This window comes from uncultured Acetobacteroides sp. (genome assembly GCF_963667355.2).
Lineage (GTDB): Bacteria > Bacteroidota > Bacteroidia > Bacteroidales > ZOR0009 > Acetobacteroides.
Genome location: NZ_OY763328.2, coordinates 3,712,501 through 3,943,186, shown reverse-complemented (window position 1 = coordinate 3,943,186; position 230,686 = coordinate 3,712,501). Strand labels below are relative to the sequence as shown.

Annotated in this window: 196 protein-coding genes and 3 tRNA genes (2 of these 199 running past the window's edge); 68 read left to right on the top strand and 131 right to left on the bottom strand. The window is 47.2% G+C overall.

Annotated elements, in window-relative coordinates; translation table 11 throughout:
- Positions 1-3,548: the 5' portion of a tetratricopeptide repeat protein gene (locus tag ACHZA1_RS16325; protein ID WP_320052927.1), read on the bottom strand. 214 nt of this gene lie to the left of the window's left edge; only the first 3,548 of its 3,762 coding nucleotides appear in the window; the start codon lies at positions 3,546-3,548; its stop codon lies off the left edge, out of view.
- 318 nt (positions 3,549-3,866) lie between these two features.
- Here ACHZA1_RS16325 and ACHZA1_RS16320 point away from each other — a divergent pair, with 318 nt between their 5' ends.
- Both ACHZA1_RS16320 and ACHZA1_RS16315 read left to right on the top strand, forming a co-directional pair.
- Positions 3,867-4,235 (top strand): hypothetical protein, encoded by a 369-nt coding sequence (locus ACHZA1_RS16320; protein ID WP_320052926.1) that lies wholly within the window; start codon positions 3,867-3,869, stop codon positions 4,233-4,235.
- A 411-nt stretch (positions 4,236-4,646) separates the two neighbouring features.
- Positions 4,647-5,162, top strand: coding sequence for a DUF3124 domain-containing protein (locus ACHZA1_RS16315; RefSeq protein ID WP_320052925.1), 516 nt, complete (start codon positions 4,647-4,649; stop codon positions 5,160-5,162).
- Between the two features lie 4 nt (positions 5,163-5,166).
- On the opposite strand, the gene ACHZA1_RS16310 is transcribed toward ACHZA1_RS16315, so the two are convergent.
- The 6 genes from ACHZA1_RS16310 to ACHZA1_RS16285 form a co-directional block, all read right to left on the bottom strand.
- Entirely contained in the window at positions 5,167-5,889 is a 723-nt protein-coding gene (locus ACHZA1_RS16310; protein ID WP_320052924.1) for a LytTR family DNA-binding domain-containing protein, read from the bottom strand.
- Positions 5,879-6,955, bottom strand: coding sequence for a sensor histidine kinase (locus ACHZA1_RS16305; protein WP_320052923.1), 1,077 nt, complete (start codon positions 6,953-6,955; stop codon positions 5,879-5,881). Before ACHZA1_RS16305 ends, ACHZA1_RS16310 begins: the two co-directional genes overlap by 11 nt.
- A 161-nt stretch (positions 6,956-7,116) precedes the next feature.
- The gene (locus tag ACHZA1_RS16300; protein WP_320052922.1) at positions 7,117-8,337 is read right to left on the bottom strand and encodes an ABC transporter permease; all 1,221 of its coding nucleotides are present in this window, start codon (positions 8,335-8,337) and stop codon (positions 7,117-7,119) included.
- Complete coding sequence (locus tag ACHZA1_RS16295; RefSeq protein ID WP_320052921.1) at positions 8,334-9,080, bottom strand: ABC transporter ATP-binding protein; 747 nt, start codon at positions 9,078-9,080, stop codon at positions 8,334-8,336. Before ACHZA1_RS16295 ends, ACHZA1_RS16300 begins: the two co-directional genes overlap by 4 nt.
- Positions 9,081-9,085: 5 nt before the next feature.
- Positions 9,086-10,246 (bottom strand): efflux RND transporter periplasmic adaptor subunit, encoded by a 1,161-nt coding sequence (locus ACHZA1_RS16290; protein ID WP_320052920.1) that lies wholly within the window; start codon positions 10,244-10,246, stop codon positions 9,086-9,088.
- 10 nt (positions 10,247-10,256) lie between these two features.
- Positions 10,257-11,585, bottom strand: a complete 1,329-nt coding sequence (locus ACHZA1_RS16285; protein ID WP_320052919.1) for a TolC family protein — start codon at positions 11,583-11,585, stop codon at positions 10,257-10,259.
- 422 nt (positions 11,586-12,007) lie between these two features.
- On the opposite strand from ACHZA1_RS16285, the gene ACHZA1_RS16280 reads away from it, so the two are divergent.
- From ACHZA1_RS16280 to ACHZA1_RS16265, 4 genes are all read left to right on the top strand, one after another.
- A complete protein-coding gene (locus ACHZA1_RS16280; RefSeq protein ID WP_320052918.1) occupies positions 12,008-13,309 on the top strand; it encodes a hemolysin family protein in 1,302 nt (433 codons plus the stop codon).
- 99 nt (positions 13,310-13,408) lie between these two features.
- Positions 13,409-13,840 (top strand): FMN-binding protein, encoded by a 432-nt coding sequence (locus tag ACHZA1_RS16275; protein ID WP_320052917.1) that lies wholly within the window; start codon positions 13,409-13,411, stop codon positions 13,838-13,840.
- 272 nt (positions 13,841-14,112) lie between these two features.
- Positions 14,113-15,207 carry a hypothetical protein gene (locus ACHZA1_RS16270; protein WP_320052916.1) on the top strand — a complete coding sequence of 365 codons (1,095 nt, stop codon included), beginning with the start codon at positions 14,113-14,115 and terminating at the stop codon, positions 15,205-15,207.
- A 227-nt stretch (positions 15,208-15,434) separates the two neighbouring features.
- Positions 15,435-17,327: a glycoside hydrolase family 13 protein gene (locus ACHZA1_RS16265; RefSeq protein WP_320052915.1), complete on the top strand. Its 1,893-nt coding sequence runs from the start codon at positions 15,435-15,437 to the stop codon at positions 17,325-17,327.
- Positions 17,328-17,430: 103 nt separating this feature from the next.
- On the opposite strand, the gene ACHZA1_RS16260 is transcribed toward ACHZA1_RS16265, so the two are convergent.
- Positions 17,431-18,117 carry a response regulator transcription factor gene (locus ACHZA1_RS16260; RefSeq protein ID WP_320052914.1) on the bottom strand — a complete coding sequence of 229 codons (687 nt, stop codon included), beginning with the start codon at positions 18,115-18,117 and terminating at the stop codon, positions 17,431-17,433.
- Positions 18,118-18,478: 361 nt separating this feature from the next.
- Between ACHZA1_RS16260 and rocD the strand changes: the two genes are divergently transcribed.
- From rocD to ACHZA1_RS16240, 4 genes are all read left to right on the top strand, one after another.
- Positions 18,479-19,723 (top strand): ornithine--oxo-acid transaminase, encoded by a 1,245-nt coding sequence (gene rocD, locus ACHZA1_RS16255; protein ID WP_320052913.1) that lies wholly within the window; start codon positions 18,479-18,481, stop codon positions 19,721-19,723.
- Between the two features lie 209 nt (positions 19,724-19,932).
- On the top strand, positions 19,933-21,975 hold the full coding sequence (locus tag ACHZA1_RS16250) for a M13 family metallopeptidase (protein WP_320052912.1): 2,043 nt from the start codon (positions 19,933-19,935) through the stop codon (positions 21,973-21,975).
- Between the two features lie 650 nt (positions 21,976-22,625).
- Positions 22,626-23,402, top strand: coding sequence for a polysaccharide biosynthesis/export family protein (locus ACHZA1_RS16245; RefSeq protein ID WP_320052911.1), 777 nt, complete (start codon positions 22,626-22,628; stop codon positions 23,400-23,402).
- A gap of 8 nt (positions 23,403-23,410) precedes the next feature.
- Positions 23,411-25,759, top strand: coding sequence for a polysaccharide biosynthesis tyrosine autokinase (locus ACHZA1_RS16240; RefSeq protein ID WP_320052910.1), 2,349 nt, complete (start codon positions 23,411-23,413; stop codon positions 25,757-25,759).
- A 381-nt stretch (positions 25,760-26,140) separates the two neighbouring features.
- Here the strand turns inward: ACHZA1_RS16240 and ACHZA1_RS16235 are convergent, their stop codons facing one another.
- The 25 genes from ACHZA1_RS16235 to ACHZA1_RS16115 all read right to left on the bottom strand — a co-directional run bounded on the left by ACHZA1_RS16235 (position 26,141) and on the right by ACHZA1_RS16115 (position 54,057).
- Positions 26,141-28,084 carry a nucleoside-diphosphate sugar epimerase/dehydratase gene (locus ACHZA1_RS16235; protein ID WP_320052909.1) on the bottom strand — a complete coding sequence of 648 codons (1,944 nt, stop codon included), beginning with the start codon at positions 28,082-28,084 and terminating at the stop codon, positions 26,141-26,143.
- 277 nt (positions 28,085-28,361) lie between these two features.
- Entirely contained in the window at positions 28,362-29,513 is a 1,152-nt protein-coding gene (locus ACHZA1_RS16230; protein ID WP_320052908.1) for a DegT/DnrJ/EryC1/StrS family aminotransferase, read from the bottom strand.
- A complete protein-coding gene (locus ACHZA1_RS16225) occupies positions 29,513-30,526 on the bottom strand; it encodes an ATP-grasp domain-containing protein (protein ID WP_320052907.1) in 1,014 nt (337 codons plus the stop codon). The genes ACHZA1_RS16230 and ACHZA1_RS16225 overlap by 1 nt, the downstream gene beginning before the upstream one ends.
- Before the next feature lie 5 nt (positions 30,527-30,531).
- Positions 30,532-31,431: a pyridoxal-phosphate dependent enzyme gene (locus ACHZA1_RS16220; RefSeq protein WP_320052906.1), complete on the bottom strand. Its 900-nt coding sequence runs from the start codon at positions 31,429-31,431 to the stop codon at positions 30,532-30,534.
- Positions 31,428-31,922 carry a GNAT family protein gene (locus ACHZA1_RS16215; protein WP_320052905.1) on the bottom strand — a complete coding sequence of 165 codons (495 nt, stop codon included), beginning with the start codon at positions 31,920-31,922 and terminating at the stop codon, positions 31,428-31,430. Before ACHZA1_RS16215 ends, ACHZA1_RS16220 begins: the two co-directional genes overlap by 4 nt.
- On the bottom strand, positions 31,919-32,533 hold the full coding sequence (locus tag ACHZA1_RS16210) for a sugar transferase (protein WP_320052904.1): 615 nt from the start codon (positions 32,531-32,533) through the stop codon (positions 31,919-31,921). Before ACHZA1_RS16210 ends, ACHZA1_RS16215 begins: the two co-directional genes overlap by 4 nt.
- On the bottom strand, positions 32,517-33,713 hold the full coding sequence (locus ACHZA1_RS16205; RefSeq protein WP_320054927.1) for a glycosyltransferase family 4 protein: 1,197 nt from the start codon (positions 33,711-33,713) through the stop codon (positions 32,517-32,519). Before ACHZA1_RS16205 ends, ACHZA1_RS16210 begins: the two co-directional genes overlap by 17 nt.
- A 1-nt stretch (position 33,714) precedes the next feature.
- Positions 33,715-34,845: a non-hydrolyzing UDP-N-acetylglucosamine 2-epimerase gene (wecB, locus tag ACHZA1_RS16200; protein ID WP_320052903.1), complete on the bottom strand. Its 1,131-nt coding sequence runs from the start codon at positions 34,843-34,845 to the stop codon at positions 33,715-33,717.
- Between the two features lie 286 nt (positions 34,846-35,131).
- Positions 35,132-35,503 (bottom strand): GxxExxY protein, encoded by a 372-nt coding sequence (locus ACHZA1_RS16195; RefSeq protein WP_320052902.1) that lies wholly within the window; start codon positions 35,501-35,503, stop codon positions 35,132-35,134.
- A 224-nt stretch (positions 35,504-35,727) separates the two neighbouring features.
- Positions 35,728-36,855 (bottom strand): NAD-dependent epimerase/dehydratase family protein, encoded by a 1,128-nt coding sequence (locus ACHZA1_RS16190; RefSeq protein ID WP_320052901.1) that lies wholly within the window; start codon positions 36,853-36,855, stop codon positions 35,728-35,730.
- Between the two features lie 2 nt (positions 36,856-36,857).
- Positions 36,858-37,295 (bottom strand): WxcM-like domain-containing protein, encoded by a 438-nt coding sequence (locus tag ACHZA1_RS16185; protein WP_320052900.1) that lies wholly within the window; start codon positions 37,293-37,295, stop codon positions 36,858-36,860.
- 124 nt (positions 37,296-37,419) lie between these two features.
- On the bottom strand, positions 37,420-38,469 hold the full coding sequence (locus ACHZA1_RS16180; protein WP_320054926.1) for a polysaccharide biosynthesis protein: 1,050 nt from the start codon (positions 38,467-38,469) through the stop codon (positions 37,420-37,422).
- A 57-nt stretch (positions 38,470-38,526) separates the two neighbouring features.
- The gene (locus ACHZA1_RS16175) at positions 38,527-39,753 is read right to left on the bottom strand and encodes a glycosyltransferase (RefSeq protein ID WP_320052899.1); all 1,227 of its coding nucleotides are present in this window, start codon (positions 39,751-39,753) and stop codon (positions 38,527-38,529) included.
- Positions 39,754-39,755: 2 nt separating this feature from the next.
- On the bottom strand, positions 39,756-40,763 hold the full coding sequence (locus ACHZA1_RS16170) for a glycosyltransferase family 2 protein (protein WP_320052898.1): 1,008 nt from the start codon (positions 40,761-40,763) through the stop codon (positions 39,756-39,758).
- 146 nt (positions 40,764-40,909) lie between these two features.
- Positions 40,910-41,797: an O-antigen polymerase gene (locus ACHZA1_RS16165; RefSeq protein WP_320052897.1), complete on the bottom strand. Its 888-nt coding sequence runs from the start codon at positions 41,795-41,797 to the stop codon at positions 40,910-40,912.
- A gap of 752 nt (positions 41,798-42,549) precedes the next feature.
- Positions 42,550-42,636 carry a hypothetical protein gene (locus tag ACHZA1_RS16160; protein WP_394701082.1) on the bottom strand — a complete coding sequence of 29 codons (87 nt, stop codon included), beginning with the start codon at positions 42,634-42,636 and terminating at the stop codon, positions 42,550-42,552.
- A gap of 244 nt (positions 42,637-42,880) precedes the next feature.
- Entirely contained in the window at positions 42,881-43,753 is an 873-nt protein-coding gene (locus ACHZA1_RS16155) for a glycosyltransferase (RefSeq protein WP_320052896.1), read from the bottom strand.
- 26 nt (positions 43,754-43,779) lie between these two features.
- Positions 43,780-44,316 carry an acyltransferase gene (locus ACHZA1_RS16150; RefSeq protein ID WP_320052895.1) on the bottom strand — a complete coding sequence of 179 codons (537 nt, stop codon included), beginning with the start codon at positions 44,314-44,316 and terminating at the stop codon, positions 43,780-43,782.
- Complete coding sequence (locus ACHZA1_RS16145; protein ID WP_320052894.1) at positions 44,316-45,452, bottom strand: DegT/DnrJ/EryC1/StrS family aminotransferase; 1,137 nt, start codon at positions 45,450-45,452, stop codon at positions 44,316-44,318. Before ACHZA1_RS16145 ends, ACHZA1_RS16150 begins: the two co-directional genes overlap by 1 nt.
- A gap of 17 nt (positions 45,453-45,469) precedes the next feature.
- A complete protein-coding gene (locus ACHZA1_RS16140; protein WP_320052893.1) occupies positions 45,470-46,897 on the bottom strand; it encodes a lipopolysaccharide biosynthesis protein in 1,428 nt (475 codons plus the stop codon).
- Positions 46,898-47,624: 727 nt separating this feature from the next.
- Positions 47,625-47,777, bottom strand: coding sequence for a hypothetical protein (locus tag ACHZA1_RS16135; RefSeq protein WP_320052892.1), 153 nt, complete (start codon positions 47,775-47,777; stop codon positions 47,625-47,627).
- Between the two features lie 45 nt (positions 47,778-47,822).
- Positions 47,823-47,996, bottom strand: coding sequence for a hypothetical protein (locus ACHZA1_RS16130; RefSeq protein ID WP_320052891.1), 174 nt, complete (start codon positions 47,994-47,996; stop codon positions 47,823-47,825).
- A gap of 346 nt (positions 47,997-48,342) precedes the next feature.
- Entirely contained in the window at positions 48,343-49,491 is a 1,149-nt protein-coding gene (locus ACHZA1_RS16125; RefSeq protein WP_320052890.1) for a transglutaminase domain-containing protein, read from the bottom strand.
- 108 nt (positions 49,492-49,599) lie between these two features.
- Positions 49,600-51,114, bottom strand: coding sequence for a hypothetical protein (locus tag ACHZA1_RS16120; protein WP_320052889.1), 1,515 nt, complete (start codon positions 51,112-51,114; stop codon positions 49,600-49,602).
- A gap of 111 nt (positions 51,115-51,225) precedes the next feature.
- Positions 51,226-54,057 (bottom strand): carboxypeptidase-like regulatory domain-containing protein, encoded by a 2,832-nt coding sequence (locus ACHZA1_RS16115; protein ID WP_320052888.1) that lies wholly within the window; start codon positions 54,055-54,057, stop codon positions 51,226-51,228.
- Positions 54,058-54,735: 678 nt separating this feature from the next.
- On the opposite strand from ACHZA1_RS16115, the gene ACHZA1_RS16110 reads away from it, so the two are divergent.
- On the top strand, positions 54,736-55,311 hold the full coding sequence (locus ACHZA1_RS16110; RefSeq protein WP_320052887.1) for a hypothetical protein: 576 nt from the start codon (positions 54,736-54,738) through the stop codon (positions 55,309-55,311).
- Here the strand turns inward: ACHZA1_RS16110 and ACHZA1_RS16105 are convergent.
- The 6 genes from ACHZA1_RS16105 to sucD form a co-directional block, all read right to left on the bottom strand.
- Entirely contained in the window at positions 55,207-56,097 is an 891-nt protein-coding gene (locus ACHZA1_RS16105; RefSeq protein WP_320052886.1) for a DUF4249 family protein, read from the bottom strand. The genes ACHZA1_RS16110 and ACHZA1_RS16105 overlap by 105 nt on opposite strands.
- A 21-nt stretch (positions 56,098-56,118) precedes the next feature.
- Complete coding sequence (locus tag ACHZA1_RS16100) at positions 56,119-58,746, bottom strand: TonB-dependent receptor domain-containing protein (RefSeq protein WP_320052885.1); 2,628 nt, start codon at positions 58,744-58,746, stop codon at positions 56,119-56,121.
- 87 nt (positions 58,747-58,833) lie between these two features.
- The gene (locus tag ACHZA1_RS16095) at positions 58,834-59,799 is read right to left on the bottom strand and encodes a FecR domain-containing protein (protein WP_320052884.1); all 966 of its coding nucleotides are present in this window, start codon (positions 59,797-59,799) and stop codon (positions 58,834-58,836) included.
- A 60-nt stretch (positions 59,800-59,859) separates the two neighbouring features.
- Positions 59,860-60,423 (bottom strand): RNA polymerase sigma-70 factor, encoded by a 564-nt coding sequence (locus tag ACHZA1_RS16090; RefSeq protein WP_320052883.1) that lies wholly within the window; start codon positions 60,421-60,423, stop codon positions 59,860-59,862.
- 111 nt (positions 60,424-60,534) lie between these two features.
- The gene (locus ACHZA1_RS16085) at positions 60,535-62,247 is read right to left on the bottom strand and encodes a 3'-5' exonuclease (protein ID WP_320054925.1); all 1,713 of its coding nucleotides are present in this window, start codon (positions 62,245-62,247) and stop codon (positions 60,535-60,537) included.
- 419 nt (positions 62,248-62,666) lie between these two features.
- Positions 62,667-63,536: a succinate--CoA ligase subunit alpha gene (gene sucD / locus ACHZA1_RS16080; protein WP_320052882.1), complete on the bottom strand. Its 870-nt coding sequence runs from the start codon at positions 63,534-63,536 to the stop codon at positions 62,667-62,669.
- A gap of 384 nt (positions 63,537-63,920) precedes the next feature.
- Here sucD and mnmE point away from each other — a divergent pair, with 384 nt between their 5' ends.
- Complete coding sequence (mnmE, locus tag ACHZA1_RS16075) at positions 63,921-65,321, top strand: tRNA uridine-5-carboxymethylaminomethyl(34) synthesis GTPase MnmE (RefSeq protein ID WP_320054924.1); 1,401 nt, start codon at positions 63,921-63,923, stop codon at positions 65,319-65,321.
- Positions 65,322-65,757: 436 nt separating this feature from the next.
- Here the strand turns inward: mnmE and ACHZA1_RS16070 are convergent, their stop codons facing one another.
- The 5 genes from ACHZA1_RS16070 to ACHZA1_RS16050 all read right to left on the bottom strand — a co-directional run bounded on the left by ACHZA1_RS16070 (position 65,758) and on the right by ACHZA1_RS16050 (position 69,589).
- Complete coding sequence (locus ACHZA1_RS16070; RefSeq protein WP_320052881.1) at positions 65,758-66,516, bottom strand: metallophosphoesterase; 759 nt, start codon at positions 66,514-66,516, stop codon at positions 65,758-65,760.
- 12 nt (positions 66,517-66,528) lie between these two features.
- The gene (locus ACHZA1_RS16065) at positions 66,529-67,680 is read right to left on the bottom strand and encodes a hypothetical protein (protein WP_320052880.1); all 1,152 of its coding nucleotides are present in this window, start codon (positions 67,678-67,680) and stop codon (positions 66,529-66,531) included.
- 444 nt (positions 67,681-68,124) lie between these two features.
- The gene (locus ACHZA1_RS16060) at positions 68,125-68,529 is read right to left on the bottom strand and encodes a hypothetical protein (protein ID WP_320052879.1); all 405 of its coding nucleotides are present in this window, start codon (positions 68,527-68,529) and stop codon (positions 68,125-68,127) included.
- A gap of 90 nt (positions 68,530-68,619) precedes the next feature.
- Complete coding sequence (locus tag ACHZA1_RS16055) at positions 68,620-69,165, bottom strand: DUF4738 domain-containing protein (protein ID WP_320052878.1); 546 nt, start codon at positions 69,163-69,165, stop codon at positions 68,620-68,622.
- A 49-nt stretch (positions 69,166-69,214) separates the two neighbouring features.
- The gene (locus tag ACHZA1_RS16050; protein ID WP_320052877.1) at positions 69,215-69,589 is read right to left on the bottom strand and encodes a hypothetical protein; all 375 of its coding nucleotides are present in this window, start codon (positions 69,587-69,589) and stop codon (positions 69,215-69,217) included.
- Positions 69,590-69,715: 126 nt separating this feature from the next.
- Between ACHZA1_RS16050 and ACHZA1_RS16045 the strand changes: the two genes are divergently transcribed.
- From ACHZA1_RS16045 to ACHZA1_RS16030, 4 genes are all read left to right on the top strand, one after another.
- Complete coding sequence (locus tag ACHZA1_RS16045; RefSeq protein WP_320052876.1) at positions 69,716-70,030, top strand: hypothetical protein; 315 nt, start codon at positions 69,716-69,718, stop codon at positions 70,028-70,030.
- Between the two features lie 126 nt (positions 70,031-70,156).
- Complete coding sequence (locus ACHZA1_RS16040) at positions 70,157-70,528, top strand: hypothetical protein (protein WP_320052875.1); 372 nt, start codon at positions 70,157-70,159, stop codon at positions 70,526-70,528.
- A 108-nt stretch (positions 70,529-70,636) separates the two neighbouring features.
- The gene (locus ACHZA1_RS16035) at positions 70,637-71,365 is read left to right on the top strand and encodes a hypothetical protein (RefSeq protein ID WP_320052874.1); all 729 of its coding nucleotides are present in this window, start codon (positions 70,637-70,639) and stop codon (positions 71,363-71,365) included.
- A gap of 45 nt (positions 71,366-71,410) precedes the next feature.
- On the top strand, positions 71,411-71,668 hold the full coding sequence (locus tag ACHZA1_RS16030) for a SemiSWEET transporter (RefSeq protein ID WP_320052873.1): 258 nt from the start codon (positions 71,411-71,413) through the stop codon (positions 71,666-71,668).
- A gap of 186 nt (positions 71,669-71,854) precedes the next feature.
- Here the strand turns inward: ACHZA1_RS16030 and ACHZA1_RS16025 are convergent, their stop codons facing one another.
- Together ACHZA1_RS16025 and ACHZA1_RS16020 are read right to left on the bottom strand one after the other, a co-directional pair.
- A complete protein-coding gene (locus ACHZA1_RS16025; RefSeq protein WP_320052872.1) occupies positions 71,855-72,928 on the bottom strand; it encodes a hypothetical protein in 1,074 nt (357 codons plus the stop codon).
- A gap of 213 nt (positions 72,929-73,141) precedes the next feature.
- Positions 73,142-74,131 carry a hypothetical protein gene (locus tag ACHZA1_RS16020; protein ID WP_320052871.1) on the bottom strand — a complete coding sequence of 330 codons (990 nt, stop codon included), beginning with the start codon at positions 74,129-74,131 and terminating at the stop codon, positions 73,142-73,144.
- Positions 74,132-74,407: 276 nt separating this feature from the next.
- Between ACHZA1_RS16020 and ACHZA1_RS16015 the strand changes: the two genes are divergently transcribed.
- Positions 74,408-75,397: an aldo/keto reductase gene (locus ACHZA1_RS16015; protein ID WP_320052870.1), complete on the top strand. Its 990-nt coding sequence runs from the start codon at positions 74,408-74,410 to the stop codon at positions 75,395-75,397.
- 90 nt (positions 75,398-75,487) lie between these two features.
- Here the strand turns inward: ACHZA1_RS16015 and ACHZA1_RS16010 are convergent, their stop codons facing one another.
- The 5 genes from ACHZA1_RS16010 to ACHZA1_RS15990 form a co-directional block, all read right to left on the bottom strand.
- Positions 75,488-77,620: a glycoside hydrolase family 3 C-terminal domain-containing protein gene (locus tag ACHZA1_RS16010; protein ID WP_320052869.1), complete on the bottom strand. Its 2,133-nt coding sequence runs from the start codon at positions 77,618-77,620 to the stop codon at positions 75,488-75,490.
- 392 nt (positions 77,621-78,012) lie between these two features.
- Positions 78,013-79,557, bottom strand: a complete 1,545-nt coding sequence (locus ACHZA1_RS16005) for a sulfatase-like hydrolase/transferase (protein WP_320052868.1) — start codon at positions 79,555-79,557, stop codon at positions 78,013-78,015.
- A gap of 116 nt (positions 79,558-79,673) precedes the next feature.
- Positions 79,674-80,210 (bottom strand): hypothetical protein, encoded by a 537-nt coding sequence (locus tag ACHZA1_RS16000; protein ID WP_320052867.1) that lies wholly within the window; start codon positions 80,208-80,210, stop codon positions 79,674-79,676.
- A 135-nt stretch (positions 80,211-80,345) separates the two neighbouring features.
- Positions 80,346-80,939: a porin family protein gene (locus ACHZA1_RS15995; RefSeq protein ID WP_320052866.1), complete on the bottom strand. Its 594-nt coding sequence runs from the start codon at positions 80,937-80,939 to the stop codon at positions 80,346-80,348.
- 172 nt (positions 80,940-81,111) lie between these two features.
- Complete coding sequence (locus ACHZA1_RS15990; RefSeq protein WP_320052865.1) at positions 81,112-81,615, bottom strand: outer membrane beta-barrel protein; 504 nt, start codon at positions 81,613-81,615, stop codon at positions 81,112-81,114.
- A gap of 230 nt (positions 81,616-81,845) precedes the next feature.
- Here ACHZA1_RS15990 and ACHZA1_RS15985 point away from each other — a divergent pair, with 230 nt between their 5' ends.
- From ACHZA1_RS15985 to ACHZA1_RS15975, 3 genes are all read left to right on the top strand, one after another.
- Positions 81,846-86,378 carry a hypothetical protein gene (locus tag ACHZA1_RS15985; protein WP_320052864.1) on the top strand — a complete coding sequence of 1,511 codons (4,533 nt, stop codon included), beginning with the start codon at positions 81,846-81,848 and terminating at the stop codon, positions 86,376-86,378.
- 1,382 nt (positions 86,379-87,760) lie between these two features.
- On the top strand, positions 87,761-89,086 hold the full coding sequence (locus ACHZA1_RS15980; RefSeq protein ID WP_320052863.1) for a DEAD/DEAH box helicase: 1,326 nt from the start codon (positions 87,761-87,763) through the stop codon (positions 89,084-89,086).
- 153 nt (positions 89,087-89,239) lie between these two features.
- The gene (locus tag ACHZA1_RS15975) at positions 89,240-90,121 is read left to right on the top strand and encodes a YitT family protein (protein ID WP_320052862.1); all 882 of its coding nucleotides are present in this window, start codon (positions 89,240-89,242) and stop codon (positions 90,119-90,121) included.
- 78 nt (positions 90,122-90,199) lie between these two features.
- Here the strand turns inward: ACHZA1_RS15975 and ACHZA1_RS15970 are convergent, their stop codons facing one another.
- The 3 genes from ACHZA1_RS15970 to ACHZA1_RS15960 form a co-directional block, all read right to left on the bottom strand.
- Positions 90,200-91,192 (bottom strand): glycosyltransferase family 4 protein, encoded by a 993-nt coding sequence (locus ACHZA1_RS15970; protein ID WP_320052861.1) that lies wholly within the window; start codon positions 91,190-91,192, stop codon positions 90,200-90,202.
- Positions 91,193-91,334: 142 nt separating this feature from the next.
- Positions 91,335-91,889: an HDIG domain-containing metalloprotein gene (locus tag ACHZA1_RS15965; protein WP_320052860.1), complete on the bottom strand. Its 555-nt coding sequence runs from the start codon at positions 91,887-91,889 to the stop codon at positions 91,335-91,337.
- A 64-nt stretch (positions 91,890-91,953) separates the two neighbouring features.
- The gene (locus ACHZA1_RS15960) at positions 91,954-92,964 is read right to left on the bottom strand and encodes an FAD:protein FMN transferase (RefSeq protein WP_320052859.1); all 1,011 of its coding nucleotides are present in this window, start codon (positions 92,962-92,964) and stop codon (positions 91,954-91,956) included.
- A gap of 135 nt (positions 92,965-93,099) precedes the next feature.
- Here ACHZA1_RS15960 and ACHZA1_RS15955 point away from each other — a divergent pair, with 135 nt between their 5' ends.
- The 3 genes from ACHZA1_RS15955 (at position 93,100) to ACHZA1_RS15945 (ending at position 95,693) form a co-directional block, all read left to right on the top strand.
- The gene (locus ACHZA1_RS15955; protein WP_320052858.1) at positions 93,100-94,374 is read left to right on the top strand and encodes a type IX secretion system plug protein domain-containing protein; all 1,275 of its coding nucleotides are present in this window, start codon (positions 93,100-93,102) and stop codon (positions 94,372-94,374) included.
- Between the two features lie 116 nt (positions 94,375-94,490).
- Complete coding sequence (locus ACHZA1_RS15950) at positions 94,491-94,988, top strand: DUF4251 domain-containing protein (RefSeq protein WP_320052857.1); 498 nt, start codon at positions 94,491-94,493, stop codon at positions 94,986-94,988.
- An 81-nt stretch (positions 94,989-95,069) separates the two neighbouring features.
- Positions 95,070-95,693, top strand: a complete 624-nt coding sequence (locus ACHZA1_RS15945) for a hypothetical protein (protein WP_320052856.1) — start codon at positions 95,070-95,072, stop codon at positions 95,691-95,693.
- A gap of 22 nt (positions 95,694-95,715) precedes the next feature.
- Here ACHZA1_RS15945 and ACHZA1_RS15940 read toward each other — a convergent pair whose 3' ends face one another.
- A complete protein-coding gene (locus tag ACHZA1_RS15940) occupies positions 95,716-96,198 on the bottom strand; it encodes a GAF domain-containing protein (RefSeq protein WP_320052855.1) in 483 nt (160 codons plus the stop codon).
- 164 nt (positions 96,199-96,362) lie between these two features.
- Here ACHZA1_RS15940 and ACHZA1_RS15935 point away from each other — a divergent pair, with 164 nt between their 5' ends.
- A complete protein-coding gene (locus tag ACHZA1_RS15935) occupies positions 96,363-96,938 on the top strand; it encodes a C40 family peptidase (RefSeq protein WP_320052854.1) in 576 nt (191 codons plus the stop codon).
- 77 nt (positions 96,939-97,015) lie between these two features.
- Here the strand turns inward: ACHZA1_RS15935 and ACHZA1_RS15930 are convergent, their stop codons facing one another.
- The 4 genes from ACHZA1_RS15930 to rpsF form a co-directional block, all read right to left on the bottom strand.
- On the bottom strand, positions 97,016-99,535 hold the full coding sequence (locus tag ACHZA1_RS15930; RefSeq protein WP_320052853.1) for a helix-turn-helix domain-containing protein: 2,520 nt from the start codon (positions 99,533-99,535) through the stop codon (positions 97,016-97,018).
- A 125-nt stretch (positions 99,536-99,660) separates the two neighbouring features.
- Positions 99,661-100,101 (bottom strand): 50S ribosomal protein L9, encoded by a 441-nt coding sequence (gene rplI, locus ACHZA1_RS15925; RefSeq protein WP_320052852.1) that lies wholly within the window; start codon positions 100,099-100,101, stop codon positions 99,661-99,663.
- A gap of 21 nt (positions 100,102-100,122) precedes the next feature.
- Positions 100,123-100,392: a 30S ribosomal protein S18 gene (gene rpsR, locus ACHZA1_RS15920; RefSeq protein WP_320052851.1), complete on the bottom strand. Its 270-nt coding sequence runs from the start codon at positions 100,390-100,392 to the stop codon at positions 100,123-100,125.
- 3 nt (positions 100,393-100,395) lie between these two features.
- Positions 100,396-100,749, bottom strand: a complete 354-nt coding sequence (gene rpsF / locus ACHZA1_RS15915; protein ID WP_320052850.1) for a 30S ribosomal protein S6 — start codon at positions 100,747-100,749, stop codon at positions 100,396-100,398.
- 94 nt (positions 100,750-100,843) lie between these two features.
- Between rpsF and ACHZA1_RS15910 the strand changes: the two genes are divergently transcribed.
- On the top strand, positions 100,844-101,050 hold the full coding sequence (locus ACHZA1_RS15910; protein ID WP_320052849.1) for a (2Fe-2S)-binding protein: 207 nt from the start codon (positions 100,844-100,846) through the stop codon (positions 101,048-101,050).
- On the opposite strand, the gene ACHZA1_RS15905 is transcribed toward ACHZA1_RS15910, so the two are convergent.
- From ACHZA1_RS15905 to ACHZA1_RS15895, 3 genes are all read right to left on the bottom strand, one after another.
- Complete coding sequence (locus tag ACHZA1_RS15905) at positions 101,047-101,934, bottom strand: transglutaminase-like domain-containing protein (RefSeq protein ID WP_320052848.1); 888 nt, start codon at positions 101,932-101,934, stop codon at positions 101,047-101,049. The genes ACHZA1_RS15910 and ACHZA1_RS15905 overlap by 4 nt on opposite strands.
- Entirely contained in the window at positions 101,919-102,791 is an 873-nt protein-coding gene (locus ACHZA1_RS15900) for a nucleoside phosphorylase (protein WP_320052847.1), read from the bottom strand. The genes ACHZA1_RS15905 and ACHZA1_RS15900 overlap by 16 nt, the downstream gene beginning before the upstream one ends.
- Positions 102,792-102,886: 95 nt before the next feature.
- Positions 102,887-102,958 (bottom strand) — tRNA-Glu (locus ACHZA1_RS15895).
- Between the two features lie 985 nt (positions 102,959-103,943).
- Between ACHZA1_RS15895 and ACHZA1_RS15890 the strand changes: the two genes are divergently transcribed.
- From ACHZA1_RS15890 to ACHZA1_RS15870, 5 genes are all read left to right on the top strand, one after another.
- On the top strand, positions 103,944-104,696 hold the full coding sequence (locus ACHZA1_RS15890; RefSeq protein ID WP_320052846.1) for a DUF6261 family protein: 753 nt from the start codon (positions 103,944-103,946) through the stop codon (positions 104,694-104,696).
- Between the two features lie 186 nt (positions 104,697-104,882).
- Positions 104,883-105,059, top strand: coding sequence for a MarR family transcriptional regulator (locus ACHZA1_RS15885; protein WP_320052845.1), 177 nt, complete (start codon positions 104,883-104,885; stop codon positions 105,057-105,059).
- Positions 105,060-105,107: 48 nt separating this feature from the next.
- Entirely contained in the window at positions 105,108-105,491 is a 384-nt protein-coding gene (locus tag ACHZA1_RS15880; protein WP_320052844.1) for a co-chaperone GroES family protein, read from the top strand.
- Between the two features lie 2 nt (positions 105,492-105,493).
- Positions 105,494-106,132: a TatD family hydrolase gene (locus tag ACHZA1_RS15875; protein WP_320052843.1), complete on the top strand. Its 639-nt coding sequence runs from the start codon at positions 105,494-105,496 to the stop codon at positions 106,130-106,132.
- Complete coding sequence (locus ACHZA1_RS15870; protein WP_320052842.1) at positions 106,129-106,869, top strand: tRNA threonylcarbamoyladenosine dehydratase; 741 nt, start codon at positions 106,129-106,131, stop codon at positions 106,867-106,869. Before ACHZA1_RS15875 ends, ACHZA1_RS15870 begins: the two co-directional genes overlap by 4 nt.
- 14 nt (positions 106,870-106,883) lie before the next feature.
- On the opposite strand, the gene fmt is transcribed toward ACHZA1_RS15870, so the two are convergent.
- The 3 genes from fmt to ACHZA1_RS15855 form a co-directional block, all read right to left on the bottom strand.
- On the bottom strand, positions 106,884-107,846 hold the full coding sequence (gene fmt / locus ACHZA1_RS15865) for a methionyl-tRNA formyltransferase (protein WP_320052841.1): 963 nt from the start codon (positions 107,844-107,846) through the stop codon (positions 106,884-106,886).
- A gap of 5 nt (positions 107,847-107,851) precedes the next feature.
- Positions 107,852-109,111, bottom strand: coding sequence for a bifunctional 3,4-dihydroxy-2-butanone-4-phosphate synthase/GTP cyclohydrolase II (locus ACHZA1_RS15860; protein WP_320052840.1), 1,260 nt, complete (start codon positions 109,109-109,111; stop codon positions 107,852-107,854).
- Between the two features lie 130 nt (positions 109,112-109,241).
- Positions 109,242-110,687 (bottom strand): LptF/LptG family permease, encoded by a 1,446-nt coding sequence (locus ACHZA1_RS15855; protein ID WP_320052839.1) that lies wholly within the window; start codon positions 110,685-110,687, stop codon positions 109,242-109,244.
- Between the two features lie 338 nt (positions 110,688-111,025).
- Between ACHZA1_RS15855 and ACHZA1_RS15850 the strand changes: the two genes are divergently transcribed.
- Positions 111,026-111,099, top strand: a tRNA-Met gene (locus tag ACHZA1_RS15850).
- 722 nt (positions 111,100-111,821) lie between these two features.
- Entirely contained in the window at positions 111,822-113,123 is a 1,302-nt protein-coding gene (locus ACHZA1_RS15845; protein ID WP_320052838.1) for a nucleoside permease, read from the top strand.
- 1,001 nt (positions 113,124-114,124) lie between these two features.
- Here ACHZA1_RS15845 and ACHZA1_RS15840 read toward each other — a convergent pair.
- From ACHZA1_RS15840 to ACHZA1_RS15830, 3 genes are all read right to left on the bottom strand, one after another.
- Positions 114,125-115,858, bottom strand: a complete 1,734-nt coding sequence (locus ACHZA1_RS15840) for a VTT domain-containing protein (protein WP_320052837.1) — start codon at positions 115,856-115,858, stop codon at positions 114,125-114,127.
- 137 nt (positions 115,859-115,995) lie between these two features.
- Positions 115,996-116,211 carry an RNA-binding S4 domain-containing protein gene (locus ACHZA1_RS15835; RefSeq protein ID WP_320052836.1) on the bottom strand — a complete coding sequence of 72 codons (216 nt, stop codon included), beginning with the start codon at positions 116,209-116,211 and terminating at the stop codon, positions 115,996-115,998.
- 69 nt (positions 116,212-116,280) lie between these two features.
- Complete coding sequence (locus ACHZA1_RS15830; RefSeq protein ID WP_320052835.1) at positions 116,281-117,855, bottom strand: peptide MFS transporter; 1,575 nt, start codon at positions 117,853-117,855, stop codon at positions 116,281-116,283.
- A 343-nt stretch (positions 117,856-118,198) separates the two neighbouring features.
- Between ACHZA1_RS15830 and ACHZA1_RS15825 the strand changes: the two genes are divergently transcribed.
- Together ACHZA1_RS15825 and ACHZA1_RS15820 are read left to right on the top strand one after the other, a co-directional pair.
- Positions 118,199-119,728, top strand: a complete 1,530-nt coding sequence (locus ACHZA1_RS15825) for an NAD(P)H-hydrate dehydratase (protein WP_320052834.1) — start codon at positions 118,199-118,201, stop codon at positions 119,726-119,728.
- Positions 119,729-119,801: 73 nt separating this feature from the next.
- Positions 119,802-120,893, top strand: coding sequence for a DUF4831 family protein (locus ACHZA1_RS15820; protein WP_320052833.1), 1,092 nt, complete (start codon positions 119,802-119,804; stop codon positions 120,891-120,893).
- Between the two features lie 69 nt (positions 120,894-120,962).
- Here ACHZA1_RS15820 and ACHZA1_RS15815 read toward each other — a convergent pair whose 3' ends face one another.
- Entirely contained in the window at positions 120,963-121,277 is a 315-nt protein-coding gene (locus ACHZA1_RS15815) for a DUF202 domain-containing protein (RefSeq protein ID WP_320052832.1), read from the bottom strand.
- 134 nt (positions 121,278-121,411) lie between these two features.
- Complete coding sequence (locus ACHZA1_RS15810; protein WP_320052831.1) at positions 121,412-122,344, bottom strand: glucosaminidase domain-containing protein; 933 nt, start codon at positions 122,342-122,344, stop codon at positions 121,412-121,414.
- A 167-nt stretch (positions 122,345-122,511) separates the two neighbouring features.
- On the opposite strand from ACHZA1_RS15810, the gene cdd reads away from it, so the two are divergent.
- On the top strand, positions 122,512-122,985 hold the full coding sequence (gene cdd, locus ACHZA1_RS15805; protein WP_320052830.1) for a cytidine deaminase: 474 nt from the start codon (positions 122,512-122,514) through the stop codon (positions 122,983-122,985).
- 47 nt (positions 122,986-123,032) lie between these two features.
- Here cdd and ACHZA1_RS15800 read toward each other — a convergent pair whose 3' ends face one another.
- The 4 genes from ACHZA1_RS15800 to ACHZA1_RS15785 all read right to left on the bottom strand — a co-directional run bounded on the left by ACHZA1_RS15800 (position 123,033) and on the right by ACHZA1_RS15785 (position 126,411).
- Positions 123,033-123,374 carry a CCC motif membrane protein gene (locus tag ACHZA1_RS15800; protein ID WP_320052829.1) on the bottom strand — a complete coding sequence of 114 codons (342 nt, stop codon included), beginning with the start codon at positions 123,372-123,374 and terminating at the stop codon, positions 123,033-123,035.
- 15 nt (positions 123,375-123,389) lie between these two features.
- Positions 123,390-123,680 (bottom strand): DUF2752 domain-containing protein, encoded by a 291-nt coding sequence (locus ACHZA1_RS15795; RefSeq protein WP_320052828.1) that lies wholly within the window; start codon positions 123,678-123,680, stop codon positions 123,390-123,392.
- Positions 123,681-123,704: 24 nt separating this feature from the next.
- A complete protein-coding gene (locus ACHZA1_RS15790; protein ID WP_320052827.1) occupies positions 123,705-124,469 on the bottom strand; it encodes a DUF6261 family protein in 765 nt (254 codons plus the stop codon).
- Positions 124,470-124,941: 472 nt separating this feature from the next.
- Positions 124,942-126,411 carry a sodium:solute symporter gene (locus ACHZA1_RS15785; protein WP_320052826.1) on the bottom strand — a complete coding sequence of 490 codons (1,470 nt, stop codon included), beginning with the start codon at positions 126,409-126,411 and terminating at the stop codon, positions 124,942-124,944.
- A gap of 353 nt (positions 126,412-126,764) precedes the next feature.
- On the opposite strand from ACHZA1_RS15785, the gene ACHZA1_RS15780 reads away from it, so the two are divergent.
- From ACHZA1_RS15780 to ACHZA1_RS15760, 5 genes are all read left to right on the top strand, one after another.
- Positions 126,765-127,835 (top strand): SEL1-like repeat protein, encoded by a 1,071-nt coding sequence (locus ACHZA1_RS15780; RefSeq protein WP_320052825.1) that lies wholly within the window; start codon positions 126,765-126,767, stop codon positions 127,833-127,835.
- Between the two features lie 87 nt (positions 127,836-127,922).
- Positions 127,923-128,555, top strand: coding sequence for a recombination mediator RecR (gene recR / locus ACHZA1_RS15775; protein WP_320052824.1), 633 nt, complete (start codon positions 127,923-127,925; stop codon positions 128,553-128,555).
- Positions 128,556-128,757: 202 nt separating this feature from the next.
- Positions 128,758-129,486 carry a tetratricopeptide repeat protein gene (locus ACHZA1_RS15770; protein WP_320052823.1) on the top strand — a complete coding sequence of 243 codons (729 nt, stop codon included), beginning with the start codon at positions 128,758-128,760 and terminating at the stop codon, positions 129,484-129,486.
- Positions 129,487-129,787: 301 nt separating this feature from the next.
- Positions 129,788-131,020 carry a PLP-dependent aminotransferase family protein gene (locus ACHZA1_RS15765; RefSeq protein ID WP_320052822.1) on the top strand — a complete coding sequence of 411 codons (1,233 nt, stop codon included), beginning with the start codon at positions 129,788-129,790 and terminating at the stop codon, positions 131,018-131,020.
- A gap of 210 nt (positions 131,021-131,230) precedes the next feature.
- Entirely contained in the window at positions 131,231-131,791 is a 561-nt protein-coding gene (locus ACHZA1_RS15760; protein ID WP_320052821.1) for a GNAT family N-acetyltransferase, read from the top strand.
- On the opposite strand, the gene ACHZA1_RS15755 is transcribed toward ACHZA1_RS15760, so the two are convergent.
- Entirely contained in the window at positions 131,788-132,237 is a 450-nt protein-coding gene (locus ACHZA1_RS15755; RefSeq protein ID WP_320052820.1) for a type I restriction enzyme HsdR N-terminal domain-containing protein, read from the bottom strand. The two genes, ACHZA1_RS15760 and ACHZA1_RS15755, sit on opposite strands and share 4 nt — an antisense overlap.
- A gap of 173 nt (positions 132,238-132,410) precedes the next feature.
- Between ACHZA1_RS15755 and ACHZA1_RS15750 the strand changes: the two genes are divergently transcribed.
- The 4 genes from ACHZA1_RS15750 to ACHZA1_RS15735 are packed head-to-tail and all read left to right on the top strand — an operon-like array spanning position 132,411 to position 135,747.
- On the top strand, positions 132,411-133,181 hold the full coding sequence (locus ACHZA1_RS15750) for an AMP nucleosidase (protein WP_320052819.1): 771 nt from the start codon (positions 132,411-132,413) through the stop codon (positions 133,179-133,181).
- Position 133,182: 1 nt separating this feature from the next.
- Positions 133,183-134,247 carry a DNA polymerase III subunit delta gene (holA, locus tag ACHZA1_RS15745; protein ID WP_320052818.1) on the top strand — a complete coding sequence of 355 codons (1,065 nt, stop codon included), beginning with the start codon at positions 133,183-133,185 and terminating at the stop codon, positions 134,245-134,247.
- A gap of 12 nt (positions 134,248-134,259) precedes the next feature.
- Positions 134,260-134,886: a rhomboid family intramembrane serine protease gene (locus tag ACHZA1_RS15740; RefSeq protein WP_320052817.1), complete on the top strand. Its 627-nt coding sequence runs from the start codon at positions 134,260-134,262 to the stop codon at positions 134,884-134,886.
- Between the two features lie 15 nt (positions 134,887-134,901).
- Complete coding sequence (locus ACHZA1_RS15735) at positions 134,902-135,747, top strand: aminotransferase class IV (protein WP_320052816.1); 846 nt, start codon at positions 134,902-134,904, stop codon at positions 135,745-135,747.
- Between the two features lie 53 nt (positions 135,748-135,800).
- Here ACHZA1_RS15735 and ACHZA1_RS15730 read toward each other — a convergent pair whose 3' ends face one another.
- From ACHZA1_RS15730 to folP, 5 genes are all read right to left on the bottom strand, one after another.
- A complete protein-coding gene (locus ACHZA1_RS15730; protein WP_320052815.1) occupies positions 135,801-136,412 on the bottom strand; it encodes a YqgE/AlgH family protein in 612 nt (203 codons plus the stop codon).
- 1,031 nt (positions 136,413-137,443) lie between these two features.
- Positions 137,444-138,169, bottom strand: a complete 726-nt coding sequence (locus tag ACHZA1_RS15725; RefSeq protein ID WP_320052814.1) for a pirin family protein — start codon at positions 138,167-138,169, stop codon at positions 137,444-137,446.
- A gap of 60 nt (positions 138,170-138,229) precedes the next feature.
- Complete coding sequence (locus ACHZA1_RS15720) at positions 138,230-138,673, bottom strand: hypothetical protein (protein WP_320052813.1); 444 nt, start codon at positions 138,671-138,673, stop codon at positions 138,230-138,232.
- Between the two features lie 132 nt (positions 138,674-138,805).
- The gene (cdaA, locus tag ACHZA1_RS15715; RefSeq protein ID WP_320052812.1) at positions 138,806-139,585 is read right to left on the bottom strand and encodes a diadenylate cyclase CdaA; all 780 of its coding nucleotides are present in this window, start codon (positions 139,583-139,585) and stop codon (positions 138,806-138,808) included.
- A gap of 6 nt (positions 139,586-139,591) precedes the next feature.
- A complete protein-coding gene (gene folP / locus ACHZA1_RS15710) occupies positions 139,592-140,464 on the bottom strand; it encodes a dihydropteroate synthase (protein WP_320052811.1) in 873 nt (290 codons plus the stop codon).
- A gap of 95 nt (positions 140,465-140,559) precedes the next feature.
- Here folP and tmk point away from each other — a divergent pair, with 95 nt between their 5' ends.
- Positions 140,560-141,240, top strand: a complete 681-nt coding sequence (gene tmk, locus ACHZA1_RS15705) for a dTMP kinase (RefSeq protein WP_320052810.1) — start codon at positions 140,560-140,562, stop codon at positions 141,238-141,240.
- A 3-nt stretch (positions 141,241-141,243) separates the two neighbouring features.
- Positions 141,244-142,467: a BT_3928 family protein gene (locus tag ACHZA1_RS15700; RefSeq protein WP_320052809.1), complete on the top strand. Its 1,224-nt coding sequence runs from the start codon at positions 141,244-141,246 to the stop codon at positions 142,465-142,467.
- 67 nt (positions 142,468-142,534) lie between these two features.
- Here the strand turns inward: ACHZA1_RS15700 and trxB are convergent, their stop codons facing one another.
- Positions 142,535-143,482: a thioredoxin-disulfide reductase gene (trxB, locus tag ACHZA1_RS15695; protein WP_320052808.1), complete on the bottom strand. Its 948-nt coding sequence runs from the start codon at positions 143,480-143,482 to the stop codon at positions 142,535-142,537.
- Between the two features lie 175 nt (positions 143,483-143,657).
- On the opposite strand from trxB, the gene ACHZA1_RS15690 reads away from it, so the two are divergent.
- A tRNA-Pro gene (locus tag ACHZA1_RS15690) sits at positions 143,658-143,731 on the top strand.
- 141 nt (positions 143,732-143,872) lie between these two features.
- Here ACHZA1_RS15690 and ACHZA1_RS15685 read toward each other — a convergent pair.
- Positions 143,873-144,214, bottom strand: a complete 342-nt coding sequence (locus ACHZA1_RS15685; RefSeq protein WP_320052807.1) for a hypothetical protein — start codon at positions 144,212-144,214, stop codon at positions 143,873-143,875.
- 139 nt (positions 144,215-144,353) lie between these two features.
- On the opposite strand from ACHZA1_RS15685, the gene ACHZA1_RS15680 reads away from it, so the two are divergent.
- Genes ACHZA1_RS15680 through ACHZA1_RS15670 form a run of 3 tightly spaced genes read left to right on the top strand, consistent with a single transcriptional unit; the run spans position 144,354 to position 145,314 of the window.
- Positions 144,354-144,551 (top strand): hypothetical protein, encoded by a 198-nt coding sequence (locus tag ACHZA1_RS15680; protein WP_320052806.1) that lies wholly within the window; start codon positions 144,354-144,356, stop codon positions 144,549-144,551.
- Positions 144,552-144,569: 18 nt separating this feature from the next.
- Entirely contained in the window at positions 144,570-144,992 is a 423-nt protein-coding gene (locus ACHZA1_RS15675; RefSeq protein ID WP_320052805.1) for a hypothetical protein, read from the top strand.
- On the top strand, positions 144,985-145,314 hold the full coding sequence (locus tag ACHZA1_RS15670) for a hypothetical protein (RefSeq protein ID WP_320052804.1): 330 nt from the start codon (positions 144,985-144,987) through the stop codon (positions 145,312-145,314). Before ACHZA1_RS15675 ends, ACHZA1_RS15670 begins: the two co-directional genes overlap by 8 nt.
- Positions 145,315-145,408: 94 nt before the next feature.
- On the opposite strand, the gene ACHZA1_RS15665 is transcribed toward ACHZA1_RS15670, so the two are convergent.
- The 12 genes from ACHZA1_RS15665 to ACHZA1_RS15610 form a co-directional block, all read right to left on the bottom strand.
- The gene (locus ACHZA1_RS15665) at positions 145,409-145,966 is read right to left on the bottom strand and encodes a hypothetical protein (protein WP_320052803.1); all 558 of its coding nucleotides are present in this window, start codon (positions 145,964-145,966) and stop codon (positions 145,409-145,411) included.
- Between the two features lie 48 nt (positions 145,967-146,014).
- Positions 146,015-146,485 (bottom strand): hypothetical protein, encoded by a 471-nt coding sequence (locus ACHZA1_RS15660; RefSeq protein WP_320052802.1) that lies wholly within the window; start codon positions 146,483-146,485, stop codon positions 146,015-146,017.
- Positions 146,486-146,535: 50 nt separating this feature from the next.
- Entirely contained in the window at positions 146,536-151,206 is a 4,671-nt protein-coding gene (locus ACHZA1_RS15655) for a tape measure protein (protein ID WP_320052801.1), read from the bottom strand.
- Positions 151,207-151,408: 202 nt separating this feature from the next.
- Positions 151,409-151,813, bottom strand: a complete 405-nt coding sequence (locus tag ACHZA1_RS15650) for a hypothetical protein (protein WP_320052800.1) — start codon at positions 151,811-151,813, stop codon at positions 151,409-151,411.
- A 113-nt stretch (positions 151,814-151,926) separates the two neighbouring features.
- Complete coding sequence (locus ACHZA1_RS15645; protein WP_320052799.1) at positions 151,927-152,103, bottom strand: hypothetical protein; 177 nt, start codon at positions 152,101-152,103, stop codon at positions 151,927-151,929.
- A gap of 28 nt (positions 152,104-152,131) precedes the next feature.
- Positions 152,132-152,806 (bottom strand): DNA-binding protein, encoded by a 675-nt coding sequence (locus tag ACHZA1_RS15640; protein ID WP_320052798.1) that lies wholly within the window; start codon positions 152,804-152,806, stop codon positions 152,132-152,134.
- Between the two features lie 19 nt (positions 152,807-152,825).
- A complete protein-coding gene (locus ACHZA1_RS15635) occupies positions 152,826-153,344 on the bottom strand; it encodes a terminase small subunit (RefSeq protein WP_320052797.1) in 519 nt (172 codons plus the stop codon).
- Between the two features lie 28 nt (positions 153,345-153,372).
- Complete coding sequence (locus tag ACHZA1_RS15630) at positions 153,373-154,299, bottom strand: hypothetical protein (protein ID WP_320052796.1); 927 nt, start codon at positions 154,297-154,299, stop codon at positions 153,373-153,375.
- A gap of 18 nt (positions 154,300-154,317) precedes the next feature.
- The gene (locus ACHZA1_RS15625; protein WP_320052795.1) at positions 154,318-154,533 is read right to left on the bottom strand and encodes a helix-turn-helix domain-containing protein; all 216 of its coding nucleotides are present in this window, start codon (positions 154,531-154,533) and stop codon (positions 154,318-154,320) included.
- A gap of 291 nt (positions 154,534-154,824) precedes the next feature.
- On the bottom strand, positions 154,825-155,136 hold the full coding sequence (locus ACHZA1_RS15620) for a helix-turn-helix domain-containing protein (RefSeq protein WP_320052794.1): 312 nt from the start codon (positions 155,134-155,136) through the stop codon (positions 154,825-154,827).
- Positions 155,123-155,488 carry a helix-turn-helix domain-containing protein gene (locus tag ACHZA1_RS15615; protein WP_320052793.1) on the bottom strand — a complete coding sequence of 122 codons (366 nt, stop codon included), beginning with the start codon at positions 155,486-155,488 and terminating at the stop codon, positions 155,123-155,125. Before ACHZA1_RS15615 ends, ACHZA1_RS15620 begins: the two co-directional genes overlap by 14 nt.
- Before the next feature lie 203 nt (positions 155,489-155,691).
- Complete coding sequence (locus ACHZA1_RS15610) at positions 155,692-156,945, bottom strand: site-specific integrase (RefSeq protein ID WP_320052792.1); 1,254 nt, start codon at positions 156,943-156,945, stop codon at positions 155,692-155,694.
- A 634-nt stretch (positions 156,946-157,579) separates the two neighbouring features.
- Between ACHZA1_RS15610 and ACHZA1_RS15605 the strand changes: the two genes are divergently transcribed.
- The 5 genes from ACHZA1_RS15605 to phoU all read left to right on the top strand — a co-directional run bounded on the left by ACHZA1_RS15605 (position 157,580) and on the right by phoU (position 162,190).
- Complete coding sequence (locus ACHZA1_RS15605; protein ID WP_320052791.1) at positions 157,580-158,398, top strand: PstS family phosphate ABC transporter substrate-binding protein; 819 nt, start codon at positions 157,580-157,582, stop codon at positions 158,396-158,398.
- Between the two features lie 46 nt (positions 158,399-158,444).
- Positions 158,445-159,653 (top strand): phosphate ABC transporter permease subunit PstC, encoded by a 1,209-nt coding sequence (gene pstC / locus ACHZA1_RS15600; RefSeq protein ID WP_320052790.1) that lies wholly within the window; start codon positions 158,445-158,447, stop codon positions 159,651-159,653.
- Positions 159,654-159,659: 6 nt separating this feature from the next.
- Positions 159,660-160,538 carry a phosphate ABC transporter permease PstA gene (gene pstA, locus ACHZA1_RS15595; protein WP_320052789.1) on the top strand — a complete coding sequence of 293 codons (879 nt, stop codon included), beginning with the start codon at positions 159,660-159,662 and terminating at the stop codon, positions 160,536-160,538.
- 4 nt (positions 160,539-160,542) lie between these two features.
- A complete protein-coding gene (pstB, locus tag ACHZA1_RS15590; protein ID WP_320052788.1) occupies positions 160,543-161,295 on the top strand; it encodes a phosphate ABC transporter ATP-binding protein PstB in 753 nt (250 codons plus the stop codon).
- Positions 161,296-161,527: 232 nt separating this feature from the next.
- A complete protein-coding gene (gene phoU, locus ACHZA1_RS15585) occupies positions 161,528-162,190 on the top strand; it encodes a phosphate signaling complex protein PhoU (protein ID WP_320052787.1) in 663 nt (220 codons plus the stop codon).
- Positions 162,191-162,609: 419 nt separating this feature from the next.
- Here phoU and ACHZA1_RS15580 read toward each other — a convergent pair whose 3' ends face one another.
- The 7 genes from ACHZA1_RS15580 to ACHZA1_RS15550 form a co-directional block, all read right to left on the bottom strand.
- Positions 162,610-168,453 carry a hypothetical protein gene (locus ACHZA1_RS15580; protein ID WP_320052786.1) on the bottom strand — a complete coding sequence of 1,948 codons (5,844 nt, stop codon included), beginning with the start codon at positions 168,451-168,453 and terminating at the stop codon, positions 162,610-162,612.
- Between the two features lie 59 nt (positions 168,454-168,512).
- On the bottom strand, positions 168,513-171,659 hold the full coding sequence (locus ACHZA1_RS15575; RefSeq protein ID WP_320052785.1) for an SPOR domain-containing protein: 3,147 nt from the start codon (positions 171,657-171,659) through the stop codon (positions 168,513-168,515).
- Positions 171,660-171,662: 3 nt separating this feature from the next.
- Complete coding sequence (locus ACHZA1_RS15570) at positions 171,663-172,178, bottom strand: DUF4402 domain-containing protein (protein WP_320052784.1); 516 nt, start codon at positions 172,176-172,178, stop codon at positions 171,663-171,665.
- 359 nt (positions 172,179-172,537) lie between these two features.
- Complete coding sequence (locus tag ACHZA1_RS15565) at positions 172,538-173,362, bottom strand: hypothetical protein (protein WP_320052783.1); 825 nt, start codon at positions 173,360-173,362, stop codon at positions 172,538-172,540.
- A 98-nt stretch (positions 173,363-173,460) separates the two neighbouring features.
- Positions 173,461-174,060: a DUF4402 domain-containing protein gene (locus ACHZA1_RS15560; protein WP_320052782.1), complete on the bottom strand. Its 600-nt coding sequence runs from the start codon at positions 174,058-174,060 to the stop codon at positions 173,461-173,463.
- A 314-nt stretch (positions 174,061-174,374) separates the two neighbouring features.
- Entirely contained in the window at positions 174,375-175,121 is a 747-nt protein-coding gene (locus ACHZA1_RS15555; protein ID WP_320052781.1) for a DUF6261 family protein, read from the bottom strand.
- Between the two features lie 434 nt (positions 175,122-175,555).
- A complete protein-coding gene (locus ACHZA1_RS15550; protein WP_320052780.1) occupies positions 175,556-176,941 on the bottom strand; it encodes an aldehyde dehydrogenase in 1,386 nt (461 codons plus the stop codon).
- A gap of 165 nt (positions 176,942-177,106) precedes the next feature.
- Between ACHZA1_RS15550 and ACHZA1_RS15545 the strand changes: the two genes are divergently transcribed.
- Positions 177,107-178,435 carry a YiiX/YebB-like N1pC/P60 family cysteine hydrolase gene (locus ACHZA1_RS15545; protein ID WP_320052779.1) on the top strand — a complete coding sequence of 443 codons (1,329 nt, stop codon included), beginning with the start codon at positions 177,107-177,109 and terminating at the stop codon, positions 178,433-178,435.
- A 4-nt stretch (positions 178,436-178,439) separates the two neighbouring features.
- Here the strand turns inward: ACHZA1_RS15545 and ACHZA1_RS15540 are convergent, their stop codons facing one another.
- Entirely contained in the window at positions 178,440-179,141 is a 702-nt protein-coding gene (locus tag ACHZA1_RS15540; RefSeq protein ID WP_320052778.1) for a 16S rRNA (uracil(1498)-N(3))-methyltransferase, read from the bottom strand.
- A 114-nt stretch (positions 179,142-179,255) separates the two neighbouring features.
- On the opposite strand from ACHZA1_RS15540, the gene ACHZA1_RS15535 reads away from it, so the two are divergent.
- Positions 179,256-179,867, top strand: a complete 612-nt coding sequence (locus ACHZA1_RS15535) for an L-threonylcarbamoyladenylate synthase (RefSeq protein WP_320052777.1) — start codon at positions 179,256-179,258, stop codon at positions 179,865-179,867.
- A gap of 71 nt (positions 179,868-179,938) precedes the next feature.
- Here the strand turns inward: ACHZA1_RS15535 and ACHZA1_RS15530 are convergent, their stop codons facing one another.
- Together ACHZA1_RS15530 and ACHZA1_RS15525 are read right to left on the bottom strand one after the other, a co-directional pair.
- The gene (locus tag ACHZA1_RS15530; protein WP_320052776.1) at positions 179,939-180,253 is read right to left on the bottom strand and encodes an RNA-binding protein; all 315 of its coding nucleotides are present in this window, start codon (positions 180,251-180,253) and stop codon (positions 179,939-179,941) included.
- Between the two features lie 355 nt (positions 180,254-180,608).
- Complete coding sequence (locus tag ACHZA1_RS15525) at positions 180,609-182,771, bottom strand: radical SAM protein (RefSeq protein WP_320052775.1); 2,163 nt, start codon at positions 182,769-182,771, stop codon at positions 180,609-180,611.
- A gap of 144 nt (positions 182,772-182,915) precedes the next feature.
- On the opposite strand from ACHZA1_RS15525, the gene ACHZA1_RS15520 reads away from it, so the two are divergent.
- Positions 182,916-183,494 (top strand): YceI family protein, encoded by a 579-nt coding sequence (locus ACHZA1_RS15520; RefSeq protein ID WP_320052774.1) that lies wholly within the window; start codon positions 182,916-182,918, stop codon positions 183,492-183,494.
- 367 nt (positions 183,495-183,861) lie between these two features.
- On the opposite strand, the gene ACHZA1_RS15515 is transcribed toward ACHZA1_RS15520, so the two are convergent.
- The 7 genes from ACHZA1_RS15515 to ACHZA1_RS15485 form a co-directional block, all read right to left on the bottom strand.
- Complete coding sequence (locus tag ACHZA1_RS15515) at positions 183,862-184,335, bottom strand: META domain-containing protein (protein ID WP_320052773.1); 474 nt, start codon at positions 184,333-184,335, stop codon at positions 183,862-183,864.
- Positions 184,336-184,463: 128 nt separating this feature from the next.
- Positions 184,464-185,276 (bottom strand): HAD family hydrolase, encoded by an 813-nt coding sequence (locus ACHZA1_RS15510; RefSeq protein ID WP_320052772.1) that lies wholly within the window; start codon positions 185,274-185,276, stop codon positions 184,464-184,466.
- A gap of 213 nt (positions 185,277-185,489) precedes the next feature.
- The gene (dnaN, locus tag ACHZA1_RS15505; protein WP_320052771.1) at positions 185,490-186,620 is read right to left on the bottom strand and encodes a DNA polymerase III subunit beta; all 1,131 of its coding nucleotides are present in this window, start codon (positions 186,618-186,620) and stop codon (positions 185,490-185,492) included.
- A 92-nt stretch (positions 186,621-186,712) separates the two neighbouring features.
- The gene (locus ACHZA1_RS15500) at positions 186,713-187,702 is read right to left on the bottom strand and encodes a hypothetical protein (RefSeq protein ID WP_320052770.1); all 990 of its coding nucleotides are present in this window, start codon (positions 187,700-187,702) and stop codon (positions 186,713-186,715) included.
- Positions 187,703-187,738: 36 nt separating this feature from the next.
- Entirely contained in the window at positions 187,739-189,460 is a 1,722-nt protein-coding gene (gene gldG, locus ACHZA1_RS15495; protein ID WP_320052769.1) for a gliding motility-associated ABC transporter substrate-binding protein GldG, read from the bottom strand.
- A gap of 10 nt (positions 189,461-189,470) precedes the next feature.
- Positions 189,471-190,205: a gliding motility-associated ABC transporter permease subunit GldF gene (gene gldF, locus ACHZA1_RS15490; protein ID WP_320052768.1), complete on the bottom strand. Its 735-nt coding sequence runs from the start codon at positions 190,203-190,205 to the stop codon at positions 189,471-189,473.
- Between the two features lie 124 nt (positions 190,206-190,329).
- Entirely contained in the window at positions 190,330-191,397 is a 1,068-nt protein-coding gene (locus ACHZA1_RS15485; RefSeq protein WP_320052767.1) for a polysaccharide deacetylase family protein, read from the bottom strand.
- A gap of 142 nt (positions 191,398-191,539) precedes the next feature.
- On the opposite strand from ACHZA1_RS15485, the gene ACHZA1_RS15480 reads away from it, so the two are divergent.
- On the top strand, positions 191,540-191,662 hold the full coding sequence (locus ACHZA1_RS15480) for a hypothetical protein (protein WP_320052766.1): 123 nt from the start codon (positions 191,540-191,542) through the stop codon (positions 191,660-191,662).
- Between the two features lie 502 nt (positions 191,663-192,164).
- On the opposite strand, the gene ACHZA1_RS15475 is transcribed toward ACHZA1_RS15480, so the two are convergent.
- From ACHZA1_RS15475 to ACHZA1_RS15455, 5 genes are all read right to left on the bottom strand, one after another.
- A complete protein-coding gene (locus tag ACHZA1_RS15475) occupies positions 192,165-192,518 on the bottom strand; it encodes a helix-turn-helix transcriptional regulator (RefSeq protein WP_320052765.1) in 354 nt (117 codons plus the stop codon).
- Positions 192,519-193,255: 737 nt separating this feature from the next.
- A complete protein-coding gene (locus ACHZA1_RS15470; RefSeq protein ID WP_320052764.1) occupies positions 193,256-194,026 on the bottom strand; it encodes a hypothetical protein in 771 nt (256 codons plus the stop codon).
- Between the two features lie 37 nt (positions 194,027-194,063).
- A complete protein-coding gene (locus tag ACHZA1_RS15465; protein ID WP_320052763.1) occupies positions 194,064-194,639 on the bottom strand; it encodes a YdeI/OmpD-associated family protein in 576 nt (191 codons plus the stop codon).
- 77 nt (positions 194,640-194,716) lie between these two features.
- Positions 194,717-197,128, bottom strand: coding sequence for a sugar-binding domain-containing protein (locus tag ACHZA1_RS15460; RefSeq protein ID WP_320052762.1), 2,412 nt, complete (start codon positions 197,126-197,128; stop codon positions 194,717-194,719).
- A gap of 202 nt (positions 197,129-197,330) precedes the next feature.
- Positions 197,331-198,134: an alpha/beta hydrolase-fold protein gene (locus ACHZA1_RS15455; protein WP_320052761.1), complete on the bottom strand. Its 804-nt coding sequence runs from the start codon at positions 198,132-198,134 to the stop codon at positions 197,331-197,333.
- Positions 198,135-198,639: 505 nt separating this feature from the next.
- Between ACHZA1_RS15455 and ACHZA1_RS15450 the strand changes: the two genes are divergently transcribed.
- The 4 genes from ACHZA1_RS15450 to ACHZA1_RS15435 all read left to right on the top strand — a co-directional run bounded on the left by ACHZA1_RS15450 (position 198,640) and on the right by ACHZA1_RS15435 (position 203,502).
- Positions 198,640-199,830, top strand: coding sequence for an NADH:flavin oxidoreductase (locus ACHZA1_RS15450; RefSeq protein ID WP_320052759.1), 1,191 nt, complete (start codon positions 198,640-198,642; stop codon positions 199,828-199,830).
- A gap of 45 nt (positions 199,831-199,875) precedes the next feature.
- Positions 199,876-200,652, top strand: a complete 777-nt coding sequence (locus ACHZA1_RS15445; protein WP_320052758.1) for an SDR family NAD(P)-dependent oxidoreductase — start codon at positions 199,876-199,878, stop codon at positions 200,650-200,652.
- 1,300 nt (positions 200,653-201,952) lie between these two features.
- On the top strand, positions 201,953-202,663 hold the full coding sequence (locus ACHZA1_RS15440; RefSeq protein ID WP_320052757.1) for a hypothetical protein: 711 nt from the start codon (positions 201,953-201,955) through the stop codon (positions 202,661-202,663).
- A 128-nt stretch (positions 202,664-202,791) separates the two neighbouring features.
- Positions 202,792-203,502: a hypothetical protein gene (locus tag ACHZA1_RS15435; protein ID WP_320052756.1), complete on the top strand. Its 711-nt coding sequence runs from the start codon at positions 202,792-202,794 to the stop codon at positions 203,500-203,502.
- A 383-nt stretch (positions 203,503-203,885) separates the two neighbouring features.
- On the opposite strand, the gene ilvA is transcribed toward ACHZA1_RS15435, so the two are convergent.
- The 4 genes from ilvA to ilvB form a co-directional block, all read right to left on the bottom strand.
- A complete protein-coding gene (ilvA, locus tag ACHZA1_RS15430; protein WP_320052755.1) occupies positions 203,886-205,154 on the bottom strand; it encodes a threonine ammonia-lyase IlvA in 1,269 nt (422 codons plus the stop codon).
- Positions 205,155-205,335: 181 nt separating this feature from the next.
- Complete coding sequence (gene ilvC, locus ACHZA1_RS15425; protein WP_320052754.1) at positions 205,336-206,382, bottom strand: ketol-acid reductoisomerase; 1,047 nt, start codon at positions 206,380-206,382, stop codon at positions 205,336-205,338.
- A gap of 37 nt (positions 206,383-206,419) precedes the next feature.
- The gene (locus ACHZA1_RS15420) at positions 206,420-206,719 is read right to left on the bottom strand and encodes a hypothetical protein (RefSeq protein WP_320052753.1); all 300 of its coding nucleotides are present in this window, start codon (positions 206,717-206,719) and stop codon (positions 206,420-206,422) included.
- 27 nt (positions 206,720-206,746) lie between these two features.
- Entirely contained in the window at positions 206,747-208,468 is a 1,722-nt protein-coding gene (gene ilvB, locus ACHZA1_RS15415; protein ID WP_320052752.1) for a biosynthetic-type acetolactate synthase large subunit, read from the bottom strand.
- A 934-nt stretch (positions 208,469-209,402) separates the two neighbouring features.
- Here ilvB and ACHZA1_RS15410 point away from each other — a divergent pair.
- Positions 209,403-210,581 carry an MFS transporter gene (locus ACHZA1_RS15410; RefSeq protein WP_320052751.1) on the top strand — a complete coding sequence of 393 codons (1,179 nt, stop codon included), beginning with the start codon at positions 209,403-209,405 and terminating at the stop codon, positions 210,579-210,581.
- A gap of 235 nt (positions 210,582-210,816) precedes the next feature.
- On the opposite strand, the gene htpG is transcribed toward ACHZA1_RS15410, so the two are convergent.
- From htpG to hisS, 4 genes are all read right to left on the bottom strand, one after another.
- Positions 210,817-212,883 (bottom strand): molecular chaperone HtpG, encoded by a 2,067-nt coding sequence (htpG, locus tag ACHZA1_RS15405; RefSeq protein WP_320052750.1) that lies wholly within the window; start codon positions 212,881-212,883, stop codon positions 210,817-210,819.
- 704 nt (positions 212,884-213,587) lie between these two features.
- A complete protein-coding gene (locus ACHZA1_RS15400; protein WP_320052749.1) occupies positions 213,588-214,496 on the bottom strand; it encodes a DUF6263 family protein in 909 nt (302 codons plus the stop codon).
- 168 nt (positions 214,497-214,664) lie between these two features.
- On the bottom strand, positions 214,665-216,164 hold the full coding sequence (gene hutH, locus ACHZA1_RS15395; RefSeq protein WP_320052748.1) for a histidine ammonia-lyase: 1,500 nt from the start codon (positions 216,162-216,164) through the stop codon (positions 214,665-214,667).
- A gap of 30 nt (positions 216,165-216,194) precedes the next feature.
- The gene (gene hisS / locus ACHZA1_RS15390) at positions 216,195-217,559 is read right to left on the bottom strand and encodes a histidine--tRNA ligase (protein ID WP_320052747.1); all 1,365 of its coding nucleotides are present in this window, start codon (positions 217,557-217,559) and stop codon (positions 216,195-216,197) included.
- A gap of 322 nt (positions 217,560-217,881) precedes the next feature.
- Between hisS and ACHZA1_RS15385 the strand changes: the two genes are divergently transcribed.
- Positions 217,882-218,328, top strand: a complete 447-nt coding sequence (locus ACHZA1_RS15385) for a copper resistance protein NlpE (RefSeq protein WP_320052746.1) — start codon at positions 217,882-217,884, stop codon at positions 218,326-218,328.
- 18 nt (positions 218,329-218,346) lie between these two features.
- On the opposite strand, the gene ACHZA1_RS15380 is transcribed toward ACHZA1_RS15385, so the two are convergent.
- Positions 218,347-218,820: a DUF1847 domain-containing protein gene (locus ACHZA1_RS15380; RefSeq protein ID WP_320052745.1), complete on the bottom strand. Its 474-nt coding sequence runs from the start codon at positions 218,818-218,820 to the stop codon at positions 218,347-218,349.
- Between the two features lie 162 nt (positions 218,821-218,982).
- Here ACHZA1_RS15380 and ACHZA1_RS15375 point away from each other — a divergent pair, with 162 nt between their 5' ends.
- Together ACHZA1_RS15375 and ACHZA1_RS15370 are read left to right on the top strand one after the other, a co-directional pair.
- On the top strand, positions 218,983-219,684 hold the full coding sequence (locus tag ACHZA1_RS15375) for an SIMPL domain-containing protein (RefSeq protein ID WP_320052744.1): 702 nt from the start codon (positions 218,983-218,985) through the stop codon (positions 219,682-219,684).
- A gap of 328 nt (positions 219,685-220,012) precedes the next feature.
- Positions 220,013-220,231 carry a hypothetical protein gene (locus tag ACHZA1_RS15370; protein WP_320052743.1) on the top strand — a complete coding sequence of 73 codons (219 nt, stop codon included), beginning with the start codon at positions 220,013-220,015 and terminating at the stop codon, positions 220,229-220,231.
- A gap of 73 nt (positions 220,232-220,304) precedes the next feature.
- Here ACHZA1_RS15370 and ACHZA1_RS15365 read toward each other — a convergent pair whose 3' ends face one another.
- From ACHZA1_RS15365 to ACHZA1_RS15345, 5 genes are all read right to left on the bottom strand, one after another.
- A complete protein-coding gene (locus ACHZA1_RS15365; RefSeq protein ID WP_320052742.1) occupies positions 220,305-223,676 on the bottom strand; it encodes a glycosyltransferase in 3,372 nt (1,123 codons plus the stop codon).
- Positions 223,677-223,691: 15 nt separating this feature from the next.
- Positions 223,692-224,984: a glycosyl hydrolase family 8 gene (locus tag ACHZA1_RS15360; protein ID WP_320052741.1), complete on the bottom strand. Its 1,293-nt coding sequence runs from the start codon at positions 224,982-224,984 to the stop codon at positions 223,692-223,694.
- Between the two features lie 605 nt (positions 224,985-225,589).
- Positions 225,590-225,949, bottom strand: a complete 360-nt coding sequence (locus ACHZA1_RS15355; protein WP_320052740.1) for a desulfoferrodoxin family protein — start codon at positions 225,947-225,949, stop codon at positions 225,590-225,592.
- 43 nt (positions 225,950-225,992) lie between these two features.
- A complete protein-coding gene (locus ACHZA1_RS15350; protein ID WP_320052739.1) occupies positions 225,993-226,691 on the bottom strand; it encodes a response regulator transcription factor in 699 nt (232 codons plus the stop codon).
- 2 nt (positions 226,692-226,693) lie between these two features.
- Positions 226,694-228,442, bottom strand: a complete 1,749-nt coding sequence (locus tag ACHZA1_RS15345) for a HAMP domain-containing sensor histidine kinase (RefSeq protein ID WP_320052738.1) — start codon at positions 228,440-228,442, stop codon at positions 226,694-226,696.
- A gap of 244 nt (positions 228,443-228,686) precedes the next feature.
- Here ACHZA1_RS15345 and ACHZA1_RS15340 point away from each other — a divergent pair, with 244 nt between their 5' ends.
- Positions 228,687-229,655, top strand: coding sequence for a hypothetical protein (locus ACHZA1_RS15340; protein ID WP_320052737.1), 969 nt, complete (start codon positions 228,687-228,689; stop codon positions 229,653-229,655).
- A 108-nt stretch (positions 229,656-229,763) separates the two neighbouring features.
- On the opposite strand, the gene rlmD is transcribed toward ACHZA1_RS15340, so the two are convergent.
- A protein-coding gene (gene rlmD / locus ACHZA1_RS15335) for a 23S rRNA (uracil(1939)-C(5))-methyltransferase RlmD (RefSeq protein WP_320052736.1) crosses the window boundary here: on the bottom strand, positions 229,764-230,686 show its 3' portion. The gene runs 481 nt beyond the window's last position; the window shows 923 of its 1,404 coding nt (coding positions 482-1,404); its start codon lies off the right edge, out of view; the stop codon is at positions 229,764-229,766.

Below are 230,686 nucleotides of genomic sequence, written 5' to 3'. Positions count from 1 at the left end.
CTGTCCGCAGGCAGCGTCAGGGTGATGGTTTCCGTATTGGTATCGCTGTAAAAGGTCGATGCGTTATCAATAGCGTGAGTTCTGTTCTCGGTAAAGACGTAATCCTGCGCCTTTGCCTTGTACGACCAGGGTAGCGCAAAGATCTTCATCCCGGCAACCTCGCTCACCACATCCGATAGCACATATTCCGTCTTGCCAACCACGGTATCGACGCCAATCTCTAGCCCCTTAAAGTTAACCGACTTCACCAGCACGTTCGGATAGTCCTGGCTGATGAGCTCCGTCACCATTTTCTGCTGCTCCGACGCGCTCTTCTCAAAGTAGGCTGATTTAATCACCGCCGCCATGCTTCCGGTAAACTGCGTGCTCTCCTTCACGGTAAACGTGCCATCGTTGGCAACAATGCTGGTGTTACCCACCACCATCGAGGGCACAAGGTTATCGCCCTTAAGGTATGATATGGTCGAAACCGTGCTGTTATCGGTGATGTCAAGGCATTGCGAGTTTAGTTGGTTTGGATAATTCGCATCGAAGGGCATAAAGTTGGAGGTTAGCTCCAGGTAGTGGTCCTTTCCGTTGATATTCGCCTTGGCGATACAGTGGTTAAAGTCGATCGAAGGCAGCATCATGTCGTGCATACCATTATCGCGCGAGTTAACCAGCACCAAGTTGGCTTTCACCCCCGCCTCCTTGCATAGCGCCACGAATAGCGTCGACACGTCCTTGCAGTCACCAATGCGCGTATTGATTACCACCGATGGTCGCTGCGGAATAATGCCGCTCTGACGGAATGCCACCGAACTGTAGGTGATATTTTTGAGGATGTAGCGGTATATCGCCTTAACCTTATCCAGCTCCGAGAGGTTCTTCCTATCCTTAAACAGATCAGCCACCACCCGTTTCACATCATAGTCAGCTTTAGCCTTGTACGAGGCAATATCGTTGTACCATTTCGACACAAAATCCCAGTTTGGCATCGACGATATAAAGAGCGTTGGCGCCATGTCCGAAAGCGTAGGCATCTTATCCTCATTCTTAATGGCTGGCGTATTGGTAGCCTCCCACTCGTATAGCGTAAACTCATCCATCTTGGTTTGCTTGGGCTCGTCAGCGCCGTTGCTCACCGTATGCTGAAACTTGATGCCATCGGCAACCAGCAACGAGTACTTCAGGCACTTCGCAGGCAGATAGCTTTGCAGGTAAAACTTATCCCAGAACTGGTTAATCAGTTTACCGCTGTTGTGGTTCTCTATCTTATATATTAGGTTGATGGCATCACCCACCTCAAGGTTGGTAAACACAATCTCAGTGCCATTTTGTTCCGCCTGAACCTTTGTACCGTTAGCCTTCACCACCTCTGCCTTCTCTATGGTGGTAGCCTGTTCATCGTACCCCCCAACGTTAATGGTCTTCCAGTATTCAATTCCCTCCTTGGTGAGCACCTTAGCCACCAGATACTTTTTCTCTTCGGTAACGCCGCTTGGATATACCACCTTGCGCTCCTCCGAACTAAGAATCACGCTTCCATCATCAGGGTAGTCCGATGCCGATGGCGCACTCTTCAGCAGCTCGTAGGCATCAGGTCCAGCAAAGTAGCTAAACACCTCCTTCTTGTTCTCCACCTTGCGCAAATCGCGAATGGCATCGAAGTTAGCCGGATTGTACTCTATTGATTTTCTGAAAGCCTCAACCGCCTTATCGTTCTGCCCCAGCTGACGGTAAGTTGTACCCAAATCGTACCAGGTGTTGCTCGATTGCGGCGCTATCGAAAGCACCTTCAGGTACTGCTCCTTCGCCTTATCGTAGTTCTGCATCTTAAAGTAGATCTTAGCCTGCTTCTCGTACAGATCTACCCCTACAGGATCAAGCTTTGCATCCTCCTCGTACAGCTTAAGCGCGCTTGCAGCATCGCTCTTATCCAGGTAGTATGCGGCAAGCTTCTGAAGAATGGAGTAGCTATCGTTTTCCTTCAGGTAGTTGAGGTAAACATTCACAGCTCCCTTCTCGTTATTTCGAACGTTCTTCTCAATAAGCGACTGCAGCTCCACAAAATCGGCATCGTTAGGGTATAGCTTGTAAGCCTTATCAGCAATAGCTATCATCTGGTTGAAATCCTTATTCTTGTTGGCAAGATTTACCCTTCGCCTAAGCACCTCCTTATCGTCAGGACCAAATATTTTCTCCAGCTTATCAACATAATCAGCAGCCTCCTTGTAATCCTCCCGCTGAAAAGCCTCGCCATACTTCATTTGTAGCGATAGCGGATGAGCGGGATCGATATCCTTCAGCTTCTCCATTTCGGTGGTATACAGCGTGCGGTTGTCGTTCCTCTGGTAAAGCTCCATAAAAAGGTTGGTCACGTAGCTGCTGTTCGGCGCCAGCTTTCGCGCCTCGCCCAGCGTCTTCTGCGACTCAAAATCGTAATCGCCATTCAAGTATAGATGCGATAGAAAGACGTAGTTAAGGATATTCGAGGGCTCATCCGCCAGCTTACCCGTAAAGTACCTCTCGGCAAACGGCGTGATGCGCTTTGCCTGGTAGGCTACCTCCTTCGTATAGGGCATCACCTCCTTGCTAACGGTTAGGTTAGGGATTGGTGTGCCGTTGCTATCGGTCAACCGAAGCATAAAGTTGATGTTATTGCAGTAGCTCTCGCCCAGCTGCACCAGAATGCGGTTGGCACCCTTGTTCAGTTTCACCTGCGCAATGTACGAGTCCGTTCCGTTGTTGCGCTCCTCCGACTCCGAGATCACCTCCTTGTCGTTCACCCAAACCTTAACCGATCCCGAAACGCCAATGCGTAGCTGCACCTCCTGCTCCTTATCGCTCACCACAAAGTTCTGCGCATACGCCACGCTATTATGGGTTGCTGCGTAGTAGTAGTTAAAGTCCACCCAGCGGTCGTTCCTTACAGCAGGAATGTTCACCCAGCGCACCGCAGCCCCGTACTTGTTGGTAAACGGCTTGTCGTTCCCGGTTTGGGTAATGGGTGGATACGCCTTGTCGAAACCGCTGGTCGAGATGTTCTCGAACTCGCCCACCAGCTGCCAATCGGTTATCGAGGCAGCCTTATCGGCATACTCTGCATACCCCTTTTGTTTTTTCTGAAGAAGATACTTCGATAGTGCCAGATTCGCGTTGGCAACTAGCGCACCATCGATGTTGGTCGACTGCGCAATCTTTTTTAGGAAGGCAACCTCCTCCGCGCTCTTTGGCTCGCGCTGTCCGTTAACAAACAGCGGACCCCACAAAGCCGCGAGGTAGGGCGTTGGATTGTCGCTCTTCTCGTAAAACTTAATGAAGTTCTTCACCGCCTCATCCCTCGTCTTATCGATGCTCGCAAGCAACGATAATCCCAAGTACGCATCCGATTTCGACGGATTCTGGCTTGCCGCCTGCGTAAAGAGCGTGTAGGCATTAGCCCTATCATTCTCAAAAAACTTCTTCCATGCCTCAGCAGTTCCCTGCGCGTTAGATGTAAGCCCTATGCAGCCCACAAGCGCACCAGCCAGCACGTTACGAAGAATTCTGCACCAAGAGTGAATCATATAAGTACGTGTAAAATTTATATATCAAATGAAAAGGGAAGATAGCAAAAAATACTATTGGCAAAGCAATCGTTAACTATCCTAAGGAAGAAGAAGCCCCGCAGATGTGTACTACAATATCTAATGTTTTACATACAATATTTAAATACCAAGAATACCGCGAAGTGATTAACGGCCTTGAAGCAACCAGCCTCCATCTCATCCATTCTTGTTCATAGGAGATTTTGCTTCCTGAAGAAGCATTTTTGGATAGTCCCTTAAAGCGAAATCACCAACCTCCCTCCTTTCAACTTCTCCCTAAAAAGCTACCTTTGCCCCATGCGGAAGATGCTTTTACATACCCTTTCCCTTATTGCTATTGTGCTGCTATCCCTAGCCACAAGCAGCAGCGGCTATGGGCTGCAGCACAGCAACGCATCATCGCAGGGCAAAAGCACCGGCTACACCTTCTCATCCGATCAGCACAACCACTACAGCACACCTCGCCAAAACGAGGTTATCACCATTGTGGGGAGTTGCGCCACATCCGAAGGAGCCAACAGCTCATCGTCGCTCCTATGGGGATACGTTCCGGCATTCGAGCATAAGCTTCAGCATGCCACCACCCAGTACATGCTCAGGTCGGTATGGCAGTACCGCAGCTTAACCATTTCCGACATCATATACCCATTCGACTACTTCTGGTAAGCTCATCTTCATCTTTCATTTTTCGATTAGCCAGCTGCTAATCGAAAGCATCACCTCTAGCGACAGGAAGCTATGCTGCTCCTGTGGCCGGATATTCTTATTACCATTAAAACAACAACAAGATGAACTCATCACTTACCATAATCGGACTTATCATTGTGGCAATTCTCGTGCTGCCAATCGTGCTTCTTCAGCGATCAAGCAAAAAGAACGCCGGAGACCAGGATAACTCAGCCGAATAACACCCGATAGCTCAGCAGGCAAGGCAGCACCACCAGCAGCAGCCTTGCCATACCCACTATAAGAGCCATCCCCTATTGGACACACCAAAGGGGGATGGCTTCAAAACATAAGCTCTATTATTACCAATAAATATCCTAGCTTTACCCAACAGCATAAAACCGCAATGCCATGAAAAAGATATGGATTCTACTTATTCCCCTTCTAGCGCTAAGCCTAGCCTGTAGCAGGCAAAAGGAGAATTCCCAGAAGGTTAACTTTCCAAGCAGCAAGTACACCGAATCGAGCATCAGTTTCAGCTCGCTGCCCATAAAAAAGCGAGCATACGTCCCCATATACTCGCACATATACCACATTAGCGGAGCAAAAAAACTGCTGCTAACCGCTACGCTAAGCATCCGCAACACCAGCAGCACCGACAGCATCTATATCCAGAACGTAAGCTACTTCGATTCCGAAGGGGCTCCCCTAAAAACCTACATCGCTAAGACAATCGCCATAAAACCTATGAGCGCCATCGAGCTAGTTGTAGAGGATAAGGAGGATAAAGGTGGAGCCGGAGCAAGCTTTACGGTCAGCTACGGCTACAACAACCCCAAGACAAAGCCCCTAATTCAAGCCGTAATGATTGGTACTGCCGGACAGCAGGGCATCTCGTTTGTCACCCAAAGCGTAGAGGTAGAGTAACGCCCTACTGCAGCGTTCTCTGGTCGAAGATACGGTTAAACTGCTCCCTGTAGGTTTCCGAAATAGGGATATACACGTTGCCAAACACTACCCTATTCCGCTCAATCGTTTTTATCTTGTTGATATTAACAATAAACGAACGGTGAACACGAATAAACGTATCGGAAGGAAGATGCTTCTCGATGGTAGCCATGCTCATAAGCGTAAGCACCTCGCCCTCCTCGGCATCGGTGCATATCTTTAGGTAGTCCTTAACGCTTTCGATGTACTTTATCTGGCTCACCTGAATCTGTATTAGCTTGTAGTTACTCTTAACAAAAAAGCTTTCAGCCACAGGCTTCGAATCAACAAAAGAACCGTCCAGAAACCAGCGATATGCCTTGTTGGCAGCCCTTAAAAACTCGGAGTAACTAATCGGCTTCACCAGATAATCGAGCGCATCCACCTTATAACCGTCCAACGCGTAGTTCTCGTAGGCTGTAGTAAAAATCACCTTCGTCTTCTGCCCCATTATCACCTTCGAAAGTTCAATTCCGGTAAGATCGGGCATTTGAATATCCAAAAAAACCACATCAACCTTCTGGCTAACGATATTCGAAAGCGCATCGATCCCCGAGTTATACTGCCCTACAAGATTAAGGAAGGGAGTACGCTTAACGTAGCCAACAATTAGTTCGAGCGCCAACGGCTCATCGTCAACCACAATGCAAGAAAACTTAGCATTCATCAGAATTCAGTTTAATGGTTAGTTGCGACATAAATGTTTGTCCCAAATTCTCTAGCGTTAGCGTATATCTCCCTGGGTATATCAGATCCAACCGCTTTCGCATATTATCTATTCCTATCCCACTTACGCTACCATCGGATGCCACCGCATAGTTGCTGTTTATTACGGTAAAGGTTAGCACTCTTCCCTTATCTATACTCAAATCGACATTAATAAAGCAGCTTTGGGTATTACTCACCCCATGCTTAAAGGCATTTTCAATAAGCGTAATAAGAAGCATTGGGGCAATCATCACGTTTCCCTCTTCGGGCAGGTTTACCTTCGAATGAAAGTTCGACGAAATACGCATCGACATCAACTCTATATAGCTTCTGATGAATTTCACCTCCTTATCGAGCGGAACCAGAGTTTGGTTATTCTCGTAAAGCACGTAGCGAAGCAGATGGCTTAGCCCATGCACCGCATCCTGTGCTCTTGTTGCATCTATTGCAATAAGCGAGTAGATGTTGTTGAGCGTATTAAAGAGGAAGTGAGGGTTAAGCTGACTCTTAAGGTTGTCCAGCTCTGCTTCCGACTTTGCCTTTTCCAGCTCCTTGCGCTCGTACTCGGTGGAGTACCAGTTGCCCGTCATCTTAACGGCAACTGCTAGCCCTGCCGTTAGCGACATTACCATAGCATCGCGAAAGATAAACATAGTTTTACCCGGAAGATCCTTCATCGGCTTTGGAACATGCCCAACTTCTCCCACGTACATGCTAAAGAAGAATTCGTGAAGCAGGTGCAAACCGTAAACCACCACCGCTATTATTATAGCATTTACAACAATAAGCCTTAGCAGACGCTTGCTGTAAAGATATCTATCAATAAAGTAGTAGTAGTTTAGGTAGAACACAACCATAAAGCTGATTGGAACGAATACATATTCTATGTAATGCACAAGCGAAATTCGCCTATCGCCTTCCGGCGAGAAGAAGAGGGGTATCACAAACATAATCCCCCATCCTATGATTTGAATAGCGACCTGAAGCCTCTTTTGACTGCTCGACATTTCTATTTTTGGTTGCATAACCATGCTAAATTAGAATATATTTTATGACCAGAAGAATAGTCTTCCCTCAAAATTATTGTTTAATAGATTGCGCCATCCTCCACATAAGAGGAAGACGACGCAATCATCCATATAAATCAGGGCAGGAGTCTATTCTCTATCTTCAAATTCATCCACTGCTACTCGTACCTTATTGCATCTATCGGATCGAGCTGGGCTGCCTTCTTTGCCGGATACCATCCAAAGAATACTCCGGTGATGGTACAAACCGCAAACGAAAGGAAAACAGAGTAAGGCTGAATGTATATGGGCCAACCCGCAATTAACTTCACCAGCAACGAGGTTCCTACACCAAGTAGCATACCTATTACACCTCCTGTGATGCTAATGATTACCGCCTCTATCAGAAACTGAAGCAGAATATGCTTACCCTTCGCACCAATCGACATACGCAAGCCAATCTCACGGGTTCGCTCGGTTACCGATACGTACATAATGTTCATGATGCCAATACCGCCAACCAAGAGCGATATCCCAGCAATGCAAGCCAAAAGCACGGTCATCATATCGGTGGTGGAGCTTAGCATGTTGCTTAACTCCTGCTGCGAACGAATATCAAAGTCAGCCTCATCGGTATCCGAGAGCTTATGGTTGTGCCTCAGGATATCGGTAACCTCAGCAACAGCCTTCTCCGTTGCCTCCTCCGATACCGCCGACATTACAATCTCCTGAATGTAGGTAATAGCCAGTATTCGCTTCTGTACGGTTGTGTAGGGAGCTAATATCAGGTCGTCTTGGTCCATTCCCATAGAGTTATACCCTTTTGACGTCAACACCCCAATAATCTTAAAAGGTATCTTATTGAAACGGACAGTTTTGCCAACAGGATCTTCTCCTCCAGAGAAAAGATTATCGACCACCGTTTTCCCAACCACACACACCTTAGCGGCTGTTTTAACCTCGTACTCGTTAAACATCTCTCCGCTACTTACCGAATACTTTCGGATGTCAAGGTAATCGGGGTTACAGCCATTCAAAGACGTAGGAGCATTGTTGGCACCATAGATTGCCTGCCCGCTACTGCTTACCATTGGCGTTGACTTGGAGATGTACGATGACTGATTGGCGATCGAATTGTAATCAGCCATCTTCAGCGTTTGCATGCTGCCGGCATCCTGCCTAACACCACCAAACTGTCCATTGCCAGGGTGAACCATAATCATATTCGACCCCATCTCCTGAATCTGCGAACGGATGCTGCGCTTAGACCCTTGCCCTATGGCAAGCATGGTAATTACCGATGCAACACCAATAATAATCCCGAGCATGGTAAGAATGCCCCTAAACTTATTATTGTTTAGCGCGCGCAGGGCTATTTTTATCAAGTTTTTATAGTTCATTCTGATACCTGCAATTTTAGCGTCTTTAAGTAGTCGGCAGCCTGCGCCATGTGCAGGTTATGCTCATCTTTGGTGATATACCCATCGCGCAGCACGATATTACGGCTGCTGAACTGGGCTATTTCGGGGTTATGCGTTACAAAGATGATGGTACGCCCCTCCCGATGCAGCCGCTGGAATAGTGTTAGCACCTCGTACGAGGTTCGGGTATCGAGATTACCCGTTGCCTCGTCGGCCAAGATGATAACAGGATCGTTTACCAGCGCACGGGCAATGGCAACGCGCTGCTGCTGCCCTCCCGACATCTGGTTCGAGGAGTGGTTTACCCTATTGCTTAGCCCTACATCGTTTAGCGCAGCACGTGCTTTTGCCTCTCTTTCCTTTTGAGATATTGCGGGGTTATAGAGCAGCGGTAGCTCCACATTCTCTAGCGCTGTAGTTTTGGGCAGCAGGTTGTACGATTGAAAAATGAAGCCAATCTTCAGATTCCTCAAGGTAGCACGCTCATCCTTATTCATCTTCTTCACCGAAGTTCCATCAAGAAAATAGTCACCAGACGAAGCCGTATCCAGGCAACCCAGAATGTTTAACAGCGTGGATTTCCCCGATCCGCTTGTTCCCATAATGGTGACAAACTCGCCCTGGTTAATGGTAAAGCTGATACCTCGCAGGGCATGTACGGTTTCTTCGCCCACAACAAAGTCTCGCCTTACGTTATCTATGCGTATAATTTCCTTGCTCATGGCGTCTACTTTTGTCCTGGTCGTTTGGGCATAAAGGGGCTCGACTCCTTCTGCTCGCCGCCCGTTACGCTTTTTTCGTTACCCGATAGAACCGATACGGCAACAGCATCACCTTCGCGTAGTCCGCTAACAATTTCGGTGCTTACACCATCGGTTATCCCCACCTTCACCTTCTGGGGGCTTATGCCTTTGGCGGTCTTCACCCAAATATTTTTGACATCGGCGGCTGGGTTTGTCTTCCCCGGTGCCCCCTCGTTCGGGTTAAACCTAAACGCCTTCGAAGGAACCACCAGGATGTTGTTCTTTTCGCTGGTGATAATGGTGATGTTGGCGGTTAGTCCTGGCTTAAGCTTAAGCTCGGGGTTGGGGGCGTTAACCACCACCTTGTAGGTTACCACGTTCGAAACGGTGGTGGACTCGAGCCTTACCTGCGTAACCTCGCCGTTAAATACATCGTCGGGGAAGGCATCTACGGTAAAGGTTACCCGTTGCCCAGCCTTTACCTCTCCGATATCGGCCTCGTCAACATTGGCTATTACGCGCATCTTCTCTAGGTCGTTGGCAATGGTAAAGAGCGTTGGCGTGTTGAAGCTGGCAGCAACGGTTTGCCCCTCATCAACGGCGCGCGAGAGCACCACCCCATCTATTGGCGAGCAGATGGAGGCGTAGCTGAGGTTGGTTTTTGCCTTCAGCATATCCGAGCGCGACTTGTCGTAGGCTGCCTTGGCCTTCGAGCACTCATACTCGGCGGTCTCGTACTCCTTCTGGCTTATCAGATTCTTACGGTACAGCCCCGCAACGCGGTCGAAGTTCTTCTTCTGGTAGTCGTACTCCGCCTTGTTCGAGCGTAGATCGGCGCGTCGGGAGATGAGCTCCGACTCAAGAACAGTCCTATCAATTTCGGCAAGCAGCTGGCCACGCTTTACGTGCGAGTTGTAATCAACAAAGATCTTCGAGATCACCCCCGATACCTGCGTGCCCACCTCTACCTGAAGAATGGGCTCTATGGTTCCGGTGGCCGTTACCGTTTTCTCGATGCTTGCCTTCTTCACCTTCTCGAATTGGTAGCTTGTGGGCTGCTTATCCGTGGAAAACAGCTTAGGGACTTGCAGTATCAGTACGACGAATATTGCGGCTGCAGCAACTAGTATTGCTTTTCGTTTCATGCGATTTCTTTTAAAGGGTTATGGGTTGGTTTTGATAGAAGTTTAGCAGCTTTAGCGAGAGCACCGACTGGTACTTGGCCTGGATGAGGCCATCCTCGGCCGAGCGGTAGCTGTTCTTTTCGGTGAGCAGCTCGACGGTGTTCTTCATGCCGGCGTTAAACTGCTCCTGCACCAGCTCGTAGCTGAGCTTGGCCGACTTCAGCTTATCGGTGGCGGCAAGGTACTTGCTTTGCCCCGACACCGCGTTTTGGTAGAGCGTCTCCACCGTTTTCTGCAGCTCCTTGGACGTGCTGGTGTAGCTAAGCTCGGCTTGCTTGGCCTGCAGGTTCGAGCGCTCGATGTTCGACCGTACCGAGCGGTTCTTAAAGATGGGGATGCCCACGGTTACCCCAACCGACTGGTTGAAGCCGTTGTTGAGCTGGTTGTAGAGCGTGTAGCCCGAGTTGGAGTAGCTGCCAGTGCCTGCCGAAGCGTTAAGCGATACGGTGGGCAGCCTGTCGGCGTAAGCCTTTTGGGCATCCAACTTTGCCATATCTATGGAGTACTTGCTGCTAAGCATCTCGGGCATCGTTTCCACGGCACGTGCGTACACCTGCGCAATGGAGGGGATGACCACCATCACATCGCGGTCGCTGATTTCGGGGAAGTCGAGCTCGAGAGCCTCGCCTACGCCCAGCTCCAGCAGCTGCTTGAGCTCGAGCTTGGCCTGCGCCAGCTCATTTTCACCCAGCGTTACCTGGTACTTGTCGCTGCTATACTGCGACTGCAGCTGCGCGTAGTCGGAGCTGGAGATGGAGCCCGCCTTGAGCAGCTCGGCGGCGCGCTTAAGGGTTGCCTCGGAGCTTTCGAGCGTTTTGAGGCCCGTCTTTAGCGACTCGTTGGCATAGAGCACCTGCAGGTAGCTCTGCGTAACGGCAAGCTCGATGGAGTTTTGAGCAGCCAGCACATCGCTCTCGGTCTTCTTGGCGTTTACCTCCTGCTGCTGAATGCTGGTGCGAAGCTTCCCCCCGTTGTAGAGCACCATGCTGCTGCTTAACGAGTAGCTGCCCGTATACTTCGCCTTGCTGGCGTAGTCGCCCGCCGAGTTGGGCTCCTTCTGGTTAACCAGGCTTTGCGAGGATGCAAGCTGCAGCGAGGGAAGCCGCTGGGCGCGCGCCTCCTTGAGGTCGATGCCCACGCTCTCGCTGCTCAGCGATGCCGCCTTTACCTTGATATTGTTTGCTCGCGCATACGCGATGCAGCGGTTTAGAGTCCACCTTTCGCCCTGCGAGTAGCCCGCAACGCTAGAGGCGAGCAGAAGGCCTAGCAGCACGCACTTCAATCGAGTTGTTATCTTCATGCCCATATCTTTCTGTTGATTATGGGGCAAACATACGCTACCGATAAAGGCAAACCCAGCAAAATAGATGCAACCACCCGATGCATCGACGGATTCCTCCATTCAATCGACGAAAGGGCGGTCCATAATACCTTGCATTAGGTTAGTACAAACCTCTACCCGAAAGCACAAACACGGACGCGTGTTAGTACAAACCACCGCCCAAAAGCACAAACACGGCTGCGTGTTAGTACAAACCTCTACCCAAAAGCATAAACACGGCCACGTGTTAGTACAAACCTCTACCTAAAAGCACAAACACGGACGCGTGTTAGTACAAACCTAAAATCAGGCTAATCCCATAATCGACGAAAAGCAAGCTGACGCTAGTTTTTTCTCCAAATCGAAGCTATTTTAGCGGAGTAAGCATCAGCAAAATAAAAATGGTAGAAGAGATTGCTATTATCGCCCTCCTGATTATCCTAAACGGGCTATTTGCCATGGCCGAGATATCCATTGTCTCGTCGCGAAAATCGCGGCTGGAGGAGCTGCTCCGCAAGGGCAACCACACCGCCAAGAAGGTGCTCAGCCTCAGCGAGCATCCCAACAAGTTCCTATCCACCGTCCAAATCGGCATCACCTCCATTGGCATCCTTACCGGAATCTTTGGGGGCGCAACCCTTTCGCAAGCCATAAAAAGCACGCTCATCAACCTCGGCGTAAACGGCGCCTATGCCGACGATATGGCCATTGCCATCGTGGTGGTGATCATTACCTTCTTCTCCATCGTAATTGGCGAGCTGCTGCCCAAGCGCATCGGCATGGCCAACCCCGAGGCTATTGCACTCCTTGCCGCCAAGCCCATGATCGTGCTATCGCGCCTCACGGCCCCCTTTGTGTGGCTGCTCAGCTCCACCACCAACATCTTCATCAAGCTCTTTGGGGTGAAAAAGACCGAGGCCTCGCAGGTTACCGAGGAGGAGATTAAGGCGCTGGTCGAGGAGGGCACCACCTACGGCACCATCCAGGAGATCGAGCAGGATATCGTGGAGAACGTCTTCTTCATTGGCGACCTCCGCATCGAAAAGCTGATGACCATCCGCAGCGAGGTGGTTTGGCTGGACATCGACGACCCGCTCGAGGAGAACATCCAGAAGATGGTGGATCACGAGCACTCCATCTACCCCATCTGCGAGGGGGACATCGACAACGCGCTGGGGGTAATCTACACCAAGGACCTCTTTCGGCAGCTGGCAGGCAAGCAGGCCGTCGACCTTAAGAGCTGCATCCGCGAGGCCATATTCCTGCCCAACAACCAGAAGGCCTACAAGGCGCTGGAGCGCTTCCGCGAAACCCACAATAACTTCGGCTTCGTGCTCAACGAGTACGGCGAGGTGGAGGGCATCGTAACCATTAACGATATCCTGGAGGAGCTCGTGGGCGACTTCACCGACAGCGAAGAGCCAACCATCGTTACCCGCGACGACGGCTCGCTGCTCGTCGACGGCAAAATGCTCTTCTACGACATGATCGAGGCCCTCGAAATAGACGACTACGAGCCTATACAGCAGGAGTACAACACCGTTGCCGGCTTCATGCTGCACCACTTCAAAGAAATCCCCAAAGCCTCCGACAAGTTCAGCTGGCGGAGCTTCACCTTCGAGGTGATGGACATGGACGGCAACCGCATCGACAAAATTCTCATCTCCCGAAACAAAAAATCAAAAACCAGAACAAACCCGTAGGGGAACCCGCTTTTCATACGTCACATACTCGAAAAAACTCCGTCAAATAAGCCGAAACTTACATTCAAGCAAGCTTCGGACAACCTAAATTTTTTTCGAATGAAAAAGTTACTGATTCTTTGCTCATTTCTCGCTATAACAGCAACCCTATTTGCTTTTATAGGAAAACCCCAGAAGTACAACGATGGCGTATACTCTGGCGAATCGCGATCCATCTACATTCAGGAGCCCTACTACGGACAAACCACCGTTACCATTAAGAACGGCGAAATCGTAGACGTCTGCTTTAAGATCGTGGATAAAGAAAAAAACGAGCCCTTCGACGAGAAGTACGAGAAGCACTATACAGGAAACGACGAGTACGTACAGCAGTGCCGGAAGGATTGGGAGGGGGTGCAAACCTACCCCAAGAAGCTCCTAAAGAAGAAAAGCATCGAAAAGGTAGATGCCGTTTCGGGGGCAACCTGGTCGTACAACCTCCTAAAAGCATCGCTTCAGGAAGCCCTCAAAAAGGCTGAGATAAAGAAGTAGAAGCGCCCACACACGAAGGTAATCGTGCAAACCCAAAGCGTAAAACGTACAGAGCCTAATGCCGGACATGTTCCGGCATTTTTTGTAAGTAAGTGTACAATGAGCAGCTTACGCCAGCGGCATTATTCCTTATTAAAAACTTTTTATCTTTTTTCGTAAAGTTTCTACGAATGGCACAATAGTTGAGTCAGCAAAATTAAAAATAAAGCTACTTTGGCGCCTTCAATGAAGTTTTATCACTCAAGATTACTAACAACTTTAGAACAACGATCATGAAAAGAGCATTATCAATAAATACCATCGTCCTTTCGGCTCTAATGGTCATACCTTTTGCATCAGGAGCCCAAAACGAAAGGAGCAGCCGCAGCTCGCGCACAAGCTCCAGTACAAGCACAAGCAGCGATGCAAGGCGCGATTCACCATCTCCAGCCCGTTCCGAGAGATCTTACGAAAGATCGAGCAGTACCGTACGTACCGAGCAGAACACTAGATCGCAATCTACACCAGAAAGGTCGCAGCCATCACGCCGCGAATCGTCTACTGCAACGAGCACCCCAAGCGGCTACCAGCGTTCGGGCTACGATGCACAACCTGCCGCACAAGCGCCACAGGCACGCACACAAAACCAACGCGAGAGCAGATCCGAAACCACCCGCACAACGTCAACACCAGACAACCGCTACAGCAATAGCAGCAGCGACAATAGTAGCCGAAACCAAAGCGCCACAACAAACGAAAGACGCTCCGAGTATAGCAGACCCGACCGTACGGTTACCTCAACTACACGAACTGTAGAAACCCGCAACTACGACAGAGGCAGCACATACAATCGTAGCGACAATAGGAATAGCGGATACGAGCGCAGATACGACAACAACAGAAACGAACACAGAAGCGGTTACCGCTACGAAGGTCGCTATGAGGGCAGATGGGACAACCGTAACGTAACCCGATGGAAAGCCTTCGGATACGGCACTCCCCGCTACGTTGTTTACCACCAAACCCAAATCTATCGTGCGCCCTACTTTTCCGGCATTATTCGAGTTCGTCCACCCCATTACCACAATATGCCAGCTGTCTATGTAGAAAGTCGAATCGGGCAACCTTTCAGGCACTACCGTCCTTACTGGGCTGATGATTACGATTTCGTCCGCAGATGGGTCTTCTTCCCTAGGCTAAACATCTACTGGGACAACTACAGCAACGTTTTTGTTTACATGCACCACAACCGTTGGAGGATATCTACAAGGCTACCGGGGCTCTACTTCAACATAGATTTGCTAAATGAGCCTCTATTCGAAGTTGAAGAAAACTACGACAGCGAAGATGGCTACTACGATGATGGTTACTACTACTACGAAGATTAAACCAATTCAGCATAAGCAAAAAGCCCAGCCCATTAGGCTGGGCTTTTTGCTTAACCATGCGTAACCAATAATCACTGACGCTGCAAAATCGTCATGTGAATTCAGAAAACCGTGATACGAATAAGGTTATTGCCAATGTAAACCAAATGGCTTTTATTTGGAATAATAACTATATTGGAGCTAAAATTGGCTCCGACCATTTAAAACATACAAAGCAACACCTAAAAATGAAGAAGCAGCTAGCAACCCTTCTAGGGTTATTCCTTGCAGGATCAGGATTTGCTCAAACCACCGAACCCGCTAACCTTTCCAACGATCGGCTTACACATGTTCCCACTTGGGCTCAAAATGCTGTTTGGTACCAGATCTTTGTGGAACGATTCCGCAACGGCGATCCTAAAAACGATCCGACAGCCGACAACATAAAGGATTACATCAACCGCGAGGTACCACCAGGATGGAAGGTTACCCCATGGACGCAGGACTGGTACAAGCAGGATGCGTGGATGGCAAACTTCAGCGACCCCAAAACAGGCTTTACCTCTAAGGTTCAGTTCCGCCGCTACGGAGGCGACCTGCAGGGTGTTCTCGACAAGCTCGACTACCTAAAAGATCTTGGCATTAATGCCATCTTCTTTAACCCGCTTAACGATGCGCCATCGCTTCACAAGTACGATGCTGCCTACTGGCATCATATCGATCGCAACTTTGGGCCAACACCCCAAAAGGATGGAGAGATGATGAACTTCGAGAACTACGATAATCCAAAGGAATGGGTATGGACCAATGCTGATAAGATGTTTCTTAAAGTGATTGAGGAAGCGCACAAGCGCGGCATACGCGTTATCATGGACTATTCGTGGAACCACACCGGCACCAACTTTTGGGCATTCCAAGACTTATTGAGAAAGGGAAAGAACTCCCGGTACAAAGATTGGTATATCGTAAATCGTTTCGACAATCCGTCAACCCCCGAAAACGAATTCGCATATCAAGGATGGTTTGATTCCAAATCACTTCCCGAAATACGGGAAACCGTGCACCAAAGCAACGCCGCACTAAAGGCATACGAAGGAAATATATATAGCGACGAGGTAAAGCAGCACATCTTTGCTATCGTAAAGCGCTGGGGCGATCCAAATAATGACGGCAACCCAGGAGATGGTGTAGATGGATTTCGCTTGGATGTTGCAGCCGAACTCCCCCTTGGCTTTTGGAGGGAATTTAGAAACGTAGCCCGCAACGTTAACCCCGAAATGTACCTTGTTGGAGAGGTATGGTGGGAAGCATGGCCCGACAAGCTACTCGATCCTCGCCCATTCCTTAAGGGCGATGTATTCGATGCCAACATGAATTACCGTTGGTTCCGCACCGCACGCCACCTATTTGACGATGCCCCAAACAAAATGCCAATTAAGGAGTTTGTTTCCCAAATGGACAGCATATTCAAGACTGTACGTCCAGAGGTAGCACAAGGATACATGAATATGGCGAGCAGCCATGACTCACCACGCCTATCAACAGCTTTATACAACAAAGGCTTGTACAAATTCAACGCAAAACCATTTGACGACTCAGCCTACAAGGTAAATAAGCCTGATGCCGCAACAGACAAGGTAATGAAGCAGCTGCTTGTTCACCAGTATACTTTCCTAGGGGCTCCTCAAATATGGAACGGCGATGAAATGGGAATGTGGGGAAGCGATGACCCAGACACCCGCAAACCTCTTATCTGGCCCGACTACAAATTCGATGACGAGGTTGTTCATCCATTAGGCCTTTCGAGACCTGTCGATAAGGTTACCTTCGACTCAACGCTATTCAACTTTTACAAGCAGCTTATCTATATGCGTAAGAGCAACGAGGTGCTGGTTAAGGGGACTCTCAAGTATCTTATAACAGATGAGACCAACCGCATCCTAGCATACAGCCGCAACCTCGATAAGAGTGAGGCAATCGTAGCCTTTAACTTATCAAATAAGCCTAAGACGGTGTCCATACCTACCCGATTTACTAGCTATGCCAATGCACTAAATAAGGGTAAGCTATTTAAGCCTATAAAAGGCAAGCTGGTTGTGACCATAAATTCAAAGGAATCGGTAGTGCTTATATCTAAATAGAAGTACATTAACCATAAGAAAGCCCATTCGGCAATGCTGAATGGGCTTTACTTTTATATTATAAATGCTAAGTTCGAGAGAACCAAAATTAGATGCAGGATATCTAATCAACAAATTTGTACCCTACCCCCTTAATCGTTCTAATGTACTCGTCTCCTATTTTTTCGCGAAGCTTTCGGATATGAACATCAATGGTGCGATCACCAACAATTACATTATCGCCCCAAATAGTGTTGAAAATTTCTTCGCGGGTGAAAACCTTTTGAGGTTTGGAGTACAAAAGAGCAAGTAGTTCAAACTCTTTCTTTGGCAGTTCCATCTCTACACCATCCTTAATAACAACGTAGCGCGACTTATCGATAATAATCGAAGCACCGCTTCTATCAATAACATCGCTAGATCCGACATGCTCAACACGCCTCAAAAGCGCCTTAACACGACTTACTAGAACTTTTGGTTTTGTAGGTTTGGTAATATAGTCGTCAGCTCCAGCCTCAAATCCGGCAATTTGCGAGTAATCTTCTCCCCTTGCTGTTAAAAATGCAATAACGGCACTAGATAACTCGGGTATTTTGCGCATCTCCTCACAGGTTTCAATGCCATCCATTTCGGGCATCATCACATCGAGAATTATCAGCTGAGGTCGAACATCCAACGCAATACGAATAGCCTCCCTGCCATTTGTTGCGGTATAAACGTCAAAGCCTTCCTTTTTAAGATTATACCCTACAAATTCGAGGATATCACTTTCATCATCAACAAGAAGGATTTTTTGTTGCGCTTCTCCCATATCCTGATATTAAGTAATTGTTTTTCCCGGTACAATTCTACCAAACGAATATTATGCGAAAGTTAACGATTAGCTAACATTATTCTAACTTTCCATCCAAGTTTAGTCCACCAAAAACATATGCAAAGATGAAAAACAAACTGCAAAAATGTAGTAAAGCAAAAACTTACTGATATTTTTAAAGAAGAACAGAAAACCACAACACAATATAATTAACTACAAAATAGAACGATTCAACAATAAATTGGTTTCAATTCGCAATAACTTGTAAAATATTTTGTAACAATCTTTACTTTATTACACTAATAGAAACTAATTTTTTATAGATTGCGTGAAATTAAACTAAATCGCTATGGACACTATGACTAAACCAACCAGTAAAGACTTTATTGAGAAAGAAGGGAAGTATGGAGCTCATAACTACCATCCACTTCCAGTAGTACTCGAAAAAGGAAAAGGTATTTTTATGTGGGATGTTGAAGGCAGAAGATACTTCGATTTTCTATCTGCATATTCTGCGGTTAACCAAGGACACTGCCATCCAAAGATTGTAGCAGCCATGGTTGAGCAAGCGCAGAAGCTAACACTAACCTCCCGCGCATTCTACAATAATGTACTAGGTGAATTCGAGCAATACGTAACCAGCTACTTTGGCTACGACAAGGTTTTACCAATGAATACGGGTGCCGAAGCCGACGAAACAGCGCTGAAACTATGCCGAAAATGGGCGTATGTAAAAAAAGGAATTGCCGAGAATCAAGCAAAGATCATTGTATGCGACGGGAACTTCCACGGGAGAACCATTACCATCGTATCCATGTCCAACGATCCTGAATCGTATGGAGGATTTGGACCGTTTACACCTGGTTTTATCAAGATTCCATACAACAACATCGCAGAACTTGAGAAGGCGTTGAAAGATCCCAATGTTGCAGGTTTTCTTTTAGAGCCAATACAGGGCGAAGCAGGCGTATTTGTTCCAGACGAAGGCTACCTTGCAAAAGCATACGATCTTTGTAAGAAGAAAAACGTGCTCTTCATGGCAGATGAGGTTCAAACCGGAATTGCCCGTACAGGTAAGCTTCTAGCTTGCGATCACGAAAACGTCCGTCCTGATATTCTTATACTAGGGAAAGCCATTTCAGGTGGTGTTATGCCCGTTTCTTGTGTTCTGGCCGATGATGACATCATGCTATGTATTAAACCAGGAGAGCACGGGTCAACCTTTGGTGGTAACCTTATAGCAAGCAAAGTTGCCATTGCTGCTCTTGAGGTTGTAAAAGATGAAAAGCTTGCAGAAAATGCAGCTCGCCTTGGTGAAATATTCCGCACCGAAATGCGCAACTTCGACTCGCCAATGATTGAGTTAGTTCGAGGAAAGGGACTGCTAAACGCCATCGTGATTAAGAACATGAATGGCAGGACAGCTTGGGATGTATGCCTAGCAATGCGCGATAGAGGCGTTCTTGCAAAGCCAACCCACGGTAATATTATTCGTTTTGCACCTCCATTGGTAATCACCGAGGAAGAGCTTAGAGAGGCAATCTCACTTATTCAGCTAGCATTTAAAGATATCGAGAACGGCAAACAGCCTGTCGAAATATAGAACGCACAAACTACAAACTGCTACACAACTATTAGTCATGGAAGCTATCCTCGCGTTGCGGGATGGCTTCTTTTCATTTACAAACCGGGGAACAAACATCTCGAAGTGCATTTTAACATGTTTCTAATGTAACGTTCCCCGGGTTGAAGCGTCTTTATTGCTAGTTTCGCGGGTTATTGACCCTCATTAACTCCTTAAAAAATTAACGGATGAAAAACAAGTATTTACTAATGTTACTGGCCATAGCACCATCGACAGTAGCGTTTGGCGGCACCAAGCCCGAAGCCAAGAGCAAAGCGCTAGACCCTGTTGATATGAATAAAAACGTACGTCCTGGCGTAAACTTCGTGGAATATGCCGGCGGAGAATGGCTCAAAAAGCTGAACATTCCCGATGACAAAACCTCTTTTGGCGCCTTTGACATCCTTCGCGAGAATAGCATCAAGGATGTACAGAACATTCTTCTGGAAGCTGCTACAACCACCAATTCACCTAAAGGAAGCGCGGCTCAAAAAATTGGAGACTTTTACTCTTCTGGAATGGACAGCACCAAAATAAACAAACTGGGCGCTGAACCAATCAAAAAGTACATCAACCAAATCGACCAAATCCAAAACAGCAACGATTTGGTATTTGCCCTAACCCAGATGCACCTGAACGGGTTTAGCCCGCTATTTAGCTCGGGGATTGAGCAAGACTTTAAGAACAGCCGAATATACAAGATGTATCTTGGGGAAGGCGGTCTTGGCATGCCCGATAGGGATTACTACGTGAAGGACACCCCCCATAACAAGGAGCTGCAGACTGCCTACAAGGCGTTTATTAAAAAGGTTTTCACCCTACTTGGCTACAGCGAAGTTCAAGCAACAGATGCTGCCAACAACATCTACAGCTTAGAGTACAAGCTAGCAGTTGCCTCCAACACTCGCTTGGAGAACAGGAATACGGTAGCGCTCTACAATCCTGTACCTACTGCAGAGCTTGCCAATAAGTACGGTGCATTCCCATGGAACCAGTACTTCACCACACTAGGGCTAAACCTATCAAACGACGAGGTTGTTGTAATGCAGCCTAAGTTCTTTTCAACGGTTGACAGCCTCCTAAAAGTTACCCCTATCCAAACTTGGAAGGAGTACCTAACCTGGAACACCGCCCGCAGCATGTCTTCGGCACTTAGCAGCGACTTCGTAAATGCCAGCTTCGAGTTCTACGGAAAGATGCTATCGGGACAAAAGACGCTATCGCCACGCTGGAAGCGCATCTCCAACGAGGTGGATGGAGATTTAGGCGAAGCCATAGGTCAGCTTTACGTGCAAAAGCACTTCCCTCCTGAAGCTAAACAGCGCATGATTGACCTGGTGAACAACTTGAAGCTAGCGTATAAGGTACGTATCCAAAATGTAGAGTGGATGAGCGCCGAAACTAAGGCAAAAGCCATCGAAAAGCTGTCCAAGGTAATGGTTAAGGTTGGCTATCCCGACAAATGGAAGGATTACTCCTCGATGGAGATCGGCCGCGACTCCTACTTCGAAAATGTGCTGGCCGCAAACCGCTTCCAGATTCGCGATAACCTCAACAAGTACGGCAAGCCTGTAGACATCACCGAATGGGGCATGTACCCTCAAACCGTAAACGCCTACTACAATCCGCTTAACAACGAGATCGTATTCCCTGCAGCCATCCTTCAACCCCCATTCTTCAATGCAACCGCCGACGATGCTGTAAACTACGGTGCCATCGGTATGGTTATCGGCCACGAGATGACTCACGGGTTCGATGACCAGGGAAAAGAATTTGATGCTGACGGCAACATGATTAACTGGTGGAAGGACGAGGATGCCAAAAAGTTTACCGATCGTTCGAAAGTTCTTGTTAACCAGTACAACAACTTTAAGGTGCTCGATAGCCTACATGTTGATGGCGAGCTAACCATTGGCGAAAACATTGCCGACAACGGCGGTATGAACATTGCCTGGGATGCCTACCAGCTATCGCTAAAAGGCAAGAAAGCACCCGCTGCCATCGATGGATTTACCCCAGAGCAGCGCTTCTTCCTAGGATACGCTAAGGTTTGGCGCCAAAAGATGCGCGACAAGGAGCTTATGCGCCGCCTAAAGGAGGATGTTCACTCTCCTGCCATTGCCCGCGTAAACCGCGCCGTATTCAACATCGACGCTTTCTATAAGGCATTCGACATTAAGCCTACCGATCCGCTCTACATAGCACCAGCTGATAGAGCAAGGGTTTGGTAGCCTATTAAACAGCTGCTATACAAACGGGGGCATCCAGCAATGGGTGCCCTTTTCGCATTTCTACACCCCACGGCTACCTCCAGCCTCTAATTCAGGCAAGCAATCGAAATTTTCACTTTCTAAGCGCCGGACCCTCAATGACTCCCACTTATCCTTTCCATGGATAACTGTTCCGGTCGCGTGGATAACTCTTATCCTTCCGTGGATAACTGTTTCCGACGCGTGGATAACTCTTCCCCACGCATAGATAACTCTTTCCCACGTGTGGATAACTCTTTCCCACGCATGGATAACTCTTTCCCACGCATGGATAACTCTTTCCCACGCATAGATAACTCTTTCCCACGCGTGGATAACTCTTTCCCACGCATGGATAACTCTTCCCCACGCGTGGATAACTCTTCCCCACGCATAAATAACTCTTCCCCATGCGAGGATAACTCTTTCCCACGCGAGGATAACTCTTATCCTCCCACAATACGCCCGATTTGAGCATCTCCATCCAACAAAACCATAGGCTAAGCCTCTACGATAGTGAAACAAGCAGCCCTCTACTGAAGATTAAGCATCAAACAATGATTTATATAAAATTTTTAAACAATTCAAAAAGAATGCTGTTTGAATTGTAGGTATTTCTAACTATTCTAACCATGAACAAAGTAGCAAGCATTACATTCCTTTTACTTATTGCGGTTGGCATCAGCTCGTGCAACAAGCACAGCCAGCTTCTTTACATGCAAGGTGGATCAGCAAAAGCGTCCTTAAAGTCGCCACCACTCAACTACCACATCAGCCCTAACGACGAACTTTACATCCAGGTAACCAGCATGCTAAACAAGGACATCAACAGCCTATTTAGCAATAGCAACAGCCCAACCACCGCCCAAGGATATGCATTTAACAGCGAAGTTGGCGTGTACATAAACACCTACTCGGTTAATGATTCGGGATATGTAGAGGTTCCCCTTATCGGAAAAATTCACGTAGCCGGAAAAACACTCCCTCAGCTGACGGAAGAGGTTAAAAGGAAAGCGTCAGAATACGTAAACGATGCCATCGTCATCGTTAAACTGATGAGCTTTAGGGTAACGGTAATCGGCGAGGTTAAGCGGCCTGCGGTTATCACCAACTACCACGACAAGCTTACCATACTGGAGGCCATTGCCCAGGCTGGCGACATGACCGACTTCGCCAATCGAAAAATGGTAACACTTGTTCGCAATATAGATGGCGAAAACACCACCATGCCTGTCGATTTATCCTCAAACAGCATTCTCTCCAACCCGGGCTACTACCTACAGCCTGGCGATGTGGTTGTAGTAGATCCCCGTAAGGGCAAAACAACGCAGATGAACATCCCCACCTACGCCATATTCTTAAGCACCATTTCCACCTTAGTACTAATGCTTAACTACATCGTAAAATAAGTAATACAATGAACCCAAGAGAAGTTGAACAATACCCTACCGAGCAGAGCCTCGACGTAAAGAAATATGTAAACATGGTTATTCGGAACTGGTACTGGTTTGCCACCTCATTGGCAATCTGCCTAGCCGTAGCTTACGCCATAACCTTTACAACCAAGCCTGTTTACCAGGTAAACTCCACCATCCTTATCCGCGACGATAAGAATAGGACAACAACCGGCGCCGAAGCGCTGCTTACCGAGCTTAGCTTGGTAAACAACACCAAAAGCATTCAAAACGAAATTGGCATCCTTAAATCGTACTCTTTAGCCAGCAGCACCATCAACGAGCTGAGCGATTTCCACACCTCCATAGCGCTTCAAGGCCGGGGAGGCGTTCGCTCCCATATCCTTTATAAGGATGCGCCATTCCTCATCCAGTTTACCAAACGCAAGCGCAACCCAATAGAGCGCCCTCTTGAAATCGAATTTGTGAGCAACGACAAATATACGGTCAGTGATAACGGTAGTGAAGCTACCCCTCCCAAAAAGTTCTTCGAGGAGGTTAGCGTTGGCAGCTTTTCGTTCAGGCTCATTCCTACAAGCACCTCCCCCACTAGCTTCATCGGGAGAACAATAACCGTTACCCGAAACGACCTAAACAAGCTGGCCAACTTCTACCGAAATAATATAAAAGTTGATCTAGTCGATAAGAATGCTTCGCTTATAGCTCTCTCGTCCACGGGCAACTCCGCCGAGCAGGAGGCCGACTACCTCAATAAAATGGTGGAAGTGTACATCCGTCAACAGCTCAACGAGAAGAACCAAATCGCCAAGAATACAATCGACTTCATCGACGGCCAACTTTTTGGCATGAAAGACTCCTTGAATAAAGCGGAATCCAATCTAAAAAGCTTTAGAACGACGAATAAGATTCTTGACATCAGCAAGGAATCCGACATCCTGCTAGACATGCTTAAGGAGCAGCAAAGCACCAAGGCCGAAATCGACATCAACCAAAGGTACTACGCCTACCTCAAGAACTACCTTACCAAAAGAGAGAACTTCTCCGACATTGTTGCACCCTACACCCTTGGCATAAACGACCTACAGCTCAACACCATTCTTAACGAGCTCTCCGCCATTTCTGCCGAACGCGACAACCTGAAGCTAAGCGTTAAGGAGAACAACCCGGCAATGCTTCAGGTAAACCGGAAGCTCAACAGGGCTAAGGAATCATTAATGGAAAAGGTCAACAGCCTTATCGTCACCAATAAAATGACAAAGGAGGATATTGACAAGCAAATGAACCAGCTAGAATCGAGAATTTCAACACTGCCAAGCAGCGAACAGCTGCTTATAAACAAAACAAAGCTGTACGATTTGCTTAGCAAGACCTACACCTATCTGCTCGAAAAGAAGTCGGAAGCATCCATTGCAAAAGCATCCAACATATCCGACTGTAAGGTTGTCGATCCTGCAATGCCGATTAATTCGGTGCTAAAGCAGCCCAAACCGCTCATGAACTATACGCTCGGGTTCATTCTGGGGCTACTTATACCCTTTATAGTTATAATACTTCGCGATTACTTCGACGATAAGATTCGCACCATTAAGGAGGTTACCGATAGCCTATCTGACATTTCGATGCTCGCCACCCTCAACCATTCGGCAGTAACCACCGAACTACCGGTAGTTGAACGGCCAAAGTCCCATATTTCCGAATCGTTTAGGGAGCTTCGAACAAACCTTAACTATGTAATAGCAGAAGGAAAGAGCAAAATCATCATGGTAACTTCGCTGATAAGCGGAGAAGGAAAAACATTCTGCGCCTGCAACCTATCGGCAATATATGCGGCATCAGGAAAAAGAACGCTCCTAGTTGGGCTAGACATCCGCAAGCCTAAAGTTCAAGCGATCTTTGAAATTACAAGCCATAAAGGAATGAGCACCTACCTGAGCAACCATGCCTATTTTGAGGAAACCATAAGCCCAACAACAATCCCGAATCTTTGGATTGCCGTATCGGGACCAATCCCCCCAAATCCATCCGAGCTTATTGGATCTCCAAGAATGAAAGAATTCCTAGAAGAAGCCCAAAAGCATTACGATTGCATAATTATAGATACCCCTCCAATTGGTATTGTATCCGATGCTCGTATTATTTTCAATTTGGTTGATCTTGTACTGTTTGTTACTCGAATGGGGGTATCACCTAAAGATGTTGTTGAGTACTGCAAAGATCTCCACCTATCACTTAAGAATAAGCTCGCTATGACCATCAACGACTTTGACTCAAAGTTAGGTTATGGTTACTATTCAAAGTATCGCAACTACTACAGGAAAGAGTACAATAAGCACGACTACTACGAAAACTAAACCTTAATTACGCTATAAAGAAAGCCCAGCAAATCGGTTGTTTGCTGGGCTTTTCTTTCTCTTATGTTTTATGATGAAGGTGAATCATCAGCACTACTCAACCATGCAGCATATTCCTATTCCACGTCCTTTCGCAACATTACATGTAAGCCAATCGTGCAGATCCCTTATGAATTTTGGAAACACAAAAGAAGCAACCCTACGCTAATGGCTGATATGCAACTGATAATAGCTGCTGGGTAGTAATCTCTCAAAGATTGAATTAGCTCCATTTGCAATACGGGGTATTGTCCATAATAGAACAGCAACTGAAAAGTAGTATCTTATTCAGCCCCTAATCACACACAATAAGATGGAATAGTAAGGAAAGACTCCATTCAACTACTCGGTACTTCTGCCGTTTAGAACACCTTCAACTTTGCTGTCTAAACATTCGTAGCATGAGTTATTGCTAATGAATTCGGGCACAATCTCCTTCATTATTCTCACAACATCCATCTTATTGCCACTAATGGCTTCTTGTATAAGATTGTTTATCATTGGCTCCAGCTTATCAAATGGCATAACGCTAACCTTAGCCATCATTATCTTATTATTAATGGTAGGATGGTTATTTTCATCGGCCGTAAGCAATTCCTCGTAGAGTTTTTCGCCTGGTCGCAAACCCGTCTCAACAATTTTAATGTCCTCATGAGGTATTAATCCCGCCAGCCTTATCATCTTCTCCGCTAGATCATAAATCTTAACAGGCTTGCCCATATCGAAGATGAATATCTCCCCTCCCATGCTCATTGCACCTGCTTCGAGAACCAGCTGGCAAGCCTCTGGAATTGTCATAAAGAACCTAATAATCTCTTTATGCGTAAGCGTAATCGGACCTCCTTTAGCAATTTGCTTTTTAAACAAAGGAACAACCGAACCATTAGACCCCAGCACATTACCAAATCGGGTTGTTACCATTTGCGTAAGCCCCCCTTCACGCCTATGCTTAAGGAATAGTGCGTTTATGTACTGCTCCGCAATCCGCTTAGATGCCCCCATAACATTTGTAGGATTCACCGCCTTATCTGTAGAAACCATAACCATCTTCTTTACATTGAAGGCTAGGCATAGATTTGCAACATTTTTCGACCCAAAAACATTAGCAAGAATAGCCTCCTCTGGAAAATCTTCCATGAGAGGTACATGCTTATAGGCAGCGGCATGAAACACAACATCTGGCCGATATTGCTCTAAGACACGCTTGAGCTTTGAGTAGTTTCGAACATCCCCTACTACAAAATCAATTTTCCTATGTGGAAATGCCTCCTTAATTTCAAGAGAAAAATCGTGTAAGCAACTTTCCGCAACATCGAGCACAACAATACGACAATTAATGCGGCATAGCTGCCGAACAATTTCACTTCCAATAGACCCGACCCCTCCTGTAACAAGAATGGTTCGATTACTCAGGAATGCATCAACTAAGACATTCTCATGCTTTATTACAGCTCGGTTCAACAGCTCGTCTATTTGAATATTATGCACATTACTCGAAAGATCAATCTTACCATTGTAAGAGTTCACCTCCGAAACCACCATTTTGATGTGATTTGCCAAACAATCGTCGCATAGCCCACCTAGCCGTTTTATATCATTACGCAAGATCAACAGCGTATTCGCTTTAAACCTCCTAGCAATCTCTCCAATATTATGGTTATAGCCAATAATTGGAATATTTGCGATTCGCTTCCCCGATAATTTACCCGAAAGATCAAGTAACCCAACAGGAAGATAATAGCTAGTATCTACAGGAAGTAACTTGGCAAGATCAAGATTATCATCCTGACCAATCAGCATGATTGTGCGTATTTGGCAACACCGAGACGAATGGGTACGAACATATACAACTCGCACGATTGTTCTAAATGCAAATAACGTTAGGAAAGTAGAAGCAGACCAGAATTCAACAATCCCAGTAGAGACGCGAAAGTTGCTATCTAAAACCCTGGTATTAAATGCAACCAAATTTACAATTACACTCGAAGCAACAACCATAACAATCAACCGGGTAAAATCCTTCGATCCTGAATACCGAATGATGCCAGTAAAGGTCCTAAACGCTAGAATGCAAAATGCAAAAGATACAATATAAAGCGCCGCTAACCACTTAAAGCTGGAATTAAGCGAAAAATCGTTGAAGACAATTTGCCAAACAAGCGTTGAAATAAAAAAGGATATTGAAACTAATGCGATATCAATAGCAAACACCCCCCATTTGGGCATGTAACTTTTCTCTAGTAATCGATTAATCCATTCTGAGAACTTGGCATCTTGCATATACATAGCAAAGTCAATTAATCAAAGATTGTAGAATTTACTTATTGGTAGTTGAACCGTAGAACTGCCTACAGATAAAGACTGTTCTAGTCTTACATATAAAGTATAAACAAGAACAAAGAGGGGAAAGGCGATTATACACTGTTCTTTATTTGATTTTAAATCTTTTTTAACACCCCATACTATTGGGTATGTATACATAAAGACAACTCCTTAGCAAATAAAAAGGAGTCGAACGAATAACCGTTCGACCCCTCCTATTCAAAATGCCTTAATAAATGGATTATAGTCCTAAGACAACCCCAATCTTTTCTATAACATACTGTAATTGCTCATCGCTCATATTACTACCTGAAGGTAAACAAAGACCATTTTTAAATAATCTCTCGGATGTTCCATTCCCATAGAATGGACAATCAGCAAAAACAGGTTGCATGTGCATTGGCTTCCAAAGCGGACGGCTTTCGATATTCTCCTCCTGTAGAGCCTGCCTTATATCCTCACGCGTAACCCCGCACTTTTCAGGATCAATTTGTACAACTGTAAGCCAGTGATTCGAAAAGTATTTCTCATTTGGTTCGCTAAGGAATTCAACTCCAGTACCATTAATAGCTTTTCTATAGATAGAATTAATCTCCCTACGACGGGCAACACGATCGTTAAGTACGAGCATCTGACCTCTTCCTATCCCAGCAACGATATTGCTCATACGGTAGTTGTAACCAATTTGGGAATGCTCGTAGTGAGGAGCATTATCGCGAGCTTGAGTAGAAAGAAATCGAGCCTGCTTAATAAACTCTTCAGATTTAGATACTAGAGCACCACCACCCGATGTGGTAATTATCTTATTCCCATTAAACGATAGGACCCCCATTACTCCAAAGGTTCCACAAGTCTCTCCATTATACCTCGATCCTAACGCTTCGGCAGCATCCTCAATAACAGGAATATCATATTTATTTGCAATGACCATTACCTCGTCTACCTTATAGGGCATACCGTAGAGGTGTACTGCAATTATTGCCTTAGGCTTTTTGCCAGTAACGCGAATCCTGTCCTTAATCGCTCGTTCCAACTCTAAGGGGCAAATGTTCCATGTCTCCGATTCGCTATCAACAAAAACGGGGTTTGCTCCTAAATAGGAAATTGGATTAGCTGAAGCCGAAAAAGTCATGCTTTGGCAAATAACCTCATCACCAGCATCTACTTTCAACATAATCATAGCAAGATGCAGAGCAGCAGTGCCGGCACTCAACGCCGCAACAGAAATCTTATTATGGCTGTTGGCTAAGTATTTTGTCAGATCGTGCTCAAACCCATCAACGTTAGCACCCAATGGTGCAACCCAGTTGGTTTCAAATGCTTCGTGAATGTACGGTAACTCTTTCCCGCTCATGTGAGGGGATGAAAGCCAGATTTTGGTTTTTTTTTTCATTATGCTTTTGTATTGATTTCAACCATAAAATCACATTTTGAAAAAGCAGCCCCTTCTACATAGTTGAAATTACAAGCATCAGTCTCATTCCCATGCAACCAATCAACTATTGCCTTGGGTAAATTCACACCTGCCTCATGTGAAAATGGATATCCACCACCAAACCTAGGATTTAACTCTAAAACATAATAGCAACCATCTTGCTCAATGATATCACAATCAATATTTGCAATATGTTTTGTAGAATTTGCAATACGCTGACCAACTTTAAATATATGCTGATCTTTTACTGTAACAGCCTTATCTGTCTCACCAGATCTCATTGCTATTTTCTTCTTAATCACTACAGATTGGAAATTACCGTTAAAATCATTAATAATATCTAACCCATATTCTTTACCATTAATTTTTTGCTGAATAATGATATTATCATCACAGTTTGAAACCTTTGACAACATTGTTCTTTGTATTTTACTTTTTAGAAGCGCATAAGAAAGACAAAGTTCCTCTTCGTTATAAACAAATTCAACACCAATAGATCCGGATCCCCATCTAGGTTTCACAACAAGAGGATACTTTATATCACCATTATTTACAGCGACTAATACCTGATCTATGGTAAGATATGTTTTAGGGTATAATAAACCTATAGATTCAATATATTGTGAGGTCTTATATTTATCAAAGCATATATCTATTATATCATAATCAGAGACAATTACACTAACCCCTATATCAGTAAATTCACTTTTTCTTTTAGATAAAATTGGAAGTTCTAAATCATTAAGAGAAATGACAGCATCAACCTGATGTTTTATACAAACATCAAGTAACTTATCCACATAATCATCACTGAATACAGATGGCATTATCTCTACAACATCAGCAACATTTAATGATGGAGCAGTCATATCCATATCAGTAGCAATTATTTTATCATTTTCATCAAGAACTTCTCTAAAATATAAGAGTAAGTATCTGCGCCTACCAGCACAAGAAAAAAGCACATTCATTAGGATTACTTTAAAAAATTAAACAAACCACCAGTATGCCAAAAAATAACATTACCTGAGATTTTTTTTTTCCCTATTTCTAAAATCATACCATAAAAAGCTTTACCTGAATATGTCGAATCAAAGATTATACCTGTTCGTCTAATTATTTCTTGTATCGAATCATCTAATTGTATTGAAGAAAATTCATAACCTCCACATAAATAATCATCTAAAACATGAATTTCAGACTGATTATTAGTATCGAGATGTTTTCTCAGATTTTGGCAAAAAGAAGATACAATTTTAATGGCCATAGATGATTTTCTAGCCACAGAGATACCAACAGTTGTTACCTTTAAATTATTTTTTTCTAATCCGACTATTATACCCGCTTGGGTAGATCCTGTACCACTTGCTAAAAATATATAATCGGCAGTCAAATCTGTGCTACTCATATATTCTTTCAAATCGGAAACTGCATCAACATAAGCAAGACCACCAGGCAAATCATGCCCACCACCTGTTATATAGAGTGGATTCATACCCAACTCTCGATATTTACTTATCGCCGCATCCATTGCATCAGCAATTTCATGGACATCAACAAATTGACATGACGCTCCTGCAAGTTGTGTTATTCTGTTATTCCCATTTTCGTTAACAAAGCGTTCTTTTGAGCCATGAAAAACTATATGGCATTTCCATCCTTCTTCAGCACACATCAAAGCCATTGCCCTACAATGATTAGATTGTATCCCTCCTGTAGTAACTATGCTATCATACCCATTCTCTAACATGTAAGACTTATAATAAGTAGCTTTTCTAGCTTTATTACCTCCATATAAATATGGATATAAATCATCTCTTACTATCGTAACTATAGCATCATTAATAAGAATTTTTTTATCGTGTATTACAATCATAACAACTCAAATGAAAGCATTCCATAATAATTCCTATCTATATATTTCCCATCTCTGCAAACCTCCTGCCTCATCACCCCTTCCAAAACAAATCCAATACTTAGATATAAATTATTTGCTAATACATTATTAGAATCAGTAAAAAGATAGACCTTATTCAATGACAGTTGATAAAATGCATATTTGCATAATAATTTTACAGCCTTTTTTCCATACCCAAGACTCTGCATATCTGGATTTACAAATACATATAACTCGGCCTTAGAAACGTTTTTATTTATATTAGTTAAACCACCCATTACCACATTTTTTTCATTATGAAAAAAAGTGAAATCACATCTATTATTGTCATTTTTTATTAGATTAAACCAGTTGATTGTAGCATCCATTTTAACAGGAACATCATAATGCATATAATTATATATAGATGGATTATTCATCCAAGATACTCTGTCGTGTAAATGTGAAGTTTCTAGTCGAATCATTTTCATTTTCTTTCAATATTTAATGGTTTATATTTATGACTTGGTACAACAACTACATCTTTTCTTTTTATAACATTTACGATCGTTTTAAATAAAATATACAAATCTAGTTTTAGATTGCAATTTTCTACGTAATAAACATCCAATGCCAGTCTATCATTCCAACATAAATTATTCCTTCCACTAATTTGAGATAAACCTGTTATTCCTGGTCTAATTTCATGACGTTTCTTTTCCTCTATAGTGTAAAAAGAAAGATATTCCACTAGCAGCGGCCTTGGACCTATGAGGCTCATATCGCCTTTTAACACATTTATCAATTGAGGAAGTTCATCAATTGACAACTTTCGGACTATTTTACCTATGGTTGTTAATCGCAATTCATCGGGCAATAAGTTTCCCCACCTATCCTTTTTATCATTCATAGTTTTAAATTTTATAATTTTAAATAATTTTTCGTATTTACCTGGACGCATCTGAAAAAAGAAGGAAGTGCCATTATTTGCAATTAGTAAGCACAATGTAACTGGTATAGTTACAACTAATGAAAGTAAAAGTACCAATACTGATACTACAATATCGAGTAATCGCTTTATAAAACTACGATATAGCTTCATCTAATTTTGAAATAATGGTTTGATATGCAGTGCTAGTTCTAAGATAATTTTGATAATAAATTTTACCAGCATTGCCCATTTCATTAAGCATTTTAACGTTATTTTTTATTTTTGTAATATTTTCTACAAATCCATCAATATCCCCCATAAGAGAACAAAGTCCACAATTTGCATTGCCAATTATTTGATTATAATCTGTAGCCTTATCTATTGCAGCCAATATTGGTTTCCCCATAGCCATATACGTAACCGTTTTTGAAGGAATATTGGGTATGGTAAACTTATCATGAAGTGTAATTAGTCCGACATTGGATATAGCTAGTAGTTTATTATATTCCTCTTTAGGTAAAAAGTCGAATAATTTAACATTGCTCAATTTTAAATCATTAATCATTTTAAACAATCGATTTTTCTCTGATCCATAACCAACAATTAAGAAAACAATATCATTATTATTTCTAAGTTTATTAGCCACTTCTATAACAAATTCAAGTTTTTGAGGAAGTCCAATATTGCCTCCAAAAATTGCTACAAACTTTCCATTAAAACCATATTTTTCTTTATTCATATCGTCAACTTTAATTGACTCTTCATTATATGTCATCCAATTGGGTAGTAGATGTAATTTTTTTACATTTATTTCTGGATTATGAGTTTTTACATAGTCAATATTCCCTTGCGACATGCATCCTATTTGATCGGAAATTGAGTATATATATTTCTCTTTTTTGCGGAAGTAGGAGATTAGCAGAGAATTCCTTAACAATCCTAAATCAACCGCATTTTGAGGAAATATATCGCGAAGAATTAGGTACGTTTTAGCCTTCCACTCTTTTTTAAGCGTATTTGCAAGTGTACAGAATGTTATAGGAGGCGTTGGCATTATAATCAAATCGAAAGATTGTTTGATATATTTCTTGATAATCCTTTTAAAAATATATGGTAATGAAATGTTAGCTATACCTTTAAGAATTGAATTAACGCCAAACAGTGGCATTGTTTTAATACGAAGTACGTTTACCCCACCTTCGCAGTATAGCCCTGTTTTTCTACCATCACGCGTTGGTGCTGCTACAACAACATCATGTCCATTTACAACAAACTCTTTGACAATATCTGTGTAAAGATTCGTAGTATTCTTTACGTCAGAATACGAGAGCATTAAAAAGAACACTTTCATTCTATTCACTCCAAACTACTCGTTTAATATAATCGGTATACGATATAATTATCCTAAGCACCTTATCCGACACGTTTGGCATTGAGTAATCTGCTACTGTCCGGAAGTTACGCTCTTCTATATTTTGATGCTGCAATTGAACCAATCCCTGAAGTACTCTTTCGGGATTTAGTCCTACCATTATTACAGATGCCTCTTCCATTGCTTCAGGACGCTCGTGAGCCTCTCTAATATTCAAGGCTCTAAAGTTGAGTATAGAAGATTCCTCTGAAATCGTTCCACTATCAGAAAGAACTGCTGCTGCATTCATTTGTAGCGAAATATAATCGCTTAGCGCCATAGGCTTCATGAGCTTCACGTTTTTATGAAACTGCACCCCATGTTTCTCAATCATCTTGCGAGTACGAGGATGGGTAGAAACAATAATAGGAAAGCCATATTTTTCTGCTACCGTATTGAGCACCTCTACGAAATTAAAGAAGTTCTTTTCTGATGCAATATTTTCTTCTCTATGCGCTGAAACTACAAAGTATTCGCCTTTTGTTAGGCTTAAGGCCGAAAGAATGGTAGACTTTTCGATCTTAGGCATGTAGTTCATAAGCACCTCATACATTGGACTGCCAGTCTTGACTATTCTATCAGGCCTTAATCCTTCTGCTAAAAGATATTCTCTAGCAATATCGCTGTAGGTAAGATTAATGTCCGAAATGTGGTCTACAATCTTTCTATTGGTTTCCTCAGGCACCCGCTGGTCGAAGCAACGATTTCCTGCTTCCATGTGGAAGATGGGAATATGGCGTTTTTTTGCAGCAATAGCGCATAGGCAAGAGTTGGTATCACCTAATACCAGAAATGCATCAGGTTTCTCTTTTTCGAGTATTGGGTCAATATTAATCAGGATTTGACCTGCCGTTTCTGTAGCATTTCTACCTGCAGCGTTTAAGAAATAATCGGGTTTCCTTAGTTCCAAATCTTCAAAAAATACCTCGTTCAACTCATAATCGTAGTTTTGTCCGGTATGAACAAGTACATGCTCAATTGCCTCCGATTGATCGAGTTTTTGTAATACGCACGAGAGGCGAATTATCTCGGGGCGTGTGCCAACTACGGTTAGTACTTTTAATTTCTTCATGGTATTGTTTCACGGAGTTACACAGTGGCAAACACAGGATAGCACAATGATTTTATAAGATAAATCGTTTATTCCACTGTGTCACTCTGTGTAAAATACGGTGTAACACTGTGAAATATTTTTTTAGGCTTTTAGCCTAAAGATTATGAGTAACCCTTACTTGCATTTTGATATCTTCATATAGATAAAAATCTGCGGTTTGCACACCTCTATTGATTAACTTACGCCTTTCGGGGTATTGTTTCACGGAGTCACACAGTGGCAAGCACAGGGTAGCGCAATGTTCTTATAAGACAAATCGTTTAATTCCGTTCTTGAGGCTTTTGACGTTGAAGTTTATCAGCAATCCATGCCTGATTCTTGACAACTTCATATAGGTGAGAATCTGTGCTTGATGTACATCCGTAAACTGATCTACAGTTTTCAATTCTACTATTACTCTATTTTCAACAAGCAAATCAATTCTATAACCACAATCTAACTTTACCTCCTCATAGACTAATGGCTGTGGCTTTTCTGACTCAACGTTGAAACCCTTTTTCTTTAACTCATAGCACAAACATACCTGGTAGGCTGATTCTAAAAGACCAGGACCTAAAGCTGTTTGAACCTTAAATGCAGAGTCGAGAATCTCGTGAGTTAAATCATTTATTTCCATATGATGATAGTTTCACAGAGTACCATAGTGTAAATCACAAAGTATCTCAGAGTATATTTTTAAAGTCAAAAAAATGCACCTAACTCTATGAAAACCTAAGTAATACTTTCACATAGCACCAAACACATAACACCTGAGTGTACAATCACATAGTCTTACAAAACTTCGAAAAACTCAGTGAAACACAGTGTCAAACTCCGAGTTACTCTGTGAAACCATGCAACTTATACCACTTCAAAAAAAGTATCTCCATCCTCCGCATTATACCACTCATTAATCCAAAACTGCGTATAGAGTTCATCGTCCCCGATATTGGTAATGTTATGCGTATACCAAATAGGCATATCTACATATGAGGGGTCCCTGCCATCTAAATAGAAATCCAGAACTTCGTTGGTTCCAATCTTCCGCAACTGAATACATGCTTTACCCTTGATTACTGTAAACCTTTCGATTTTGCGGGTATGGTAGTGATTTCCTCTTGTAATACAAGGTACGGTAGTAGAGAATGAAACCTGCCCACCTACTCCAACCTTAACCGTTTCTACAAATACTCCGCGTACATCTGTATGCTGTTCCAACTTTACCGGAAAGTGATTTGCATTGTCTATGTAGCTGCGAAACGTGTTGAATAGGTTTACATCATTTCGATCATCAAGAACAGGGATGATCCCCTTTTCAAAATACTGCTCCCTATAAACATTGAGTTTACCCAATATCTCGCTAACCTTACACTCAAAATCATGCGAAACCAAACTCCGTGTAACCCTGTGCCCAAATCCGTGCAACTCTATGATATTTGCTATTATATTCTCACAAAGCGTTCCAACATAAATCAACTTCACACTCCCATCAACATCAATTCTAGGTTGTTCACCATGCGTTAGCTGGTGGCAAAATGTTGCTATAAAAGAGTTGTAGTATGGTCTACCAAAAGGACCAAATACGTTTGGTATAACCAATCCTGTAAAGCAAGCATTGTTGCATGTTGCCCATTGTTCAAGCAATTCACGTCCTTCTCGTTTTGACTTTCCATAAAGGTTATCTCTCTCTTCCTGTGTAGAAGATGAAAAAAGGACATGTGGAGTAACTTTTTCTGCCTCCATTGCGCTAATTAGCAACTTTACAAGGTTAATGTTGGTGTCGTATATAACTTGTGGATCTTCATGCCGATTCATAGCAGCTAGATGCACAATTACATCGCAGCTGCTAACAAATTGTCTTAGCAACTCCTCATTGTCAAAGAAGCAATCCTCGAAAGAAATACGTTCTATATCATCATGCAAGCCTAAGTGGTTAAATAGATGCGTACCTACAAAACCTGTTTGTCCTGTTATTCCAACCTTAATCATTTCTATTCATATTTCGACCAGTCAATCCACAAATCTTTGTCGTATCGCCAACTATCACCAGTTGCATCCGAGAGTGTTTTGTTGGAGAAAACTATAAGAATACTGTCGGGCTCGTTGGCCTTTATTCCAGAGGCAAATCCTTCTGGTAGGCAGATTACCTCGCTTTTTGCATCGGAAAGCATAAAGATAGAGGGCTGCAAGAACTCCGAAGGATTCTCCCAGTTATCAATCTTAACAAACGCCATGATAAACGAACCTTTAACTGCAAAAAAGTACTTCTTCTCAAATTGGTGGCCATGCCATGCTCTAATTACGGAGGTATCGTTTTGATATATGACATAGAAACGCTTAATATCGTTCATATCAAAACCATTTGCATGACTTATTGAACCACGCTCATCTACCGAAATACCACCTTCTATTATTTTTATTTCATCCATTTCATTTCACAGTGTTCCATGGTGTTTAATTTCACGGAGTATGACAGTGGTAAATTATAAAATGCACTTAACATTATACTCAGAGAAACAATGTGCTAACCCTGCGTAACTCTGTGTAACAAAATTATCCAACGTAACTCTGTGAAGCAATTATTGGCTGAGGTAGACCTAGGTCGTGACGTATAAAATCCAACTTAAGCAGCATCTCCTTAGTTCCCTCCACATCTAGGCGATGAGTATTATGCGAATGGTAATCCTCAATTGCAGCAACATCCTCTACCCCCTCACTAAAATATCGCTCATAGTTTAGATCTCGATTATCAGCAGGGATTCTGTAATACCCCCCCATATCGATAGCCTTAATCATCTCTTCTCGGTTAACCAGCGTTTCGTACAGTTTCTCTCCATGCCGGGTACCAATTACCCTTGCCCCAACCTTAGAACCATAAAGGTCAAGTAACGCCTTTGCCAAATCGCCTATAGTTGAAGCAGGAGCCTTTTGTACGAAAAGATCGCCACTAACCCCATGGGTAAAGGCATATATAACTAAATCGACAGCATCATCGAGCGACATCAGGAATCTTGTCATGTTAGGATCGGTAATAGTTAACTCCTTACCGGCTTTCATCTGCTCAATAAAAAGAGGGATAACCGAACCACGCGAACCCATAACGTTACCATAGCGAGTTCTACAAATAACTGTTCCTGGGTTATCTCCTAAGTTTCGAGCTTTTGCAACGGCAATTTTTTCCATCATTGCCTTGGAGATTCCCATTGCATTTATTGGGTAGCAAGCTTTATCGGTACTAAGCACAACAACACGCTTAACACCATGCTCAATGGCAGAGGTAAGCACATTTTCTGTTCCAAGCACGTTGGTTTGTACAGCCTGCTCCGGAAAAAACTCACACGAAGGCACCTGCTTAAGGGCGGCAGCATGAAATATGAAATCGACTCCATCCATTACTCCATCTACGCTGCGCTTATCGCGCACATCGCCAATGTAGAATTTCACCTTAGGATTGTTTAGCCGATGGCGCATATCATCCTGCTTCTTCTCATCGCGCGAAAAGATACATATCTCCTTTATATCGGTATCAAGGAACCGATTCAAAACTGCATTACCGAAGGATCCTGTACCTCCAGTAATCATTAAAGTTTTATTTTTAAACATCATTCAAATCATGTAAAAACCAAATTTCACGTATAATCTAATTTAAAATATCATTGCTCATACAACATTATTTTCTTTTAATAAATCTACTATTTTTTTACATTGAATTATCGGATTTTTATTATTTTCAATAAATTCTCGTGCCAAATTGCATATATTTAGCCTATCATTATAATCCATTTCGCACACTTTTAACAACGTATTTTTTAGTTCTAATGATGTATTATCTAATGGTGTAAATATAAATTGATAATATTCGTCAGGTATTCCATCTAATTTATATGCTACAACAGGACAATTTGAAGATAAATATTCCATAATTTTTGATGGAAATGAATATTTTGTATACTCTCCAATATTTTGTCTTGGATTAATTAAAACTGCAGCTTCAGATTGTAATTGACAAACTCTATCTTTTCCTAAATACCCCCAATAACGAATTCTTGAATTATTATCACATTCTTTCACAATTTGTTGAACATAATCACCCGACCCGCAAAACCAAAGTTCATATCTATTATCGCATATTAAATTAAATGCTTCTATCAGAATGTCTATTCCGTATACTTTAAATAAAGCGCCACAATATAAAATTACTTTTTTACCACTATTTAAACGATTCACGCAACTTACACTTTTTCTACTATGAGTAGAAAACCCCTCAATTATTACACTTCTATTTTTATCTATATTTAAAACATCCCGCATTTGTTCAGTCAATAATGCAAAATAATTAATACTATGCAAATATTCCAATTTCTTTTTACCTTGTCTATATTTTAAATATGCTTTTATTCTCGTTTCAGTATAATTATACCCATATTGATTTGGCAAATCTGCAATAATAGTACAAGTGGTTGTATCTGGATATTTTCCTTTTATATTATGCAAAGCATATAAATAAGGATAAAGCAAATCATACATTACAATAAGTTTATTTTCATCTCGATTTTTTTTTATCCATTTTTTAATCTCTTGCTTAGCTTTGTGTTTTAATATATATTGTTTTATAATAGGTATATTAACAAACCCCAATTCTTTAATTTCAGAATTATTATAACTATATTTTTTATTTTTTATAAAAACATCTTTATAATAAAAAGGATAGCATCCTATAGGTAATAAATTGATATAATCAGCCTTCTCTTTAATATTTTCATTTAAACCAAGAAAAAAATTTCGTTGAAAGTTAATTATTGAATATTGTATACCATACTTACTTTTACTAAGCAATATGCTTTCAAAAGACTCAGTACAAAACGATCCTAAATATAAAACCTTCATAATTAAACATATTGTTTGATTTTCATAAAAACTCTCTTGGGAACAAACATTATTATGTTAGATACTTTTGAACCAAAAAGTAAGAGTATAAGAACATACACATAAACAACTAGCGTTAATTCCAAATCTAAACCAACAAGTTTCCCCCAATATGTTTTAAATATTTTGAATCCAAAAGATTTAGCATAACTTAAGTCTGTGTATGTTTTATAAGAATACATCTTACTAAAGGCATGTTTTAAATTTGTACCATTTTCATTATCAAACATAACAATAGTTTTAATTAATCCTTTATGAAATTCTAATTTAGAATAGAGTGATTTTCTATCTGCAAGGTGTTCATTTTTCTCACTAGATTCAGAAAGCCCAAAACCATTTACACCATCACCAATACAGTTAATTAATGGCACATCAATATATCCTGCACCATGCTTGTAAATTACATTTAAGAAAAGATATACCTGAAAATAATTAACATTAAAAAACTTCAAAGAGTCATACTGAACTATATAATTCCTTTCAAATATTAGACCGGAAAATAGAATAGAACAATATAAATATCGTTTTGCGTTTACTTCTGTTGCTTTAATTATTTCTACATTTTTATAAACCCTCCTGTATTCAGAAATAGAATTCAAATAGAATGGTGAAAATGCTAAACTATAATTATTTTTCATCACAGTTTCTATCGTCTTATCTAATGAATTTTCAATAAAGCAATCGTCATCACTTATAAATAATATATATTTTGCATTAGACAAACTAATAAGTTTTCCCAAATTCATATCATATCCCAAATTTGAAATATTCGAATTAAATATTAGATCACACTTATATTTCTGTTTATAATCTAAAACAATTTTTTCAATTTGATCCCTATGGGGAGATCTATCCTCACTTACTATTATTTCTATATCATCTACATATTTAACACAATCAATACTTTCAAGACAACGTTTTAATTCATTAGGCCGATTATACGACGTAATACATATTGACATCTGCTTCATATACCATTTATATTATAAAATAAATACTATACATTGTTCAAAACTATATAAGATCACATTACAATTTGTACATTTATTATTCACACAACAAGTAGATTAATATATATTATACCATACTACACAACAACAAAACATTACAAAATGTATCATTCATTTACATAGTCATTACTTTTAGAAACTCTATACAATATAACTTTTTTATTTTGTGATATAACACAATCTAAAAACCAAAATATAAAAAACAAAAATAAACTAATAATAATAAAATAATTTCCAGACCTAGTATATTGAACAAAATAAAAAACGCCTTGTGAATACACTTGCATGTACAAAAAATATAAAATAATTTTGTAAAACTCAATTACTTTCTTCACCATACCAAAATAAAAATAAAATATCAATCCAAGAAAAATTAATATAATAAAAGTATTTGTAAGATTAAAATTATAAATAAAACTCTTAAATAATGAACCAAAAACCCATGAACTTGTATCACCAATCACCCAACTATCCGATATAGAAACATCTTTCCCCAAAACAGATAATACAACTGGGAATGAACTACCATAATCAACTGGATAATTATGAATATTCATATACAAACAAAAGTTCGGGAGTGATTGACCTACATACGAAATGATTGAATAGTAAAAATCATAATTAAACCTACTTATTGAAATTAAAATAAACGGCATAGTTAAAACAATCACCAATATATAGAATATTCTTAAAATACTTTTTTTTCTACAAGGCTGCATAAATCCTTTGAAAAATAAGAAGCATAAACAAAATGATATAATCCAAAAAACTATTCCATCACGTCCAACATAAGATAGAACAAACAACACATTTGAGAATGACGAAACGAACAATAAAAAAGTTAATATTTTATACTTGTTAATTATATAAAAAACAAAAAAAAGTATAATTGCATAAATATATAGAGAAGCAGAAACAGCAGCCATAGAACTATAAACACTTTGTTTAACATATGTTTCAGATGCCAAATTGATTCTAGCATCACCTAAGTCCATTTCAAATATTTTTAGAACTATGGGTAGATGATATACAAGTGCATAAATAGAAATAAAAACAACAAATATCGACAATAACAATAAACACATCATATTGGGAAGAATCAATCTTTGCATTTTTGATTCGTCAAATAAATATATAGGAAATAACAAAATAAACAATAACAATACAAAGATCAAAATACCATACCAATATTCAACATTAAACATTTTAGATTGATCACTTATATATATATATATAAGTGAAAATAAAGCACTAATAAAATACAACAATATTAAAAATGACGATGATGTGTTTTGCCTATTTTTATTCACGAATGTTTTCACAAAAAAAATAAAGAGCAAAACAACCACTAGTAAATATTTAAACATTTTTTATTAGATAACAATTAAAAAAACATCAGAACAGCAATTTCACCAAAGTACTATAACATTTATACTAGAATAAATTAACGTTGTATACATACAAAACAATATATTAAAACACATCTAAAGTAAAATATAAATAATTTAAAAATGGCATCAAACTCCACACGCTCTAAAAGAGAAGTAAAAAAACAACTTTTAGCGCCTTCATTTTCCTCATAATCTTGATATTTGACAGACTGTATAATCATATCAACATCTAGTCCAATCGTAATGCCAAAGTAACTCTGACTCTAAAAATGATTTCCTTAATAGTTATTCTTTTCGATTCAAAAACAGTTTGAATATCTAAACGGTTCACTTATCTTTATCGTTCCCATGATCTATTAGATAGATAACTTCGGGGGAATTGAGCAAACCATGTGAATGTGAGATGGTTGAATATCAATCTCCTCGATTTCGACATTCTTCAACAGGCTTATTGCCCGTATAACATTTATACAAACACCCTTATAGTTCCTATCAGAACTCGAGACCCAAACATAGATGTAAAGACCACATGATAACTACACCTGTAGAACAAATGTGTCAACTTACTAAACTTGCATATGATTGTTTGTTTTCACAGAATACAAGTTAATGATTAATATATTTTTTTGGTATCACAATCGTCAAATACGTTGTTTTAGACAAAAAAAATACTATTATCTCTGAATTTCAATTCAACGAATTCGAACAATAAGTGTTGATTTTGTAATACATTCTCATAAAAACATATTTTGTCATAAAAAAAACAGACACCAATAATTTTCTTCTATTTCTCAATAGCATTAATCTCATTCCGTTTTTGATATTATTATGCTTAATAGCAATCAATTTAGAATATTTATAATTAGTTTCAATATTAAACATAGACAGCATATAATATATTTGACGATTAACAAACACAATTTTGTTTTTCATTTTAGAACTCATACTACCAGTATTTATAAAAAATCTATAGACTGCCATATTTCTATTGATAAAAAAAACATCTCCCATATTCATAGCCATTAATATCAACAATTGATCAGAACTATAAATCTGTTTAGACCAACTAGGAAAATTCAACCAATTACCATTTCTAATTACTATACTACAAGTTGGGATTATCCAATTATTTATTAATTCTTTTTCAGTAAGTATTCTTGACTTTTTAATTCTTGAAAAAATCTTTTTTCTATTATCGTCTAATAAAACTTCAGAATTATGACAGCATAAAAAACATGTACTATTCTCTTCTAAATATGATATTTGAATCTGCAATTTCATTGAATCTATCCAATAATCATCTCCTTCACAAAGTGCAATATATTTACCTTTTGCAGAATGTAAAACAGCCTCAAAATTTTGTTTCATACCTCTATTCTTATCGGGCAATTGAGCAACAATAATATTGGGATACTTCTCTGCATACTCTTTTACTATAACTCTAGTATTATCAGTACTACAATCTTCTCCAATAATAATTTCTATGGGAAAGTCTGTTTTTTGCATCAATACACCTTCAATTGCTTGTGCAATGTATGGTTCATGATTGTATGTAATCATACATACTGATACTAATGGAGAGGTGTTCATACAAATTTTAGTAAATCTTTACTGCGATTCTTAATTGCTCTAGTTGGAATTCCAACATTAATAGTCCATTCATTTATATCTTTACTTACTAATGAATGTGCACCTATAACGGCTCCTTCCTCAATTATTAGATTAGGAAATACAATAGTACCTGCACCTATTTTCACAAATCGTTTTATTACAACAAGACCTCCATTGACATTTGTCTTATAATTTGGATGTATAGGGCCTATTAAATAGTTTCCTGAAAAATCATCCATCGCACTAAAAATTGTACAACGAGGTGAAAGGCCTGTATAATCTTCCATAATAACACCCATTGCGCCATAAATTGCAGAATGTGCTGAAATATGAATATGAGATCCTAAAGTTATATTACCACTCAAAATACAAAAATCATCAATTCGTACATTATCTCCAATCCTAATCATATTGGGTGAATAAAGACTACATTTTTTACTTATTAATACATCCATTCCAACTCTTTTCAAATTCAATTGCAAGAGTTCTGATTCAGAATAGAATGAATTCATCACTTTATTATTGAGATTATTTTATGTAAATCTTCTTTTGATAGTGAAGCATGCATTGGCAAGCAAATAACTTTATCAGCTGCACTATTAGCAACAGACAGATTTTCTTTGCTTGCAGATGATAATCCTTTATATGGTAAAAAGTTGCTGATAAGTGGATAAAAATATCTCCGACTCAGTACCCCGCTTTCTTTCAATTTAAAATAGAGTTCATCACGTGTCAAGCCATAAACTTCGGCATCAACAAAAATTGGAAAGTAAGCATAGTTGTGGATAACATTTGTTATATTATCGATATAGGTAATTCCTTCAACATCTCTCAATATCTTTTTATACTCTTCTGCAACCCATTTACGATGTTCTATTGCATTATCTATTTTAGTTAAAGATAGTAGTCCAAATGCTGATTGGACTTCATTCAATTTTGCATTTATACCCGTTGCTACAACTGTTGCTTCATCACGAAATCCAAAGTTTTTTAAATCATCAATATGTCTTTTCATCTTTTCATCATGACAAATTATAGCACCACCTTCAATTGTAGAAAATATTTTTGTAGCATGAAAACTTAGAATTGACAAATCCCCAAAATTCAGTATAGAATTTCCATTTAATTTTACACCAAAAGCATGCGCAGCATCATAAATAACTTTCAAATTATAAGCATCGGCAATTTCTTGTATTTGCTCTACTTTGCATGGTGTACCATAAACATGAACAGGCATAATAGCCGTAGTTTGAGGAGTAATTGCCGCTACAATTCTTTTCGGATCCATGTTAAGAGATTGAGGCTCCACGTCTACAAATACTGGCTTAATTCTATTCCAGCATAACGAATGTGTTGTTGCAACAAAACTGTATGGTGTAGTTATGACCTCTCCTGTAACACGAAGAGCTTGTAGGGCTGTTATTAAAGCCAAAGTACCATTAGCAAATAACGAAATGTATTTCACCCCTAAGTATTCGCAAAGTGCTTTTTCTAATTGCTGATGATAATATCCGTTGTTAGTTAGCCAATTTCGTTTCCAAATATCTTCCAAATATGGAATAAACTCTTCCAATGGTGGTAGCAATGGAGAAGTAACAGTAATAGGTTTTGCAATAAAGGCATCTGTAAAATTTTCAATTGATTTCATAGTCAACAATTTCACTTTTATTGTAACATACTAAAAACATGAGATAATTCTTTCGATTTAAACAACAATGAAATAGTTATATAACAAGATATTCCAATAACGACACCTACTGATAATTTAATTATATTGCTCGAAAATAATTGAGTTGATAAAAACATTACTCCCCCAATTATAATAGATATTAATAACAATGGCATCAAATCTCTCATCTGAATAAAGAATCCCAACTTAATTACTTTACCAGTATAATAGGTATTTACAACTAATGCCAATACAGATGAAACAACAATTCCCCAACACATAGCAATAACGCCAATTGGAATTGTAACGATTAATATCAAAACAGCAATAATTTTTTTTATTATCTCTAATCTTAAAAAAAGGTCAGAACGTCCCTTAACTTGAAGTAAATTTAAATTAATTGAGTGTACTGGATACCACATCATTGAAAAACAAAGTATTTGCAATAATGGTATAACTGATTCCCATTCTGAGTTTAATAAAAGAAGAATGAGAGGACGTGCTACTGCGGCTAACCCTATCATTAAAGGGAATACAACGAATGCGGATAACTTTAAATACTTCCTATAAACGATTCGCAAACGTTCATCATCATGCTGAATACCACTCAAAATTGGGAATGTCACTCTACCTACGATTCCGGATATATTAGAAGAAGGAAATTGAGCAAACTGATCTGCTCGTGTATAAAAACCAAGTTCTTGGGCTGCAAATCGTTTCCCGATAACAATCGTGTACACATTACGATAGATAGTATCTAATAGGCCGGATACCAAAAGTCGTGATCCGTAACTAAATAACTCTACAAAAGATTTAGTTGAAAATACTAGAGAAGGCCTCCATTTTGTAAAAAACCACAATAACAAACTGTTTATAAACACATTTAAAACATACTGTAGAACAAGCGACCATACCCCATAACTATTATAAGCCATCCACACCCCAACACTACCTGAAATAATAACCGCAATAACTGATGCTTTAGCTTGTGTCTTAAAATCAACGAAGGCAGACAAATGTGCTCGTTGGACAACCGTAAGAGAGTTAAGTAATAATGTAATCGCTATAAATCGAGTAATAGGAATTAAAATCGGAGTATTGTAAAACAAGGCAATAAGCGGTGCGGTAAAAAATAAAATACTATAAAACACCAATCCTACTATTATATTGAAATAAAACACAGTTGAATAGTCTGTTTGTGTCCGATCTATCTTACGAATCAAAGCATTTGAAAATCCGCTATCAATAAATGATTGAGATATTGCCAAAAAAATTGACAACATGCCAATAATTCCAAAATCAGACGGAGTAAGCAGTCGAGCCAAAATAATACCAATTACAAATTGAATTCCTTGGATTGAGAAACGTTCCAAACTGCTCCAGAATAATCCATTTATGGTTTTTTCTTTTAGTGAATCTGCCATGGGGTACCTAGTCTACGACTTTGAATTATTATTTACCTATCTAATAAGATGCAATTAACTTTCACTTCTGATTTTTTAATCATAGAATTCTTCTGCAGCCCAAAACCTCCCGCCTTAGCACAGCAAAGCCCCGTCACTCCCATGACATTTTGTAGTAATTATCTAAAAAACTGCAACTTGTTTTTGGTAAACTAGGCGTTGCTGCTGGCCTGTTAGCCTCTGCTATTCGGATAGGAAACTCGGCATTGTTAGGAAAAACGGATGCCTTTTCGTTGCGTCGAGTAGCCAATCCAAAAAGTCTAACAGCATTAAAAACAGGAGGTGTTTGTTAATTGTTCATTTGATCAGCTAATATTTTCACATCGATATTTTATTTCTTATTTGGATACAAAGAGGAGCGGCTCAGCACAGAGGCTCAGAGATACCGAGGCGCACCGAGATGAACGAAAAAACGCGCCAACTTCCACGCAATAAAGGGATCTGGGTAAAACGCAACCAACAGAGTACCCTCCGTGCCCTCCAACCAAATCGGCAATTCGTCACCTCGTAAAGCGCCAAGCACGCAAGTGCATCACTGTGCCTCCGTATCTATGTGTTAATACTTTAATGTATACAAGCATAACATGGCCGAATGTCTATGGGTAGGAATGAACGAAAAAGGGGCCACCTCGCATTGAGGTGACCCCTTCGTATGATTCAAAATAATGGTGTTCGGGTAAGGAACTGACTACTTCTTATCGTCGGAGTCGTCCTTCTTCTTTTTTCGGGGAGCACGCTTGATGTCGCTGGTGCGCTTGCCACCAACCTTTTCGTACTCGATGCTGTCTCTACCGTACCTTACGCTAGTAGAAGAAAGTAGCTTAGTACAAAATGACTCCATCTCCTTTTCGATCTTCTCGAAAGCGTCCTGCTTCTCATCGGCAATCTATAGAGTGGTGTTGTAATCCTTAAGGCTACTATCGCCGGTGGTTACCAGCTTTTCCGCATTCTCAACGGTAATTCCGTTTCCAAGATCGAGCTTAGGGTCGATAGTAACCATCCCCGAAAGCTTCTGTTTTAGTTCGTCTAAAACATCTGATGTCCTTTTAACACGTGCCATAAGCACCTCCTTTAAAAATTATTATGTAACATAGTTTACTTGGTAATGCATCAAACGAATGGAAGGAAATCATACATACATTGACTACAGAATTGATTACCTAACAGATTTCGATTGAATAATTACCGCCTTAAAATTAGTATTTGTGCTCAACTGCACAAATAGGTGTGCAATTTTTTTCACATGCATAGATAACTCTTCCCCACGCGTGGATAACTCTTCCCCACGCATGGATAACTCTTTCCCACGCGTGGATAACTCTTTCCCATGCATAGGGAACTCTTATCCTCGCATAGAAAAGGCGATACGAGAAGTGTTGTAAAGATGGGATTGAAGGATTCCTTTCTTATCGGGAATTTCTGGTTTTGGCATTAGCAGAGGAACCGCTCCCAATAAGCTTGTGCTGCCTTTCGACAAGTTCCTGCATGCTTTCTACTTTTTGGCATAGGGCATCCCACAGCAGCAGGTCGGCCTGCTCGGAGGGCTTAAGCCTTTTCAAAGCCTCAACGCACTTTTTGCTGTGCTCCAACAGGACATCCGATTGGTATTGCAGCTGCGTAAAGGAGACTCCCCTCGAGCTGTAATCGGTTTTGAGCTGCTGCAGCTGCTCGTACATCTCTACGCTTGTCTGATAGTCCTTTTCCTGATCGCAAAAGGCATAGAGCCATATTTCGTGAAGGGTTCTCCTCTCGTTTTCGAGCGCAAAGGCGTACTCCTTCTCTAGGAATTGGTAGTAGCGAGCGGACGACTCGTTGCGAATGCCGCCCCACCTCATTCGGCGCATTGCATTGGCATACATCCTTGGCTCGGGTAGAATCTGGTAGTCACTAATGGTATCGCTGTAGTTAAATAGGTAGTCGGCATCCTTAACGACCTTCTGACCGTAGAACTCTGCCGCCATTACGGGCTGGTACAGCAGCTGCCACATGGGGTCGAAGGGCATGTGGGTTTTGATGAAATCGGCAGGCTCGCGCATGAAGTACTCGTACGAGAGGCGCTTAACCAGCTCGCCCCCCTGCCAGGTGCTTGCCCCCCAGGTGGGATCGAAGAGCTTCCACTGCCCGTTGCTTAGGCGAACGGCAACCCATGCGTGGCTCTGATCGACAATGCCCCCATCCTGCTTGGTATATCCCGACACGTAGTACGCCTTGATGTCGAGCTGCCTACAGATGCCAATAAACAGATCGGCATAACCCGAGCAGATTGCCTTCCGCTTTGCGAGCGTAACCCTAACGGCAGAATCGCCACGGTAGCTAATGGGATTTGCCATGCGCTCCACATCGTACTCGATATTGCTGCAGATCCATCCGTAGGCAGCCCGCAGCCGATCGGATTCGCGGCTAAATGAACCGGCAATTTGCGCCGACAACGAGTCTACATTACCCGTATTAGCCGCTAATGCGGAGTGCACAAAGCGATCAACCTTTCGGTAGCTTTGCGCAAAACCCGAAAGGCTTACAAGAACAATCGCTAATATGGCAGCAGTAAAACGCATTGCTCAAATATAGTATACCCCGCATCTAAAAACCGCAAAAGCGGGAAGAATACCTTCTTCCCGCCATCTTTTTATGCGTAAACCGCAGCATTGCTGCTATCGGATATGCTAGTAAACCGTATTCTGAGGATCGAAGTTGGTCCAACCCTTCATCCAGTTGTCGGCATCGGAATCGCTCTTGAATGCTCCGATAAAGTCAACCTTATCGAACCAAGCATCCTGAAGAAGAGCGTTGGTAAACAGGTTGCTCTTACCTACTAGCGGACTTCCTGCTGATGGACCATAGTTAGGACTAGCAACGGTGCTGTTTGGCTGCTTCAGCTTAAGGTCGGCAATTGCTGCAAGGTTGGTATTGTTACCGCCTGTACGCGAGAAGTAGCCGTTAGAGAACGATGGCTTTGTTGCATCTAGGTTAGTTCCATCAGTTGAAAGTTGATCCAACCACGTTTTATTCTTATCGCTTCCTAGAGCTGTCATGCCAGCAAAGAATACGTTTTGAACGGTAAGCTTTCCGGCGGTGGCAGCGGCCTGAGTTGCGCTACCCTTATCGTTTTCGATCATAATACCTACAGGATATCCTGTTGCAACTGTATTGAAAACATTCAGATGAGAGTTCCTACGGATTTGGAACGCGGCTTGGAACTGTCCGAGGCGAGAACCATTATTAGGATTTAGGTTTGCACCATTGATGTAGGTGGTGTTATTGGCAAACTGCGCATCCTGCCCGATTGGGCCAATAAACGTTACGTTGCTAAATACGGCAGAGGTAAATGGCTCGGCAGTGCTTCCGCTAGCGTTGTTGTCCGATTCGAATCCATTAGAAACCGATTGGTCGGCAATCTTAGGGTTACGAACGCCAAGAAGGTACTGCATCTTTCCAGAGAAGCCGTTATCGGTATCGAAGTCATCATCCCAACCATGGTAGGCAACAAGATTCTTGCAGTTTACAGCTCCACCAAACCACTCGAAAGAGTCGTCGTTGCTGTACGACACCTGAACGTGGTCGATGGTAGTACCTCTACCAACCGAACCCATTGTAAGGCCGTTGATCTCCTGGTCGGTTGCAAATGGATAACCGCCAAACTCGATGCGTACGTAACGAATTTTCCCCGAGTTATCGTTATCATCGGTACCGCCATGCTGAGTGCGCAAACCACCTTCGATGGTCATCTGCCCAAGGTTGTTCTTTGCCTTACCGCAGATTACCAATCCGCCCCAGTCGCCAGGCTTACGGCTACCCGGTGCCTGAGCCGAGGTAAATACGATTGGCTGAGCTTGTGTGCCTTCGGCAAAGATCTTTGCGCCTGGCTCCACAATTAGGGTTGCCTTGGTTGCCTTGTCGCCCTTTACTACGGTACCAGGTTCGATATAGAGCTCAGAGCCGCTGGTTACGTAAACCCATCCCTTTAGCGAGTAAACACCCTTCTTGATTACATACTTTCCCTTTACCTCGAAGGCATCGGAACCATCGCCAATGGTAGTACCACTCCAGGCAACAGCGTCGCCGGGTACCGAAGGGTTGGCGGGTGTCGAATCGTCGTCCTTGCTACAGCTGGTTCCAACTGCAAGCATCGCCATCATTGTTGCAACCACTAGGTTAATCCTTGTAAGCATTCTTTTCATTGCTTTCGGTTTTAAATTTGGTATTGTTGTTTTTTACTAGATACTAGATTATAGACTTTAGATGTTAGACATCTATTCACTACTCACTACTCACTACTCACTATTCCCTCCCTACAGTTTAATGCCTAACGAGAGCGAGTAGCTACGTCCGGGGTTATAGCGCTGCTTGGTTTGGTTTCGGGTTTGCGATGCACCGCTGGCATCGGTAAACTTGGCCTGCTGCTCCAGCACCACATCCTCGTTTAGCAGGTTCTTAGCGGCACCGCTAAGGGTGATGTACTTGCTGAGCGCTACGTTGAAGGTGAGGTCAACTAGGTTACGGGGACGCTCGTAGATGTCTGGAACCGAGATGTTCGGATTGCCGGCTACACGACGCCCAACCCCCACAATACGCTCGCCAATGACGTTGTACAGCAATCCGCAGGTAAGCTTGTAGCGGTCGTTTTGGTAGAATAGCCCCGTGTTGATGAGGTATGGCGACTGCCCCTGCATTGGGCGGCTATGCTCTAGCGTGTTGCCCGCATCGAACTTTACGCGGCTGTGGATGTAGGCAGCGTTTACCGATAGCGAGAAGCTCTTGAGCCCAACAAAGCCTAAATCCTTCTTCATGTCAACCTCGGCGCCAATGTTGGTAGCCGATTTGGCGTTGGTGTACGAGTAGGTGTAGCCCCCCGCATTCTCGAAGTAGGTTGACTCGATGGGGTCCGTAAAGTTCTTGTAGAATAGCGCCACGGTCATCATCTCGCCCTGCGAGGGGTAGAGCTCGTAGCGGAGGTCGATATTTTGGATGTACGATGTCTTAAGATCCTCGTTCCCCTTCACGAAGCTGAACAACTCGAAATCGTAGTAGGTGGAGGGCGACAGCTCGCGGAACTCGGGGCGGTTTACCGTTGCCCCGTAGGCCAGCCTCACCAGCTGCTTGCTGCTGATGCTGTAGGTGGTGTTCAACGATGGAAAGAGGTCCGACTGCGTGTAACTGGTCTTCTTGGTGCTAAAGTCGGTGGGATCCATGGATACGTACTTGGTGAGGCTCATCTTATTGTTCTCGAAGCGAACGCCCCCGTAGATGTTTAGCTTGCTAATCGGGATGCTGATGCCGAGGTAACCAGCGCCAAGGGTGTTATCGGCCTTATAGCTGTCGGTATTACGGGTATCCTCGTAGGCGTAGAGGCCGTTGGTGCCAAGATTGCTGGCGCTAAACACCTCCTCGTTGGACTGGTACTTGAGAGCAGAGTTAGCCGGCGTCTCATTAAGGATGTAGTAAAACGATCGGGTATCGTAGTCGCGGTTCTTGTACTCGCCGTACAGCCCAACCTTAAGCGTCGGAAGAATGCTGCCGAAGCGCGTAATCCGGTACTGGTAGTTGGCTGCCCCCGAGTAAACGTTCTCGTTAAGGTCGACAAATAGCCGCTTGGTATCGTTGAAGTCGATCTCTAGGGGATCGTTGGGGTTGTTGATATTACGGTCGCGCGAGATGGTTCTTCTATCGGGCTGATTCTTGTTGGAGAGCGAGTAGCCTAGGCTCCAATCGAGTTTCCCCTTCTCATCCAGGTTATGGTTGCCCGAAAGCTGTCCCGAGTAGGTAAGGCGGCTGGAGTAGAGGAACTCCTGCTTCTCCTGGTAGTACCCGCTGTTTAGCTGGTCGCCTACGCGCTCGGTAAGGCGGTTGCGCCCCTGCTGGTTTACCACGTTGCGCAGCTGCAGCGACGACTTGCTGCTAAGCGCGTAGCTGAGGTTGAGCATGGCCCCCACCTTGCTCTCGGCGTTGTACTGGTTATCGGTGTACCTGAAGAAGTAGTTGGGGCGGTCGTTAACGATATCGTACGAGCCAATAAGGGCATTCTCCATGTTGTGCAGCGCCTTGTAGGTGTTGCTGTAGTTAGCCGCAAGCGAGAGGTTGATGCTTCGGTCTTCGCCCACGTTAATCTTGCGGTTGAGCATCAGCGAGAGGCGCTGCTCGGGGCGCGAGAACGACTTGTGGCTGCTGATGCCCCAGTCGTTGTTAAAGCCGGTACGGGTAACGTCGTTTATCTGCGCGCTGTTGCTGGCGAGGTCGTTGTTTAGGCGGAAGGGCACACGGCTGCCGAGGGCACGGGTGCCACCATCGAAGCCCAGCAGATCGAACTTGCCGGTGGGTGCCATCCTAAAGCCCTTGAATTGCGTTTGGTCGTTGATGCCGGCGCCGAAGCTCAGCTCGGCCGAGTTGCTCTCGGTGGCATCCTTGGTGCTGATCTGCACAAACCCGCCCGAGAAGTCGGCGGGGAGCTCGGGTGCAGGCGACTTCACCACGGTGATATTGTCGAGCTGCGAGCTGGGGATCATATCGAACGAGAAGGCGCGAGAGTCCGCCTCGGAGCTGGGCACCGCGGCGCCGTTCATCCACACGTTGTTGTAGCGCTGCGCTAGGCCGCGGATGACAATGAACTTGCCATCGACCACCGATATCCCCGGAATGCGGCGAACCACCTCCGAGGCATCCCTATCCTGGGTCTTGGCAATCTGCTGGCTCGATACGCCGCTTACCACCAGCGCCGAACTCTTCAGGCTGGTAATCATCGCCAGCTCGGTGTTGGCCTTACGCTTGCTGCGCACCACCACGTCGGCCAGCTTCTTGGCCTCGGGCTCCAGCGCCAGAGTTAGCGCCACGCTCTTGCCCGCCTCTACGGTAATCTTTTCGGTTTCGGTCCTATTGTAGGAGATGTAGCTTACCACCAAAACGTATGTTCCGGGCGCTACCGTAATTTCGAATTCGCCGTTGGCGTTGGTCGATGCCCCCTTGGGCAGCCCCTTAACGGCCACGTTGGCGCCGATCAGCGGCTCGGAGGTGGTCCTATCGCGTACCACGCCCCTCATCGTTCCCCGGCCACCCTGCTGCGAGTAGCCATTCGTCGAGATAAGAGCAATCAGAAATAATAGAGTAATTCGCAGATCCAAACTTTTCATGTAAAAGCCTCTTTAGTGATGTTTGTTTACACCACAAAAAAACGGCTCTACCGCAAGCTGAAGCTTAAGCCCCATTTATCGAATAGCTAATTATGGCAGGCTCCAGCTATCGTTTAGGTAACCTTGCCCCGCCCCCATTTGCCCAGCAGCGCCCCATCCATCGCCCACCAACGCCCATCAGGGCACCCAGAGGGGCGACCGCCGCAGCACCACGCGGCTCCAAGGTTTAGCGGCAGCTAAGCGATCCCCCATCGGCTTAACGTAGCCGTAACAGGCCGGTAACGCAGCCGAAATTAGAACCAGCGCCGCCCCAAAAAAGGGCGACCAACCGGCCTCCAGAACGAATATAATGCAGAATTAACCCTGCTAACATATTTAGCTAACACACGGCGGGTACCTTTGACCCATCGACTGAATAATTGAATCGGTTTACTTCGCTAAGCTCGAAATGATTATTTGATCAGAGATAATATGAGTTATTTTTCCTAGGCCTCAGCTGCGACAGCTCGGGCCTATCTTTTTGCCCCCCTGCGGGCGCTGCTTCCCCCAGCCAGCACTTCCACCACCCGAAATCCTGATGCGTACAACAACATATCGTGCGTTGGGAACACTGTTTCTAACGTTAAACTCATCGAGTTTGACGTTGAACTCGATAAGTTTGATGCTAAACTCTCCGAGTTGGACGTTGGACTCACCAAGTTTGATGCTAAACTCACCGAGCTGGACGTTGGACTCGACGAACTTGACGTTAAACTTGACGAGTTTGACGTTGGACTCGATGAGTTTGATGCTAAACCCACCGAGCTGGACGTTGGACTCGATGAGTTTGATGCTAAACCCACCGAACTTGACGTTAAACTCACCGAATTGAACGTTGGACTCGACGAGTTTCACGCCCAAAACCCCGTCAAGCGAAGATTTTTACTCAAGCCTAAATGCATAATCAGGGAGATTATTCACGGAGCTATGCCTACCCTATTTTCTCGGAAGCAGGAATTACGCCTGCCTTTTAGGTTAGGGCAGGCGGTAGCTATCGTGCTACAAATTTTCGGCTATGCTGCTCCGTCAGCCATGCTTGGGGCACTAGCCGCCTGGCACGCTATAAACGGAGAGCCTCACCCTTTGGACATCACCAAGGCTCACGAGACGTTACTGGTACACCCTGCTAATCCTCGATATGGAGTAGACAAGGAAGTAGCCGCCAGCCTTATTCGCCGGTTCGATGTTGGTGGGCAGCCGGCTTGGTATCACTAGCTGGTCGTACATGTTGTCCAGAAAAGGATCGCCATCCGTGTTATTATCAAAGGCGGTTAGAAACTTGTACTGATCCTCGGTAAAGTTAAAGGTTATAAAGGTTAGCCTATCGCCCTTAGCCACTGGCTCGCTATCAAGCGAAAAGTAGAGGTTATACGTTTCGCCTTCTTTATAATGCTTTGTAGGGGTCATGTGGCCACTTATTTCCCCAGACCCCAGCCTCTTGGAAAGCGGATAAAGCACCTTGTCGTTTACCATCATGTAACTAAATGTATAGTCGGGGCCATTAGCGGTACGTTGGTAGAATGGCCTATTGATTAAGGCATACCGATTATCTCCATTATACCCGTACTTTGATGACAGCGAGTCGAACTTAATGGCAACGGGTACTTTGCTTACAGAGGAAAAGGAGTCCATCTTTCCATCCTCGTCGACATCAACGCCGTTTATTGATAGGTAGTAGGTTTGGCCGCCTACCGCGTAGCATTTGGTGGGCGTTTGGTAAAGCCCGGGCGTATCCTTGCTTTCCACAAAGTATATGGTATCTACCTTGTTGGTAACGTACACCTTTGCCCCCGTAATAAAGGCTTGTTTTCTTCCAGAAACAATGCTGCCCGAGCGGGAGAGATAAAGCGAGTGAACAGTGGTGTCACTGGTAAACTCGCCCGATACTATTAGGCGCTTATCCGCTGAATTTAGCGTAACGGTCATGTCGTTTTCGCACGCTCCCATTGCCAGCGCAGCAAGCAAAATGGTGAGGCGGAGTGCTATCTTCTTACTAAACATACAATCGGTTTTCATTGGTAACTAAAAGATGATGCGGTAGGATACGGATGGCAGCAGGCCAAGCATATTTATCCCCTTTGCGGTGATGATGCTGGGATCGTCCTTCGACTGAACAAACTTAATGTACTGGATATTGCTGTGGTTGGTAAGGTTGATGATGGAAAAGTTCCACTCGCTGCGGTAGCGCCTCCCGGGCTTCTCCTTGTTCTTTAGGGTCATCGAAAGATCTATCCGCGAGTAGTAGGGTAGGCGATACTCGTTACGGTTGGAGTACTCCATAAACACCTTGTCGAACATCGTACCCATGTAGATGGGCACCGTTGTTACCTGGCCGCTTTGGTACCTGTAGTTTGCCGATATGGAGAGGCGCTTGGTAATGGGGATGTCAACAAAAAGGTTAACCGTATGCGGCTTATCGAACGGCGAGAGGTAGGTGCTGCCGCCGTTAATGTCGTCGATCTTGCGCTTGCTGCGCGCGTAGGCGTAGCTTACAAAGCCGTTAATCCGCTGGCCGCTCCACTTCAGCTCCGTTTCTACGCCGTACGAGTACCCCTTACCAACCCGCAGCTGCTCCTCGAAGTTGTACGAGGTTTTATCGGCACCCAGAATGGTACCCTTCGAGAGAACGGAGGCTCCATCCTTATAGTCGATAATGTTGTGCATATCCTTGTAGTACCCTTCTACGCAAGCCTCCAGCTTTCTATCGAACAGGTAGTGTACGTATCCACAGCTAAACTGCGAAGCGGTTTGCGGCTTGATGTTGTTATTGGAAGGAAACCAGATATCAAGTGGCCCGCCGCCGTTCGAGCGTACCAGCAGCTGCGATTGCTGCGTGGTATAGGAGTAGCTTGCCTTTATTGCCGAGTTGTTGGTTAGCCTGTAGTTGAGGCCAACCCGAGGCTCCACCGCAAAGCGGTTGGCATAGGTATGGTTCTTTGCCACGTAGAACGAATCTTTTAGCTGGTAGTTATCCAAGTTGTACACCCAGTGCCCGCCCAACACCTGGTACAGGCTGGCCCGTATGCCGTAGCGTACGGATAGCTTATCGGTAAGTTTTTGCTGATTCGAGATGTATACCGCATGATCGAGCACCCTCTTTTCGCTAACAATACGATTGCTAAACGACGATCGGCTGCTAATAGCATCTGTAGCATCCTTGGAGCCCTCCAATCTTCCCGGATAAAAGCAGTCGAAAGTTGATGACACCCCAAAGTCGATGGTGTTGCTATTATTTAGGAAGTAGTTGTACTCCGCCTTTAGCGTTGTTGCCCCAATTCCCGACTTCCATAGGTAGTCGGTGTCATCATCGCTGCCGGGGGTAGAAGTAAGCTTAAAATTGCTGTATATCAACGATACGTTGCTAAAGAGCTTTGGGTTGTAGATGTGATTCCACCTTAACGAGAGCGTGGTGTTTTGGTAGTTCATGCCCCCAAACTTGTCGCCACCAATGTACGACGAAATGTATAGGCGATCTTTGTTGCTCAGTATAGCGTTTACCTTACCGTTTAAATCGTAAAACGCCAAGTTCATATTGCGGTTAATCAGGTGGTATATAAAGCCCATATACGAGGCCTTGCCTGAGGCTATAAACGAAACCCGATCTTTTACAATAGGACCTTCGATGCTTAGGTCGGATGCTACAAATCCTACACCTGCCGATCCCGAGTAACCCTGCATATTCCCATCCCTAAGCCTAACATCTACCACCGACGATAGGCGCCCGCCATAGTTTGCTGGGATATCGCCTTTGTACACCTTGATATCCTTAACAGCATCGTTGTTAAACACCGAGTAAAAACCCATAAGGTGCGATATTTGGAAGATTGGGGCATCGTCGAGCAGGAATAGGTTTTGATCAATACTTCCTCCCCTAACGCTAATGCCGGTGCTCCGCTCGTTGGCCGCCTGTATGCCAGGCATTACCTGTATGGCGCGCATTACGTCGGCCTCGCCCAGTAAAACGGGTACCTTTTTAATGTCGCTGCTGCTGATCGACATTAGCCCCATCTGCGCCTTCGACAGATTTAGCTCCGACTTCGAGTTGGTAATGGTAACATCGCCTAGCTGAAAAGACATCTCCTGAAGGTTCATGGCAACCGTAGTATCTTTTTGTAGATCCACTTTAAGGCAGGTTCTGGCACTTCCAAGATGTTGAAACGAAATGTCATGAACCCCTTTGCTCAGCGATATGCTGAAATATCCAAAGGCATTAGTTACCGCCCCTGCCTTGGATGTGTTGTCGTAAACAACACATCCAATAAGCCTCTCGCTGTTTTTTGCATTGGAGACATACCCGCTAAGGTTGTACTTGGGGGCTGGACTCTTCTTCGCATAAAAAACAACTTGATTGCCCACCACCCTATACATCGTATTGTTGCCGTAAAGGAACTGGTCTATGACTACCTTCAACGGTTTATCTACAACGTTTATGGTTACTCGTTGAGGTAGCGAAACCAATTCGTCGCTGTACGAAAAACCAATACCCGTTTCGGTTGATATTTTGCGTAGCGCTTCTTTTAGCGGAACGTTGTGCACATTAATGGTAATGCGCTTATCAAGAATGCTGTTTGTATGCTGTGCGGGTAGCTTACTGGCAAATACCGTTAGCAGACATGTCAAAACAACATATCGAAAGAATCGTATCTTCATTTTAAGGAAATTAGAGTTGAAAAGGAGATCTCGAAATACCCGACAGCTACCGGTACGCAGGCAGGTATTAAGATTCCTTGTGCCTTTTTATTTAATGTAGTATGTTCCGTTTTGCAGCGAAACCTGAACATTGGCCGAAAGCGATATGGTTTGCATAATCTCGGCTAATGGACGTTTATCGAAATTCGCAGTTAGTATTCGTTGCTTAATATTAGGCGATTCGAGCTTATAGCTGAAATGGTATGCTTCGGCAAGCGTATTAAGAACCCTCGAAAGTGGTTGCCTGTCGAAGTAGAACTCAAGGGTCTTCCATGCTATGAAGTTGGAGTTGTCGTTCTTCATTTTGACAACACTCCCGGTTTGCCTATCGAATGTTCCCTTTTGGTTTGGCGTTAGCAGAACCTGCCTGTTGGCTGTCGAGCCAAAGCCTACCTTACCCTCCGTGACGGTAACAACGACAAGTTTCTCGGAAGAGTACGAGCGAACGTTAAACTTGGTACCCAACACTCGGGTTCTTGTTTTTGCTGTGTGAACCACAAATGGGTGGCTGGAGTCGTGAGCAACCTCAAAGTACCCCTCGCCATCGAGGTATATGTTACGTGTACTGGTAAACTTCTTTGGATACTTGATGGACGAATGAGCGTTTAGCCAGATATGGCTACCATCCGATAGAACAACATTTATGGCTGACATGTCTGCTCTTAGCTCTGCCATAGCAGCGGGGGCTTGCTTTCTATGCAGGTCATTCATAAGCCACCAGCTTGTAAGGCCCACAAGTAAAACAGCCGCAACCTTCCACCATACGCTTGGTAGTAGGCGTGCTTTGGGTTTAATCGCAGCCTTTTCGGTAACCTTCTTTAGGGCTGCTTTGGTATCGGGAACAAACTCGATGGGTAGCGAGCCGTAAGCTTGGTAGTAGCGTTGCAGCTGTTCGAGTATCATCCCGTTCTCCTCTGCGCTAGCAAGCCATTCGTTTACCTTTTGGGTTTCGATGGCATCCGCTTGGTTGGTAAATTGTTTTTCGAGTAGCGTCCAAGGTATATCGTGTTCCATAGTAAATGTCGATTTTCTATGGGTATGACACATCTCGAAAGCAATACCCTCAAATGCCTGCTAAAAAAATGCAATAATACTCGAAAGGTATGGCGACAACTTTGCTCGGAGCTTCTTTAGCGCTATGCCCATTTGGTTTTCGACGGTTTTGGGAGAGATATTGAGCTGTTGGGCTATCTCGTTGTAGGTAAGGTTTTGGTTTCGGCTAAGATCAAAGATTGTTCGGCACTGCTCGGGTAGCTCGGCAACGGCCGTATCTATAAGATGGCTTAACTCCTCTCGCTCGCAGAAATTAATGATATGCCCAACCTTTGATGCCTGTTCTTGGGCAAACTCATCCTCGTGATGTAAGCGAGTTTTTGAGTTGCGGATATGGTTTAGTGCCCTGTTTTTTACCGAAGTGTAGAGGAAAGAGCGAATAGAGGTGTTAATGGTTAACCTATCTCGTTGCTCCCACAGGTTGATAAATACCTCCTGAACGATTTCCTCCGAGGTATCATTATCTTTTAGGTAGGTATATGCAAAACGACAAAGGTTCACGTAGTAATCAGCAAAAAGCTGATTGAATAGCCGCTGGTTGCCATGTTGAAGTTCCCTGCAAAAATGATTAAGCGTATCGTTCATTATAATTGTTACCGTTAAATTTTATAGGATTCTTTGCATAAACGCCAGTGAACGGCATTTTAGTATGCGAAGCAATTATCCACTCTTCCCATCAAAAGCACTACCATTGGTTTAAAAGATATCCAGCTTCTGCAGCCGCATCTTAATGGCGCCCTTGCTACGGTCGAAAAAGTCGGAGATTTCGGTAATGCTCCACCCCCTATCGTAGAGTTCCACCAGCTTGCGATCGTCATCGGGCTTCCAGCCCTTATGCGATGCGGCGGGTTTGGGAATAGCCACAGGTTCAATAGCCTTCTCCATCTTGGCGCGCGAGGCCACCGCCCGCACGCTGCCCGTTTGCGAGATGGCGTAGTCCACCAGCCGTAGCTCTACCGGAAGGTTCAGCCTTTTGCGGGCACGGGTTGCCGCCACGTAGAGCAGGTTTACCTCCTCGTTGAGTTCATCGGCCCGTGCCGGGTTGATGGCAAACTCGCGGCGCAGCTTCTCCTCGGTAAAGAAGTCGTTGGCCAGCGTCACCTCGTCGTACTCCATGCCCTTACATCGATGAACTGTTGAGAAGACGATATCTGCCTTTGCCTTATCCTTATCCTCGGTGTGGCTCTGCTTTATCTTGTTGATGAGCGACGGCAGCTCGGGTCCGTACTTCTTCACCATCTCCAGCATCGACTTCAGCTGCACGTCGTCGGTTTCCTCCACATACTCCTCAAACTCGTAGATGTCGCCAAACGATCCGATGAGCCCATCACGCACCTTATCCTTTGCGCCACGCTGCAGGTAGATGATGTCGAGCAGCGACGTTCCCTCGTCGCCGTAAGTGTACGAGCTGATGTTACCCTCGAAGTAGATGCTGCCCACCTTTTTCTTGTCTATGAGCAGTTCGATGGCCTTATCGAGCAGGCTGATGTTGGTACGTGCCACAAACGCCCTCGAATGGATAGTCCCCGAGGCATCGCCCATCCCGCTAATGTACGGAGGCACAAACGAAGAATTGAGATTCCCCTTCAGCTGCAGGATGTTCTGCGCCAGCGCGGCCACATCGCCATTAAAGCGAAAACTGGTAGAAAGGTTCTGCGACTTAAAGCCAACTGACTCCAACGAGTTAATGGCGTAACGCCAGCCGTAAATCTGCTGGTGCGTATCTCCTACTATGAGCTTTGTGCCTCTTTGCTTCAGAAAGACATCGAGCATGGCCGCCGAGGCATCCTGACCCTCATCGAAGAGCAGATGGCTGTATGGAAGTGTTGGATTGGATAGCTGAAACTTTTTTAGGTAAAAGTCGTGCGTGATCTCCAGTTCGCCGCTGTCCATCTTAGCCAAGAAAACGCGGGTAAGGTACTCGATGGTGTCGTAGTTGGCCTGTACGAACTGGCGTGCCCCATCATCCTTTACAGCATCGAGGTAGTTTAGCTCCTGCACCTTTCGGCTTGGACTATTGCAGAAGTAAGCGGCAAAGCGGTTAACGTGGTTAGCCATGGTAAGGGCATGCACCAAATCCATGTTCCTACCTAGGCTAAGAATGCGCACCAGTTCGTGCGTTTGGTAGCCAAATCGAACACGGTAGCCCGAACCCATCACCACATGCTTAAAGGCCAGCGAGTGCGCCGTCTCTACCCTCACATTCGATAGTCCGGCACGAGCAAACTTCTGCTCGGCCTCCAGCTTCACCGACTTGTTAAAGGCAATGTAGAGTAGTCCTCGGGCATCTTGCCGCTGACGGGCATACTCGATAATGGTGGTAGTTTTCCCCGAACCGGCAACAGCATTAACCTTCACATCGGCACTCTCGTGCACAATGGTAGCCTGCTCGTTGGTGAGCTTCATCATCACTCGCTAATGGATTTGGTTGGCGGCAAAGATAGAAAAATAGGGAGTAGGGAGTGGTAAGGAGGGATCAGAAAGGCGTTATAAACTATTCCTTATTTCTTCAGACTTAAAGAATCATTCCCTCCTCCTTAATCTAAGCAAGACTAGCGACCAGCGTTGTGCATGTTCTTCAACTCCCTCTTCTTCCGATTAATTCCCGCTTAACTTCTATCAGCAGTATTAACTTCATCTAAAACCCACCCCTGCCCCTCCCAAGAGGGGATAAACAGCCTTGATTATACTGAGTCATTTATTCTAATATCATGTATCCTCCCATTTAACTTCTGTATAACTTCCGCTTATTCCCTTTAACTTCTCTCATAAAAAAAGAGGCACACCATTACGGCTAGCCCCTTTGCATTAACAAACATGTCTATTCATTATGATAATACTCGTTTTACAGTAACTCCAATATCGGCGGGCGACTCTACCACATGAACGCCGCACTCGCGAAGCACCTGCATCTTGGCTGCAGCAGTATCCTCTTCGCCACCAATAATTGCGCCTGCATGCCCCATCCGTCGTCCCTTGGGGGCGGTTTGCCCTGCTATGAATCCTACCACAGGCTTTGTGCCATGATCCTTTATCCAGCGGGCGGCATCGGGCTCCATGGTTCCACCTATCTCGCCAATCATAACGATAGCATCGGTTTCGGGATCGTCCATAAGCATCTTCACAGCATCAAGCGTAGAGGTTCCTATGATGGGATCGCCTCCAATACCAATGCAGGTGGATTGCCCCAAGCCAACCTCCGTCAGCTGGTAAACGGCCTCGTAGGTAAGCGTGCCGGATTTGGAGATGATGCCGACCCTACCCTTTTGGTGGATAAACCCTGGCATAATCCCCACCTTGCACTCACCCGGGGTGATAACGCCCGGACAGTTTGGTCCAACCAGCCGAGTATCCTTATCCTTAAGGATAGCCTTTACCTTAACCATGTCCTGTATAGGAATGCCTTCGGTAATGCAAACCACCAGCCTAACGCCTGCATCGGCAGCCTCCATTATTGCATCGGCAGCAAAGGGTGCTCGTACAAATATCACCGACACATCGGCGCCCGTTGCCTTAACGGCATCCTCAACGGTATTAAACACCGGACGATCCAAGCACGTAGTGCCACCCTTGCCGGGAGTAACACCTGCAACCACGTTGGTTCCGTACTCAACCATCTGCGCCGTATGAAAGGTGCCCTCGCTACCGGTAATTCCTTGCACAACAATCCTCGAATGCCTATCTACTAGTACGCTCATGTGATTTTCGTTTCCTTAATAACCTAACAAGAGCTAAAAGGTTGAATCTTGGAGAGGAGTTTTTTTCAAGAAGAAGTTAGACGACAGTGGCTTCTTATCTTTTGCCTTGGTTATATAGAAAGTACTCCCCTCCTTTTCAAGGAGGGGTCGGCGCAGCCGGGGGTGGTTGTAAGCGAATAATGCATTACTTCTGAACCAAAACCACCCCACCCCCCGCTTCTCGGGATTTCCGCTTCGCTACACCCTTCGGGCACCCCTCCTTAAAAGGAGGGGAATCGCTCGATGGATAGATGGTGCAAATTATGTAAGAACGGTCATAGTGGTCCACCCTACACCCCTACTCCCTATTTTCACTATCTTTGCGCTACAATTCTTTAGAAGATGATAGATAGCTCCACCATAGTAGCCGTTGCCACTCCTGCCGGGCAGGGGGCCATAGCGGTAATCCGTCTTAGCGGTCCCGATGCCGTTACCATTGCCGATAAGCTGTTCCATTCGCCATCGGGCAAGAAGCTGGCCGATCAGAAGGCCAACACCATCCACTTCGGAAAGTTGGAGAACGAGGAAGGAGTTATCGACGAGGTGCTGGTATCCATCTTTAAGGCGCCACACTCGTTTACGGGCGAGGATTCCGTGGAGATCTCGTGCCACGGCTCGGTGTACATCCAGCAGCGCGTGGTTGAGGCTACGCTCAAAGCTGGCGCCACGCTTGCCCAACCGGGAGAATTCACCCAGCGCGCCTTCCTCAACGGCAAGTTCGACCTGTCGCAGGCCGAGGCGGTGGCCGACCTGATTGCATCTACCAACAAGGCAAGCCACCGGCTGGCGATGAACCAGATGCGCGGCGGTTTCTCGAAGGAGATCGAACATCTACGCGAGCAGCTGCTCACCTTCACCAGCCTAATTGAGCTGGAACTCGACTTCAGCGAGGAGGATGTGGAATTTGCCGACCGCTCGAACCTGCGCACCCTCATCACCAACATCATTAGCCATACCGACAAGCTGGCAAAGACCTTCAGCCTTGGGAATGCGGTGAAGAACGGCATCCCCGTTGCCATCGTCGGAAACCCCAACGTGGGCAAATCGACCCTGCTGAACGCCATGCTCAACGAGGATAAGGCCATCGTTTCGGAGATTGCCGGCACCACCCGCGACGTGATTGAGGACACCTTCACCATTAAGGGCATCTCGTTCCGGTTTATCGATACTGCCGGGATACGCCATACCAACGATACCATCGAGAGCCTGGGCATCGAGCGTACCTACAAGAAGATTACGCAGGCATCCATCGTGCTGCTGCTTATCGACCCAACGGAGTCGGAAGAGAGCGCCGACCACTCGGTGGCCAACGTGTTTAAGCGCATCAGCGACGACCAGCACCTTGTTGTGGTATTCAACAAGATTGATGGCGCTACGCCTGCCCTTATCGATCCGCTTAGGGCACGGCTCAGGGCGAAGTACGACGGGAAGATCGATATCGTTGCCATATCGGCCAAGCAGCGCACCAACCTCGACGAGGTTAACCGCCTGCTGGTGGAAAAGGCCGGGATGGAGCAGATGTCGGAGTCGAGCGTTATTGTTACCAACATGCGCCACTACGAGGCGCTGGTAAACACCCAGGAGGCGCTGGAGCGCGCCCTCGAAGGGCTGGACTCTGGCATCTCGGGCGACTTCCTCTCGCAGGACATCCGCGAGGCCATCTTCTACCTGGGGCAGATCACCGGAACCATCTCCACCGACGATATCCTTGGAACCATCTTCAGCAAGTTCTGCATCGGAAAGTAGACGTTCCTTCAACATCATAGGATAAACGCCCGGAGATTGCTCTGGGCGTTTTTGTTTTGTTCCCTTGCTGGCGAAGGTAACTGCCCATAATCGTCAGTTATGGATTTTTCTCAAAACTCAAATGCATATTCATGGCTCATTATCCCCTCCTTAGGAGGGGATAAGCAGTTTCAATCATGTGCTGGCACTTAATATCTATCTTTTTCTTTCAAAAAATATAACTCTATGCATCCGCTTAGCTTGACGGCTATAGAGCCTGCCTTCTCCAACTCTACACTTTACACTACCGGCTGATAATCCTCAAAAAAATCGTCTGAGACTTACGCCCCAGACGATGACTACCACATTCGTTACACCCTCCATTTATGGTGGACCTACAACGGTAGGTATAGTACTAACACATCCTAATAATGAATATCGCCTTAACGTATATATTTTATGCTCTCTGCATTTTTAGCTTCTCCTTACGCCTATCCAGCACTTGGCGGCACTCCAGCTTGGAGTACTTGATGGTTTCGCACCGAAGGGTTTCGGTATCCAACACCACGCCCTGAAAGCGGCCAAGGGTGCAGCTGCCGGTATTGCAGTACTGCTTCTTGCTGTTCAGGTAGTAGGTGTTGTGGCTCTCCACCTTGTGGGTGTGCCCCAGCACCACCACGTCGTAGCTGCGGAGGAGCTTTAGCGCGTGCTTGAGGTACTTGTAGGTGTTATACTTCCGGGGGATGCGGTTGATATCCTCCAGCCCTTCGATGGTGCTGAAGTAGACATCCTCCACCCACCGAATGCCGATAAGCCGCTTGAGCAGCAGGTGGAGCCCGAAGCCGATTGCTCGGCCAATCCGTGTACCATTAAGGAAATCGGCATCGTGCCCATGCTCGAAGTAGATCTTCTTGCCCTGAGCGTTTACAATGGTGTGATGGAAAACGCCGATGGGGCTAATGAAGTCGTGGTTGCCCTTTATGACGATGGGCTTAATCGACTTGAAGTACCGCATCAGCTCCTTATTCTTGAGGTAGGCATCGCGGAAGCGGTACTTGTACAACTCTAAGATGTCGCCGTTGAGCACCACCTGGTCGATCCTATAGCTTTCGACGACCTGCTTCAGCATGGCGATGAAGTCGGCGTTCGACCACTCGAACGTGCCGAAGCGGTCGCCATTACCCAGGTGCAGGTCCGATATTACCAGAACATTCATCTTCCTATCTTTTTATGCGTAGATGTACTCCGACACCATCGAGGTGCCGTTGGCGATGCCCAGCTGGCCGACGCGCTCCTTGTAGCGGTTCATCACCCCGTCGTTGCTGATAAAGCGGAGCGCGGCGCGGCTAATCCGGCTGGGCGACTTCTCGTACACCCCCACGCCGTTGTGGAGCACGTAGTCCAGGTTGCCCTTCTCCTGCTCCCAGATGTAGGAGTTCACGATGGGTATCTTGCCGCACATCAGGATCTCCATGATGGTGTTGGGGCCGCACTTGGTGACCACCACATCGGCGATGCTGATGAGCTCGTACACGAATCCAACAAAGCCCAGGATGGTGAGCGATGCGAAGCGCCCCTCGAGGCCAGCGCCGAGGAGCGCCTTTCGCTGTACCTCGTCGCGCCCGCACACCACCACCACGTTGGCATCCAAGCCAAGATTAACCATACTCTTGAGGATGTCCATAGCTCCCGGCATTCCGTCGCCGCCACCCAGCAGTAGTATGGTCTTCTTAGCTTGATCTATCTTTAGGGTTTTCATAACCTCCACCTTTTCGGTCTCGCCCAGGGGCTGCTCGAAGCGCGAGTTCACCATAAACGGGAATACCGACACCTTATCCTCGGCCACCCACCGCTCCTTGAGCACCTTGGCCCTGAGCCTATCGCTGAAGAGCACGTAGCAGGGCCCCTTGCGCAGGAACCAGAACGGGTGTGCCGTAAACGGGTCGGTAACGATAACCTCCACCTTGACGTTCAGCCCCAGCTCCTCCACCAGGTCCATCACCGGCTTGATGATGAAGAAGTGGAACACCACAATCTTTTCGGGGTTGGTGGGGAGCACCACGTCGCGCACGTACTCCTTGATGGGCCTGCCCACCAGCGCAGCCGTGGAGTGCAGGACGGGCTTCAGCTTATTCACCTCGTACAGCACCGAGTACACCCACTTGGCCTTGCGCTGCGCCAGCCGGTAGCCATCCTCCACCACGCCGTTTACGTAGCGGGGGCCATCCTCTAGGCAGTTAAACAGCATGGGCGTGCAGCTGTTGGGGTACTTGTGGTTGAGGTACGATGCGATTGATCGGGCGGGAGCCTCGTGCCCGCCACCTGTTTTCAGGTAGAGAAGCGCGATGGGCTTGTGGGCTTTGGGGGTTGATGCGTTCATTTGCAGGTTGTTTTTCTACACCTCAAACCTACCACCGGTAAGCTAAGTTAAGGTAGGGGGAATATTATCTTTTGCTGAACGATGGAGGGATGCCCGTTTACCTTGGGGTAATGTAGGCTTAACGGAGAGGGCTACAACGCCAATACTGCAGATGCCAACGTGAAGGATGACGATCCCCGGTTGGCCAAGGCAGGAACCAAAGTCGTAAAACTAAGCATCCTATTTCGTGCGACCCCAAAGGGGTCGAAACGCCTGCACTACGATGCATACTATAAACCTTTCATTCCTCTGGAATGACCAACCTCAGAGGCGGATGCCAAAGGCATCACAGGTTACTAGAAGAATGCTGAAGTAGAAACTCGACCCTAAAAGGGTCGAACATCGGACTACCCCCTCTTAGCTTGACGGCTATGGGCAGGAACCTCAAACGAACAGAGGGATAAATCATGGATATTTTACAATCCAGTTTATTTCATCTAATTCGTCTTCTGTGAATTCATATCGCTTATACAACTTCCTATTTATTATTTCATCCCATATGTAATTTGACAAATCCTCCTTTTTTAGAATAAATAAGTTAAGCTTCTTATTCTTACTTTTTTCAATAATAATACCCCACCAGTCATTTACACCTCGAATGGACTTGTTCCTTTCTTCAAAAGGAGGTATTGTATCCTCTAAAATTGCATTTATCTCCCTATCTGTTCTTTCATGTAAAACGGTATCTAATGCATAATCAAATACAACTGTATCTTGACTATTATTCTTTATAACCAATCGACTATCACTATAATCGCATGATACAGCGGTAAACAGAAATAGAACTATTATAACATAATAACGTTTCATTCCTTAGCATTTTATATTAACTCTTTCAAACCAGACATGAGTATGATTTGCGACAACTTTCGCCTATCAGGAAAATACTTTTATAAAATCCTACTCATTATCCTCATCATTCACCTCCAATTCTTTTGAATGCATAACTCCATCATTGGATATCAGCAGCTCGATTGGATAGCAGATATCAGTATCGGGCTTGCAAATTAATAAGCTAAACAAGTAACCAGTACCCTCAATACGTTCAAAAGAAAAACTTGAAATCAAATAGTTTGGCAACTCTTTTAATGGCACGATCGACTTAAAATCAATTTTGCCAATTTCCTTTTCAAAAATAGGCTTACCATCCTTTTCTATTTTGAGAGATATAGACCGATCTGAATAGACATCTACTGATGATCTTCCTTTATCATCGTAAGTTTTACAAGCTATGCTATCATCCAAATCATGGCTACTATACAAAATATGGGTGTTGGATATTAGCGTGTCAAAAGAAATTTTATCCAGATGAATACGACTAGAATAACTAGAGGGACTCTTCCCTACTTTTTCAGAATCTCGAGAACTAGTCTGATTAGCCTTGTTTTCCTTGACTGCATTACACGAGATAAGCAATGCTGCAAATAGCAAAAGTTTTATTCTCATTATTATTAAGTATTCTTCTGATAGCATTCAACAAAGTAGGAATCAATCCCTACTTTGCAACAAAACCAATAGTGAATTCTTCTTTCTTTACCTCATTGTTCACCTTATATCTGGCAAATCCATTGATGGTAAATAGCCCAGGATGTTTAGGAATTGTTGCAAATGTCGCCAACCTCCTTTTCCCATCATACATTACTAATGAAGAATCCCCATCTTTACTAACAATATAATAATCGCAGCTCCCAATTCTTTTATCTCTCATACCAATAACGGCAACAAAAATTGAATCCACCTCAACGGTGTCACTCGAATTGTAGATTACTACATTCCCAATTTCTGCTGATTTACTTGATTTCTGTTGATGATTACAGCTAGATAAATAAATAAGCCCAACAGCGAATACCAGAATGCCAATATATTTCATGCGTTATTCAGTCTTTTTAATGTAACGATCCCCCCGCAAGGTAGCAATTAACAATATTAGTCCAACCACACCCCTTTTACCCTAGGGTAATGCTGGCGCTACAACGCCAATACTGCAGATGCCAACGTGAAGTTTGACAATCTTCACCTGAAGTTTACCATTCTTCACTTAAAGTTTAGCGCTCTTCATCTGAAGTTTACCATTCTTCACTTGATGTTTAGCGATCCTCACTTGAAGTTTGCTATTTTTCACTTCAAGTTTATCGATCTTCACTTGAAGTTTGTCGTTCTTCACTTAAAGGTTCGCGATCTTCATCTGAAGTTTGACATTCTTCATCTGAAATTTACCGATCTTCACGTCAGGATTCGCGTTCTTCAGCTAAAGAAGTCCCCTCTTGAAGGTAAATTTCGCCACCGCCACTTAGGGGATTTCGAACTTTAGAGCAAAAAGTCTTAGCTTTTCAGGTAAAAAAGCAGCTCGTCCTTCATCATCAATAACTACAAACAGCTATATTCGAAGTCGGTAACTAGCGAAACAAAATACATCAAACCTAAAAGATTAACCTAAATGCGAGCTCTTGTTCCTGAAAACCCCGACAAAAAGGGAAAGCTAGGCGATGCCATCCTAACCAAGCATGCGGCAGACGGCCCAGAGTCCATCATCGTACACCTGGTGAAGGATGACATTAAGGAGTCGATAGACAACCTCAACGCGCTCTCGCGCCGGGCCGACGAGCTCCGCCGCGAGGCCGAAGCAACCTACGCGCTGCGCAACCTCGAGTCCAAGAAGGTCGACAAGTTCATCCGCTCGGTTCGCGATGTGGTAAACGCCACCTTCCGCGACCAGCCCAAGAAGCTCACCGAGTACGGATTCGAGGTAAACGAGGCGAAGCCGAAGGCCAAGGCCGAGAAGAAGGCGAAACCCGATAAGGACGAATAGCCCATCGGGAAACGAACAAAAGGCGAGGCTGCTGCTTCGCCTTTTTTATGCCCTACTTTCCAAAATTCTCCTACATTTGCTCGCGTTTAAACCAATGGGGAATGCTCGATGAATATGCTTAGAATGAGAATGGGATTGGTAGTGCTTGCCATGGCAGCATCGCTGCATGCAGCACACGGGCAGGAGGGCACAAAGGCTCCTGCAGCAGGGGAGAAACAGCGCACCGGCGCATCCGAGGTGCCCATCCAGCAAACCATCGACCTGAGCAACGGCCTTAAGCTAGAGCTGGGCCACGAGGCGGACTACACCACCTTTAAGCTCTACCGCTTTGCGCGCCTGCTGCACAACGGCCAGCAGGTGTACGCCGACAGCAGCTACGAGTACGAGCCCCAGAGCAGCCTCTACCCGCTGGTGATCCCGACCGGCGACGGCGGCGCCGAGGTGCTGGTAGAGGTCAACGATCGCCCCAACAAGAACTACCTCCTGCAGCTCGTGGTGAGCAACGGTAAGCTGGCCAAAACCGACAAGTTGCCCACCTTTGTTGCGCCCGCGGCCGACCTAAACGCCGATGGCGCGCTGGAGTACGCCGGCTTCTGGGCCTTCAACGAAACCTGGGGCGAGGAGAAGGAGTACACCGACTACAACCCCATCATCTACTACACCGTCACCCCCAAGGGGCTAAAGGTGAACAGCGACTACACCCGCAAGCAGAACGATGCGATATTCGGCTTCTTCCACGGATTTGAGTACAGCCAGCAGATTGACATTCCGGCAAGCGCCCTCAAGAAGCAGGCCGAGGAGATTCAGCGCATCGAAAAGGCTGCGGGCAAACGCTAGCCTGTGATTTTATTGCTAGATTTGCGCTCTTAAAAAACAGCACTCATGGAATACATCGGATACCTAGCGGCATTTTGCACCACACTCGCGTTCTTCCCCCAGGCCATAATGGCCATTCGAACCAAGGATGTTAGGAGCATCTCGCTTACCATGTACTCCATCCTCTGCTTTGGGGTGGCCATGTGGTTTGTTTACGGACTCATCAAGGTCGACTGGCCGATCATACTCGCCAACCTCATAACCCTCATCCCGTCGCTCACCATTCTCTTCATCAAGGTGAAGTCGGTTGTTCGGAAGAAGTAGCAAGCCGCAGCGCCTATAGGATAGCCGAAGGCCGTTGGCGCTTCAGATGGGTTTCCCGCACTGTCTAAAGATGTGATTCACTTACCACCATATGCAAATCACGACAAGCGACCACCCTGCAGTAGGCAGTGGAAGCATGTCGTGATTCTTTATTCTTGATACTTGTATCTTGAGTCTTGATACCTTTTATTCGATCCTATTCCTCACCGGACCAACACCCAGCCCATCGAAGATGATCTTGCCCCCCTGGCAGAACTGGCGCAGCTCCTCGATAAACGGCATCACCTTTTCCTTATCCCTATCGAAGTAGAGGAGGTGAACGTTAGGGCCCGTATCGATGGTGTACCCCACAGGAAGAGCCGTACGCTCCTTAAACTCCTTAATACGATTAATGATCTCGATGGTATTGGGCTCGAAGAGCAGATGCGGCGGATTGGCAACCATCATCATGGCATGCACCTCTAGGGCCTCCTGCTCCACAATCGCAAAGAAGCGCAACAGGTCGCCCTTCTTCATTGCATCAATAATCTTCAGGACGTTCTTCTGGGCGTTTAGGTAGCGGGTGTCGGCATACGGATTAACGTTCATGACGCTATGGCCAACCGTGCTGCTAATGCGCTTCTCGCGATCCGACACAATGAGGATGGCGTCGCTGAGCTCGGCAAATAAGGGGTCGTAGTCCTTAAACTCCATGGCATACTCATCGTTCGACGACAGGATGCTGGTATGCCCCCAAATGCTGTACCGCCCATAAACCGACCGCGAGGCGCTTCCCGAACCCAGGCGGGCAAAGTACGATGCCAAGCGGTAGAAGCCATCGTCCATCTCCTTCTCCGTAGCATGGTAGATTAGGCTAGACACGCACAGCGCAATTGAGGCCAGCGACGAGGCCGAAGAGGCAACGCCAGCCGAATGGGGGAACGTATTGGTACTCTCGATATCGATTTCCATGTGCCTAAAGAAGTGGGTAACCTCTCCAAGTCCGGCAAAGAAGCGCTCCAACCGCTCGCGGAACTTCTCGTTCTCCTGCCCCTGAAAGTTCAGGGCCACCTTCAGCGATTTATTGGGCGAGAATGATATTCGGGTGGTGGTGGTAGACTCCCTCAGGCTGAAGCTAAGGGATGGGTTGCAGGGCAGCTGCTTGCCATGCTTACCCCAGTACTTTACCAAGGCGATATTCGATGGAGCAGTCCAGTTCACCGTAAATGGTTCTTCAAGCGATATTGGCAGCTCGCCAAGCGTATTTAGGTAGAAATTCATGGTAGTGTGGTCTTATGTGGCAATTGGTCGATGTATGATTTGTTTTTTGTGTTCTATTTCACTCGTCGCTAGCATATCTTTGGCTTCCTCCTATGCGGAAATTACGAGCCTTAAGGTAGCAATTCTTTACCAATGTTGTTCACTTACGTTCGTCATCTCCTCCAGTTCAGGCCCCAAACGGTCTTTGAGCGAAGCTTAAAAGGAAACTTTGATCTACTCCTTAACCCTTAAGTACGCCTGCGCCATTCGGAAGCCCCGAACCTGAGCAATAACAAAGCGCTTTAGCATATCGTAGTCCTGCGCGTACCGTAGCAATGCCGATGCCATTCCCACCACCGCCGGCAACGACGATTTCGACAGCAGGTAGTAGGCATCAAGGAAGTTCTCTATTCCGCCCGAGATGATAAGCTGGTTGCAGGTTACATCGCCGTTCAGGACGATATCGTTCACCATCTCCACCATTTCGGATGCCGAATGGCCAACAGCGGCAAACCCGGCAAAGGCATCCCCCTCGGGAGAGTTAGCCCGCAGCATCTCCATCTTCGAAAAGTTGGTTCCACCAAATGCGGCAAGCTCAACAGCGGCAAGCGGCAGCTTCAGCAAGGCGTTAAGGCTCTGGTAGCCCATTCCCTGCCCTACCTCCTTTACGATAACGGGGTAGTCTACCAAACCAAGCAGCTCGGCAATGGTCTCAATGGGGGGGCGCTTAATTCTGTCGCCCTCTGCCTGAAACCATTCCTGAAGCGGGTTTACATGAACGATTAGGCCATCCGTACGAAGCCGCCTAACAATCTCCGTAAGCCTGTCGAACTCGTTGTTCTCGACGAGTTCCTCCAGCTGGCATATCCCTATGTTGGCGTAGAACGGAAGATGGCTACCAAGGATATCGCGTACATCAAAATCGGCATAGTGCTGAGGGTTATCCAGCAAGATACGGCAGGAGCCCAACCCCATTCCCATACCAAACTCGCTGCAGGCACGGGCTAGGTTTTGGTTGATGGTTTTAGCAACGGCAGTTCCGCCTGTCATGCTCGACACCCAAAACGGAACGGCAAGCTCCTTTCCTAGGAGTTGAATAGGGCTACACATCCCCACGGGATGCGCGGCAAGCATTGGCTCGTAGCAGAACCTCGAATCGTTATGTGAGATGGGCAGCTTAGCTTGCGATGCTAGCGAGATATGATCGCTCTTACGTTCTTCCATTGTTTAGCCAATTTGCAATCGAAGATAACGCTTTTTCGACGGAAACAACAAAAGCACCAGGCTGCAACGTACCCTCAACTCCGCCTAGGCACCAGTAAGGCGTTTGAACGGAACAGAAGGTGAAGTTGCTATAAATACTTTATCCATATACTTAAGGTTGCTACCAAAAAATTCCTCAGCGTAATTTTGCCGTAATTGCCTAAGTAATGATTCTAATTTTCGATATTTACCACCTCCAACAAATGGATATATTGAGACTAACTTTACAACCATCACATGAGCTACAACCCCACCCCTGAGCGCTACAGCAATATGCGCTACCGCCGTGCAGGCAACAGCGGGCTGCTCCTTCCCGAGCTCTCGTTTGGATTCTGGCACAACTTCGGCGAAACCGACAGCTTCGCCGTTGCCCGCGATATGGTACGATTTGCATTCGATTCGGGAATCACCCACTTCGACCTGGCCAACAACTACGGGCCACCTCCCGGTGCTGCCGAGGAAACCTTTGGCCGTATCCTAAAAAAGGATTTCGAGGGGCTACGCCACGAGATGGTTATCACCTCCAAGGCAGGCCATCTGATGTGGCCCGGGCCCTACGGCGATGGAGGTTCGCGCAAGTACGTCATTGAAAGCTGCAACGAAAGCCTTAAGCGCATGGGGCTGGAGTACGTTGACATCTTCTACTCCCACCGCTACGATCCGAATACCCCTCTCGAAGAAACCGCATCGGCACTCGAAACCATCTACAAGCAGGGAAAGGCGCTGTACATCGGCATCTCCAAGTACCCCGCTGCGGCTGCCGAAGTCGTGCTCAGCTACCTGAAGGAGGCTAGAGTTCCCGTAATCATCCATCAGCTGAAGTACTCGATGCTGGTTCGCGAACCCGAAAAGGAGATCTTGGGCTACAACAAGGAGCATGGACTGGGAACCATCTCCTTCTCGCCGCTGGCGCAGGGCCTACTAACCGACAAGTACATCGACGGAATTCCTGAGGATTCCAGAGCCGCCAAGGCCGAGGGATTTCTGAAGGTTGAAGAGGTTGCCCCTAAGATGAACGAGGTGAAAGCGCTCCGCGAGATTGCCATCAAGCGTGGACAAACCATTGCCCAAATGGCCATCAGCTGGCAGCTGCACAACGACAGGATCACCTCGGTACTTATTGGTGCCAGCCGCGTTCAGCAAATTGCCGAAAACCTAAAGGCGCTGGAGAATATCAGTTTCAGCCCTGAGGAGATTGAGGCCATTGATAGGATTACACTCGGCTAGCCGGATGCACCTCTAGGATATACGATAAAGGCCATCTCCCAATAGAGATGGCCTTTGATTTTTCAATCACCAAATATCAGCCACGAGTGGCTACTTAATGCTAACCACTTTTTCAATCTTAGCATCAGCCGAAGAGGCAGCAACCTGAAGGGTGTACTTTCCCTTCTCGACGGTATACGCATGCTTGGCAGCGTTCCAGTGGGCTAAATCCTTAACGGGAACAGTGAATGCCACCTGCTTCGATTCGCCCTTCTTCAGAAAGATCTTCTGGATGCCCTTAAGCGATTTAATCGGGCCATCAACCTTCGAATCCTTTACGTACAGCTGAGCCACCTCGTACCCATCACGGCTGCCCGAGTTGGTTACCGTGCAGCTTAACTGAATGGTTTCATCTACCTTATACTGGGGTTTGCTGGTGTTGATGTCGGCATACGCAAAGGTGGTGTAGCTTAATCCGTAGCCAAAAGGATAGAGAGGCTTGCCCGTAAAATAGCGGTAGGTGCGCCCCTTCATGCTGTAATCTTCGAATGCGGGAAGATCGTTTACCGAACTGTAGAAGGTGATGGGCAGTCTTCCCGATGGATTAACATCGCCAAAGAGGATATCGGCTAGCGCATTTCCGCCCTGCTCGCCGGGATACCAGGCAAATACAACCGCATCGGCCAACGAATCTACTTCGGGCATGGCAATAGCGCTACCGCCGGTTACCACCACAACAAGCGGTTTTCCTTCCGACTTCTTACGCAGATCTCTTAGGAACTTCAGTTGGCCTTCGGGCAGACCAATATTCCTGCGGTCGCCGTTGTTATCGGAAAGGTAGGCATCGCCCTCCTCGCCCTCCATTTGAGGGGTAATCCCCACACAGGCAATAGTAACATCGGCCTCCGAAGCCATTCCTGGGCAGTGGCCGTTATAAGCTTGCAGTTCGCTCCCCTTCTGGTATTCGATTGTGGTTCCGGGATTAATCTTCTTTAGAATGCCATCGAGAAAGGTTACAGGCTCACTAGAGATGCCATTGTAGTTGCCGTACAGCAGGTCGACGTTGGCGGCTGTTGGACCTGTAACGAGCACCTTTTTGTAACTATTCGTCAACGGAAGAACGTTATTCTTGTTTTTCAATAGCACCATACCCTCAGCAGCCGCTTGTCGTGCGATTGCTTTATGGCGATCGCAGCCAACAACCTCGGCAGGAATATCGGAGAATGGGCACTTCTCGTCTGGATTAAGCAACCCCAGCTTCAATCGAAGGAGAAGCGTAGGGCGAAGCGCCGAGTCGATATCAGCCTCGGTAAGCAGCTTGCTGGCCACGGCATCGTTCAGCTTGTAAAAGCTAGAGCCGCACTCCATGTTAATGCCTGCCTTAATGGCGATGGCCGAAGCCTCGGTATCGTTCTTGGTAACCTTATGGCCGCCGGAAAAGTCGGAGATTGCCCAACAGTCGGTTACAATCTGGCCCTTAAATCCGAACTCCTTGCGCAGGATGGTTTGCAGCAATGTTTTGTTTCCGCACGAAGGCTCATCGTAAACGCGATTATATGCTCCCATTACAGACTGCACGCCATTTTCGACCAACACCTTGAAGGCAGGCAGATAGGTTTCCCTGAAATCAATTTCGCTTGGTTTGGCGTTAAACGAGTGGCGCACCGACTCTGGTCCGCTGTGAACCGCGTAGTGCTTGGCACAAGCGCCCGTCTTTAGGTAGCTGGGATCGGTTCCCTGCAACCCTTTTACAAAGGCCACTCCCATTAGCGAAGTTAGGTAAGGATCTTCACCGTAGGTCTCCTGACCACGGCCCCACCGTGGATCGCGGAAAATGTTGATGTTTGGCGTCCAAAACGACAGTCCGCTGTATTGTGCACGGCTTCCCAACTTAACGGCAGCATTGTGCTTTGCTCTTGCCTCATCCGAAATGGCATTGGCAACGTTCTGGATCAAGGCAGGGTTAAAGGTAGCCGCCATGCCAATGGCCTGAGGGAAAACGGTAGCCTTTCCGCTACGTGCCACTCCATGCAGAGCCTCGTTCCACCAGTTGTACTCCGGAATCTGAAGTCGGTGAATCGCCGGGCTGTTGTAGAGCAGCAGCGATGTTTTTTCCGTTAGCGTTAATCGCGATAGTAAATCGTTAGCCCTATCGCTAAAGCTTAAAGCAGGATTCTGGAAGGGCAGCTGCGCCAAGCCATTCATGCTTATAGCCAAAAATGCTATGACTAGTTTTGATTTCATGTTAATTCATTTGTTAGCATCTTCTGAAATAAAGGAGATTGGTAAATATTAGGTTTATTCGAGAACGTAAAAATCAAAAAAAAAGGTCACATCGTAAAAAGATGTATTTTTTTACCCTTACTACCTATCGCTTAACGCTGATTTCTATTACTGTATCAGTATCGGCACGGGATGCATTTGAGAGATTTATAGCACAACTATCATTCACCTTGGAGTATGCCACCTTGGCACCGTTTGCTCCACGGAAAATACTACAACATCGCACTTAAAGGAAGGAATGAATGATGCCAATTCCCCCCATAGCATGGTGTGCTAGATATATTATGAAAGCAAAAAGCTGAAAAATCGACTCCTCTCCAAAATTTCAGCTTATACGTTAAGGTAAGCAAGCATTAATCCTCAAGGTACTTTATCCTAAAGCATGGGATGCTGGGTGATGTTCGTACCTTCAGGAGCATATCGACAAGCCTACAAACCACCTCTGGGTTCTGTTCAGACACATCGGTGCTCTCGGTTGGATCTGCCGAAAGATCGTAGAGCTCAAAGTAGGGTTCATCGTAGCTCATGTTGCGCCCTAAAAGTTTCCACTTCCCTTCACGAATAGCAACATGCATAAGGTTATCGGTATTCTCCCAGTAGAGAAACTCGTGCTGCTCCTGCTGCTGAGTTCCTCTAAGCGTGGGAAGCAGGCTAATCCCATCAGCAGAATCCTGTTTCTGAATGCCTGCTATTTGAGCAATGGTAGGTGCAATATCATATCCTACTGCCATCTGATCGGTTGTTTTGGGAGCGATTGTCGCTGGCCAAACCACAAAGAATGGCACCTTAATCCCCGATTCGAAAAGAGAACCATTGCCCCTACCCTTTCCTAAGGGATACTGTCCGGCGCTTTCGAAAAAATCCCCATCAACACCCGATGTTGTTGTAGCACCATTCGCCGAAGTAAAAATGATGATGGTATTATCGTATACGCCATCGTTCTTTAACTTCTCGACCAGTTTACCCACCTGCTCGTCGAGATACGACACCATAGCAGCGTAAGTAGCACGAGGCGTTCTATTGGGGTAGCCCCCCTTCAACCCAAGATATGGTTCCTCCTCGCCAAACTTTAGGCGATACCGCCTCACTAGTTCCGGTGGAACCTGTAGCGGACTTTGAGGTAGTTGTGCAGAATAGAAGAGGAAAAAAGGCTTCGACTTGTTGGCATCAACAAACTTTAGCGCCTCGCTTAAAAGCGTATCTGGAGCATAATGCTCGAGCGTATAGGTCGAATAGGTTTCCTCCTTGTAAGGATCAGCATCCGAAGGAAGCTTCAGGTTCGGGAAGACTAGCGCATTGTCCATCGACACCTTTCGGCGATCCTTCCAGAGATATTTGGGGTAGTAGGTTTGCGCCTGACGCAGGCATGAATAGCCATAAAACGTATCGAAGCCATGATTTAACGGCGAACCTTCCGAGATGGCAGAGCCCAATCCCCACAGGCCAACAGCCCCTGTCGCATACCCCTCATTCTTTAGTGCGTTGGCAATGGTCTCCTCGCCCTTAGGCATCGGACGCTGACCTTCGAGAGTCGAGTCCATCAGCACCTTAACGTAGTTCATAACGCCACCCCGCTCGGCCCACTCGTCGGTACCACGAATTGCAGCCTTCCCGGCATGCTTCCCGGTTAGCAAAACGCATTGAGAAGGGGCAAACGAAGACGACCCGCTGTAGAAGTTGGTAAAACGAATACCTTGCGCTGCAAGCCGGTCAAGATTTGGAGTCTCAATCTTGGTCTGGCCATAAATGCCCAAATCTCCATAGCCAAGATCGCTGGCAAGAACAACAACAATATTTGGTTTAGCTACGCCTTCGCCATCGGTAGGCGTAACCGCAAAAAGCACCTGAGGAAAAATGATGATTGCAAATAGAAAGAACTCCCTTAGCTTATAATGCATGGCTGATTTATTCTGGGAAGCGAACTCCGTTTCTCTAATTTGCCTGCAAAGCTAAGAAAACTTGATTAAATACCATGCTCACCATGCCCCAACAACAATAACATACCGCTGCCCACCTAAAGTACAAACGTGTAGCCAAGGCTAACGAGCACATACTTGAAGTCCACGGCAACAACATTGTACGCCACCCCAACGCTTAAGCACCCCCGGCGTACGCCAGCCTCAACGCCATATCCATAGTTATTATTGATTATGCAGGTGGAGGTCTCCTCACCGCCGTTCACCCGAAGACTCTTGCACACCCTCGTGCTGTAGAACCCCAGAAATAATGCCACATACGGGCGCAAGCGCTGCTCGGTAAAGGTAAAGTCCCCTTTTAGTAGAAGTGCCCGTATGCTGGTGTTGTCCAAATCTAGCGTGCCCCAAGTTTTGGCCCGTAGCGATGCATAGCCAAACTCTACGCCACCCCTAAACTTCTTCGAGAAACAAAACATTCCGGTTAAGCAGGCTCCAACCCCCATCTTGGTATAGTCGGCAGCATCGCCCACTGGAAAGGCAGCGCCACCACCAATTCCAATATTCCAATATTTTTCCTGTGCACTACCCGTAATTGCAATTGCCAGTAACGCTACGATTACAAAAATATTTTTCATGGCTAGCTTTGTTTATCAACCTAGAATCTAGCGTAGGGAATTTACGGCAGGTAGACCCAAATATCAAGAAGACATCCACAAAAAAAGAGCCCCTATGTGGGACTCTTCTCTGTATTTAAACACGCAACTTTTATACTAGAACAGGTAAGCAGCCGTTAAGCTTAGCACGCCGTTCTTTGTAGTAAAATCGGAATCAGCATTCACATTTAGAAGTCCGAATCCATACTGAAGCGATATCTGAAAATTGTTATACTCAACTCCACCACCAAGGTTAAGCCCCATATCAAATGGCCTAAAATCGTCCTCATCCTTGTCTGTTCCCCACTTTATATCCCTGTCTTTGGTTGCAAGAATAAAGTCATTGGTTACTTTACCTCCAACACCATAGGCAAGATAAGGACCTGCCAAAAGGTTAAGGTTAGCGCCACCCAAATTTATTCTGTAACCAAAGTTTACAGGAACATCGATGTAGTTTGCTACTACTTTAGTGTCGGTGTTATCATACTTCGACCCCTTAGACGAAAAAAGGATGCTTGGTTGAATGAATACATTTGGAGCAATGTCTCCCTGAAAAACCATACCAACTTGGTATCCGGTACGCATTTTTGCGTCAACCCCATCCATCGACATGGTCGAAAAGTTAAGTCCCACCTTAGGCCCAAACTTAACCTGTGCATTGCCAGCCACAGCAGCAAGAATAGCCACTGCCACAAAAAAAACTTTCTTCATAGTTACCTTTTAATTTGAATGATTAAAAAACGCCCAAAGATAGCCGTTCTTCCCAACATTCCCCAAGGTAACGCTATCCTCAATTCATAGCTCGTAGAAGAAGCAGCAAAGCACAGAAAATAAAAAAGCCTCCTAAAAGAAGGAGGCTATACTCGTACAGCGCTAGGCGCCATTAGAAGCTAAAGGTATAGGTGAAGTTTAGCTGGATATACGAGAAGGTAAAATCATTTTCTTCGCCTGCCATGTGGTAGGCAGCCCCTAGCCCAAACTGGTTATACTTAACACCTGCTTCAGCAGCAAGACCTGCTTTTGTGTCGCCACCTTTATGGGAGTAAAGACCAACTGCACCGCTAACATAAGGACGGAAGCCCTCTTCGGTAAAGGTATAGATACCTTTTGCAAGAAACGCGGTAACTTCGGCATCGTCCAAGTCGAAACCGCCAATGCTTTTACCTGGCAGGTTGGTATAGTTAAGCTCTACGCCAGCCGAGAACTTAGGAGTAAAGCTGTAGGTGCCAAGCACGAAACCGTTAACCCCAGTCTTAACCCAATCCGATGCATCGCCAGTGGGTATTGCCAAACCGCCACCTACGCCAATGTTCCACTTCTTGTCTTGTGCATTACCTGCAACAGCAGCAACTAATACTACTGCTACGACCAATAAAAACTTTTTCATGGTTCGAAATTGTTTGTTTAAAAAACTAGTTACTCTGTCCTTAACATGATTTTAAAAATATTTGTTCAATTACAGCGCAACCTTCTTTCCCAAATCATTACCCAATAATGGATTCAAATGATCCATTTAACTCTACAGCGCTACTTATTCGGATGTAGAAAGTGTTCTATCTTGCAAAAAAATGCTTCTTTTGGGGAAATTTTGCGAAGCTACCTTTATCGTTTTTAATCTTGAGTACCATCAGCAAGCATATCACCCCCATTGCCATTACAGGGATACTACTGCTCCTTGTATGTTTGTCGTACCCCAACCAGAAAGACAAGGCTGTACTCTCGGAGGAGTTTAAGGCATACCCGCTAGATGTCGCTAACAAGCTGGCAAATTATAAAAGCGAGGCAAACACCAAGTTCCTTGCCGACTTTGCCACGTTTTGGCAATCGACAGCCCTAAACGACGATCAGCGAAAAGCGATCATGGCCACTACCGCCCAGTTCGAAGGGCGCAACCTTACCGCCGACCCGTTTCTGACCTGCTACCTTAGGAGCATGATGGTTTTCTTCGACTCGACCACGGCGGTGGTAAAGGGGTTCGAGGCCTGGAACAAGGGGGTAAACGCGCTGCTCGAACGCAAGAAGTTCCCCAAGGACATCGTCCTGTCCGTCTTTGAGAGCCCACTAAGCATCAGCAAGGAGAAGGCCTTCTTCACCTCGAACTACATCAAGTGGGGGCTTTCGGACAAGGAGATTACATTTAAATTCGATACGACGCTCTACGTTGGCGTGTCCAACTCGCGCCTATGGTACATTGCCGAGCACGATACGGTAAGCATCTTTGGCACATCGGGCGTTGTGCTCCCGTTTACCAACCAGTACGTGGGCAAGGGGGGCAAGGTGTTCTGGAAGAAGGCGGGCTACGATACCACCAAGGTGTTTGCCGACCTTAAGAGCTACCGCCTAAGCTTCACTAGGTCGATCCAAAATTTCGACTCGGTGAACTTCTACTTTACCGACGTATTCAAGACTCCGCTGCTGGGCAACCTGAAACTCTCGCCCAACAGCGTTAGCACCAAGGAGCTGGTTTACTACCCGCACTTCTTCAGCTACAACAGGAACATCAGCCTTACCAACCTCTTCGACTCCATCAACTACAAGGGCGGGATTGCCATTAAGGGGCACACGCTGCTGGGGTACGGGTCGAAGCAGGAGCCGGCAAAGGTTACCTTTATCCGGGGTAAAAAGCCCTTTATCACCGCGCAGAGCCCCTCGTTTATCATCAGAAGCGACGGTTTTTCCTCCAACGGCGCATCGGTGGTTATCCGGCTGCTTGCCGACTCCATCGTCCATAACAGTAAGCTGCTCGACTTCGACAGCCAGGGGCGCGAGCTTCGCCTGACCTCCGAGAACCAGAACATGCTTACCAGGGCCCCCTACCTCGACTCGTACCACAAGATTGGGATCTACTCCGAGCAGCTGTACTGGAACATGAAGAAGGACATCATCAACTTTAACGCGCCGTTCGGGAGCTCGGAGAGCGAGGCGATCTTCGAATCGATCAACTTCTTTAACCAGGATATGTTCGACGGATTGATGCGCCGCGACGACAAGCACCCCATCTCGCTCATCCGCCAGTACGAGAAGGAGCAGCAGAAGAAGAAGGCCTTCCCGCTAACCTGCGATGGCCTCAGCCGATTCGCCAAGCGGAGCAACGCCGACTGCGACATCCTGCTTAAGGAGATGGGCTTCCTAGGCTACGTAATATACGACTCGGAGAGCCGGGTATTCACCACCACGCCCAAGCTGCGCGAAGCCTTACGGGCGCGCAACGGGGCGCAGGACTACGACGCCATCCTCTTCAACTCCGAGAACAAGAAGAACCAGAACAACGCCATCCTCGACCTGAGCAACTTCAACCTTACCATCTACGGGATTCCGCAGATTAACCTCTCCGACACCCAGAACGTGAAGGTTTACCCCAAGAACAACTCCATCATCCTTAAGAAGAATCGGGATATGGAGTTTGACGGCGAGATACGGGCCGGCTTGGTTACGTTTAAGGGCGACGGCTTTAAGTTCGACTACGACAACTTCAACATCAACATGGACAAGGTGGTGTCCATGAACTTCGACTACCGCACCCAGAAGTACGACAACACCGGCAAGCGCACCCTGAACAGCATCACCTCCACGATGGAGGACATCACCGGCGTGCTGAAGATCGACGAGCCTAACAACAAGTCGGGCCTGAAGCGCCGCCCCAACTACCCCAAGTTTGCCAGCAAGAAGGACTCCTACATCTACTACGACGACCCCTCGATCTTCGGCGGCATCTACAAGCGCGACAAGTTCTACTTTAAGGTTTTCCCCTACGAGATTGACAGCCTGAACACCTTCGAGAAGGAGAACTTGGGCTTTAGGGGCGAGTTCAACTCGGCGGATATCTTCATCCCCTTCCAGGAGACGCTGGTGGTGCAGCCCGACCAGTCGCTGGGCTTTAGCCGCAAGGTGGACACCACGGGCGCGACGCTGTACAAGAGCAAGGGCAAGTTCTACAACACCATCAAGCTGAGCAACGAGGGGCTCATCGGCAAGGGCTCGATAAGATACCTGAGCTCGTTGTCGAACTCCAACGCCTTCCTCTTCTTCCCCGATAGCTGCGTTTCGATCCTGAAGTCGATGACCATCGAGCGCACGCTGCTGGGCATCGAGTACCCCAACGGAAACGCCAAGCAGCACCTGATGAAGTGGCGCCCCTACCAGAATACCATGAAGTTCTTTAAGGACGATACCCCCTTTAACCTCTACGACAACCAGGTTACCTTTAACGGCGACTTGGTGATTGAGCCGCTCGGGCTCAGGGGTAACGGCGTGCTCGACGTCAGCACGGCCACCATATCGTCGAGGAACTTCGACATGGCCGCCTACACCTTTAAGGGCGACACCTCCAACGTGGCCATCTACGACGATAAGCGGGAGAGCAAGCTCTTTGCCGCCGACCAGATCACCTCGCACATCGACCTAAAAAACTACCAGGGCAAGTTCGAGAAGAAGAACGACATCTTTAGGGCGAGCTACCCCGACCTGGCCTACCTCGCCTACGCCAAGCGCATCGGGTGGGACATGAACAACCAGCGCATGACCATCGGCACCGGCGACAGCCTACGGCTGCCGGCCAGCCTTACCGACCGCTACGCGCTGGCCTACGAGGGCAAAACGCCACCGGGAAGCGCGTTTGTCTCCACCGTAAAGGAGCAGGACTCGCTCTGCTTCGCCTCGCCGCTGGCCACCTACGACATGCGGAGCCGAACCCTTTCGGCCAACAAGGTGAAGCACCTGCTGGTTGCCGATGCCGCCCTGATCCTGAACCCCAAGCGCGACACGGTTACCGTACGCTCCAAGGGCGTGATGGATCGGCTCTACCAGGCCGACCTGTACGCCAACCGCCAGACCAAGAGCCACCACTTCTACGACGTGGGCATCAGCGTGGGGGGCCGCAACGGGTTTAACGGACAGGGGCTATACAGCTACATCGACAAGTACGGCAAGGTGGACACCATCAGCTTTAACACCATCACCGTGGATAGGGAGTACAAAACCACCGCCTTTGCCACCATCATGGACGAGGACCGCTTCTTCCTGAGCCCCTACTTCCGGTTTAAGGGCAAGGTGACGGCCTTCTCGGAGAAGCGGCACCTGACCTTCGACGGCGGCGCGCGCCTAACCCACAAGTACGAGACGCTGCCCAAGAACTGGATGCGGTTTACCGCCGAGATTGCCCCCGACTCGGTGATGATTCCCCTGGCGCCACCCTACCAGACGGTGGACAAGATCCGGGTATTCGCCGGAACCTACATCCGCAGGGACTCGCTGAGCCTGTACCCCACCTTCTTCACCGGGCGCAAGTACACCGAGGACTCGGCCTTTGTGCAGCCCCAGGGGTACCTCTTCTACAACGATAACGGCGGCTTCTACCAGCTGAGCTCCATCGATAAGATCCGCAAGCCCAACACCGCCGGCGACATGGTGAGCCTCTACTCCGAGTTCGACCTGCTGGTGAACGAGGGCAAGCTGAAGCTGGGCGCCGACCTGGGCGAGGTGAAGGTGACCACCGCCGGAAAGGCCATCCAGAGCATCGGCACCAAGGAGGTGAGCTTTACGGGCGCCGCCACGCTCGACTTCCTGTTTAACACCGAGGCGCTTGGCGTGCTAACCGCCGACGTTACCACCGGCGCCAAAACCACCCTAGACTACAGCCACCCCAACGTGAAGCTGGGGCTGCGCGAGCTCCTGGGCGATAAGCTGGCCGAAACCGTGACATCCAGCTACGCCAAGACGCCCACCCCCGAGAAGCTGCCCGAGGAGTTCCTCCACACGCTCACCCTGGCCGATGTGCTGCTGAAGTGGAACAAGAAGACGCGCTCGTACATCTCCAAGGGCGATATCGGCATCGCCAACATCGGCGGCAAGCAGGTGAACAAGCGGGTGAAGGGTTTCCTGGAGCTGATGCCCTACCAGGACCACCGCATGTACCTGCTCCTGGAGGCGGGCAACGGCCAAACCTACATCTTCGTGTACACCTCGGCGGGCAACATGTTTGCCTCCTCCACCAACGAGGCCTTTAACACCCCCATCGCCAAAACCAAGGCCAAGAAGCGCAGCATCAAGCAGAACATGTGGCTCACCCTGTACAGCTACACCAACGCCGACGACCGCATGGTGGACATCGTAAACGCCCGCTACAAGCAGGTGAAGGCAATGGCGGAGTAGCGCACAGGCTTTGACAACTTACCATAGCAGCATACGGCCGCCTCGAAACCGAGGCGGCCGCTTTTTTTCTGGCCCTCCCCCTAAAAGCCGACGAACATCAAGGATGAAATTGGACTTGCACCCGACGCAATCGCATCTCGGCACCTCGCAATCGAGCTTACGCATGACGCAATGACATCTCGTGGCTTCGCAATTGGGTTTACCCCTGACGCAATGACATGTGGCGCACTCGCAATCGGGTTTGACCATGACGCAATGGCATCTCGGTGCTCCGCAATTGAGTTTGGCCATGACGCAATGGCATTTCGGGCATCCGCAATCGGGTTTAGCCATGACGCAATGACATCTCAGTGCTCCGCAATCGGGTTTGCCCCTAACGCAACGGCATGTGGCGCACTCGCAATTGAGCTTAACCGTGACGCAATGGCATCTCGGTGCTCCGCAATTGGGTTTACCCCTATCGCAACCGCATGTGGCGCACTCGCAATTGAGCTTGGCGGCTCCGTAACTGGCTTTGCCTGCTTCGCAACCGGGTTTGGCGCTGACGCAATGGCATGTGGCGGCCTCGCAACCGCATCTGACGCGAACGCAATTGGCCTTGACCGTAACGCAATCACATCTCGGTGCTTCGCAATTGGGTTTGCCCCTATCGCAACCGCATCTGACGCAAGCGCAATCGACCTTGACCATAACGCAACCGCATGTATCACCTCCGAGACCAGCACTGGCGATAAGGGAATTGGCCCCATCGCAGAAAAAAATGAGTGGTGGCGCTCCCTGATATTTCGCCTTTAATATTTACACGACTCTATTTCGAAGGATATCCCCCGCCGGCGGGGGTTAGGGAGTGGATTTTTTAGGAGTGTATAGCAATCATTGGCATCAAGTTTTTACCTCTAACGTCTATTTTCCTCCCCCTTCCCCCTCCAGAGGCAATGTCGCTAACTTAAGGGCCAAACTGCTATACAATTGCATATTGTATATCTCCTACGGAGAAAAAAGGAGTGGCGTAGGAATGATGCTACAAGTCTCTAACCGCTATGCGGTATTCTGGCCGTTATAAATTTGTCCGTAGGACATTACGATTTGTAGAAACCATCCATCTCCTGCCTATTTACCTCGTAGAGGTTAAACTGGTAGTGACTATGGTTGTTTTCTTTATGGTATAGGACCTTCCGCTCTAGGTGGAGGTTTATGCCTCCATGGCATCAACTTAATAATCAACTTTTCTTAACTTAACGACATTGCCCTCCAGAGGGGGATACGCTTTGTGCTACGGCTTGCTGATTCCTCTACATCTACCTCCATTATGATCGATGTTTTTTTAAAAGCGATATCCCTACTCACCACTCCCTACTCCCTATTTTTCTATCTTTGCCGCCATGGAAAACCGTGAGCAAATTGTACGAGATGGGCTGGCCAACATGGGCATCGCCCGCCTGACGCCCATGCAGGAGGAGGTTATCGAGGCCGTAGAGGAGCATCCCGAAGTGGTGGTGCTATCGCCCACTGGCTCGGGCAAGACGCTGGCCTTCCTGATCCCCATCGTGCACCACCTGCGCCCCAACGCGGGGTTCGTGCAGGCGCTGGTGCTCACGCCCACGCGCGAGCTGGCGCTGCAGATCGAGCAGGTTTTCCGCCACCTGAAGACGCCCTTTAAGGTGGTGTGCTGCTACGGCGGCCACCCCTTTTGGATGGAGGCCAACAGCCTGAAGGAGGCGCCAGCGCTGCTCATCGGCACGCCCGGGCGCATCGCCGACCACCTCCGCCGCGGCACGGTAAGCCCGGATCTCATCGACTTTCTGGTGCTCGACGAGTTCGACAAAAGCCTGGAGCTGGGCTTCGACGAGGAGATGGTGCAGATCAGGGACAGCCTCGGCCGCCTCAGCAAAACCGTGCTCACCTCGGCCACCGACGCGCTCGAAATCCCCGCCTTCGTTGGCCTGAGCGCCCCGCTCAAGCTCTCGTACCTCGACCAGGCGGGCACCGCCGAGCGGCTGGAGGTTAAGCTCGTGCGCTCGGAGCACCACGACAAGTTTGGGGCGCTGGTAAACCTCATCTGCCAGCTGGGCGAGAGTACCATGCTCGTCTTCGTCAACCACCGCGACGCCGCCGACCGCCTCAGCAGCATGCTCCTGGAGGAGGGCATCATCTCCGACGTCTTCCACGGCGGGCTGGAGCAGCCCGAGCGCGAGCGCTCGCTCATCAAGTTCCGGAATGGAAGCATAAAGATACTGGTGGCTACCGACCTCGCCTCGCGCGGGCTCGACATCCCCGAGATCGGGCACGTGGTGCACTACCAGCTCCCCGAAACCGAGGAGGCATTCATCCACCGCAACGGCCGCACCGCCCGCATGAAGGCTAACGGATGCGCGGTGCTCGTGCTGGCCGAAGCCGAGGAGCTCCCCTACTACGCCAGCGCCGACATCGAGCCCCTACCGCTCGACAGGGAGTCCGAGCTGCCCAGCGCCCCCGAGTGGACCACCGTTTATATCGGCGCCGGCAAGAAGGACAAGCTCAGCAAGGTGGATGTGGTCGGCTTCCTGATCCAGAAGGGAGGGATTGAAAAGGCAGACATTGGCAGAATAGACATCCTCGACAAGATGGCCTTCGTGGCCGTAAAGCGCCACCTAGCCCACGAGCTGGTACGCGCCGTGCGCAACCAGCCCGTAAAGAAGCTGAAGCCCACCATCGGGGTATCGTGGTAGCGCACCGGCCTTGCCGAAACCAAATCTCCAAATGCAGCTGTAATCTTTTTTGATGTCATTAAACATATTCAGTAGCCACATCGGCCCATTGGCGAACAATTTTCCTCGATTACCTTTGCGCTAGATTACAAACCGTAACTTAAATCTCTCAATATGGCACATATTCAACAGGAAAAGCTGTTTTCGGGCGAATGGTGGAAGTCCGTTGGCTACATTATGCTGGGCAGCTTCATCTTTACGATGGCTATCGTCATGCTCGTATCCCCATTCAAGATAGCCCCTGGAGGCACCTACGGCATCGGAATCGTACTTCACCACCTCTTCGGATGGAACATCAGCACGGCGGTATCCTGCCTCGACATCCCGCTCCTAATCATCGGAACGCTCATCCTAGGCCCCATCTTTGGCTTTAAAACCGCCCTTGCCACCATAGCCGGGCTCGGCTTCACCTGGCTCTTCGAAACCCAGCTGTGGACTAGCGGACAACCGCTCATCGACGACCCGCTCCTAGCCTCCATCTTCGCCGGCGTGCTCTACGGCATTGCCATGGGCATCATCTTTAAGTCGAAGGCCACCTCGGGCGGCAGCGACATCATCTCGATGATCCTGCACAAGTACACCCACATCTCGCTGGGCAAGCTGGTGCTCATCGTCGACTCGCTCATCACCCTCATTACCATCCCCGCCTTTGGCGACTGGAAGCTGCCCTGCTACGCCTGGATCCTTATCTACATCCAGAGCAAGATCATCGACATGATCGTAACCCAGGAGGGCTTCAACAAAACGGTGATGATTATTTCTGATGAGTACGAAAAGATCCGCCAGGTGATCCTCAAGGACCTCGACCGCGGGGGTACGCTCATCAACGTAAAGGGACTCTACCAGGAGCAGGATCGCAAGATGATCTACGTGGTGCTCAACCGCCGCGAGGTGGAAATCCTAAAGCAGGAAATCCGCAAGATCGACCCTAAGGCATTCGTAAACGTAACAGGAGCCGGAGAAATTCTCGGAAACGGATTTAAGCCGCACGCGTAAAAACAGATATAACGGCCAAGAAAAAGGAGATACAGGGTAACCTGCATCTCCTTTTTCTTATTTCGCCAATCAAATTTGCTACGAATAGGCGGCAATAACCCCTTTTCGAATCCGATTCTGAAGAAATCTAACAATAAAGTTTGGAAGTAGCCCTCTTTCCTGCATAGCAATCTTGTGCATAAGATTGATCGATCGAAGAGATTTAGCGTATTCCAAATAGGCGTCAACGGCTCTTTCGACATTAAAACTCTGCTCAGCATAGCGTCGAGCGATGTTGCCATCTTCGGGTCTATAACGTCCAATCTCGTGGGCCAAATCTTCAATGCTGAAATCTCGATGCAAAGCCCGCCCCGAACAGTTATTTTTCAGGCTCATTGGCATTACATCAAGAAAATAGCCATCGCCCATACTCGAGGCATAGGGGCGCTTGTCGTAGATAACCACAGGGCGCCCACAAGCTAGCGCTTCGTAGGCCGATCTGCCCAATCCTACAACCAAGTCGTACTCGTTAATGGCACTCGAAACATCCCAGATGTTATCTATCTTTTTGTCGAGTTTCCCGAACTCTGCGCCAACCAGCTTACATGCATCAAGCACCTGTTGGTGCCCCTCTTCCGATTGGCATAACGACAGGACCCTAATATTGCTATTCCGTAATGGCTTCATCGGACGGAAACGCTCACAGTCAATCCCATTATGTATAATCGGAGAAAGGATGCCACTCTTTAGCAAAAGTTCCTGCACCTCCTGCGAAATTGAAATGTAGCCATCGGCATGCAACGAAGGACGTTCGGAATGAGGAAAAATGCCGTGGCATGTTTGAATTACGGGACCAAAACGATACAAGAATTCTACCGTTTTTAAATGATTTGCAAAAATCAGATCGTACTTTGGTTTCGACATAAAGCCAACGCCAAAATCTTCCTCAATTTTACTAGCTACTAATCCCCTTTTAAAGCAAAAATACTCGACGCTATGACCACGCTTAACCAACTCCCCAATTAGCGTATAGGTAAAAGTTTCACTTCCCCCGGTCTTCCCTAAATTACGATTCGAAACTAAAATGTTCATTGTAAAAGCAGCTAAGCCTTGGAATAAGAAATAACCAAACACACTACTAATACAACTAAGAATCCAAACACCCTACCTCCCGAATAATAGTTTGTACCATAGAGATACCTCTATTGGTTAACCGATAAAGGAATGGCATAATCTATAACCCTACCTGGTCGGCAACACCGCACATTGCCTCAATAGCCATCTCGGCAAACACGGCAATCGAAATACCAATCATCTCACACTCCATGATATTCTCGCGCTTAACCGATGCGGCAAAATTCTTCTCCTTCATTCGCTTCACCACCGACGATGGCTTAACGGATGCCACCTTCCTATCGGGATAGACCATTGCCGTTGCGGTAATAAGCCCCGTGATTGTTTCTCCAGCCGCAAGCGCATGATCGAACAAGGTAGTCCTAGGCTCAAGCGTAGCCCTTTCGTTGTGCCTACGAATGGCATCAACAGCTACCTGCGGAAAACCATTCTCGGCAAGAAGATCGGCAGCTACGTTGCCATGCTGCTCGTGGTTTCCCTCAGTCTCCTCCACGTCTAAATCGTGCAGCAATCCGGCAAGCCCCCATAGCTCCACATCCTCGTTAAAATGCGCCGCCAGCCTTCGCATCACAGCCTCCGAAGAAAGACAGTGAGCAATCATCCTCGGATTCTTTATTCGGCTATTCAGCAATTCCAATGCTTGATTACGATCCATAGCATTTATCTTTTGAAGTAGGTTCAACTCTTGTTTTTGATTTCTACAACGACCGATGCTCTGGCTACTCCTTTATCAACATCTTTTCGAAGCCTGGAGTTGCATAGGTTTCATAGGCGCCATTCTTCCCCGAGTAGATAAGGTAGGCATCCATTTCGGGATGCTTCTTCAGAAACGCCTTTGTTTTATCGAGCCCCCACACCATAAAAGCGGTATCGTAGCCATCGGCGTAGGTGCAATTTTTTGCCACCACCGAAACGCTCAGCAGCGTATTCCTTGCAGGGTAACCAGTTTTAGGGTCTATTATATGCGAGTACTTAACCCCATTTTCGACGTAGAACTTGCGGTAGTTTCCAGCGGTTGTCAATGCCTTCCCGTTAGGCAACCTAACCTCTGCCTGCAAATCTGCGCCGGGAGCATCGTTACCATCCGAGGGCCTATCAATACCAATAGTCCAAGATTTGCCGTGGGCGTTTAGGCCTTTGCCGTAGGTCTCGCCCCCAATCTCAACAAGGTATTCGCTGATGCCCATACGCTCTAGGTAGCGCGCCACCACATCAACCGAGTAGCCCTGCGCAATGGCGTTAGCATCGATAAACACCCAAGGGTCCTTCTTCCTCAGCTTGCCGTTTACCAGAGCAACCTTGTCCATCCCCACCAAGCGCAGAAGGCTATCCACATGCTCCTTGGTCATTTTGTCCTTATTCTTTAGGCCAAACCCCCAAGCACGCACAAGCGGCCCAACGGTAATATCGAAAGCCCCGTCGGTAGCGTTGCACACCTCTGCTGAATACCTGTAGCACTCGGTAAAGTAGCCATCAGCGGTAGCCGAAGTATCGTTGCTGTTCATCTTCGATATAATGCTCTTCTCATTATAGATGGATAGCGAGTTGTCAAAATCGCGGAGGATCGAATCTACCTGTGGTTTCAGGTTCCGGAGTTCCGCATCGCGGTACGAAATGCTGTAGGTTGTACCCTGCGCAAATCCGCCGAACTTCACGTACTCCTTTTCGCGGCTGCTGCACGAGGTTATCATGACTATGGCAGCAATTGCAAGAATCGTATTTTGCTTCATGCCAAAATTTCTTAAGTAAGTATGATGATTTTATGAATCTCTATTCCGAGGTCCTAAATATAGGTAAGATGCTTTGCTTTTAGGCAGATTGTCGCTATAATTGTTTCGTTCGAATTACAATACACCCAAAGCCTGATGATCTATCGTACCTTTATACTCAGCATCCTGTTCGTTGCGCTGTCAATGGGCACCGCTCACGCACAACATCGTGTGGATATCATCGATCCCGATATAAAAAGCGTACAGGCTTTTGCAAACCAAGATGTGACCTCGTTCCCTAGCATATATCTCAACAATGGCGAATACGTTACCATCAAGTTCGACGATCTTAATGCAAAGGCGCCACGCAATCTAACGTACAAAATTGTCCACTGCGACGAGAATTGGAAGGATGAGGAGCTATTCCAATCGGCATACCTTGATGGCTTTCAGGAGCAGCCCCTAAACAGCTACAGCTATTCCAACAATACGACAACCAAGTATGTCCACTACGACATTACGTTTCCAAACAACGATGTAAAGCCAAAAATATCCGGCAACTACATGATGGTTATTCTTGATGCTGACACCCAACAGCCGCTGCTTAAGGTCGGGTTCCTTGTTGCCGAAAAGTTTGCAACCCACATTGCATCAATAGCAATTCCGACAAGCAGTGACAGCTACCAAACATCGCATCAGCTAAACCTAACCGTTCAATACCAGCTGCCGAACGTCACCAATCCTTCCCGCGAGATAAAAACCAAAGTTTTTCAAAACTACGTTCTCCTTCCCGATTCGCTTCAACCACAACCGGTAAACCTTGGCGTGAATTCGATTGTATACAGCCGCCCCGATAAAAACATATACCCCGCAGGCAACGAATTCAGGACTTTGGACATTCGCGATGCGCACTATATCTCCACCAATGCAAGCTCTATAAAGCAGGTGCAAGGCCAGTACTACATACTTCTGCAGCCCGACAAATCGCGCAGCAACATCCCCTACTCTCAGAACTACGATTACGATGGGAAACTGATCGTTGCTGGTCTAAACCTTAACAATCCCGACACCGACTGCGACTACTACAGCGTGATGTTCTCGCTAAACTCCCCCTATTTAGGCGATAAATACGATGTTTACCTCGAAGGTGAACTTACGGGCTGGGGACCATCGAACTACTCAAAAATGATCTATAACAACACAACTAGCTGCTACGAAGTTCCGCTTCTTCTAAAACAGGGATTTTACAGCTACCAGTATGTTGTAAGAAATCAAAAAGGCAATGCAGCTATGCATCTCTCGCCCGAAGGGAACTTCAGCCAAACGGAGAACTCATATCAAATCTGCACCTACTACAAAGGCATTCGCGACACCTACACCCGCCTCGTTGCATCTACATGCATCGAACGAAGTAAAAAAATCACAAAATAAGCCCCATCCCCTTAGCCACATGAAGCAAAATTTGGTTATTACTTATACGTAGATTGCCTAATCAATAGGTTCTAAATACAAATCGTAACGTAAAGTCGTAAACAAAAAATAGCGGTATGAAAAGTATCTTGATCATTTCTGGGTTGATGCTAACTTCTGCACTCTTGCTTACAGCAAACATCAACAAGGAGGTTTTTCTAGGTTCTAGCAAACAAGAAAAAGAGGTCGCCCTTAAAACTGCAATCGAAGCCCCAAACTATACCTTTGTAGCTAACATCGCTATCCCCATGAGGGGAAGCGCACGAAACCTCACCTCCACGTACGACCTCAGAGTAACCAATGATACCATAGTTGCATATCTTCCATTCTTCGGAAGAGCCTACACAGCACCAATTTCTCCCGAAGAAGCAGGAATCATGTTTACAAGCACCAAGTTTACCTATACAAAAAAGATAACCAAACACGAAGGATGGGAAATAACAATTAAGACCAAAGACACTAAGGTTAAATACGAGTTATTCCTCTCTATTAGCAAGAATGGCTACGGAACGCTTACGGTGCAATCCGTCAACCGTGAAAGCATATCCTTCTCAGGCACTATAAGACAACCTTAAAAAATGTAATGATTTCTAGAAGTAAGTGAACTTATTATACTTCAGGTTTTCTATATTTGCACCCCTAAAATTTTTTAAAACATGCAAAACATAGAATTACTAACCTGGATCGGATACCTAGCATCTGTGGTAACCGCCATTTCATTACTAATGAGCGCCCCCTTAAAGCTAAGGTGGTTCAATCTAGTAGGTTCTGCAATCTTTGCCACATACGGATTCTTAATCGGAGCCTATCCAGTTGGCATATTCAATAGCCTAATAATAGCAATTGATGCTTACTACCTCGTACAGATCTACAAATCAACAAGTGCATTTCATGTCCTTCTTGTAAATTCTAACGAACGTATTCTTAAGCTTTTCCTTTCAAAGTATTCTGAGGACATTTCGGCGACTTTCCCTAAATACCTAGAGACCATAAACAACTGCAATATCGTAGCTCTACAAACTCGAGACATGGAGGTAATTGGAATCGTTGCCGGCAACAGAAAAGACACTAATGAACTTGAGATTGAGATTGATTATACGTCCCCACATAATCGAGACTACAAACCCGGTAAATACCTATTTACCAAATCTAGCATTCTCAAGGATTTGGGCATAAGCAAGGCATGGACCAGAGCATTTACTCCAGCCCATGAAAAGTATCTTTTAAAGATGGGATTCGCCCCAAATGGTTCATCTTCTTATAGCATCAATGTACAATAGTATTACTGGCACCAACCATCCGCTAAAGTTTCTTCTGAACCATTAGTGCCAGCTCATTGAGGTATCTCTCATCGATTTCATCAAACGATGAGAGATGCTCACTATCAACATCGAGCACCAGAAGCACTTCGTCATCCTTCATTATTGGAATAACGATTTCTGACTTAGAAAGCGAACTGCAAGCAATATGTCCAGGGTATTTATCGACGTCATCTACAATTACAGTCCTCTTCTGCGTATACGAAGCACCACATACTCCTTTATTTGAAGCTATTCTTGTACAAGCAACAGGTCCCTGAAAAGGTCCCAAAATCAGCCCTCCATCCTTCACTCTGTAAAACCCCACCCAAAAAAAGTTGAGCCCATATTTAAGAGCGGCAGCTATGTTCGCAAGATTTGCAGTAAGGTCATCTTCATAATCAATAAGAGCAGCAATTTGTGGTAGTAGTTCTTTGTAACACTCCTCTTTTGTTACATTATCCGAGATCAAAATATCCTCTGCCATAAATATTTAACATTTCATTAACATCACATCTAAACTTCTAAACTTCAACGTTCAGTCTTCAAAAGTAGCAATCATATTCAAAACGAGATTATCATTAATATCCCAAATAATTAGATTATCTAAAATAAACTTCTATTTTTGCAGAAAACGAGAGTAATAGGTCTATGTTAAAATCAACTATAATCACGCTGGCTGTAACTTTTTTGTTGTTGTTATCTTTTGATTCAACGGCGAAACGTCCACATAGGCGTCATGTAGTGCACAAAGCCGATTCAACTTCAATTCAAAAAGAAAGGTTCATCCTCGAAAAAGCGATAACCAATGTTGCTGATACTGTTGTTGAGAACATCATATCCTTCTCAAAGCAATACTTAGGGACACCTTATCGCTATAGCGGGACAACCTCTTCAGGTTTTGACTGTTCCGGTTTTGTTGGTCACCTCTTCAAATCAAAAGGTGTCGAACTTCCCCGAAATAGTTCGGCGATGGCAAAAGTTGGAGAAGCAGTTGACAAGAGTAGTCTACAACCAGGGGATCTTGTATTCTTTAAGGGCAGAGGAAGAAGAAGTGGCGTAGGGCATGTTGGCATGGTTGTTCAAGCTAACGATAGTAGCGTACTGATGGTGCACTCCTCAACCTCTAGAGGTGTCGTTGTTGAAGATATTACCAAATCGGCTTACTTTAAGAGACGGTTTATTAAGGCAAAACGAATAATGCCAAATCCAAATTCAAAGAACTAGATTAACAACCAATAATAAACAAGAAAGGCGCTTTAAAGCGCCTTTCTTGTTTTATTTCCGCAATAGCAAAGAGAAGACTACATGTCGCTTTCTCTTTCTCTTTCTCTTAGGTAAGCCTTAACCATTCTTATTTCACTATAAGAGCAATCGGCTCCTATCATATTCTTAGCATCGGACAAACCTTGTTCTGTATGGTTTTCAAAGTAGTTTAAAATCTTACCTACTTTATCAGAACTTATAATCTGGTAAATATCCAATTCCCCGGAAGCAACAAAATGAGAAAGATGCCCTTCTACTGTCGATACAACAATTCCCCGTTTACTTGCAATCTGCTCTACACTCAATCCCTCCTTAAAAAGTTCGAGGGAAACTCTTTTTGTATCAACCTTTTCAGCATTCTTCTGTTTTTTATCATTTGTTACAGAATATTCAATCTCGTACAATTTTTCATACGCCATTCCATTATCCTCACAATAGTCGGCAATAATATCGATTACCTCAGCACCAAATTGCTTAAGTTTCTTATCTCCAAAACCTCTTACTCCCTTTAAGTCAGCCATTTTTGTCGGCAACTTAAGAAGCAAGTCGTAAAGAGCCTTTTGAGAAAATATCATATAAATAGGTACATCAAGTTCTTCAGCCTTGCTCTCTCGCCACGACTTAAGTGCAAGATAAAGCATGGGATTAACAATGTTGGCAGGAGTCTTCGATTCAAAAGATTTTCTTTCAGTCCTGCTTGTCCCCTTATCAATTGAAGCCTTTGCACGAGCCTCCAAATAATTCTTAACCACAAACCCCGATTCTGAAACATTCAAGCATTGCAATTTAATTCGTGTTTCATCCTCCACCCGACGTATTGAATCCGTGAATGACTTTCTCACTACCTTATTATCTATATCAATTGATAAATCTCCAACCCCCTTTTGAACAATTCCCTTTACTTTCTCAGCAAAGTAGGCACACCCCTTCTTTACTCTTTCTTGTAGAACTTTATTATTCTCTATATCAACAGGCTGTTCAGCCAATAAAATCAACTGATTTTTAAACTTATCTGATATATCTACCACATCTCCCCTAAAACTATTGATAATACTAGAGAGAGAAGATCTCACCATCTCATGAATAGAATCGGAATGCTCCATTGATAGTTTTTTGCAGTAGTTCAATGGACGAGAAATAGAGTCAAACTCAAAAAGTTCTAGCAGCAACTGCTTCTGGTATTCACGTTTACCCGACTCAAGCTGTTGAAGCGTTGGCGCATTTTCCTCCACCTCTTGAGTAAAAGACTTAACAGTAAGGTCAGTCTTGATATTACTTGATGAAATTGGAGAACTAAGAACCAAACCTTCCAACGTCTTACAACGACTAAGTGCTACATACACTTGCCCACTAGCAAATGCAGCCTTTGCATCAACAACAGCCTTTTCAAAAGTCAATCCTTGACTTTTATGTATGGTAATTGCCCAGGCTAATTTCAAGGGATACTGTTCGAAACTACCTACAACCTCTTCTACAATAGCATCATTTTTAGGATCGATGCTATACTTTGTATTATCCCAACGGGCAAGTGTTACATTTATTGGATTTTCATCATCAGCACATTGAACCCAAACACCATCATCATCAATATCAACCACAACACCTATCTTACCATTGTAGAATAGTTTTTCGGGTGATGAGTCGTTCTTTACAAACATCACCTGAGCGCCTACCTTTAGTTCCAACTCCAACTCCGTTGGATAAGAATACTCAGGGAAATTACCCGTTACTGTAGCCTGGTGTTTGAAACTCTCCTTGTCAATCTTTGCTAGTTGCTCATTATTTATCGCCTGAGCTTGACTATTATGAGTTGTAAGTGTTATGTAACCATCGCCATCACTTCTTTTGAAGTTAGGAATATGCCGCTTATTCAGTTCTGCAAGAGTTGCCTCATCAATACGATTTTCTCGAACCCTATTCAGAATATCAATAAAAGCAGTATCACTTTGCCTGTAGATGTGCTTTAGCTCTATAGAAACTAATTCGGTTTGCTTAAGTGCACGGCTACTAAAGAAAAATACCGTCTCGTAATACTTGCTAAGCAACGACCATTCATCTTCCTTTACAACAGGAGTAAGCTGCTGTAGATCGCCAATCATCAGGAGTTGCACACCTCCAAACGGTTTATAGCGGTTACGGTAGCGACGCAATACCTCATCAATGCCATCTAGCAAATCGGCACGCACCATACTTATCTCATCAATAACCAGCAGGTCAAGGCTACGGATGATATTAATCTTATCCCGACTGAACTTTTGATATGAGGGTTGATTATCTGTTTGGGCAGGACTCCCGATTCCGTTATCAACCTCGTTTTTTTTTGGTATTTGAGGACCAAAAGGCAACTGAAAGAAGGAGTGAATGGTAACCCCTCCTGCATTTATTGCGGCAACTCCTGTAGGAGCAACCACAATCATACGCTTAGCAGAAGTCTTCGTCAAGTTGTGAAGGAAAGTAGTTTTACCTGTTCCTGCTTTACCCGTTAAGAAAACGTTCTTATTAGTAAAATTAACGTACTCGAATGCTAGATTCAGCGGTTGATTTTCTTCTACTTTCATATTATTCAACAATAAAACTCACACCAAAGAGCATAAATTTATCAATTAAATATCAATCACACCTATAAAGCAATAAAAAAGGCCACCGCAATTGCGGTGACCTTTTCGTATTTTCAATGTTCTGCTTACTCAGCAACAACAGTAAAGTTTACTTTAACTTTCACCTCGCGGTGTAACTTAACGTCTGCGGTATAGTTTCCAACTTCTTTAACATCGCTAACAACAATCATCTTACGGTCGATGCTGAAACCTTGTGCTTCAAGAGCCTCTGCAATCTGAATATTGTTAACAGATCCAAAGATCTTACCTGTGTTAGAAACCTTAGCCCCAATAGTAAGGGTTATCGCCTCGATTTTCTTACCTAACTCAACCGCATCGTTCTTGATCTTAGCCTCTTTGTGAGCACGTTGTCTAAGATTTTCAGCGTGCATCTTCTTTGCAGAAGGAGTGGCAACGATAGCTTGACCTGTAGGAATTAGGAAGTTATTTGCATAACCATCACGAACCACTACTATCTCATCCTTGTGACCAAGGTTCTCTACATCTTGCTTTAGTATGATTTCCATTTCTTCTAATCCTCCTGGTTATTACTTCAACATGTCGGTTACAAATGGAAGCAGCGCAAGATGACGTGCTCTTTTAACTGCTTGAGAAACCCTACGTTGGAACTTTAGAGAAGTTCCAGTGATACGACGAGGAAGAATTCTACCTTGCTCGTTCAAGAACTTCTTAAGGAATTCTGGATCCTTATAGTCTACATACTTAATGCCATTCTTTTTGAAACGACAGTACTTCTTCTTCTTAACGTCTACTGTAGGTGGGTTAAGATATCTGATTTCGCTTTGTCCTTGAGCCATGGCTTATTCCTCCACTTTTTTTTCTACAGATTTATTACTTCTTCTCTTAATTGCGTATTCAGCAGCAAACTTATCAAGTTTGAAAGTCAAGAAGCGAATTACGCGCTCGTCACGACGATACTGAGTTTCTAGTTTGTCAATGGTTTCACCATTAGCCTTAAACTCAATAAGGTAATAAAAACCTGTAGTTTTCTTGTTGATAGGGTAAGCTAATTTCTTAAGACCCCAATCTTCTTCGTAAACGATTTCGCCACCATTTTCGGCGATCACGTTTTTAAATTTGGTTACCGCTTCCTTTACCTGTGTATCAGATAAAACGGGAGTAAGGATGAAAACGGTTTCGTACTGATTTAACATACGACGTTGTTTTATTGTTTTGTTAAAATAGGTCGCAAAGTTACGCGTTTTTGCTTAATTCGCAAATTATTTCACCTTCAGTTAACCTTTTTCTATGATTATTTGCAACTGTAAAGGCGTCACCAAAAGGGAGATTCTTACTGCGATAAAAAATGGTACTCAAACAATCACAGATATTCAAATTATCACCAAGGCATCTACTGGCTGTGGTAGGTGTAAGGCTACCATTAGTAGCATCCTTGATAAGGAGCGGGTTAAAGCGCTCAAGAAAGGGACTCAGCTACGAATAAACTTCGACTAAGCGAGCCTATTGATGATTAAATCGATTCGATGTACCTGTACTTCGTTCTTGGCTTGCTCGTAAACCAGCTTAAGATTCTCCAGCACCTTCACGATTGATGTTCTATTGTCGCAAGGCAAGTAGTACGATTCTTGTGGTGCTTCCTTAATCTGGTTAAGGTAGTAGTCTATCTCCTTTTTGCTAAGAACGCTTCCCCGATTAAAGGGATTGATGTAAAAGAGCACTCGCTGCGATACAGGAAGACCCTCATCATCTCCATGATAAGGGTCTTTGTATGCCAAAATAAAGTTACGAGGCAAGCTTATCCCATAAATAGGCATTCCGAGCTGCTGCCCAATCGCCATGTATAGCAGCGAAAGGCTTAACGGATTCCCTTTTTGGGTAAGAATCACATGGTTTAGGGCAAAGTAGTGAGGCGCAAAAAGATTTAACGGATCGGGTGAGAAATGGTACTTCTCGTACAAAACACGATTGATAATCTTCACCTTTTCGAAAGCGGTAAGGTTGCTGCTAATCTCAAGCCAAACCTCCTTTGCTATCTTTTCAACCTGCTCTTTTAGATCGTCCAATTGCAGCTCAGGAAAAAGCAGCTGAGCCACCAAATGGGCACCTTCTATGACGCTTGAGCATCCGTTATCGATCCATCGCTGTACCTCATCGCCCATCAGGTTGTCGTTGATGCGCTGAAGTACGCTTTCGATAAGCTTTTGCTGCTGCTCGGTGGCCGAATGCGCCCAGAACTCCTCGAGGCTAGGAATGGCATCGCGCCCAAGCTCGTACAAGCGTTGGGATACCGCCTCGAAAACATCCGGAGAGGGATCATCTATAAGAGCAATTAACGCCTTTACTTCCTCGTTTACCATAGATCTTACGGCAGTAAGCATTTTAGGGTCTTTTCAATCATTTCGTTTACTGCTTGCGAGTAATCGGAAAGAGCCGTTTTATTTACCCTGTTGGCAATGATGGTGCAAATTGTGGTAGCATCGTGGCCTAGGAGCTTGGCTAATCCGGCAAGCGCAGAGCTTTCCATTTCGAAGTTGGTTATTTTTACGCCATTATGCTCGAAGGCTTCGATCTTGTCGTTGATGCTAGGATCGGCTAATGGTAGGCGCAACACCCTACCCTGAGGGCCATAAAATCCGGGGGCCGAAATGGTTGCTCCGGTTATGGTAAAACCAGCAAAGAGGTCTAAAAGTTCTTTTGATGACGAAACAAAATAGGGGCTGGTTAACTTAGCGCCCCATCCTACCTGCGATTTGAATGCCGCTTCGAGCGCTAGGTCGCAGACAGAGTCGCGGTTGCCATAGAAGTTTAGCAGGCCATCGAAACCGACGGAGATGGCAGACAGCAGATGGGATCCTAACGGGATGTTACCCTGAATGGCGCCAGAGGTGCCTAGGCGTACCAGGGTTAACTTCTTGCGCTCGGGCTTAACGGTGCGTGTGGCAAAGTCGATATTTACTAGAGCATCGAGCTCGTTAACGACGATGTCGATGTTATCGGTGCCAATGCCGGTTGATACTACAGATACGCGCTTGTGGTTGTAGGTTCCGGTGATGGTGCAGAATTCGCGGTTGGAAACCTTGCATTCGATTTCGCTAAAGTACGAGGCCACCGTCTCCACCCTTCCAGGGTCGCCAACAAGGATTACTACATCGGCTAGCTGCTCGGGACGAAGATGCAGGTGGTAAATACTTCCATCCTCTCTAATTAATAGTTCTGAGGGTTCAATTACTCGCATAATATGTCTATTTTGATTAGGAATTAAAGGTAATAAACTTCGAACCGTTGCCAAATAGTTCGAAAACAAAAAGGCCACCTTGCGGTAGCCTTTTGTAGTCCATAGGGGAATCGAACCCCTGTTACAAGAATGAAAATCTTGCGTCCTAACCCCTAGACGAATGGACCATCTTTTGGTACAATCCTTATTTCCGATTGCGAGTGCAAATATAGGTCAATTTTCCGAACCTACAAGGCTTGCAATATTTTTTGGGGCACGAGAGGACGCCTTTAAGTACCTATCGGATAACTCATCACCCCAACAAAACCTGAGGATGAACCCTTTGCGCAAGCAAATACCTATAGGTTAAAAAAGTCAAACCAGCACGGTTTGGCACGGGAAAATGGCGTAACCGAGCGGCTCTTCAACCAACAGGCGACGCCTCCTCGGGGCTTTTCCGCACCTCTTTCCCTCTTTTAGCCGACCAGCACCATCCCCAAATGCCATTTGGCTGAGATGTTGATACTTTTTGGCAGATATTTTTTGGTGACTTCAACTACTTTGTTAATTTTATGGCCGATTCGATGTGCTACCAACCTGCACTCTAGCGCTCTTTGGATGTTTGGTGTATTAAATGCGGCAACAGCAGCAGCCCCTCTACTAGGCAATAGCCGTTGTTGTCGCTCAATAGTAGATCCTCTAAGGAAAATCTACCATTGTTGCCGCTCAATAGTAGATCCTCTAAGGGAAATCTACCATTGTTGTCGCTCAATAGGAGATTCTCTAAAGGAAATCTACCATTGTTGTTGCTCAATAGGAGATCCTCTAAGGTAAATCTACCATTGTTGTCGCTCAATAGGAGATCCTCTAAGGTAAATCTACCGTTGTTGCCGCTCAATAGTAGATCCTCTAAGGGAAATCTACCATTGTTGTCGCACAGTAGTAGATTCTCTAAAGAAAATCTATCGTTGTTGTCGCTCAATAGTAGATCCTCTAAGGGAAATCTACCATTGTTGTCGCTCAATAGCAGATTCTCCAAGGTAAATCTACCGTTGTTGTTGCAACATGGGGCCGAGAGGCTACTGTAGGCACTGCAAACACTCCAACCTCGCACTAGGGCATCGGCGGTGGCATCATCATCATAACTTATATCTAACTTAAATTTTTACAGCCATGAATGAACTAAGTCTGTACCGTTTTTCGGTAGCTTCAACCAGCAACGTATGCCTAATGATTCTCGAAGAGGCCGGCAAGTGCACCATCGCCGAGGCCACCACCCACCCCACCTACATCGCCCTAAAGAGCTGCTACAGGGCGTACCAGGATAGCATCGACCGCACGAAGAAGAGCGAGAGCAGCCCTCCGCTGCTGGCCGCCGAGCGGCGCCGGGATGACGCCCTGACGGGGGGCCGATCGATTACTAGCGGCCTGATGTGCTCGCCCGATGCCGGGGTTCGGGCCAAGGCGCAGCGGGTATTCGTCCAGTTCGACAAGTTTGGGGCGGGCGTGGAGAAGCTCAAGAACGAGGAGGAGACCACCAAGCTGCTGAGCATCCTCGATGGGCTCGACCAGCCCGAGATCAAGACACTGGTGGTAGAACTGGCCATCGGCCCCTACGTGGAGGAGCTGCGCGCGGCCAACGCGGAGTACCTGCGCCTATGGGATTCCCGCGAGGACGACGTGGAGGCATTCCGCAACAGCACCTCGGCCTCCAACCTTACGCGCAGCGTACAGGAGGCGATAAACGGCTACTACGACTACGTGGTGGCGATGTCGAAGTACAGCGAGAAGAAGGCGGAGTGGGCCCTGCTGGCCAGCGCCATCCACAGCCGCTACCTCACCCTGAAGCAGAAGCAGCAGCAGGAGAAAAAGGACAAGAAGGACGACAAGCCTACCCCCAACACGCCCCCTACCGATAAGAAGTAGCATCGGCCACACCCCATAGCGGCCCGCACCACCCGGCGCGGGCCTTTTTTGTAGCCCCCCAGCAGGCCAAATCGCCCCAGCGCCCCCGCCCCACAGCGCATCGGCCACCTACAGCTTATTTTACCACTAAATATTTGATTACAGCGCCAAAACTCGCAAATTTGCAGGCACCAAAATCAACGTACCATGGAAAATAAAGAGAAGATGGTTCAGGCCTTTACCCAAGCCGGGAAGGCGCTAAAGGCCGGAGAGGCTGCCGAGTTGGCCAGCATCGACAAGAAGGAGGCCGACAAGCTCATCAAGGAGCTGGTTAAGGAGGGCACCCTGGTATCGCCCAAGCGCTGCTACTACGAGCTGAAGTAGCCGCCAGCAGCGGATTCACCTTATACTATACGTAACGATTACAGACTGATGCCCCTTTCGATCGACAACATCAACCTCGCCAGCGTAACCCTAGTTGGCGACCGCGTGCTCGTGAAGCCCAAAAGCGAGCAGGACCGCACCAAAACCGGCCTCTTCCTGCCTCCTGGAGTGCAGGAGAAGGAGTACGCCCAAGCCGGCTACGTGGTAAAGGTCGGCCCCGGCTACCCCATACCCGCCATCACCGACCCCGACGAGCCCTGGAAGGACAACAAGGAGCAGGTGAAGTACGTGCCCCTGCAACCCCAGGAGGGCGATATGGTGGTATACCTGCAAAACAGCGCCTGGGAGGTTGAGCTCAACGGCGAAAAGTTCTTCATTGTGCCCCACAACGCCATCCTGCTAATCGTGGGCAACCAAGACCTCTTCCGCTAGCGATGAAGGCCCCATTCGTCGACATCCACACGCACAACCCAAGCCGGAGCAGCCACATCAGCGTTGTTTCGGCCTTTTTAGGTGATGATGTTGCAGATGCAGAAGGCCCCTTCAGCGTTGGGGTGCATCCGTGGCATTCCGACACCCCGATAGCCGAACTGGAGCGCCGATTTGCCCCGTACCTCGACAGAGCCGTAGCCATCGGCGAAGTTGGGCTCGATAGGGCCATCAGCATTCCCATAGAGCAGCAGGCAGCGCTCCTGGCCGCGCAGCTCGACATCGCCCAGAAGCACCAGCTGCCCGTGGTGGTCCACTGCGTAAGGGCCTACTCCGACCTGCTGCCCATCATCAAACGATACAAAGAGGTAGCGTACATCCTCCACGGCTTCTACGCCAACCCCAAGCAGCTGGCCGACCTGCTGCCGTACCGCACCTACTTTTCGATGGGGATACGCGAGCTGCAACGCCCCAACGGCACCGCCATCGTGAGGAGCATTCCAGCCCACCGGCTGTTTTTGGAGACCGACGATGGCCCCGCCAGCATTGCAGAGGTGTACGATGCCGCCGCTAAGGCCATCGGAACTGATATTACAAAACTTCGAGAGCTGCTCTACCGCAGCTACACAAACCTATTTAAATGAGCAACTGGAACGAACGCACCCTTCTCCTAGTTGGCGAAGAACGCTACAAGAAGCTGGAGCAAGCCCACGTACTGGTGGTAGGCCTTGGCGGCGTTGGCGCCTATGCCGCCGAAATGATTTGCCGCGCAGGCGTTGGCACGATGACCATTGTTGATGCCGATACGGTGTCGCCATCCAACCGCAACCGCCAGCTGCCCGCACTGGAGTCCACCCACGGGCGGCTAAAGTCGGAGGTGATGCGCGATCGCCTGCAGGACATCAACCCCAAGGTTAAGCTAAACGTCATCTCCAAGTACATCAAGGGCGACGAAACCGACCTCCTACTCGACACCGCAACGTTCGACTTTGTGGTCGACTGCATCGACACGCTTGCCCCCAAGGTTAACCTCATTCAGAAAACTCTAGAGCGCAAGATACCGCTCGTAAGCAGCATGGGCGCCGGCGCAAAAACCGACCCTACGAAGATTGAGATAAATGATATTTCGAAATCGCACCACTGCCCACTTGCCCATATGCTCCGCAAGCGGTTAGGCAAGCTGGGGATAAAGAAGGGGTTTCAGGTGGTATTCTCCTCGGAATTGACGCGTCCGGAAGCCGTTGTTCTGGTGGAAAACGAGCAGAATAAGAAATCGACAGTAGGCACCATCTCGTACATGCCGCCGCTATTCGGGTGCCACTGCGCCTCGGTAGCCATACGAGGCCTGCTTGGCGAACTAGAAATAAAAAAGGAGGACTAACGTCCTCCTTTTTCTTACCGTGCAGCGTAGCTGCTAATATCTTTAAAGCCTAATAGGAAATCCTTTACCGCCATTCGCTTTTTGCCTGCCAGCTGCAGTTCCAGAATGGAAATATAGCCATTGGCGCAGGCAACCTTCACGAAGGTTTTACCATCGGACACCATCGTTCCTACAGGATCAGCGTGCGATGCCTCCTCCTTCTGCGATCGGTACACCTTCATACTCACCGCCTGTCCATCCTTTACCATCTCGAACCAAGCGGCAGGGTATGGCGATAATCCCCGAATGTGGTTGTGAATGGCATCAATGCCCTTCGACCAATCAATGCAGCAATCATCCTTAAATATCTTTGGGGCATGAATGGGTTCGTATCCGCGCTGGATGAGCTCATCCTGGCTCATAAACGTTACGTTGCCATCTGCAATGGTATTGGCCGTTTTTACCACAAGGCGAGCGCCCACCTCCATCAGGTTATCGTGAAGGATACCCGCGTTATCGTCGGGTGCAATCACAACCTCTTCCTGAAAGATGATGTTACCGGTATCGATCTCGTGCTTTAAAAAGAATGTAGTAACGCCCGATTTACTATCGCCGTTAATGATTGCCCAGTTTATGGGAGCAGCACCACGGTAGCGTGGCAGCAAAGAGCCATGCAGGTTAAACGTCCCCATTGAAGGCATCTGCCAAACCACCTCGGGAAGCATTCGGAAGGCAACCACCACGAATAAATCGGCAGCATACCCCTCTAGTTCCTTCAAAAAGTCTTCGTTGCGCAGTTTCTCGGGTTGAAGTACAGGAAGCCCCTTGCCCACCGCAAACTGCTTTACCGCCGACTGCTGTAGCTTTTGCCCACGACCCGCAGGCTTATCGGGAACGGTAACAACGGCAACCACCTCGTGTTCGCTATGGAGCAGCGCATCAAGCGATGCCACAGCAAACTCGGGAGTCCCCATAAATATAATGCGTAGCCTCTTCATCAGCTCTACTTATTATGCTCTGTCTTTGTTTTAAAAAGCCCCAACCAGTGTCCCATCTTTTCCTCCTTAGTTTTAAGGTAGAATTCGTTATGCTCGTTAGGCTCAATAACTATAGGTACATTCTCAATAATTTCCAATCCGTATCCCTCTAGGCCAATCCTCTTTGTAGGGTTGTTGGTCATAAGGCGCATCTTTTTAATGCCTAACTCGCGAAGAATTGCAGCACCTACCCCGTAGTCGCGCTCGTCGGAAGCAAAGCCTAGCATAAGGTTTGCCTCTACGGTATCGTACCCCTCTTCTTGAAGTTTATAGGCATGTATCTTATTGAAAAGACCGATTCCGCGTCCCTCTTGGTTCATGTAAACAACGGCACCTTTGCCCTCCTTGTCAACCATGCGAAGCGCCTCGTGTAGCTGAGGTCCACAATCGCAACGGTACGAGCCAAAGATATCGCCCGTTACGCACGACGAGTGAACGCGCACCAGCACATCCTCATCCTCGGTCCACTCGCCTTTGATAAGGGCTACGTGTTCGAGTCCGTTACTTTTTTGGCGGAATGGGATAAGCGAAAAGGTACCAAACTCGGTTGGCATCATCACCTTTTCACCCTTTTCGATGAGGCTCTCCTGCTCAAGGCGAAGCTTTATAAGGTCGGCAATGGAAACAATTTTAAGGTCGAACTTCTTGGCTATTTCAACCAGCTGAGGTAGACGAGCCATTGTTCCATCCTCGTTCATGATCTCGACAAGTGCACCTCCGGGGCATAATCCTGCCATTCGGGTGAGATCGACAACCGCCTCGGTATGCCCCGGACGACGAAGAACGCCCTTCTCCTTTGCCTTTAGAGGGAAGATATGCCCTGGTCGACCTAAATCTTCGGGCTTTGTATTCTGATCAACTAATGCCTTAATGGTCTTAGCCCTATCACTTGCAGATATACCAGTTGTACAACCGTCGCCAAGTAGATCGACAGAAACGGTAAATGCAGTTTCGTGGAGTGACGAGTTGCGCCCAACCATCATTTCGAGATCGAGCTCATCGCAACGCTGCTCGGTAAGCGCCACGCAGATTAGACCACGACCGTGAGTTGCCATAAAATTAACCAACTCAGGAGTGATCGTTTCGGCGGCTACCACAAAATCGCCTTCATTCTCTCGATCCTCGTTATCGACCACAATAATTGGTCGTCCACCTCTTAACTCTACCAAAGCCTCAGCAATGGTGTTCAATTTAAAACGATTGGGGTTATCTTGAATTTCAGACATTCTCTCCGACTTTTACTTGCTGATTAAATGATTTCCAAGGCAAAAGTAGCTCTTTTTCTTGCATCTAATAAAGCCGTAGAACCATTAAAAAAACTTCAAAAGCTGCCTTTTCAGACAGCTTTTGCTTTTATTATCCTCGTTTAAACTTAGTGATGCGCTTAAAGAACTGAACGTACGCATCGAGGCTCAACATCTGCGATTCGTTCATCGACTTATATGATAGGAATATCCCAATAACTAACAAGATAATAGAAGAGAACCAAGTCCCTGCAAATATCGACCACACCCCTTCTCGAGCAAACTTTTCTCCTGTTATTGAGAGAATATAGTAGGCAATAAAGAACAGCACCGAAACTACAATTGGCATTCCGAAGCCTCCCTTACGAATGATCGCGCCAAGTGGTGCACCAATAAAGAAGAATAGAAGCGCAGCAAGCGAAAGAGTGAACTTCTTGTTCATTTCTACTCCCATTCGGTTTATCTGCTCGGTGTTTGTCTGCAAGTCCCAACTATTGGCTGTAATGTACTGCTGTGCCGATTGGGCACTCGAAAGCGCATTATCGATAGTTTGCATTTTCTTTTGATTATCGAATGCATGGTATATCGAGTCAGACTCAAACACAGCCAACTTCTCCAACTTCTTTGTTGTAAAGGTGGTGTCAATCTCGTTTGCCTTTCTAAAGTACCCGGTATGAAGGAATCCACTTAGGTACATATTCACCTTATACTGGCGCTGCTTGTCGAGCGAATCGCGACTTTTAACAAGCTGATTAATGTTTTGCATCCTCTCGCTATCCTTAAACAAGCTCTCGTTGGTTCTATCGAACTTGTAGTTGTTTATTTCAACAACAATTTGATTCTTAGCAAAATAAGTATGTCTAAATGGTTTTAGTTCATAAGCCTGAGGATTACTGGAGCCCTTATCATCCTGGTAGGTATTCCCATTATAAAGGGTTACTACAAGGTAGCGCTGGTCATCGGTAATCTTCATGTAGCCAGAGTCTGCATAGGTTACATCAGTGTTTCCACTTGCCTGCTTATGGTTATATATAAGAATTCGCTTTAGCAGATTAGTTTTCTCGTCCTTAGAGCCAATTTTAAGGCTGATATTGGGGATGCCATTATAGAAGACTCCCTCGCGGATTTGCAGTTCAGGGCGCTTCTGCTGCACGTCGTAGAGCAGCGAGTATGCCTTTAGATTTACATAGGGAACTACATTATTGGAAAGGAAGAATGCCCCAACGGTAAGGAGAACCACCGCAAAGAAGAGCGGAGTCATAATACGAACCAGCGAAACACCGGCAGCCTTAAGGGCGAGCGTTTCGTTATTTTCGCCCATGTTACCCATTGCCATAAGGGTGGAAAGTAACATTGCTAGCGGTAGCGCAAGCGGCATTAGGCTAATACCAATATAGGTCATCAGCTCCGCAATAACGGTCCAGTCCAGACCCTTACCTACCAGAACATCTACCCACTTCCACAAGAACTGCATCAGCAATACAAACATCACCAGCACGAAGCTAAGCGTAAATGGACCCAAAAAGTGTTTTAGGACGAACCTATCTAATGCCTTCATCGACGAATAGTATGTTATGTCGTAATTTTTACCAAAAATGGATTGATGCGCAAAGTTAAACGATTTTTCAAAGCGCTGCTGCCTTTAATTCTATTTAATGATTACGGGAAGACCTGTGGGATATCCCCAACCATACAATGAGGATGGCCGATAATTCAGTTTCATTTTTCGATATTTTTTCACCCCAACTAAACTCCTCAAAACCTTTAAAATGCACCGCCAAACCTAGCCTATTGAAGTTTTCTTTACCAACTTTTTTTCGCAGCACCTCTTGCAGGAATAGAAAATATGCCTACATTTGCATCCGCAATCGAGAGGGTAACACCTCAACAAAAGATGGCGAGGTAGCTCAGCTGGTTAGAGCGCATGATTCATAATCATGAGGTCGCCGGATCATCCCCGGCTCTCGCTACGACTCCTGTCACGGCAGGGTTTCTTTTAGTTATTAGTTAATAGTTAGTTTTGGGGAAAAAGGTACTTCTTTACGAAGTGCCTTTTTTTATTGTTCCTACTTGTAAGATCGATGTGCAAACAATTTGCAAACAAGTTCGGGATAATCCTTCTTAGTGGCAGTTTTATCTGCTATAGATTACAATCACCTTGCTTAAATCAACCTCACCTAGTCACATTCAAACACCTAGCAAAAGTTAAGTTCTTTACAAATCAATACTTGATTCGACTAATTAATACTTAATCTTAAGAACTGTACAATAAAGGGTACTTCTTTATGAAGTGCTTTTTTATTCCCTCTATTTTAGATCTTCTGCAAAAAGATTCCAATTCCAGACTAACAGCATTTTGCACTTCTCAGCCCTGCAATTCTATAATTAAGCCCACGAAAGCAGAAAAAAGTTGGAGAACCTTACACACTACAGGCAACCTCCTCAATCTTTACGCTTATTAGCTCCATCCCTTGGAAAATTGGAGCTGATCAGCAACATATCATTCCTATAAGTCAAAAAAATTCCTTTTCTCTTCCAAAGAACTAACTCTGTAAATATCAAAGAACAACTACGCATTTAGCGTAATATCAACAAAAATATGAGGAAAATGCTTTGCGTATCTTTTTTTCTTGCTAAATTCAGCGCCATTTTTACCTCAATTACAAATCAAATGTTAACGAACAATACGAATATGGGAATAAAAAGTCGTCTTACGTTAATGAGCTTCCTCCAATTCTTCGTTTGGGGTGCGTGGCTTATAACCATCGGCACGTACTGCTTTGCCACAAAGCACTGGAGCGGAGCCGAATTTGGTGCGATATTTTCCACTATGGGAATCGCCTCTCTATTCATGCCTGCTCTGATAGGAATTATTGCCGACCGCTGGGTAAATGCAGAGAAACTATACGGCATCATCCACCTGCTAAGTGGTGCATTTATCTTTAGCCTCTCGCTTGTTGGCAACCCCAATGACTTGTTTTGGGTAATGCTTGGCGCCATGCTCTTCTACATGCCCACCATTGCCCTATCCAACTCCATTGCCTACAACGCGCTCAAGAGCAACGGCTACGATGTTGTTAAGGACTTTCCGCCCATCCGCGTTTGGGGAACTGTGGGCTTTATTGTGGCCATGTGGGTAACCAACCTTACCGGCAACAAGGCCACAGAATTCCAGTTCTACATCTCGTCGACCGCGTCACTTGTCCTCTTCCTTTACTCATTCACATTGCCCAAGTGCCCTCCACAAAAGGATGCATCAGCAAGCAAGACGTGGGTAGAGACCTTTGGGCTCAACGCCTTTAAGCTATTTGCCAACTACAAGATGGCGCTGTTCTTTATTTTTTCGATGTTTCTGGGAGCCGCCTTGCAGCTGACCAACGCCTACGGAGACACCTTCCTCAACGACTTTAAGGAGATTCCGGCATACGCGAACTCGTTCGTAGTGAAGTACTCCACCATCATCATGTCCATCTCGCAGATGTCGGAAACGCTGTTTATCCTAGCCATTCCATTCTTCCTAAAGCGATTTGGGATTAAAAACGTAATGCTCATCAGCATGCTGGCATGGGTGCTCCGCTTCGGGCTATTCGCCTTTGGCGACCCACAAGGCGGCCTTTGGATGATCATCCTCTCGTGCATCGTTTACGGAATGGCGTTCGACTTCTTTAATATTTCGGGTTCTCTTTTTGTTGAAACCACCACCGACTCTAAGATTCGCTCCAGCGCACAAGGCCTGTTTATGATGATGACCAACGGCTTTGGTGCTGTAATGGGCAGCTTGTCGAGTGGATTTATCATCGACAGGTTCTTTACCAGCAATGGGCATAAGGATTGGCACGGGATCTGGCTTACATTTGCCATCTATGCGCTTGTGGTAGCCATTTTATTCTCCATCTTCTTTAAGCATAAGCACAAGCCAGAAGCTGCAAATCAAGATGTAGAAGTTTCCAAAAGATCAGAAAAAGACTTGAAACCATCCACGTCCGAGATTTAACGACGTACACCAAATAAACGGGAGGGACATGAAGTTTTAATTCCCTCATGTCCCTCCCATACCACCACACGTGCGATTCCTAGCCTTAGTCCATTCCTGCATATGCGATGTGCCGTTCCTCTTTTCCGACGAGAAACAGCCCCCTTCCCCACTCTTCCTATCCCGCCCTACTCTTGCGGTAAGGAACCTCGATTTCATATGAAAGAATAGCCTTTTCCTCCCCCCAGGCAACTCCTTCCATACCAGGGATAGCATCTCCAACAGCACAGAAAACTCTTACCAGAGCACGGATAACTCCTTTCCCTGCATAGGAAACTCTTTACATGGCATAGAAAGTTCCTCCCTTGGCACAGAAGGCTCCTCCCTTGGCACAGATAACTCCTCCGATGGCACGGCAAACTCTTTCTATGGCACAGGAAACTCTTTTCTTGGCACGAAAAAACTCCTCCGACGGCACGGAAGGCTCCTCCGATGGCACGAATGACTCCTCCAATGGCACAGATAACTCCTCTTATGGCACGAAAAGATCCTCCCTTGGCACCGAAAGTTCCTTCGACGGCACGAGAAACTCTTCCCGCTGCATCAGCAACAGCTTTCAGAGCTCGGAAATGTGCAGCTATCGGAGAAAAGAAGCAGGTGCTTGGGTAGACAAGGATATGGCTCTACCAAATTCTGGGGATAAATCCCTTCTTTCGACTCTCCATTCAACAGTTTTGGAGTTGAATTCTTACGGAACTCCGTTCACCTGCATTGTATGCGGGGTAAATTGTATTCAATCCTTTCGGACTACGGCTCAGCGACCAGCATTCGACACCTGTCAGGGACGAGCACAGAACAAGTTGCCTCTATTACGGAAAAACTCGACAAGAACTTCAACTGAAATTGCTCCGAAAGAAGGGTGAGAGACTAGGAATTTCGCGGCAATTCAACGACAATAAAAAACCGGAAGGCCTTTGATGGACATCCCGGTTTATTTCCCCGTACTGCCGAAAAAGCAATATTTAGCAGGCTGCAGGGTAACGCTTGATTAGCTTATTCTGACGCATCGCTGCCTTTAGGAAACGTTTTACCCCAATTGGCTTATATCCGCGCGATCGGTTAAGCGCACCAACTTTGAACAGCAGGCTTTGCGTTCGAAATAACTCGCGGTATAATCCAATCAAAGAAACCTCAGGATCCCACGCATGAATTGCCTCTGCCCCTGCCCCATTAATCTCTATTATAGAAAATCCGCTGCCGGCTTTAAGCTGCTCGGTAGACTCAAATCGAATGTCAAATCGTCCGAAGTAGAATTCGGGCATGCTGCGTGCAATTTCATCAAAACGAGAGTTTAACTCGTCTGTAATCAAGTGGCTCGCATCCCTGTATAGTCCACCAACACGAATGCTCCCTATAAAAGAAAGCCTTACCAACTCGCCTGCATCAGGAACTTGGTTGAGGTGCCTATCATCGAAGCCTAAATGCTCTGAGCATTGCCCCATATAGTACTTAGACCGAAGCTTCGAGCGAGGATTACTCTTGATTAGCTCCCGAATGGTCGATTCTCCATCACCAACAACGTAGGGAAAGTAACGTAAAGCAACTGCAGTAATGCGTCCCTTTTCCTTCCCTGGCTCCCGAACGTAGAAAACGCCAGCTTCCCCGTCGAAAGCAACAAGCCGTTGGATCAGCATCCTTTCGCCAGCAGGATAGGCAGAAACATAGTCGAAAAGGTGATCGTAATCAGCAACCAACCGCACTCCATACCCCTGCCATCCAACATCAGGCTTAACCACTACAGGGAATTTGATGTCATTCTCCTCCATAAGCAGGAGGGCTTTCTTGACATCATTTTCTGGGGATTCACAAGTGCGCTCGATAGTCACGAATTCGGCTAGCCATAGTTGCTGTTCGGCACCAACCTGCTGCATGGTATCGCTCTTCGACTCGCCCCAATACCCCCCTGTTTCGATCAGGGGATTAGAAATAGTAGGAAGCGTAAGGCTACGATAGCGAATCGAAAGAAGCATCCATCGTAAACCTATAGGAATATAGAATAGCCCATTGGGGAGCTGCTCGGCAAATGAAACCACGCGCTTAATCCCTTCGAGCGAAGGCATTCCCATATGCTTGCTTATTAGCATCGGAATAAATTTACCTCGGCTTAACGCAGCAAGCAACGAAGGTGGCACATCGCCCAACACCTGCTTCGACGTTTTGCTCCATTTTGGTTTTAGGGTATTTCGCATGGCCAACAGCACCACGACTGCCAGCACAACACCCCAAGACCATACGCCCAAGTGCTCCAACACGAGCTTCCCAAAAAAGATAACAATAGTTAGTACGATGGAGGAGTATATGGCACCAGATAGTATTGAAACTACTGCAAAACGCTTGAACGAAAGCTTAAACCATCCACATGCAACAAAAGTAGGGAATAATAAACCTGGCGTAATTCGACAAATAACAAGCACATGAACCATATTCGATTCAAGCCACATCCTCAACTTCTCAACCTTTGGTCCAATTATTTTCGATTTCAGCCAAGCATTCCGCTGTGCAACATGTCCGAGTCCATAGATAAGCAAGTCTCCTACCACAATGCCCAAGTAAACGCTTAAGTAGGCCATTAGAAGGGGTAGCTGATGCTCAACTCGAGAAAACGCAGCTGCTAGAATTGCCGCATCCTCATGAATAAATGTCAAGAAAAAAATGGCGATGCAGTGCTTGAACCAAACTAAAGTAAAGGAATTCATGTATGTATGCTTTACAGTAATCTAAACGCCCTGAATCTACAAAATTTTATTTACTTAACATTTATTTAACCTAACAAATCGCCATTAAAAAAAAAGAGAAGCCAAAATCGCATTGTCCAATACGCTTTCGGCTTGGTCTACTTCACATAAATCCTATAATCGAGCACCTCTACCACGTCTCCAACACGAATCTTTGCGCGCTTACGGCTTTCTAGTGCACCATTCAGCCTTACAACACCATCGTCTACCATAATTCCTGCTTCAGCCCCATTAGCGGCAACATTTACAACTTTTAAGAGTTGGCTTAGCTGTATGAAATCTCCTTTGGTCAGGGCAAATTCTACTGTCTTCATTTGTTTAACTTGATGTAAAAAGAAAAGGCCACCCAAAGGTAGCCTTTTCTAAGTATTGTAATTAATGGTTTATGCTTTTGATGCACTTAGCGTAACCCGCTCAAGCCACCTTACCATTGAAAGCATTACGATCATTGAAGCCGCAGTAGCACCCACAAACACCAACCAACAAGCCCAGATTGGCACTGTTGTGTAAAGAATACCTCCTATAAATAGGAGAGAGTTTCCTACAGCAGTAGCAGCCAACCAAGCACCTTGCATTAAGCCCTGCAGATGAGGAGGAGCAACCTTCGAAACAAAGGAAAGCCCAAGCGGAGAAATAAACAGTTCGGCTACCGTTAGGATAAAGTAAAGGATAACCATAATCCAAGGAGTAACGCGTATTGCACTAATCTGAGTCTCAGACATGGTATTAAGAACCTCCTTTGAAGGTAGTACAAAAGAGAAAATCATTAGGAAAATGTATGCTAAAGCAGCAATCCCCATACCAATAGCAATCTTCATTGGAGTTGATGGCTCGATACGCTTACGCTTCAATGTGCCAAAGAACCACATGATAAATGGAGTTAGGGTTACCACAAAGAATGGGTTAACGCTTTGGAAAATCTCCGCACCCTTTATGCTTGTAAACCCTAGGTCAATGTTGATTACGCTCAAATCCACATAATCACGGGCAAATAAGGTTAGCGAGTAACCATTTTGGTGGAACGAAAGCCAGAAGAAAATAACCACACCGAAAACTGCAAATAGAGCATAAATGCGCTGTTTGATCTCATTTGCGCTCATTTGAACCTCTTCTCTGGTAATCTTATGCTCCTCACCTTTCGCTACAGCCTTCTTTGAAGGATCTGGGAACTTATTCTTATTAACCAAGAAAATAACCAACGAAATAACCATTGCTACAATAGCAGCCATGAAAGCGTATTGGAATCCACGATTGAAGACATCAAGATAGTTGTTAACAAAAGCAGAAAGATCGGTTACAGGCACTTTATTTAGCACTGCAGCATTGGCATAATCTTGAAGGCGAGCAAGCGATTCCGAGTTCATATTAGCCCCCTCAGCAAGGTACTTATGGCAAAGTTCAGGAAGACTAGCATTGTAGTCAAAGTTATTAACCTTCAACCACCAGTTTCTTACACCAATTGCAATAAATGGAGCAAAGAAGCCACCTATATTAATGAACATGTAGAATATCTGAAATCCGAAATCTCTCCTATCGCTAAACTCGTTGTTGTCGTACATCTGACCAACAAGCGCTTGAAGATTCCCCTTGAAAAGACCATTACCAAAAGCAATGACAAGAAGCCCTAAGCAGGTTAGCGTTAAGTATAACCCAAAATTTGGAACAGGAGTAGGCGTTGGAATTGAGATCAAAAGATATCCAACAGCCATCAATATCAACCCAAATAGGATTGTCCCCTTGTAATTCTTAGTTCTGTCTGCAATAACCCCTCCAACCAATGCTAACAAATAGATTGAAGCGTAAAATGCTGAATAAATATATCCAGTTGTAGTTTCGGATAGGCCAAACTTAGCAGATATAAACAGCGTTAATATCGCCATCATGATGTAGAACCCGAAGCGCTCCCCCATGTTGGCCATGGCAGCGGCTAAGAGTCCTTTGGGATGTTGTTTAAACATATCGATTGTTGTTTTTAATTAGTGTTAACGTCTGTAAGCGTGCAGGCAAAGATATCAATAAACCTCGTTCGTACAAGAGCGCTGCTTTCATTTATAACGAATAATTATTTACAATGCTTACATATTTTAACCAAAACAGAACAAACAGCAATGCTGTCGGCTTTTTTATCACTACAACACCTACAAATCGAAGCTGACAACAATCATCTAGCGACGAACTTGGCAGATAAACCTTCCATTACATGATTGTAGAATAGCAGGAAATCATCAACAAACTCTAACAAGACTACTTTCTGTTGTCTATATTTGTTTCGCTAGATAATAATGCTGAAAAAACATCATCATGAAGATATTTCCGGCCGAACTAGTTAAGGCTATAGACCAGTATACGATTGCCAATGAGCCAATAGCATCCACAGATTTAATGGAGCGAGCATCGATAGCCATTGTAGCAAGGATTATGGAGCTATACCCCGATACCAACCAAGAGTTTGCCATTTTCGCAGGCTCGGGGAATAATGGTGGCGACGGGTTGGCTGTTGCCCGAATCCTTTCGCATCAAGGATATCGTATACAAATCTATTTCATTCAAACCACGCCAAACACAACTTCTGACACAACCATCAACTTCGCCCGTATTGAGCCATCAGAAAGTCTTACCCTCGAGACGTTGAAGCCAGAAGCGGTTATTCCGTTCATCACCCCAGAAACGGTAATCATTGATGCCCTCTTTGGTTCTGGAATCAATCGTCCTCTTGATGGGTTTAACCGGCATATGGTGGAGTTTATAAACGACAGCGGCTGCACGATAGTCTCTGTTGATCTGCCTTCCGGTCTTATGGCAGAAGATAACTCGACAAATGATACAAATGCCATCATCAGGGCTGACTATACGATAACTTTAGAACTTCCTAAGCTTGCACTGCTGCTGCCCGAAAACGACCAGTACGTTGGGGAGCTAAGCATTGTACCAATTGGCCTACACCCAAAGGCTCTTGATGGATTTCCTAGCAGCATGCATTTTGTTACCAACGAAATGGCATCGAAGATGCTCTACAAAAGACGTAAGTTTGCACATAAAGGAACGTTTGGGCACTGCTACCTTATTGCAGGGTCGCAAAAAATGCTCGGAGCATCCATTCTATCGTCTAAAGCCTGTATGAAAACGGGAACAGGGCTGCTTACTACGCATATTCCTGCCGGATTGCAAACCGCTTTAAACATTGCCGTTCCCGAAGTCATTATCGACCAGGATAGCAATTCGGCATATTTCACCCAGTATTCGAGCATCACCAGCTTCGATGCTATTGGTATTGGTCCGGGATTAGGAACTAATGCAGCAACGGTGGCTACGCTAGCGCAGCTGCTTGCCGATGCCCGCAGGATGCCCATGGTGATTGATGCCGATGGACTTAACAACATCGCCTATAATAAGGATCTACTTAAAGTACTTCCTAAATTTGCCATACTAACCCCTCACCCCAAGGAGTTCGAGCGCCTTGCCGGAAGCTGGAACAACGATATAGAGAAGCTGCAGCTGCTTAATCAATTTGCCAAAGAGCATAGCGCCTACATCGTGCTAAAAGGAGCACATACCATTGTAGCCTCACCCGATGGGCGACTTTGGTTTGCTTCGGTGGGTAACCCAGGAATGGCAACAGCAGGCAGCGGCGATGTGCTTACCGGTATCATTTTAAGTTTACTTGGACAAGGATACTCTCCCGAAGAGGCTTCAATTCTAGGAGTTCATCTGCACGGATTGGCAGGAGATATTGCTGCAAAGGAAGAGAGTCAGGAAGCGCTTATCGCATCTAGCATTGTCGACTGCATTGGTAAAGCATTTAAATTCCTTTGGGAAATCAGAAATTTGTAAGTTTGTAATGCCAAACTCAACGAGATCCCTCACTTGCTTGCAATAGGGTTCATCTATCATTTAAAACTAAAGTATGATGACAAAAAGATACTGCTTAACTGCTGCTTTACTTTTAGGAGCAGCAGCTGGAATGGCTCAAAAGACAGTGAATTCATATCCTGTATCAGACGGCATTAAGCCTGGTGGCTACATTTACTCGCTACCACTTACTACAATCAACTTTAAAGTTAAGGTAGCGCATCTGTCGTTTAAGAGCGGACCATACGCCCAATTTGCCCAGAAGTACTTAGGTATAACCGATGCTGAACAATCGGATAAGGAGTACCACCGCTTGTTGAGCATTGGTAGCGGAACCAGCGAAGAGGCTGATTCCCAAAACACCTACGTTGCTGAAGCGGCATCTGGCACCGACATGACGTTTCTTGAGCTCACCAATCAGGGATTGATTGTGCCTACTGCGTTTGTCACCCAAATTCCTGCACAGCCAATTCCGGCCAAGGGGCTTAAGATAGCGCCTCCATTTACCGATCTTGGAGCCGATCCCTCAATCTACAAAGAGAAAGCCACCTTCTTCTCTGATGTGAAAATGGACACCGCATTCGTAAAGGTTCCCGTTCAGAAAAGCATGCTGGTAGAGAAGAGCCCAGAATCCAGAGCATCCGACGCTGCAAACTTCATCTTTAACCTTCGCAAGCGCAGAGTAGACCTCGTTTCGGGAGACATCGAAAACGTGTTCAACAATGGCGAAGCGCTTAAGGTTGCCCTTAAAGAGATAAACCGCCTTGAGCAAGAATACCTATCGCTCTTCATCGGGAAAACGTACGTAGATTCATTAACCTACAGCTTCGACTATACGCCCAAGAATGGAAGCGGTAAATCGTCGGCTATCCTATTCCGTTTCTCGGAGAATAAGGGGGTTGTTGCCGAAAACGACCTGTCTGGTAAGCCTGTAATGGTAGAAGTTACCCCTACCAACGCCACACAACAGGTGCCTAGCAACATCAGCGACAAGGGCAAAGATGCCGTTATAATGGCTCGCTACCCCGAGGTTTGCACCGTGAAAGTTATTGATGGTAAAGAGCTCCTATTCTCATCGAAGGCAGCCATATCGCAAGCCGGGAAAGTTGTTCGCATGCCCATTTCGTTCCCTTCTTCTAAGAGGTAATCAAATATAAAAGCACCAAAAAAGCCTGACAGGTAGCTGTCAGGCTTTTTTTATGAATCAATGATTTGCTCATTTATGTTTTGACTTCCTTATTCGCTCTACTAGGCGGTAGTACTGCTTTTTCACCTTTCGGTAAACAGCAATATAGCGCCAGATTCCTACTGCAAGAATTACGGGAGCTCCCCAAAGAAGAAAATAGCCAAGTTCTTCGATCTGTCCAAGAGCAGCCAACCTAACAATGGTAAATCCGGCACTGGCAAAAACTACCGAGGTTCGGAAGTAGGCTAAAAAGGTTCGCTCGACCGCTAAGTTGGTACGCTCAACCGCCAATGCATCGTTAAGGTTTAGCTCCTCCAGTATCTCTTCTTCGACTTTTAGTCTCATAAATGCGCTAATAACATGGTACTATAAAAACGTCAGGCCACATCAATTGTTTCTGCTGAATCAGAAAACAAAATCCTTGCAACCACAGAATGCGCTACAAGGATTTTGAAGTTTATCTTGACAACCTACGACTGCTAGCTTCCGCTAAATAGTCGTTCGAGCCAGTTTTTCCCAGACTTGAAGCTGCGCAGGTAGATCTTTTGCCCTACAGCAAGCGTATCACCTGGCTTCATCTCGTTCTTCTTGTAGAGAGCCTTTAGCTTCATACCGTAGCTTTGGGCTATTTGGTACATGGTGTCGCCATCTTTTACGGTGTAGAACTCGTTGCCCTTTGATGCCTTATTGCGCTTGGGCTGGATGTAGATTCGCTGCCCTGATCTGATCACAGAATCAGCCGTTAGGTCGTTATACTTGTTCAGCTGCCAGCGCATCAGCCCATACTGGTCGGCTAGCTTATCAACCGAATCGCCATCCTTGGCAACAACAAACTTAACGCCATTGCACTCCGAGGCGTTGCGCCTGTTGTAGATGTCGACCACAAAGTTGTCGTCGCTCGATACCTTAGAGCCGTTGCGCTTCTTTTTATTACCTGTTGTTGCAGCAGGCTTATTGGCAAAGGTGATATCTACCCCCTTATCGAGCAGGAAGAGCTGGTCGTCCTCGATCTCCTTTATCAGGATTTCGGCGTAGCGTGGATTGGTGGCGTAGCCCGCCTTTTTTAGGCCATACGCCCACGACCTGTAATCGGTGGTGGGCAGCTCGAAAAGGAATGCGTACCGCCTGTTCGAGAGCAGGTACTTCGAGTGGTCCTCGAACGACTGGCGCACGTCATCGTACTTGCGGAAGCACTCCTGTGGGGCATCGTCGTCGTGGTGGATGGTGGCACCGGCCCAGTCCTTATGGCACTTGATGCCAAAGTGGTTGTTGGCCTCGGTGGCAAGGCGGCCATTGCCGTTGGCCGATTCGATAAGCGCCTGAGCCATGATGATGGAGGCGGGAACGCCATTCTTCTTCATCTGCTCGATGGCAATGTCCTTATACTTCTCGATGTACTGCTCTTTGGTCATTCGATCGGCGAAAGCCAGAGAGGATAACAGGCACAGCACAAGCCCTAACACTAATGGTCGCATACTTTTCAACATAAAAAAAACGGGGTTTGCAGGTGCTAAAGTAATTTCAAAGGGTTACTTTTACAAATCGGAATACAAAATAAAATCAACTATAATCCGTCCAAATGGAAAAAACCTTCATCTTTAACTATAAAGAGTATGCATCGCAGGATGAGCTGGCCAGCATCGATAAGGAGCTAATTGCACGTGCGCTCGACGCCCAAAAAAAGGCGTACGCACCCTACTCCAACTTTCAGGTGGGAGCGGCAATTCTTTTTGAAGATGGTACAATTGTTACCGGCAGCAACCAGGAAAATGCGGCATACCCATCGGGGCTATGCGCCGAGCGTACGGCCATGTTCTACGCGCAGGCCACCTACCCCGAAAAGACGATCGCGGCCATTGCCATTACCTCGGCTACCGCGCACGTGGCCAACCGCAAGCCGGTGTTCCCCTGCGGCTCGTGCCGCCAGGTGCTGCTCGAGAGCGAGCAGCGCAACGGCAAGCCCATCCGGGTGATCTGCTACGGAGCCGACGACATCATTGAGGTTGGTTCGGCGGCAAGCCTGCTTCCGCTCCACTTCATCTTCGAGAAATAAAAAAAGAGCCTAACCGAAACGTTAGGCTCTTTTTTTTGCGGGCTGCCCTACCAGAGGTCGACCTGATCGAGCCAGCTGTTCATAAACGCGAAGGGCAGCAGAATGGCAAAGAATATCTTCAGCATCATCAAAATCATCATTCCAGAGTTTAGCACCAGGGAGATGATTGCCAGAATGCGCCCCGTGGAGAGGTTGCTGTAGGAGCTGGGCAGGAACTGATCGGGGTGATTCATGTAGAGCCGGAGGTCCTTATTGGCCAGCACAAGGGCAATGGCGGCAAGGATGAAGCCCGTGAGGCCGAAGCAGCAGCAGGTTGCCAGCGAAATAATTGAGAGCGTTAACACCAGGTTGGCGTTAGGGAGCGGTTGCTGAAAGCGAATCTCTTCCATAGGTTTAGCGTTACGTTAGTTGAAAATATAGTTTAGTATGATGGCGGCGACATCGATCCCAAAGAGGATTTTGATGACCACCGTTCCATGCTTAAAGCCAAAGATGAGGTGCAGCACCAGAAAGGCGAAGAGCAGCAGCATCGGGATTAATGCCCAGTGGTAGCCGAGGCTGGCCGATAGGTTTCCCTTTAGCAGCTCGATGAACGCCCGCTGCATGCCGCAGGTGGGGCAGTCGACCCCGAAGCACTGCTTAAAGAAGCAGGGGAGCAGATGTTGCTGAAGCCAGCTGGCAAGGTTTACGAGCATACCGCCGCGTTTTTCCGTTTTGGGTTATAGTACGTCCTTTTTACCGGCACCATCCTCGCCGTGCTTCTTCTTGGCCTTCGCGGCAAGGGTTTGGCGCGCGCGCACCTGCTGCCTCAGCGTGTCTATCTCGCGGTTGAGGTGGGCCACCAGCCCGTCGTACTCGGGGCGAGGGTCGACTAGGTTGAGCGCGTTGAGCATCTCGAAGAGGGCGGCGCACTGCCTGCAGGCCACCTTTGCGAGCGTGTAGGCCGATACCGGCTCGGCCTCCTTCACCTTTACCTCGCTGAGCAGCCGGCTGTCCTCCTCGTACTCGGCCTGCGCCGCCATTACCACCTCCCACTGCGCGGTGGCGCTAAGCGCCTTCAGGGCGGCAACGTACCGCTCGTTGGTGGTGAAGAGGCTGTTCAGCCCGTAGAGCGCCGAGCTCTCCTTGTCGAGCTTCAGGCGCTGCACGCTTCCGGCATCCTTCAGCGCCCGGTAAACGAGGTTGGCCGCCTCGTTGACGGCCGGGTTGGTGCTGTGGACAAAGGCCTCGGCAAGGCTCTTGAAGCAGAGGTACTCGCTATCGCGCTTGGAGTCCATCGCCCTCTTATTCTTGATTTCGACGATGTAGGCAGCCCGCGCCAGCACCCGCTCCAGCACGGCGATGGTTGCTTCGAGCCGCTCCACCAGCTCCGCTAGCTTAGGGGTAAGGTTGGCGCTCGACCGAAAGAGGGCAGCGACCTGCCGGGAGAAACTGAACGCCTCGCCAATCTGTAGTGCAGCAAAATGGATGGATTTCGTTTTCATGCTGACATCGGGTTCTCGAATAATTAATCGTTAAATAAACTCAAAAGCACTAATAAAAACAAGGAAAAGCTAAAATAGATGTTCAACCTCCGCCCGAGGATGATGGCTGCCCAAGAGAAGCACCAAAACTCAGCTTGAGGATGAAGACCTCCTTGTCGATAGGGAAAAACTCAGTTTGAGGATGGAGGGGTCTCTAGCAAAGCATCGAAACTCAGCCTGAGGATGGAGGTATGGCTGGAAAAACGGGGAAACTCAACCTGAGGATGGAGGCTTTGGGCAAAAACCACCAAAACTCAGCCTGAGGATCGAGGCCTACGGATGGGCACATAAAAACTCAAGCTGAGGATTGAGGCCTCTGGAGGAAACCGCAAAAACTCAGCTTGAGGATGGATAATCCATTATAAAAAACAGCAATACACAGTCCGTATATGCCCTTGGGGGCAGCCAACGAAGGCCGCCTCCGCCGAAAGGGCTAAGCCTTGGCTCGCTTAAGGCTTCCCATCCCGATGCTAGCGGCCAGCAGCCCAACAAAAACAACGGCTCCGTTAAGGATGAGTAGCTCGAAGCCGAACTCGTAGCCGTTAAACCAGCGCGCCGAATTTACGCTTAGGATGTAGCAGATTATGGGCGAAGCAACGGCAATATAGGGCACCCAACGGTCGCGAACGCAGCGCTTGGTGAAGAGCCCAAAGGCGTACAGCCCCAGCAGCGGCCCGTAGGTGTAGCCCGCAATGGTGTATATGGCGGTAATCACCGCCTCGCTATTGATGCTCTTAAAGGCGAGGATTACGATGATGGTGGCCACCGACATGCCTATGTGCGTGATGGTACGGATGCGCTTCATCCGGGAGGCCTCGAAGCGGTTGGCCCCCATGATGTCGATGGTAAACGAGGTGGTGAGCGCCGCTAGCGCCGAGTCGGCGCTGGCGTAGGCAGCGGCAATGATGCCAATGATGAAGATAACCCCCAGCGACGCGTTGAAGTATCCGCCCGTTGCCAGCATGGGGAACAGCTTATCGGTGTTACCCGGAATGGCGATGCCGTTCTTTACCGCGTAAATCCCCAACAGAGCCCCCAAGGCAAGGAAGAGCAGGTTGATGGGCAGGAACAGGAAGCCGTACGAGTACATATTCTTCTGCGCATCCTTAATATTCTTGCACGCGAGGTTCTTCTGCATCATATCCTGGTCGAGCCCCGTCATCACGATGGTGGTGAAGAAGCCGCCCAGGAACTGCTTCCAGAAGTAGGTCTTGGCGTACGGATCGTCGAAGAACCAGATGCGCGCATACTTGCTGTTTGCCACCGTAGACACCAAATCGTGGAATGAGTAGTTGAACGAATCCTTGATAAGGAAAAGCGACAGCACCAGCGCCGACAGCATGGCAATGGTTTGGATCAGGTCGGTCCAGATGATGGTCTTGATCCCGCCCTTAAACGTGTAGAGCCAGATCAGCCCAATGGTGCCGATAACGGTAACCCAAAACGGAACCCCCAGCGCATTAAACACCAGCGTCTGAAGCACCATCGAAACCAGGAAAAGGCGAACCGAAGAGCCCAGCAGGCGGCTTATCAGAAAGAACGAAGCCCCCGTCTTGTACGACCAGAAGCCGAATCGCCCCTCGAGGTAGGTGTAAATCGAGGTGAGGTTAAGCCGGTAGTAGAGCGGCAGCAGCACGTTGGCAATAAAGAAGTAGCCGCACAGAAACCCCAGCACCATCTGCAGGTACGAGAACTGGCTGGTCATTACGTAACCGGGCACCGAAATAAACGTTACCCCCGAAATGGACGTTCCGATCATCCCAATGGCAATGATATACCAGGGCGATTTGCGGTTGCCGTTAAAGAAGCTTTGGCTGTCGACCTTACGGGTAGTCAGGTACGAGATCAGCACCAATCCGGCAAAGTAGATGACAATAATTAGCGCAATAACAAGTGGTGACATTCTTCCTAAATTTGGGCAGCAAGTTTAGCAAAAGATTAGGCAACGGTCAAGCTAGCAGCCCCTCTCGCAACCACCAGGTGCCATTTTTCTGGAAGCGAACCCCAACCGCCGCTAGATATACCCATGAGTACAAACGGCATAGCTCGATTGCAACTTCTTTCACAGGAGCCGAATGTTTTCCAACAAAGGCCACGCTCGCCCTACTCAACTAGAGCAAAGCGAAGGTCTAAGCCCTGCATTAGCTAAGCCTTAAGGATTCCCATAAAGAGTACGAAATGCCAAAACCCGAGAAATTGCCCACAATCATTTTGCTACTTTTGGCGTTATATCCTAAATCGATAACAAAAGTTAGAATGAGTAGCAAACGAACTATCATACTGCTGGCACTTGCCATCTCCTCGCTATCCCTTTTCGCCCAAAAGCCAAGCAACGCCACGCGAGACTTTCGCGAAGGGCTTCGAATGTACATGAAGAAGGACTACACCACCGCCTTCGAATACTTTAAAAGGGCATCAAACGATGGCGAATCGAATGGCGACCTATATATAGGAACCATGTACTTTAACGGCTACGGCGTAGCAAAGGACTACAACAAGGCGTTCGAGTGGTACATGCAGGCGGCAAGCCGCTTCAACAGCCAGGGGCAGTTTCAGGTCGGGCTCATGTACTACGAAGGAATTGTGGTGAAGAAGAGCGCCGAGAAGGCGGCAGAATGGATAGCGCGCTCCGCCCAACAGGGCAACTCCGATGCGCAGTACTTCTACGGCTGCATGCTAAAGAATGGCGATGGCGTGGCAAAAGATTACGCCAAGGCAGCCGAGTACCTGCAGCTGTCGGTGGGCAGCGGCAACACCGATGCGCAGGTTGCCCTCGGCGAACTTTACCTTAAAGGATCAGGCGTTACGCAGGATAACCTTAAGGCGTTGGAACTGTTTACCAACGCCGCCAACAGCAAGAATCCCGAAGCATACCTTTGCCTAAGCCAGATGTACCAAAAAGGCGATGGCGTAGCAAAGGACAAGAAAAAGTCGATCGACTACCTTACCATGGCAGCCAACCTCGACTATCCCAAAGCGCAGTTCGAGCTCGCCTTACAGTATATTAATGAGGTAAACGACAACCACACCGGATCAACCTGGCTGCTAAAGGCCGGAGCCAACGACTACCCCCCAGCCGAATTCTACATCGGGCAGCTGCTCGAAAAAGGATCCATCCTCCCCAAAGACATCCGCCAGGCCGAGGTCTGGTACAGCAAAGCCGCCGAGCATGGCCATGTAGAAGCGCAATACAGCCTTGGCATGCTCTACCTAAACGGGAAAGGAATTGAGCCCAATACGGCAAAAGCAAAAAGTTGGTTCGAAAAGGCAGCCGCCAACGGCTACCAACCCGCCATAGAAATGCTAAAAGAGTTCGAAAAAAAGTAGCACCAGCTTACCAGCAGCTCATTTTATTCAAGCAGCCGCATCAATCGTTGTTGCATTAAATGTACATTTGCTCAATAAAATGAATGCATGAATACCCAAGAATACCCATCCAAGCTACTAGAGAACGCCATAAACGAGCTAGCTAAGCTCCCCGGGGTCGGCAAAAAAACAGCCCTGCGCCTAGTGCTCCACATGCTTAAATGGTCGAACGAAGAGGTCGAACAATTTGGCAGCTCCTTTATCACCCTAAAGAACGAGGTAAAGAGATGCAAGGTATGCCACAACATTTCGGATAACGAAACCTGCGACATCTGCTCGAACACCTCGCGGGATAGTGGGATAATCTGCGTGGTAGAGAACATCCGCGATGTGATGTCAATCGAGCACACGCATCAGTTCAACGGGCTCTACCACGTACTTGGTGGGCTCATCTCGCCAATGGATGGCATTGGTCCTGCCGATTTAACCATCGCGAGCCTGATCGAACGCATCGGTACCGAAGACATCCGCGAGGTGGTCCTTGCCCTTAGCACCAACATGGAGGGTGAGACAACCAACTTTTACATCTACCGAAAAATTAAAGATTTCCCGATAAGCATATCCACCATAGCGCGCGGTGTTGGCTTTGGCGACGAGCTCGAGTACACTGATGAGATAACCCTTGGTCGCTCCATAAAAAATAGGATGCCCTTCGAAAAGACATTTGGCGATCATCAGTAACCAGCAAAATCAGCGCATTCAAGACATTTAAAATCAAGTTTCTTCCATCTAAAAGCAAATAATCTTCAGCAGAAAACTGGGTACGTTTGCTATTTTAGCTATATTAGTCGAGACTTATGGGCAAAGGTTTATTCGCATACCAAACCTCCACTAGTTGATTATTAGAACCATTAAAGCAGTTACTCCATTAAAACAAGGGAATATGAAACAACTCCTAGCAATAATTTCGTTTTGCATATTTGCAGGCATCGGTGCATTTGCACAGCAACCTTCTGATATAAAAACAAAGCTAGAAAGTGGCAACAAGCAGCTCAGCAACAAACAATACGCTGATGCCTTAAATACCTTTACCGAAATACTTAAAACGTCTCCAGCAAACGAAGATGCCCTCTCGGGAGCAGTTGTAGCCTATTCTAAGTTAGATCGGCTAAAAGAAGCTCAAGAAGTTGTAGACAACGCCATTAAAACGAAGCCAAACGATGCGAATCTCCTAATAATAAGCGGCAAAGTATACGGCTTAAGATACCTATACGACATGGCTGTAAAGGAGTTCGAGAAGGCACTTCCTCTCGCCTCCGATTCCCTAAAATCTTCGATTTACAGCAACATCTCCTCTATGAAGAATCAGCAGGACGATTTAGAAAATGCAAAAGCAGACGCGCGAAAGGCAATCGCGCTAAACGATAAAAACGAAAGCGCGTATGTAAACCTTGGCTACGCCCAATACCAGCTTAAAGAGTACAGCGATGCGCTCGACAGCTACTCAATGGCAATCAACATTAATCCTAGTAACCCCGAAGCATACTTTAGTCGCGGAATGGCATACCTTAAAGCCAACGACAAACGAAACGGCTGCGCCGATTTCCAACGAGCCTGTAAGTTAGGCAACAAGAACGGCTGCATTCAGTATGGTGCAGAGTGCGCAAAGTAGATCAAGATACTTTCCTTTTTGAAAATAAAGAAGGTGTGGCAGTAGTTGCCACACCTTCTTTGTTTTCAACGCATTCTCCCAACTGTCGATTGAATACAATCCCAATGCATCCTCCAAACACCAAGATGATAATTTTGTCATAAATAAATATGTTTAAAAAAAATTCATAAACATATATTGATATTTAGATTACATTTTTTAATATTGTGCCCAGATTAAGTTATACAATAACACTTTTACAGCCGATATCGTTTAAATGAGTAAGCGAACACCGCTTGTTGAAGTTCAAAATACAGCAATTATGGTAAACGAACTAGAAAGCTTCTTTTCTCACAATATAAAAGGAATGAAGCGCTCGGCGATAAGGGAGATACTCAAGTTAACCCAACGCCCTGAAATCATATCTTTTGCAGGGGGACTACCTGACCCCACCTTGTTTCCTATTGCAGAGTTGTCTGAAGTAACAGCTGCGGTTTTGCAAAACGAAGCAACGCTGGCGCTACAGTACGGTACAACCGAGGGTGATGCACTTCTTCGCAAGCTACTCGTTGAGCGCTATCAAAAGCAAGGAGTCAACATTCAGGAGAAAAATTTAATTATTACAACGGCTTCGCAACAAGGGCTCGACCTCACCGCAAAGATATTCGTTAACCCTAACGATACCGTAATTTGCGGACTACCATCGTACCTTGGGGCATTAAGCGCCTTTGTATCATATGGAGCCAATATCGAAGGTGTTTGCCTTGACGAACACGGAATGCGTAGCGACCTATTAGAGGCAAAAATAATCGAACTCCAAGAGAAGGGGATTCATCCAAAATTCATCTATACCATCCCCGACTTCCAAAACCCAACAGGCATTTCAATGCCCGAATGGCGAAGGGTGGAGATACTAGCCATCGCAGAGAAGTATAACATTATTATCCTCGAGGATGCCCCCTACCGCGAAGTGCGCTTTGCTGGTGTACCTCAAAAGTCGATGCTGGAACTTGACAAATCAGGAAGGGTTATTCAGTTAGGAACCTTCTCGAAGGTATTCGTACCCGGCTTCCGCATTGGTTGGGTTGTAGCAGATGAAGAAATCATCGACAAGTTTGTAGTTGCTAAACAAGCAACCGACCTATGTACACCTGCTTTCGTTCAGCGAATATCTGCCCGCTTTATGGAGAAAGGATATCTCGATAAAAACATTGCCGTAGTTATTAGCGCATATAAGCAAAAGCAGGAGCACTTTATTAAATGCTTACAGGAATATATGCCTAAAGATGTTACATGGACAACTCCTGAAGGTGGGCTTTTCATATTCCTAACCCTTCCCGAATACATCGATGCTACCGAATTCTTCCAAACAGCCATCGAGCAAAAAGTTGCCTACGTTCCAGGCTCTGCCTTCTACTGCAACGGCGAAGGTAAAAATACTATGCGACTTAACTTCTCGTTTATGAATATCGAGAAGAATGAGGAAGGCATCAAACGTCTTGCCAAAGCAATCAGCGTAGAGATAAACGCAAAAAAGACCACACCGACTTTCTAAACCACATTTTCGGACATTTTATCATTATTATAATCTACTACACACAAATCGAAAAGGGAGCCTGCAGGCGCAGCCCTCCCTTTTTTTATTGGCTATAACCTAACCGATACGAACACAATTAACAAAGCAATGGGAGGCTGAAAAACTATCCGTCCGATTGTTTATATTTGACGATAGCAATCATTCACTACAGCAAGCACCCCAGCAGCCATGATTAAACTTGAAAATGAAATAGTAAAACTCCGCGCACCAGAGTTATCGGATGTCGATCTCCTCTACGCATGGGAAAACAATATGGAGATTTGGCGAGTAAGCAATACCCTCGCTCCCTTTTCGAAGCACTCACTCATAAAGTATATCGAGAACTATAAGCTTGACCTATTCCAGACCAAACAGCTCCGCCTCATGGTTGAAGCAAAGGATCAATCATCGCTCATGAACTACCCTGTAGGAATTATCGATCTTTTCGATTATGACCCATTCCACCAGCGAGCTGGCGTGGGTATCCTGATTCATAACACCGAGAATAGAGGCAAAGGTTACGCTACTGAAGCACTAAAACTTCTAACTGCATACGCATTTGAGTACCTGCATCTACATCAGCTTTACTGCAACATCGCAAGCAACAACGAGCCAAGCATGAAGTTGTTTACGAATCAGGAATTCGAAATAGTAGGACTAAAAAAAGATTGGATCAGAACCAAGAGCGGTTGGCTAGGAGAATATGCTCTGCAAAAGATCAACCCACTGGCATTGATTTCGAAGTGCTAAAGCATCTCAAAAGGAGGGATATCCGGCATAAACGTATAGGTTCCATTCTCTTTGTCTATCTGACAGCAGTAATGCGCCAACCCGTTTGTAACAACCAAATAGCTAACATTTAGAACCATATTGTAACGAGCAAGCTGGTCGAAAACCTTCTGGTCTATTTTTACATGGCTAGCCTTACACTCTACAGCCAAAGAAGGTTGTCCCATGCGGTCGAATACAACAATATCGCTTCGCTTTGAAAGACCATTATACTTGAGAGAAACCTCGACGCCAATTAGCATTGCAGGCACATGACGTTCGTTCATCAAGAACTGTACGAAATGCTGCCGGACCCACTCCTCAGGAGTTAGCGCCACAAACCGTTTACGTACTGGATCGAATATTTCCTTCTTTACGCCATTACGACGAACCTTAATGTCACAGGTTGGCAGATTTAACACTTCCATGGTATAATCCTTTATTTTGTGCAAGATAAATCAGACTTATTAGTTTGTCAATGTTTATTAACAAAAAACTATTTGTATTTTAACGTGCTGAATAGGTTTTCGGTATCCGCATCTTTGTTGTATGTGGCTCCATTGCCCATTTAAATGCAATATCCACCCTAATTTAAATAACAATGATTACCAAACATGAAATTGTAAGCGACTGGCTCGAACGCTATACAGGACAAAGGAACGAGGATTTTGGGAAATACATACTTCTTACCAACTTTAATCGATACGTGCGCATTTTCTGCGAAATGATGAATACGCAGATTGTTGATCCCACTGCAAATATGCTCACCGCAACTGCAGAAGGTATTACCATCATCAACTTTGGAATGGGAAGCCCCAATGCGGCACTAATCATGGACTTGCTGAGTGCCATTCATCCTCAAGCCGTTCTCTTCCTTGGAAAATGTGGGGGGCTTAAAAAGAAAAATGCACTAGGCGACTTCATTCTTCCTATCGCAGCCATTAGAAACGAAGGAACATCGGACTCGTACATGCCACCCGAAATCCCAGCCCTTCCAGCATTTAACCTTCAACGATCGGTCTCTTCCATCATCCGCAATCACCAGAAGGACTACTGGACAGGAACCGTGTATACAACCAACCGACGCGTATGGGAGCACGATGAGGACTTTAAGGAGTACCTCGCAAAAACACGAGCTATGGCAATAGATATGGAAACAGCTACTATCTTTACCGTAGGATTTGCCAACGAGATTTCGACCGGAGCGCTACTGCTGGTATCCGACCAACCAATGATTTCGAGTGGAATTAAAACCAAGCAGAGCGACCTTTTGGTTACCGACAAATATGTAAACGAGCATGTAAGTATTGGAATTGAATCGCTAAGGGAACTAATCAACGACGGCAAATCGGTTAAGCACTTAAGATTCTAAAATGGCAAAGAAACCAAAGGCAAAAGATATCATTGCAGACTACCAGCGCATCTTATCGGACATAAAAAGTCGAAAGTTTAAGCCCATATACCTGCTGATGGGCGACGAACCTTTGTTTATTGATAAGATTGCCACCGCGCTGGCGAACGATGTTCTATCGGAATCGGAGAAAGCGTTTAACCTTACATTGCTGTATGGCAAAGACACAAAGGTTGACGCTGCCATTACGGCTTGCCGCCGCTTTCCGATGATGTCGGACTACCAGGTTATCGTTATCCGTGAGGCGCAAGACTTAGCGAACATCAACCAAATGGAGGTTTACTTTAGGTCTCCCCTTAAATCGACCATTTTGGTGATCTGCATGAAGGGAAAAACGATGGATAAGCGCTCGGTTGCCTACAAGGAGGCTGCCAAGCATGCTGAAGTGTTTGAAACCTATACCTTCTACGACAACGAAATTCCCGAATGGATAAACCTTGAGGCCAAATCGAAGGGCATAACCATCAACGATAAGGCGGCTATCCTCCTAACCGACTTTCTGGGGAACGACCTCAGCAAGATTAGCCACGAAATAGAGAAACTTAAAACCGTACTCCCTGCCGATCGCAAGCAGATAACGGTTGACGACATAGAACGAAATGTGGGTGTAAGCAAGGAGTACAACGTATTTGAACTCTGCAACGCGATGGGGAAACGCGATTTTGCAAAGTCGTACAAAATAGCCGACTACTTTGCGCAATCGCCCAAAGATCACCCGTTTGTTGTAACTATTGGCCAGCTATACACCTACTTTGCCAAGATACTAAAGCTGCAAATGCTCATATTCAACAGCAAGAAGCAAAGCGGTAAAGCGCCGTCGGAGGCGGAGAAATTGTCAACAACAGGCATTAGCTCTTCCTACATCTTGCGGGATTACGAAGATGCGGCCAAGCGCTATAGCCCAGGGCAATCGGTTAAGGCTATTGAGTATATGAGGGAGTACGACCTGAAAAGCAAGGGTATTGGCAACGTAACCCTCGGCGACGACGACCTCCTGAAGGAGCTTATCTTTAAAATAATGCACTAGACACACATTCCCATGATAACCCTAATAATAATAGCCGTGACCTGCGCCATATCCATTATGGCTTTCAACAACACTCAACTATTCGAGAAGTTACTGCTCTCTCCCTACAAGGTGATGCACAAGAAGGAGTACTACCGCATCCTTACACATGGCTTTCTGCATGCCGACTGGACACACCTTTTGGTGAACATGTTCGTGCTATGGTCGTTTGGAATGGGGCTTCAGAGCTGGTTCGACCAGCTGTACTACGGAGAATACATAGCGTCGCCCACCCAGCATTTCCTGACGATATACCTTGGAGGAATCGTTATCTCCTCACTAAGTTCCATCGTCAAGAATAAGAATAGCTACTACTATTCGTCGGTAGGGGCATCGGGGGCCGTATCGGCAGTGGTGTTTGCCACTATATTTTTTGAGCCTTGGCAACCGCTCTACTTTTTTGGGATTATCCCTATACCTGGCATCCTATTTGGTGCGGCCTACCTGTTCTACTCGCAGTACATGAGCAGGAAAGGGGGCGACAACATTAACCACGATGCGCACTTTTACGGCGCGGTGTTCGGGTTTATTTACCCCATTCTGATTGACCCCAGCTTGGCGCTGCACTTCTTCAACCAGCTCGTATCGTTCAACAAATAAATTTTGGCAGGACGGATGGACCACTTCCTTTGCTTTAATGGCGAATTTATAAAGGAGCAAGATTTTTTGCTGCCCAGCAACAACAGGGCCTTCTACTTCGGCGACTCGCTCTTCGAGAGCATGCACGCCTACTCGACGCAAATCCCCCTCTTTAAGCTTCACTTCGACCGGCTGCTGCAGGGCATGGAGGTGCTGGGCTACGAGCAGCCCGCATCGTTTACTTCGGCATCTATTTCGGCAAGCATAACACGGCTGCTGAACCGGAATAAGCAGTTTAAAAGCACCCGCGTACGGCTGACCGTGTTTCGGAACCCGGGCGGGCTGTACCTCCCCACCAACAACTCGGTGAGCTACCTCGTACAAGCATCGACGCTCGACTTCGATCGCCTTTCGCATAAGCTCCCCAGCATGATTGTGGACATATTCCCTAATCAGATAAAGTGTGCGGGAGAGCTTTCGCCGTTTAAGACGGGCAACGCGCTGCTGTATGTGATGGCGGCCCGGTACGCAAAGCTAAATCGGCTTCATGACAGCATCATCGTAAACCAGCACGGGCGCTTTGTGGAGCTGTCGTCGTCTAACATCTTTGGGATAAGGGAGGATACGCTGGTTACGCCTCCGCTGCAGGAGGGTTGCGTTGCCGGGGTGATGCGGAACTTTATCGTACACCAGCTGGCACCGAAGGCGGGGTATCATGTCGAGATTAGGCCCATCACCCAGAAAGATTTTGCGGAGTTTGAGGAGGCATTTGCCACCAATGCCGTTTCGGGCATCCGCAATATTGTGGGAATTGGCAACCGCCGATTCTACAGCACCCAGTACCGAAGCCTGCAGCAGCAGCTCGAGAAGCTCCTGTTTTGAGCCATCGGCAGGGGATACTTGGCGAAATCGCCGATTCCCACTCTATACTTGCGCTAGTTGAGAATAGGATCAACCGGGAAGTTGAGCCACTCCTTAAACTTTCCGCCCAAGCTTTCGAGGCAGGATCTCCACATATCCTCGGGGGGCAGGTTGAAGATCTCTTCGGGCGTAAGGGTGGTAACGACCCACGACTTAACCTTAATTTCGGCATCCAACTGGTTGGACATCCACCCCGAGTAGCCAATAAAGAACTTTACCGCTTGAGGATCGAGGTTTCCGTTTGCGGCAAGCGTTCGTAGGTACTCAATATCTCCACCCCAGAACAGCTTTTCGCTAATCAGAACCGAACCCGGAACCTGCGGCCCGATGGTGTGGATCACGTGAAGGGTGTCGAGATCGACAGGCCCTCCAGAGTATAGGGGGATTGGCACCTCACCAAAACCCTCAACAACATCCGAAAGATTTTTACCCAGCGGTCGGTTAAGGATGAGGCCGAACGAGCCTTTTTCGTTGTGCTCGTTGATAAGGATAACCGTGCGGCTAAAGTTATCGTCGTGCAAGAATGGCTCCGAGATAAGCACGCTGCCCGATTTTACCTGACGGTTCTTAAATTCCTCTTCTAAAAAGTTGTAGTCGCTGCTGGTCATAGTCAATTCGTTAGCCACTACAAAGGTAGCATCTTTTACACCAACGTGCGCAAATTTATACGAAAGAGTATGTACCAACAGCAGCATCTGCGGTAACGACAAGCCGATGACCGTCTTCTGGGGGATGATGGATACTTGGGGCTAATCGACGATACGTTTGGGCACCCAACCAAGACCAACCACCTCCGAGGCCCAACACTTCATCGATTCATTGCTCGTTCGCTTTTAGGATTTACCCATCGTTGATTATAGGTTTTGTGGACAACCATTGGGGTGAAATCCATTCATAAACTTGTTCCAAGACGCGAGCATCGCGCCTCTACCAGCCACAATCAGCGTCGCTGGGGTAGAAACGCATTGCATACGTCTCGTTGTAGTAACGAAATTGGATTTAAATCGAAATTTCGGAAGAAAGAAGGGCTGTATCCCCAGAATTTGGTAGAGCCATATCCTTGTCTAGCCAAGCACCAGCTTCTTTTCTCCGATAGCTGCACATTCCCGAGCTCTGAAAGCTGTTGCTGATGCGGCAGAAAGAGTTTTTCGTGCCATCGAAGGAACTTTCGGTGCCAAGGGAGGAGCCTTTCGTGCCAAGAGAGGAGCTTCTCGTGCCAAGAGAGGAGTTATCTGTGCCATCAGAGGAGCCTCCCGTGCCAAGAAAAGAGTTTCCAATGCCATAGAAAGAGTTTGCCGTGCCATCGGAGGAGTTATCTGTACCAAGGGAGGAGTTTTCCGTGCCAATAGAGGAACTATCCGTGCCGTCGGAGGAGTCTTCTATGCCATGGAAAGAGTTTTCTATGCAGGAAAAGGAGTTACCCGTGCTCTGGTAAGAATTTCCTATGCTGTCGGAGATGCTATCTGTGGCATGGAAGGAGTTGTCTAGGGTAGGTAAAGGGATTATTCACGGAACTGTGTCTGCAAGAAGATAACGATAGCTTTGCAGACCATGGAAGAGAAAGAAACAGCAGCGAGCTTCAGCTATGGAGAATCCCCAAACCCACCGATACGAACGTTGACGGAGAACAAGCGCTGAAACCCGCAGGACGCGGGGACTAGTGGGCCCCATTCATGGGAATTTCCACCACCAGCAGCTTCGAATCCCGATGTGCGCGCAGCTCCACCTCCTCCACTGCGCTAACACCAACGGCATCCCTCCTCTCCAGCGTCACACCGCCAGCATCGGCCTTCCCCTCGATAAGGAAGAGAAAAACGCCGCTTTTTCGGGGCCTACACAGCTGGTACACCAGCGAGCCTCCCTCGGCTAAATCGAGCAGGTAGAGCCACGCATCCTGGTTAACCCAAGTCCTCAACGCCTTCCTGTCGGGGCCAGCGATCTGCTGGAGGCGGCCCTGCCGCTGGGCTGGATCGAACTCCTGAATGCCGTACCTTGGCTCCAGATCGTTCGCCCGCGGATGTATCCAAAGCTGAAGGATGGCTACTGGCTCGTCGGCGCTCGCGTTATACTCGCTATGAAAGATGCCCGTCCCGGCGCTCATCACCTGAACCTCGTTGGCCCCGATGAGCTGCGCATGCCCCAAGCTATCGCGATGCTCGAGCGTGCCCGACAGCGGAATGGTGACAATCTCCATGTTCAGGTGCGAGTGCATGCCAAACCCCATCGAAGGCTGAATGGTATCGTCGTTAAGCACGCGGAGCGCCCCAAAGCCCATCCTGTCGGGGTTGTAATAGCTGGCAAAGCTAAAAGAATGGTAGGTGTCGAGCCACCCCTGGTTGGCGTGGCCTCGCTCGTTGGCTGCAAAGTATATAAAATTGGCCATTGGCTTTTTCTTTTAAGAACAGCCAATGGCCAATTTGGTTGATAAAAAATACAACCCGCGCTAAAACTTGGAGCCAAGCCCCAGTTCAACCGCTATCTTTTCGAGGGAGTTCTTATCACACTTAAAGTACGACGTTGCAACAACAACCGTAGCATTTACCTTCGACGACAGAATAAAAAGCATTGAAGATGATGGTCCACCAACGTAAACCAGCTTAGCATCCTTATAGTCGTAGGGCTTAGAGCCATCGTATCCTTTGGTCGTCTTATAGGTTTCGAACTTTGCCGCAGGTAGCATCCGCACCCCAACCATCTTGTTGAGCTGCATAAAGGATGCCGTATAATCACCATTTTCCTGATCAGACTCTACAAAGTTGAACCCATTTACCAGCGAATGCTTCATCCACGACTTAAAGGTGTCGTAACTAACGCTCAACCCATTCTGAGCGTAAATGGCTCCCGTTGACACAAGCAGGATACCGAAAATTGCCAGTAGTTTTTTCATAGCTTAAAAAGTGATAATCCCGCAGCAATATAGGCATCAATTCCATTTAAACAAAGCATTTATTCACATCCAACCGCTTGCAGGGTAAAGAGACCTCGACAAAAAACATGCCGATTCCTGTTATTCGCCAACCTATATAAAAAGATGTTCAAGAGTTTGCCTTAATTCTATAGCAGATAGACCCGATTTAATATCGCCATGCTCGGCAATAGAGATCTTTCCAGTTTCCTCCGATACAATAATTACCACCGAATCGGTATGCTCCGTTATTCCCATTGCCGCCCTATGGCGCATGCCAAAATGAGCGGGAACCTCAAGTTTTTCAGTGGTTGGAAGTACGCACCGAGCGGCAACAATACGCCCGTTAACGATTATCATTGCACCATCATGCATAGGCGTATTTTTAAAGAAGATAGTCTCGATCAAACGACCATCTATAGTAGCATCAATATAATCGCCGGTATCCACGTAAAGTTGAAGGTTAGAACGGCGCCCAAGCACAATAAGAGCACCAGTCTTGGTATCAGCCATGTTGCGGCAAGCCCTAACCAAGGCATCAACCCCAACAAGAAGCGCTTTATTTTCATCTTTCGACGAGAAAAGGCGCTCGATAGAAAAGCTTTTATTAGAAAGATACCTTGTTCCGATGTAGAGCAGGAACTTTCGCACCTCCTGCTGAAATACGATAATCAAAGCAAGAGCTCCCACTCCTATTATTTGTCCGAGAATGGTGCTCAGCATCTCCATGTTTAGGGCTCTAACCACTAGCCAGATGACGTAAAGCAGGAAAATGCCAATAAAAATGTTTATTGCAGCCGTTCCCCTTATCATCATGTAAATTTGATAAAAGAGAAGGGCAACCAGGAAGATGTCAAAAACATCTACCAGGGTAATATGGATGAAGCTAAACATGAAAAGCTAGGCTATATTCGACGAGTTTACTTTTTCGACTAACGAGACGGCTTCAACAGCCGCCTTTACGTCGTGCACCCTAAGGATAGATGCCCCCCGTAGCAAAGCAACCGTATTAAGTACCGATGTTCCATTGAGCGATTCTTCGGGAGTCGAATTAAGATGCTTATATATCATCGATTTTCGGGAGAACCCAACCAGTATTGGCAACCCAAAGATCTTGAAATCGTCGAGCATACTTAGAATTTGGTAGTTGTGGTCGATGGTTTTTCCAAAGCCAAAACCAGGATCAATAATCACCTCGTTTACCCCCAAAAGCCTTAGCTGCTGCAACTTTTTCGAGAAGTAGAGAAAGATTTCGTTTCTGATATCGTGGTAGCTAGGATTCTGCTGCATGTTGCTAGGTGTGCCCTTCATGTGCATGGCAATGTAAGGCACTTTTAGATGGGCAACGGTTTTAAACATCTTATCGTCCATCTCGCCCGCCGAAATATCGTTAACAATAATAGCCCCGCAGTTGCGCACAACAGCGCTTACTACCTCCGAGCGAAAAGTGTCTACAGATATTGGTAACTGAGGGAATCTCTTTTTTACCAAGCCAACGGCATCGCAAACCCTGCGTATCTCTTCCTCAACAGGCACATCAATGGCGTTAGGGCGCGACGAATACCCACCAATATCGATTATTGCACCACCTTGAGATAGAATCTCTTCAGCACGTGCTACTATCGCATCAGCTCCGCTTAACCTACTTGGAGCGTAAAACGAGTCGGCAGTAACATTTGCAATCCCCATAACCACTGGCGTGCTGAGGTTTATCAGATTACCATCCAAACAAATGGTTCTCTTTTGCGCTAAGAAGCTTATTCCCTTCTCCATTTTTTATAAATTGCATTGCTTTAGTAGCAAATTTACTAACAATAGTTGGTAAGCTCAACTAAAATTGACAATTGTAAATACGTAATAGCAAAAACATGAGTTTTATAGTACTTGAAGGACTAGATGGAGCAGGTAAATCTACCCAAGTGAGAATGTTGCAAGAGCACTTCGAAATGCAAGGAAAGCAAACCCGATTTCTCCATTTCCCAAGAACCGACGATAGTATTTTTGGCGATCTTATTGCAAAATTTTTACGGGGCGACCTCGGTGCTGTAAATTCTGTAGACCCTTACCTGGTAGCGCTCATTTACGCCTGCGACAGAAACGATGCAAAAGGCACCATCAAAAAGTGGCTCGACGATGGTATTGTAGTTATCGCCGACAGGTACATATCCTCGAATATCGCATTCCAATGCGCTAAAATCAACGATTTAGAACAAAGACGCGTTCTCAGAGAGTGGATTATCAACCTCGAATTCGAGTACAACCAACTTCCCAAACCAAGCATCAACCTTTTCCTCGATGTTCCGTTTAGCTTTACAAAGAAGAAGCTCACCGAACAACGCGATGGCGACGATCGAGATTACCTTCAGGGGAAAAGCGACATACATGAAAACGACCTAACGTTGCAAGAGAGGGTACGCGAAGTGTATCTTTGGCAATGCTCGATTGATAGCAACATCCGTAGAGTCGAATGTGAATCGGAATCGGGTCAGATGCTATCGCCAGAGTTCATCAGTAAAAGAGTTATTGAAATTGTTAATAATCATATTTAAGCCATGTACGTCATTAACCACATCTGTAGGCTGCTACTTGGAGCACTTTTTATCTTTTCGGGTTTTGTGAAATCTATAGACCCGCTAGGCACCAGCTATAAGTTATTCGACTACTTCAAGGCTGGAGGAGCAGCGATTCCTGAAAATATAGCTCTTATTCTCGCAGTCGCCCTTTGTGCTGCCGAACTATTCATTGGTCTTGCCCTTTTCCTTAACATCAAGGTAAAGTTTGTTTCGTGGCTATCCCTTGCGTTTATGGTATTCTTTACCATTATTACACTCGTACTAGCCCTTACCGACAAGGTTGCTGACTGCGGCTGCTTTGGTGATGCCTTTAAGCTTACTAACTGGCAAACATTCTGCAAGAATTTAGTGATTCTGCCTTTTGCCATAATGGTATTTTGGCAACGTAAGAAGTACAAAGAGGAAGTCTCTATTATCACTTCGTGGGTTGCCTTCTCCATGATTCTTATTGCACCCGTAATCCTAAACCTATATTGCCTACGACACCTTCCTCTTATCAACTACCGCCCTTATAAAATTGGTCAGAACATTTGGTCAGGAATGCAAACTCCACCTAATGCCCCCGCCGATGTGTACGACATTAAGCTGGTTTACCAGAAAAACGGGGTAAAGAAAGAGTTTAGCGAGCAAAACTACCCTTGGCAGGATACCACATGGACATTTGTTGAGCAAAAAACTACGTTGGTAAAAAAAGGGTACGTCGCCCCTATCCATGACTTTTCAATTCTCTCGCCTACAGATGGGGATATTACAGAAAAGATCCTAAGAAAGCAGGGACTAGTTTACCTATTTATTGCGCCCAACTTAACCGATGCCAATATTGAGAATGCAAAAAAAGCAAACGAAATATACAGCATATGCAAAAGAAGAAATATTCCATTTATTTGCATAAGTTCAACTACAGGCAAACGAGTAGAATTGTTTAGATCGAAGACTGGCGCACAATATCCTATTTATGCTAGCGATGAAACCGCATTAAAGACGGCTATGCGCACTAATCCTGGACTAATGATGCTTCAAGATGGTACAATTACCGGAATATGGAGCGGCTCCGACATACCAGATCCTGTATTCTTTAAAGGCAATACGACAGGGAAACAACTCTTAGCACTAGAAGATGCAAAAGATCAACTATTAGTCAGCGTTCTTATTGGAGTTGTACTACTATTTGGTTTTTCGCTGCTTATTCTAAGAAGAAATTAATAAAAGGAAGCCCCTTAAGCAATCTGCCTAAGGGGCTTTTACTATATTTAAAAGGCAATTGATTCTTCTACTTCGCTACATTCATGCTATAATAACGCTCTGCATCGAGAGCAGCAATACATCCCGAACCTGCAGCGGTAATTGCCTGACGATAATGAGGATCTTGAACATCACCAGCAGCAAAAACACCAGGAACGTTAGTCTTTGAAGTACCACCATCAGTCTTAATATAGCCAACCTCATCGAGTTCTAGCTGACCATTAAGGAATGCGGTGTTTGGCTGGTGACCAATAGCCACGAAGAAACCTGTAACATCAATCCTTTTCTCCTCGCCCTTATCGCTTACGAGCAACACCCCGTTAACACCCGACATATCACCTAGCACCTCCTTCGTTTGATGTCCCCAAAGCACCTCAATGTTTGCCGTGTTGAATACCTTCTCCTGCATTGCCTTCGATGCTCTAAGTTCATGCCTGCGAACGATGAGGTAAACCTTGCGGCAAAGGGTTGCCAGGTAAGTTGCCTCTTCGGCGGCAGTATCGCCACCACCAACCACGGCAACATCTTGACCACGATAGAAGAATCCATCGCAGGTAGCACAAGCCGAAACACCTTGACCACGGAACTTTTGCTCCGAATCCAATCCAAGATATTTTGCGGTAGCACCGGTTGCAATAATTAGCGTATCAGCCTCCACAATTTTCGACTCGTCGATGGTAACCTTAAATGGTCGCTGCGATAAATCAGCAGAAGTTGCATAGCCAAAGCGAATGTCAGCCTCGAAGCGAAGGGCTTGGTTTCTGAGGTCTTCCATTAATTTTGGGCCAGGAATACCCTGAGGATAACCTGGAAAATTATCTACCTCGGTTGTGGTAGTTAGCTGCCCTCCTGGCTCCATTCCCTCGTACATTACGGGCGCCATGTTAGCCCTTGCAGCATATATGGCAGCAGTATAACCGGCAGGACCACTTCCTAGTATTAAGCATTTTACATGCTCGTTATTTGTTTCGCTCATTTCTAAGGTGTGAATTTTACTTTGGACAAATATAGCCTTTACCAACCAACTAACCCAACAGGAAGCCTATGATACCAAACAACAATAAAACTGACAAAAATCAAAAAAAGGATTTTTTGAACTCCATATACTTGCAAGCACACATAAAATTGCTACATTTGCACCCGCAAAAGCACGGGGTGTAGCTCAGTTGGTTAGAGTTCTCGTCTGGGGGGCGAGAGGTCGGACGTTCGAGTCGTCTCACCCCGACCGCTGAAAGTCAGCCACTTACATTAAATAATGTAAGTGGCTTTTCTTTTTACAATTAAACTTCTATTAAACTTCACCCCATACTTAGGAGTAGTAAAATGCGCTTAAACGTCCATTCAAACTAAAAATATAACGAACGTACTACTGTCTCCTCTCCTCTTTCAAACGAGCATTTTCCTCTAATAGTTCTATTATACGGTTCCCCTTATCGTTGCATTCGCGATATAGCGCAGCAAGTTCTTTTATATTGTCAGGGACCTGATCTAGGCTGCTTTGACTGCCCAGTAACATTTCACCCTTACCTGTGATTAGCCAATAAAGGTTTAAATCCGAATAACACGAGATTATAATCTCACATTTATCAGAACCTACATTCTCCCCTTTATCTAAAAATCCATTTGAAAGTCCGGTTTCTTTGTAAAATTTATACTTTGAAACACCTTTATTTTCAAGATATTCCAACACTCTTTGTATTGCGCCCATAAAACAATAGAAAATATTCTCATTTAAACTTGCACAATAATAGATTATATTCTATTATTGCATAATCAAACGGTGCATTTTAAACGTAGTTGTTTGATAGAGTTTATTAACCCAATTGTAAATCTACAAAATTAATTCAATGGCTAAGCAACCTAGAGAACTCCAAAAACTCAAAGAGAAGGTGTTTGGAGACTTTGTCACTACCAAGGCAAAAGAGAAAAAGGAATCAATCGGAGGAGATCCAACTAAAAAGGCAATTGCAATAGCACTTGCTAAGGATTTAGGATTAGAGGATTACTCCGGCCTTTACCGATTGATTTATAAACTAGATTTCTAACGCTTAATTGTCATTGTCATGAAGAAAACTAACCAGAACACCCCAAATCAGAGCCTTTTCTTCTCATGCTTTAAAGGAATTAACAGCATGAATAACGCCAAATCAAACACCAACTATTCGTTGCATAAGTTGACCAGTATTATTGACGTTAATATTGGCGGGTCATACCTCTTCATCCTGCAGGGTGAAAATATTAGCCAGTGCCATTTCTATGTTAAGGTGTACAACAGAGAAATCCTTGGTTTTGCAGTAAAGATGATAGAGTCAAACGACGCCTCTATTGAGAATTTTTGGAGGAAATCATTTAATGGAATTATATGCAAAGGGTTGGCAAACTCACCATCTGTGTCCCTTCAATATGATAAAATTATTGAGGTTTATTCCCTTTCTGAAAACCAGTCGACATCAGTAACAACTCCAAAGACATACACCCATGCCTAGCTCCGTAACATCAACAGTGAAGACACAACAGCCGCTTACTATTCCAGGCGCAAACGAAGCCACCAACATTGCTTTACTATCGGCTTTAGAATCGTTTAATGAAAACCTTTTGGATTTAGCGCACAGCCGTATGCTCATAAAGTTGCTGTCTTCCCATGTAAAGGTTACGCTAAATGACCATAACCTAACCGAGAAAGACAAGGAATTAGCGCTTGTAAATGCCAACGACTACATATCTAACCTTGTTGACTTCCTTAATGAAATACAAGCCCTTTGCAGTATGCAAAATTTCAGCACTGGAAATGATCGTGAAGCATGCTAGTGGTAGTCAATTAAAAAGGGTGCCGGTATAAACGACACCCTTGCTTTTTCTCTCACTTCCTTCAAATTGCCATACCAGAAACAAATTAGTTTTTTCAGAAATTGGTTGAATACGTAGTAGAGTTAATTATAACATTCCCCTCCACAATCTCAGAATAATGCCTTCTCGGTTCAAAAAGATAGTTATATCGCTCAAAAACCAGAATAGGAATTTCTTTGTATCCTAGCCTTTTAGCAAGTCTAACTCTATGTGTACCGTCTATTAGTCTTTTTGAGGTGCTTATTACACGGTTAGTAAATGCGTCGATTAAATGGAATTCTACAAAGATTGGAGGGATAATTTTTTCTCCTTTAGAAACGAAGTCTATTAGATTAAACATAATTTTTGAATCTTCATAAGCGCATGGATGAAAAATCGGCCCCTCCCATGCTCGATCTTTATCCTTATCGTCTTCTAAACTAAACGTTTTTTGGAATAGTCCTAAAACAAGGGACGTACTAGGGCTATTCCAATTTCTCAAGGCGTCAAACTTCATATTTTGGATATTAGTATCCCATTCAATAATTATTTTGCCACTTTCTATTTTGTCGGTATAATCCTGAATTAACTTAAATATTTCAAAGTTTCTAACAAGTCCTTCTGCTTCAATCATTGTGAAAAAATTAATTTGTTTTTGAGTTATAAATTGACCTTATAGAATTTAACGTATGGTAATCCCATACTTCCTGGCAACAGCAGTTAGATCTACCTTTAAATCAACAAAGGCTACCTCTGCTTGGCTGGTTATGACGTTGTAGCCCTTGCTTTCAACCTTAGATGCATAATCCTTACCTGCCACGCCCACTAACCTCAATCCCTTCCGGGAGCGCCTAGTAAAAAGGCTTCGAAGAATCGACATATTCGCCAACGGCTCTAAGTTATACTTAACGACCTTTTCGTTATGTAAGATGTAGTAGCCAATTGAAGAGCGCAAATTAGCAGTTTGATCCTGGTAGTTTCCTTTAGGGAAAACCGACTTATTGACGTGAAGGTTCGTCTTCGCATTTTTCACAAACTCTTCTCCAACATAGGCCATTACCTCTATTGCTTCAGCAATAAACTGCTTTTTGTGGTTCTCAAACGCTTCAGATATTTGGGCCAACGATCCGTTTCTATTTTTAAGTTTCAACATGTGTCTATTGATTTGGGAGGGAGCCTTTATGCCCCCTCTTTGGATTTCTATTACCTTCCTATTGCACGCCTTTCTCCCAAATTACTTCCACTTCCAATGGCGCCTCTAATTGCAGAAATGTCAGCACCTATCATTGATAGGTTTCTAACCGTTGCCGCCGTATTGGCCTCAATCGCTCTTTGTATGCTTACCGACTCGTTCATTACGGATAGCTGCTCGCGGATGGTCATGTGCTGCTCGCGGATGTCGTAGCGCATCCCCGTTAGGTTTCCGACAATATCGGTTCCTGTTTGCTCGGATAGGTTCTTTACGATGCCAACTGCAGAATTCTCCTTTGATGATGATGATGTTCCAAAAAGGTCTATCCCGGCTCCATTCATTACAGAATTCATATCATCAAATTTAACCTTGGCATCTGCCGCAATCTTCTCATACATGGCCCGTAGCTGGACCACCTCGTCTGCGGTTAGCTTACCATCGCTTTCGCTGGCCAAGGCAAACTGATTATAGAAATCCCGGAGCGGCTTCTCCAACATTTGCATCTTAAGGCTATTCAACACCTGCTTCTTCATTAAATCCCCGAACGTATTAGCAAACTCCTCGGCGCTAACAACTCCATCATCAAACGCAGATGCAAGGCTATCAACTACACTATCGTAGGTACTACCAGTAAGGGCAGTCCTTTGCTTATCCATTAGACTATTTATCTCTTCAGCATACTTCTCATAATCGCTTATAAGATTGTCTAGGACTTCCTTGTTGGTGACATTGATGCCTTTAGCAAGCATGTCGTCCACCATTTTGTAGATGTTTTTTATTCGATCTCGATTCGCATCGAGCTGCGACTGTACATCACCTAACGACTTAGTGTAATCGATTGACTGCAAAGACCAATCTGCCGCTTTCTTCTTGGCATTCCACGTAGCCTCATCGTCAAGTTTGCTCATAGCAATGCCTGCATCAGTCATTAACTTGATATAGCTTTGATAGGTAGAAAAAATATGTGTTTTATTGTTTTCAGACGATTCAAACAGCTTCATAGTATCACCATTCCACTCTCCTCCGTCATTTGTCATCCCCTTTTTAGTGGTAAGCGCAAATGTTTTGTACTTACCAATAACTCCATCAAGCGAAGTCTTTGCAGACTCAATAGCCTTTGTGTATGCCTCTATCTTATCAGTACCATACGCACTATCAATAAGATCTTTCTGCATATCATATAGCTTATTGATAATATCAAGCTGCTTGGCCATGCGGTCGTTGGCCAACTCTTGCTCCTTTCTTCTCTCGGCTTCTTCTCTTGCTGATTTTTGCGTTATTGAGGTAATTATTGAAGCTGCACCTGAAATAATTGCTCCTGTATAGTTCTGTTGAGCTAACTGACTAAACGCTCCAGCCAATCCGCTTGCAAGTTGTATTGACTCTCCTAGTCCTTCATTAAATTGTCCTACAATCTGAGCAATGTTCGATAGATGACCCGAAACGTTGCTGAAGGTATTGCTAAGAATCTCGCTTTTCTTGGACGTACTCTCATCAATATCCCTTTGAGCCTCTTTTATTTTATTGGCATCACCATTTGCGGAAGCTATTTTTTTCTTAGCGGCTACAATCCGTTTATCCAACTCTCGCATTGCGGCAAGCGGAGCCTTTTCGGATAGTGCTTGAGTAGTTTCTGAAAGAGCCTTCTCTAACGCCAACTTCTCATTATCCGTCAGCTTCGTATTCTTTAAATCCTCATTTAGCCTATCTATCCTTGCCTGTAATGCAGCCTTGCCCCACTTTTCAATGCTGTCGTATAGGTATGCGAAGTTCTTTAGCTTCTCGCGATTGGATGCCTCAAGTTCATTTACATCGTCATTCATTTGCTTGCGACGAACTGCAGCCTGATCTTTTAGGCCTTTGTTTTCAAGAGTGGCTATGTCGAGCATCCCCTGTCCGACAATATCAAGTCGCTTTTGCTCGAATGTTTTGGACGACTCCAACAGCGAATCCATTGAGGTATCTATGACTAGCTCGTTGCTGTCGCCCATCATCAACTTTAGCTCCTTTGAATCCCTTACGGTTGCCGCCAGCTGCTTGAGTCTTTCTATAGCGTCTTGAGCATCCCCGGGAAGCTGCGATAGGTAGCCCTTGTCGCCCTTCTTAAGCCCCTTGCTTTTGTTGTAGGCTTCAAGAAGAGACTTTTCTTGCTTCTCTATCTCGTTGAGTTTATCGGCATACTCGTTCTTGATGGCCTGCATTTCCTTATCTGTGCCATCCTGCATAAGGGAAAGCTTATCCTTGTTGATATCGCTGTAGATCTTATGCAGCTGCTCCTGGTAGGCCTTATCATCCTTTACAGATGCCTTAGGCGTTTTTATCTTTTCGCCTGTAAGCGTTGCATAGGTCGCCTTCAGCTTGGAGAGGTTATCTTCTTCCTTCTTGATTTCATCTGCCGTAGCCTTTGAATTAGCAGCACGAAGAGACCTGAGGCTGGCTTCCGACTTCTTTATGTCCTCCAAGGTCTGTTTAGCCTGTGCCGAAACGGTAGGACTTGCAACTTTAGCCTTGGGTAACATATCGGTAGGATCACCAAAAAGTAGCGCATTTTGCTTCAGTTCAGACTTTAGTATGCTACGAGCCTCACGGATATCCTTTACAATGTCGGCAACTCCATTGGTATATGTAGTTGTAACCATGCCTGTCGTTCCGCTCTGGTAGGTGTGCTCCTTTGCAAATGAGTTTATGGCATCTCCCAATTCCTTATTAAATCCTCTCCCCTCCTGTAGGGCTAACCGCATTTTTGTAAGTAGCTCTGTACCTTTCTTTACACCAAACTTATCGTTTAGATTCTCCTGTAGCGATTCAATTAGAGGCTTAACCGTCTCCTCAAATGCAGATTGAGCACCAGCAGCACCCTCTGATTGAGCCTTGGCCATAGATGCCTTAATTACCGCCGACGTGATAGTTTCATAAGCCTTTGCCACATTGTTAAGCGACTTGGTTTCTACATCTAAGTTTTCAAGATAGTTCCCGTACTTTGATATGATAGCCTGCTTGGCATCATCGTATGCCTTAGTTCCCTTGGTAAGCCCTTGCAGCGTTCCAAAAAGCGTATCAACAGCCACCGTCTCAGACATTACAGCAGATTGGTAGTTAGCGGAACTTGTGGCCAGCCTTTTTTGGCTCTCTTCGAGCAGGCTGGTTTGTGAAGCCAATTTGTAGATGATGTAGGCAAACGCAGCAACAGCGGCAGCAGCAACAGCATAAGGGTTGGCCAGAACAAAACCATGAACCTTACTCATCACTCCAAGGAGTTTTGTCTTTGCAAGAGTGAGAACACTTGTGGACTCAGCATTTGCCGCCTGAGCAGCAGTATTAACGGCCGTGGTTGCGGTGTTGGCTTCTTTTGCGGCTGTTTCGACGGCTATTTTTTTTGCGCTAAAATCCTGGGTAGCATTCTTAAATTCTAAGGCTGCGGCTTCTCTGGTCGACGCGGCAGCAGCAAGCCTGCTCTCTGCTAGTGCAAGCTGCTTTTCTGTTCCTGTTGCCCCTATTGCCATTGCCTCAGCAAGTCTCGCGGCCTCCAACTCCTTAGTGGCTATATATTCTGCACGTTTAGCCTCTACCGTTTGAGCAGCGGCAGATACTTCAATTCGAGCCTTATCAAGCGTTGATTTAGCAGCAAGCACGTTCGTTTCTACCTCAGCCTTTACAATATTGGCATACTCAACGGATGTCTTGGCAAGCCCTAGCTTCGATATTTCAGCCTGTTTTTCAGCGCTAACAAGGTTTAGCAGCGCAGCGGCCTCGTTGGTGCGGTTCATTGTCGCTTTGGTATTCTCCATTGCGGCAACCAGCATAAGGGCTGCTTTATATCCACCGTAAGCAGCGGCTACGCCCTTAAGGGTAGTAATGAATACCTCGTAGTTTTCAACTGCGAAGCTGACACCTCCAATAACTCCCTCGATTAGCCCGGCATTGGCCGTACCTATTTTATTTAAGGTTTGATCTATAGTATCGCCAAGGTTTGATATCTGCCCGGGAATGGTTTTAGATTGTTCTTGCATGAGGTTGTAGAACTGCCCCCCCGCATTGGTCATTTTGTTTATAACCTTCTCTACATCCTTAAAGCCAACCTGTCCGCTCTCCACCATCTTATCAATGGCACTATCGGCTACTCCGAACTGCATTGCCAGCTCGTGAACTAACGGTAACCCCATTTCCATGAATTGGCGCATGTCGTCACCCTGCAGCTTGCCTTTTGCCTTTACCTGTCCGTAGGCTAGAATAACGCGATCGAGAGGAACAGAGGCTCCTGATGCTACGTTTCCAAGCCTTACCAGTGTATCATTAACCGTGTCTGCACTCTGTCCATAGGCTAGCAGCCTTTTAGCACCATCGGCAACCTGAGTTAATGAGAAAGGCGTACTGGCAGCGGTATTAACCATCTGCTGCATTAGCTGGTTTGCCCGTTCCTTGCTTCCGAGCATGGTGGTAAAGGCTACCGATAGCTGCTGAAATTCCCCAGTAACCTCTATAATCTGCTCGCCTATGCTTTTAGCGAAATCAAAGGTGAAGTAACCGGCTATTGCGGTTCCGGCATTCTTGTATAGAGAGTCTATTTTTGATGCTGCAGCCTCATTGGTACGCACGAAATCCTGTACGCTCATTGCTCCGCGTTTCAAATCACGCTCAAGTTGCTCAAAGTCGAGTGCTGCGTCAAATTGTAACGATGCCATATTCTGTTTTTCTTTAAATTAATCATAATGCACTATAAAACTGCATTTTAACTATTACGTTTCCTCACCATACAGTTAATCGTGATTAGTTAGTTTTTTTGAACATCCTTCAATTCATCATTAACCAATTAGTTTTCAACAAATAACATAAACATCACAACCTAACAACTGGACTAATACGCCTGATTCTAGATCAGGTATACTAGTTTTTCTCTGTTTGGAATGAATCAAGAGGTGTTACTTTGAATATACTCTCGGGCATCGACGACATACTTTCGAGCGCATTGATAGTGTAACTCTTTTCGTAGCTAAGTACTTCCTTCGTTATCGGGTGCACCTCAAGGTAAAGGCCGCTACCTATGCTTTCGAAGGTACGGTCATTAAGTTCTGGACCTAGTTTGACTACATATTTCACGCGCTTTGGAGAAAGTTCGATATATTGCATCAACACATTAAGGTCGTGCTCAGAAAGCACTTCAGCATCATGGCACATCACCGCTAATGCAGCAACATTGGCGCGTGCTTGATCCGATGGTACTCCTGAAGAAGCCCGGAGAGTATCTATGGTCATGCTCAATTGCTGGGCGAGAGTTTTTTTTATTGACATTTTTCGGTTGGTTTTTATGACCAACAGCTTAGAATGCTGTTGGTCATTGAAGGTTATAGTTCGATTTTTCTAAATATTTAGTCGAAAACTCTGTATTTGTGAATTTTCAACTTCTAAATATTGAGTTTGGCCACCCCGACAGCATCAGGTCCCGTGCGCTCTTCTTCATTGAAGAGATTTACCAACGCTTGATGATCGAGTTCGCCTTCTAGGCTCGAGACGTAATCTTGGTTATTGAGATCTGCGATCAAATTCTTCAGATCATCTTTAGTTTTGACTGTAAATTGCATTGTCTTAACCTTTTGGATTATTACTCGTTTAACGGCTTCTTGGTTTTACTCCAACATCCCCAAATGATGAGTAATCAACATAATAATAATTAGAATCATAGTTGTAGGGGATGAGAGGAATGTTGTGGACAGTCTCCAGCGATACAGCGTTATAGGAAAACGCCCCTTCGTCGGATAATTTCTTCAGATACGCTTGTAGCTCATTTAAGGCTTTACAAGCCTTCTCGGATAGGTCGAGCACCTTTGTTTTTTCTGGGGTATCAGCGTAAATACTTAGTTCAGCTCGTTGTTCTTCAAGAAAAGATTCTGCTAGCACCACTTTCCCATCGTTGGCTATTTCGTAGTTTGAAATGGAAAATAGTGGGACAAGGTATTCTGCCTGCCATTTGAGGTGAACTCGGGGGATATTTCGAAGAGTGGCAACAATTTTACCAAGTTTCGAGTCAAGGCTGCTGACGTATTGATCCTGCTGAAACTTCAAAAAAGAATCCTTGGGCTCGGGTTGCGATGCTCTCCACTCTTGAACCAGTTCTTGACTTCCTCCTCCGAGCAACTTCAGCAACTTTTCAATTGATGGCTCTATCCCTAGGCTTCGAAGTTCTCGAAGGGATGCTTCAACCCCGGGTATAAGTTTTTCGTGGAGGGAAATCCTTTTTTTGTACTCTCCCTCATCGAAGTAAATCACTTTTGTTTCGTTCTTCATTTTAATAAGTATTTGGTTGTTAGTTGTTACGTTCATTATATGGCAACACCACGACGGTCCCGATTTCTGGTTTCCTTTGCTCGTTGTCCTTTTCGTAGCCTCCTAGATGCTTCATAAGTTTTTCGATAGCCTCCAGCTTCGACGTTAACTTGATTGTTTTCATCATCCCGATAGGGCCATCGACACTCGAAATCTCCATCAGTTTCAATTCGGTGATACACTTGCGAGCAGCCTCTGGCATGTCGCTAAGGTTCTTTATCGTGCCGTTATCGTTAAATAGATCGACTGGGTCGAGACGCACTATAGCGGCAAGCGTCTGAATGAGTTCGTCGAGTTTAATACGATTCCGTTCTCGCACCTCTTCTCTCAGGTTCTTAATGAATGTTTTAATCTCAGGTTTTTTCAGGTTTTCTTGTCCGATTGAACCAGCCGTTCTTTCGCTATAACCCGCCCTTATAGCCGCCTGAGTTGCGTTTAGGTCGATAAGATATTCCTCACAGAAGCGACGCTGTTTTGGACTTAACGCTGTCTTCTTCATTTCTTTTTTTGTGTCCATATCTTTTTATTTAAAGTGGTTTGCTGTAGTCTTTACCTCCTTGACCAACGCGCTCGCTAGAGTTTCGAGTTTGGACTTGGGCTGCTAAGAATTTTCTGTCGCATTCCTGAGCTCTCTGCATTATGTGCTTTTGGGTTTCAGATAGTTGTTTTTCATTTGTTGCTCTCTTGGCTTTGGCCTGCATTAGTAAGGTTTCTCGCTTCTCCCTAAGTTTTGCTGTACTCCGAATATTAAGTTTCCAGAACTCATCGATCTCTAGAAACTCAAAAATGGTTCTCAAATCGTCTTTAGTACATTCTTCTCTCTGAAGCATTAAGCGAATAGGGGTTATTACTGTCTCGTACTTCGCTTTTTCGAGTGAGGTTGGCTGGATTCCGCTGGAAAGCATATTTTTATAGAAAAGATCATAGAAGCCTTTCGCTATGTTGTAACTCTCAACATCAGACTCTTCTATGTCTTCGATTTTCACCTCCTTAAACAATATTTTTTTATAATCCTTTGATGCGAGCGGCTGAAAGCCCTTTTCTATGTTTAAAGGTTTTATGTTTTCAGTTTCTAAGTTTATTGAATGTGGGATGTGCTCTGTTACTTGCGGTGGATTTGCGTTGGCAACTGCTTTGGTAAGTGCATTGGTATGTGCTTTGGTAGAATTTACCAGAGCAATTATGTTTGCTTGGTGCTGATTGAATGATTTTTTGACGATGGCAATAAATTCATATTCAACCAGTAGATCAAAATTCTTTTTATATGTCTTGTAGGACGATACACCTATTGCTTCACAGCATTCTTTTGGCGTAATAGAAAACCTCTCTTTCCATCCTAGTCTGTTGGCTACTTCGATAATATAGAAGTATAGCGCAACCAGCGTAGGGTTGTTTTTATCTGGGTTTTCAAAAGCCCAATCCCAGTACCTCCGACTTAACTCGTATCCGTTCATCCTTTTTACTTCTTATTCTTAGAATCGCCCTCTTTCTATCAGTTCATCAAGTTCTCTTTGCTTGAAGTACAAGAACTTCCCGAATTTGTAGCCTCCCAAAACACCATTGCATTTTTGATTGTAGAGTGTTTTGACCGCTACATTTAAATAGTTAGCGGCTTCTTTGGAGGTGAGATATCCCTCCTGCGAATTCGATTCATCGACCTTCAACAAAGATTGATTTCCATGTTTCATGTTGACTTTCAGTTTTTTGTTAGTTCGAATTTAGTTGTTGCAACTCGATATATCATTTTATTTCCTGTTGATTCCCTCACCGTCCATCGGATGGTGAGCTGATGGCAGATCTTTACCCTTTCCTTTTAGAGCAACCCACCATACAACTCTATATACCAACATATTTACCACTCACAACAATCCTTAATTAAGGCCAAAAGCATTGCTATACGCCTAATTAATAGGCGTTCACATATTTGCATGAAATTTCAGATTGTCGAGCGGAGATGTTTCCGTGGGGGGATAGGCTTTCTATCCCCCGAATTGTGACTTCGTTTTTTTCTTCTTTGCGGCCCAATCGAGCAGTTCAGGCTCTGAGAACACAACTTTCCTTCCAAACTTGGAGTGAGGAATTTGACGCTTCGATGTCATGTAGTAAAGTGTAGATTTGGTTAGCTTATAACCATTGTTGTTAAGCATCTCTGCTGCCTCGGCTACAGACATATTTTCTCTCAGTTCCCTTGGTTTTTGAGGCTCTTCCCTCCTGGCTAGTTCTTTCCGGATGACATCCCTCAATTGCCCTACCGTAAGGAATGCCAACGGAGTATTATCATTTATTTCCATTTCCATGACTTTTTAGATCAAAGTTGTTCTTGAACTCTTCAATGGTTTCATGCCGATTTGCTAACAACCAACCCTCAATCTCATTTCTTCTGAATAATACCTTTCTACCTCCATGTGCAGGTTTGAAATAAGGTATTTTGTTCTCACAGACATATCGAGATATCGTCCACACTGAATATCCAGTAAGTTCTGCACACTGTTTTTTGCTAAGAATGTCCGGAAATACTCTTTTTACTGCTACATCTTCACTGGCAACAGCACCTCCTTTTGGGGACGCGTTCTCTAATACTTCTAAGAATTGCCCAACTGTCAATGCTGCAAGAGGTGTGTTTGTTGTTACTTCGGTATACATATTCTAACATTTTGTTTACCCAAATTTCGTAACTATTTGCAAGAATATGCTTTTTTTAATCCCCCAGTTATCAACAAATCAGCATCGGGAATTAACATGTTTAATTATCAATTACTTAGACACTAATCGAACGATTCATAAAATAAGAAGCGCTGGTAAATTTGATTCTGCCAGCGCTTCTCCAGTTTTCACAATATTTTAATCTACAACAACTTCCCAGCTTCGTCTATAACATCTGTCGTGAAAGAATCTAAATATATATTGGTTGTTTCCATATCGTTATGGCCTAAAGTTTGGCTTATCACCTCTCTTGGTACATTATTGGCTTGCAGCACCATTGCCATAGAGTGCCTGGCAACGTATGAAGTCAACCTCATATCATTAATATTTAAATCATTAGCAATGGTTCTTAATTTATTTTTATTTACTGTAAATCGATGACGAATATGTTTATACAAGGATTCTCCGCTCAACTTTTGCTGGTTAACGATAGGAAGTAAGTAATTATCAATCAATTTAGTATTTATTCGAAACCATTCCATTAACGCATCGATCTCTGAGGTTATCTTAATCTTTATCTCTCGAACCGCTTTTTGATTTTTGATTTTTTCTCGCTTATACACCAAGTAACGACCTCCATTAAGTTGAACAATATTTGTAGTATTCAACCTAGCCGCATCCACCCAGCTAATACCGTAACAATAGTATAAGAAAAGAAATAGTTTACGCGCTTCCTCCAATGAAGGGTCGTCGAAAGATGTCTGCTTTATTTGCTCGAGCCTATCAATCGTTAGATATCGCTTCTTGGTCTCTTCTCCGAGTTTCGACACTTCAAATTTATTCGCCCCGAAAGGATAATCATTAGTAGTAGCAATACCGTCCTTTATAGCCCGATTCCATATCGCCCGTAATGTTTTAATGTAATATCTTCTGGTATTACCGGCACAGCCTCTTTTCTCTAGAAATAGATCGAAATCTTTCAGGTATCTCACATCTATTTCACCAAACAACCGTTTTTCAACCCTAGAATCGAATATCTCTAATATTTTACGGGTATTTTCATAGCAATTCGCATTGCCATAATGCTCGGTATCTCTAAAATCACACACCAACTTATCGATATATTTCAACACGTTCCCTTGAGCACCTTTATTGCTAAATAACTCATCAAATTGGCTTAGAGTCCAATTTTTACCAATTCGTTCAAAAGACAGAATTATGTCATTTGCTCTGTTCTCGATCTCGTTCAAAAGAATATTATACTTTTCATTGTCAGGACAAAGACGCTTATCCTTCTTATAGCGCCCGATCTCTTCATTCCATTGCTTTTCAGTAGCTCGAAGATTGCCAATTGTAATGTACTTCAGTTTGCTTTGCTTAGTAACACGGAGCATTACAGGGAAGGTTCCATTTTTAGCTTGATTGCTTTTGTATAGGAGAATTTTGATTCGTGCCATGCCAGAGTAATAATTAAACATCTATTAAACTTTACATGCAATTTCATGCAAATTCCGTTGACGGTCATTTTACATATACCATTGAATTTCAATTAAATTTACAAATAAAATCTCTATTTTGCAAGTCGTTGCTATACCTATATTCTCACCTGGGGGGCGAGAGGTCGGACGTTCGAGTCGTCTCACCCCGACTACTGAAAATCAGTGTTTTGCACAAGAACAAGGGCAATCCTAACGGGTTGCCCTTTTTATTTTGGCAGAAATCCTATCTAACCTCAACACATGCCGCACTCCCACCCCTCTAGCATTTGCGAATTATTCAGCACAGGCAAACAGCCAATCTTTCAATGTTAAGCCAAGGTTACGCGTCTATAACCTTAAGTTTACCTTCTGGCAGTATCCTTAACGATTTATTCAAACACCATTAAGCCTACAGTAACGAACGGGCTGTTTCTTTGCTATCAGAAAAAAGGATTTTCGATGGTCGTAAGATTAGCGTAATGTAAGCGTAAAAAAGAGGAAACAATATATTTCACCAATATCAACATTTAAATAGAACTTACATAAAGCGCTAGTTGTTAGTAAAAAACCAGACTAAGTCCAACAACAAAAATTGAATTCCAAAATGGTGAATATGTACAACCGACTAATACTTGCAGCATCAGCATTGCTGATTTCGGTAGCAGCATTCGGTCAAACCGTAAAGGTTATGGGTAGCGACACCGCACTCCCACTCACCCAAAAGGAGGCTGAGGCATTCATCAAAACCAATAAGAATGCATCCATAGCCGTAACAGGCGGCGGCAGTGGGGTTGGCATTGCTGCCCTTATCGAAGGAACTACCGACATCGCCATGGCATCGCGCCCGCTTAAGTTTTACGAGAAGATCAAGATACAAGCAGCAAAGATCAACTACAAGCAGGTAGAGATCGCCAAAGATGCACTATCGGTAATCGTTCATCCATCGAATAAGGTATCGAAGTTGAACCGCCAGCAGCTTGAGGATATCTTCACCGGAAAAATCACCAACTGGAAACAGGTTGGCGGCAGCGACATGCGCATCATTGTTTACACCCGCGAAACCAGCTCGGGCACCTACGAGTTCTTTAAAGACCACGTGATGGGCAAGAAGAACTTTGCAAGAACGGCGCTAAGCATGTCGGCCACTGGAGCCGTAATCCAATCCATCAGCCAAACCAAGGGTGCCATTGGGTACGTAGGACTGGCATACCTCAACAAAAAGGTAAAGCAGATTGCCGTATCATTTAACGGTAAGGGATACGTTGCACCAACCGTTCAGAATGCCCTAAGCGGCAAATACCCTATCACCCGACCACTTTACTACTTCTACGATATAAAGCGTGAGAAGGTAGTAATGCCTTTCATCCACTTTGTACTATCGGAAAAGGGGCAGCAGCTTGTGAAGGAGGATGGATATATTCCGGTAAAATAAGATAAGAAACGCGATTAGAGTCAAGATAATTAGAAAATAATTCGCTGTGAAAAACACCTTTAAAAGATTTGTAGAAAGATTTATTGAAGGAATCCTATTCCTAAGCGGAACCATTACCACCATTACGGTTTTGCTTATCGTGGTATTCCTTTTCCGGGAGGGATCGGGGCTGTTTAACCGCAGCACCATGGAGAAGGGGTTTGTGCTTGCAGTAAACAAGAGCAACCCGGTAGCAAAGCTTAGTTCGTACGAGATTAAGGAGATCTTCGACGGAAAGATTACCAGTTGGAAGCAGGTTGGCGGGAAGAACGAGGAGATTAAGCTATTCCACGTAGAAGACATCACCAACTACTATACCGAAGAGCAGATTGGCGCCAACTTCGAGAACCTACCCAAGCTACTCAGCAACGTGGTGGACAGCATCCCGAACATCGTGGCATTCGTTCCAGAGATGTACCTTGACAAGCACTTCAAAGGAAGAGTACTCCCCGAAAAGAAGCTTACGCTTAAGGAGTTCTTCTTCGGAAAGGAGTGGTATCCCACCGCTCAGCCATCAGCACAATTTGGAGCCTTCTCGCTAATTACCGGAACACTTTGGGTTAGCCTCTGGGCCATCCTCATATCACTGCCGCTGGGACTTTCGGTTGCCATATATATGGCAGAGATTGCCAATCCGAAGGTTCGCAGCATCCTGAAACCAGTAATCGAGCTGCTGGCAGGTATTCCTTCGGTGGTTTACGGTTTCTTTGGGCTGATTGTCATTGTGCCCCTCATTCAAAAGGTTTTCAACCTACCTGTAGGCGAAACGGCACTTGCGGGAAGCCTTATCCTTGCCATTATGGCGCTACCAACCATCATCACCATATCGGAAGATGCAATACGCACTACACCGCGTGCAATGAAGGAGGCTAGCCTTGCGCTGGGGGCCACCCACTGGCAAACCATCTACAAGGTAGTTATCCCCTACTCCAGCTCGGGTATTGCAGCAGCCGCCATCCTCGGCATTGGCCGTGCCATTGGCGAAACCATGGCGGTGCTGATGGTAACGGGCAACGCAGCCATTATACCAACAACGCTGCTGGAGCCGGTGCGAACCATCCCTGCGACCATCGCTGCCGAAATGGGCGAAGCACCACAGGGTGGCATCCACTTCGAGGCGCTGTTTGCCCTTGGTGCCATCCTCTTTATCATGACGCTTATCATTAACATCGTGGTAGACTACATCTCCAACCGAAAGAAAATTGCAAAACGATAGAAAGCCATGAAGGACAGCAACACAATATACAGTTCCAAGCGAGCAAGCCAAAGCGTAGCCTTTTGGGTATTCCGCTTTTTCAGTCTGCTGGTGGTAGCCATACTGGTAACGATCCTCTCCTTTATCATCTACAAGGGAGCAGGCGCCATCAGCTGGGATTTTATCACTAAGATGCCCGAAGATGGCATGACCAAAGGGGGCATCCTCCCTGCCATTGTAGGAACGCTATGTCTGGTAGGCGGAAGCATCATATTCGCCTTCCCAGTTGGGGTGCTCTCGGGGATATACGTCAACGAGTACGCCAAGAACGGCTGGTTTATCCGTTTTGTGCGGATGATGACCAACAACCTAGCGGGTATTCCATCCATCGTATTTGGGATGTTCGGGATGGCGCTCTTTGTGAACTACCTTAAGTTTGGCACCTCCATCATTGCCGGATCGCTAACGCTCGGGCTGATGGTGCTCCCCATCGTTATCCGCACCACCGAGGAGGCGCTGAAATCCATCGACGACTCGTTCCGCCACGGCAGCTTCGCCCTTGGTGCCTCGAAGCTGGAGACGATACGCCGGGTAACGCTACCAATGGCATTCCCCAACATCGTAACAGGACTGGTGCTGGCAATCGGTAGGGTATCGGGAGAAACAGCACCTATCCTATTTACCGCAGCAGCCTACTTCCTGCCTAAGCTGCCATCGAGCATCACCGACCCAGTAATGGCGCTGCCCTACCACCTGTACGTGCTCTCGACAAGCGGCACCGACCTCGAAGCATCGCGCAGCATGGCCTACGGAACGGCCCTAGTGCTGGTTGTCATGGTTCTTATCGTAAACCTGATAGCCAACGCGCTGCGCAAGTATTTTAGTAAGAAAGTAAAAATGAACTAGCATCATGTATAAGATTGAGGCAAAAGACGTCAACCTGCACTACGGCGACTTCCACGCGCTAAAGGGCATCAGCATGAGCATGAAGCCCAACACCGTTACCGCCCTCATTGGGCCATCGGGCTGCGGTAAGTCCACCTTCCTGCGCTGCATCAACCGTATGAACGACCTGATTGACTCGGTGAAAATCTCGGGCCTTATTGCAGTGGATGGCGAGGACATCTACGAGAAAAACATAAACGTGGATGAACTCCGTAAGCATGTCGGCATGGTATTCCAGAAGCCCAACCCCTTCCCCAAGTCAATCTTCGAAAACGTGGCCTACGGCCTACGCGTGAACGGAGAAAATAACAAGAACTTTATCGAAGATAAGGTAAAGGAATCACTGGTACAGGCTGCCCTTTGGAACGAGGTAAAGGATAAGCTTAAGAAATCGGCGTTCGAGCTCTCGGGTGGACAGCAGCAGCGCCTCTGCATTGCTAGGGCGCTGGCCATATCACCATCGGTGCTGCTGATGGACGAGCCAGCATCGGCGCTCGACCCCATATCGACCTCAAAGATCGAGGAGTTGATCTACGAGCTGAAGTCTAACTACACCATCGTTATCGTAACGCACAACATGCAGCAGGCCGGGCGCGTAAGCGACCACACCGCCTTCTTCTACATGGGCGAGCTCATCGAGTACGGCGATACCAAGAAGGTGTTTACCAACCCCGACCATATCCAAACCCAGAACTACATCACGGGTAGGTTTGGTTAGTGGATTGCTGTTAGGCGAAGGCTGGAGCCTTCGCCTAACAAAGTGAAACGCTTAACCCACCCCTACCCCTCCCAAGGAGGGGATAAACTGCCATAATTATGCATTGTGCGTTTGAAAACATCCTTAACTAGACAACGATGGACACAGTATCAGCCAAACAACGCAGAACATAAGCAATACGCCTACGCCCCAAAACAACCAACATTAGTAACCTTACAAAAACACAACCGCTATGACGCATTTAGATAACGAGCTTCACATGCTAAAGACCGAGATGGGAAACATGCTCCACACGGTGCTCTTCCAACTCGAGAAGGCCCAAGAGGCCTGCATCAACGGGAATGTCGACCTGGCCCACGAGGTGGTGGCCCGCGAAAAACGGGTAAATGCCTACGAGCTGAAGATCGACAGCGACTGCGAAAACATCATCGCGCTCTTTAACCCTGTGGCCATCGACCTGCGGATGGTGCTCTCCACCCTCAAGATTAACTCCGACACCGAGCGCATCGGCGACTTTGCCGAGGGCCTGGCCAAGATATCGCTCAACAACCCCAACGGCTTCGACAAGGAGCTGGCGCAGGTGGCTAGCCTCGAGGTGATCTTTAAGAATGCCATCGAGATGCTCTCCGACGCCAAGGTGGCCTTCGATAAGGAGAATCCGCAGCTGGCCTCCTCCATCCTCTCCAAGGATGATATCCTCGACGAGGTGAACCGCAAGGCCAACGCCATCATCGAGGCCTACATCAAGGCGCACCCCGACAACATCACCCAGGCGCTCGACATGATTTCGGTGATCCGCAAGATTGAGCGCATTGGCGACCACTGCAGCAACATCGCCGAGGAGATCATCTTCTACATCGAGGCAAAGGTGCTTAAGCATCAGGATAAAAAGTAGAGGGAGGGGATTTTAGATTTTAGACGTTAGATTATAATCTCCGCTGGGTGTAGCGAGGAGGCTACACTCGGTTGGCCTAGGACTATAGCCGAACTCTTCTGAATGAGGCAAAAGCAAGGGCAGCACCTAAAGAGGAAAATGCGGATGCCCTCAGCAGAACTCCAGCAAAGCAACCCAATGGGGTTGGATGCTTCCAACGGAACTCCGGCGAAGCAATCAAAGGGGGTTGGATACCCTCAACCAAACCCGGGGGAAGCAATCAAAGGGGGTTAGATGCTTTCAACCAAGTTCCAGTAATGTTATTGGGCCGAAGCAAAGCCCCCAGCTAAGCTTCGGCTATAGAATAATCGACATAAAAAGCCCCCAGTTCCAATGAAACCGGGGGCTCAAAACCACCAAACTTGGTAAGGACAGCACCTCTACTCCCTTACCCACATTATCTTTTGGCTTAGGGCACTCCCCCTGTTCCGCAGCACAACTACCACAAGTCCCGTTTTAGCATCGAGGTCGAGGCTATGCTTAACCTCGCCGGGAACCTTACGCTGCATCACCTTACGGCCAAGCAAATCGTACACCTCAACGTCGGTTTCGCCGCCAACCAATTCGAGGTCGACCACCAGCTTCCGATCGTAGGCATACACCTGGGCAGGCATCTGCACCTTCGAGTCGGGCTGCACGGGGGCAAAGTGGAGCACGAAGCGGTTGGGCGAATCGCCCTTCGAGGCCCTAAACTGGTAAGGCCGACCTGTGGACAGATCGTGGATGTAGTGCGTCTGCCGATCCTCCAGCTTCAGGAGGCTAAACCGAAGCAGATCGAAGGCGCTGCTAATGGTGTAGGTACCGCTGGCACCTGCCGTAAACATCACGGGTACCGAGGCGTTTTGCTCGGGCGTGGTTAGGTATCGAATCGAGAGGTTTTCCTTCCCGGTGCTCAGGTATAGGCTAGGAGCGGTTTCAACCCTACTGAAAAGCTTTGTGGCGCCACTGGCATTCTGAGGATGGCCAAAGCGGAGCATCACCTCGTCGACGCCCAGTCCAGCCTCCGATTTAACGGTAAGGCTCACCACATCGCGCTTCTGTACCTTCGCCTTTAAAAGAGTTGCCGAGGCGTTATGCACGCGCACATCGTTGGTCATCACTAAATTTCCGGTCTGATTCGCCTTTACAAAGAATCCCTGACACGAAGCAATATAGCGGCCAACAGAGTTGGTTCCCACGCCATCAGCATCTCCCGAGTTGTACACCCCATAGTTGTTAACGTTCGGATTCCAAATCCACACATCGTAGCCGCTGCCAGATGCAACCAAATCACCTCTTGTCCATCCCGTCGCAGCGCACCAGTCGATGGCCGATGGATAAGAGTTACCCACAAAGTTGAAACCCGCTAAGCTAATATTAGTACTGCTTACGGTAAGTGGACAACTTATAGCACCATTGCCCAAAACACCTATAAAATCATGGGTAAAGTTCTCCTGATTCTGTAACGAGTATAGGTAGCCCCGTCCGAGAACGCCCGTAACCTCGGGATGCACCATAGGCCAGCTAACCGTTCCTGTATAGTTCAAAAAGTAGATCCAGCAATTGGTGGGCTCGTGCCAAACGTACAAGTCGTAACCCGTGCCATTACCGTATGTCCCCATAGGGAACCACTCCCCGGTAAACGTCTGATACTTGACAGGGGGCGATAGAAAATGCCAAGCCTCCTTACCTCCTGGGATGTAGCGCCTCACAATTGCAGGTACATTGTCGGTATTATGAAGGATTGATGATGTTCCCGTAGCATCGGACTGAAGCACAAAGCCATCATTTCCACCATTATTGATGACAGTTCCTGTAACAGTCAGCAGCACCCCAGGAGCAACCTTCAGCAGTTTGCCGCTTTCAACCTGCAGCGTTCCGGTAACGGTGGTAAGCGCGCTACTAGCAAGGGTCACCCCTTCAGCATTCTGGATATGCACGTTTTCGAACGTGGTGGCGCTGCTTCCGCCAACCGTTTGCGCCGAAGCGCCATCGAGAGCAATGGTGCTGCCCGTAGCCGTAAGGGTTCCGTTATTCGTAAAGTTTCCTCCTATCGAATGGCTAAACGCCCCAGTTGTAAAGGAGGCATTTGCACCAATGGTAGTATTTCCACCTATATCAAGAGCCCCGCCAGCAGCTGCCGAGGCGGTTCCCGAAAGGGTAAAGTTGCCATAGATGCTCATATCCTGGGTGGGCATCGTCTTCGTACTGCTCCCGCTGAGGGTAAGATTCCAGTACCCAGGAGTAAGCCCATTGGGATAGATGACCGTTTGGCTCGTGCCGTTGTACTCTATGGTATTAGGTAGGTATGCGGCACGTAGTATTGCATCAGTGCCAAGAGTAATTGCTCCTGCAATACTCATGTAGTTATTATTTTCTACTGCCACCGAACCACCGCTGGTAATCGCGATATTATAGAAGGTGGTACTACCGCCAATAGTTGCGCTAGCTCCCGACGATGCATTGGTTAAATCGAAAAGAACCGTACTAGTTCCCGGAATAAACGTTCCAGCACAGTTCCAAGCACCACCGCCTCCTGTTACCGTAAAGGTGGTAGAACTACGGCCATCAACAATACCACCACTTTGAATTGTTATTCTTTTTACCGATGCTGTTGCCGGCAAAATAGGGTCGTTGGCAGTAGTGCTAGCATTCGGAATTATAACATCGCTGGTAGATGTAGGCACATTCCCCCCCGACCAATTGCTATTGTTATTCCAGTCGCTACTATAGGATCCCTGCCACACGTAGTCTGCTGCCGATTTATTAGCCACCCCCCAAGGTCGCCCTACAAAATAGTTGAGTTCCCTATTCGATATAACCACCCAGTTGGCAGTAGAGTCCTGAATGGCCTTGCCATGCTCTTCTACTTTAGGAATATCGGCATGGTAATCCCAGGTAACCAGCTTGCTTTCGGTATTGCCGTTAAGCTCGCTATCGAGGTAGTACAGCTGAACTAAGGCCTGTGTATTTCCACCGTTGAGCTGGTTTATCTCGTAGCTGCGCTTCACCGCATCAGTCTTCCACGAGGGAGCCTCACCTATAGCAATCTTAAAGGTAACCTCGGTGGGCATCACCCCACCTGCCCCAATACCCATCCCGCTATTCCGATGCCCAAACGAATAGGGCACGTTAGGCTGAAAGCTGGTACGCTTAACCGTTCCGGTAACATCGCCATCGCCAACGGTTGTTGCAGGCTCGCCCATGGTAAGCGTATACGCCCCCATATCTAAGCTCCCCTTGGTAGCCGAAGGGTTGGCGCTTTGCAGGTTGAGCACACCGTTTACCGTAATATCGCCACCCAAAGTAATACCTGCTCCATTCACCGTAAGGTTGTTTATGCTACCAGAAATAAGAGAAGCAGGAAGCGTTACAGCTGCCGAATTGGTAAAAGCCAACGTGGCACCACTACCGCCTGCACTAATGCTGCCGCTGGTACGCGATGGAGGATTACTCCCCGGCAGCGTTAGCGTAGCCGCACCAATGGTAAGCGTGCCAGCAGTAAGGGTCAGCCCACCCGATACGGTTAAATCGCCGTTTAGGGTTAGCCCTTGGCTATTATTTAGGGTTAAGCCGACAACCGAATTGCCCGTAAAAGCCCCGGAAGGGATGCTTTGGGCCATCGAACCAGCGAAGATCACCCCCGAAGAGGCTGCTAAGGCATCAACCTGAGCACCATTTGTCAAATTAAAATTTCGGTTAATGGTAAGGTTCTTACCATTAATCACCAGCTTCTTCGAGCTTTGCGCATTCGATATATCGCCAACTATACGATCTTGATCTAGGACACAATCGTTAGCCGGAGCAGCAGCAAAAACAATATCGGCACCGCTCGGAGGCACCGAGCCATTCGACCAGTTAGAGGCTGTACCAAAATCGGTACTGGTACCACCAACCCAAACCCTAAAGTAGCTATCAAAAGCGCCCATGTGCGGTGTTGTAGCCCTACTGGTTCCGTAGTAGTCGGTAGTAACTCCCGTTCCGCTTATTCCGAGCAAAGAAGTCGACGAATGGTAGTCGGAAACATTTACCCCGCCACGGTTGGTGAAGCCAGGATCCACATTTAGGCTATTCGCATCTTGCCCAGTTGCCGTTTTCCATGCGGCAAAGCTGGTGATGTTGGCACCATAGTACCCCAACGTAGTTTCGGCAGTATAGTAATCGTTGTAGTTAATGGTTAGCGCACCTCCTGCAGTTCTAATGTAGATGGCGTAGTGCGTTCCCTTTTGCGTGCGGGCGTTGTAGAAAATATTGTTTCGGATATCGCGTGTACTAGAGCTACCATCACAGTAAAAAGCGTAGCTGTTATGCGTGGAAGACATAGGAACACCATGAATGTATACCGTATTAAAGTATATTTTGCTGGTAATGCCGGAGATGCCAGGTTCAAAGATTCCGAAGATTATGGTCTTTGAGGTATTATCTATAACAATAATATTGTTGTAAACAGTAGTACTCCCCGCCTTTATCTTTATACCATAGGTGTAAGATGTTGCCACAGCCGAAAAAAACAGGCTGTGTATAAAATTTGCAGCAATCACGTTATTCCCGCTGCTGCTTCCCGAGAAGTAGAGACCTATTATCGAAATGCTATAGCTCCCGCTTGAGCGGGCATTTGATAACCTACAAATGGTATTGCCGGTAACGCTATTCGCATTATCGGTTCCTGTAAGCAAAATCCCCACCACCGAGGAATTTGCATCTTGTAGGGTATTTCTATTTCGGGTGGATAGATCGCTAACCGTATTACCTGAAATGGTATTAGTACCGCTAGCAGCAACAATCCCGTTAACCCTTAGGGCAACACCTTCCGAACCACTCTGATCGTTATTCAGGTTCGCTACTGTATTTCCACTTATGGTAACAGTACCAGTTCCTTCGGAATATATACCTTGAATAGCATTCGCAACATTTACCTCACCTAACGGCTGTATAGCCCAAATACTATTTGCCGTACTACTGCTTCCTATTATATTGTCGCTAATTGTAGTGCTCCCAGCACCTGTTTTATAAATTCCCCAAATAGAGCATACCCCCGAACCTCCATCTTCCGATTGAATAGAGCCAATAGTGTTATTGCTGCATGCAATAGTTCCAGTACTTGCTATGTACACGCCATATACTTTTCCAATGCCACCATTTCCTCCTCCTGCATAGTAGTAAATTGAGCTGGTAGATGAGCTGCTACCTATAGTATTGCCCGAAGTAGTTCCAATATTTACGTTGCCTGCTTCAATAGACATCGCATACCAGGTAGAGGCGGCTGCATTATTCCACGAAAAGCCCTTTATGGTATTGCCCTGAATGCTACTAGCCGTTGTCGTGCCAACACTTACTCTTATGCCATAAAAGGTATTTGTACTACCAGTCTTTGTCCAAGTACCGCTACACGATGCGCTGCTTCCTCCAATATAGTTCCCGCTAACCGTAAACCCATTTCCCGAAGTATTATTGATGCTAATGACGGTATAGGTACCCGTACCTGATGCTGTAAACGTTGCCGCTTCGTAGAAGCTATTCCCCGAGATAGTCCAAGTGGTTGTATTGGCTCCTAGGTTTATTCCATTCGATGCAGCTGCGGCATTCAAAAAGTTGTAGATATTGTTATTGCTGATGGTGTTTCCGCTGTTCTCGAAACCAGAGGTTCCTAAAGAATAGATCACGTTGATGGGTCTTCCGGCAGCATCGCTGGTTATATCGTTCCTGTCAATGGTATTGCCATCATTCCCGTTGCCTGACGATGCTGTGGAAAAAAAGATAACCCCGCCCGATGAATTCAACGAAGCCCCTTTGATGGTACAGAACTGCACCTTATTACTCTCCGCCGACTCCCTGAACCTAATGGTAGAGGCTGAGGTTCCGGTGCTCGAATTAGAGATTGTCAAGTTCTTTGCTCCTGCCTGGTTAACCCGTCCGTCGATGGTAACATTGTCGGCTCCGTTAAGGTCTATCAAGGGTGCATTAAGATTACCCGAAATGGTATAACCCGAACCTGTTGGGTAAATGGTTACCGAACCAGTTCTGGCATTTAAAACAGCCGTAGCGGTTTCGGTCGTGCTGCTGGTTAATCTCAAGACTACATCACCGGTAAGCGTACCTGCATTAATAGCATCGAAGGCAGCCTTTAGGGTTGTGTAGGTTTTGCCTGCACCCACTTCTGTTTGTGCACTTGCCCTCGAAGCAGTTAATCCTATGCAAGCGGCAATAGCTACAAGCACAGAAAATAGCCTAAATGTTCTTTTCATGATCTTTGGTGGTTTGTTCTATATCCTTAATTCATCCCTCCTATTCCTCACTTCGTTCGCTATACTCCGTTAATCTTTCTTTTTACGATTAGTGGTTCATCTAATGAGTCTTTTACGGAGACCATTCTTTTTATGGACGAGGCGCATTTTTTTGAGGGAATGCACCCAACCCTCACCTTGTAGAATCCGCGGTGCAGAATCACACCCACACTCATCTCTTTTTCCTTCTTAAGGGTCTTTGCATACCTCATTGCGTTACTTTCTATCCTAAATGAGCCACATTGCACGCAGTAGTTTCCACCTTGGGCACAAACTTCACCCCACAGCAGTTTTGCAGCTACATTTTTCTTAGTGCTAACTCGTGGGGCTTGAGATCTCGAAGACGCATATAACTTGCCCTTAGCCTCAATACCTATTCCATCACCATAAACACCCGTTGTGCTGTTCTTGGCGCCTTCTGCTTTTATGCTGGAAGGCTGCTCCATTGGCGCACTTGTAAGAGGTAAACCTGATGAGGAATTCGAAGAACTTTTATCGGAAGCCTTTTCTACCAACGTATTCTCATCATTTTTTTTGCTTAGGGTAAAGTTGAGGATGCTCACAACATCGCCCTCCTCTAATGCCTTTATGGTAAACGAAATTTGTCGAGGAGTTGAGGCATAGTCGAGCCGTTGCAGCTGCGTAGAATCAACGCAAGCCACATAATCGCCCTGAGCCAACCCAACGTAGCTGATGTACCCATCCGACTCCGAGAGCATTTCGGCAACAGGTTTACCTCCACCCTTGCGGTATATCTTTACCAGTATCCGCCCTAATCCCTTAAGATTGTTATTGCTGTTTAGCGAAACCATACCATTAGCCTCGCCTACCACAATAATCGGCACATCCACCCGCTTAAACTGGTTAGGGTCTACAAGAACCTTGTACGTTTTATGCTTAAAGCGCCACGAGATGTTATCCAGCTCGCTATCGTCAAACTCCATCATGTAGTCTACAAACGGGTTTAGCTCCGTAATACGAACAATGGAGTCCTTCTTGCTGAAGATGACTTTCCCTCCAGGTATCTTAACCGAGGTAAGCTTTACCATGCGCTCGCCCTTATCGAATACGCCATTTTGGTTTAGGTCGAGGAATGGATATACAACTAGTCCTCCCTTACCTACCGAAGGGTTGTTGCTGGTATACACATACCCATTACCGCCACCAAAGGCTAAGCTACCCTGCGCGCTTTGCGAGGTGTAGTAAGAGCCCTGACTACGCGATGCCGTAAGGTTGGTTCGTGCAAAGCTTAGGTCGTACTTAAAGCTTAAGCTGATATAGTCGTTACTACTAGCAACATTTCGCTCGTACGTTGCAGTTAAGTATCCTTTAGAGAAATTCTTCTCGATATCTGTTCGCCATGATATTAGCTTGCCATCGGTTATATTACCATAAGCCGATGGTCTTATCATTACTCCATTCCTCAACCGATAGGACAGCGCAAGATTAGAGGTTGCATATACCCGGCTCCCCTCAATCCAATTAAGCATGGTTGACGAGTTTGCGCTAAACTGCCTATAGTAAAGCGAAAGCATTACGTTTGCCTGATTGTAGCTAACGGAGCTATACACTAGCTGGTTGTAGTCGATCCGAGAATTAAATGAAATATTCCTCAACCTGAAAGGAACCGATAGCCTCACCTTCCGTTCCTCGAGCGCATTGAAGAGCGTTGCCTTTTGCCCTTCTTTAAACTTTGCATAGTCTAGCTCTATAAGCGCATCCTTCCAAAAATAGTAGCTGAGCAAGCCCTGAGCCTTAACGTCGTGGTCGTACTCTCCGCTAATAATCATCTTAGTTAACGGCTGTACGGTTGCCTTTGCAAAAGGTATGTAGGCTCCACTAGTAATGGAGGAAAGGTACTCTACCCCACCTCCTACCGTAAGGAACCTGCTTACGCCGTAGTTAAACTCTGCCCTACCGTAACGGCTATTGGTGCTATCCTGAAGAACACCACCCGACAGTCCGTACTCAAACTCACCTACTGGCATAACCGTGTAAGGCATATTCATGGTGCGCTCCTCGGTGCGCTCTTCGCCAAGTGGTCCGTAGAATTTTAGCTTCAGCGTGGTGTAGCCGTACACTATGGGAACCTTAAAGGTGTATGCCCCCGATGCATCCGTCTTGGTATAGTCAACCAGTACGTTGTTTATGTAGAGTTCCACCGTCCAGTTTGGTTCGGCAACCTCGTTTATGGTGTAGTACCCCTTTGCCTTTCGTACCGTTGTAGGGGTATTGCGTACTGCTACACCAACAATAGGTGCGTTTATAAAGGCTATTGTTTGATTTGATATCCGCCCAACCTGCGCCTGCCTAATCAGCGTTTTATCGTTATCCACCCAGCGCCAGAGATAGTAAAGATTCCTATCGCTAAACTTATACCTATCGTTATAGTATGCCGAAACATTTGCCTCGCCATACAGCAGCTCGGTACCAACCCCTAAGCCAAAGCTGTTGGTTGTTTCTCCTTTCCACTTCTGGTACGAGGCAACCGACCAGTCTACCATACCGGGCTTAAAGAGGTGGTAGCTCCGCGAAACAACCGTATCGGCAACAACCTCGCCTTTTACCTTGGCAATGTTCTTCCGCATTGCCTCCAGCTGCTGCTGCTTAAATATGGGAAGCTCGAAATTCGGCTTCACCTTTAGGATTAGGCTTCGGAAGTTAAAGGTCATGTCCAACCCAAACGTTCCTCCAAAAAGCGAAGACTCCATGTACAGCATGCCGCTATAGCTTACAAGCCCGCCCCTAAAGCTATACTCCTTACCTCCTACGCTTACACGCTGCCTGCTATAATCTATTAGGTAGGGTTGTCGTTTAGCACCAATATAGCCGCTAATGCTATCGCCTTTGGCGCTAACGATGTAGGGTATTCCGAGCGGACCAAACAGCCCTTCGATGCTGACGTAAAGGCGATCGTTGCTAGAGTAGAGGGCTTCAGCATAAAACTCGCTTAATCGATCGACCGTAACCAGCACCGATACCTCGTCGTAGGTGATGGGCATTTCTACCGTTTCGTCGGTAAACTTGTCCTGTGCCATTAGGCATACCGATGGGAAAAGCCAAAGCAGCAGCAATAGAAGAACACCTTGCGATTGGGACTTGAGCTTACTCAACCACACCCCCGCAAGATGCACTACAAGCTGTGCCTTATGATACCCATCCCCCATCAGCTACTCCCTATTAAATGTTATGGAAAAGGTTCCCTCGTAGGTTCCAGAAGTTGCACCTGCCGGAACATGCAGCGTGCCCCCTACCCGAATAGGAGTAACAAAATTGCAATCGGCAGTAGTGGTAAAGGTAGAACCGCTTGGTCCCTTTTCGGTTGGTCCAATATCCATGGTAAGCGTACCTCCGCTACTTCCTGTTAGGATAGCAGTAGCATCGTAGGTTATTACAACATTACGACCCGGACAAATCTTAACCTCAAAGATGGCAGGTTGTGCCGTTGGCGACGCTGAAATAAGCGATACCCCACCCGTTGCAGTTCTGGTTCCATCGTACCCTACAACCACGGTACCTCCCGAACCCGATACGCAAAAGGTGCCAAAGTGCAGCAGCTGGATTGCCGTTACGGTTATGGTGCGCTGGGGTAAATCGGGCTGGGCAAAAGAAGGTACCGCACAAAACAGCATAACCACCGCAAGCAGCAGCATACGAAAATTCAGAATCGCTTTTAATGGTTTCATGAGCGTATTCTTTTCCTGGCATTCGCCAACTGTTTTTATTTTACCTCCGAGTGGTTGGGAAGCTTATATCTTTCCGGTTCTTGCAGCGCACATTCGGATGCACAAACACCTAATAGCAATACTTTATCCCTATACTCGGCTGAGGCTGTGCCCATAGCCGTCAAGCTAAGGCTTAATTCAACAGATCAACGCCACTGCTAAGCGTAGGCTCTGCCTACGCTTTTTCCCCTTTTGGCCTCTGGCCGTATTCTAAAGGCTAGAAGCCTTGGTTACTCGAGCGCAGCGAGGACGCTACGCTCAGCGTGGGGGATAAGCTGCATATATTTTGCGTTCTGCATTATTCATATCCTTACGACTTGCTAAATATCCAACTCCCCTTCGGCATACACGTTGTGCTTGCCCTCCTCGGCGCACACGTACTGCACCTTTAGCTTGCCATCCTTTAGCACCCTTTTCTCCTTATCCTTTAGCGGTAGCGTAATAAACCTTCTATTGGTGGTGGTGTACACCCCAATACCTCGCACCAAGACAACCTCGTAGGGTTTACCTTGCTTGGGTATAAACTCTACCCTAATATCCCCGTAGGTAGATATATTGCCTGTTCGATTTATGGTAAAGGCAAGGTTTTGTACGGTATCCTTAACTTGGGCTAACCGCAGGTCGCTGAATTTAACAGATACAGAAATTAGGCCTGAACGAATAATAACTGGTATACATAACCCGAATATAGGAACTAGACTAACACTAATACTTGAATCTTTTGATGGATTTTTAATCCCAAGAGGGGCATAGTTTCTTTCCGAACGGAAATAGAGATGCGAACGGTACTCTCCTGAACCCATTTTAGCAGTTCGCCTGCGCTGCAACATTATGGTCTGAGACTCACCTGGTGCCAAAGTTATCCTACGTGGGAATACTCGCAAATAAGGAGCAGCGATCATAAACGAAGAGTCTGGTTTATCTATTTCTAAAAAGCCTCCATTCTCATTCATGGCATACTCCAAAAAAGAGACTGAATAGGTTACAGTATCCTTATCTGTGTTAACTAAACATAGATTTTCTTTCTGAACTTTGCCTTCAAAAATGACACGCGTTGGTGTTACAAGCAAATTTCCTTGTGCACTAGCAGAAATAGCAACACTCTGAAAAATAATAAAAAACAAAATCGTAAAAATTCTGTTCATGTTCCAGTTTCTTGATGGTTATTCGATAAGCAACTACAAGCCTGACAATGTTTCAATAGGGGGAGCAAATGCCTCCCCCTATTGTTTGTTAATAGGTTCTAATTATAAAGTACGCTAACTGTAAAAGTTTTGGTGTAAATACCAGGTAGCTGATGAGCACTAACATTCAATGTACCTCCAATAAAAAGGTATGATGTTGTACTTGATAAAGTATTATCGAAACGATACCCGGCATTAGTAGGTAAAAGAACATCTGAAACAGATGGTCCATCCAAACCAATATTTAAAATTAAATTATTAACAGACATTGTCTTGTTTGTATAAGTTCCGCTTAAATCCTCACTATTAGTTAATGTAAGAGTATTAGCCGCATCAAGGCTACCTAATTGAACATAGTAATCCATATTAGGATAAGCTGTAGTAATTTTAAAAGCAGCAGCAGTAGGTTTTGAAGTCAATAAAGTTAAATTCGAAGAAGGAGTAGCAACACTAGCCGTAGACAGAGTTACTGTTCCAATATTTGCTTCATTAGCAACTATATAATTACCAAAATACATATCGCTTTGCTTTTCATTCTGCAGTGCCGTTACAATAGAGGCACTAGCATTTACATTTACAGGTGTATCCTGCCCCATAACCGTACCCGAAAAACCGACCATCAGCGCGATGGCTCCAAGAAGCATTAATGATCTTTTCATTTTTTTTGTTTTAAAAGATTAAACACATTCAAAACGTTAATGGGTGGTGCTACCTAGGAATGCCCATCGCCATCAAGCAATTTTGTTTTTCCTCCCCCTCAACACTCCTAGCAAATCAGCTTGTTCCAGCAGCTGGTGCTGGTTTGATAACTCTACAACAGCATGTTTTCGGAAAGTGTTTACAAGCGCACGGACTTTAACCTTTTAAACACTGTGTGCTAAGCAATCATTACGGGGAGATGGCGCTGCTCTAGGGCATAAAAAAGCCAGGCGCTACGGCCTGGCTTTTTTTATTGGTAACCCCAACGAACGGGCTACTGGTTGCCCGTGGGCTTATCCTTGGGCTTATCTTTCTCCTTCTCCTTTTCGTTCTTGCTGCGGGTTTCCCTGGAGTCTATCAGCTTCACCTTGGCCTCGATGAGCGGGTTGAGCTGCGAGATAATCTGGTTGTACTCGGGCTTGCTCGATATCTGGGCGAAGGCGTTGATGCGGTTGGCCAACTTGAGATACTGGTCGCGCGCCTGGCGGCCGGTCTGTACGGGCGATTCGGGATCCTTGGTTCCATAGGCCTGCGTGCGGGCGTTCTGTACGGCTAGAAACTTAGCTCGGGTGGCCATCACATCGTCCCAAAATGTCTTTACGCCCAGTTTGGCAAGCGCGCTAACGAGCTCGGGCTTGGAGGTAAAGAGGGCATCGATCTTGCTGATGGTGGTTACCTCGGCATCGTACGACATCTCCTCGATATCCCACCCCTGCTCCTCGACGGCGCGAACGATAGCTAGCGCAGGCACTCGAATCTCGTCCTTGGGGTTGCGCGAGTACGACTTTACTAGCCCCTTGAAGCTGCCCACGTAGCCGTCGAGCTCGCCATCGAGCTTTACCATCTCCTCGGTCTTCTCCTTTTCGGTGATTACGGTAGAGGTGCTCTCGAAGCGGTTGGTGCGGCGCTCGAGTTCGGACAGTTCGGCCTCCAGCTCCAGCGTTTTCACATCGAACGACTTCAGTACGGCAATCATCTGGCGTAGTAGGCCAATTTGTTCGTCAACGTGCAGTCGACTCATGAATGTTCCTTTTAATTTCATAATCCTTATGTGTTAAATTTTTCCAATTATATAAAATATGCACAAACAACCAATATCCATTAAGCATGTTATAAAACATCCAATTCGGCAAAGGTGCCATGTTTTCTCCGTACAAGCAGCCACAAGCACGTCAAGTCACCCAATCAAAAAAATAGGGAATTAGGGCTTTGTACCATATACAAAAGCACCAACGGAACTCCGGTGACCCCTTTGTATATGGTACAAGACCCCCAACGGAACTCCGGCGAAGCCTTTGTATATGGTACAAAGCACCCAACGGAACTCCGGCGAAGCCTTTGTATATGGTACAAAGCACCCAACGGAACTCCGGTGGAGCCTTTGTATATGGTACAAAGCACCCAACGAAGTTCTGGCGAGCCTTCTGTACCTGTAAAGTCCATCGGCAAGAGGTTCTACCGCATAAACCACCGTGCCAGCTTCAGCTTAGCCGAGGTGTAGGGTGGAAAAAAGAACGAAAGGTTTACCAGAGTCGACGTGCTGAGGATGCTCTTGTGGTGCGAGAAGGCCTCGAAGCTGCGGCGGCCATGGTAGCTGCCCGTACCGCTGGCCATCACCCCGCCAAAGGGCACCTTGGGGCTCACCAGGTGCAGCAGCGCGTTGTTGATGGCGCCGCCGCCAAACTCCACCTGCTCCACAAAGAAGCGCTCCACCCGCTTGCTCTGGGTGAAGAGGTACAGCGCCAGCGGGTAGCGGTTGCGGCGAACGATGGCTAGCGCCTCGTCGAGGCTATCGTAGACGATGATGGGGAGGATGGGGCCGAAGATCTCCTCCTGCATGATGGGCGCCTCGAGCGAGACATTCTCCAATAGAGTCGGCTCGATGTAGAGTTTTTCGGGGTTGCTGCGCCCGCCGTGCGCGATGCGGCCATCGGCCAGGTAGCCCATCAGCGTATCGAAGCGGCGTCGGTTGACGATGCGGGTAAGGTCGGCACACCGTTCGGGATCATCACCATAAAACTCCCTGATGCACCCTTTAGCCAGCTCCACCACCTCGTCCTTTACGCTGTGGTGCACCAGCAGGTAGTCGGGTGCCACGCACGTTTGCCCGGCGTTGAAGAACTTGGCCCACACCAGCCGCCTTACCGATACCCGGAGGTTGGCATCGGCATGAACGATAGCCGGACTCTTGCCGCCCAGCTCCAGCGTCACGGGGGTGAGGTGCTTGGCAGCCATCCCCATCACCTGCCGCCCTACCTTGGGGCTACCCGTAAAGAAGATATGGTTGAAAGGGAATCCTTCAATGAGCATGGGGCCCAGCTGCGCCCCCGATCCCGGAGCGACGCTAACGTAGCAGGAGTCGAAGGTTTCGCCCACCAGCTTAGCAACAACGGCAGCCGTATGCGGGGCCATATCGCTTGGCAGCAGCACGGCGCAGCAGCCGGCAGCAATAGCGCCGACGAGCGGAGCGATGAGCAGCTGAAAGGGGTAGTTCCAAGGCCCAATGATGAGCACCACCCCGCGCGGCTCGGCCACAATCCGCGAGCGCGAGGGCTGAAGCATCAGCGACGTACCTACCCGCTGGGGCCTCATCCACCGCTTCAGATGGCTGATGGCGTAGTCGATCTCCTCGTACAGGATGCCCACCTCGCTGGAGAACGCCTCGTAGACCGGCTTGCACATGTCGGCATGTAGGGCGGTAAGGATTTCGTCCTCGCGCCGCTTGATGGCCGCTTTAAGTTTCGCGAGCTGCGCCACCCTAAAGGCGTAACTGCGGGTGCTGCCTCCGTCAAAGAAAGCGCGTTTGGCGCTATAGGCCTGCTCGATGTCTTGCTCCTGCATGTCGGTAGTGTTTTAAATTGAAATCAATCCAAGATCAGCAAAGATAGCAATCCCCCCTCTGTTAAAATCGGAAAAGAAGCCGCTGCCGCACCATATAATTCGAAATTTATCGTTATCCTAGCAGCCCCTTACCGCATCCGAAACCCATTTTGACTACGCAAACAGATGAAACACCCCTTCTGCAAAACAGCGCTCGCCACGCTCACCCTGCTCCTTTTTCAGCTGGCCGCCATGGCGCAAGGCGATGCTACGCCCGACAGCGCCAGCTACGCCAACCTCATCCACGCTCCCGTAGCTCGCATCTTTAGCGCAAGAAATGGGACGAGGTGGATTATCGCTGGCAAGGACAGCAGCCTGCTGTACCGGGTAACACACAAGGGCGTCGTCATCAACATGAGGGATACCGCCGGGCTCCCCTGCGATACCCGATTCAGCGATGTGCTCATCATCCGAAACAACCGCGTGCTTGTTGGAACTAAGAACCGGTACGTATTCAGCTTCAACGGCGATAAGGCCAAATGGATCAACAGCAGCTACGGGCTTACCGATAGCACCATCGACCACTTCGAGTGGGATAAAAGGCAGAAGCTCCTCTTTGTCGAAACGGCCAACTCTCGTTTTCTGGTGAAGCACCACAACAAGCTCATCAACATCCGCTTCTCCGAGGTTAAGGACACGCTCACCACCTTCGACGAGATCCGCCACTTCATAAAGAGCAACTTCCGATGGAGCATCCAGAAGGGCATCTGCGAGGTGTGCGCCGATATCGACTTCAGCTTCCGCGCCGAGAAGTTCGTCAGCGAGGAAGACCTCCAGCACATTAAGGACACCCTTCGCCCGGGCGACATCATCGTAAAGCGCAACGACGAGCAGCTCTCCAACGTGGGCATCCCCGGCTTTTGGACCCATTCGGGAATATACGTAGGCTCCCTGGCGCAGCTCGACAGCTGCTTTAGCGGCATTGCCATGCTCGGCGGGCAAAAACCTTCGGCCTACATTCAGGAAAGCTACCGCGAGGTTTACGAAAGGCTAGCCGATAAACAGGGTTTAATTATTGAAGCAATTGGAAAGGGGGTGGTCATAAATCCGGTGGAGCATATTGCCAAGGTAGACTACCTGGCAGCGCTAAGGACAAACCTCGACAAAGCCGACATCTTTAAGTCGCTTCTCACGGCCTTCGAGTACCTCGGCACGCCCTACGACTACCTGTTCGACTTCAGCAACGACAACGAGCTGGTGTGTAGCGAGCTCGTTTACCTCTCGTTCCGACCATCGCCAAACAAGACGGGAATTAACTTTATCATGGGAGAACTTGATGGAGAAACCTTCCTTTCGCCCAACGACATCGCCAAGCAGTACAGCCTAGAATGGAAGCAGCCCTCGCCGCAGCTAAAGCTGGTATTCTTCTACGATGCCAAGCGGCGACAGCGCAAGTCGGAAAGGCGCAACGAGGCGGCATTCGCCAAGTCGTGGAGGCGGAAGAGCCTCTACTAGGAATCTACTGGTTAACGAAACAAACGGTACTGCAGGCAATAACCCCAGCCGTCTCTGTGCGCAGGCGGCTTTCGCCCAGCGATATTTCAACGAAGCCATGCTGCTTAGCCAGTTCCACCTCCTCGATGCTGAAATCACCTTCGGGACCAATAAGAATAAGGGCATTCTCGCCGGGATCAACGGCATGCTTTAGCAGCACCTTTTCGCCCTCGTTGCAGTGGGCAATAAGCTTCTTACCCTCGAATGGAAGTTTTACCAGTTCCTTAAACGGCGTAATCTCGTTCACCTTTGGATGGTAAGCCTTCAGCGATTGCTTAACGGCTGCCGTCACCACCTTCTCCGAGCGCTCCTGCTTAACGGTTCTACGTTCGGAGTGAAATGACTCCAGCGGCGTAATCTCGTCGATGCCGATTTCGGTTACCTTTTCCAGGAACCACTCGTAGCGGTCGATTAGCTTAGTAGGCCCAATGGCTACATGAAGGTAGTAGGGACGCTTGCCGTAGCACTCTTGCTTTTCTACCACCTCTACCCTACACCGCTTCGGATTGGCATCCGCAACCTTGGCAACGTAAAATCCGCCAACGCCATCAACAAGGTAGATTTGCTCGCCAACCTCCATGCGCAGCACGCGCACGCAGTGCTTCGACTCCTCCTCGCTTAAGGTGTACGACGATCCGGCAATATCAGGGGTATAGAAAATATTCATGCCGCGAAGATAGCAAAAATCAGCCGAGCCGATAATTCACTCCTGATTCTTAAAGGATATATGAACAATCAGCCAACAAATTCGCTTAATTTACATGACCATTCAAAAAACAGTATGTTAGTCAAAATTTATCCCGAAAATCCGAACGAGCGCCAAATTAACGAGGTGGTACGAGTACTCGAAAACGATGGTGTTATCATCTACCCCACCGACTCCGTTTATGCGCTTGGCTGCAGCCTTAAAAGCAAGAAGGGGCTCGAACGCATCCTTAAAATAAAGGGGCTAAAGCAAAAAGATGTCGACTTCTCCATAATCTGCACCGATTTAAGCAACCTCTCGCAGTTTGCAAAGGTCGACAACGCCACCTTTAAGCTGATGAAGAAAAACCTGCCAGGACCTTTTACCTTTATTTTACCCGCATCCAACAAGATTCCCGACATATTTTTGGACAAAAAAAAGACCATCGGCATTCGTATCCCCGACAATCCAATCCCAATAGCCATAACCGCAGCGCTTGGGCACCCGCTTATCACCACATCCATCAAGGATGATGATCAGATAATTGAATACACAACCGATCCAGAGCTAATACACGAACGATTCGAGCACCTAGTAGATCTTACCATTGATGGTGGGTACGGAGGAAATATAGGAACCACTGTCGTTGATTGTACTACCCCAGAATTCGAGATTGTAAGGGAAGGGAAAGGTGAACTTATAGAATAAGTTCAAAATTGCAGATACAAAAAAAGGTCGTTCAAATTGAACGACCTTTTCTTTATCGTAGAAGAAACTTACTAGTAGCGATTAGTTCTTGGGCCACGGTTTCCACCGCCTCTGTTACCACCGAAAGAACCTCTTGGCTTGTCTTCTCTTGGCTTAGCTTCAGATACAGAAATTGTTCTGCCATCGTACTCAACTTGGTTAAGTTCTTCGATAGCACGATTTGCTTCCTCGTCAGAAGCCATTTCAACAAAACCAAAACCTCTTGAGCGGCCGGTTACTTTGTCAGTAATTACTTTTGCAGAGCTAACTTGTCCGTACTCTTCAAAAAGTTGTGCTAGGTCATCATCATTGACTCTAAAACTCAAGTTCGAAATAAAAATGTTCATTTGTCTAAAAAAATTAAAGCTTTTATCCTTTGTTTTCGGTGAGTCTTTTAGATGGAGTCGACGATGACTTTTCTGAAATTTGATCTAGTTATTAGAATAACTTTCAAAAATTTTTATCTGACAAACTAACTAGAAACTCAGACGGCAACAAATTCAATGACAAATATCGTCTCTTTTTTCAAATAATCAAGAGTCCGCACTACTTTTTTACAAAAAAAACACAATATTCCTTAAGACAGATATACTAATTAAACCATTTTAGCCTTTTCTGGGCCTCATCATTAGGATGAATACCTTTTACAAGCCAAATTTTCATAGACAATCGCGCGACGACCTTACTTAAAGAGTCTTTCGCTTACACGACAACAAGCCCATTTTTCCGCGCCGTTTTCCAAACTTTAGAGGACGAAATCACCGCTACTCCACCTGGCAAATGATTTTTTGCCAAACTTATCACCAAATCTACCGCTACAAAATTCGAATGCTCATCGAGAAGAAGGAAGAAATTCTCCCAAAAGGCAATTTCCTCTAGGCGAAATATCACCTCGACCATTTTGCTTTGGGTAAAGATATGCAGCTTGGGGCGGCGGCTATCGGTTAGCAGCAGCTGGTAGCCATCGGCGAGCCACACCAGGGTTCCGCTATCTGGGAAGCTATCGTTCTTTACGGTCACGAGGCAGCCGGCAATGAGCGTTGGGGCCACCTTCGCCTGTGGGACTCTGTCATCAAACCAGGTTGCGACGCTCTTTTCTAAGCCCAGGTTGTGCATGTAGTTGTAGGTCGCCTTTCGCAGCCCTTCGCCCAGCATTTCGAGGTCGGTATCGGTGCTATCGGTAAAGAATATTTCGTTGTTGGCGAACGGATTTTTCTTGCTCGACAGCGGCTTTGCCCCATACCTTTCGGGGTTGCATCCTGCGGGGCTATGCACCGTCATGGCAAAGCGGTGCCAGAAGGCCGATTGGATGAGCTTCTGCTCGAAGAGCTGGCGTACGACCTCGAGGGAGTCGATGGTTTCCTGCGTGGTTTCGGAGGGGAAACCGTACATCAGGTAGGCGTGCACCAGGATGCCCGCCGAGGAGAGGGCGCTGGTAACCTTTGCCGTTTGCTTGATGTCTACACCTTTACTCATTAGGGCAAGCAAGCGGTCGGAGGCCACCTCGAGCCCGCCGGATACGGCAATGCAGCCGGCCCGCGCCATCAGCAGGCAGAGTTCGCGGGTGAAGCTGCGCTCGAACCGCACGTTGGCCCACCAGCTAACGGTTAGCCCACGACGGATGATTTCGAGCGATATCTTCTTGAGCAGCGCGGGAGGGGCAGCCTCGTCGACAAAGTGGAAGCCCGACTGCCCGGTTTGCGCCATTACGTCCTCCATCATATCCACAATGGCCGAGGCGTCGTAGGGTTCGAAGCGCTTGATGTAGTCGAGCGTGACGTCGCAGAAGGCACACTTGGCCCAGTAGCAGCCGTGCGCTAGGATGAGCTTATTCCAGCGGCCATCGCTCCAGAGCTTAAGCATGGGGTTGGGGGTTTCCAGCATGTCGAGGTACTTGCCAATGGGCAGCTGGCTGTACAGGGGGGCTGGCCGCTCGCTGCCCGCCACATCTAGGTGCGCATTGCCTACGTTGGTCAGCTTGCCATCCTTTAGGAAGGAGGTTCGCACGAGGGTATCCTCGCTCCTCTTGCCCTGCATGTGCTCCAAAAGGCGGAGGATGGAGATCTCGCCATCATCGTAAAGAAGGTAGTCGATGTACCCGAAAAGGCGCGGGTCGGAGAGGTCGCGTAGCTCAGTGCTCACGTATCCACCGCCCATCAGCACCTTTACGTTGGGACGATTTTGCTTCAGCCAGCTAGCGCAGATCAGCGCGGCATAAAGGTTCCCAGGGAAGGGTACCGTAAAGCCAACCACATCGGGCTTTACTTCATCAAAATAAGCTGAAAAGGTATCAATAATTAGGCGATCGATCAGGCTGGGCTCGCCATCGACCGCAGCCTTTAGGCTATCGAAGGTGGGCAGGGCAACGCAGAGCGACTCGGCGTAGCGGATGAGTTCGAAGTGGGGCGATACGTTGCGACGGATGAAGTCGCTGATATCCTCGATGTAGAGCGTGGCCAGGTGCTTAGCCCGATCCAGAACGCCCAAATCGCCAAAGAGGAACTCGAGGTCGGCCAGGTGCCTGAAACGCTCACCCTCGGGCAGGAATCCGCGCGTGCCGATGCGGTTGGCCAGCGTAGCATCGCCACCGCGTAGAAAGCGGATCACCGAATCGATGGTGGCTATGTAGCGATGGCGCAGAGCTAGCATCTTGGCATCTGCATGGCTGGTAGCGCCGGCATCGTCAACCGAGTCGAATACTTCAGCCAGCATCGCTGCCGTAAAAATCCGGTCAATGAGCTCGATGCCCAGATCTTGCTGGTAAACCTCAACTCCCTGCTTCGAGAGGTAGCCGGCCAGGTAGGGCGTGGCTGGATATGGGGTGTTGAGCTGCGTTAGCGGCGGAGTGACAAGTAGGATGCGCATTGCGTAGGATCTCTTCGGTAAATAATGGCCAAAGATACTAGAAAAGGGGAACGGAACATCGGAAAAAGGGCGTGGTGGGGGCCGCTTGGCGGTAAACAAATTGCGGCGGCAGCTGTTTAGGTCGGTAAAACAAATCGAACTAGCATGAAAAATTTAGCAGCAGCACTTTTACTTCTTGCCTCGGCATCGGCCTTTGGGCAGCAGAAATGGGCGGTAGACCCATCGCACTCGGGCGTAAAGTTTTCGGTAACGCACATGATGGTATCGGAGGTGGATGGCCGCTTCACCAAGTTTAACGGAACCATAGACTCGGCATCGCCCGACTTCATCAATGCCAAGATCAGCTTTACGGTTGACGTGAACAGCATCAGCACCGACAACGAGATGCGCGACAAGCATCTGAAATCCGACGATTTCTTTAACGCGGAAAAGTTTCCTAGCATGACCTTTACCAGCACTTCGTTTAAGCGCGTGAAGGGCAACAAGTACCTTCTAGAGGGCAACCTCACCATTAGGGATGTTACCAAGAAGGTGAAGTTCAGCACCACCTTCATGGGCAAGGCAAAATCGAAGCAGGGAATGCTGGCCGCCTTTAAGGCCACCGCGGTTATTGACCGTTTGGCCTTTGGGCTGAAGTGGAATGCACTTACCGAGGCTGGTGGCGCCATGGTGGGAAAGGACGTGACCATTAACCTGAACCTGGAGTTTGGAGAAGCAAAGTAACCATTAAGCGCAGATGGGGAGCCCCACGCGCTCTTCCTGTTAGATTCTATGCATTGGGCCATCCTCCTAGCTTAGGAGGATGGCCCAATGTATTTTGAGAAAATTTGTCGGCTGACAATTGTCCAAAAATCTTTTTTTGAAGGATTTGTTGGCAGGCAAATGGGTCAAAACTTTTTTTTGAAGGATTTATTGGCTGACAAATAGCCCAAAAACTTTTTTTGAAGGATTTGTCGACTGACAAATGAACCAAAAATTTTTTTTAAGGGATTTGCCGACGAACAAATGGGCAAAAAACTTTCTTGGGAAGATTTGTCGGCTGACAAATGGGTTTAAAGCCATTACCAACCCTCGGTTGCGTGCTTAAACGCTACTTCGCCACCTTTCCCGCCTTAAAGGTTATCGTTCCTTGATCCGACTTCAGCACCAGCGTCGATTCGTCGACCGTTGCTGCTAGCGGAGCGGCGAGCAGGCGGCGGTAGAGGCGCTCGACGTCGCCGATAGCGCCCGTGCAGAGCATCTTGGTTGCCCCAACCCTATCGAACGTAACCACGTTGCCCCGCAGCGTAAACGCGCCGAAGTAGCGGTTGCAGCAGGTGCCGTGGATGCGGGATGTTTGTGGATCGAAAACCAGCGTGGCCTCCTCGCCGGCAGGCACGTCGATGCTCCGATCGCCGCTTTCGATCCTAACCATATTCCAGGTTTTGGCGTAGAGCAGCGCGGTGTCGAGATGGAGGGTGTCGACCACAGCAGCGGCTTCAGGACGACTCGTAGAGCCCCCCTTAAACGAGGCGCAGCCGCCAAGAGCAGCGACCAGCGCTAAAAGGGTAACGATTGCTTTCATACAATAAGAGCATTAAGGTATCCTTTGGAGCGAACATTTCACTTTTAAGCTTGCCAGAGCCGAATGCAACTTAGTATATCCTAAAAGCGAAATCACTACTACCCTACCGCCCTTTATACGGGGCAGGGCTACTTTCGGTTGAGGAAGTGGGTAACCGCCTCCGAGAAGCCCGAGCTGGCAGCATCGCCCACCACATGGTGCTGCAGCCTCAGCGGCTCCGCAGCGTTAGCCACCACGTAGCTGTGCGGCGTATAGTCGAGCATATCCACATCGTTAAAGTCGTTTCCGACAACCATAACGTCGCTACGCAAGACGTTAAGCTTAGAGGCCAACATCTCCAGCGCATGCCCCTTCGAAACGTTCTTATCGAACACCTCTACCCACATATTCTCGCCATTGATGGGCGATGTCGTACGGATAACCTTATAATCGGAAAGGCTAGCGGCAATCCGGTCAAAGCGGTCCAAGTCTGGCTCCATAAACGCCAGCGCCTGGCACGATTCGGGGTACTCATCCATCCTCAGCGGAAAGCAGTAGTCGGGGTAGTGCCGCATCCGCTCGTGGAAGTCGGATATGGGATGCTCCGTCGCCGAGTAGTAGAAGTGGTGCGTATCGGGCACCGGCTTGTGCAGCATAAAGTCGAGGTGGTGGCGCGTCAGCTCCTTCACCAGGTATTTAACCCGGCTTGAGGATAGCTGGGCGCTAAAGATGATCTCCCCGGTTCGCCAGTCCATCACCCCAACGCCTGTCGAAAAGATAAGGTAGTCGATGGGGAACGTACGCGGGATGTTGCGCAGGATGGCGTAGAACGACCGCCCCGTGGCGAGCACCCGCACCACCCCCTGGTTGCCCAGCATCCGAAGGGTATCCAAATCCCTATTCGACACCTTCCCGCCATGCGGCAGCAGCGTTCCATCGAGGTCGGTTGCAACAATTTTCATCGACTAATAGATTTTAGATTTTAGACGTTAGATTTTAGATTTTAGATTACATGTTATACTGGGTGATATTAGATTCTCGTCTAAAGCCTAATATCTCACGTCTAGCATCTATTTTTAAACAAAAAATCCAAAAGGATTGCCTGCAACTTACCAGCTTTTACCGGCAAAAACAAGCAACCCTTTTGGATGTAAGGTTATCGTACGATGCTACGCCTAGGCGTTAATCATCATTGGCATGAGCAGCATCAGCGTATCGTCGAATTCGCCGACCTGGGTGGTAGGCAGCACAAGCCCTGCGCGTGATGGATCTGCTAGTTCGAGTACCACCTCTTCGCTTTCGATATTCGAAAGAATTTCTGAAAGGAAGGTAGACTTAAAACCAATCTCCATGTTATCGCCCTCGTACTGGCAGCTAAGACGCTCGATAGCCGAAATCGAGAAGTCGAGGTCCTGCGCCGAAACGGTGAGCTGGTTGCCGTCAATCTTAAGCTTGATAAGGTTGCTGGCCTGATTCGAGCAAACCGACACGCGGCGAACGCAGTTAAGCAGCTCGGCCCTATCAATGGTAAGCCTATTGGGGTTGTTGGTTGGGATTACCGAGTTGTAGGCAGGGTAGGTTCCCTCCACCAAGCGGCAAACCAGCTTAAAGTTGGTAAGGGTAAACGAGGCGTTCTTCGAGTCGAATGCCATGGCAACATCGTTCGCTTCCTTAGCCAAAAGCGCCTTAAGCAGGTTGGCTGGCTTCTTAGGAAGGATAAACGATGCAGCACCCGAAGGATGAACATCGGAACGCTTGTAGCGAACCAGCTTGTGGGCATCCGAAGCCACAAAGATGGCTGATTCGGTATCGAAGTCGATGTTGATACCATTCATTACCGGACGAAGTTCGTCGTCGGCAGTGGCAAATACAGTTTTGGTGATGCCATCAAGAAGGGCATCGGGGTTGATGTCAACCTCAAATTTCGACTCTTCCTTGATAAGGGGCACTGCGGGAAAATCCTCGGCGCTTGCACCAGGGATGTTGAACTTACCCTTTTCCCAGCTAATCTCGACATCGAGATTCTCGGGATTTACAATAAAGGTAAGTGGCTGCTCTGGAAACTCCTTCAAGGTGTCGGTTAACAGCTTTGCAGGAATAGCAATATCCCCATCTTCCACCACATTCTCGATATGAAGGGTGGTTTCCATGGTGGATTCCAGATCGGAAGCAGTAACCTTTAGCTCGTTGTTGTGGAGCTTAAACAAGAAATTGTCCAAAATAGGAAGCGTATTCTTGCTGTTAATCACCCTGCTGATAAGCTGTAGGTGGCTCAAGAGTTCGGTGCTGGATACTACGAATTTCATTCCTTAATTATTTAATTTTCAAAAGTATTTTCTTTTGCTGTTCAGGATTCAAGTATACAAAAAAAAGGGGGAGGAATTACCCCTTCGTCCATTTAGTTATTAACAAAGAAATGAACATCCCTCAGAAGTATATCGTAATCCACCCATTTGGCCACCACAACCTGCTTATCTCCATCGAAAACGACATAAAGCTTATCGCGGTCGTACTTAAGCGGACGCCCATAGGCATCGTAATCGTCGCCAATAGGCATTAGATATAGCTTAAAGACTTCGGTTTTACCATCAACCGACGAGATGGTAATCATCGCCTCGGGCTCGGAAAGCACCAAGGTACGCAACTCAAAGTCGTTCATTTTAAGCAGCTGCTTAAACCCAAGCTCACCATAAAGGGAGAGGTAGAAATCGATCTGCTCTGCGCTAAGGTCCGAGACCTCCTGCTGCTTATAAATATCGTAGAGGTGGAAGTTGCCATCAGTCCCCCTAAACAGTTTGAAGCTGCACTGGGGCTTAGCCATATTGTCTACCATAATGGATACGATATCGCTAGGCATAAGCGAGAGCAGCAAGTTCTGGTGCCAATCAACAGGATCGGCCGAAAGTGTTGATGCAGGGCTGTAGTTGGAACCAGGGATCTGAAGCAGATACATCTTCGTTTTGCCATCTAGTACACCAATTGTTCCAATGTTGGAGTTTGGGAACTCCGCAACGGTAAACTTGGTTGCCACCACTCCGTTGGCTTCAGCCGTAATGGTGTACCCCTCCTCGTCTAGCGCTTTGGCAGCAACGACTTGCACCTTTCGGGGCAGCGGCATCTTTACCTCAACATTTTCGAGGAAGTAGAGCAACCGCTGAATCATCATTGGCCTTACCTCGCCCTTACCGTTTACCACCCAAACGCCCTTGTGTTTTTCGAGAACAACGGTAGCCGTATCCTTTTCGATTACGATACGCGTAAGCGCCTTCGCATCCTTAACCGCAAAATTCTTAGAACTGTTAATGATATCGGTGTAGTAGTAAACCGACAATAAGGAAACTACCACCATTACTACTGCACTTGCTATCCAGACTATCTTTTTCGACATGAATGAGTGTAAAAAGTATTCTATCTATGCTATCTCCTATCGTGCATACTTGCGCTTACGCAGCCAGATAAACACAATGCTAAAGGCAACCAGCAACAGCAGCGGTATTGCCGTATTGATGAACACCCACATGGTACGCTGGGTGTAGATCTTATTCTTATCGAGCATGCGCACCACAAGCTCGCGGTTGCGGATCTGCATTAGCCCGGTGTCGTCGTTTAGGTAGCTAATGGCGTTAAGCAGGAAGTCCTTGTTGCCAAACTGCTGGTTCATGTACTTATCGAAGCCAAGCGGATAGGGCATAACGCCACTAGCACTGCGCTGCACATCGTTACGAATAATATCGCCATCGGCAACTACCACCATCTTGGTAGGCTTGCTCCTATTTACCAAGGGCTTTCCATCGCCAACAACGCCGGGAATCATCCGGTTCTGAAACGCCGATGCGAATTGCCCCTCGAGCAGCATAGCCACCGGAGCCCACGCACGGTTGAAATCGCCGGGCTTAAACTTACGGGTAACCTGCGCAAGGCTTACCATAACGGGAGCCTGAATCTCGCGGGCATACTGCGAGGTGCTAAGCAGCACCGTCTTCTTTATGTTATGCCCTACCCCAACGGTATCTATACTCGAAGGATACTTGGAGTATACCACATTAAGGTTTTTGGTGATGATGTTATCGTTAGGTGCGTTGAGCAGCGGATAGTAGTACCAAGGCGATGGCACAAACTGAGGCTGCGCCCCAGGTACAGCCATATTCACGGGGATGAGCACGCTTTGTGCATCCTGCAACACCGTTGGGTTGATGCGCACGCCATACTTAAAGAGCTGGTCGTCGAGGTTGTGCTCGTTCACAAGCCCAAAGGTAACCTCACCCGAGGCTAGGCTATCGTCGTTGACGGTAATGGCATCAATAAACCAGGCAACCTTGCCTCCATGCATGATGTACTGGTCGAGTACCAGCTTATCAGCCTCGCTCCACTTCTTAAGCGGTTTGGCAATGATTGCGGTGGAGAAGCCATCGAGCGCCCCCATGCGTCCGCGAATGGATATCGAGTCGATGTTGAAGCGCTCCGAAAGCAGCTGAAGGGCACCCTGCGCATGCATGGCATCCAGCTCGTCGTGCCCCTGAATGAAGGCAATCTTGGGGAGCTCCTTCTTCATAATCATGTCGATTGCCGACACGAGGTTGTACTCCAGATTCTGCGCACCAATATTAATGGACTCCTCGGGGGTAACCCTAGAGTTGCTCGTCAGCAGATTAATCCCTATCTCGTAGCCGTTGTAGCTAACAATAGCGCCGGGGAATAGGGTTCGCTGGTTTATGCCACCCTCGGCATTCTTCTCCTGAACGTTTACCGGACGAAGCCCCTTCTTATATAGATCTTCGTAGAGGGCATTCTGCTTCTTTCCGCTTTCGGCGGCAGGGTTAACGAACTCGTACTGCACGTTGCCGCCGCTGTAGGCTGCAAACTCGTCGAGCATCTCCTTAACGGAGCGCTTCATCTTCTTAAAGGCAATGGGCATATCGCCATCGAGGTACACCTTAACGTATACCACATCCTTTACCCCCTTAAGCTTATCCTTGGTTACCTGCGAGAGCGTAAAGCGCTTGTCGGAGGTAAGGTCGAGGCGGAAGAATAGGAACGATGCCGCCACGTTAACAACCAGTACGGCGCCTAGGAATAGGGCAAGCGTCTTAAGCGACTTGGCTTTTTGCCCGCTTGGCTTTTTGAATATCTTCTTTATGATCTCCATGGCTCCTTCCCTATTTCCAGTTTCGTGATTGTATCTTAAGCATCGTGGCGTAGATGAACACCGCAATGGCGCTAACAAAGTAGATGAGATCGCGCGAGTCGATCACCCCCTTGCTCATCGACTTGTAGTGCTCGTTGATCCCCAAGCTTACGATAAAGCTGTCAGCCGATTTTAGGAAGGGGAACGAAGCCAGCGAATCGAAGCCGATGTACATAAACAGGCAGAGCACTGCCGCCAGAATAAACGACACGATTTGGTTGTCGGTAAGCGACGATGAGAATACGCCTATAGCAGCGTACACCGCAGCCAAGAAGAACAGCCCAATAAACGATCCCCACATGGCTCCCATATCGACATTGCCAACGGGGTTAGCCAGCAGGTACACCGAAAGAAGGTAGATAAGCGTTGGGATAAGCGCCATGAGCACCAGCACTACCGCGCCAAGAAACTTTCCCCCGACCAGTTGCAGGTCGGTAAGCGGACGGGTAAGCAGCAGCTCCACCGTTCCTGTTTTCTTCTCCTCGGCAAACGAGCGCATGGTGGCGGCAGGAACAAGTAGCAGAAATACCCAAGGGGCTATAAAGAATAGCGTATCGAGCGAGGCCAACCCGCCATCGATAACGTTGTACTCGCCGGGCGAGATCCACATAAACCAGCTGGTGATGACCAGGAATATACCTACGGCCACGTATCCGGTAATGGTAGAGAAAAACGTGCTAATCTCTTTAAAAAGAATACTACGCATTACTTTTAAATATTTTGCCTACAAAAGTAGCATCTTATCGCTATACGATGGGGCATTATCTTTTAATAATGGATAAAAAGTAGGCCAGCAAAGGGCACAAGCATCCCCTATCCACGAGTAGGCGCTACCGCTTTACGCCATTAGGCTCGTTACCGCTACCGGCAACCTCCTCGGGAATTGCCGGCGTTGAGCATCTGGCCAGTTTAACTTCGCCTGCATCGGGAACCACGTCGAAGATGAGGTAAGCCGTAGCACCTACACGAGCTACGCGGGTGGCAACATCCCGCTTACCCTGTGTGACCTTGGCCGAAGGCCAGCCCTGAGGCATGGGACGCCGCAAGGTTATCGGGTAGCAGTAGATGGAATCGGGAAGGGTGTCGGTAACCTGCAGCTTAATGGCCTTCTTTGATGCCGATATCTCGGAGACCTTGACGGCATCGCGCTCCTTGCTGTACAGCGTGGCGTTGGCAAATGTGGTCACCCAAAACGTACCCTTACGCTCGCTCAGATACGCCAGGCTCCTGCGCAGCTCGGCCGATGCGATGGGCGAGTATCCCCCATCGTTATCGACACCGTGTAGGAGAAAGACGCACCAGCCATTGGCGGCAGCGGCCTTATCGAAGTTCACCTTAAAATCGTCGAACACCTTAACGCCGGCAAGGCTACCGCAGGGCACCGAGCTGACGTTTAGGTACGACCCCGGTGTCTTGGGCTCTATGAAGCCCTGGCATCCGCGAGCCGAGATGTACCGCTGCCGGCATACGCTATCGATGCCGGGAGCACAAAACGGGTAGGCAATGGTTAGGCATCGGATGCCCGATATATGGCTTTCGATTGTGCTTTTTGAATTCTGCAGCTCTACAATTTGCTGCTGAAGCGGAATGTTCGCCAGGTTGGGATGCGAAACCGTATGGCTGGCCACCTCGTGCCCGTTGGCGGCAACTGCCTGTAGCTCGGTCCAGCTGGTAACCCAGCTGGAAACCATAAACAGGGTGGCCTTAAAGCCAAACTCGTCGAACATGGGGATGGCCACCTTAAATTGGTTGGGGCAGCCATCGTCGAAGGTGTAGCTGATGGCGGCCTGCCTAAAGCTGGGCCAGGTAGCCACCTCGTATGGTGGCTGAGCATTCTGCGAAAGGGCTGTTTGGCTAAGCATCACCAAAGCAGCGAAGGTAAGGAGTAATCTTTTCATGATACGATTGCGTCTATTTAAGCTGGTTGCCTGCGGCCAGCGGATCTCTTCATTTCTGCCCACAAAAATGCGAACAAAATGCGGTCTTCCAAGCACACCTCAACAATTGGGGAGGGATATCGCTTTTAAAAAAACATCGATCATGATGGAGGTAGACGTAAAGGAATCAACAAGTCGTAGCACAAAGCGTATCCCCTTTGGAGGCAGGGCTGTTAAGTTCTGCTTATTTCTTCTTGTCATTCCGGCGCAGGCCGGAATCTCCTAAGAATTTGCACTAACGTTTCCCTATTAGATCGGCTTCTGCTAACCATCAGGAGATCCCGTGCCGAGCACGGGATGACAGCGCTGATTAACAATATCAGAACTTAACAGCCCTGCCCTTTGGAGGGGGAAGGGGGAGGAAAATAGACGTTAGGGGTAAAAACTTGATGCCAATGATAGCTATACACTTCTAAAAATCCACCCCCTACCCCCCCCGGCGGGGGATATCCTTCGAATATAGAGTAGTGTAAATCCTAAAGGCGAAATCCCTGAACAATTGGGCGGCTGGATGAAGTTCTCGCTATATAGGGGGGGGCGAAGCAACCTCTCAAGGTTCTGAAGAGGCTGCTCGGGCAGGAAATTGGGCTTATCAACATTTTCACTTCACGTAGCATTCCGCCCCCTCCCGCCTAAGCGGAAGGGATAAGCAGCGTCAATCGACCACTGGTGCTTAGCAGCTATCCATCCTACAAAGCCGAATTCTTCGCATTCGCTTCGGGCGAGGGCTACCGCTTCGTCCGCTCGAGGATGAAGCGCTCCACCTCCTCCATCTGCTCCAGCGGCAGGTTTTCCACCAGCGTAACCAGCCCAATGGCGGCGTCCTTGCGGCGGATGGCGTGCAGCGCGTGGCTGATGGGCATGTCGCTGTCGTCCTTGGAGGGGGTCCACTCCAGCAGGTCGTTGGGCGTGCAGTTGAGCCGCTTGCACAGGAACTCCAGGTCGTCGAACTCGACGGTGCTCTTCTTGTCGTTAATCAGGTTGAAGGCCTTGGTGCGCTTGTAGCCCAGCTTGCGCATGTAGGCGGTGGCATCGTCGATGCCCTTTAGTTTGAATACCCGCTGTAGGTTTAGCGTTAGCATAGCGTCGTATTTTTGAATGGTTTACGCCTCCTAATTTAGCGCTTATTCCGGCTGCAGGTGCTGCCAGACCCCCAAGTTCTTGCAAATTCCGACAATAATGGGCGCTCCGCTAGCCGAAATCACCGCTCGCGGCAGCGCCCAGCCGCCATTTAGCGCCCTCGCTGTCTTGCACCAAAGCTCCAAGTCGACTAGACAAGACGCTACAACTTACACCAAGGCTCCAAGTTGACTTGACAAGCCGCTCCGTCCTACATCGAGGCTCCAAGTCACCTTTATGAAGCATACAATCCCACTCTAAGGCTACAAGTAACCTTCTTAAGGCCGCACACATTACGCTGAAGCAACCAACCACCTTGGCAAGGCCAATCATCTTGTCTTGCAGCATTAAAACCGCACGGTAATTCACCCTCCTTATCGGCAAGCCTCCTGGCCCACTTGCGGGTTTACCATGCGAGTTGCATGTGACCATAAGTAACAATTACGTGTACATGAAACCCCTGCCGCTCGGCAGGGCTGTTAAGTTCTGATGTTATTAATCAGCGCTGTCATCCCGTGCTTGCCACGGGATCTCCTAATGGTTAGCAGAAGCCTATCTAATAGGAAAAAACCAGTGCAAATTCTTAGGAGATTCCGGCCTGCGCCGGAATGACAAGAAGAAATAAGCAGAACTTAACAGCCCTGCCGCCGCTCGGTGGGGCAAAGCAAAAAATCAGGAGAAAATTATCCGATACGGCCCGCTAAGGCTCGTCGCAGCCTAGGTTTTTCGTTTTTATGAAGAGTCTCATAAACTCGCGCGTTCGTCGGTTGTAGTCAAACTTCTCCTCCGAGCGCTCAATGTGGACTAGAGCACGGTTCCACCACCCGAACGTGGTAATGTAAACCCGCGCGTAGGCCATCCAGCTGTCCGAGCTGCGCTGCGCATCAAACTCCGCCCACAACCGCTCGGGGCAGCAGTTTTTTGCGGCCTGCATGGCCACCACGCTGCGCCAGCCGGCCAGCAGGCTATCGCCACCCGCCACTAGGGCATCCACATGCTTGTGCAAACAGGTATCCTGGTAAAACCACTGCTTAAGGAGGCTTGGGTTGGTGTACCCCTGCATGGCAACCCTCGACAGCTGGTAAAGCTGGTTGAGCTCGGCAACCTTCGATTGCCGTAAGCTGGTCCAGTACGCCGCCTTGGGCAAATCGAGCGACACCAGCCGCTTAAGCGCTTGGAGGTACTCCTGGTCGAGCGCCTCAATGCTCAGCTTATCGATATCGCTCGGCTTAAACACCGATGGCGTATGGCTTAGCATCAAGCCTGTGTTGTACGATAGCCAGTAGCAATCGTTCATCTGCTGGGCGGTGTACTTACGGGTGTCGTAGGTGCCGGCATACTCGCACAGCACGTCACTCCACTTATACACCGCCCGTTGGGCAAAGGTGCCAGTCGCCGATAGGGCCAATAGCATTACCAGCACGCCCCTCATGGCCCTACTCCTACTCCTGTTCCTGTTCGTCTCAATCATTCTGAAGCGCATATAGCAGTTGCTTGTAGCTGGTATTTTAGTAGTACTTGCCAATTCCGCCAAATCCTGTAATCAACTTACCATCCCTTGTTTTGCGGATAAAATTCGAAAGCCGCTTCTCAAATTCGTCTGGTCGGTTTCGTGCAGCCTCAATGTAGCCAATACGAATCCGCTTGTAGGGATCGGAAAACCGCTGATAGTTATCCCAAACCATGCTATCCTGCTGCAATCGGCCAATAATATCCCGAGGAAAAACAAACTCCTCGCGTACAGCTGCCTCAATATCCGGCTTTACCTTAGGATGAATTAGGCCTCGGTCCAAAAGCCACCGTAGCCTCTCCTTATTTGCCTGAGAGTAGTAGTTCTTGTTCTTCCGTGGCAGAAACCACTGGATCTTATGCTTGCTATCGAGACTTTTTACGGTGCTATCAATCCAACCAAAGCAGAGGGCCTCTTCGACGGCATCGTTGTAGAGCAGGCACGGCTTAGCTGTCGACTTATTCGGAAAGACAAGCCACACCTCGGGCTCCGCTTCAAAATGCTCCTCCAACCATTCTCGCCACTCCGCGCGGTTGCTAACGTACAATGTTTTTATGCTGTCTTGCCCCTTCATTTTATCTAATCATCCTTATAGTCTGTGCAGCTCAGCGTTGGCGCTTATCAAGAGGCTTACTTGCTTGCTGCCATCCCCTACTCTGCCTTAATAGCAACAGTAACGGCGTCCATTCCCGGGGTGCTTACGGTAAGGTTGATATCGCCCCCCTCATGGGTGCTGCGTACCACCACCAGCGCACGCCCATGCCACGCCTTGCGCGATGTTCCTACGTATGGGTCAACATCCTTAATGTCGGCATTACCAACGCCGACGATTACACCAGGGCCAGAGATGCTAAAGTGCAGCAGGTTGTTGGCGTTGGGCTGAAACACCCCATCTTTATCGGTTAGCTCGATGGTTACAAAAGATAGATCCTGCCCATCGGCCGCTATGCTCGTGCGATCGGCCTTTAGCGTAAACTTCGATGCGCTATCGGCGGTTTTCAGAATAGATGTTTCCACCTCGCTGCCGTTGCTAACCCCTACGGCCTTTAGCTGGCCAGCCGCATAGGGTACGCTAAATGTGGCCTTAAACTGCTGCTCTTGGCCGGTGGCCTGTTCGCCAATAAGCCTATCGTTCAGGTAAAGGCGCACCTTGGGGTACTTCGAGTAAACCTCAACTTGTATATTTTTTCCTTCGAAGCCAGGCCAAGTCCAGCTCTCCCAGGTTGGCCATACGGCCCACATGGTTTCCTTAATCTCCAAAGGCTCGGGGGCAGGCTCACGAACGGCCATGTAGAGCTTCTCCGTGCCGTTGTACAGCATGCTGCGGTAGTGCGATATTGGTTTTCGCCACCCGGTTAGGTCGATATCGCCGCAGTAGGCACCGTGCCAGGGGAAAAGCTCCCGCTCCCAGTGCTCGCCAGGCGCATCGCCAGAGTAGAACCAGCGGCCAATGCCCGATTCGCCCAGATAGTCGAGGGCCGTCCACACAAAATCGCCAACCACGTAGCTGTTATTCTGCACCAGCTGCCAGTTTGCAAAGGCATCGCGGGGGTACGACTCGGTTTGGACAATAACCCGCGAGGGAACCCTTTGGTGATCGGAGGCTGCCCTATGCAGCTGGTAGTTGTAGCCGCACACATCGTGGGCCGCCATCAGCGGATCGAACACATCCCAGTCGCTATCCCAGGTGGTCATGGCCGAGGTTACCGGGCGAGTTGGATCGGCCTTGCGTACCGCACCCGCCAGCTGCTTGGCAATAACCACCGCTTCGGGGCTCTTGCGCTCGATGACCTCGTTACCGATGCTCCACATGATGATGGAGGGATGGTTGCGGTCGCGCAGCACCATTGCGTCGATGTCGCGCTGCCACCAATCACCGAATAGCACGGAGTAGTCGTAGGGGTTCTTCTGCGCCTTCCATCCGTCAAAGGCCTCGTCGATTACCATCAGCCCCAGCTTATCGCACATGTTTAGGAATGCCTCGGAAGGTATGTTGTGCGAGGTGCGTACCGCGTTAAATCCGGCGTCCTTAAGCAGCTGCACGCGGCGCTCCTCTGCCCGATCAAAGGCAGCAGCGCCCAGGCAACCGTTATCGTGGTGCACGCAGCCGCCGTTCAGCTTCACCGTTTTTCCGTTGAGCTGAAACCCGTTTTCGGGGGTGAACTTTATGGAACGCACGCCAAACGATACCTGCGCTTCGTCCATCATCACCTTTTTACCAACCACCTGCAGCTGGGCCTTGTAGAGATGGGGCGCATCGGGACTCCACAGCTGCGGCTTAGCCATGCGAATGGCCTGTACCACCTCCTGCTCGCTATTAGCGGCCAGCACTACCGACGCTTGGCCTCGGCCCACCGCCCTGTTGGCGGCATCCAGCAGCTGTACGTTGACAACAACCGCCTGCGGCTGCGCAGTTTCGTTCTTCACGCGTGCCCGCACCTGCGCTGTGGCCTCCTTGGCCGACACCTGAGGCGTTGTAACGGCCACACCCCAGTGGGCTACGTGCACCAGATGGGTAACCATCATCCACACGTGGCGGTAAATACCCGAGCCGCTATACCAGCGGCAGTTCTTTTGCTTAGAGTTGTCGACCCTAACGGAGATCACGTTCTCCTTGCCGAGCTCGAGATACGGCGTTAGGTTATAGCTGAACGACGAGTAGCCGTAGGGGTACACCCCCAACGACTTGCCGTTAACGAATACCTCAGAATTCATGTAAACCCCTTCGAAGTAGATGGAGATGCTTTTGCCCTTCCAATCGGTGGGCGCCATAAAGGTTTTTCGGTACCACCCGATACCTGCTGGTAGGTAACCGCCATCGCGCCCCATCGGGTTGTGGGGGCTTAGCTTCCCTTCGATGCTCCAGTCGTGCGGAAGGTCGAGCGTTCGCCAGCGGCCATCGTCGAACTGCCGCTGGCTGGCGGCCGATGTATCGCCTAAGTAGAACTTCCAGCCGCTGTCGAAGAGCTGCTTACGTTGGTTATTGGCCTGCGCATGGGCTACCGGCTCGGCACCTAGCAGAAAGGCGACCGCCAGCAGTAGTACACTCGATACCTTTAGCATATTCCTTCGTTTGATTATGGCGGGAAATTAGCGCATTTTTTCGATGCGATGCAACAGGGCATCAGGCTTTCAGAGGGAATATGCCGTAGAATGGGATCAGCGGTCAGCCAAGATACTGTAGGCTTTTTTTGGGAGCGCAGGCGATGCCTGCGCTTTTGGTTGTTACAGCCTATGGCTTAACAGAAGCATCCGCCCCCCCACCTCACCTCCTATTCGCAAAGATGCTACCAAGCTCCCTGACAAATTCCTTTTCCCACTTCAGACGCTCGTGCCCTCCGTTATAGACTATGGCCGTGTAACTGTACTTCTCCTTTTTAAGCTTCTTTAGCAGCGCCAAGTACTTATCAAAAGCAAAATCCTCGTTGCTGCCATAGGCAATATGCAGCGTTGGCGAAACACCAGACCTCCACCTTATGCTTTTTACCTCCTCGCCTAAGGGCGAAAAGCAGATAAGCTCCGAGAAGAGTTCGGGATGCAGCTTGCTCAGCGTGATCCCAAAGCCAGCCCCGTTGGAGACACCGTAAAAGAATCGGCTGCCCCGCTCCTTCGAAATCGAGTAGCGCGCTTCGATATACGGAATCAGCTCCTTCGTAAAAAAGCCAATATGGTTCACGAGCAAATCCTTCAGCTTTGGATCTGCCGATTTCAGTGTCTCCACGTACTCATAATTTCTGTAAGATAAGTTAACAGGTACAGGCTTATCATTCGAGTAAGCACCTGCTAGAATAACGGGCGGAATGATTTTTCGGTCGATCATCGAATCGAGCAGCGCCCTATAGTGGCCATCGGCAATTATTTGCCCGTCGGTGGCAAATACGACCGGATACTGAACCGAATCGGAATAATCTTTCGGGAGGTAAATGCAGATGACGCGGGGTTCGTTCATGTAGCGGCTTTGTAGGGTATCGATAAGGAACTTCGATCCACCCTTAATGCCTTGCGCGTTGCCAGCCGATGCGAGTAGCGCAGTAGCGGCCAGTAGTAATAGGAACTTCAATTTTTTCATAGTATAGTGCTTGTAGAATTTTCGGATTTTAGCGGCATAAAGATAATTCGCTAAGCGTAGATGTGCTCTTGTCTGGCAAAGATTGTTGCCTTCGTCAACGCTATCGTGCAGTATAGGCTGCAGTATAAATTCGGCTGCGACTATAACTTCAGCCAAACATGACTGATACAAAACTTGCCAACCCTCTAAAATTCATATCCTAATATAAGGCGTTGTTAGCTGCCGCCTTATTCTGTGTTGCTATGCCTTCTTCCGATTTTAAGAAGCCTCCACAAGTACACTTCTTATTAAACATCAAGTCCATGATGATAAGCAACGACCATTTGTCGCCAAATACATCAAGTGAGCAACTTAAATGGGCCGTCAGATCTTTTTTCAGCTGTAGCCATAAAACAACCCAACAAACCGCTTGCATTTTAAAAGTTGTTTCTATATTTGCACTTGCAAAAAGCAAGCAAATTTATTGGGCTATTTCAATAAGGCCAAAACAAAAAAGAAGAAAGACATGAAAAAGGTATTTGAACCGATTAAGCTAGCAGGAATCGTATTTCCGAATCGAATTATCAGATCGGCAACTTATGAAGGCATGAGCGATAAAGATGGCAAACCGACAGAACAGCTGCTAAAAAAATACACTGCACTGGCTAAAGGAGGTGTTGGTGGAATTATTACTGGCTTTATTGGAGTGAATCAGCAAGGGATGAGTACGGGCTATTACATGTCGCAGATTAATAATGCCGAGAGTGCAAAAGGTTATAAAGTAATAACCGGAAAAATGCATGAGCTGGGAACTCCCATTATTGCACAACTCAATCACTGTGGCGGTCAGACAAAAGAAGAAGCTACAGGTATGCCAGCTATAGCACCTTCGAAAATAGCAGACTATAAGGCCAGAGAAATGACTAAAGCTGAGATTTTAGAAGTAATAGAAGCATTTGTTCAAGGAATAAAAAAGGCAAAAGAGGTGGGGTTTGATGGCGTGCAAATTCATATGGCACATGGATACCTACTTTCAGAATTCGTATCACCCAGAATGAACAGAAGAACAGATGAGTGGGGCGGAAGTACGGAAAACAGATTCAGAATTGTTAAAACGATATATGAAAAAGCCAGAAAAGAAGTAGGCAACTATCCGATAATTGTAAAAATGAACGGCTATGAAACATTGAAAAATGGGATGACCATTGAGGAGGCGGTAAAAATTGCCAAGCTACTAGAGCAGGCAGGGTGCGATGGGATTGAAGTATCTAACGGAACAGTAAAAGCGGGACTGGCGACAATGCGAGGGAGTGTGCCCTGGGAAATGATGGTGGCACAAAATAAGAGGTTGAACAAAATGCCAAAATTCATAAAAAGATTAATTGGGATAGCTGCAACGAAAACGTTTCCGCAACCTCAACCCAAGAGCTTATACAATTTAGATGCCGCATCATCGATCAAGCAAGCGGTAAATATTCCGGTGATTGTGGTAGGCGGTATAACGAACTTAGCTGACATAGAAGACATCATTAATACTGAAAAATGTGATGCCGTTTCCATGTCACGACCATTTATAATGGAATCGGACCTAGTAAACAAGTTCAAAGCGGGAAAGCAGACGCAGTCTAAATGCATTCAGTGCAATTTCTGCATAATTGGCTCCGAAAATGGGCCGCTTAGATGTTACTATGGAAAGCTGCCGGCAAGGCTGTCTTAGCGCTTTCCGTACAATCATGTTTAACATTCGCTAATACAAGTAACAATGGAGCTAAAAGGAAAAACCGTACTGATTACAGGAGGTACCGCAGGCATAGGGCTGGAGGCCGCAAAGCAGTTCCTAGCGGCCGGATCAAAAGTGATAATCACAGGCAGAGACCAACTAAAGCTGGACAGAGCCCAGAAGCTGCACCCCGAGCTGATTGCCATAAAAAGTGACGTGGCAAATGAAGAAGATGCCAAATCGCTTTACAACCAAATTAAGACGCTTGGGGGAATTGATATTTTATACAACAACGCTGGTGTCTTAAGCATATCAGCGAATATGGGAGCGCCAAGCGACAGACATTTAACAGAGGCGGAATATGAGATGAGCATCAACTATTTCGGAGTCATCCGTCTTAACAATCTTTTCATGGACATCTTGGCATCAAGGAAAGAAGGTGCAATTATCAACACAACGTCACTTCTTGCCTATGTCCCTTCAGCAGCTGAAGCAACATATTCCGCATCTAAAGTGGCCCTGCGCTTTTACACCGAAACGCTTAGAAAACATCTTGAGCTACTTAACAGCAACGTAAAAGTGTTTGAGCTTTTACCTCCCGTAGTTAATACTGAAATGGCGACCTCTAGGAACGACATGAAGATTACCCCTGATAAGCTGGTAAAAGCGCTTATTGCAGGTCTTTCGAAGAATCAATTTACCATCCGGGTTGGCAATACGAAGCTGCTATACATTGTCAATCGGCTTTTCCCTAAAGTGGCCTTTGGCCTAGTCAACTCAGCGAAAAGCTTAAACCACCTACGACCTAATTCCCAATAATTTCTATCCCGGGTCTGCCTGATCCTGATTTCGTGAAAGAGATTAAGGTGATTTGCTTTTTGAGATTAGTCCTGAAGGGCTTGAGTGCTGGCATTAGAAAAAGAGGCAAACGGCTTGGCGTAAACTTTACAGGTCCTATAACAAATAGGGTAGGTAATCGTGATGAGCTAGCCCTTTTCTCAGAGAAGCTATTCAACCCCTTGGGGGTTGTTCCCATCTTCCAACCTAATTCCCCGAGTTTTCACTCGGGGCTATTAATGTTAAAGCCCTTTCGGGCTTCAAATCGTAGTGATGCTAGGTCGATGTTATACTAATGCGGAGTATTATCGCATAAGGGTGGCTAAGCTACAATCCGAAAGGATTAAATTCTAATAGCCCCGCATGCAATGCGGGGAAACAACGTCCAGCATAATCACAACCTCAGTGCAGTTGAATAGCGAGCTGTAAAGAGGACATTGCCCACCTAATACGTCATAGAGCCTATCCCTCCAGCATGCCGGCCCAAGGCACCACGCCCTCCAGCATCGGCATATGCTTGTTAACTTTTTTTTCTATTTTTTTTGTGAGATAAAAATCATTTCATACTTTAGGAGCCACGTTACCATATAAGTATAGCCAAATGATAGCCTCCGCACAACCTACAATTTTACGACCAACAAATCGGCTTCCCCTTCAGCCTTCGGAGGGGGCGAACGCCTCCCCCAAGCGGTCAGAGGCAAAAAACAAAGCGTCGAACCCGTTCCAAGAGCTGTCAAAGGCAGAAAATGAAGCGTCGCACCCGTTCCAAGAGCTGTCACAGGCGGAAAACGAAGCGTCACACTCGCTCCAAAGGTTGTCAAAGGCAGAAAACGAAGCGTCACACCCGTTCCAAAGGTTGTCACATGACAGAAAGGCAGCGTCACACCTCATCCAACGCCTGTCACAGCTGAAAAACGAAGTGTCACAACCGTTCCAAAGACTGTCACATGACAGAAAGGCAGCGTCACACCTCATCCAAAGCCTGTCACAGCTGAAAAACGAACCGTCACACCCCGAAAATAAAAATTCTCAGGCGAAAAATGGATCGTCGCACCCGACCCAAAGCCCATCGCATGACAGAAAGGCAGCGTCACACCTCATCCAAGGCCTGTCGCAGCTGAAAAAGGAGGTGTCGCACCTCATCCAACGCTGGCTACGCGGCTCCCCCACCCCGTCGAACTAACCTGCTCGGGCTACAGCCGTAGCCGGGCGCACTATAACCCGATGGCCCGCAACTTAGCTCCCGGAACCATCATAACAAACCTACACAAACTGAATCATTATGAACAAAAGGATTGCAAACATCGCGCGCATGCTGCGTACAACGGCCGACGTGCTGAACCAGAACAAGGACAAGTGGGCCACCCTTGCGGTGCTGGCCACCACGGTACCCGGCTTCCTGGAGCTGGTGGAAAAGATAGACCCCGCCATGCTGGAGTCGGAGAAGGAGATATCGGCCCCATCGGCTGACAAGGAGACCATTCGCGAAGGCCTCGAGGAGGAGACCTTTCTGCTGGCCATGGCGCTACGCTCGCTGGGCAACTTCGAGAAGAACACGACCCTCACCGAGGCAACCTCGTTCTCGGAGTCGAACCTGAAGAACATGATGGAGGATACGCTGGTGACCACGGCCAAGAAGGTTATTGGGTTGGGCAAGGAGAACGTGAAGAAGCTGGCCGGCTACGGCATCGTAGAGGCCGACCTCACCAGGCACGAGGAGATGATTGCCCAGTTCTCGACCATCCAAACCATCCCCCGGAGCAAGCTGGTAGACCGCAAGGCCGCCAAGGAGGCGCTGGTAGAGGTGGTGGATGCGGCCAAGGAGCGGCTCACCGAGCAGATAGACCTGCAGATGGAGCTCCTGCGCCGCCGCGAGCCCGCATTCTACAGCGCCTACCAGTCGGCCCGCAAGATCGTGGATATCGGCATCCGCCACGAGAAGAAGGATCCGAAAAAGGCGGAAGCCCCCAATACGGACGAAGCAGCCAAGTAGCCCACTGCCAAGGATAGCGCAAACACGCTACTGAACGGACACGGATAAAAGGAGGCTGGATGCAGCCTCCTTGGCATAAAACCCAACAAAGCAAACCGCAAATTTCACCAACAAAACTAGAATTAGCTATGAATAAATTTGGACTAGCACTCTTCTGCGCCGCCGCCACAACTAGCCTTTTCTCCTCGCACGCCCAAGCTCAAGTAAAAGCAGGCAGCAACTATGGATCATTCTCCGACAGGTCGCAGCTCCTCCCCCGCAACGATGGAACCTCCCCAAGCGAAATGGTCGCCGACGTGGAGGGATCGCAGTACCTTTCCGACGCCTGGACCACAAGCCGCATCACCATGAACAACGGGAGCATAATCGACTCCATCGACCTCCGCCTAAACGTGTATAAAAACGAGATGCACTACCGCGAAAAAGGCGTCGAATACACCATTGGAGCCCCAAAAAACATAAAGGAGATAGCGATGGGCAGCAGGAAGTTCGTCAGCTACCCGCTAAAGGCCGAAGATGCCATCTCGTTCAGCTACTTCGAAGTTTTAGCAGAAGGCAATACGTCGCTGCTGGTTCAGTACTACATAAAAGTAATCGACCCTACGTACAACAACCCCCTAGATTACGGCGTAAAAAAGGGCCAGATAAACCTCTGCGAGCGATACTTTATAAAAACAGGCAGCACCATTATCGAAATCGATAAAAAGGGCAAAAGTATTTTCGATAGCCTCCGCGACAAAGGCGATCTTCTAAAAAAGCACATCAAGGCAGAAGATCTTTCGTTTAAGAAAAAGGAGGATCTGGTAAAGATCGTAACCTACATAAATTCGATGAACTAGGAGCACTGCAACCATCCTTAACCAAGGATAGCACTGCTTATACAACTACCCGCCAATCCAACCGTATTACAAGTGGTTATACAAAGAAGGTAATAAGAATAGGGGGCTGCGTTGAAAGATGATGTTTCTTGTATTCATTGTTTTTAATCCAGGCCGTTTTAAAAGGTCTTTCAATGCAGCCTTTCTTGTTGCTCCTTGAATTCAAAAAAATGCGAAAGCTGCACATCCAGCCAACCTCCCCTTTGGCGAATATGCAGCTTTCTTATAAGCCCTAGAAGCACGTTCGAGGGCTTTTTTATTGTCTGTTACAGGTCAGCACGAAGGCTTCTCCCCGTTGAGAATAGCATTCTTCTAGCTTCCGAACGGCTTCTTGCCATTAGAAATTAGACAATCAGCTCGAACAGGTGCGGATTATCGTTCAGGTACTCGCCAAAGTAGCCGGCCTTGGTCATGCGCTCGAGCAACGGCTCAAAGTCGGCAGGATCCTTCAGTTCGACCCCCACCACCGCAGGCCCCTTCTCGCGGTTGGTTTTCTTGACATACTGGAAGTGGGTGATATCATCGTTAGGCCCAATAATGCTATCGACAAAATACCGTAACGCCCCCGCACGCTGGGGAAATCGCACAACAAAGTAGTGCTTTATCCCCTCGTGCAGCAGCGAGCGCTCCTTGATCTCCTCCATGCGGGTGATGTCGTTGTTGCTCCCGCTAAGGATGCACACCACGTTCTTCCCGACGATTTCGGGAGCAAGGTAGTCGAGCGCAGCAACCGAAAGCGCCCCAGCAGGCTCCACCACAATGGCATCGTCGTTGTAGAGCGACAGCATGGTGGTGCACACCTTGCCCTCGGGCACGCTTATCACCCGATGAACCCCTTCGCGGCAGATGGCGAAGGGTAAATCGCCAATACGCTTTACGGCCGCTCCATCCACAAACGTCTCTATCTCATCGAGCATGACAGGCATCTTTGCCTCCATCGCCCGTTGGAGCGAGGGGGCCCCTTCGGGCTCAACGCCAACAACCTTAACGCTAGGGTGCAGCTGCTGCATCACCCCAATAATCCCAGAGATTAGCCCTCCACCACCAACGGGAACAACGATGTAGTCGATGCTCTCGCTGCACTCCTCGAAGATTTCGAGGCCAATGGTGGCCTGCCCCTCAATCACCTTCGGATCGTCGAAGGGATGGATGAACTGCGACTGATGCTCCTCGCAGAAGGCCACGGCGGCAGCCAAGCTATCGTCGAAGGTATCGCCAACGATGCGTACATCCACAAACTCGCCGCCAAACATCTTCACCTTTTTCACCTTCTGCTTGGGCGTTGGCTCGGGCATAAAGATGGTACCCTTAACCTTTAGCGCGCTGCACGAGTAGGCAACGCCTTGGGCATGATTCCCCGCGCTGGCGCATACCACGCCATTGACAAGATCATCGCTGCTCAGGCTCACAATTTTGTTGTAGGCACCACGAAGCTTGTACGAGCGAACAGGCTGCAAATCCTCTCTCTTCAAAAGGATATTGGCGCTATACCGCTTCGAAAGCTGCATGTTGGGCACAAGGGGGGTAAGAACGGCAACCCCCGAAAGCCGCTTCTTTGCCTGCAATACATCCTCGATATTTGGAACCCAAGTAAGGGTTGGAGCTGCTGTCATAATTTGTTATTAGCGATTGATACTATCGATCCTAATGTAAAGCGTAAAGTTCCCCAGAATACAGACCCGCATAAGTAGCGGCACCAAATCCCCTCCCAAGGAGGGGATTGCGCGCAACATATAGGTGAGCGTATATTTCTGAAACTTCGGCCTCAAGAATCCTTTTCTTATGCCATTACCCCTACGAATTCTCAGGACGAAGGCCTCTAACCGTTTTACCAGCCTGCCAAAGTTCGCTTTCACGGATTTCTTTCAGCTCCTTCGCCAACGATTCGCGGTAGTCGGGACGGCGTCCCGCTTCAATTGCAATGGTAGCCTCCTTACCATCCTTCACGCTCTGGTAAAGATCTTCGAAAACAGGAAGCGTTGCTTCGCGGAACTTATGGCGCCAGTCTAGCGCACCACGCTGAGCGGTAACCGAGCAGTTGGCGTACATCCAGTCCATCCCATTTTCGCCAATAAGCGGCATAAGGCTCTGGCTTAGCTCCTCAACGGTTTCGTTAAATGCTTCGGATGGAGTGTGCCCCTTAGCACGAAGTACCGAATACTGAGCTTCGATAATTCCGGCAATAGCCCCCATAAGCACGCCACGCTCACCGGTAAGATCGGAGTATACCTCGCGCCTAAAGTCGGTTTCGAAAAGATATCCCGAGCCAACACCAACACCGTAGGCAATAACCTTATCGTACGCCTTTCCGGTAGCATTCTGGTAGATGGCGTAGCTGGAGTTCAACCCCTTTCCCTGCTGGAACAGACGACGAAGCGATGTTCCCGACCCCTTTGGGGCTACAAGAACGACATCAACATCGGCTGGAGGAACGATACCCGTTTGGTCGTTAAAGGTGATACCGAAACCGTGAGAGAAACCTAGCGTCTTTCCTGCGGTGAGATGCTTCTTAACGGTAGGCCAACCATCAATCTGACCGCCATCGGAAAGAAGGAATTGAATAAACGTAGCCCTCTTGCAGGCCTCATCGATGTCGAACAGATTTTTTCCGGGAACCCAACCATCGGCAACAGCCTTAGTCCAGCTGCCCGACTCCTTACGCTGCCCTACAATTACGTTGAAGCCGTTATCGCGAAGGTTCAACGCCTGTCCTGGTCCTTGAACACCATAGCCAAGAACGGCGATGGTTTCGTTCTTTAATACGTCTAACGCCTTTTCTAAAGGAAACTCTGCGCGGGTTACTACATTTTCTTCAACTCCGCCGAAATTAAGTAATGCCATTTTATGCTCTTATTAAGTTGTTTCTAAAAAATATGGGTTAAGCCACATTTACGTGGACTATTCTACTTGTGCGATGGCTCTTTAAAGGTACATCGGCCATACTATGATAGGCAAGCTGCGCTTCAAGAATGTCTACAGCACGTTTTACCTGTAGCAGTAGCCTTGCGGCTTCATCCCTTTCGGCCCGGAAAACAATTCTGTAGAGGTACCCTCCGGGCTGATCTTGCGATTGAACGCTAACAACATCAACCTGCCTCCGGCTGAACATCATCAACACCTTCGTCAGCAGGCTTACATGCTCAGCCGAATGGATTACCATTTCAAAATGCTCTTTCATATGCTAAAATTTATCTGATTATCGCCTTTACCTTAATCTCACCTCGTCTACCGCACATCCTGCAGGAACCATCGGAAAAACGTTATCCTCCTTTGCAACCTGCACCTCTAGGAAGTATGGTCCATTATGCTCCAGCATCTTCTTCACGGCATCTTCCATCTCGTGCTGCTCGGTGACCTTTTGGTAGGGGATTCCGTACCCCTGAGATATAAGCCCAAAGTCGGGATTAGACATCTCTACAAACGAATACCTACGCTCGAAGAACAGCTCCTGCCACTGGCGAACCATTCCAAGGAAGTTGTTATTCAAGAGCACAATCTTTACGGGTATGTTCTCTGTTGATATGGTTCCCAACTCCTGAATCTTCATTTGCAGGCCACCATCGCCAACCATCAAGATGGTAGTACGATTAGGTGCACCCAAAGCGGCACCCAAAGATGCGGGAAGACCAAAGCCCATTGTTCCCAATCCACCCGACGAAACCAAGCTGCGCCTTTTTGCAAACGGGAAATAGCGCGATGTTACCATTTGATGCTGTCCAACGTCGGTCACCACAACGGCATCACCATTTGTAGCTTCGCCAATGGTTCTAACGGCCATCCCCATGGTTATCCCCTGTTTAGGGTAGAGCTGTCCATCAATAACCTGATGCTTTTCCTCCTCCATAAAGCTGGTAAACCTCGCGCTCCAATCCTTAAAGCTTCGCATCGTAACCTTTTCGGTCAACGCCAAAAGCGCCTCTTTAGCATCAGCATGTATTGGAGCATCGCAACGAATAACCTTTCCAAGTTCGGCCTCGTCAACATCGATATGCACCACCTTAGCATCCTTTGCGTAGCGGCTCAAATCGCCCGTCACGCGATCGTCGAAGCGCATTCCAACGGCCAAAAGCAGGTCGCACTCGTTGGTAAGCATATTTGGGCCGTAGTTGCCATGCATCCCCAGCATGCCTACGTATTGCGGATGGTTGGTAGGGAAAGCCGATAGGCCTAAAAGCGTTGCAGCAACAGGAAATCCGCTCTTTTCGGCAAATTTCAACAGTTCATCTTCCGCTTTCGACAGGGTAACACCCTGCCCCACCAAGATTAAAGGTTTAGAACAAGAGTTCAACAGCTTTGCTGCCTCATTAACCTGAAACATGTTAAGAGCAGGCTTTACCTTTACCCCCTTCGACATGTCACACTTGCTATATTGGAAGAGCGATTTCCCAAACTGGAGGTCTTTGGGCACATCAACAAGCACTGGTCCTGGACGACCGCTGCGCGCAATATAAAAGGCACGAGCGATAACCTCGGGGATCGACTCCACATCCTTAACTTGAACGCTCCACTTGGTAATGGGGAGCGATATGTTTACGATGTCTATTTCCTGAAATGCATCGGTGCCCAGCAGCTTACCGCCAACCTGACCCGTTATGCATACAACCGGAGTACTATCCATATAGGCATCAGCAATGCCCGTAATCAGGTTGGTAGCACCTGGGCCCGATGTTGCCATTGCAACACCTACCTTTCCGGAACTTCGAGCGTAGCCCTGCGCGGCATGAATGGCCCCTTGCTCATGACGTACAAGGATATGCCTTAACAGATGCTGGTAGTCGTAAAGAGCATCATAGGTTGGCATGATACCTCCACCGGGATAACCAAACATGACGCTCACCCCCTCGCAAATCAACGACCGAACTATTGCCTCGGCACCAGTAATTGGCTGCTCGCTTCTAAAAAGTTGCTCTCTTGTATTGTTGCTCATGCCTTCCATCATCCTTTAATGCTCTTTTATACGCTTCAAACTCGAAATTGTCACCTTGCTAGATCCACGAAAAACATTAAAAAAAAATCCTGTCTCGTTGTGGTGAGACAGGATTTCGTATTGTTATACTACGTACCAGCCTCACCCATTTGGTAGAATGACGATAATAATGACCACGAGCACGAGAATAATTCGACCTACTAGAGGTAGGTGAATTACGTTCCGTAGAAGACCCAATGTGTTTTTACGCTCTTTCATTTTTGCTCGTATTATCGCCGTTTCCTAAACTAATGATCAAAAAAAAACCTTCGCGGTAGTCCGGAAGGTTCATTTGAATTTTTCTAATTCTACATACAACCTCCGGACTGTGACTTTGCGACCACAATGACATCGAGAAGAATAATATGTAGGTTGAAATTCCGCATGAACCGTTTTCCTTGTTTGTACGGTTGCAAGGTAGAAATCATTTTTTCCAAAACAAACCTTGCACAACGAGATTGTTACCAGCATTCCGGCCTCGCAGGCAAAATAAGCAATCAAAGCACTGATAGTATAGGCCTTGCACCACGTTACAATCTAAAGCTAAAGTATTATTTATAACAGAAACAAGTACTGATTAACGCTCATTTTTAGAATCTGCCCGTTGCTAATCATTTGAAAATAAAAGCATCCATTTGCATCCAATTAAATCAAGAAAGCAACCGCTCCAGAAATAATATCAAACTAATACTTTCGAATTAACAATATCTATTAACCCGCTCAGAGCGGAAAACTTCCCCTTACAAAAAGCCTTTTTCCCTCCCGAAAAGGGATCAAAACGTCAAAAAAGTTCGAGGTCCCAACTTTTATCCCATTTTCGACCCACAATTACCGCCCTCAAAAGGGTAAAATTTGTCGATATGCTATCTTCGCGGCAGCAAATTTAAAATCCACCATGCAGTTTAGCCTTCGCAGCAACATCATCAACCTGTACGTAGTTAAAATATCGAAGTGGTTTATGCTTATTATGCCCATTGTGGTACTCTTCTACAATGCGCATGGGCTTAGCATGCACGAGGTATTCATCCTTCAGGCGATATATTCGGTATCCATTGTTGCATGGGAGATTCCGTCGGGGTACGTTGCCGATGTGATTGGCAGACGAAAATCGATGATTATTGGTGCTGTGCTAGGGTTTGCAGGCTATCTGATTTATAGCTTCACCTACGGATTCGTGGGGTTTATGGTTGCAGAGATCATTCTTGGTGTAGGCCAAAGCATGATTTCGGGAGCCGATTCGGCTTTGCTCTACGACTCGCTTATCCATGCCGATAGGGAGGATGAGTATAACAGGTACGAAGGGCTAACCACCTCGCTAGGCAACTTTGCCGAGGCTTTCGGAGGTATCGCTGGTGGTTTACTTGCCGTGCTCTCGGTTCGATATCCCTACTACGCTCAGGCCTTTGTTGCCTTTTGGGCCATTCCTGCTTCGTTTTTGCTGGTGGAGCCACCGCTCAAAGCGGAACGACCAAAGCTTAACTGGAGCGACATCTTTGTAATCGTGAAAGAGACGCTCCACAGCAACCCAAAGCAGAAGTGGAACACGCTATTCTCGTCGTTCACGGGGGCATCTACCCTTACGATGGCATGGATTGCCCAACCCTACTTTAAGGGAGCCCATCTCCCCGTTGAGTGGTTTGGCATTGTTTGGACCATCCTAAACCTGGTGGTGGGCATCAGCTCGGCATACGCCTTTAGGGTGGAGAAAAAGTTTGGTCCCATTGCAACGGTTACCGGTTTTACCGTACTGCTGAGCCTATCGTACATCTTCCTCGGCATGAAGGTTTGGCTTCCGGGATTGGCTTTCCTCCTGCTCTTCTACGTTGCCCGCGGCATTGCCACCCCTACGCTTAAGGATTACGTTAACCGCATTACCGAGTCGAGCGTGAGGGCTACGGTACTCTCCATCCGCAACTTTACCATCCGCATCATCTTTGCCGTTATGGGCCCAATCTATGGCTGGTGCATCGACCTATACGGGCTGCAAGCCGCGCTATTCCTTGCTGGAGCCCTCTACTCCATCTTCAACTTTACCACGCTGTTCTACTTTATTAAGTACCGAACGTTCGAGTAATCCAGACGCAAGTATCAAGATACAAGACTTATTTTACGCCCTCATCAAATAAGGAGTTAAACGAAGTTAGACGAATAAAACCACCCCGAATTATTCGTATCCCTGGCGGGGAAGCAGTCTGATTAAGTCCTGACTAGTTCATATCATCAACCATGTTTTGTGTCGTAATACGTAAGTCAAAAAAAAAGGCCCCACCGGAAAACCGGCAGGGCCTTTTGGGGATATATACGGGGAATTATAGCTTCTTGCTAATCATCTCCAAGCTGCGCTTTAGGAAGCGGTTTAGCGCCTCGCCCTTTAGCATGTTGTTGGAGAGCAGCGCGAGATCGATGAGCTGGTGAACGGTTTTGTGCGCCTTGCCCCAGCTGCCCAGCAGCTCGGTCTCCTCCTTGCGGATGGCCTCTACCTTACCTTCAACCTCTTCGATGCGTACCTTTAGGTCGGCAGGGACATCCTCGTCCTTCTTGTCGCCCTTCTGCTTGTTGAGGTCGGCTAGAACATCCTCCTCGGCCTTAAGCTTAGCCTTGTACTCCACGATCTTGTCGTTAAGCTCGGCCTTTAGGTCGGTGCTAACATCGACAACCAGCGGGTGGTTGGCGTTTACCACTACGTTGTACGAGTCGGGCAGCTTGCCGTAGAAGTTCATTCCGCCACCGCCGCCCATTTGCGACATGTCCTTCATGCGGCGCATGAACTCGTTCTGGGTGATGACCACCGGTGCAGCGGTTTCGCTAAGCGCCTCGAACGACACCTGGTACATGGCCTCGCCGCCCTCGGGGGTGTTGGCCTCGAATACGGGCTTCAGGCTCTCCTGCTCGTCGGGGGTAATCTTCCACTCCTTCTTCTTATCCTTGCGCACGAGGTTGTCCATCACATCCGAATCCACGCGTACGAACTGAGCCTTATCGAGCTTACCCTCGAGCATCTGCACGAAGTGGCTATCGAGCTGGCCGTCCATCACCATTACGTTGTACTGATGCGCCTTGGCGGCCTGGATGAAGCTGTACTGCGCCTCGGGGTCGTTGCTGTAGATGTACACCAGCTTGCCGTCCTTGTCGGTTTGCTCCTCCTTGATGGCATCCTTATACTCCTCGAAGGTGTAGTGCTTGCCGTCAACATCCTTAAACATGGCGAACTTTACGGCGCTGTCGTAGAACTTCTCGTCGCTAAGCATGCCGTACTCTACGAAGAGCTTCAGGTCGGCCCACTTCTGCTCGTACACCTCGCGCTCGTTCTTGAAGAGGGTGCTCAGGCGGTCGGCCACCTTCTTGGAGATGTGGTTCGAGATCTTCTTAACGTTGGCGTCGGACTGCAGGTAGCTGCGCGACACGTTGAGCGGGATATCGGGCGAGTCGAGAACCCCGTGGAGCAGGGTAAGGAACTCGGGCACGATGCCCTCTACCGAGTCGGTAACGAACACCTGGTTGCAGTAGAGCTGTATCTTGTTCTTCTGAAGATCGATGTTGTTGCTGATCTTGGGGAAGTATAGGATTCCGGTAAGGTTGAAGGGGTAGTCCACGTTGAGGTGGATGTGGAACATGGGCTCGTCGGCCATGGGGTAAAGCGTGCGGTAGAACTCGGCGTAGTCCTCGTCCTTGAGCTCGGCAGGCTTCTTGGTCCAGATGGGGTTGGTTTGGTTGATGATGTTATCCTCATCGGTCTCCTCGTACTTGCTGTCCTTCCACTCCTTCTTCTTGCCGAAGGCGATTTCGATGGGCATGAACTTGCAGTACTTGCTCAGCAGCGCGCTGATGCGCTCCTCCTCGAGGAACTCCTCGCTATCGTCCGATACGTGCAGCACGATATCGGTACCGCGGCGCTCGCGCTTGGCCTCGCCGATGGCGTACTCGGGGCTACCGTCGCACTCCCAGCGAACGGCTGGCGCATCCTTCCACGACTTGGTTACCACCTCCACCGAGCTGCTCACCATAAACGACGAGTAGAAGCCCATGCCGAAGTGGCCGATGATCTGCACCGACTGGTCCTTAAACTTGTCCAAGAACTCCTCGGCGCCCGAGAAGGCAATCTGGTTGATGTACTTCTCCACCTCGTCCTGGGTCATCCCCACCCCGGCATCCGACACGGTGATGGTCTTCTTCTTCTTGTCCACGCTCACGCGGATGGTAAGGTCGCCCAGCTCCTGCTTGCACTCGCCGGTACCTACCAGCGTTTTGAGCTTCTGGGTGGCATCAACGGCGTTGGAAACCAGCTCGCGGAGGAAGATCTCGTGGTCGGAGTAAAGAAATTTCTTGATGATGGGGAAGATATTCTCTGTAGATACCCCAATTTTACCTTTTTGCATATTGTAAGCTTTTTTGTTTTCTGGCTGATGTACGTTCAAACGATGTGCCACCCGCCAATCCCTGCCAATATGGCAAGCATATCTGACAACCGCCCCCAAAAACGCTCCGCCGTTGCCAAATTTGCAGCATCACCCGCCATTGCCCCCTACTTTTGCAGACATTGGTACTTCCGCCGACCCCAAAGTACCGTTGTACATTTACAAGAGTACTTCCGTCTACCCAAAAGTACCGTTGTACATTTACAATAGTACTTCCGTCCACCCAAAAGCACTCTTGTACATTTACAATAGTACTTCCGCCCACCCAAAAGTACCGTTGTACATTTACAAGAGTACTTCCATCGCCCCGAAAGTACCGTTGTACATTTACAAGAGTACTTCCGCCTACCCAAAAGTACTCTTGTACATTTACGATAGTACTTCCGCCTATCGGTTTGTACCAACACCTTCGCGTGTTTTTACTTTTGGGCATCGGTTTGTACCAACACGTCCGCGTGTTTGTACTTCCGCCCACCTGCTTGTACTAACACCGATGCGTGTTTGTACTTCTGCCTACCTGTTTGTACTAACACCAATGCGTGTTTGTGCTTTCGGGCACCTGTTTGTACTAACCTAAAGCTTTGGGGGATCACCATTGGGGGGTTAGAGCCAAAAAAGGCGCCCCCCGCTTACCGGAAGGCGCCTTCGCATATCTTTCACAACCCCTACTGGGTAACCGTTATGGTAGTGTTAACCGTCATTGGGAACTGCACGCCGTCGGGCAGCTGGGCATTTGGCAGTATCTCTACGTTACCCTTCATTGCCTGGATGGCGGTATTCTTAATCACCCACCCCGTCTTCAGGTCGATGATAGCGGTGCCTTCGGTGGTGCCGCTAATGGCGTACTTGGCGCTCATGCCGTTCATCAGGGCTGGCTCGGCATTCTCGGGCGTAGCCATTTCGCCGGCATACTTCACGGTAACGCTCTCGGCGGTAACATCGGTAACCTCGTTTTGGTTTTGCTGTTCCAGCACAATCATGCTCTTAAGCTTAAGATTCGAAGTCCACTTCTCGCCCTTCACGCTTTTTGGCGGATAGTAGGCAAAGGCATTTTCGATGGTTTGGCGCATATTATCATCGCCAAACTGCCCCTTAAAAAGAGTTTTGAGGGTTACCTTCTGGTCTTCGCTCAGCGTTACCACCGAGTTCACCGCCTTGTCGATAGCCGTGTTGATGTCAATCTCCGCCACCTTGCCCGATCGGGTAAGCGTTACCTTAAAGGGGCTCTTCGACAGCTCGGCGAGCAGCATCGACGTGAGGTCGTTCACGTTTTTCGAGTCGGACGAGAACTCCTGCACTCCCATTGGGCTTTTCGTCGTTGTCATTATCTTACTCATGGTAGCCTCAATAACAAAGAGCGTATCCTTCACGTCGAGCACCTTAAAGTTGGTGGTGGAGGCAACATCCATCTCCATATCCATGTTCATCCCCTGAACCAGCTGGGAAATCTTGCTGTTTGTAGTGGAAACCTGCAAGTAGGTCTTGCCCTTCTCCAGCCTCAGCTGGACGGAGCTCCCTGCGAACGATGCCGAAAAAACGAAGAGTAAAAATGCTGCTGCCGTAAGTCTTTTCATTGCTCAAATTTTAAGTAGATATTTAATACCACATCGGAAACCCGCGAAAGGGGTAAACGACAGCCGAATATAGGCAATAATTCGTGATAAGCAAGCGCTTGCGCTGAAATGAGAAAAGCGCGGCACCCCAACCGGGCTACCGCGCTTCGTATGCTGCATCACTAAAAATTATTCGCTAATAAAGTCCCCCTCGCGGATAAAGGCAACCGCCCTTTCGATGGCCTGGTACATGATGATGTCCTCCTCCACGAATGGAACGGCCTTGCGGAAGTCGGCAAGGAACTCCTCCAGGTAGGGCGATGTTTTTGCCGGACGGCGGAACTCGATGGCCTGCGAGGCGTTCATCAGCTCGATGGCCAGGATACGCTCCACGTTATCCACCACCCTAAGCGCCTTGGTTGCCGCGTTGCCGCCCATGCTCACGTGGTCCTCCTGTCCGTTCGACGACACGATGGAGTCCACCGAGGCAGGCGTACACAGCTGCTTGTTCTGGCTCACCATCGACGCCTGGGCGTACTGCGGAATCATGTAGCCGGAGTTTAGCCCCGGGTTGGCAACAAGGAACTCGGGCAATCCGCGTAGCCCAAGGATTAGCTGCGCCACACGGCGCTCCGAGATGCTACCCAGCTCGGCAAGGGCAATGGCAAGGAAATCCAATGCCAGCGCCAATGGCTGTCCGTGGAAGTTTCCACCCGAAAGCACCAAATCCTCGTCAACAAAAACGGTGGGGTTATCGGTAACCGAGTTCACCTCGGTAAGCAGCACACCGGCCACATAGGCAATGGCATCCTTCGATGCGCCGTGCACCTGCGGCATGCAGCGGAACGAGTATGGATCTTGCACATGCTTCTTCTTTCGGGTGATAAGCTCGCTCCCCTCAAGAATGGTGCGGATGTTTCGCGCCGTCTCCAGCTGCCCCTGATGCGGGCGGATGGTATGCAGCAGCTCGTTGAAAGGCTCAATGCGACCATCAAACGCCTCCAGCGATAGCGCGCCAACAACATCGGCCAGCTTCACCAAGCGGAAGGCTCGGATAAGGGCAAGCACGCCGTGCGAGCTCATAAACTGAGTTCCGTTAAGCAGCGCTAGCCCTTCCTTCGATTGTAGTTTTATAGGCTCCCAGCCAAACTCCTTCAGCACCTCATCGGCATTGCGCTTAACACCCTTATGGCGAACCTCGCCCTTACCAATCAGCGGAAGGAACAGGTTCGAAAGCGGTGCAAGGTCGCCCGATGCGCCCAACGAGCCACGGTCGTACACAATAGGCAGCACATCGTTGTTGTAAAAGTCAATGATGCGCTGAACCGTAACCACCTGCACGCCGCTCTTTCCCAACGATAGCGCATGCGCCTTAAGGAAAAGCATAAGGCGGATGATGGCAGGTTCAACCTCAGTGCCGGTGCTGCACGCATGCGACATCACCAGGTTTTCCTGAAGCTGGTTTAGCGCCTCGAACGATATGGAACGATTGCAAAGCGAGCCAAAGCCGGTGGTAATACCGTAAATCGGCTCGGTCTGCGTTTTCATTTTATTATCTAGGTAGTCGCGGCACTTCTGTATAAGCGCAACCGACTCCTCCGAGAGGCTTAGCTGCAGTTCGCCATCAGCGGCTCTTTCGAGCACATCGTAGGTTAGCGGGTTAGGTGAAATTGTGTACTGGTTAGCCATTTTGTTTTTTTAAGTAGTTCTTCGGAGAACCTAGCGGGGCAGATGCGCTATCAGCTCGCCAACAGGCACCTCCTGCTGCTCCCCTGTTATCATATTCTTAAGAGATACAACTTGCTTCTGCATCTCGTTCTCTCCAACAATAGCCACAAATGGGATATTACGCTTGTTGGCGTAGTCCATCTGCTTCTTCATCTTTGCCGATTCGGGATAGATCTCCACGGCAACGCCCTGCGCACGAAGGTTAGCCATCACAGGCAGGCAGAAGAGTTCCTCGGCCTTACCAAAGTTGATGAACAGCAGCTGCGTTCCCACCATCGAGTTTTCGGGATACTTGTTCAGCGTATTCAGCACGTCGTAGATACGGTCGGCACCAAACGAGATGCCCACGCCCGATACATCTTTAAGCCCAAAGATGCCGGTAAGGTCGTCGTAGCGACCGCCACCGCAGATGCTACCCATTTCGGTATCCTTCGACTTTACCTCGAAGATTGCGCCGGTGTAGTAGTTCAACCCACGGGCAAGCGAAAGGTCTAGCTCAACCTCTTGGGTGATGTTCAAAGTGGCGAGATAGCCAAAGATGGTAGTTAGCTCCTCGATACCCTTCATGCCCACTTCGGAGGTTGATAAAACCTCGCGAAGCTTCTCTAGCTTGCTCTCGGTGGTTCCGCTAAGGGTGATGATGGGCTGAAGCTTTTCGATGGCGCTACGCTCGATGCCGCGCTCCTCGAGTTCGGCATTTACCGCGTCAATACCAATCTTATCGATCTTATCGATGGCAACGGTAATGTCGATTAGCTTATCGGGGTGACCGATAACCTCGGCAATGCCGCTAAGGATTTTGCGGTTATTTATCTTGATGAGGACGTTAATCCCAAACTTGTTGAAAGCAGTGTCGATAATCTGCACCAGCTCCACCTCGTTAAGCAGCGATTTGCTGCCAATAACGTCGGCATCGCACTGGAAGAACTCGCGGTAGCGACCCTTTTGTGGACGATCGGCACGCCATACAGGCTGAATCTGGTAGCGCTTAAAGGGAAAGGTAATCTCGTTCTGGTGCTGCACCACAAAGCGGGCAAACGGAACGGTAAGGTCGTAGCGAAGCCCCTTTTCGCAGATCTTTGTGCTAAGGGCATTGGCCCTATCCGAGGTAAAATCCGAAGCATCGGCACCTGAGGTAAAATCGCCAGAGTTCAAAATCTTAAAGAGCAGCTTATCTCCCTCATCGCCATACTTTCCGAGCAAAGTCGAAAGGTTCTCCATTGCAGGGGTCTCGATGGGTTGGAAACCATAGGTCTTGTAAACCGACTTAATGGTGTCGAAGATGTAGTTGCGCTTCGCCATTTCCTCGGGCGAAAAGTCTCTTGTACCTTTTGGGATGCTTGGTTTTTGTGCCATTTTATCGCTTTTTTATTCTTAGTGATGCAAAGATAAGCAACGCATCCAAGAATAGAGCATTTTCGTGCTAGGCCCCAAATTTCACAAATTCTTTCGATTTATCATTAATTACAAACCTACAATTACAACAAAACACTTTTCAACCCATTACAATAACACTTTACACACCAACAAAACCAATTCAATAACAATTCAACCGTTCACATACAATACTCAACCATACAAAACAAGCGGACATCCACCCATTGGATGCAAATAAAAGCCCTGTTCTCTCTGCATTTTTTTGTACTTTGGCATTGTCGGAACTACAAAAATCTTTGCCATGAAAAGAGGTCTTGTTGTTTTTGGAATTTGCCTAGCCGCATTGCTCGTTTCCTGCAAAGGAAAGCACGAGGATCAAGCTGCTGGCGCTGCAACCCATCAGAATGCAAAGGCGCTGGCGACAAGTAGCACGCTAGATGTTGTTGGAACCTACACGGGCACGCTCCCCTGTGCCGATTGCCCAGGCATCAAGGTGGAGATTATCCTCGATGCCGATAAGAGCTTTACCTACAACAGCACCTACATCGACCGCAATGCCAATGCGCCTATTGAGGATATTGGGGAGTGGAGCGTAAAGGGAGATACCCTTACGCTTACCTACGACGATAGCAGCACACCCACCAAATTCTTTATTGGCAAGGGCTACATCCAGCAGCTCGACGGCGATGGCCAAAAGATTACCGGTAAACTAGCCAGCATGTTTATTCTGAAAAAGAAATCAAACTAGAAATAGAAAAGGCGCCTCCTAAAGCGCCTTTTCTCCTATATTTTTAATCCCCTCTATCGGATTATGCTTGTGTACCCTATCCTTTACGAGCAGCGTGGTTGTTGGAACAGTAGAGTTCATCCCGAAAACCATATCGTGCCCCACGCATAGCCCCATAACGATGTTCATTTCGCTGCCGTTTGCGGCAAGATACTCGGCTTGTCCTAGCGGGTTGCAGCTAATTCCCACAGCACTATCGCCAAGGAACTCGCTCTTGGGAAGCTTCCCCGTTTTACAGTCGATGGCGAGCACCTCAAAATCCTTCGATAGGAACTGCTTTACCACCTCGGCCTCCTTTGCCACCGCCATGCAGTGCGCCAAACCGATCTTCTTGTATCCCGACTTAAGGGCAAAGTTGCGGATCTCCACCAGCCGGGTAGCACCCCGCTCGAGCGCCTCCTCGGCAAGCCTCATCACCGCTAGTTCATCCTCGTTGTACGATTCTCTGATCATCTTTTTCCCTGAAAATTAGTTTGCGGCAAAGGTAGCATTCATTTTTTCACCAGCGAATGCTGCATCACCCAATAAAGTGGTACGCTTATTGATATGTAACAACGCCATGCCTGACGGATATTAGTGCGGCAGGCAACCATTAATCCAATAAAAACATCAATAATGAAGAGATTACTCATTGCACTATTCGTTACCCTTAGCCTAGGCGCGTTCGCACAGGAACAGGAAATTAAGCAGCACTTCATAGAGGTTGTTGGCAGCTCGAAGATGGAGGTAGCGCCCGACATCGCCTACTTCTCGCTGCTGCTAGTCGATAATCCTAAAGAAAATATCAACGTTGAGAAGCAGGAGGTGGAGATCGCCAAGGTGCTAAAGAAGTACGGCGTTCCATCCGAGAACCTTACCATCGACAAGCTGAGCGGCATCCGCCAAAAGGTGAGCTTCTGGGGCACCAAAGATGTGGTAAACCGTAAGTCGTACCTCCTAAAGCTTACCAATTTGGCCGTATCGGATAAGATCATCGAGGAGCTATCGTCGCTAAAGATCACCTCCATCAGCCTGTACAAGGTGGAGAATAGCCAAATCGAAACCCACAAGCTAACCGCCTGCGAGCTGGCCTCGAAGAACGCCAAGGAGAAGGCGGCATCCTTCTGCAAGGGAATGGGAGTTGCTGCCCTAGCCCCCCTAGCCATCTACGAGCAGAACCTTTTTGTATCGGGCGAGGAAAACGAGTACCAGCCCCGCCTATACATGGCCAAGGCAATGGAAGATAATGCTGTTGGTGGGGAGCAGGAAGAGCCACAACAGGCATTTAAGAACATCGTTATTAAGTGTACCGTAAGGGCCAAGATAGAGGTTAAGTAAGCCGCCACAACCATCCATACCATACGCTACCGATAAGCCACACCGCTTGATGTGGCTTATTTTTTTGCCCCCGCCGCTCCAGCGCCGTTTTAGCCTAAGTGACGCGCTTAATAGGCGCGTTCTGGCCAGCATGCCGGGATACCGCTTAGCCACCTAGGGCGATGCCGGTGGCACGCTCCGGAAATTCGCCCATGCCTCGGCAACGAGCTTTCACGATTGCGAGAAGGTTCCCGCCCCCTCGGAAATGAACTTTCACGTCTGCGAGGAGGTTCCCGACCCCTCGGATATGAGCTTTCACGTCTGCGAGAAGGTTCCCGACCCCTCGGATATGAGCTTTCACGTCTGCGAGGAGGTTTCCGACCCCTCGGCAACGAGCTTTCACGTCTGCGAGAAGGTTCCCGACCCCTCGGATATGAGCTTTCACATCTGCGAGAAGGTTCCCGACCCCTCGGATATGAGCTTTCACGTCTGCGAGGAGGTTTCCGACCCCTCGGCAATGAGCTTTTGCGGCGGCCATCCTATCGCCCTTCCGGCTCCTCGCGATTAGCCTTGCAGGGGATAAAAAAACAGGGGCGCCCCATACTGGAACAGCCCCTGCTATATCGTTTCACAAAACAAACTTACTTGCTATTTTCCGCGCTGGCATGTACGCTGCCGGTACGCTTCAGCACACCCCAGATCGCCAGCTCGCCCTTCATGGCCTTAAGGTAGGCCTTAACCAGCACCACAAAGAGTATTTGGCGGTACACAAAGCGCTGTACGAAGAGCAGCACCGCCTCCTTTAGCCCAAATTTCAGGTTGTCGAAGCTGTAGGCCACCACCGAGATGAGCAGCTCTACCACGTAGAAGATGACGTACGAGAGCACAAACGCCATGGCATGCTTGGAGAAAAGCCCAAAGATGAACATGATGTCGACCAGCGGCGAGAACAACGGTATGATAAAGCCGAAGATGAGCAGGTTGGGCAGCAGAATCCACCCCATGTTGGGCTTACGGCGCGTAAAGAGCAGGTCGCGGTGCTTCCAGAAGCTCTGCATCATGCCAAACGACCAGCGGAAGCGCTGCTTCACGAACATCTTCAGCGATTCGGGCGCCTCGGTGAGCGAGAGCGCCTCGGTGCAGCTGCGTACGGCGTAGCCCTCACGGAGAATGCGGACGGTAAGGTCGCAATCCTCGGCAAGCGTATCGGTATCGAATCCTTCAATCTCCTCCATCACCGAGTGGCGGAAGGCGCCAATGGCCCCCGGCACCACCAGGATGGCATTGGCGTAGTCGAATGCCCGGCGCTCGAAGTTTTGGCTGGTGTTGTACTCAATGCGCTGCCAGCGGGTGAGCAGGTTCACGGGGTTGCCCACGCGAACGTTTCCGGCAACGGCCCCAACGCGGCTATCGGCAAAGAATGGCACCATCTTTTCTACCGCATCGGGCATTAAAAGGGTGTCGGCATCGATGCAGACAAGTATTTCGCTATCGGTATGGCCTATGGCGTAGTTGAGCGCCGATGCCTTTCCGCCATTGGGCTTGGTGAGCACCTTTACGCGGGGATTCCCCTCGAAGGCCTGCTTCACTACGGAGTAGGTGCTGTCGGACGACCCATCGTCAATAAAAACAACATCGAAGCTGGGGTAGCTGCACTTCAGCAGGTTTTCGACGGTGCGAACGGCATTCACCTCCTCGTTGAAGGCGGGCACGATAATGCTTACCGATGGGTGGTAGCTGCTGGCGATATCGCTATGCAGCACGCGGCGCTGCTTGCGGCGCTGCAGAATGGCCAGCACCAGCAAGCTGAGCAGGCGGAAAATGCCCAGGCCGATGGCCACAAAGAAGAAGCCACGGAGGAAGTGCTGCCATATAAAGGTGAGGAGGAAGAAGATGCCGTTGATGTCCTCCAGCATGAATACGTTTCGCTTTACCTTGGGCATCACCTCGTCGCGGCTTTTGCCCATGAGTTCGGAGGCGGTAACAAATTCGTAGCCCCGCTTCTTAAAGTAGTCGATAATACGGGGTAGCGCCAGGATGGTTTGCGAGCGCTCGCCGCCCGAATCGTGGAGCAGGATGATGTTACCCAAATGCTGCTGGGCAATGGCGCGCGCCACAATGGTATCCGCACAAACGCCGCGCTGCCAGTCGTTGGGGTCGATGGACGAAGCTACGGAGATGTAGCCCTCGTCGTAGGCCACCGAGAGCGGCTTAATCTCGAATATATTCTGGGGCTCCGCGTTGGTGTTGTAGGGGGTGCGGAATAGCATGGTAGAGTGCCCCAGCACGCTCTCCAGCAGCATGCGGGTAGAGCGAAGCTCGATGCGCTCGCGGTCGTCGGAGGTCACCTCGAGGTTGGGGTGCAGGAAGGTGTGGTTGCCAATCTCGTGCCCCTCGCGGTAGACCCTCTTCAGCAGCGGAATGTTATCCTCGGCATTAAGGCCGGTGACAAAGAAGGTGGCATGAATCTTATTCTTCTTCAGGATGTCCAGTATCTGAGGGGTGTACTCGCCATCGGGGCCATCGTCGAAGGTGATGGCCAACTTTTTGGGGTTTCCAGCACCGTAACGGTTAACCTGGTACGACGAGGGGAGATGCTTGTAGCTCTCGTCGGAGATAAAGAACTCCGACTTGTCAACATCAAGACTTACTAGGCCATCCTGCGGCTTGCTGATTACCTCCACCAGCTCGCCCTTGCCATCGTAGTTGATGGAGTACATCGACTTGATGCGCTTAAGCAGGTTGAAGTTAAACGGATTGCGGTCGAGGGCTTCGGATGACATATCGCGCTTAAAGAAGCTCCAGATGCGGTAGTCCTCGCTGCCCAAATACCAGATGGCAGCGCCGGTAATGCCGTAGTCGGCGCCCGTACGCATGGCGTTAAATACGCTTATGGCATCGTTGCAGTGTGCCTCGCACAGCTTTCCCTGATCGTCGTAGTACTTAAAGAAGAGGTCGCTGTTGTCGGGGTCGAATGTCACGCTGGCTTGGCTCTCGTTGGCCAGCGAAATGAACTGCTCGTAGGACAGGTCGTCGGCATTGGCCCCGCCATTCCAGTTGTAGCCGTACCCGGCGGTACAAAGCACCAGCTTGCTGGTGGGCACGTTGCTTACCAGCCAGTCGAGCGACTTCTCGATGAAGCCCATCGAGGCAATACAGCCAGGAGTGCCGTCGGCATTATGCTCGTCGTAGGCCATGGCGAAAACCAGGTCCACCTCCTCGCTAATCTTCTTGATGCTCATGCTGAACTCCGCCGGGTTTACGTCGATGGTCAGCAGGTAGCCATCCTTATCCATGGCAGCGCTCAGCTCGCGGGCAAACTGGTAGTAGTAGGGGCCAGCAGCAGCGGGCATCGTCTCGAAGTCGATGTTTATACCCTGGAAGCTGTACTCCTCGAGGAAGGCGAGGATGTTCTTTATCAGGGTTTGGCGGCTCTCCTTGTTCTTGAGGAGGCCAAACGCAGCATTTCCGTTCCACTGCCCGTTGTAGTTGTTGCTAAGCAGCGGCACAATGGCAATCTTGTTTTGGCGCAGCAGGCTAACAATGTTCTTGTCCACCTTCATCTCCACGTCGCCCTTGGCATTTTTCAGGTAGAGCCATTCGGGAATCACCATGTTAAGGTTATTCAGGTTGGCCTTCAGCGAAACGGCAGAGCTCTTATCCCAGTTCACGTAGAAGCCAGCACGTACGGGCATGTACGCCTTCACATCGCCGGGGATGGCCGCTGGCTGCTTGTACAGGTCATTTTTTCGGTGCTTGCGGACCTCCTTAAGGCGCTTGATAAAGGCGTTGATTTCCGACTCGGAAACCTTCTTCTGCTTCGGGTTTTTGTTGATAACGTGGATGCGCTTTTCGCTAATCCGAAGGCTCTTGATGCTGTAGGTCTCTCCGTGGAAGAACGAAAAGAGTATGGAGACAACCGCAATTACAAGCAGCACCAAAAAGATGCGTACGGCCCATAAAAAACTATTCCAACGTGTGCCCGAATGGCTTTGAAAAACTTGCTTGCTCATGTATAGCGAAATATGTTAGGGCAACCAAAAGTTGCCAGAAATTACCAGTAGCGACAGCAGGTTGATGGTGTTGCTGTAGTAGTGAAACTTGTTAGGCGCAAAGCCGCCCATGTAGCTGTACCCCCTGTTTAGCCACTGCTGGTTGCCGCCGTTAAGCATGCCGCCAACCACAAAGGGGCTAACAAAGGCGGGCTCGGGGTAGCAGAAACGGGTGCCCACCGCCCCGCTGAGGCGATACCCGGCGTAGATACGCTTAAAGTCGCCCTTGGTTGAAGCCTGCAGCCAGGCAATCATCGGGTTGATAACCTGCTTGGCGCGAACGTCGCCGGTAAGCAGGAAGTCGAGCCCAAGCCTAAAGGGAACCCGGCAGGCGTTGTAGCTGTAGGTGCCATCGTCGGCCGACTCCAGGTAGTGAGGCTTGGCGGGGACGTACTTCTTAGCCCTATAGGTAATAAAGTCGGGGATCAGGCCGGCTTTGGGGCTATACTTCTTCTGCGTAGCCAAGAATATCTGGTAGGTGCGGTCTACCACCCTACCCCACTCGGCGTTTGGGCAGTACTTGTTGAACACCTTAAGGTGCGTGGGCATAAAGTCGGAGGTGCGGATGTCGAAGAAGTCGTAATCGCCGGGGTCGTTGGCATCGCTGAGCAAGAGGGTATGCTTTTGCTTGTTTACCTCGTACCGCAGGATGGCCGTTGCGCGCTTAATACCTTCGGCGCGGTAGTTAATGGCGCCCTTGCTGCCCCACTGCGCATCGGCCATAAACAGCGAGAGGGCAATATCCAAGTCGCCGTCGGTGGCCGAGGTGTTGTCGTACTCATCGCCATTCTTCTGGTGGTTGATGCGGCACCCTCTTAGGATGCTCCACGACATTAGGTCCTTGCTCTTTGCGGTTGGATGGGCGACAACAAAGCGGTACATGCCGTCGTAGATACGCTGGGCGTTCTTGTCGTATCCGGCCATTAGGGGGATAATCATCATCCCGAAACCTTGCCCCTCCGAAACGCACACCACCGGTACGCCGTTCTTCGTGTCCCCCTCGTCGGTGTACACATAGTAGAGGCCGGGGTTGCTGCAGTCGTTCTTTACGTACCGCAGCTTCCACTGGGTGTAGAAGTCCTTCACGGCGTTGTCTAAACTGGCCTGCTTCGTCTGTGGTTTTATGGCCCCCTTGGCGTAGCTGGTGTGGTTGGGGAACGGATGCCTTAGGTGGCCATTCTGCGAGTAGGCTCCAACGCCAGCCAAGATGCCAGCAGTGGCCAGCAATCCCCCCCTTACCTTACATTTCAAAACTTCAGCGATGCTCATAGCTTGTAAAATCCCTTCTTGCTTTCGCTGCCTAGTCGTGCAGCTTTAATAAGCATACAAATATACCCTATAGCCCCCTTAACGAGAGATTCATTTGGCATTTTTAAGGAAGAACTAATCTGCTGTGGGTTTATTAACAGCCGGAAGGCGAAACGGGCGGATGCAAGATGGCCGCGGCCATATCCTACACCCCCAAGGGGAACTCCTCGGGGCACCCCGGCAAGGCAGCCCCCGTTGCCTTGCCGAGCGAGCAGGCTAATCAGCAAACAGCAGTACGTTTGGGTAGGCAAAAGCTCTATTGTAAATGTACAATAGTACTTTTGGGTAGACGGAAATACTCTTGTAGATGTACAACGGTACTTTCAGGGTGACGGAAGTACTATTGTAAGTGTACAAGGGTACTTTTGGGTGGGCGGAAGTACTATTGTAAGTGTACAAGAGTACTTGGGGGTGGGCGGAAGTACTCTTGTAAATCTACAACGGTGGAAACGGGTAGACGGAAGTAGAAATACTCGAACGTGTTAGTACAAACCGATACCCAAAAGTACAAACACGCGGACGTGTTAGTGCAAACCGGTAGGCGGAAGCACCTACCCGAGGAAGAGCTACTGGACGCTTAGCATTACCGTTTGAGGCCCTTTGCTACCGTGTAGGTTGCAGTTGCCTTGAGCCGTAACCGTTGTATTCTCAGTAGGCACAAACTTATACTCTAGGGTAAAGTTGCTGTCTGGTGGAAGCGCCTTTTTCGAGTACTCCCAGCGCTGAACCTCTTTCCCGTTCAAGTTAAGGGTCACCCAGTTGGTGTGGTGCATCTTGGTGTTGGCGCTGTGGGAAACCTGAATGGTAATGGTAACCTCCTGCCCCTTCTTAGCCTTTTCGGGGGCATTAACCTGTACCGAAGTCTTGTTGGCAAAAGCCACCGATACCAGCAGCAGGAGCGCGATGATTGCAGTAAATTTCTTCATGGCAGTATTTTTTTATGATACTGCTATAACAACCATCCGTAGGCTAGTGTTTGATTTTTAGCATAAATCCGGTGCCGTGTACGCTCGAAATCTCGATGCTGGGGTCATCCTTCAGGTACTTGCGCAGCTTGGTGATGTACACATCCATGCTTCTACCGGCAAAGTAGCTGTCGTCTTTCCAGATGGTGAGCAGCGCCTTGTCGCGCTGCAGCACGCTGTTGGCGTTCTCCACGAGCAGTTTCAGCAGGTCGGCCTCTCGGGGCGACAGCTTATCCTCCACCCCGCTATGGGTAAGGGTGCGCACCTCCGAGTCGAAGGTGTAGCTGCCAATTTCGTAGGTGGTTTTAGGCGCGTTGGCGGCACCGTTCGACAGTTTATCGCGATTGAGGATGGCGTTTATCTTCCAGATGAGCACCTCCGAGTCGAAGGGTTTGGTGATGTAGTCGTCGGCCCCAATGCTGAAGCCCTCCTGGATATCGTTCTTAAGCGTCTTTGCGGTTAAAAAGATGAGCGGGATGCGCGAGTTGTGCTCCTTTATTCGGCGGGCAATGGTAAAGCCATCCACGTTAGGCAGCATCACATCCAGCACGCAGATGTCGAATTCGCCCTCGATGAACGTCTTGAAGGCTCTGGCGCCATCGGCTACTAGCGTTACGTTAAACTCGTTGATGGAGAGGTAGGCCTTTAGCACCGAGCCGAAGTTGGTGTCATCTTCTACCAAAAGTACGTTTACATTACTCATCGTTAGCTGTTTTTTTGTGGAATGGTGATGTCGAAGCGGCTCCCCTTGCCCAGCTCGCTCGATACGCTAATCCTTCCGTTATGGGCCTCTACAATCGACTTCACGAAGGCTAGCCCCAGGCCAAATCCTTTAATGTTATGGATATTCCCGTCGGTATGGCGGTAGAACTTGTCGAAGATGTGGCGCTGCGCATCCTTCTTCATGCCAATCCCCTTATCGATTACCGAGATGTTAAGCTTATTGCTGGTGTTAAAGGTACAAATCTTCACGAAAGGCTGCGAAGGCGAATACTTAATGGCATTGTCGATGAGGTTAACCAGCGCATTCAGCATATGCATCTCATCGGCCTCCACAACCGGGTTGCTGGCGTTAAACTCCTTAACGATAGTCCCCCCCTTATTGGCGATTTGCAGTTCGAAGTGCCCCACCGCGGTGTTGATCACATCGTGGATATCGAGCGTCTGCGGATTCTGCTTAAGCCCGGCACGCTCCACCAGCGCCATCTTAAGTACCTGCTCCACCAGGCGGTTCATCCGACGGTTCTCGTCGCGAATAATGCCCGTGAAGTACTTAACGGCATCCTCCTTCTTTATCACCTTGTCGTTATCGATGGAGTCCACCGCCAGGTTGATGGTGGCGATAGGCGTCTTAAACTCGTGGGTTACGTTGTTCACGAAGTCGCTCTTCACCTCCGAGAGCCGCTTCTGCTTGAGCAGCGTCACAATGGTAAAGGTAAACGTGATAAGGATGAATGCCATGAGCAGAATTGACCCCACCAGCAAGAAATTAAGCGACCCGAGGATGTAGCTGCGCGGATTATCGAGTTGCAGCTGCAAGCTGTACGACTCGCTACCAATATCGTAGGGAAAAAGCGGCGTTTTGTAGCTCGATGGCTTATCGGCGAGGTAGCCCTTCGACCGAATTCCTGTAATCTCATCGCCTTTATCGTCGTAGATCGCGTATTCGAAGGGAACCTCGATGCCTTCAACGCGCAGCTCCGCCTTAAGGGTGGAGTCAATCAGCGACGCCTTGATCCGCTTCTCAATGGGCTGATTCTTGGTGTCGAATTCGAGGATCATCTGGCGGATGGCATTCTCAATCCGACGCGAGCGCTTCTCGATATGCGTCCGAAGGAACTGCTCCGCCTCCTTCCGTGATGCCGCCTCATTCGCCGGAGACTTCATCTCGAAGGGCATGCTTATCTCATTTTCGAAAGGGCTCTGCTGCACCTTCTGATTCTTCCGGCTCTTCTTTTTATGGCTATCCAGTTTTAGGGGCTGCTGGTTTTGCTGCCCGTACTGATACTGCTGCCACTGATCCGGGTTTTGGAGATCGGGAAGCACGAAGGAGTTCTCCATCATCCCTTCTGGCGTTTTTATCCTAAAAATAACGCGATTCTGATCGTCCTTGTACGAGAACTTGGAGCTTTTAAGGACGCTGTTCACCAACGAATCAACATAGGCAATATCCTGCTGCATGAGGTTGCTGCTTTCGCCCCCCTTAACCGTTCTCCCCTTCACCCTCGACGGAATTCCATAGATGCGCTGATCGAAGGTGTCAAGCAGCTTCGAAACGTTGTAGCGGTCTTCTATCTTATTTACCGTCGAGCGCATGGCATTAACAACCGATCGGTTGAGCTGCTCCTCCTTAATATGGTAAGCATTGTTAAGCCAAAATAGCTGAGTTACAGCTATGGCTACTAGCGCTGCTCCAAGCAGAATTGCGATCCCCGGTATTGCCTTTTTCTTCATCTAGTGGTATTTCGCCGTTATCTCTCGTTTTCTATTTACAAATGTACATATTAAAAACACCTCGCGCGTGCGCCTTAACTTTTTGTTAACAGGCATTAACCAGTCCTTAACCGCAACCCCATTTTTGCGTCGTAATTTTGTGGAAAGCAAACCGAAGCTTACAAGCAGCAGGCCCTTCAGAATTCTGTCAAACCTTTAAGAGAATCCTGATGGGTATCACCAAAACATTAAAAACATAACACCAATGAGAAAAGGTTTACTTATAGCATTGCTTGCAATGGGAGTTGTTGCAACAGCAGCCGCCGGAAGCATCCCAAAAAAGAGCCAAAAGCCGAAGTACCAGGCAAAGGCGGACACCTCGTTTAATACCCAACCCTACAACTTCGATAGCCCTGCCTCCATTGAAGAAATGATGAAGGAGATGCATAAGCAGTCGCGCAGCTTCATGAATGACGCCATGGCGATGATGAATGATGCGCCAATGCACGATTTTCACTTCCCCGCAAGCATGGATAGCATCATGAAAAAGATGGAACAGGGAGAATTCGTAGACTCTTCGGGGAACTGCAAGTTCCACAAGCGCAAAGGTATGGTTATAAAACATCCTAAAATGCACGGAAAGCAGTTCCGCATTAGAACCGATTCTCTAGGAAAGAACGAATCAGTTGTAGTTTTAAGCGATGGTAAAAAAACGACCATCATAAAGAATGGTACGGATACCACCGTCGTAGATGGTCCTATGGACAACATTACGGATAACTTCGACTTTAACATGGATATGCCAACAATGCGCCATGGCATGCCTCAATTCAACTTCCGAGGATTTGGCAACGACGATTTAAATTCAATGGCAAAACTCTCCTTTAGCCAAGGAGAGTACGCTCCGGAAGCACCTTCGGTTCAAGAAATGGACATGCTGGTAAAGAAGGGTGTCGTTTCATCCAAAGAGGCAAAGAATACCCTAAACGTAGAGGATGTTAGCATTATTCCTAATGGGAGAAACAACACCTATTCGGTAGTTTTCCGCCTCGAAGGAATCGAGCAGTGCGAGCTACAAGTAGTGGCTCCAGATGGTATGACACTCGAGAAATCCACAATTATAGGCAACGAAAACCGATTCAAACGAACGGTAAAAATCACACCAAATCAAGATTACGTTTATGTTGTAGTTTCTAGCGATAAGAAAATATCCGTAAACAAGTTTTGGTTTTAAGCTTTCATTACAGTTTGATAAAAAAAGAGAGGGTCTCCTAGGAGCCCTCTCTTTTTTATATTTCTTCAATACACAGATTTAGGAAACATCTTTGTGTAGTGATCCATTTTACCTTCTATCCATCAGCACCACATTCTCTACGTGGTGAGTGTGAGGAAACATATCCACCGGCTGTACCTTTTTAACTTCGTAGGTATGAGCAAGCAGCGCAATATCGCGAGCTTGGGTGGCAGGATTGCAGCTTACGTAAACAATACGGTTAGGCATAGCGCGCAAAATGGTATTGGCAACGTCTTCATGGATTCCTGCACGTGGGGGATCGAGGATAATAACATCGGGGTGTCCATTCTCATCGATAAATCTATCGTTGAGCACATCCTTCATATCACCAGCATAAAAGGTGGTATTGGTAATGCCATTAATTTCGGAGTTCACCTTTGCATCTTCAATAGCTTCAGGAACGTACTCTACGCCCACAACCCTTTTAGCCTTCGAAGCAACGAAGTTGGCAATGGTTCCTGTACCCGTGTAGAGGTCGTAAACAACCTCACTACCGGTTAGTCCAGCAAAATCGCGGGCAACCTTGTACAGTTGATAAGCCTGCTCGGAATTGGTTTGGTAAAATGATTTGGGTCCAACCTTAAACTTCAGCCCCTCCATCTCCTCAATAATATGATCTTTTCCCGCAAACGTTATCACCTCCTGATCGGTTATGCTGTCGTTACCTTTGGTATTGATAATGTACTGCAGCGATGTAATCTGAGGGAATTGCTCCTTAAGGTGGTTGAGTAGCGCGATACGCTTCTCCGCATCCTCGTAGTAGAACACAACGATCACCATCACCTCGCCTGTTGAAGCGGTACGGATGATGAGGTTACGCATAAACCCTACCTGATTACGAATATCGAAGAACTCGTAGCCGTTCTTTAAGGTAAAGTCACGAACTGCCAAACGGATAGCATTTGATGGCTCCGCCTGTAGGTGGCACTTCTCGATGTCGAGCACCTTGTCGAACATACCAGGAATATGGA

Coding starts and splice junctions, on each gene's coding strand:
- ACHZA1_RS16320 (WP_320052926.1), top strand. CDS start 3,867: ATGCGGAAGATGCTTTTACATACCCTTTCCCTTATTGCTATTGTGCTG.
- ACHZA1_RS16315 (WP_320052925.1), top strand. CDS start 4,647: ATGAAAAAGATATGGATTCTACTTATTCCCCTTCTAGCGCTAAGCCTA.
- ACHZA1_RS16310 (WP_320052924.1), bottom strand. CDS start 5,889: ATGAATGCTAAGTTTTCTTGCATTGTGGTTGACGATGAGCCGTTGGCG.
- ACHZA1_RS16305 (WP_320052923.1), bottom strand. CDS start 6,955: ATGCAACCAAAAATAGAAATGTCGAGCAGTCAAAAGAGGCTTCAGGTC.
- ACHZA1_RS16300 (WP_320052922.1), bottom strand. CDS start 8,337: ATGAACTATAAAAACTTGATAAAAATAGCCCTGCGCGCGCTAAACAAT.
- ACHZA1_RS16295 (WP_320052921.1), bottom strand. CDS start 9,080: ATGAGCAAGGAAATTATACGCATAGATAACGTAAGGCGAGACTTTGTT.
- ACHZA1_RS16290 (WP_320052920.1), bottom strand. CDS start 10,246: ATGAAACGAAAAGCAATACTAGTTGCTGCAGCCGCAATATTCGTCGTA.
- ACHZA1_RS16285 (WP_320052919.1), bottom strand. CDS start 11,585: ATGAAGATAACAACTCGATTGAAGTGCGTGCTGCTAGGCCTTCTGCTC.
- ACHZA1_RS16280 (WP_320052918.1), top strand. CDS start 12,008: ATGGTAGAAGAGATTGCTATTATCGCCCTCCTGATTATCCTAAACGGG.
- ACHZA1_RS16275 (WP_320052917.1), top strand. CDS start 13,409: ATGAAAAAGTTACTGATTCTTTGCTCATTTCTCGCTATAACAGCAACC.
- ACHZA1_RS16270 (WP_320052916.1), top strand. CDS start 14,113: ATGAAAAGAGCATTATCAATAAATACCATCGTCCTTTCGGCTCTAATG.
- ACHZA1_RS16265 (WP_320052915.1), top strand. CDS start 15,435: ATGAAGAAGCAGCTAGCAACCCTTCTAGGGTTATTCCTTGCAGGATCA.
- ACHZA1_RS16260 (WP_320052914.1), bottom strand. CDS start 18,117: ATGGGAGAAGCGCAACAAAAAATCCTTCTTGTTGATGATGAAAGTGAT.
- rocD (WP_320052913.1), top strand. CDS start 18,479: ATGACTAAACCAACCAGTAAAGACTTTATTGAGAAAGAAGGGAAGTAT.
- ACHZA1_RS16250 (WP_320052912.1), top strand. CDS start 19,933: ATGAAAAACAAGTATTTACTAATGTTACTGGCCATAGCACCATCGACA.
- ACHZA1_RS16245 (WP_320052911.1), top strand. CDS start 22,626: ATGAACAAAGTAGCAAGCATTACATTCCTTTTACTTATTGCGGTTGGC.
- ACHZA1_RS16240 (WP_320052910.1), top strand. CDS start 23,411: ATGAACCCAAGAGAAGTTGAACAATACCCTACCGAGCAGAGCCTCGAC.
- ACHZA1_RS16235 (WP_320052909.1), bottom strand. CDS start 28,084: ATGTATATGCAAGATGCCAAGTTCTCAGAATGGATTAATCGATTACTA.
- ACHZA1_RS16230 (WP_320052908.1), bottom strand. CDS start 29,513: ATGAAAAAAAAAACCAAAATCTGGCTTTCATCCCCTCACATGAGCGGG.
- ACHZA1_RS16225 (WP_320052907.1), bottom strand. CDS start 30,526: ATGAATGTGCTTTTTTCTTGTGCTGGTAGGCGCAGATACTTACTCTTA.
- ACHZA1_RS16220 (WP_320052906.1), bottom strand. CDS start 31,431: ATGATTGTAATACACGATAAAAAAATTCTTATTAATGATGCTATAGTT.
- ACHZA1_RS16215 (WP_320052905.1), bottom strand. CDS start 31,922: ATGAAAATGATTCGACTAGAAACTTCACATTTACACGACAGAGTATCT.
- ACHZA1_RS16210 (WP_320052904.1), bottom strand. CDS start 32,533: ATGAAGCTATATCGTAGTTTTATAAAGCGATTACTCGATATTGTAGTA.
- ACHZA1_RS16205 (WP_320054927.1), bottom strand. CDS start 33,713: ATGAAAGTGTTCTTTTTAATGCTCTCGTATTCTGACGTAAAGAATACT.
- wecB (WP_320052903.1), bottom strand. CDS start 34,845: ATGAAGAAATTAAAAGTACTAACCGTAGTTGGCACACGCCCCGAGATA.
- ACHZA1_RS16195 (WP_320052902.1), bottom strand. CDS start 35,503: ATGGAAATAAATGATTTAACTCACGAGATTCTCGACTCTGCATTTAAG.
- ACHZA1_RS16190 (WP_320052901.1), bottom strand. CDS start 36,855: ATGATTAAGGTTGGAATAACAGGACAAACAGGTTTTGTAGGTACGCAT.
- ACHZA1_RS16185 (WP_320052900.1), bottom strand. CDS start 37,295: ATGGATGAAATAAAAATAATAGAAGGTGGTATTTCGGTAGATGAGCGT.
- ACHZA1_RS16180 (WP_320054926.1), bottom strand. CDS start 38,469: ATGTTTAAAAATAAAACTTTAATGATTACTGGAGGTACAGGATCCTTC.
- ACHZA1_RS16175 (WP_320052899.1), bottom strand. CDS start 39,753: ATGAAGGTTTTATATTTAGGATCGTTTTGTACTGAGTCTTTTGAAAGC.
- ACHZA1_RS16170 (WP_320052898.1), bottom strand. CDS start 40,763: ATGAAGCAGATGTCAATATGTATTACGTCGTATAATCGGCCTAATGAA.
- ACHZA1_RS16165 (WP_320052897.1), bottom strand. CDS start 41,797: ATGGACTTAGGTGATGCTAGAATCAATTTGGCATCTGAAACATATGTT.
- ACHZA1_RS16155 (WP_320052896.1), bottom strand. CDS start 43,753: ATGATTACATACAATCATGAACCATACATTGCACAAGCAATTGAAGGT.
- ACHZA1_RS16150 (WP_320052895.1), bottom strand. CDS start 44,316: ATGAATTCATTCTATTCTGAATCAGAACTCTTGCAATTGAATTTGAAA.
- ACHZA1_RS16145 (WP_320052894.1), bottom strand. CDS start 45,452: ATGAAATCAATTGAAAATTTTACAGATGCCTTTATTGCAAAACCTATT.
- ACHZA1_RS16140 (WP_320052893.1), bottom strand. CDS start 46,897: ATGGCAGATTCACTAAAAGAAAAAACCATAAATGGATTATTCTGGAGC.
- ACHZA1_RS16135 (WP_320052892.1), bottom strand. CDS start 47,777: ATGGAGTCATTTTGTACTAAGCTACTTTCTTCTACTAGCGTAAGGTAC.
- ACHZA1_RS16130 (WP_320052891.1), bottom strand. CDS start 47,996: ATGGCACGTGTTAAAAGGACATCAGATGTTTTAGACGAACTAAAACAG.
- ACHZA1_RS16125 (WP_320052890.1), bottom strand. CDS start 49,491: ATGCGTTTTACTGCTGCCATATTAGCGATTGTTCTTGTAAGCCTTTCG.
- ACHZA1_RS16120 (WP_320052889.1), bottom strand. CDS start 51,114: ATGAAAAGAATGCTTACAAGGATTAACCTAGTGGTTGCAACAATGATG.
- ACHZA1_RS16115 (WP_320052888.1), bottom strand. CDS start 54,057: ATGAAAAGTTTGGATCTGCGAATTACTCTATTATTTCTGATTGCTCTT.
- ACHZA1_RS16105 (WP_320052886.1), bottom strand. CDS start 56,097: ATGTTTAGTAAGAAGATAGCACTCCGCCTCACCATTTTGCTTGCTGCG.
- ACHZA1_RS16100 (WP_320052885.1), bottom strand. CDS start 58,746: ATGAAGATACGATTCTTTCGATATGTTGTTTTGACATGTCTGCTAACG.
- ACHZA1_RS16095 (WP_320052884.1), bottom strand. CDS start 59,799: ATGGAACACGATATACCTTGGACGCTACTCGAAAAACAATTTACCAAC.
- ACHZA1_RS16090 (WP_320052883.1), bottom strand. CDS start 60,423: ATGAACGATACGCTTAATCATTTTTGCAGGGAACTTCAACATGGCAAC.
- ACHZA1_RS16085 (WP_320054925.1), bottom strand. CDS start 62,247: ATGATGAAGCTCACCAACGAGCAGGCTACCATTGTGCACGAGAGTGCC.
- sucD (WP_320052882.1), bottom strand. CDS start 63,536: ATGAGCGTACTAGTAGATAGGCATTCGAGGATTGTTGTGCAAGGAATT.
- ACHZA1_RS16070 (WP_320052881.1), bottom strand. CDS start 66,516: ATGAATGTTCTGGTAATATCGGACCTGCACCTGGGTAATGGCGACCGC.
- ACHZA1_RS16065 (WP_320052880.1), bottom strand. CDS start 67,680: ATGAACGCATCAACCCCCAAAGCCCACAAGCCCATCGCGCTTCTCTAC.
- ACHZA1_RS16060 (WP_320052879.1), bottom strand. CDS start 68,529: ATGAAACGTTATTATGTTATAATAGTTCTATTTCTGTTTACCGCTGTA.
- ACHZA1_RS16055 (WP_320052878.1), bottom strand. CDS start 69,165: ATGAGAATAAAACTTTTGCTATTTGCAGCATTGCTTATCTCGTGTAAT.
- ACHZA1_RS16050 (WP_320052877.1), bottom strand. CDS start 69,589: ATGAAATATATTGGCATTCTGGTATTCGCTGTTGGGCTTATTTATTTA.
- ACHZA1_RS16040 (WP_320052875.1), top strand. CDS start 70,157: ATGCGAGCTCTTGTTCCTGAAAACCCCGACAAAAAGGGAAAGCTAGGC.
- ACHZA1_RS16035 (WP_320052874.1), top strand. CDS start 70,637: ATGAATATGCTTAGAATGAGAATGGGATTGGTAGTGCTTGCCATGGCA.
- ACHZA1_RS16030 (WP_320052873.1), top strand. CDS start 71,411: ATGGAATACATCGGATACCTAGCGGCATTTTGCACCACACTCGCGTTC.
- ACHZA1_RS16025 (WP_320052872.1), bottom strand. CDS start 72,928: ATGAATTTCTACCTAAATACGCTTGGCGAGCTGCCAATATCGCTTGAA.
- ACHZA1_RS16020 (WP_320052871.1), bottom strand. CDS start 74,131: ATGGAAGAACGTAAGAGCGATCATATCTCGCTAGCATCGCAAGCTAAG.
- ACHZA1_RS16015 (WP_320052870.1), top strand. CDS start 74,408: ATGAGCTACAACCCCACCCCTGAGCGCTACAGCAATATGCGCTACCGC.
- ACHZA1_RS16010 (WP_320052869.1), bottom strand. CDS start 77,620: ATGAAATCAAAACTAGTCATAGCATTTTTGGCTATAAGCATGAATGGC.
- ACHZA1_RS16005 (WP_320052868.1), bottom strand. CDS start 79,557: ATGCATTATAAGCTAAGGGAGTTCTTTCTATTTGCAATCATCATTTTT.
- ACHZA1_RS16000 (WP_320052867.1), bottom strand. CDS start 80,210: ATGAAAAATATTTTTGTAATCGTAGCGTTACTGGCAATTGCAATTACG.
- ACHZA1_RS15995 (WP_320052866.1), bottom strand. CDS start 80,939: ATGAAGAAAGTTTTTTTTGTGGCAGTGGCTATTCTTGCTGCTGTGGCT.
- ACHZA1_RS15990 (WP_320052865.1), bottom strand. CDS start 81,615: ATGAAAAAGTTTTTATTGGTCGTAGCAGTAGTATTAGTTGCTGCTGTT.
- ACHZA1_RS15980 (WP_320052863.1), top strand. CDS start 87,761: ATGGAAAACCGTGAGCAAATTGTACGAGATGGGCTGGCCAACATGGGC.
- ACHZA1_RS15975 (WP_320052862.1), top strand. CDS start 89,240: ATGGCACATATTCAACAGGAAAAGCTGTTTTCGGGCGAATGGTGGAAG.
- ACHZA1_RS15970 (WP_320052861.1), bottom strand. CDS start 91,192: ATGAACATTTTAGTTTCGAATCGTAATTTAGGGAAGACCGGGGGAAGT.
- ACHZA1_RS15965 (WP_320052860.1), bottom strand. CDS start 91,889: ATGGATCGTAATCAAGCATTGGAATTGCTGAATAGCCGAATAAAGAAT.
- ACHZA1_RS15960 (WP_320052859.1), bottom strand. CDS start 92,964: ATGAAGCAAAATACGATTCTTGCAATTGCTGCCATAGTCATGATAACC.
- ACHZA1_RS15955 (WP_320052858.1), top strand. CDS start 93,100: ATGATCTATCGTACCTTTATACTCAGCATCCTGTTCGTTGCGCTGTCA.
- ACHZA1_RS15950 (WP_320052857.1), top strand. CDS start 94,491: ATGAAAAGTATCTTGATCATTTCTGGGTTGATGCTAACTTCTGCACTC.
- ACHZA1_RS15945 (WP_320052856.1), top strand. CDS start 95,070: ATGCAAAACATAGAATTACTAACCTGGATCGGATACCTAGCATCTGTG.
- ACHZA1_RS15940 (WP_320052855.1), bottom strand. CDS start 96,198: ATGGCAGAGGATATTTTGATCTCGGATAATGTAACAAAAGAGGAGTGT.
- ACHZA1_RS15935 (WP_320052854.1), top strand. CDS start 96,363: ATGTTAAAATCAACTATAATCACGCTGGCTGTAACTTTTTTGTTGTTG.
- ACHZA1_RS15930 (WP_320052853.1), bottom strand. CDS start 99,535: ATGAAAGTAGAAGAAAATCAACCGCTGAATCTAGCATTCGAGTACGTT.
- rplI (WP_320052852.1), bottom strand. CDS start 100,101: ATGGAAATCATACTAAAGCAAGATGTAGAGAACCTTGGTCACAAGGAT.
- rpsR (WP_320052851.1), bottom strand. CDS start 100,392: ATGGCTCAAGGACAAAGCGAAATCAGATATCTTAACCCACCTACAGTA.
- rpsF (WP_320052850.1), bottom strand. CDS start 100,749: ATGTTAAATCAGTACGAAACCGTTTTCATCCTTACTCCCGTTTTATCT.
- ACHZA1_RS15910 (WP_320052849.1), top strand. CDS start 100,844: ATGATTATTTGCAACTGTAAAGGCGTCACCAAAAGGGAGATTCTTACT.
- ACHZA1_RS15905 (WP_320052848.1), bottom strand. CDS start 101,934: ATGCTTACTGCCGTAAGATCTATGGTAAACGAGGAAGTAAAGGCGTTA.
- ACHZA1_RS15900 (WP_320052847.1), bottom strand. CDS start 102,791: ATGCGAGTAATTGAACCCTCAGAACTATTAATTAGAGAGGATGGAAGT.
- ACHZA1_RS15890 (WP_320052846.1), top strand. CDS start 103,944: ATGAATGAACTAAGTCTGTACCGTTTTTCGGTAGCTTCAACCAGCAAC.
- ACHZA1_RS15885 (WP_320052845.1), top strand. CDS start 104,883: ATGGAAAATAAAGAGAAGATGGTTCAGGCCTTTACCCAAGCCGGGAAG.
- ACHZA1_RS15880 (WP_320052844.1), top strand. CDS start 105,108: ATGCCCCTTTCGATCGACAACATCAACCTCGCCAGCGTAACCCTAGTT.
- ACHZA1_RS15875 (WP_320052843.1), top strand. CDS start 105,494: ATGAAGGCCCCATTCGTCGACATCCACACGCACAACCCAAGCCGGAGC.
- ACHZA1_RS15870 (WP_320052842.1), top strand. CDS start 106,129: ATGAGCAACTGGAACGAACGCACCCTTCTCCTAGTTGGCGAAGAACGC.
- fmt (WP_320052841.1), bottom strand. CDS start 107,846: ATGAAGAGGCTACGCATTATATTTATGGGGACTCCCGAGTTTGCTGTG.
- ACHZA1_RS15860 (WP_320052840.1), bottom strand. CDS start 109,111: ATGTCTGAAATTCAAGATAACCCCAATCGTTTTAAATTGAACACCATT.
- ACHZA1_RS15855 (WP_320052839.1), bottom strand. CDS start 110,687: ATGAAGGCATTAGATAGGTTCGTCCTAAAACACTTTTTGGGTCCATTT.
- ACHZA1_RS15845 (WP_320052838.1), top strand. CDS start 111,822: ATGGGAATAAAAAGTCGTCTTACGTTAATGAGCTTCCTCCAATTCTTC.
- ACHZA1_RS15840 (WP_320052837.1), bottom strand. CDS start 115,858: ATGAATTCCTTTACTTTAGTTTGGTTCAAGCACTGCATCGCCATTTTT.
- ACHZA1_RS15835 (WP_320052836.1), bottom strand. CDS start 116,211: ATGAAGACAGTAGAATTTGCCCTGACCAAAGGAGATTTCATACAGCTA.
- ACHZA1_RS15830 (WP_320052835.1), bottom strand. CDS start 117,855: ATGTTTAAACAACATCCCAAAGGACTCTTAGCCGCTGCCATGGCCAAC.
- ACHZA1_RS15825 (WP_320052834.1), top strand. CDS start 118,199: ATGAAGATATTTCCGGCCGAACTAGTTAAGGCTATAGACCAGTATACG.
- ACHZA1_RS15820 (WP_320052833.1), top strand. CDS start 119,802: ATGATGACAAAAAGATACTGCTTAACTGCTGCTTTACTTTTAGGAGCA.
- ACHZA1_RS15815 (WP_320052832.1), bottom strand. CDS start 121,277: ATGAGACTAAAAGTCGAAGAAGAGATACTGGAGGAGCTAAACCTTAAC.
- ACHZA1_RS15810 (WP_320052831.1), bottom strand. CDS start 122,344: ATGACCAAAGAGCAGTACATCGAGAAGTATAAGGACATTGCCATCGAG.
- cdd (WP_320052830.1), top strand. CDS start 122,512: ATGGAAAAAACCTTCATCTTTAACTATAAAGAGTATGCATCGCAGGAT.
- ACHZA1_RS15800 (WP_320052829.1), bottom strand. CDS start 123,374: ATGGAAGAGATTCGCTTTCAGCAACCGCTCCCTAACGCCAACCTGGTG.
- ACHZA1_RS15795 (WP_320052828.1), bottom strand. CDS start 123,680: ATGCTCGTAAACCTTGCCAGCTGGCTTCAGCAACATCTGCTCCCCTGC.
- ACHZA1_RS15790 (WP_320052827.1), bottom strand. CDS start 124,469: ATGAAAACGAAATCCATCCATTTTGCTGCACTACAGATTGGCGAGGCG.
- ACHZA1_RS15785 (WP_320052826.1), bottom strand. CDS start 126,411: ATGTCACCACTTGTTATTGCGCTAATTATTGTCATCTACTTTGCCGGA.
- ACHZA1_RS15780 (WP_320052825.1), top strand. CDS start 126,765: ATGAGTAGCAAACGAACTATCATACTGCTGGCACTTGCCATCTCCTCG.
- recR (WP_320052824.1), top strand. CDS start 127,923: ATGAATACCCAAGAATACCCATCCAAGCTACTAGAGAACGCCATAAAC.
- ACHZA1_RS15770 (WP_320052823.1), top strand. CDS start 128,758: ATGAAACAACTCCTAGCAATAATTTCGTTTTGCATATTTGCAGGCATC.
- ACHZA1_RS15765 (WP_320052822.1), top strand. CDS start 129,788: ATGGTAAACGAACTAGAAAGCTTCTTTTCTCACAATATAAAAGGAATG.
- ACHZA1_RS15760 (WP_320052821.1), top strand. CDS start 131,231: ATGATTAAACTTGAAAATGAAATAGTAAAACTCCGCGCACCAGAGTTA.
- ACHZA1_RS15755 (WP_320052820.1), bottom strand. CDS start 132,237: ATGGAAGTGTTAAATCTGCCAACCTGTGACATTAAGGTTCGTCGTAAT.
- ACHZA1_RS15750 (WP_320052819.1), top strand. CDS start 132,411: ATGATTACCAAACATGAAATTGTAAGCGACTGGCTCGAACGCTATACA.
- holA (WP_320052818.1), top strand. CDS start 133,183: ATGGCAAAGAAACCAAAGGCAAAAGATATCATTGCAGACTACCAGCGC.
- ACHZA1_RS15740 (WP_320052817.1), top strand. CDS start 134,260: ATGATAACCCTAATAATAATAGCCGTGACCTGCGCCATATCCATTATG.
- ACHZA1_RS15735 (WP_320052816.1), top strand. CDS start 134,902: ATGGACCACTTCCTTTGCTTTAATGGCGAATTTATAAAGGAGCAAGAT.
- ACHZA1_RS15725 (WP_320052814.1), bottom strand. CDS start 138,169: ATGGCCAATTTTATATACTTTGCAGCCAACGAGCGAGGCCACGCCAAC.
- ACHZA1_RS15720 (WP_320052813.1), bottom strand. CDS start 138,673: ATGAAAAAACTACTGGCAATTTTCGGTATCCTGCTTGTGTCAACGGGA.
- cdaA (WP_320052812.1), bottom strand. CDS start 139,585: ATGTTTAGCTTCATCCATATTACCCTGGTAGATGTTTTTGACATCTTC.
- folP (WP_320052811.1), bottom strand. CDS start 140,464: ATGGAGAAGGGAATAAGCTTCTTAGCGCAAAAGAGAACCATTTGTTTG.
- tmk (WP_320052810.1), top strand. CDS start 140,560: ATGAGTTTTATAGTACTTGAAGGACTAGATGGAGCAGGTAAATCTACC.
- ACHZA1_RS15700 (WP_320052809.1), top strand. CDS start 141,244: ATGTACGTCATTAACCACATCTGTAGGCTGCTACTTGGAGCACTTTTT.
- trxB (WP_320052808.1), bottom strand. CDS start 143,482: ATGAGCGAAACAAATAACGAGCATGTAAAATGCTTAATACTAGGAAGT.
- ACHZA1_RS15685 (WP_320052807.1), bottom strand. CDS start 144,214: ATGGGCGCAATACAAAGAGTGTTGGAATATCTTGAAAATAAAGGTGTT.
- ACHZA1_RS15680 (WP_320052806.1), top strand. CDS start 144,354: ATGGCTAAGCAACCTAGAGAACTCCAAAAACTCAAAGAGAAGGTGTTT.
- ACHZA1_RS15675 (WP_320052805.1), top strand. CDS start 144,570: ATGAAGAAAACTAACCAGAACACCCCAAATCAGAGCCTTTTCTTCTCA.
- ACHZA1_RS15670 (WP_320052804.1), top strand. CDS start 144,985: ATGCCTAGCTCCGTAACATCAACAGTGAAGACACAACAGCCGCTTACT.
- ACHZA1_RS15665 (WP_320052803.1), bottom strand. CDS start 145,966: ATGATTGAAGCAGAAGGACTTGTTAGAAACTTTGAAATATTTAAGTTA.
- ACHZA1_RS15660 (WP_320052802.1), bottom strand. CDS start 146,485: ATGTTGAAACTTAAAAATAGAAACGGATCGTTGGCCCAAATATCTGAA.
- ACHZA1_RS15655 (WP_320052801.1), bottom strand. CDS start 151,206: ATGGCATCGTTACAATTTGACGCAGCACTCGACTTTGAGCAACTTGAG.
- ACHZA1_RS15650 (WP_320052800.1), bottom strand. CDS start 151,813: ATGTCAATAAAAAAAACTCTCGCCCAGCAATTGAGCATGACCATAGAT.
- ACHZA1_RS15645 (WP_320052799.1), bottom strand. CDS start 152,103: ATGCAATTTACAGTCAAAACTAAAGATGATCTGAAGAATTTGATCGCA.
- ACHZA1_RS15640 (WP_320052798.1), bottom strand. CDS start 152,806: ATGAAGAACGAAACAAAAGTGATTTACTTCGATGAGGGAGAGTACAAA.
- ACHZA1_RS15635 (WP_320052797.1), bottom strand. CDS start 153,344: ATGAAGAAGACAGCGTTAAGTCCAAAACAGCGTCGCTTCTGTGAGGAA.
- ACHZA1_RS15630 (WP_320052796.1), bottom strand. CDS start 154,299: ATGAACGGATACGAGTTAAGTCGGAGGTACTGGGATTGGGCTTTTGAA.
- ACHZA1_RS15625 (WP_320052795.1), bottom strand. CDS start 154,533: ATGAAACATGGAAATCAATCTTTGTTGAAGGTCGATGAATCGAATTCG.
- ACHZA1_RS15620 (WP_320052794.1), bottom strand. CDS start 155,136: ATGGAAATAAATGATAATACTCCGTTGGCATTCCTTACGGTAGGGCAA.
- ACHZA1_RS15615 (WP_320052793.1), bottom strand. CDS start 155,488: ATGTATACCGAAGTAACAACAAACACACCTCTTGCAGCATTGACAGTT.
- ACHZA1_RS15610 (WP_320052792.1), bottom strand. CDS start 156,945: ATGGCACGAATCAAAATTCTCCTATACAAAAGCAATCAAGCTAAAAAT.
- ACHZA1_RS15605 (WP_320052791.1), top strand. CDS start 157,580: ATGTACAACCGACTAATACTTGCAGCATCAGCATTGCTGATTTCGGTA.
- pstA (WP_320052789.1), top strand. CDS start 159,660: ATGAAGGACAGCAACACAATATACAGTTCCAAGCGAGCAAGCCAAAGC.
- pstB (WP_320052788.1), top strand. CDS start 160,543: ATGTATAAGATTGAGGCAAAAGACGTCAACCTGCACTACGGCGACTTC.
- phoU (WP_320052787.1), top strand. CDS start 161,528: ATGACGCATTTAGATAACGAGCTTCACATGCTAAAGACCGAGATGGGA.
- ACHZA1_RS15580 (WP_320052786.1), bottom strand. CDS start 168,453: ATGAAAAGAACATTTAGGCTATTTTCTGTGCTTGTAGCTATTGCCGCT.
- ACHZA1_RS15575 (WP_320052785.1), bottom strand. CDS start 171,659: ATGGGGGATGGGTATCATAAGGCACAGCTTGTAGTGCATCTTGCGGGG.
- ACHZA1_RS15570 (WP_320052784.1), bottom strand. CDS start 172,178: ATGAAACCATTAAAAGCGATTCTGAATTTTCGTATGCTGCTGCTTGCG.
- ACHZA1_RS15565 (WP_320052783.1), bottom strand. CDS start 173,362: ATGAACAGAATTTTTACGATTTTGTTTTTTATTATTTTTCAGAGTGTT.
- ACHZA1_RS15560 (WP_320052782.1), bottom strand. CDS start 174,060: ATGAAAAGATCATTAATGCTTCTTGGAGCCATCGCGCTGATGGTCGGT.
- ACHZA1_RS15555 (WP_320052781.1), bottom strand. CDS start 175,121: ATGAGTCGACTGCACGTTGACGAACAAATTGGCCTACTACGCCAGATG.
- ACHZA1_RS15550 (WP_320052780.1), bottom strand. CDS start 176,941: ATGCAGGAGCAAGACATCGAGCAGGCCTATAGCGCCAAACGCGCTTTC.
- ACHZA1_RS15545 (WP_320052779.1), top strand. CDS start 177,107: ATGAAACACCCCTTCTGCAAAACAGCGCTCGCCACGCTCACCCTGCTC.
- ACHZA1_RS15540 (WP_320052778.1), bottom strand. CDS start 179,141: ATGAATATTTTCTATACCCCTGATATTGCCGGATCGTCGTACACCTTA.
- ACHZA1_RS15535 (WP_320052777.1), top strand. CDS start 179,256: ATGTTAGTCAAAATTTATCCCGAAAATCCGAACGAGCGCCAAATTAAC.
- ACHZA1_RS15530 (WP_320052776.1), bottom strand. CDS start 180,253: ATGAACATTTTTATTTCGAACTTGAGTTTTAGAGTCAATGATGATGAC.
- ACHZA1_RS15525 (WP_320052775.1), bottom strand. CDS start 182,771: ATGCGCATCCTACTTGTCACTCCGCCGCTAACGCAGCTCAACACCCCA.
- ACHZA1_RS15520 (WP_320052774.1), top strand. CDS start 182,916: ATGAAAAATTTAGCAGCAGCACTTTTACTTCTTGCCTCGGCATCGGCC.
- ACHZA1_RS15515 (WP_320052773.1), bottom strand. CDS start 184,335: ATGAAAGCAATCGTTACCCTTTTAGCGCTGGTCGCTGCTCTTGGCGGC.
- ACHZA1_RS15510 (WP_320052772.1), bottom strand. CDS start 185,276: ATGAAAATTGTTGCAACCGACCTCGATGGAACGCTGCTGCCGCATGGC.
- dnaN (WP_320052771.1), bottom strand. CDS start 186,620: ATGAAATTCGTAGTATCCAGCACCGAACTCTTGAGCCACCTACAGCTT.
- ACHZA1_RS15500 (WP_320052770.1), bottom strand. CDS start 187,702: ATGTCGAAAAAGATAGTCTGGATAGCAAGTGCAGTAGTAATGGTGGTA.
- gldG (WP_320052769.1), bottom strand. CDS start 189,460: ATGGAGATCATAAAGAAGATATTCAAAAAGCCAAGCGGGCAAAAAGCC.
- gldF (WP_320052768.1), bottom strand. CDS start 190,205: ATGCGTAGTATTCTTTTTAAAGAGATTAGCACGTTTTTCTCTACCATT.
- ACHZA1_RS15485 (WP_320052767.1), bottom strand. CDS start 191,397: ATGAAAAGATTACTCCTTACCTTCGCTGCTTTGGTGATGCTTAGCCAA.
- ACHZA1_RS15480 (WP_320052766.1), top strand. CDS start 191,540: ATGATGGAGGTAGACGTAAAGGAATCAACAAGTCGTAGCACAAAGCGT.
- ACHZA1_RS15475 (WP_320052765.1), bottom strand. CDS start 192,518: ATGCTAACGCTAAACCTACAGCGGGTATTCAAACTAAAGGGCATCGAC.
- ACHZA1_RS15470 (WP_320052764.1), bottom strand. CDS start 194,026: ATGATTGAGACGAACAGGAACAGGAGTAGGAGTAGGGCCATGAGGGGC.
- ACHZA1_RS15465 (WP_320052763.1), bottom strand. CDS start 194,639: ATGAAGGGGCAAGACAGCATAAAAACATTGTACGTTAGCAACCGCGCG.
- ACHZA1_RS15460 (WP_320052762.1), bottom strand. CDS start 197,128: ATGCTAAAGGTATCGAGTGTACTACTGCTGGCGGTCGCCTTTCTGCTA.
- ACHZA1_RS15455 (WP_320052761.1), bottom strand. CDS start 198,134: ATGAAAAAATTGAAGTTCCTATTACTACTGGCCGCTACTGCGCTACTC.
- ACHZA1_RS15450 (WP_320052759.1), top strand. CDS start 198,640: ATGAAAAAGGTATTTGAACCGATTAAGCTAGCAGGAATCGTATTTCCG.
- ACHZA1_RS15445 (WP_320052758.1), top strand. CDS start 199,876: ATGGAGCTAAAAGGAAAAACCGTACTGATTACAGGAGGTACCGCAGGC.
- ACHZA1_RS15440 (WP_320052757.1), top strand. CDS start 201,953: ATGAACAAAAGGATTGCAAACATCGCGCGCATGCTGCGTACAACGGCC.
- ACHZA1_RS15435 (WP_320052756.1), top strand. CDS start 202,792: ATGAATAAATTTGGACTAGCACTCTTCTGCGCCGCCGCCACAACTAGC.
- ilvA (WP_320052755.1), bottom strand. CDS start 205,154: ATGACAGCAGCTCCAACCCTTACTTGGGTTCCAAATATCGAGGATGTA.
- ilvC (WP_320052754.1), bottom strand. CDS start 206,382: ATGGCATTACTTAATTTCGGCGGAGTTGAAGAAAATGTAGTAACCCGC.
- ACHZA1_RS15420 (WP_320052753.1), bottom strand. CDS start 206,719: ATGAAAGAGCATTTTGAAATGGTAATCCATTCGGCTGAGCATGTAAGC.
- ilvB (WP_320052752.1), bottom strand. CDS start 208,468: ATGAGCAACAATACAAGAGAGCAACTTTTTAGAAGCGAGCAGCCAATT.
- ACHZA1_RS15410 (WP_320052751.1), top strand. CDS start 209,403: ATGCAGTTTAGCCTTCGCAGCAACATCATCAACCTGTACGTAGTTAAA.
- htpG (WP_320052750.1), bottom strand. CDS start 212,883: ATGCAAAAAGGTAAAATTGGGGTATCTACAGAGAATATCTTCCCCATC.
- ACHZA1_RS15400 (WP_320052749.1), bottom strand. CDS start 214,496: ATGAAAAGACTTACGGCAGCAGCATTTTTACTCTTCGTTTTTTCGGCA.
- hutH (WP_320052748.1), bottom strand. CDS start 216,164: ATGGCTAACCAGTACACAATTTCACCTAACCCGCTAACCTACGATGTG.
- hisS (WP_320052747.1), bottom strand. CDS start 217,559: ATGGCACAAAAACCAAGCATCCCAAAAGGTACAAGAGACTTTTCGCCC.
- ACHZA1_RS15385 (WP_320052746.1), top strand. CDS start 217,882: ATGAAAAGAGGTCTTGTTGTTTTTGGAATTTGCCTAGCCGCATTGCTC.
- ACHZA1_RS15380 (WP_320052745.1), bottom strand. CDS start 218,820: ATGATCAGAGAATCGTACAACGAGGATGAACTAGCGGTGATGAGGCTT.
- ACHZA1_RS15375 (WP_320052744.1), top strand. CDS start 218,983: ATGAAGAGATTACTCATTGCACTATTCGTTACCCTTAGCCTAGGCGCG.
- ACHZA1_RS15370 (WP_320052743.1), top strand. CDS start 220,013: ATGAGCTTTCACGTCTGCGAGGAGGTTTCCGACCCCTCGGCAACGAGC.
- ACHZA1_RS15365 (WP_320052742.1), bottom strand. CDS start 223,676: ATGAGCAAGCAAGTTTTTCAAAGCCATTCGGGCACACGTTGGAATAGT.
- ACHZA1_RS15360 (WP_320052741.1), bottom strand. CDS start 224,984: ATGAGCATCGCTGAAGTTTTGAAATGTAAGGTAAGGGGGGGATTGCTG.
- ACHZA1_RS15355 (WP_320052740.1), bottom strand. CDS start 225,949: ATGAAGAAATTTACTGCAATCATCGCGCTCCTGCTGCTGGTATCGGTG.
- ACHZA1_RS15350 (WP_320052739.1), bottom strand. CDS start 226,691: ATGAGTAATGTAAACGTACTTTTGGTAGAAGATGACACCAACTTCGGC.
- ACHZA1_RS15345 (WP_320052738.1), bottom strand. CDS start 228,442: ATGAAGAAAAAGGCAATACCGGGGATCGCAATTCTGCTTGGAGCAGCG.
- ACHZA1_RS15340 (WP_320052737.1), top strand. CDS start 228,687: ATGAGAAAAGGTTTACTTATAGCATTGCTTGCAATGGGAGTTGTTGCA.